Genomic DNA, 178,276 nt, shown 5'->3' with positions numbered 1-178,276 from the left:
CACCACCGAGGCCGCCGACGCGACCGAGGCCAAGCCCGTACGCCGACGCACCCGCAAGGCCGTCGCCGACGCCGAGATCCCGGCCCAGGCCGCCGAGACCACGGAGGCCAAGCCGGCCACACGCCGACGCACCCGCAAGGCCGCGGAGGCCGCCGTCGACACCGTCGAGGCCCCCGCGACCGAGGTCACCGAGACGGTCACCAAGCCGCGCCGCACCCGCGCCAAGGCCGCGACCACGGCCACGGACACCACCGAGGCCGCCGACGCGACCGAGGCCAAGCCCGTACGCCGACGCACCCGCAAGGCCGTCGCCGACGCCGAGATCCCGGCCCAGGCCGCCGAAGCCACGGAGGCCAAGCCGGCCACGCGCCGACGCACCCGCAAGGCGGTCGCCACGGAGCCCACGGAGAGCTGATCTCCGGCACGAAGGCCCGGTCCCACCATCCGGTGGGGCCGGGCCTTCGGCGTTCCCGGCTCCGTCCCCGCCCGCCGGTCCGCGGCGGACTTCACCGGGGATCGGCCGGGGCGACCACCCGTCGAGCGGCCGTCACGGACGCCCGATAGCCTCCTCGGCATGAGCAGGCCCTACACGTTCGTTCCGCCCGCCGGTGTCCGCGCGTACCGGTTGTCCACCGCGCGCGGTGAGTTCGCCGTGCTCGACGCCGCGCCCGAGGGACGACCCAAGGGGACCGCGCTGCTGCTGCCGGGGTTCACCGGGAGCAAGGAGGACTTCATCGCGCTGCACGTGCCGTTGGCGGCGGCGGGCTACCGGACGGTGGCCGTGGACGGACGTGGACAGTTCGAGACCGAGGGGCCGCGGGACGACGAAACGGCTTACGCGCAGCGCGAGTTGGCGCAGGACGTGCTCGCACAGGCCGCCGCCGTCGGCACGCCGTTGCACCTCGTGGGGCATTCGCTCGGCGGCCAGATCGCGCGTGCCGCGGTGCTGATCGACCCGTCGCCGTTCGTGTCCCTGACGCTCATGGCCTCGGGCCCCGCGCAGATCTCCCCGGCGCAGCAGGAGCGCGTCAAGCTGCTGCGGGACGCGCTGGCCGTGATGAGCATGGCCGAGGTGTGGGAGGCGATCCAGGCGATGGAGCCGCCCGAGGAGACCGACACGGGCGGGCTGGACGCGGGGCTCGACGACCTCGCCGACCTGCGCCGCCGCTGGCTCGGCAACAGTCCCGCCCAGCTCGTCGCCACGGGCCGCCAGCTCTGCGACGAGCCCGACCGCGTCGCCGAACTGGCCGCCGTCCCGCTCCCGAAGCATGTGCTGTCGGGCGAGCACGACGACACCTGGCCGGTCTCCCTGCTGGACGCGATGGCCGTACGGCTGGACGCTCACCGCACGGTCGTGGAGGGGGCGGAGCACTCCCCGAACGCCGACCAGCCCCTGGAGACCGCGCACGCCCTGGCGGCGTTCTGGGACGGCACACGGCACGCGGGCGCTCCCGGCGACGTGGACTGAGCGCCCCTCCCGGCAGCATGGACTGAGCTCCGGTCCCGGCGGCGTGGACTGAGCGCCCCTCCCGGCGGCATCGGCGGGCACCGCGCCCGGCGCTCCGCGGCGTCGGCTAGTACTGCCCCTGGAGGTGTTCCCAGAAGCCGTCCCGCAGGGCGCGGCGCAGGTCCGACTGGCCGCGCAGGGAGTACTGGAGCAGCCCCTCGGCCTCGACCAGGAGGTCCTGGTCGACCGAGCCCGGCAGATACGGGTGCCCGGGCAGCAGCTCGGCCAGGGACTCACGGCCGCGCGCGGCCAGCCACTTCGCTGCGATCTGGGCGCCCACGAAGCGCACGTCCTCCCGCGTCGGCCTGACCGCCGCCGTCGGGTCGTACGACTGGGCGGTCCGCCTGGCCACATACGGCTTGAAGAAGTCGAGGTCGAGCGTGCGCTGGCTGTCGACCTCCCAGAGCAGCGGCTCGGCCTGGTTGCCGCCCTCGGGCGCCTCGATGCCCCAGAGGTGGACCCGGGCGCCGTACCCCTGCGCGGCCTCGACCGCGGAGACCAGGTCCTCGTCGCCGCCGAGCAGGGCCGCGTCGCTGATGGCGCGATGCCGGGCCAGCGACTCCAGGTCGGAGCGGATGAGCGAATCGACGCCCTTCTGCTGGTTGTTGGCGTTCAGGTTGCCCAACCGGACCTTCACGTCCGGGAGTTCGGCGATGGACTGCTGCTCGGCGGTGTGGATGCGGCGTCGTGCGCCGTCGTACCAGTAGACGCGCAGCAGCCGGCTGTCGGCGAAGATCGTGCGGGCCCGGTCGATGAGCGCCTCGATCAGACCCTCCGTGTCCAGGTCGAACGAACGGCGGTCCTCGGTGCCGGCGACGAGGCGCCCCGCGGCCGCGTACAGATATCCGGCGTCGACGAAGATCGCGTGGGTGGAGGGGGTCTTCGCGACCTCGGCGAGCATGCGCTGCAGCAGCTCGTTCGTACGGTCGATGCGGGCGGCGAGGGCCGCGTGGTCGTCGTTCATCACCGCCATTGTCCCGGCGGTCACGCTGCGAACACAACCGGCGCCGTTCAGTCTCCGCCAGGCGAGCTACCCACGGGTAATTAGGTTCTCGAAAAATTTCCTTAGCGTAGGGAATGTTTGTAACACGCACCCCGTTGACTCCCTGTGTGAGCGGGTGCAGAGATGCCTCGCTCGCCGCACACTCGAGTAGTTCTCCTCAGGAGGATGACCAGACGAAGGGAGAAGCCCATGCGCTTCGAAATCATGCGACTCGACGATGTCGACGGCACGCCCGTGGACAGCACTGTCGTGGACGCCGCCTCCGTCAACCGGATCGTTCAGCAGGCCGCCGCCATCGGGCAGCGACTGTGGATCCGCCCGGCCGACACCACCGCTTCGTAACGACGACAACCGTCCGCTCCGCCGTACGAGGACGCTCCGAAGGCGCCTCGTGGAAACGAAGGGCGCAGCGGACAGCAGACGCTTCACAGACTTCAGAGCCCCGCACGGTGAGGATGCCGTGCGGGGCTCTGCGTGTGCGTCGCGCGGGAGCCGTCAGCTCCCGTGGATCACCTGGGTGACGCCGTTGATGATCTGCTGCACCGCGATGGCGGAGAGCATCATGCCCGCGAGCCGGGTCACCAGGACCACGCCGCCGTCCTTGATGACGCGGATGATCAGCAGCGAGTAGCGCATCACGACCCACAGCACGACGTGGATCGCGATGATCGCGGTCCACACGGAGACCTGGGTGGCGACGGAGTCGGCCTTCTGCACCGCGAGGATCACGGAGACGATCGCGCCGGGCCCGGCGAGCAGCGGCATGCCGAGGGGTACGAGGGCGACGTTGACGTCCTTGGTCTGCTTCGGCTCGTCCGTCTTGCCGGTGAGCAGGTCGAGCGCGATGAGCAGGAGCAGCAGTCCGCCCGCGATCATCAGCGCGGGCACGGAGACGTGCAGGTAGTCCAGGATCTGGTGCCCGAGGAGCCCGAACACGGTGATGACGCCGCCGGCGACGCAGACCGCCTGGACGGCCATCCGGCGCTGCACCCGGGCGGGGCGGCCGGCGGTGAGCGCCAGGAAGATCGGGGTGATCCCGGGGGGATCCATGATGACGAAGAGGGTGAGGAAGAGGGAACCGAAGACGGCGACGTCGAACATGGTGAGGAAAGCCTTGCGAGGTGGTGGGGCGGAGGTGGGCGGGTCTTCCGACCACCGTTTCGGACGGTCGTCCCGCGGCGCGGGACGGGGCGGCACGACCGGCGGTGCCGGATGCCTGGGGACGGGCCGTGAACGGGGTTCCGGCCGGGCTGGGGGTGAGGGACGTGGGCGCCGGATGCGCGCACCGAGGGCGCGGGTCCGCCGTACAGGCCGGACGCACACACCGGACGGACGCAGGACCGACGTACGGACCGAGCGCACCCACCGGCGGGCACGAGTCCGACGTACGGACCGAGCGCACCCACCCGCGGACGCGGATCCGCCGTACGGGCCGGACGTGCACACCGGGCGGGCGCGGTCCTTCGTACGCCCCGCTCCAGGCCGTGCGGACACGGCCCGGAAGGCACGGCCCGGAACGCACGACCCGGCCCGGCGACGACCGGGACGCGGCGGACCGCGGCACCGAGGCGCACGCGGCATCCCGCCGGACCGGACACGCGCGTCGGTGCGCGCGCCGCCCGGCGGGTGACGGGAGGGGGTGTGCGAGGGGCCCTACGACGCCGGCCCGGTTCGTACGGGCCTCACGTACCGGTCCCGACGGCACCGGACCGCCGGCACGGCCTCGGCCGCGGACGCGCGGCCTCGGTCACGGGCGGCCCGGCCGGACCCGCGTGACGCGGACGTCCGGACGGCTCAGGCGGTTCCGCCCGCGCCCGGTACCGGGAACGCCCCGGTGGCGCGGCGGGTGATCTCCCCGTAGACCTCGGGGTCGGTCGTGAACTCCCCGAGCACACAGGTCTTGCGGCTGCCGTGGTAGTCGGACGAGCCCGTGGCCAGCAGCCCCAGCTCGGAGGCCAGGCCGCGCAGCCGCGCCCGGGTGGCCGGTTCGTGGTCCATGTGGTCGACCTCGATGCCGTCGAGGCCCGCGACGGCCAGCTCCGCGATCACCGATTCCGGCACGGTCCGGCCCCGCTTGGCCGCGGCGGGGTGGGCGAAGACGGTGACGCCTCCGGCCCCCTTGACCAGCCGGATCGCCTCGAAGGGGTCGGTCTCGTGCTTGGGGACGTAGGCGCGGCCCCCGTCGGCCAGCCACTGCTCGGTGAAAGCGTCCGAGACGCTGTCGACGACGCCCAGCTCGACCAGCGCGGAGGCGACGTGCGGGCGGCCGACCGACCCGTCGCCCGCGATGCGCGCCACCTGCTTCCAGGTGATCGGCACGCCGAGCCCCTGGAGCCGGGCGATCATGCCCTGGGCCCGGGGCACCCGGTCGTCCCGCACCAGTTCGCGCTCGGCGAGCAGTGCGGCGTCCTCGGGGTCGAAGAGGTAGGCCAGCATGTGCATGCTGATGCCGTCGACGCGGCAGGAGAGTTCGGCGCCCGTGACGAGCGTGAGCCCCTCGGGCAGCGCCGCGACCGCTTCGGCGTAGCCGCGCGTGGTGTCGTGGTCGGTCAGCGCCACGACGTCCAGACCGGCGGCGGCGGCGTTGCGCACCAGCTCGGCCGGGCTGTCCGTACCGTCGGAGGCGGTGGAGTGGGCGTGCAGGTCGATGCGCACTACGCGGACTCCAGGCGGTGACGGAACGGACGGGACGCTCAAGGATAGCGGGAATCCGGCCCCCGCTGTCACACCCGTACCGCAGGAGCACCCCCTACACACCTCGGCGCCCCGGCCCGCCGGAAGCCCTCCCGCACCCCACCTGCGGACACCTCTGAAGCAGCCCCACACCCCTCGGCGTCCCGGCCTGCCGGCACCCCGCCTGCGGACCCCTCCGAGGTACCCCCGCGCCCCTCGGCGTCCGGGTACGGCACGTCACCCTCGCACCCCCCGTCGCCGGGCACCCCTCACCCAGGCGCCCCGCGACCCCGCGCTACGGCTCCAGAATGCGCGGCGACAGCGCACCGCACGGCAGCAGGTCGACCTCCGCGCCCGCGTCGCGCAGATCCGTCAGGACCAGTTCGTCGTACATCAGCAGTCCGGTCTGTTCGGGCCAGACGACGGCCCACAGCCACAGCCCCAGCGCCTCGCCCGCGAACACGGCGCGGTCGTCGGGAGAGCCGGAGACATGCCACAGCGGGGTGGGCCGGCCGGCCGCGAGGACCTTCGCCTGCGGCGGCTTCTCGACGTTCATGTACGGGCCGGGGTCGGGTCCGTCCATCCCCGCGTACCGCGCGCCGAGGCCGACGCCCAGCTCCTCGGCGACGAGGATCAGCTCACCCATGCCGCCCAGCGGCCCGGGTCCCGAGCAGGCGATGGCGGTGGCCCTGCCCCCACTGCGGTCGTCCCCCGCGAACGCCGCCCCGGTGAACAGCCAGCCGACCGGCAGCGGCCACGGCATCCACACCGGTACCCGGGCGCGGTGCACGACCACGCCGAGGGCCTCGACGCTGGGCGGGATCACGGGCTGCAGCGGATGCACCGTGCCGTGCACATCGCACTGCCAGGAATCGGCAAAGAGGCCGGGAGCCCTGACCCGGCCACCACACTTCGGGCAACTGGGTTCGCCCCTCATAGGGCCCAACGGTCCTCCCCGTCCTTGCCCGCGTCAAGGACGATCACCCGTCCGGCGCGGGCCGGCCACGCCAAAAACTACGTGCATCTTGCATTTATTAGCTCACCTAACTTATTGTGTGTATAAGCCAACGATCCAGTCGGCACACAGTGAGGGAGCGGGCATGATCAACAGCACCGAAGGCCCCGCGGAGGGCGACACGTTCGACGCCGGCGCGGGTGGCCTCCTGCGCCAGCCGAGGGCCGTCTGGGCGACCGCCGGCGCGTCCGTCGTCGCCTTCATGGGCATCGGACTCGTCGACCCGATCCTGCCCTCCATCGCCCAGGGACTGGACGCCACCGCCGGTCAGGTGTCCCTGCTCTTCACCTCGTACTTCCTGATCACCGCGTTCGCGATGCTGCTGACCGGCTTCGTCTCCAGCCGGATCGGCGGCCGGCGGACCCTACTGCTCGGCCTCGCCCTCGTCGTGGTCTTCGCCGGCCTCGCCGGCACCTCGGGGTCCGTCGGCGAGCTCGTCGGCTTCCGGGCCGGCTGGGGACTCGGCAACGCGCTCTTCGTCTCCACCGCCCTCGCCGTCATCGTCGGCGCCGCGGCCGGCGGCAGCGCGGCGGCGATCCTGCTGTACGAGTCCGCGCTCGGCCTCGGCATGGCCTGCGGACCGCTGCTGGGCGCCCTGCTCGGCAACGCGAGCTGGCGCTACCCGTTCTTCGGCACCGCGTTCCTGATGGCGGTCGGCTTCCTGTGCATCACGGCGTTCCTGAAGGAGCAGCCGAAGCCCGCGCGCACGACCTCACTGCTCGACCCGCTGCGCGCCCTCGGCCACCGCGGCCTCGCCTCCGTGGCGGCCTCCGCGTTCTTCTACAACTACACCTTCTTCACCGTGCTGGCCTTCACCCCGTTCGTGCTGAACATGACGCCGTACCGGTCCGGCGCGGTGTTCTTCTGCTGGGGCCTGCTGCTCGCGGTCTTCTCGGTGATCGTGGCGCCGCGGATGCAGGCGCGGTTCGGCTCGCTGAAGGTGCTGGGCGGCTCTCTGGTGCTGCTCGCCGCCGACGTGCTCGTCCTCGGGTACGGCGACCACACCACCGCGATCGTCTGCACGGTCCTGTCCGGCGCCTTCATCGGCGTGAACAACACCGTCTACACGGAACTGGCCCTCGGGGTCTCCGACGCCCCGCGTCCGGTGGCGAGCGCCGGCTACAACTTCGTGCGCTGGTTCGCGGCCGCCGCGGCGCCCTACTTCGCCCCGAAGATCGAGGAGTGGAGCGACGCCCGCGTCCCGTTCGTCGTCTCCGCGGTGACCGCGCTGCTGGGCGCGGCGGTGGTCCTCGTACGGCGTGCGGCGCTCACCGAGAAGGCCGAGGAGCTGGAGCCGGTGCACGCCACCGAGGACGGTGTCGCGGTCTTCGCCGACTGAGCCGCCGAGGGGGAGCAACCAGGCTCCCGGGGGCGGGACTTGACGCCCCGCCACATCAGAGCCGCCGGCCCGGTCAGTCCAGGGCGACGGACTTGCGCAGCGGATCGCGCAGGTCCGTCTTGCCGTTCAGCCAGCGTTCCTGGAGCGCGCCCGCGCCGTGGACGCGCTTCCAGGCGGCCTCGTTGGGCGTCATGGGGAGCAGCGGCAGGAAACGTACGGGATCGGCGGGGGCGTCCAGCTCCAGGTCCTCCACCAGACCGCCGGACTCGGCGACCAGGACGGAGGTGAACGGCGCGCCGGGCCACAGGGGTTCACCCACGTCGAGCGAGGCGCCGGGCGCCACGACCAGGCCCTCGACCTGGGGGGAGGCGGCGAGCACGGCCAGCGGGCGGAGCACCTTGTCGGTGTCGGCCCCGGCCGGACGGACCGAGAGGACCAGCTCGGCGCGCGGGCCCTTCACCGGGTCGGCGAGCACGGCGGTGGGGTCCGCCATCGGCTGGGCGGACATGCCGAGCGTGGCGTAGCGCACGATGTCGCCCTCGGTGAAGCGCAGCACCTCGATGCGGTCGGTGCCGAGGAAGGTGACCGCGGCCCGCGCGTCGGGTTCGCCCAGCGCGGAGCGCAAACGGGCCTCGACCAGAGGAAGAACATCAGCCATGAACCGAGCATAGGCCGCGTCAATTCCGCCTGCTCGCACCGGACCCCGGTCAACATCGCGCAAAGCGGGGCCTTGACGTATCGGTGCGCTGATACTCTTGGCCGCTGGTCGGAGCAGTGCATGACTGAGGGCCCCCAGGCCCTCATGGCACTGCGGGAGTTGCTCCCGTGCTCCGGCGCACTGAAACTGATCTGACTCCCCTTCGGAGGGAGCCGGACTCCCCCACGGGGGATGGACCGTCCCTCACGGGGGACCGACCGGAGGAGGTGGGGCTGCAATGGACCGAAGTCGATCGTGCAGTACCACCCGCTCTTCCTGTCGCTGAGTACGTAGCTGGTCCGCTGGGTTCTTCGGCCCCGCCGGCTGCCGCCTCCCGCAATCGTGTGCGCACGTGTCAGCGTTGCCCTGCGCACCACGGAAGAGCGCTTCGTTTCCGCCTGATCTGTCCGATCTGAACCCCTGATCTGTCCGATCTGAATCAGTAGCGAAGCTGCCACCGCGACGGTGCGGTGCTCCCCGCTTTGTGGACGTGCCAAACATCCGCAGTCAGGACGTCCCCATTCCGGGTAGTTCCAACCGTCGCCGGCCGCCTCCGCCAGCGAGAAGGAGCCTGCCATGTCGATGATCCGTGACCTGCGCGCCGCGGTCCGCCCCCGTCCCACGCTGCGCAAGGACAGTGGCTCGTACGACACCACCCGCGACCCGGCCACCCCGTCGGCCGTGGTCGACTGCGCCGTCTACCGCGACGGCGCCCGCGTCGATACGCGCACACCCCTCACGCCGCAGGAGGCCATGCGCCAGGTGCGGCGGGACGGCGGCTTCGTGTGGATCGGTCTGCACGAGCCCACCGAGGACGAATTCGCCGGTATCGCCCGCGAGTTCGGGCTGCACCCGCTGGCCGTGGAGGACGCGGTCCAGGCCCACCAGCGGCCCAAGCTGGAGCGTTACGACGACTCCCTGTTCACCGTCTTCAAGACCATCCACTACGTCGAGCACGACCGGCTGACGGCGACCAGCGAGATCGTCGAGACCGGCGAGGTCATGTGCTTCACCGGCGGGGACTTCTTCATCACCGTCCGGCACGGCGGGCAGGGCTCGCTGCGCGCGCTGCGGCACCGCCTCCAGGACGACCCCGAGCTGCTGGCCAAGGGACCCTCGGCCGTGCTGCACGCGATCGCCGACCATGTGGTCGACGGCTACATCGCGGTCGCGGACGCCGTGCAGGACGACATCGAGGAGGTCGAGACCGAGGTCTTCTCGCCGGGCCGCAAGGGCACCCCGCGCGGCACGGACGCCGGGCAGATCTACCAGCTCAAGCGCGAGGTGCTGGAGTTCAAGCGGGCGGTGTCGCCGCTGCTGCGCCCCATGCAGCTCCTGAGCGAGCGCCCGATGCGGCTGATCGACCCCGACATCCAGAAGTACTTCCGTGATGTCGCCGACCACCTCGCGCGGGTGCAGGAGCAGGTCCTCGGCTTCGACGAACTGCTCAACTCGATCCTCCAGGCGAACCTCGCCCAGGCCTCCGTGGCGCAGAACGAGGACATGCGCAAGATCACCTCGTGGGCCGCGATCGTCGCCGTACCGACCATGGTCTGCGGTGTGTACGGCATGAACTTCGAGTACATGCCCGAGCTGCACGCCCGGTACGGCTATCCGGTGGTCATGGGCATCACGGTCGGCCTCTGTCTGTCCATCCACCGCATCCTGAAGCGCAACGGCTGGCTCTAGCGCGGGCTGGATAGTCTGAGCCCCATGACGCAAGAGCTGCTCGACCAGGCCCTCGTCGAGGAGGCCACGAAGAAGTCCGGGCTGATCTGGGTACGGGGCGCGGGCGCCCCCTCGCAGGCCGGTCCGGGCGACGAGGGGCCCACCCGCGCCCTGTGGCACGTGTGGCACGACGGCGCGGCCTGCCTGGTCGGCGACGGACCCGGCGAGCAGCCGCTGCCGGGGCTGGCCGACCGGGGACAGGCGGTCGTCACCGTACGCAGCAAGGACAAGGGCGGGCGGCTCGTCACCTGGTCCGCCACGGTCGTGGAACTCGCCGCGGGCACCCCGGAGTGGGAGGCGGCCGTCGGAGAGCTCAAGGGCAAGCGGCTCAACGCCCCGGACGGCGAGGCCATGCCGGAGCGCTGGGCGCGCGAATGCCGGGTGCTGCGCCTCGAACCGACGGGCGCGACCGCCGACCTGCCCGAAGGGTCGCTCGCCGAGCCCCCGCTGCCCACACCGGTGACGACCCGCCGGCCGGTTCCGGCGGCGCTGCCCCGCCTTCTGCTCAAGCGACGCAAGCGCGGCTAGCGGTCACGGCCCGCCGCCCGGGTCACCGGACCCGGGCCGGGCGGGAATGCCCGGCCCGCGGACCGTGGAGGGGGTGACCCCGCCGGGCACGCGGGCCGGGGCGGGCCGGGTCACGACGAGGGGAGCTGCTGCCCGTAGTCGACCGTGTCCTTCTTAGGCGGTTCCGCGAGCGGGAAGTCCTTGCCCCAGTCGGTCAGCCGCAGGGTGCCGGCGTTGCCCGCGCGCCCCAGCAGGACCGGGTACGGCGTGCCCTCCAGGGAGACGTCCAGGGTGCCGCCCGCGCCCTTGTCGCCGGAGATGCGGATCGTACGGACACCGTCCTGCTCGTGGTGGCCGTCCTTGGCGAGGGCGCCGTGCAGGCCGAGCAGCCCGTCGAGCAGCACGTCCTTGTCGGTGAAGCCGCTGAAGCGCTTGTACACGGGATCGCCGGTCGGCACCTTCACGTACATGCCCTCCAGCTTGTCCGCCGCCGCGGTGTCCGCCGGCTTGCCGTCGCCGTCCTCGTGGGCCCAGAACTCGGCGTCCGCCTTGAGGAAGAGGTGCTTGCCGACCCGCAGCAGCCGGAAGCCGGCGCCCTTGGAGGTGACCGAACCGCTGCCGCCGTCGGACTTGAGGCGCATGTCGAGGGTGTACGTGGTGCCGCCCGAGACGACCGTCCCGGAGAGCCGCACGGTCGACGCCTTCCCGGCCGCCGACTTCGCCTTCGCCTGGATGACGGCGGCGGACAGCTTGCCGACCCCGTTCGTGCCCGCGTCCGGGTCCTCGCTGCCGCACCCCGTCAGCCCCGTCGCCGTCACGGCCAGTGCGCACATCGCGGCCACCGTCAGGGCTCTGCTGGAACGGCCCTGGGGAATTGCGGTCACAGGTGGGGCTGCCTCTCGTGCGCGGTCCTCAAACGGCGTACGGCAGCGTACCGGTGCGGCGCGCGCCCGGCGGAGGCAGTCCGTCCGGACCGCCCACCAGGGCGTACCCGACCGGGACGGGCTAGCCTGAAGCCCACCCGAGCGGACAGACCGGCACAGAACGCATCGAAGCGAAGGAGGCCCGGGCATGGCCGCAGCCGCCCCCCGGATCTTCGTCTCGCACCTGTCCGGCGTCGCCGTCTTCGACCCGAACGGCGACCAGGTGGGCCGTGTGCGGGACCTCGTCGCCATGCTGCGCGTCGGACGGCGGCCGCCGCGGATGCTCGGCCTGGTCGTCGAACTGTCCACGCGCCGCCGCATCTTCCTGCCCATGACCCGGGTGACCGGCATCGAGTCCGGCCAGGTGATCACGACCGGCGTCCTGAACGTGCGCCGCTTCGAGCAGCGGCCCACCGAACGGCTCGTCTTCGGCGAACTGCTCGACCGGCTCGTGACCCTCGTCGAGACGGGTGAGGAGGTGACCGTCCTGGACGTGTCGATCCAGCAGCTGCCGGCCCGCAGGGAGTGGGAGATCGGCCGCGTCTTCGTGCGCAAGGGGCGCGCGGGCGCCTTCCGGCGCGCCAAGGGCGAGACGATGACGGTCGACTGGTCCTCCGTCACCGGCTTCTCGCTGGAGGAGCACGGCCAGGGCGCGGAGAGCCTGCTCGCCACCTTCGAGCAGCTCCGGCCCGCCGACCTCGCGAACGTGCTGCACCACCTGTCGCCCAAGCGGCGCGGCGAGGTGGCCGCCGCGCTCGACGACGACCGCCTCGCCGACGTCCTGGAGGAGCTGCCCGAGGACGACCAGATCGAGATCCTCGGCAAACTCAAGGAGGAGCGCGCGGCGGACGTCCTGGAGGCGATGGACCCCGACGACGCGGCGGACCTGCTGGCCGAGCTGCCCACCGAGGACGTGGAGCGGCTGCTGACGCTGATGCGGCCCGGCGAGGCGGCCGACGTCCGGCGGCTGATGGCGTATGCGGAACGGACGGCGGGCGGGCTCATGACCACCGAGCCGATCGTGCTGCGGCCCGACGCGACCGTCGCCGACGCTCTCGCCCGGGTGCGCAACCCCGACCTCTCCCCCGCGCTCGCCGCCCAGGTGTACGTGTGCCGCCCGCCGGACGAGACGCCGACGGGCAAGTACCTGGGAGCCGTGCACTTCCAGCGGCTGCTGCGCGATCCGCCGCCCACCCTGGTCGGCTCGCTCGTCGACGACGACCTCCAGCCGCTGGCCCCGGAGGACGAGCTGCCGGTGGTCGCGGGGTTCTTCGCCACGTACGACATGGTCGCGGCCCCCGTCGTCGACGAGAGCGGCTCGCTGCTCGGGGCGGTGACCGTGGACGACGTACTGGACCACATGCTGCCCGAGGACTGGCGGGAGACCGAGTTCCACCTCGACGAGGGTGTGCACGAGAGCATGCACGCGGAGCGCGACGACGAGCGCGAGGGACTCGGGCCCGACAGGACCGACGGAGACGACGGGGACGACGGGAACCCCCGCGAGGACGTCCCCGACGAGGGCCGCGGCCCCGCGGACGGCCGCCGGGACCCGGAGGGCCCGCGGGACGGAGAGGGACGCCATGGCGCCCGACCGTGAGACCCGTGAGCGGGCCGCCACGGGGGCGACGGCGGCCACCCGCCCGCGCACCCGCCTCGACCAGCCGAAGCCGCCGCGGCTGCGGCTGCTGCCCGAGTGGGACCCCGAGGCCTTCGGGCGGCTCTCGGAGCGCATCGCCCGCTTCCTGGGCACCGGACGGTTCATCGTCTGGATGACGGTCGTCATCATCGTGTGGGTCGTCTGGAACATCTTCGCGCCGGGCGACCTGCGCTTCGACAACTACCCGTTCATCTTCCTGACCCTGATGCTGTCGCTCCAGGCCTCCTACGCCGCTCCGCTGATCCTGCTCGCGCAGAACCGGCAGGACGACCGCGACCGGGTCAACCTCGAACAGGACCGCAAGCAGAACGAGCGGTCCATCGCCGACACCGAGTACCTCACCCGCGAGATCGCCGCGCTGCGGATGGGCCTCGGCGAGGTCGCCACCCGCGACTGGATCCGCAACGAGCTCCAGGACCTGGTCAAGGAGCTGGAGGAGCGTCATCCCGACGGCCACGGGGACGAGCGGGTCGTATTCCCGGCGGATCGGTCGCAGGGACGTGACGTAGACGACCGGTGACAGGGCTTTCCGGGGCACATGGGTCGCGCCGTACCATCGTCCTTATGGCTACGGAAGACGCGGTGCGCGAAGCACTGGCGACGGTGAACGACCCCGAGATCAACCGACCCATCACCGAACTGGGGATGGTCAAATCGGTGGAGATCGGTGCGGATGGCGTGGTCGCGGTCGCCGTGTACCTGACGGTCTCCGGCTGCCCCATGCGCGACACGATCACCCAGCGGGTGACGGAGGCGGTCTCGCGGGTCGAGGGTGTCACGCGGGTCGACGTCGAACTCGACGTGATGAGCGACGAACAGCGCCGCGAGCTGGCGACGGCTCTGAAGGGCGGCACCGCCGAACGCGAGGTGCCCTTCGCCAAGCCCGGCTCGCTCACCCGCGTCTACGCGGTCGCGTCCGGCAAGGGCGGCGTCGGCAAGTCCTCGGTCACCGTGAACCTGGCGGCCGCGATGGCCGCCGACGGTCTCAAGGTCGGTGTCGTGGACGCCGACATCTACGGCCACTCGGTGCCGCGCATGCTCGGCGCGGAGGGCCGGCCCACCCAGGTCGAGAACATGATCATGCCGCCGTCCGCGAACGGCGTGAAGGTCATCTCCATCGGCATGTTCACCCCGGGCAACGCCCCGGTGGTCTGGCGCGGCCCGATGCTCCACCGCGCCCTCCAGCAGTTCCTGGCGGACGTGTACTGGGGCGACCTGGACGTCCTGCTCCTGGACCTCCCGCCGGGCACCGGCGACATCGCGATCTCCGTCGCCCAGCTCGTCCCGAACGCCGAGATCCTGGTCGTCACCACCCCGCAGATGGCGGCGGCCGAGGTGGCGGAGCGGGCCGGGTCCATCGCCGTGCAGACCCACCAGAAGATCGTGGGCGTCGTCGAGAACATGTCCGGGCTGCCCTGTCCGCACTGCGACGAGATGGTCGACGTGTTCGGCACCGGTGGCGGCCAGACGGTCGCCGACGGCCTGACCCGCACCACCGGGGCGACCGTCCCGGTCCTCGGCTCCATCCCGATCGACGTCCGTCTGCGCGAGGGCGGCGACGAGGGCAAGCCGGTCGTCCTGACCGACCCCGACTCCCCCGCCGGCTCGGCCCTGCGCGCCATCGCGGGCAAGCTGGGCGGCCGTCAGCGCGGTCTGTCGGGCATGTCGCTGGGCATCACCCCGCGCAACAAGTTCTAGACCCGGACGCGTTCCGGGACCAGGAGCCTCCCCCGGGAGGCTCCTGCGCCGTCCGTACGAAGGAGGGGCGCCGTCCATGCGGACGGCGCCCCTCCTTCGTAGCGGCTGCCAGGGCCCCTCGCGGCGCCCGTGGGAGCCGCGCGGGCGTTCTCCGCGATCCCGGGCCCCGTGGCGGCCGTCAGGGCCTCAACGGTCGTACGCCGCGATGTCCTTGATCATCGCGAAGCCGAGCCCGTACGCGCTCATCCCCCGCCCGTACGCGCCCACGTGGACGCCTTCCTGGGTGGAACCCGCGAGGACCCAGCCGAACTCGGACTCGCGGTAGTGGAAGGGCGTGGGAACGCCGTCCACGGGCAGCGACAGGGTCGACCAGTCCGAGCCGTCCAGGTCGTCGGCCAGCACCCACGCCGTCTCGGTCTGCTGGTCCAGCCAGTCGTCGCGCAGGGAGTGGTCCATCTGGCCGGGCCAGGTGAAGGACAGCAGCCCCACTCCGGCCAGCCACGCCGCCGAGGACACCGAGGTGGCCTCCAGCAGTCCCGTGCCGTCCGCGCTGCGCCGTACGGGGCTGGCGGCGACGGTGACCACCACCGCGAACCGTTCCTTGTCCTCGCCCGGCTCGGGGCGCACCGAGGGCTCGTCCCCGTGTCCGACGGAACCGTGCTCGACCGCGCCGTCCGCGGAGGTGCCCACCTGCATCAGCCAGCGCGGCCCCGTGAAGGCCTCGTCGAGGCCGTACCAGGGAAAGGGCGCCAGCAGGTAGCCGTCGACCGTACGCCGGGCGGAGGGGACCTGCTGGCCGCCCTCCGCGGCCGGCGCCTGCGCGCCTACCCGACTTGTCGTCTCCATCTGCCGGACGCCTCCTCGCTCTCGTCGGACCGGGCGGCCCACCCCCCTCGGGCGACCTTGTCGGTCCGCACAACAACTGGGCAGCATAGCCACCCCACTCGGAGAGGCGTTGAAAGCGCCCGGCGCGTAAGGCGCGCGAACGGCGTATTCGGACCGCGCCGGGCCCGTCCACGGCCTGCGGAGAACGGCGGTCCGGGGCCGTGACCGGCCGTCCACGGCCGGGGATCGCGGCGCGGGAAGGGTCACGGCCGCCCGGCGGCGGGCGCCCCCGTACGAGGAGCCGCTCCGCGGTACTCCGTACGGATCAGACGGCGCCGTACCGGGATCGGACGGCGCCGTACCGGGGCTCCGGCGGTGCCGTCGAGGGAATCAGGTGGCGTCGGCGTCGTACGGCGGGCGCTCGTCGCCGTCGAGCTTCTCGCGCTTCTTCGTCATGTCGACGGAGCCGCCGGCCGCGGTGGAGTCGGACTCACGGCTGTGCACCGCGTCCGTGACCTCGGCCATCTCCTTCTTCAGGTCGAAGCCGTTGCGGATCTCCTTGAGCCCCAGCTCGTCGTTGTCGAGCTGCTTGCGTATGAACGTCTTGGGGTTGAGATCCTCGAACTCGAAGTCCTTGAACTCCGGGCCGAGTTCGTCACGGATGTCCGCCTTGGCGCTCTCCGAGAACTCCCGGATCTTGCGGATCGTGCGCGAGACGTCCTGAATCAGCTTCGGGAGCTTGTCGGGACCGAAGACGAGCACGGCCAGGACGACCAGCGTCACCAGCTCGAGCGGTCCTACGTCATTGAACACCTGATAGCTCCTCGCGATGCCCTCGGTCCTCGGCCCTCGGGAGACTTTCCGCGGTCCGGACCGCGTCCAACCGTACCCGTCGATCCCGTCCGTCCGGAACTGTCCAGGGCCTCCCGGCTTCGGGTGGAGCGCGGGTTTTCCCTGATGTTTGCCGTCCGGAGCTGCGACGACGTGTTCGGGTGTGAGGTTCGTGTCACTCGCTGCCCGTACGTCCGCGCCCCTCAGCCGCCGTCCGCGGAACCGAGGACCAGCGTGATCGTCCGGTCCGAGCCGCCCCGTCTGACGGTCAGCCTGAGGCGGTCGCCGGGCCGGTGGGCCCGGGTCTTCACGATGAGTTCCTCACCGGAGTGCACCCGCGTGCCGTCGACCTCGGTGATGACGTCGCCCGCCCTGATGCCCGCCTTGTCCCCGGGCCCGCCGGCCGTGACGGGCGCACCGCCCCCGGCCGCCCTGGTGCCGACCCGTGCTCCGTCGCCCGCGTAGTTCATGTCGAGCGTGACACCGATCACAGGGTGGGTGGCCCTGCCGGTGTTGATGAGCTCTTCGGCGACGCGCTTGGCCTGGTTGACGGGGATGGCGAAGCCGAGCCCTATGGAACCGGCCTGACCGGTCTCCAGCTCGGAGCCGCTGTCGGCGGAACGGATGGCGCTGTTGATGCCGATGACGCGGGCCCGGGAGTCCAGCAGCGGCCCGCCCGAGTTGCCGGGGTTGATCGGCGCGTCCGTCTGAAGGGCGTCCACGTACGAGACGTCGCTGCCGTCGCCCTTCTCTCCGCCCGCCGTGATGGGCCGGTCCTTGGCGCTGATGATCCCGGACGTGACCGTGTTGGCGAGGTCGAAGGGCGCGCCGATGGCGACGACGGGGTCGCCGACCTGGACGCTGTCGGAGTTGCCCAGCGCGATCGGGGCCAGTCCGCGGACCCCGGAGACCTTGACCACGGCGAGGTCGTAGCCGCTGTCGTGTCCGACGACCCGGGCCTTCGCGGTCTCGCCGCCGCTGAACGTCACGGTGATCGTGCCGCTGCCGCCGGCGGGATCGATCACGTGGTTGTTGGTGAGGATGTGCCCCTCGCCGTCGAGCACGAAGCCGGTGCCGGTGCCGTCCTCCTCGCTCCCGTGCACGTGCAGGGTGACGACGCTGGGCAGCGCGTGCGCGGCGATCCCGGCGACGCTGTCCGGGGCGCGCCCCGGGGCCTCCTTGGCGGCCTGCGGCAGCTCGACGTCCGTCAGTCCCCCGTTCCGCTCCAGATAGGCCCCCACGACGCCGCCGACGGTCCCGGACACCAGCGCGAGCACGACGGCGGCGACCACCAGGGACTTCCGCGCCCTCCTGCGCCGCTCGGCCACGGTGGGAACGGCGGCGCCGGTCTGCTGGAAGGGTTTGACCGGCTGAAGCCGGCCGTCCTGCTGCGGGGATCCGGGCTCGGCGGCCCAAGGGTCGTAGTTCCGCCAGGGATCGGGGGCGACGGACTCGACCGGCTCGGCCGGCTCGACGGGCGCGTCGGACCCGACCGGCGCGGGAGAGGCCGCGGGTCCGGCGGGGTGCTGGACCGGCGGGGCGGGCGCCCAGGGGCCGGGACGGCCGTAGGGCGGCGTGCCGTAGGGGTCGGGTGCGTGCAGGGGCTCGGCGCGCCGCGAAACGGGCCGCTGAAGCTCGAAGTCCCCGCCGCCGTCGCGGTCACCGTCACGGTCGCGGGAACCGCCGATGCCGCCACCACTGTCACGGACACCGTCGACGTCACCACGACCACCGGTGTCGCCACCACGACCTCCGGTACCCGTTCCGACAGCGGCGGGGTCGGGGTCGGTGGTGCCGGCGGCGGGGTCAGCGGCAGCGACGGTCCTGCCCTCGTCGGCGGTGCCGGGGGCCGTGGCGCGGTCGGTGGCGCCGTCCTGCCCGCCGCCGTCCTCGGCCTGGGCGGCGGCGGGGTCGGTGTCGGTGTCGGTGTCGGTGTCGGTGTCGGTGTCGGTGTCGGTGTCGGTGTCGGTGTCGGCGACGGTCCTGCCCTCGTCGGTGGTGTCGGCGTCCGAAGCGCGGCCGGTGTAGCCGTCCTGCCCACCGCCGTCCTCGGCCCGGGCCGGGGCGGCGGCGGGGTCGGTGTCAGTGTCGGCGACGGTCCTGCCCTCGTCGGTGGTGCCGGTGTCCGTGGCGCGGTCGGTGTCGCCGTCCTGCCCGCCGCCGTCCTCGGCCCGGGCCTGAGCGGCGGCCATGGGGGCCGGCTCGGGGCTGGTCCGGGCAGCGGCTCGGGACGCGAGGGCCGAGACGGAGGGAGGACCCGCTTGCTCCGGGACGGCGGCGCGGGCCGGTCGTGCCAGTTCGTAGTCGCCGCCGGTGTCCCGCTCGCGGACCCCCGCCGGGTGCGGCTCGGACCCGGTCGGCTCGCCGCCGGGGCCGCCGTCACGGGTGTCACCCGGGTGCTCCGCGTCGCCCGCGGTGGGCCGGAGCGCGGCGGGCCCGGTCGCATCCGGGTCCGTGAGATGAGCCGGTGCGGTGTCCGTCCCCGCGGTCCCGGGCCGGGGCCGGCCCCACCACTTCGCCTTCGTGGGCCTGCCGTCGCTCATGCTCTCCCCACACCCGGCCCGCGGCACAACGCGCCGAAGGCCACCACGGACTTGTCGCCTCCGCGTCCGTGATCCCTCCCGCGGACGCGGCCCACCCCGGATTCAACCAGGTTCCCGGGCCGACGCGCAGAGGGCGGTGTCAGTGGGCGTTACGGGGGATGGAGGACGGGGACGAAGTGGGGGACGGTGTCGCGGCGGGAGCGGCGAGCAGACCCGGAGCGGGGGTCGGCGCGAGGGGCTGGACGTCGGCGAGCGGACGTATGAGCGGGGACATCGCGGCGGCACTGGCGACCGCCGGTGTCATCAGCGTGTGCACGGCGTCCTGGCCGCGGCCCGCCGGGGCGGGAACTCCGGGCAGCAGCGGGGCGGACACCGCGGTCGGCGCCACCGGACCCTTGCCGAGGGACCGCTCGCCCTGGGCGAGCAGCGGTCCGGTGGACCGGCGGCGCTGCGACTCGGGAGTCGAGGCCGCCCCCGTGCCCTGGGTCCGGGACGGCGTCACGTTGCTTCCGGCGCCGGCGCCCCCGCGCGCGTCCGTGTCCCCGGGCATGCCGGTGGTCACCCCGCCGAGCGCGACGGCCGCGAGCGACACCGCGCCCGCCGCGACGAAGGCGAACCGCAGCCCGCGCGAGGCGGACCGGTCGGCCTCGTGGCGGCTGACGTCGTGGATACGGAAGCCGCGCCCCGGGGCGGGCGGCAGGACGTCGGCGTGCGGTCCGGCCGACATGTATCCGAAGGTCTCGCCCCGCATGCCGAAGACGCCGGGCAGTCCGGAGCCCGCGGAGCCGCCGGGCAGTCCGCCGGCGAAGCTGCCTCCGTTCAGCCGCGGGCTGTCGGAGTCGCCTCCCCCGGGGAGTCCCTGGAGGCGGGCGAGGAAGCTTTCGGAGGGCGGCGGCGGCGCCATTTCCGCGAAGACGTTCTTCAGTCGGCGCTGGGCGTCGGCCTCGGCCTTGCACTTGGCGCAGGTGGCGAGGTGGGCCAGGACGCGGTCGCGCGACTCATGACCGAGCTCTCCGTCCACCAGGGCGGAGAGTCGGTCCCCGAGGTGCTGCTCGGCAGGGGTGGGACGGGTTCCACTCACGCGGTCGCGCCCCCTCCCCCCAGCACGGGCACTCGGGCCGCGAACGAGCGACGCTCGGCGCGGGCCTCGGGAGACCGGTGTGCCAGGGCCTTGCGGAGCTGGGAGCGGCCGCGGTGGATCCGGGAACGGACCGTGCCGAGCTTGACGCCCAGCGTGGCGGCGATCTCCTCGTAGGACAGTCCCTCGATGTCGCAGAGGACGACGGCGGCGCGGAACTCGGGCGCGAGCGTGTCCAGCGCCTGCTGGACGTCGGCGTCGAAGTGCGCGTCGTTGAAGACCTGCTGCGGGGAGGGCTCACGGCTGGGCAGGCGCTCGGCCGCGTCGTCGCCGAGGGCGTCGAAGCGGATGCGCTGCTTGCGCCGCACCATGTCGAGGAAGAGGTTCGTGGTGATGCGGTGGAGCCAGCCCTCGAAGGTGCCGGGCGTGTAGGTCGACAGCGAGCGGAAGACGCGGACGAAGACCTCCTGGGTGAGGTCCTCGGCGTCGTGCTGGTTGCCCGTGAGGCGGTAGGCGAGACGGTAGACGCGACCGCTGTGGGTGCTGACGATCTCCTCCCAGGTGGGCGGAGTCCACGCCTGCGCCTCCGCGTCGGTGGTGAACGTCGCGGTCTGCGCGGGGGCAGCAACGGGGAGCTGGTCAGCGTTGTCGGTCACAGATTTCGGCTCACCGGTCGATCTGAGCAGGCGCCGCAGCATTCCTCCCCGATCCACAGGCGCAGCCGCACCTCCCCTGTCGGCTCTGGTGGTGTCCAGTGGAGCCCCTACCATAGCCACCTCGCCCGTTAGCTCCGGATAAGCGGTTTTACGGGAATTTGATACGGGCTCATAAGGGTGCGCCGGTGTCCGACCGCGCCCTCGCTCCGTGTACCGACTCATCGACTTCCCCCCGCTCGGTTCTCCCACCCCTCTAAACGCCCGGTCCCATCCGCAGGTTCCCAGCACCAACGGATACAGTCACGCCCAGGCAACCACGGGGACAGGAGAGGGTCATTACCGGCAACCGGCAGACGAGCTGGGCGGCGTTCGCCGACGCTTTTGTCGCCGAGGACGAGACGCTGCGCTGGGCCCGGGACCGGGCTCACGAGGCGGGCCTGCGCTCGGTGACACCCGGCACGGGCGCCGCGCTGCGCATGCTCGCCGCCACCGTGGACGCGAAGGCGGTCGCCGAGATCGGTACCGGTACCGGCGTCTCCGGAATTCATCTTCTGCACGGCATGCGGCCGGACGGGGTACTGACCACGGTGGATCCGGAGCCGGAGCGCCAGCAGTTCGCCCGCCAGGCGTTCCGCGCCGCCGGGTTCGCCAGCAACCGGGCGCGCTTCATCCCGGGCCGCGCGCTGGACGTCCTGCCCCGTCTCGCGGACGCCGGGTACGACCTCGTGTTCTGCGACGGCGACCGGCTGGAGTCCCTGGACTACCTCGCTGAATCGTTGCGCCTGCTGCGCCCGGGCGGGCTCGTCGCCTTCGAGGGCGTCTTCGCGGACGGCCGCACGGTGGACTCGGGGCCGCAGCCGGCCGAGGTGAGCCGGCTGCGCGAGCTGCTGCGCGCGGTGCGCGAGAGCCAGGAGCTGGTGCCCTCGCTGCTGCCGGTGGGCGACGGCCTGCTGTGCGCGGTCAAGCGCTGACCTGCCCGTTCGTGCGGTCCGACGTCACGCGGCGGTCCCGTACGGCCGTCGAAAAACGGCTTCCCCGGCACCATGTGCGGTACCGGGGAAGCCGAAAGAGGTAAGGGTCGCGTTCCGCGTCAGCCGACGACCTTCTTGAGGGCGTCGCCGAGCGCGTCGGCCTCGTCAGGGGTCAGCTCGACGACGAGCCGACCGCCGCCTTCGAGCGGAACGCGCATGACGATGCCCCGCCCCTCCTTGGTCACCTCGAGCGGGCCATCGCCCGTCCGCGGCTTCATGGCCGCCATGCTCGTTCCCCTTCCTGAAACCAGCTCATCGTCGCCGACGGCCCCCTCGGAGGGCACGCACGTCCCCTCATAGGACACACGTCACCGGCATCGAACACATTGCTTCCAGGCCATTATCTCGCATCTCAGGACCCGATGACCAACATCAGTCGGCATCGCTTGCGCAACGCGCTTGAGCAAAACCACTCAATTCGGCGATGTGGCTGCGATACTGCTCCGCCGCATCGGCCTTCGCGGCGCGGAATTCTTTGATGCAGGTCACATGTATGCCCCGCGCCACCGCCGGTGATCTCCGCCATGCTGTCATCGGACACAGGACGTACCGGCCGGTACGACGAGCCGCGACCCCCGGAAGGGACCCACCATGGCCGACACCGTGCTCTACGAGGTGAGCGACGGACTCGCGACGATCACACTGAACCGCCCCGAGGCGATGAACGCGATGAACGTCGAGACCAAGGTCGCCCTCCGGGACGCGGCGCAGGCCGCGGCCGCGGACGACGCCGTACGGGCCATCCTGCTGACCGCGGCCGGTGACCGGGCGTTCTGCGTCGGGCAGGACCTCAAGGAGCACATCGGGCTGCTGGCCGCCGACCGGGAGTCGGGTTCGGGCGGGACGATGAGCACCGTCCGCGAGCACTACAACCCCATCGTGCGGGCGCTGGTCGGTGCCGCGAAGCCCGTGGTGGCCGGGGTCAACGGTGTCGCGGCCGGAGCCGGATTCGGTTTCGCGCTCGCCGCGGACTACCGCGTCGTCGCCGACACGGCCGCCTTCAACACCTCCTTCGCCGGTGTCGCGCTGACCGCCGACTCCGGGATCTCCTGGACGCTGCCGCGGGTGATCGGCCCGAGCCGTGCCGCCGATCTGCTGCTCTTCCCGCGCAGCATCAGCGCCCAGGAGGCGTACGACCTGGGCATCGCGAACCGGCTGGTTCCGGCCGGCGAGGTGCGGGCCGAGGCGGAGAAGGTGGCGCGGGCCCTGGCCGCCGGGCCGACCCTGGCGTACGCCGCCCTGAAGGAGTCCGTCGCCTTCGGGCTCACCCACTCGCTGGAGGAGACCTTGGAGAAGGAGGACGAGCTCCAGGGGCGGGCCGGTGCCTCCGAGGACCACACCATCGCGGTCCAGGCGTTCGTGAACAAGGAGAAGCCCAAGTACCTGGGGCGTTGACCCGGCGCTGCCCCTCCTGGGGTCCGCCGTGGACCGCGTGGTCCGCGGCGGACGCCTCCGTGCCCGTGCGGGCGTCCCGGTCAGCCGGCGTCGCGCGCGGCGCAGTCGGCCAGGTGGTCGTTCACCAGGCCGCACGCCTGCATCAGGGCGTAGGCCGTCGTCGGGCCCACGAAGCGGATGCCGCGCTTCTTGAGCGCCTTGGACAGGGCGGTCGACTCGTCGGTGACCGCCGGTACGTCGGCGAGCTTCTCGGGAGCCGGCCGCGTGGCACGATCGGGGGCGAAGGACCAGACGAGTTCGTCCAGCTCGCCCGGGGCCCAGCCCGCCAGCACGCGCGCGTTGGCGACGGTCGCCCTGATCTTGGCGCCGTTGCGGATGATCCCCGGGTCGCCGAGCAGGCGCTCCTCGTCCGCCTCCGTGAACGTGGCGACCTTGGCGATCTCGAAGTCCGCGAAGGCCGCGCGGAAGCCGGGGCGGCGGCGCAGGATCGTGATCCAGGACAGCCCCGACTGGAAGGCCTCCAGGCACAGCCGCTCGTAGAGGGCGTCGTCGCCGTGGACGGGCTTTCCCCACTCCTCGTCGTGGTAGGCCACGTAGTCCTCGGTGGACAGCGCCCAGGGGCAGCGCAGCAGTCCGTCGGCTCCGGCCAGCGCGTCGCTCACCGCTCGTCCTCGGGGTGCTTGCGCAGCGAGGTGGGGCTGCTCGCCGCCCGGGCCCCGGCGAGCGCCGCCTCCAGGTCGGCGATCCGGGCGTCCCGCTCGCCGATCTCGGCGCCCAGCCGGCCCAGGGCGTCGTCGACGTCCGCCATGCGGTAGCCGCGCACGGTGACGGCGAACCGCAGGGCGTCCACGTCGCCCTTGTGCACCGGACGGTCGTACGGCAGCGGATCACGCAGCCGCTCGGGTTCGGCGTCGGGCAGGGGCGCGCTCTCACCGCCGCCGACCACGGAGAGGGTCACCGCGGCGACCACGACGGCGAGGGCGACGACCAGGAACAAGAACATGAACATCGCTGAGGTCCCCACGCTCTGGTGCCGGCGCGGGTCGCGTCGGCGCGAAAGTACTGGTGCTGACGAAAGCAGTCTGACGCTGGAAGTGTCAGGCTCCGATCGTGCCATGCGAGTGTGACAGCTAAGGTCGCAGGCGGCTTATCGGTGCGACTGACTGGGAGAGGTCACAGGGGATGCTCAGGCTGGGCAGGCGCGAATTCGACGCGCACGAGCCGGTGATCATGGCGATCGTGAACCGGACCCCGGACTCCTTCTACGACCAGGGGGCCACCTTCCGGGACGAGCCGGCCCTCGCGCGCGTGGAGCAGGCGGTGTCCGAGGGGGCCGCCATCATCGACATCGGCGGGGTCAAGGCCGGTCCGGGCGAGGAGGTCACCGCCGAGGAGGAGGCGCGGCGGACGGTCGGTTTCGTCGCCGAGGTGCGGCGCCGCTTCCCGGATGTGGTCATCAGCGTCGACACCTGGCGGCACGAGGTCGGCGAGGCCGTCTGCGAGGCCGGCGCCGACCTGCTCAACGACGCCTGGGGCGGGGTCGATCCCCGGCTGGCCGAGGTGGCCGCCCGGTACGGGGCGGGGCTCGTGTGCACGCACGCCGGGGAGTCCGAGCCGCGCACGCGTCCGCACCGGATCGCCTACGAGGACGTCATGGCGGACATCCTGCGGGTCACGCTCGGCCTCGCCGAGCGCGCGGTCGCCCTCGGGGTGCCCCGCGAGTCGGTGCTCATCGATCCCGGACACGACTTCGGGAAGAACACCCGGCACAGTCTGGAGGCGACACGGCGGCTCGGGGAGATGGTCTCCACCGGGTGGCCGGTTCTCGTCTCCCTCTCCAACAAGGACTTCGTCGGCGAGACGCTCGACAGGCCGGTCAAGGAGCGGGTCGTCGGGACGCTGGCGACGACCGCGGTCTCGGCCTGGCTGGGGGCGCAGGTGTACCGCGTCCACGAGGTCGCGGAGACCCGTCAGGTGCTGGACATGGTGGCGTCGATCGCCGGGCACCGGCCGCCGGCGGTGGCCCGGCGCGGACTGGCGTAGCGGGCCGGGGGAACGGAGCGCGACGAAGGCGCGGGAGGGACCACGGAACCCGGTCCTCCCGCGCCCCGCACTCCGGGCGGACGGGCAGGCCTAGCGGCCGGCCTCCTTCGACACCAGGGCCACCGCTTCGTCCACGTCGTCGGTCACGTGGAACAGCATCAGGTCCTTCTCGGCCGCCTTGCCCTGGGCGACGAGGGTGTTCCTGAGCCAGTCCACGAGGCCGCCCCAGTACTCCGTGCCGAACAGCACGATCGGGAAGCGGGTGACCTTCTGGGTCTGGACCAGCGTGAGCGCCTCGAAGAGCTCGTCCAGGGTGCCGAGACCGCCGGGCAGGACCACGAACCCCTGCGCGTACTTGACGAACATCATCTTCCGGACGAAGAAGTAGCGGAAGTTCAGACCGATGTCGACGTACGGGTTCAGCCCCTGCTCGAAGGGCAGCTCGATGCCGAGGCCGACGGAGATGCCCTTCGCCTCCAGCGCGCCCTTGTTGGCCGCCTCCATGGCACCCGGACCGCCACCGGTGATCACCGCGAACCCGGCGTCGACCAGACCGCGGCCGAGGGCGACGCCCGCGTCGTACTCGGGCGAGTCGACCGGCGTCCGCGCCGAGCCGAACACACTGATCGCCGCCGGGAGTTCGGCCAGCGTGCCGAAGCCTTCGATGAACTCCGACTGGATGCGCAGAACGCGCCAGGGATCGGTGTGCACCCAGTCCGAGGGACCGCCCGCGTCCAGCAGCCGCTGGTCCGTCGTGCTCGCCTGGACCTGGTCCCGCCTGCGCAGCACCGGGCCCAGCCGCTGCTCCTCAGGTGGCCGCTTCTTGCCCCTCGGGTCTCCAGTAGCCATGTCCACTCCCTCCGCGTACGGATCTCCCCCGCCCCGGCCGAAACCGGTACGGGGGAAGGTCGTTCCGCCCCAGCGTAGATCTCCGCTGGTTACGGCGGGGGGACGTGGGCATGTCCGCTGTCGACAGCCGACGGGTACGGGTGGCTTCTCAGGCGGTGAGCCAGTCCCGCAGACGCTGTTCGCCCGCGAGGATCTTGGCCGTTTCCACGCGCTCGTCCCGCTTGTGGGCCAGGTGCGGATTGCCGGGGCCGTAATTGACCGCCGGGATGCCGAGCGAGCTGAAACGGGAGACGTCCGTCCAGCCGTACTTGGGCTGCGGGGTGCCCCCCACCGCCTCGATGAACGCGGCGGCGGCCGGGTGGGACAGGCCGGGCAGGGCGGCGCCGCTGTGGTCGTCGACGACGAACTCCGCCACACCGCAGTCGGCGAAGACCTCGCGGACGTGCTCGATCGCCTCCTCCTCGGTGCGGTCGGGCGCGTAGCGGAAGTTGACGGTGACGACGCACTCGTCGGGGATGACGTTGCCGGCGACCCCGCCGGAGATGTTCACCGCGTTCAGGCCCTCGCGGTACTCCAGACCGTCGATCACCGGGTAGCGGGGCTCGTACGCGGCCAGCGCGGCCAGGATCGGGGAGGCCGCGTGGATCGCGTTGGAGCCCATCCAGCTGCGGGCCGAGTGGGCCCGTTCGCCCTTGGTCCTCAGCAGCACCCGCAGCGTGCCCTGGCAGCCGCCCTCGACCTGGCCGTCGGAGGGCTCCAGGAGGACCGCGAAGTCGCCGCGCAGCCACTCGGGGTGGGCCTCGGCCACATGCTTCAGCCCGTTCAGATCGGCCGCGACCTCCTCGTTGTCGTAGAAGACGAAGGTGAGGTCCCGGTTGGGTTCGGGGACGGTGGCGGCGATACGGAGCTGGACGGCGACGCCCGACTTCATGTCGCAGGTGCCGCAGCCCCACAGGACACCGTTCTCGTCGAGGCGGGAGGGCACGTTGCCGGCGATCGGGACGGTGTCGATGTGTCCGGCCAGGACGACCCGTTCGGCGCGGCCCAGGTTCGTGCGCGCCACGACGTTGTTGCCGTACCGGTCGACCGTCAGATGCGGCAGGGCGCGCAGAGCCGTCTCGACGGCGTCCGCGAGCGGCTTCTCGGTGCCGCTCTCCGAGCGGAAGTCGACGAGCCGCGCGGTGAGCTCGGCTGCGTCGAGGGTGAGGTCAAGCGGGGTGTCGGCCATGGCGTCGACCCTAGCGCGCCCCGCCCGGGGGTACCGAAAGCAGCCGGATGCGGTCGTATCCCCCGGCCGCGCCACCGTTGTCCACAGCCCCAGGGTCCGCCCGCGGCGCTCTCCAGTACCTTGTACGCGTGTCTGAGCCGTCCCCCACTCCTGTCCGGCGACGCCGCCGTCGCCTCCTGCGTTTCGGAGGGGCCTTCGTGGTCCTGCTCGCGGTCGCGGGCTACCTCGGCGTGCAGTACCTCACGGGCGGCGTGGGCGCGCCCCGGTGCAAGGTCGTCTCCGCGGGCGGCGACGGCGCGTCGTACGAGTTCACTCCCGAACAGGCGGTGAACGCGGCGACGATCTCCGCGATCGGCACCTCGCGCGGCATGCCCGAGCGCGCGGTGGCCATCGCCCTCGCGACGGCGCTCCAGGAGTCGGGGCTGCGCAACATCCGGCACGGCGACCGGGACTCCCTCGGTCTGTTCCAGCAGCGCCCGTCGCAGGGCTGGGGCACGGAGAAGCAGATCATGGACCCGACGTACTCGGCGGGCATCTTCTACGAGCACCTGGCCAAGGTGCCCGGGTACTCCCGACTGCCGCTCACGGTGGCCGCGCAGCGGGTGCAGCGCAGCGGCTTCCCGCAGGCGTACGCGAAGCACGAGCCGGACGCCACGCTGCTCGCCGCCGCCCTGACCGGCCGCGCGGCGGCCACGCTGACCTGTCAGGGGCGCCCGGCCGCGACGACTCCGGCGGGCGGCCCGACGTCGGTGCGTGCGGCGCTCGCCCGGGACTTCGGGCGCGAGGTGTTCCAGGAGGCGGGCGCCACCGTGGACACCGCGGGTTCCTCCGCGTCGCCGGCACGGGCCGCCCCGGATTCCGCGGCCCCCTCGGGCTCCCCCGTCTCCCCGGATTCCTCCGCCTCCCCGGCCTCGTCGGCCCCCACCGCCGCCGCGACCGCCGACCGGACCGTGACCGTGCCCGTGCGCGAGGGGTCGGACTCCGGGTCCGCGACGCTCCGCCGCGGCTGGGAGCTGGCGCACTGGGCCGTGGCCAACTCCGCTGCCCTGCACATCGACCGGGTGTCGTACGCGGGGCGCGAATGGACCGCGGGGACCTCGGAGGGGTCGTGGCACACGGCCGACGGCAAGAGCGGCCGGGATGCGGACGACGCCACGGCCGAGGTCCGGATCGTCACCGGGCAGTAGTACGGGACCTCACCCCTGGGGAGGACGCGGCCCCGGCGGGCCGGGGATGTGCGCGCGCTTTCGGGCACTCACTCCCCCAGGCGGGAAATCCCTTGGGAGCACAGGGCCACGGGGCTGCCTCCGGCATGACCGCCGGGCATTCTTTGCCCGTTTTTATCCACAACCGATAATGCGACGCATTGCCAACTCTTTGCGTCGGGCCACCGCAACCTTCGCGGACTTCGAGCGGTAGTCACTGCGTCCGACCCCGGAACGATCACCTCAGCCGATCGGCGTCCGGGGACGCGGTCGCCGGCAGCCGGCCGGCCGACCGCCGGGCACGGCAGGACACTTCCCCGTTCTCTTCCGTCTAAGGAGCACCATGTCCCTCCCCCTGACCCGCCGGATCGCCCGTGTCGCGCTGCTCGTGGCGGCCGGAGCGGCGCCCGTGGTCGGCGCGGCCGGCTCCGCCTGCGCGGCTCCCGGTCTGCCCGCCACGCCCGGCCTCGGCGGGCTGTCCGCCCTGGACGGGTCGAACGTCAGCCACACACTCGACGGAGCCGCGCACCACGTCACCGGGGTCGCCGACATGTCCGGCGGCTCGGCGGTCGAGAAGGCCCTGCCGCCCGCGGGCAAGGCCGGCACCAAGGTCGCCAAGAAGGCGGCGCCCGCCGCGCGGAAGGTGGCCGGGGGCGCGGCCGGCCAGGCCGGAGGGCTGCTCGGCGACACCGCGAAGACCGCGTCCGGCGGCGGCCTGCCGACGGACGCCGTCACCAAGGGCGGCCTGCCGACCGACGCCGTCACCAAGGGCGGGCTGCCGACGGACGCCGTGACCAAGGGCGGGCTCCCGCTGAAGGGCCTGCCGCTGGGCTAGGGACCTGGAGTACGGCGACGGGGGTCCGGGGAAGCAGCTTCCCCGGACCCCCGTTCCGCTGTCGGCGGCGGGAGGGCCTACCGCAGGCGTTCCACCGCCGCCGCCACCCGCTCGTCCGAGGCGGTGAGGGCCACGCGGACGAACCGCTCGCCCGCCTCGCCGTAGAAGTCGCCCGGAGCCACCAGGATGCCCAGCTCGGCCAGGTGGGCCACCGTGGACCAGCAGGACTCGTCCCGCGTCGCCCAGAGGTAGAGGCTCGCCTCGCTGTGCTCGATGCGGAACCCGTGGGCCACCAGAGCGTCGCGCAGGGCGGCGCGGCGGGCCGCGTAACGCTCGCGCTGCTCGCGCACGTGCGTGTCGTCCGAGAGCGCGGCGACCACGGCGGCCTGGGTCGGCGCGGAGGTCATCATGCCGCCGTGCTTGCGGATCGCGAGGAGCTCGCCGAGGACGGCGGGGTCGCCCGCGAGGAACGCGGCACGGTAGCCGGCCAGGTTCGAGCGCTTGGACAGCGAGTGGACCGAGACGATCCCCTCGTAGGAGCCGCCGCACACGTCCGGGTGCAGCACCGAGACCGGGTCGGCCTCCCAGCCCAGTTCGATGTAGCACTCGTCGGAGAAGACGAGGATGCCGTGCTCGCGGGCCCACGCGACGATCCGGGTGAGCTCCGCGGCGGACAGCACCCTGCCGGTCGGGTTCGACGGGGAGTTCAGCCACAGCAGCTTCAGGCCCGCCGGGTCCAGCTCGGTCGGGTCGTCGTAGACCACGTGCTCCGCCCGCGCGAGCCGCGCGCCGACCTCGTACGTCGGGTAGGCGAGACGCGGGTACGCGACCTTGTCGCCGGGGCCGAGGCCGAGCTGGGTCGGCAGCCAGGCGACCAGTTCCTTGGAGCCGACGATCGGCAGGACGTGGCGGTGGGTGACGTCCCGCGCGCCGAGCCGTCGCTCCACCCAGCCCGTGAGCGCGTCCCGCAGCTCGGGCGTGCCCCACACCGTGGGATAGCCGGGCGAGTCCGCGGCCGCGACCAGAGCTTTCTGGATCAGCTCGGGCACCGGGTCGACCGGGGTGCCGACGGACAGGTCGACGATGCCGCCCGGGTGAGCGGCGGCGGTCGCCTTGAAGGGCTCCAGCTTGTCCCAGGGAAAGACGGGAAGCCGGTCGGAGACTGCGGACACGGGATCAGGCTCACTTTCTCGTACGGACGACCCGTACACGCGGGTACGGGCCGCGGCACGGGTGCTGCGCGTGGCGGGCACCGCAAACGCCTCGGTCCCGTACAGCGACCGGAGTGATCAGGCCGTACGGGACCGAGGCGGCACGAGTGCGGGCCGCTTACTGGTTCTGCGGCGGAAGCGCGGCGACGAAGGGGTGGTCGCGCTCGATCAGGCCGAGCTTGCTGGCGCCGCCGGGCGAGCCGAGCTCGTCGAAGAACTCGACGTTCGCCTTGTAGTAGTCCTTCCACTCCTCCGGAGTGTCGTCCTCGTAGAAGATCGCCTCGACCGGGCACACCGGCTCACAGGCTCCGCAGTCGACGCATTCGTCCGGGTGGATGTACAAGGACCGGGAGCCCTCGTAGATGCAGTCGACCGGGCACTCCTCGATGCACGCCTTGTCCTTGACGTCGACACAAGGCTGCGCGATGACGTAGGTCACGCTGTCGTTCCTCCTCGATAGGGCGCTGGCGGGCCTGTCGTAGGCTCCGCCGCCTGGCGCGCGGGAGCGCGGCGTCGTCGATGCCCGCCCCTAGTATCTCCGTTCTTGGGCATGATCCGAACAGGAGGGGTGAACTGACCTGTGGAATTCTCTGCCGCCGGCCGCCTGGAGGTCCGCGTCACCGCTGCTGACGTGGGAAAACGCGTCTCGGTGCGACGCCTGACCGACAATGGAGACACGGTGGAGAAGTTCACCGATACGGTCGGTGTTCTCACATCATGGGACGACGGTGTGCTGCTGATCACACGACGGACCGGAGAACAGGTCCGCATCGCCGAGTCCTCCCTGGTCGCGGCCAAGGTCGTACCGTCCGCCCCGGCACGGCGGCGCGGCCCCGCGGCGTCCTACGAGGAGCTGGCGCGCGTCGCCGCACGGGCCTGGCCGCCGGTGGAGAGCGAGCGGCTCGGCGACTGGGAGCTGCGGGCGGCGGGCGGGTTCACCCGGCGCGCCAACTCCGTGCTGCCGCTGGGCGACCCGGGCGTGCCGCTCGACCAGGCACTCGCGTACGTACGGGACTGGTACGGCGCCCGTGACCTGCCCGCCTTCGTCCAGACCGCCACCGGCGCCGAGGGCACGCAGGAACTGCTCTGCGCGGAGCTGGAGACACGCGGCTGGACGCGCGAGGTGACCGCCGGGCTGTGGACCGGGGCACTCGCGCCGGTCGCGGACCGGGAGGCGCCCGGGGTGACGCTCTCCCGCACGGCCGACGAGGCGTGGCTCGGCCGCTATCAGCGCAAGGGCGTAGGCGAGGTGGCCCTGAAGGTGCTGGGCGGGGGCCCCTCGGTGTGGTTCGCGACGGTTCCCGGTGAAGCGGGCGCGGCTCCCGCGGCGATCGGCCGGTGCGTGGTGGACGGCCGCTGGGCCGGTTTCGCCGCCGTGGAGGTCGACCCGGCCCTGCGCCGCCGCGGCCTCGCCACCGCCGTCATGGCGGCCCTGGCCGGCCGGGCCCTGGAGGAGGGCGCCTCGGCGGCCTGGCTCCAGGTGGAGGCGGACAACGCCGGGGCGCGGGAGCTGTACGCCCGCATGGGCTTCGCCCCGCACCACGCGTACCACCACTACCGCGGGCCGTCCGGTACCGCCGGTCCGGGTGCCGAGCCGTATCGATCGACGTGACGGGGCACGAACCGGCTATGCGTTCCCCCCAGCCACCCGGGCCCGGGCGAGCCGCCGAGGTACGGCGCCGGTTCGCCGACGAGGCGCGGGCCGAGCGGCCCGATCTGGCGGAGCTGTGCCTGCTGGTGGGCGCCGCCGCGGACGGGACCCTGGACGACACCGGCATGGACGCCGCGCAGATCCTGCTGGACGAGCTGGCGGGCCGGCTGCCCTTCCGCCCGGGCGGCCCCCGTTCCTGGGCGACCGCGCTCGCCGAACTCCTCGGCACGCGCCTGGGATACCGGGGCTCACCGGGCGACTACCAGCGGCTGGAGTCCTCCCTGCTGCACGCGGTGCTGCGCCGGCGGCGCGGGCTGCCCATCCTGCTCTCGGTGGTGTGGATGGAGGTCGCCCGGCGGGCCGGGGCGCCGGTCTACGGCGTCGCGCTGCCCGGTCACTTCGTGGTGGGCTTCGGACCGCCCGAGGAGCAGGTGCTCGCCGATCCCTTCGACGGCGGGCGCGTCCTGACCGGCTCCGACGCGCAGCTCCTCGTCGCGGGCGCGACCGGCGCCCCGCTCGACCCCTCGATGCTCGCCCCGGCCGACCCGCTCGACGTCGTCCTGCGCGTCCTGAACAACGTCCGCGCCTGGGCCGCCGCCCGGCCCGAACGCTCCGACGTGGCCCTGTGGTCGGTGGAACTCTCCCTGCTGCTGCCCTCGCACCCGGCGCGGCTGCGCTACGAGCGGGCGCAACTGCTGGTCCAGCGGGGTGACTTCCTGACGGGTGCCGCCGAACTCGACGCCTACGCGGACGTGGTGGCGGCGGTCGACGAACCGGCCGCTTCCCGGGTCCGCCGACAGGCCCACGCGGCACGGGCGATGCTCAACTGACGCACCGGCCGCCCGTGCCGCTCACAGCCAGCCCTTCTCCCTCGCGATCCGTACCGCCTCCGCCCGGTTGCGTACCGCGAGTTTCTGGATCGCGGTCGAGAGGTAGTTGCGGACCGTGCCCTGGGAGAGGTGGAGGGCCTTGGCGAGTTCGGCGTTGGTGGAACCGTCGGCGGCGGCGCGCAGGACCTCGCGTTCGCGGTCGGTCAGGGGATTGGCGCCCTCGGCGAGCGCGGCGGCGGCCAGGGTGGGGTCGATGACGCGCTCGCCGTCCAGCACCTTGCGCACGGCCGCGGCGAGCTGGGCGGCCGGGGCGTCCTTGACCAGGAAGGCGTCGGCGCCGGACTCCATGGCGCTGCGCAGGTAGCCGGGGCGGCCGAAGGTGGTGAGGACGATCAGCTTGACGCCCGGGAGCTCCTTGTGGACCTCGGCCGCCGCCTCTATGCCGGTCATGCCCGGCATCTCGATGTCGAGGAGCGCCACGTCCACGTCGTGGGAACGGGCCGCCGCCAGCACCTCGTCGCCGCGCGCCACCTGGGCGACCACTTCGATGTCCGGCTCCAGTCCCAGCAGGGCGGCCAGCGCCTCGCGGACCATCGACTGGTCCTCGGCGAGCAGGACCTTGATCGTGCGGCTCATGCACCGGATCCTACGGGGTCGCCCCCCGCGCCCACAGAGGCCCGGCCGCCCTCCAGGGGCGCCCGCGCCACCAGCCGGAACCCGTGCCGGACACGGCCCGCCTCCATCGATCCGCCCGCCTTCTCCAGGCGTTCGGCCAGACCGGTCAGACCGTTGCCGGGGGCGCCGCCCGAGGAGCCGCCCGATCCGTCGTCCTCCACCGAGAGTTCGAGCACGGGACCGTCCAGGGTCTGGCGGCGGACGAGCTGCACGGTGCAGCGCCGGGCGCCGCTGTGCCGTACGACGTTGGTGACCGCCTCGCGCAGCGCCCAGGCCAGCGCGGACTCGGTCTCCTCGGGAACGCCGTCGAGGCCGGGTTCGACGGGCAGGTCGGCGATCACGTCTGCCGCGGTCAACGCGACCTGTGCTCCCGCGAGTTCACCGGCGAGCCGGGGCCTGCGGTAGCCGGTGACCGCCTCGCGCACGTCGACCAGGGCCTGGCGGCTGACCTGTTCGATGTCGGCGACCTGCTGGGCCGCCTTGTCGGGGTGGTCGGGGAGCATCCGCCCGGCCAGTTCGCTCTTGAGCGTGATCAGCGAGAGCGAGTGGCCGAGCAGGTCGTGCAAATCCCGGGCGAGCCGCAGGCGTTCCTCGTTCGCGGCGAGCTGGGCGACGGTGGCCCGCGCCTTGCGCAGCTCCACCGTCGTACGGACCAACTGCCGTACGCCGGTCATCGCGAAGCCGATCAGCACGACGAGCAGGACGAGGTTGCGGGCGTCCTCCTCGCCGCCGTGCAGGCCGACGAGCAGCATCACCACGGCGGTGAGCGGGATCGTCCAGTAGGAGACGCGCAGCGGGAACGTCGTGCCGCAGGCGACCGAGACGTACACGAACAGGCCGAGCCAGGACGCGCCGAGCGCCAGGCACAGGACGACGGCCAGCGCGCCGAGGGCGAGCACCATGAGCGTGACGGCCAAGGTGCCCGTGAAGGCCCTGCCCATGTTCCGGAAGACCAGCGTCAGATAGACGGCGACGAAGGCCGCGAGGCCCACCCAGCCGGCCGCGGTGGCCGCGGGTGTGTGGCCGCCCGACACGAGGTCGTGGACGGGCGCGCTGAGGAACACCAGCCAGACGACGATCCACACCGACTTGCGCAGGGCCTCGCGGAGGTTGCGCGGGGACTGTCCCAATCGCACGATCCGGTCCGTGCGGGCCGCGTCGGGCAGCGGGTCTTCCGTCATGGCGTTCACGCCTTCAGCGTGTCCTTCCGGTACAGCCAGGCCGCGCCGCCCGCGAAGAGGGCGAAGGACACGGCGAGGATGGCGATGTCCTTCGCGTGCGGGGCGTTCCCCAGTTCGATGGCCTGCCCCAGAGCAGCGTACGCGTGGGTGGGGAGCCATTTCGCGATGTTCTGGAGCCACTCGGGGAACGTCGTGGTCGGCATCCACAGGCCGCCGAGCATCGACAGACCGAAGTAGACGATCATCGTGATCGGCCGGACCGCGTCGCCGCTGGCGAGGTAGCCGATGGCGACGCCGAGCGCCGCGAAGACCAGGCTGCCGGCCCAGATCACGCCGGTGAGCGCGGCCCACTGCCAGGCGTCCAGGCGTACGTCCTTCACCGCGGCGGCGACCACGAAGACGATCACGATCGACGGCAGGCTGATCACGGCGGCGCTGGCCGTCTTGGCGAACACATAGCCGCGGCCGGGCAGCGGCGTCAGCCTCAACTGCCGTACCCAGCCGCTCTCCCGCTCCTTGGCGATGCGCTCGCTGTTGCCCATGAGGACGGCGGTCAGGGCGCCGAAGGAGGCCATGGACACCATGAAGAAGGTCGGCAGGGTCAGGCCGGTGCCGTCCACCTTCGTGGTGCTGTCGGCGCTGCCCGCGATCAGCAGGAACAGAGCCGAGGGGTAGACGACCGAGAAGAACAGGAACTTGCGGTTGCGCAGGGCGCGGGTGATCTCCAGCTTGATGAGACTGTTCACTTCGACGTGGCCTCCTCGGCGGTGGCGCGGGGGGCCGCCACGGCGGCGCCGCGGATGGCCTCCTCGGCCTCGGTGATGGCGACGAAGGCCTGCTCCAGACCGAGCCCGGCGACTTCGAGGTTGCGGGGGTAGAGGCCGAGCCCGTACAGCGCGTGGACGGTGGCGTCCGCGTCGGAGGACTGGATGCGGACGGTCTGCCCGGCCCCCGTGGAGCCGCTTCGGGACCCCGCGGCGGAGCCGCTTCCGGACACCGTGACCGAGGTCAGGAAGGGCAGCGAGCGCAGCGCGGCCTCGTCGATCGGGCCCTCCAGGTCGAAGGAGACGCGGCGCGCCCCGGCCCTGGCCTTGATCTCGGCGGCGGTGCCGTCGGCCAGCAGCCGTCCGCGGTGCAGGACGAGCACGCGGTCCGCGATGGCGTCGGCCTCCTCCAGGTAGTGCGTGGCGAACAGGACCGTGCGGCCCCGGTCGGCCTGCTCGCGCATGGTGGCCCAGAAGGCCTGCCGGGCGGAGACGTCCATGCCGGTGGTGGGCTCGTCGAGGACGATCAGGTCGCTGTCGCCGGCGGTGGCGAGGGCGAAGCGGACGCGCTGCGCCTGGCCTCCGGAGAGCTTGTTGACCTTGCGGTCGGCGATCTGGGCGATGCTCGCGCGGGCGAGGACCTCGCTCGCGGGGTACGGCCTCGGGTGCAGGTCGCAGGCGAGCTTGACCAGTTCGCCGACGGTGACCTCGTCCATCAGCCCGCCGCTCTGGAGCATGGCGCCCACCCGGCCGGCGACGATCGCCTCGCGCGGGCCGGTGCCGAACACCCGGACCGTGCCGCTGTCGGCGTTCTTGAGACCGAGCAGAAGGTCGAGCGTGGTCGACTTGCCCGCGCCGTTGGGGCCCAGCAGGGCCACGGTCTCGCCCGGGTGGAGTTCGAGCGTGAGCCCGTCCACGGCCCGGACGTTCCCGTAGCTCTTGGTCACCGATTCGAACCGGACCACCGAGGGGGTGGTGGTCGCCGCTGTCGTTGTCATGCCGTCCATCGTGGCCGGGAGGGGGGCACGCGCGGCAGTGCGGAGTGTCCTGAGCGGCGGATGACAGATGTCATGCCGGCCGCCCGGACGACGCGAGGGCGCCCGGCCGGTGACTTCCGGCCGGGCGCCCTCGGCGCGTTCGCCCAGCCCGTCAGCTGGGGTTCGTGGAGATGGTGATGACGCGGTCGGCGGCCGTCTTCCCGACGAGCGCCCTGCCGACGGCCGAGGCCACGTCCTGCGGGCTCACGGCCTTCTGGCTGCCGTCGCCCTTGGTGATCGTCACCCCGTCGAAGGCGTGCCCGTACAGCGCCTCGAGCGCCTTGAGGTCGTAGTGTTCGACGAGCTTGCCCTGGACCGGCTGGACGCTCAGGAACTTCCAGATGGACTTCTGCGGGCTGAAGGAGACCGCGTGGGCCGCGTCCGTCCGGACGGTGATGTTCGCGGACATGGCGACCGTCGCGAACGTCGACATCTTCCGGTCGACCTCGGCCTTGCTGACCGTGGGCTGACGGGTCGTGGTGGCGACCTTCACCGGAGTGGCCGTGTTGGACTCCACCTGGGCGCGGTAGGCGTCCTGGACGGCCTGCAGCGAGGGTCCGACGTCGATGCCCTTGCCGGCCTTGCCGTAGACCGGGACGGCCTTGCCCGCCTGGAACTTGATCGTGCCTTCGCTCGCCGAGCCCGAGCCGCTCGCGGCGCGCTCCAGGGCGGCCTGCAGCTTCTCCTTGTCGACCGGCATCACGGGCTCGACCTCACGCCCCTGGCCGAACAGCGAGCCGATCACGGAGATCGGGTTGTAGTCGCTGGAGGCCGCGGCGCGGACGGTGGCCTGGCTGTCGAGCTGGAGTCCGGCCTGGTCGGGCCTGAGCTGGACCGTGTCACCGTCGACGGACAGCGTGAGCGGCTTCTCCGTGCGGGTGCCGAGGGCGTCGTCGAGCTTCTGGACGGCGTCGTCGCGGGTGCCGCCGCCGATGTCGACGCCGAGCACCGTGGTGCCCTTGGGCACGTCCGAGTGGTTCATGAGCAGACCGGCTCCGTAGGCGCCGCCGGCCAGGACCACGACGAGGACGGCGAGGAGCGCCGGCTTGTTGCGGCCCTTCTTCTTCGCCGGCTTCGCGGAGGAGGGTGCGGGCTGCCGGACCGGCTCGGGGAGCTTCGGCGGGGTGTGCGACCGGGAGCCGCCGAGATCACCGTCGTAGGCGAAGTCCTGGGTGGGCGACACGACGGGGATGCCACTGGTGAGCGTGTGTCCGGAGACGTTCTCCGCGGGGGCTCCGTAGACACCGGGACCCGGGTCGGGCGCCGGCTTCTGCGGGGTGAGGATCGCGGTGTCGTCGCTGAGACCGCCGCCGAGGCCGCCGCGCGTTCCGGTGTATCCCGTGCCCGCGTTGCCCGTGTTCCGGTTGCCGCCGGCCGGGCCGGGCCGGGCGGCGAGGCTGCCGGGGGCCGCGCCCGCGCCGGCCGGGGGCTGCAGCGGGCCGTCGCCCGTGGCGGGACCGCCGGTCGGACCGGCCGGGCCGCTCCCGGAGAAGTACGGGAGGTCGTCGCGGCGCGGCTCGCCGGACCCCGTGGACGCGCCGGGCCTGCCCGGCGCGCCGGACGAACCGATGGCCGGGAAGGAGCCCGTGTCGCGCAGCGCCCCGGAGACGTCGAACGAGCCCGTGCCGCCGCCGTGGCCGGGGGCGACGGGTCCGGCGCCGGTGGCACCGGGAAGCGCGGCACCGTTCGTGCCGCCGGGCCGGACACCACCGGAGATGCCCAGCGGGCCCGCGCCGGTGGACGGCGCCGGCCGTCCCGTGCCCGGCGTGGCCGCGGCGGGTGCTCCGCCGGCGGGAGCCGAACCGCCCGGCATGCCCGCTCCGTTGGTCGAGCCGCCGCCCGGCGCGCCCTTGGGGGGCGTGCCGGCCTTGCGGGGCGCGAACCAGTCGCTGGTCTTCTCCTCGGCCGGCGCGGGCGGGTCCACGGGCGCGGGGGCGGACGGGGCCGGGGCGGCGGCCGCCGGACCGGAGGCGCCCGCGGGCGGATTCGCGCCCTGCGGCACCGGTGCACCGGCCGTCGCGCCGTCGCCCTCGGACGGGCCCTCGGCGTCGGCGACGGGCTTGCGGACGACCACGGGCGGGATGGGCCGCGATCCGGGGATGTTGATCCGGATCCGTGTCGTCAGGGTTGTCTCGGTCTTGCGCTCCTCCGCCGGCCTGCCGGCGGCCGAACGGCCCGCGTCGGCACCGTTCTCGGAAGCCGCGGGGGTGCCGTACGGCGGCGTCCCCGAGGGGTACGCGGCTCCACCGCGCCCGTTGGGCCCGGAGGACGAACTGTCAGTTTCACGACTCAAGGCAGGTTCTCCCGGTTGGCTCCGCCGCCCGTTTACTCGACCTCATCTCGGGCAGCTCGGCGGCGCGCACCACCATACTGGCCATGTCCGGCCCGCAAACCTCGCCCGTGCAGGAATCTCGCACGGGACCCGCACGGGACCGATACGGCGAAGCGGTACGTCACTTGGCAAGTCGGGCGCCGGAAGGGCCTGGTTGCCGCCCCTGCCCGAGAGTGGCGCACATCACAGCGACAGCCACGCCTCCGAGGAGAAAGAGATACGAGCCGACTCCCGCGCCGAAGAGGAAGTCCCCTTCCGGGCGGCTGGCGGTGAGCAGGACGACGGCGACCATCCAGCCCGCCGCGGGGGCGACGGCTCCGGCCCGGGTGCCGGCCGCCCGCGCGCCGCCCAGGAAGAGTCCCGCGGCGCCCGCCAGGGCGAGCAGCAGCCCGAACGGGAACCAGCCCGGCTGCACCAGCGCGCCGGCGACGCCGACGACGCCGCCGAGCAGGAAGAGCCCCAGGTAGGCGGCGATGCGCCCGCCCGAGGGACGCGTCAGCGGCTGGGCGAGCAGGCTTCCCCCGCCGCGCTGTCCGTTCACGCTCATCGCGTCTCGCTCCCTCGCGCCGTCGTGCCGGTCCCCTCGAAGAGGTCCCTCTCGCGCGCCGCGGGGCGCGGCGCGCCGGCCAGTTCGTAGTACTCGGTGGTGAAGAGCGGCTGGGCCAGCTCGTTCGAGAGGACGAACCAGGGGCCGTCCACGGTGATCTGGGTGGCGTGCGCCCGCATCGCGGCGGCCTTGGCGGCGGCGTACGCGGTGCCGTCGATCTCGGTGGTGACGGTCGCCTCGTCGACCACGCCCGGTACGTCGCCGACGGTGGCCGTCCGGTCGAACGGCAGATCGGGCAGGGCCTCGCGCAGGCGGGCGAACGCCTCTTCGGCGACCGGGCGCGGCACCCGGTTCCAGTAGGTCTTGGCGATCCGCCACGCGCCGCCGAGGTCGGGGCGGTGGGCGGGCTCCGCCGCCAGCTCCGCGGCGCGCACGGCTACGCGATGGGCCTGGATGTGGTCGGGGTGCCCATAACCCCCGTCGGGGTCGTAGGTGACGAGCACCTGGGGGCGCACCTCGCGGATCACCTGCACCAGGTGGTCGGCGGCGTCGTCCACGTCCGCGGCCCAGAAGGCGCCGGGGCGGTGGTTCTGCTCGGCGCCCATCATCCCGGAGTCGCGGAACCGCCCGGGGCCGCCCAGGAAGCGGTGGTCGGTGACGCCCAGCTCCTTCATGGCGGCGCTCAGCTCGCCGGTCCGGTAGGGGCCGAGTCCGCCCTCGCGGTCGGGGGCGAGATGGGCGAGTCCGGGCGGGATGACCTCGCCCTCCTCGCCGAGGGTGCAGGTCACCAGCGTCACCTGGGCGCCCTCGGCCGCGTACCGGGCCATGGTCGCGCCGTTGTTGATCGACTCGTCGTCCGGGTGCGCGTGCACCAGGAGCAGACGCCGGTCGGGCAGTTCCGTCATGGAACCCACCCTACGAGGCGCCGCACCTGCGCAGGTCCCGGCACGGATCACCGGCGGACCGCGAGCGGATCAGAACTTGATGCTGCCGATCATGCCCGCGATGTTCGTGGTCAGATCACTGATCGTGGGCGCGATGGTGGAGGAGGCGAGATAGAAGCCGAGCAGCATGCAGACGACCGCGTGCCCGCCTTTCAGTCCTGACTTCTTGATCAGAAGAAAGACGATGATCGCCAGCAGCACCACCGCCGAAATCGAGAGTGCCACGGCGGCTCACCTCCAAAGTTCCCAGGGACTTGGGGTCCGGTACGGGGTCGGACATGGGGATCGGTCCATCCAAACAGCAGCCAGCAGGTTCCTACCCACACAGCGCTAGTGATCATAACTATCCGTACGCGCGCATCGATCGGCGCACGGCCGCACAAGGGGGCGCATGGCCAATATGGTCGACGCATGACGAACGAGCCTCTCTCCTTCCCGCGCCGGTACGCCCGCACCCAGCGGTTCACCTCCGGCGCGCCGCGCGCGTTCACCGTGTCCTCCGACGGTTCCCGCGTGGTGTTCCTGCGGTCCCCCTCCGGTACGGAGCGGGCGAACCAACTGTGGGTCCTCGACGTGCCCGAGGGCCGTGAGCGGGTCGTGGCCGACCCCGCGGCCCTGCTCGGCGGAGCCGCCGAGCACCTGTCCCCCGAGGAGCGGGCGCGCCGCGAGCGCAGCCGCGAGGGCGGCGCGGGGATCGTCGGCTACGCCACCGACGCGGCGGCCGAGTTGGCCTCTTTCACCTTGTCAGGGCGGCTGTTCACGGCCGAGCTGCGGGCCGGCACGGCACGTGAACTCCCGGTCCCCGGGCCGGTGATCGACCCGCGCCCCTCTCCGGACGGCACGCTCGTGGCGTACGTGTCCGGGGGCGCCCTGCGCGTCGTCGGGGCCGAGGGCGAGGGCGACCGGGCCGTCGCGGAACCGGAGCGGACCGCGGGCCCCGGTGCGGTCTCCTACGGACTGGCCGAGTTCATCGCGGCCGAGGAAATGGGACGTTCACGCGGCTTCTGGTGGTCGCCCGAAGGGGACCGGCTGCTCGTCGCGCGGGTCGACGACACGCCCGTACAGCGCTGGTGGATCTCCGATCCGGCGCATCCGGAAGCCGATCCGCAGCGGGTCGCCTACCCGGTGGCGGGCAGCGCCAACGCCGAGGTGCGGCTCTTCGTCTTCGGGCTCGACGGGGTGCGCACCGAGGTGTCCTGGGACCGCGCGCGCTACCCGTATCTGGCACATGTGCACTGGTCAGCCGCGGGTGCGCCGCTGCTCCTCGTGCAGGCGAGGGACCAGCGCAGCCAGCTCTTCCTGGCCGTGGACCCGGATTCCGGGGCGACCCGGATGGTGCACGCGGACGAAGATCCAATTTGGCTGGATCTTTTCCCTGGAGTGCCGTGCTGGAGCCCCGGCGGACAGCTCGTCCGGATCGCCGACGAGGGGGGCGCGCGGGTCCTGGCGTTCGGCGAACGCCCGCTGACCGGCGGCCAGTTGCACGTCCGGGCGGTTCTCGACGTCTCGACCGACGACGTGCTGGTCTCGGCCTCGGCGGGCGAGGGTGCGAGCTCGCCCGAAACGGGTGAAGTGCATGTGTACCGGGTGAACGAACTCGGCCTGGAGCGCGTCTCGCAGGAACCCGGCGTGCACTCGGCCGTGCGCGCCGGGGGCGTGACCGTGCTCGTGTCGTCGGTGCTCGACCAGCCGGGCGCCCGGGTGGAGGTGCTGCGCGACGGGAAGCGGGTGGCGACCATCCCCTCGTACGCCGAAGATCCCGGTTTGTCCCCGCGCGTGACGCTCACACAGGGGGGCGCACGGAAAATCCCATGCGCCGTGCTTATGCCTACTGACTACGACGGTGACAATCCCCTACCGGTCCTGCTCGACCCCTACGGCGGTCCGCACGGCCCCCGGGTCCTGGCCGCCCACAACGCGCACCTCACCTCGCAGTGGTTCGCCGACCAGGGATTCGCGGTGGTCGTCGCCGACGGCCGCGGCACTCCGGGACGCTCCCCCGCCTGGGAGAAGGCGATCCGCGACGACCTGACGCTGTCCCTCGACGACCAGGTCGAGGCGCTGCTCGGTCTCGCCGAGAGGTTCCCGCTCGATCTGTCCCGGGTGGCGATCCGCGGCTGGTCGTACGGAGGCTGGCTCGCGGGACTCGCCGTGCTGCGCCGCCCGGACGTCTTCCACGCGGGGATCGCCGGCGCCCCGGTGGCGGACTGGCGGCTGTACGACACGCACTACACGGAGCGCTACCTCGGCGACCCGGCGACCGACCCGGCGGTGTACGCGAAGAGTTCGCTGGTCACCGACGAGGGGCTGGCCGCTCCCGCGGACACGCACCGGCCGCTGATGATCGTGCACGGCCTCGCGGACGACAACGTGGTCGTGGCGCACGCCCTGCGGCTCTCCTCCGCCCTGCTCGCCGCCGGCCGCCCCCACGAGGTGCTGCCCCTGTCGGGGGTCACCCACATGACCCCGCAGGAACAGGTCGCCGAGAACCTGCTCCTGCTCCAGGTGGACTTCCTGAAGCGCTCCCTCGGGATGAGCTGACCCGGGCCTTCCACCCGGAAAGACAACGAGCCGGGGTGACATGGCGACACCCCGGCTCGTTCACGGCACCCGCACGGCCGTACGGTGTTCACCATGACGCGTCCGTATATCGGTACCGCTTCCGTGAAGTTGCGTGCGTGTTAACGAAGTTCGCCCACATTTGTGGTGCTATGCCGTTCCGTCGGACGGCTCCTCCGGCGGCACGACCTGCTTCTCCTCCGCGAAGTGACAGGCCGAGTCGTGCGCGGCCGGACTCTCGACGAGACGGAACTCGGCCGGCACCGCGAGCAGCGGCACCTCCAGCGTGCAGCGTTCCTGCGCCTTCCAGCAGCGCGTGCGGAACCGGCAGCCGGACGGGATGTTCGCGGGCGAGGGCACGTCCCCGTGCAGGATGATCCGCTCCCGGTGCTCGCGGGCCTCCGGGTCCGGCACGGGCACCGCGGACAGCAGTGCCTGTGTGTAGGGGTGCGTCGGATGGTCGTAGATCTCGACGTCCCTGCCGGTCTCCACGATCCGCCCGAGATACATCACCCCGACCCGGTCGGAGATGTGCCGCACGATCGACAGGTCGTGCGCGATGAAGACGTAGCTCAGCTCGAACTCGGCCTGGAGCCGGTCCAGCAGGTTGATCACCTGCGCCTGCACCGAGACGTCGAGCGCGGAGACCGGCTCGTCGGCGACGATGATCTCGGGCCGCAGCGCCAGACCCCGAGCGATGCCGATGCGCTGGCGCTGGCCGCCGGAGAACTGGTGCGGATAGCGGTTGATGTACTCCGGGTTGAGCCCGACCACGTCCAGCAGTTCCTGGACCCTGCGCCGCCGGTCGCCCTTCGGCGCGACCTCGGGGTGGATGTCGTACGGCTCCCCGATGATGTCGCCGACGGTCATGCGCGGGTTGAGCGAGGTGTACGGGTCCTGGAACACCATCTGGATGTTGCGGCGCACGGCCTTCAGCGCCTTGCCGGACAGCCGGGTGATGTCCTCGCCCTTGTACTTGATCGCGCCCTCGGTCGGCTTCTCCAGGTTGACCAGCATCTTGGCCACCGTGGACTTGCCGCAGCCGGACTCGCCGACGATGCCGAGGGTCTCCCCGCGGTCGAGGTGGAAGTCGACGCCGTCGACCGCCTTGACGGCCCCGACCTGCTTCTTGAACAGGATCCCCTGGGTGAGCGGGAAGTGCTTGACCAGTCCGCTGACCTCCAGCAGCGGCTCGGTCCCGGATCGCTCAGTCGCGGCTTGAGTCATCGAGGCACTCCCTCCAGAAGAAGCAGGCGCTGCGGCGGTCGGCGTCGACCTCCGCGAGCGGCGGCACCTCGGTGCGGCAGATGTCCTGGGCCATCGGACAGCGCGGGTTGAAGGCGCAGCCCGGCGGGATGTGCATCAGGTTGGGCGGCAGGCCCTTGATGGCGTACAGCTCCTGGCCCTTCTGGTCGAGCCGGGGGATCGATTCCAGCAGGCCCTTGGTGTAGGGGTGGGCGGGCGCCTTGTAGATGTCGTGGACCGGGGCGGTCTCGACGATCCGGCCCGCGTACATCACCGCGATCTTGTCGGCGACGTCCGCGACCACGCCGAGGTCGTGGGTGATGAGGATCAGCCCCATGTTCAGCTCGCGCTGGAGTTCGGCGAGCAGGTCCATGACCTGGGCCTGCACGGTGACGTCGAGCGCGGTGGTCGGTTCGTCGGCGATGATCAGGGCGGGCTCCAGGGCCAGCGCCATGGCGATCATGATGCGCTGGCGCATACCGCCGGAGAACTGGTGCGGATAGTCCCGCACGCGGTCGGCGGCGCCCGGGATGCGCACGTGCTCCATCAGCTCGATCGCCTTGGCGCGGGCTTCCTTGCGCTTCATCCCGCGGTGCACGATGAACATCTCGCCCAGCTGGTCCCCGACGCTGATGACGGGATTCAGGGACGACAGCGCGTCCTGGAAGATCATCGCCATCTCGGCGCCGCGCACCTTGCGCCGCTCCTCCTCCTTGAACTTCAGCAGGTCCTTGCCCTGGAAGAGGATCTCGCCGCCGGTGATCTTCCCCGGCGGCATGTCGAGGATGCCCATGACGGCCTGGGCGGTCACCGACTTGCCGGAGCCGGACTCGCCGAGCACGGCGAGCGTCTCGCCCTCGTCGACGCTGTAGGTGACCCCGTTGACGGCCTTGGCGATACCGTCCCGGGTCCTGAACTCCACGTGCAGATCGCGTACTTCGAGCAGCACCGCGGTCACCTCAGCTTCGGGTCGAGGGCGTCGCGCACCGCGTCGCCGAGCATGATGAACGCGAGCACGGTGATCGCGAGCGCGCCGGCCGGCCACAACAGCATGTGCGGGGCCTGGCGGATGTACGCGGAGGCCGAGGAGATGTCGATGCCCCAGCTCACCGTCGGGGGCTTGAGACCGACACCGAGGTAGGACAGCGTCGCCTCCAGCGAGATGTACGTGCCGAGCGCGATGGTCGCGACGACGATGACCGGCGCCACCGCGTTCGGGGTGATGTGCCGCAGCATCATCCGGGAGTTGGAGGCGCCGAGCGCGCGCGCCGCGTGGACGTAGTCGTTCTCCTTGGTGGTGATCACGGAGCCGCGCGCGATGCGGGAGACCTGCGGCCAGCCGAGCAGGATCATGAACCCGACGACCGGCCAGATCGTGTTGCTGGTCACCACGGAGAGCAGGACCAGACCGCCGAGCACGACGGGGATCGCGAAGAAGATGTCGGTGATCCGGGACAGGACCGAGTCGCCCACCCCGCCGTAGAAGCCGGCGAGACCGCCGAGGAACGAGCCGAGGAGCGCGACCCCGAGCGTGGCGAGGACACCGACGCTGATCGAGACGCGGGTGCCGTAGACGGTCCGGGTGTAGACGTCGCAGCCCTGTCCGTCGTACCCGAAGGGGTGACCGGGCTGCGAGCCCTGCTGCGCCTTGGACAGGTCGCACTTGAGCGGGCTCTGGTCGGTGATCAGCGAGGGCCAGATCGAGATCACGACCAGGAAGAGGATGACGAGTCCGGAGATGATGAAGACGGGGTTGCGGCGCAGGTCCCGCCAGGCGTCGGACCACAGGGAGCGCGGCTTCTCCTTCGGGCCGGTGCCCTCGGGTCCGCCCGGTGTCTTCTCCAGGGTCTCCGCTTCGCTCGATCCGAGGTCCATGGTGCCGCCGAAGCCGGTCGGAGCGATGGCGAGGTCCTCCGGCGGCGGACCTTCGGGGCCGTGGTGGAATTCCTCTTCCTCGTACGGCGGCTGCTCAGGCATAGCGGATCCTCGGGTCGAGTACGGCGTACAGAAGGTCGACGAGCAGGTTGGCGACCACGAAGACGAGGACGAGGATGGTCACGAAGCCGACGACGGTCTGGGTGCTCTGGCGCACGATCCCCTGGTACAGGTAGTAGCCGACACCGTGGATGTTGAAGATCCGCTCGGTGACGATCGCGCCGCCCATCAGCGCGCCGATGTCGGTGCCGATGAAGGTGACCACCGGGATCAGCGAGTTGCGCAGCAGATGCCTGATGGTCACGCGGCGCCGCGGCAGGCCCTTGGCGACGGCCGTGCGGACGTAGTCGGAGCGCTTGTTCTCCGCGATGGAGGTCCGGGTGAGCCGGGTGACGTAGGCGAGGGAGACCGAGGCCAGCACCAGACCCGGCACGATCAGCTCGCCGAAGGTGGCCTCCGGGGAGACCGACGGCTTGATCCAGCCCCACTGGATACCGAGCAGCAGCTGGGCCAGCAGGCCGGTGACGAAGGTCGGTACTGCGATGACCACGAGGGTGAGCAGCAGGACGCCGGTGTCGACGGGCCGGCCGCGGCGCAGTCCGGTGATGACACCCAGCGTGATGCCGATGACGATCTCGAAGAGGATCGCGACGATCGTCAGCCGGATGGTGACCGGGAACGCGGAGGCCATCAGGTCGGTGACCGGCTGCCCGTCGAACGCGGTGCCGAAGTCACCGGTGAAGATGCCCTTCAGGTACAGCAGGTACTGGACGAAGACGTTCTTGTCGAGGTTGAACTCCTCGCGCAGCTGGGCGGCCGTGGCGGGGTCGCACTGCCGGTCGCCGCACAGGCCCGCGATGGGGTCGCCCATCACGTTCACCATCAGGAAGATGAGAATGGTGGCGCCGAAGAAGACCGGGATGATCTGTAGCAGACGCCGGATGACGTACCGTCCCATGAGTGCTCCGGAGAGAGAGGAGCGGGCCCGCCGTGGCGGGCCCGCCGTGGCGGCTCAGTTGACGGTGATCTCGTTGTAGACGGGCACGCTGAACTGGTTCAGGGCCACGTTCGAGACCTTGTCCGAGTAGCCGGCGCTGCCGTTCTGGTACCAGAGCGGGATGGCGGCCATGTTGTCCCGTACGACCTCTTCGGACTGCTGGAAGAGCTTGATGGCCTTGGCGGTGTCGGTCTCCGCGTTCGCCTGGTTGACCAGGCTGTCGAACTGCTTGTTGGACCACTGGCCGTCGTTGGAGGAGGCGTTCGTGTAGTACAGCGGCTGGAGGAAGTTCTGGATCAGCGGGTAGTCCATCTGCCAGCCGGCCCGGAACGGACCGGGCATCTTGTGCTGCCCGATCTGGTTGCGGAAGTCGGCGAAGGTGCCGACCGGGTTGCCGACGCAGGCCTTCTCGTTGCCGAGGGCGTTGTTGATCGAGTTGCAGACGGCGTCGACCCATTCCTTGTGGGAGCCGGTGTCCGCGTTGTACGTGATCTTGACCTGGCCGCCGGGCAGACCGCCGCCGTCCTGGATCATCTTCTTGGCCTCGGACGGGTTGTAGTCGCAGTACTTGCCGCACAGCCCTTCCTGGAACCCGCCCTTCTCGCCGAGCACCGGTGAGGTCCAGTCGCTCGCGGGCGTCCGCGTCTTCTGGAAGATGGTGTCGGTGATCTGCTGGCGGTTGATCGCCATGGACAGGCCCTGACGGACCTTGGTGGCGCCGCTGGTGTTCCACTTCGGGTCGTAGAACGGGAACGCGAGCGTCTGGATGATGCCGGCCGGGGTGTTGATGTAGCGGCCGTTCAGGTCGCTCTTGGCGTTCTTGAGCTGGGCGGCGGGCACGTCGTCCACGAGGTCGAGGTTTCCGGCCAGGAGGTCGTTGTAGGCGGTGTTGTTGTCCGTGTAGACCTTGAGGGTCACACCGTCGTTCTTCGCCTTGTCGTCTCCCGGGTAGTCGTCCCACTTCGTCAGGGACATCTGTGAGCCCTTGGAGTAGCTGTTGATCATGTACGGGCCGTTGCCGACGGGCTTCGCGACCCAGGCGGCGTGGTCGTCGAAGAACGCCTTGGGCAGCGGTGAGAAGGCCGCGTAGCCGAGGGTGTCCGGGAACGTCGAGAACTTCTGGGTCAGCTTGACGGTGAAGGTGTTCGTTCCGGTCACCTTGAGCCCGGACAGGGTGTCGGCGCTCTGCTTGCCCGTTTCGGGGTGCGTCTTGTCGTAGCCCTCGATGTAACCGAAGAAGTACGCGTTCTTCTGGTTGTTCTTCAGGCTGGCGCCGTAGTTCCAGGCGTCGACGAAGGACTGGGCGGTGACGGCCTCGCCGTTGCTGAACTTCCAGCCGCCCTTGACCGTGATCGTGAAGTTCTGCGAGTCCGAGGTCTCGATCTTCTCGGCGAGCATGTCCTCGGCGGCGCCGGTCTTGGCGTTGTACCGCTTCAGCCCGCGGAAGATCATGTCGAGGACCTTGCCGCCCTGCACCTCATTGGTGTTGGACGGTTCCAGCGGGTTCTGCGGGTCGCCCCAGGAGGCGCTGACCGTTCCGGAGCCGCCGCCGCTGTCACCCCCTCCCCCTCCACAGGCGGACGCCGCCAGGGCTACCGCCGCCGCGCATGCGGCCCATTTGGCGTGCGTGGCTCCACGCATGGAGTGCCTCCTCGAAAGTGCGCTGTGCCGCCGGCGCCGGGGTCGGGCTCGGACGTCCGGCGCCGGTGCGGTGTGCCTTTAGGGCCCAATATCTTCCTATACAGGGCAGATCGCACATTTACCCCACCCTTCCGGGTGGCGATCCATCCGGAAGGGGGCACTCCGGACGGTCCGTCAAATGATCTTGACCGTCCACGCAGACGATCTTGACCTTTCACGCAACGGATCTCCGCGGTTCGATGCGGAACTGTTGATTCCAGTGCACTAGATGTACGCATTCCGAGACTCCGGCGTCCGGATAACGAACTCATTGCCCGTTTTGCCCTGTTGGCCCGAATCCGGACACAGAACGGCCACAGTGCGCTACACGCGTAGTTACGCTGAGGTCAACCCAAGGCAAAGAAGGTAAAGAGAAAACCAAGGCGACCGAGATTTTATTGACCTTGCATGAATTGCGTTGAAAAAGTCCGGCGTAGCCCGTAGGGAGCGCCCTGCGGAGCCCTTGACCCCCTCGGGCCTGGAGCATCATGACCCCCCCTACTCCATCCGCGGCCGCCCCACTTGAGGTGACCGACGAGACCGGCAAGACCCCGGCTTCGTCTTCCACCCACAAGGGCTCGGAAAGTCGCTCCCCCGGACGACTCGCCTGGACGCGCTTCAAGCGCGACCGCACCGGTGTCGTCTCCGCGTACATCGTGGTCTTCTTCTTCGTGATCGCGATCTGCGCACCGCTGATAGCCAAGCTGTACGGGAAGAACCCGTACGAGCAGTACGGCCAGGAGACGGACGGCCTGCTCAACGACTTCGCCTTCCCGGTGAAGCCCAACGGCGGCATCGACGGCAACTTCTGGTTCGGCATCGAGCCCCAGCTCGGACGTGACGTCTTCACGTTCCTGCTGTACGGCATCCGCACCTCGCTGATGATCGCGACCGCCGCCACGCTGCTGACCACGGTGGTCGGCGTCGTCATCGGCATCACCGCGGGATACCTCGGCGGCAAGACGGACTACTTCGTCGGCCGGATCATCGACATCCTGCTGTCGTTCCCGTCGACGCTGTTCTTCATCGCCTTCATGCCGGTGGTCTACGCGCTCTTCGTCCCGTTCAACGAAGAGGTCCCGACCTGGCTGCGGGCCACCTGCCTGATCCTCGTCCTCTCCGCCTTCGGCTGGGCCTCCATCGCGCGTCTGCTGCGCGGCCAGGTCCTCGGACTGCGGGAGCGCGAGTTCGTGGAGGCCGCGAAGGTGACCGGCGCGTCCTCGCGCCGCATCGTCTTCAAGGAACTCCTGCCCAACCTCTGGACACCGATCCTGATCCAGTCGACCCTCATGCTGCCGGCCTACGTCACGGCCGAAGCGGGTCTCGCCTTCCTCGGCGTCGGTATCCAGGACCCCACCCCGGACTGGGGCGTCATGATCCAGCGCGGTGCCGGCTTCTACACGGAAGACATCACGTTCATGATCTTCCCGGGCGTCTCGATGATCATCTTCGTCCTCGCTTTCAACCTGCTCGGAGACTCGGTCCGCGACGCACTCGACCCGAAGTCCAAGCGCTGACGTCCACCCCCCAGCCCCGGTCGTAGTCGTCCGGCTGGTTGCCCGTCTGTCACTCAACCATCACTAGGCAGGTAAGCCATGTCCTTTTCCCGCAGAAACTTCCTCATAGCCACTGGTGTGGCCGCCGGAGCCACCACGGTCCTGAGCGCCTGCAGCAGCGGCAACGGTGGCGGGACCGGCAGCAACAAGGCTCCGTCCGTGGACAAGGCCAAGGCCGCTGAGATCGCCGTCGGCACCAAGGCCGACTCGACCGGTCCGGCCCCCGAGGTCGCCGGCGCCGTCAAGGGCGGCACGATCTACACCCTCGACCAGATCGACTGGGACCACCTGGACCCGGCGCAGCTCTACTCCTCCTACGAGGGCGCCTGCTCGGTCCTGTTCCTGCGCGGCCTGACCGGTTACAAGGTCGACTCCAAGGGCGGCACCACCCTCGTGGGTGACCTCGCCACGGACGCCGGCACCGCGAGCGACGGCGGCAAGACCTGGGCCTTCACGCTCAAGGACAACGTGAAGTGGGAGGACGGCGCCGACGTCACCATCGAGGACGTCCGCCACACCTTCGAGCGCCTCTTCGCCTCCTTCGTCACCCAGGGTCCCCGTTACCCGCAGGGCTGGCTCATCGGCGGCGACAAGTACAAGGGCCCCTACGGCGGCAAGCACCTCGACTCCATCGAGGTCAGCGGCAAGACCATCACGTTCAAGCTGAAGGAGGCCCACGCCGACTTCAACTTCATGGTCGCCATGCGCGGCTTCTCCATCGTGCCCAAGAAGCACGACACCAAGGAGAAGTACGACAAGCACCCGCTGTCCTGCGCCCCGTACAAGATCGAGAGCCGCAGCATCGGCAAGGGCGCGACCCTGGTCCGCAACGAGCACTGGGTCGCCGAGACGGACCCGCTGCGCAACGCGTACCCGGACAAGTTCGTCTTCCAGTTCGGCTTCCAGTCGCTGGCCTCGACGGACCGCTACATCGCCGACAAGGGCAACGACCAGTACACGCTGTCGCTGCTCAACGAGGTCGCTGCCGAGCGCATCCAGAAGGTCATGACGGACCCGACGCTCAAGAAGCGCGTCCTGACCCAGGTCGACACCACCTGCTACTACTTCGCGATCAACACCAAGCGCGTCACCGACGTCAAGGTGCGCCAGGCGCTCAACTTCGCCTGGCCCTCGAAGCAGCTCCAGCAGATCCGTGGCGGCTCGCTCTCCACCGCGACCGCGACCACGATCATCAGCCCCCTCACCCCGGGCCACAAGGACTTCGACCTCTACGAGAAGAAGACCAAGCCCATGGGTGACCCGGAGAAGGCCAAGTCCCTTCTCAAGGCCGCCGGCAAGTCGGGCCAGACCATCGTCGTCGCGATGCAGCAGTCCGACAACGCGGTCAAGCAGGCCGTCGCGATCAAGACCGCGCTGACCAAGGCCGGCTTCACCCCGGTCATCAAGCAGGTCGACAAGACCTCCTTCTACAGCCAGATCGGTCAGCTCGACAACGAGTACGACATGTTCGCCGCGGGCTGGGGCCCGGACTGGCCGGCCGGTTACGCCGTCATCCAGCCCTGCTTCGACAGCAGCCAGATCGCCGACGGTGGCGTCAACTGGCCGCAGCTGAAGGACGCGAGCGTGGACAAGGCGATCGCCGCCGCCACGATCGAGCCCGACGCGAAGAAGGCCGCCAAGATGTGGGGCGACATCGACGAGCAGATCATGCAGCTCGCCGCCGTGGTTCCGGACTACAACCCGATCCGCAACTACTTCCACGGCTCCAAGGTCGGCGGCGTGATCTACGACTCCGGCAACACCTGCATCGCGCTGGGCAAGGTCTACGCCGCGAAGGCCTGATCCAGCTCCGGGGCGGCGGCACCCGTGCCGCCGCCCCGGTCCCTCTCCACCCCCTCGTACCACTCCCCACACTCCCGGCGACGGCGCCCCGTCCGGAAAGTCACGCCACATGTTCCGTTTTCTAGTCCGCCGAATCCTCGGCGCACTTGTGATTCTGCTGATCATCAGCGCCGTCACCTTCATGCTCTTCTACGCGATCCCGCGTGACCCTGCCCGCATGGCGTGCGGCAAGGTCTGCACCAAGGACCTGCTGGAGCAGGTCCGGGTGAACCTCGGGATCGCCGATCCGCTGCCGGTCCAGTACTGGCACTGGCTGGAGGGCATCTTCCTGGGGCGTGACTACGGCGGCCTGGGCAACTGCAACGCCCCGTGCCTCGGCTTCTCGTTCACCAACCGTGAGCCGGTCCTGGGCACGATCATGGACCGCATGCCGACGACGCTCTCCCTCGCGCTCGGCGCCTCGGTCTTCTTCCTCATCATCGGTGTCGGCACCGGCATGATCGCCGCGGTCAAGCAGGGCAAGGCGGCCGACAAGATCGCCAGCTCGTTCTCGCTGATCGGCTCCTCGCTCCAGATCTACTTCGTCGGCTACATCGCGATGTACTTCCTGGTCCAGCAGCTCGGCATCCTCGAGCAGCCCTCGTACACGCCGTTCACCGACGACCCCGGTGCCTGGGCCGGCGGCCTGCTGCTGCCCTGGCTGACGCTGTCGATCATCTTCACGGCCAACTACACCCGTATGACCCGCTCCCAGCTGGTGGAACAGCTCAGCGAGGACTACGTGCGCACCGCCCGCGCCAAGGGCCTGTCCCGGGCCTCGGTGTTCTTCCGCTTCGCCTGGCGCGGCGCGATGGGTCCGATCGTCACGATCTTCGGCATCGACCTGGGCACCCTCATCGGCGGCGCCATCATCACCGAGTCGGTCTTCAGCCTCCAGGGCATCGGCAAGCTCGCCGTGACCGCCGTCGAGGCGAACGACCTCCCGATGCTGCTGGCCGTGACCCTGGTGGCCTCCGGGGCGATCGTGTTCTTCAACATCATCGTCGACGCCGTCTACGCCTTCATCGACCCGCGGATCCGGCTCGCCTGACCCCGGCGCCCCCCGCGCCGGCCACCCGCCGACCGCAAGCTACCCCCTCGCATCACCCCCCAGGAGCGTCCCCGTGACGAGCACCGATCAGCAGCCCTTCCTGTCCGTCAGGGATCTGAAGGTCCACTTCTCCACCGAGGACGGCGTCGTCAAGGCCGTCGACGGCCTCACCTTCGACCTGGCCAAGGGCAAGACACTCGGCATCGTGGGCGAGTCGGGTTCGGGCAAGTCCGTCACGAACCTGACGATCCTCGGTCTGCACGACCGTCAGCGCACGGCCATCGACGGCGAGATCCTGCTGGACGGCAAGGAACTGCTGACCGCCTCCGAGCGGGAGCTGGAGCGGCTGCGCGGCAACAAGATGTCGATGATCTTCCAGGACGCGCTGGCCTCGCTGTCGCCGTACCACACCATCGGCCGGCAGATCGGCGAGACGTACCGCAAGCACACCGGCGCCTCCAAGAAGGAGGCCCGGCTGCGGGCGATCGAGATGCTGCGCCGCGTCGGCATCCCGCAGCCGGACGTCCGGGTGGACGACTACCCGCACCAGTTCTCCGGCGGTATGCGCCAGCGCGCGATGATCGCCATGGCGCTGGTCTGCGACCCCGAGCTGCTGATCGCCGACGAGCCGACCACCGCGCTCGACGTCACCGTGCAGGCCCAGATCATGGACCTGCTCAAGGACCTCCAGCAGGAGTTCGGCACCGCCATCATCTTCATCACCCACGACCTCGGCGTCATCGCCGACATCGCGGACGACGTGCTGGTGATGTACGGCGGCCGCTGCGTGGAGCGGGGCACCAAGAAGGAGGTGCTGCGCGCGCCGCAGCACCCCTACACCTGGGGCCTGCTGGGCTCGATGCCGAGCCTCGACGGACCGGTGGACGTGCCGCTGTCGCCGATCCCCGGATCGCCGCCCTCGCTGCTCAACCCGCCGTCGGGCTGCCGCTTCCACCCGCGGTGCACCTTCGCGGAGAAGGTCACGGACGGCCGCTGCTCCAGCGAGCAGCCGCTGCTCCAGGTCACGGACGGGCGCGGTGCCGCCTGCCACCTCACGGCGGACCAGCGCCGCGACTTCTTCGCCGACCTCGCCGCGACGCGGTCGCACTGACGTAACTGAGACGGGACTTCACGATCATGAGCAACACGAACCCCCTCCTGGACGTCACCGGACTGACCAAGCACTTCCCGGTGATGGGCGGCTTCCCCTTCAAGCGGAAGATCGGCGCGGTCCAGGCCGTGGACGGTCTGGACTTCCAGGTCGCCGAGGGCGAGAGCCTCGGTCTGGTCGGCGAGTCCGGCTGCGGCAAGTCGACGACGGGCCGGCTGGTCACGCGTCTGCTGGAGCCCACGGGCGGCAGCATCAAGTACCGCGGCCAGGACATCACGCACGCGAACCGCAAGCAGCTCGCGCCGGTCCGCTCCGAGATCCAGATGATCTTCCAGGACCCGTACGCCTCGCTGAACCCGCGGCAGACGGTCGGAAAGATCATCTCCGGTCCCATGGAGATCAACGGGATCAAGGCTCCCGGCGGCTACGAGAAGCGCGTCCGGGAGCTGCTGGAGACGGTCGGCCTCAACCCCGAGCACTACAACCGCTTCCCGCACGAGTTCTCCGGCGGCCAGCGCCAGCGCATCGGCGTGGCCCGCGCGCTCGCCCTGGAGCCGAAGCTGATCGTCGCGGACGAGCCGGTCTCCGCGCTCGACGTCTCCATCCAGGCGCAGGTCGTGAACCTGCTCCAGGAGCTCCAGCGGGACCTGGGCATCGCGTTCCTGTTCATCGCCCACGACCTCGCGATCGTGCGGCACTTCTCGCAGCGCGTCGCGGTGATGTACCTCGGCAAGATCGTCGAGATCGCCAACCGCGAGGACCTGTACGAGAACCCGCGCCACCCGTACACCCGCGCGCTGATGTCCGCCGTCCCCGAGGCGACCGCGGACGACGTCCCGGCCCGTGAGCGCATCCTGCTCAAGGGTGACGTGCCCTCGCCGCTCAACCCGCCGTCGGGCTGCCGGTTCCGCACCCGCTGCTGGAAGGCGACGGAGAAGTGCGCGACCGAGGCTCCGCCGCTGGTGCAGATCTCGGGCAGCAACGACGGTCACCTGACGGCCTGCCACTACCCGGAGACCACGGAGACCGTTCCGGCCCAGCGCCTCGCGAAGGACTCCGAGGCGGCGGTCTGACACACCCCTTTTCGTCAGCCGCCACCTTCAGGAACCGTCTTTCCCGGCCCATTGACCCGAGTCCGTGAAATCGGTTCCAGGGGAACGAAGGCCCGCACCTTTCGGTGCGGGCCTTCTCTCGTGGAGGGGGAACGGCTAGCCCAGCTCCCCGCGCTCCATGCAGAATTCGTTGCCCTCGGGGTCCGCGAGGAGAACCCAGCCGCTGCCGTCGGGGCGGATGTGGTCCGCGACGCGGCGGGCGCCCAGGGAGATGGCGTGTTCGACCTCGTCGTCGCGGGTCCGGCCGTGCGGGGTCAGGTCGAGGTGGACGCGGTTCTTGACCGTCTTGCCCTCGGGGACCCGCACGAACAGAAGCGTCGGGCCACCGGCCGGGTCCTCGATCACCGCTTCCGGGTCACCGGGCTTGTCGTCGTCGGCGAGCGGCCGGCCCAGCAACCGGCTCCAGAACAGGGCGACATCGTAGGGATCGCCGGTGCAGTCGAAGGTGATCGTCCGGATGGTGGGGTGCGTCAACTCTGCTTCTCCCATGGTCAGTCGCCCGTCCGGCCGTCGGCCAGTTCGCGCAGGATGTCGAGGTGGCCGTTGTGCCGTGCCGTCTCCTCCACCAGGTGGAGGACGATCCAGCGGAGGTCGACGTGGGTGCCGTCGCGGCCGGCCCGCTTCGCCTTGGTGTCGAGGTCGTGCTCGGCCACCAGCGTGCGGTAGCGGGCGCTCTGTTCGTCGTACTCGTCGAGAAGCTGCGGGAGCGGGAAGTCGACGGCGATCCGCATCTCGCGGTCGGGGTCCTCGTCCGTCCAGGGACCCTCGTCCTCCTCGCCCAGGAAGACCACCTGGAACCAGTAGTACTCGACCCAGCGGAGATGGTTGATCAGCCCGCTCAGCGTCATCAGCGGCGAGCCGGGCAACGGGGCCTTGCGGGCGTCCTCGGCCGAGACGTCCTCGCACTTGGCGCGGGCGGTGGCACGGGCGTAGTCGAGAAACGTGGCCAACTGGGAACGCTCGTCCCAGTCACGGGGCCTGTCCGTACGTGTCTGTGAAGTCATCGGGGTGAAGCATCCCGGCCCGGGGCGTTCGGTGTCGAGCGATTAAACGACCCCCGATTCGACGCACGCCGAGGCGGTCAACGAGCCCGTGACCAACGGGCATTGCCTCCCGCCCCACGGCGACGTCGCCGCGGAGGTCTCGCATCTGATCGAGGCCGGGCTGCCGTCCGGGGCCGCCGTCGGCGCGGCGAGCTGGACCGCCCGCGCGTTCCTGGGGCTGCCGCTTATGGCCGAGGGCTCCCTGGCCGACATCACCGTCCACGACGCGGACCCGCGGCGGGAACCGGGCGTCCTGCGCCACCCGTGCCGCGTCGTGGTGCGCGGTCGGATCGTCCGCTGACCCCGTCGGCCTCCTGTCCCGCTACTCCTCCCGCCTGACCACGAGTTCGGCCTCGAAGCCGTCCGGGTTCTCCAGGTAGGCGGCGTAGTGGGCGGGGCCGCCCGCGTGGGGGTGGGTGTCGGGGAACAGGAGGGTCCAGCCGTGGGCCGGGGCCTCGGTGACCAGGGTGTCGAGTTCGGCGCGGCTCGGGACGTGGAAGGCGAGGTGGTTCAGTCCCGGGCGCAGCCGGTCGTGGCGGTCGCCGGTCAGCGCGGGGGACTGCTCGAAGACGAGGTAGGTCTCCCCCAGCCGCCAGCTCCGGCCGTCCGGCCAGTCCTGGTACGGCGTGTACCCGAGCCGCTCGAGCAGCCAGCCCCAGGAGCGTACGGCCCGCGCCAGATCCGGTACCCACAGCTCGATGTGGTGCAGCATCCCGTCCCGATTCCCGTGGGCGGTGCCGCGGCCTGTCGCGCCCCGGTTCCCGCTTCCCGTCCGTTCAACCAGCCATTCTTCCCTCTCCGCCCGCTCACGGGTTCCTTTCCGATCAGTGGTTTCGTATGGCCGCCGGGGCTGACAGACTGCTGCGATGGCTGACCGATCGTTCAGTGACGTGTCCCTCGCCGCCCTGTACGACGCGCTGAATCCATGGGGTCCGAGCGACGACTTCTACCTGGATCTGGTGATGTCCGCGCGGTCCGTGCTCGATGTCGGATGCGGGACGGGACGCCTGCTGACGCGTGCCCGCGAGACCGGGCACGGGGGGCGGCTGTGCGGGCTGGATCCCGCGGCGGCCATGCTGGTGCAGGCGCGCGGGCGGGCGGACGTCGAGTGGGTGCTCGGGGACCTCGGATCGGTGCGCTGGGAGCGGGAGTTCGACCTCGTCGTGATGACCGGGCACGCGTTCCAGGTGCTCGTCGGCGACGAGGAGCTGCGCTCGGCGCTGGCCGCCGTCCGGCGGGCCCTCGGCGACGGCGGGCGGTTCGTCTTCGAGACCCGCAATCCCGCCGCCCGGGCGTGGGAGCGGTGGCGCCCCGACCGGGCACGCGAGGTGAGCGACGCCCACGGGGACGCCGTACGGGTCCGGCACGAGGTCGAGACGCCGGTGCTCGGGGACCGGGTGACGTTCAGCGAGACGTTCGAGCACGCCCGCTGGGGGCGGCCGCGGGTCAGCCGCAGCACGCTGCGGTTCCTGGGCGCGGAGGCCCTGCGGGAGTTCCTCGGCGAGGCCGGGCTCGTGGTGCGCGAGCAGTACGGCGACTGGGCGCGCCGACCGCTCTCCCCCACCGCCCCCGAGATCATCACGATCGCCGGCCTGGCCTGACCGCCCCGGCGGGGCCAGGACGCCCACGACAGCCCCTCACCCGGGCAGGCACCGCGGGCCGAACCGCGCCTCACCCCGGGCAGACACCCGCAGGCCGTATCGCGCCCAACCCTGGGCAGGCACCCGCAGGCCGTCCCGCACCTCCCCCGGGCAAACACCCGCAGGCCGTACCGCGCCCCACCCCGGGCCGTACCGCGCCCGGCCCCACCGCGCCTCGCCCGGCCGGAATCCGGGCGTCGGGCCCCCGGCCGGGCCGGCCTGACCCGGGCCGCCGGCTCCCTCACCCGGCGTGAGCCCGCACGACGAGGAGGGGCCCGCGCGTTCCGCGCGGGCCCCTCCTCGTACGGCAGGTCGTCCTAGGAGCCCTCGGTGGTGTCCTCCAGGGCGGCCAGGGCCGGGTCCAGGACGATGTCCTCGTCGCGGGCCTCGGTGGTCGGCTCCTCCGGGAAGTGGCACGCCGTCAGATGCCCCTCACGGTTGCCCGCGATCCGCACCAGCGGCGGCTCCTCGGCCGCGCACTTGTCCTGCGCCTTCCAGCAGCGGGTGCGGAAGCGGCAGCCGGAGGGCGGGGCGATGGGCGAGGGGACGTCTCCCGCGAGGCGGATGCGCTCCCGCGGGGGCTTGTCGGACGCCTCCAGCTCGACCTCGGGCACGGCGGACAGCAGGGCGTGGGTGTAGGGGTGCCGGGGCCGGGTGTAGATGGAGTCCCGGTCGCCGACCTCGATCACCTTGCCGAGGTACATGACGGCGACGCGCTGCGAGAAGTGCCGTACCACCGCCAGGTCGTGGGCGATGAACAGGAACGCGATGCCCAGTTCCTTCTGCACCTCCTGGAGGAGGTTGACGACCTGCGCCTGGATGGAGACGTCGAGCGCTGAGACCGGCTCGTCCGCGACGATCAGCTTCGGCTCGGACGCCAGCGCGCGGGCCACGCCGATGCGCTGGCGCTGGCCGCCGGAGAACTCGTGCGGGAAGCGGTTGTAGTGCTCGGGGTTCAGGCCGACGATCTCCAGCAGCTCACGGACCCGCTTCTCGCGGCCGCCCGCCGGGTCGATGCCGTTGATCTCCATCGGCGCCGAGATGATCTTGCCGACGGTCTGGCGGGGGTTCAGCGACGAGTAGGGGTCCTGGAAGATCATCTGGATCTCGGAGCGGACCGGCGCCAGCTGCTTGCGGCTCGCGTGCGTGATGTCCTGGCCGCGGTACGAGATGGAGCCGCCCGTCGGTTCCAGCAGGCGGGTGATCAGCCGTCCGGTCGTGGACTTGCCGCAGCCCGACTCCCCCACCAGGCCGAAGCTCTCGCCCACGTGCACCGTCAGGTCGATGCCGTCCACGGCCTGCACCGCGCCGATGGTGCGCCGGATCGGGAAGCCGCCCTTGACCGGGAAGTGCTTGACCAGTTTCTCGACCACCAGCAGCGGCTCGCCGGAGCTCTCACCCTCGGCGGCGCGGGGCGCGGGCAGCGTGGCCGCGCCCGCCGTGACGTCCTTCTCGACGTCTTCCTTCATCTCGCTGTTCTCCCTACCGCAGCCGGGGCTTGATCTGCTCGATGAAAATGGTCTGCTTCTGCTCGGCCGTGAGGTGGCACGCGCCTCCCCGGCCCGCGGGCAGCAGCGGGACGTCGTCCACGCACCGCGCGCCCCCGACCTCGCCCCGGAAGGTGCAGCGGGGGTGGAACCGGCAGCCCGACGGCGGCCTCAGCAGGGAGGGCGGCGCACCGGGGATCGGGGCCAGCGGCGTACCGAGGTCCGAGTCCAGCCGCGGCATCGAGTTCAGCAGGCCCCAGGTGTAGGGGTGCTGGGGCGAGCGCAGCACCTCGTTGACCGTGCCGCGTTCCACCGCCCCGCCCGCGTACATCACCATGATGTCGTCGGCCATGTCGGCGATGACGCCCAGGTCGTGCGTGATGAAGATGATGGCCGAGCCGAACTCCTGCTGGAGGTTCTTCAGGAGGTCGAGGATCTGGGCCTGCACGGTGACGTCGAGCGCGGTGGTCGGCTCGTCCGCGATCAGCAGGTCGGGGTCGCAGACCAGCGCCATCGCGATCATCGCGCGCTGGCGCATACCGCCGGAGAACTGGTGCGGGTAGTCCTTCGCCCGTTCCTTGGGGTTGGGGATGCCGACCTTGCCGAGCATCTCCACCGCCCGGTCCCAGGCGGCCTTCTTCGACGCCCCGGTGTGCTTCCAGAACGGCTCGGCGATCTGCCGGCCCACCGTGTAGTACGGGGAGAGCGCCGTCAGCGGGTCCTGGAAGATCATCGCGGCCTTGTTGCCGCGCACCTTCTCCAACTCCGACTCGCGGGCGGTGATCAGCTCCTGCCCGTCGAGCACGATCTCGCCCTCGATGTCCGTGAACATCGGGTTGTGCAGGCCGAGGACCGTCAGGTTGGTCACCGACTTGCCGGAGCCCGACTCCCCCACGATGCCGAGGGTCTTGCCCCGTTCGAGGTCGAAGGAGAGCCCGTCGACGGCCTTGACGACGCCGTCCTCGGTCTTGAACCGGACGTACAGGTCACGCACCGAGAGGAAGGCGCCCGAGTCCGCCGGGGCTCCGGCGCCCGATTCCTTGGTCAGAGTGGTCACGGATTGCTCCTAGGACAGCCGCACGCGCGGGTCGATGAAGGCGTAGCAGGCATCCACGATGATGTTGAACAGCAGGATCATGGCGGCGGAGAAGAGCATCACGCCCAGCAGCAGCGGAAGGTCGCTGAAGAAGACCGATTCCACGGCGAGTTTGCCGAGGCCGGGCAGTCCGAAGGTGTATTCGGTGATGATCGCGCCGCCCAGCAGCGAGCCCAGGTCGATGCCGAAGATGGTGACGATGGGGATGAGGGATCCGCGCCAGGCGTAGCGGAAGAAGACGTACTTGCGCGACATGCCCTTGGCCCGGGCGGTGCGGACGTGTTCCTCCTGGAGCTGCTCGATCATCGACGAGCGCGCCATACGGGTGTACTGCGAGGCGAAGATCGTGGACAGGATCACCCAGGGGATGATCAGCCCGGAGAACCAGCTCACGGGGTTCGCGGTGAAGTCGTTGTAGGCGGGCTTGTCGAAAAGATGGCTCTGGTAGACAAGAGCGGCCAGCGCCAGCGGGCCGAGGAAGTAGATCTGCATCGAGCTGAGCACCATCGCGCCGGCGGTCACCGTCTTGTCGACGAGCGTGCCGCGCTTCCACGCGGCGAGCATGCCCGTGCCCAGACCCACGACCAGGAAGCAGACCGCGGCACCCAGCGTCAGCGACACCGTGGTGGGCAGGCGGTCCATCAGCGTGCCCCAGACCTCTTCATTGGTGTGGTACGAGTACCCGAAACAGGGTGCGGGGCACGGACCCTGGTCGAAGCCGTTGCTGCCCAGCACGAGGTTGTGCAGGAAGATCCAGTACTGCTCGGGGATCGACTTGTCGAGGCCGAGCACGTGATGGATGTTCGCGAGGTTGGCAGGCGTGCATGTCTTGCCGCACATCAGCAGGCCCGGGTCCCTCGGCATCCCGAAGAACAGCAGGAACGCGACGATACTCAGCAGGAAGAGAATGACGGCGGCGCCGAGTGTCCGGCGAATGAGGAAGCGCAGCATGGCAGGGGCAGCTCTCAGACGTCAGCGGGCCCGGCGGGGCCCGGCGCCTCCGCCTGTGGAACGGCGGACGCGCCGGGCCCCGTCTGAGCGACGGTTACTTGACGAACAGGCGACGCGGGTCGACGCCACCGATCACGTCGTCGTAGACCAGGCCGCCGACCTTGGAGCCGGCGATCTGGGTCTGCTTGTAGTAGCCGGTCGGGACGACGTTGACGACGTCCTTGACCAGGTACTGGTCGACCTTCTCCCACTCGGCCGCGGCCTTGACCGGGTCGGTGATCTTGTTGATGCGGTCGATGTCCGCGTTCACCTTGGGGTCGTTGACCTGCGAGTAGTTCTGCGCGCCGTCGGCGATACCGCGACCGTCGTACAGCGGCGGGATCACGGTCGAGGCGGACGGCCAGTCGGCACCCCACGCGGTGTGGAAGATGTCGTAGTTGTTGTCCAGCTTGCTGACCTGGTCGTAGTAGGTCTCGGCCGGGATCTCCTGGCGCTGGACGTCGAACCCGGCCTTCTTCAGGCCCTCCGCCATGGCGGTGGAGTACTGCTGGCCCTCGGGGGTGTTGATGTAGCCGAAGGTCAGCTTCATGCCGACCTTGCCGGCCTCCTTCAGCAGGGCCTTGGCCTTGACCGGGTCACCGGCCGGCTTCTTGATCTTGCCGTGCGGGTCGAAGGCGGCGTCGTAGCCGCTGACCGTCGGGCTGATGAGACCGCCGGCGACCTGCATCGCGTCGGTGCCGCCGTAGGCGCGCACGAACGGCGTGATCGGCAGGGCGTAGGCGATGGCCTCGCGGATCTTCTTGTCCTTGAGCGCCGGGTGGCTCAGGTTGATGTTCATCTGACCGACGTAGGGCTGGAAGCCCGAGACCGTACGGGACTTCATCTTCGGGTCGGCGAGGACCTTGGAGAGGTTGCCCGCGTCGACCTGGTTGTTGAAGCTGATGCCGGCCTGGTCGGCTCCGGTGTCGGCCAGCAGCGTCTTGGTGGACGTCTCGTACTGCTGGTTGAACGTGATGTTGAACTTGTCCACGTACTGGTGACGGATCGGGTCCGTCTTCGGGTCCCAGTTGGTGTTCTTCACGAGGACCATCGACTTGCCGGACTTGAACGACTCGATCTTGTACGGACCGGTCGTCACGGGCGCCCGGTCGTACTTCGTCTTGGTGTCGCCCTTCTCCGAGACGATCGCGTAGCCCGCCATGGCGAGGGCGTACGGAAGGTCGGGGTGCGACGTCTTGAACTTGAAGACGATCGTCTTGTCGTCCGGCGTCTGCAGGATGCTGTCCGGCAGGTGCTTGCCCTTGTAGGGGCCGTCCTTCAGCAGCTTGCGGTAGTCCGCGCCCGGGGTGTCGGCCAGCCACTGCTGGACGTAGGGCGGGCCCTGGTTGATGAACGGGGCGAACATGCGCTCGAAGGTGTGGCGGACGTCCTTGGACGTGATCGCCGTACCGTTCTCGAACTTGATGCCGTCCTTGAGCGTGTACTTCCAGGTCTTGCCGCCGTCCGTCGTGGTGCCGGAGTCGGTGGCGAGGTCGCCGACGATCTCGTGCTTGGAGCCGTCGTCGCTCGTGGCCTTGTATCCGGTCAGACCACGGTGGAGCAGCGTGGCGAGGGAACCCTCGTCGGACACGTAGATCTGGCCCGGGTCCAGGTGCGCGTAGCTGTCACGCTGGAGGACCTCCATCGTGCCGCCGCTCTTCGCGCCCGGCACCTCGGCCGCGGGACCGGTGGAGTCGGCGGCGTTGCCGAATTTGATCGACTGCTGCTGCCGCTGCGCGTTCTCCTTGTCCTTGTTGTCTTTGTTCCCGTTGTCGCTGCCGCCCTTGCTGCAACCGGTGAGCACGAGAGCTCCCGCCGCGAGCACGGAGATTGCGGCGTATGCGTGGCGTCCGCCCCTACTCATCACTCAGATTCCTACCCATCTGTTGTCACCGGTGCGAACAAGTGCACCTGTGGTGCCGGTGAGTTGCGGTCTGCGTTCTTCGAACCAGTGATCTGACATTGAGGTGCTGTGGAAAGTGCCGTTCGATTCGGGGCGAAGGCGCCCACAACTCTTTGGTCAGCGAGCCGTCTTGGGATCGAAGGCATCCCTGACCGAATCCCCGAGCAGGTTGAACGCGACGACGAAAATGATCATCGAGACGCCCGGGAAGAACATGTAGGTGATGTCGTTCTGGAGAACGAGTTCCGTCGAGGCCTTGGAGAACATCTGTCCCCAGTCGGGCGTCGGTTCGACGATTCCGACGCCGAGGAACGACAGACCCGCCTCGATCGTCACGAAGTTCGGCAGCAGGTAGGTGGTCTGCACCAGGAGCGGTGTCACCACGTTGGGCAGCACCTCCTTGCGGATGATCCGCCAGGGGGACGCCCCGCTCACCTTGGCCGCCTCGATGAACTCCCGCTCGCGCAGGGAGAGCGAGGTACCCCGCAGGATGCGGGCGAGGCTCATCCAGCCGAGGAACCACTGGACGACGATCAGCGCGACCACGCGTACATAGGTCGGTGTCTCGTCGCGCGGACTCACGAAGAGCGAGACCACGACCGGCATGCTCGCGATGAAGAAGAGCTGCGAGGGGAAGGCCAGCAGGAAGTCGACGATGCGGCTGATCGCGTAGTCGGCCTTGCCGCCGACGTAACCGGCCGTGACTCCCAGCAGGATGCCGGTGAGCACCACCGTGACCGTCACCGCCACGGAGATCATCAGCGAGGTCCGGATGCCGAAGATCAGCTTGGTGAAGACGTCGTAGCCGTTGCCCGGCTCCAGGCCGAACCAGAACTCGCCGCTGATACCGCCGTTGGGCTGGAGCGGAACACCGGCGCTGTCGAAGAGTTCGGGGCGTTCGTCCGCGTACACCGTGTACGGGTTCTTGCCGTACAGCTTGGAGATCAGCGGGGCGAGCAGCCCGATCAGGAAGAAGAACCCCACGACGTAGGCGGAGATGACCCCCGAGCGGTCCCGCTTGAAGCGGGTCCACATCAACTGGCCGGGAGACCGGCCGACGAGCTGCTCGCCCTCGGGTTTCGCGGTCGCCGCCTGCCCGCCGTGCACGACGACCGGTTCCGCGCCGTCCTCAGTCTCGATAGGACTCGTCACAATTCGCCCATTCCGCAAGTGTGGGTGTGCCGTACCCGGCGGCGCCGCTCCGCCGGGGCGGATCGGGCCGTGCCGAGTCGGCGGCCGTCACCTGGCGTGCCCGGCCACCGTTCGGTTCAGAAGAGACATCGATCGCCGACGGCCACCCCGAAATCCCAGGGGGACGCGCGTAGTTGAAACCACGTCACGGTCCCTCGGGCCGGGCGCAGGCGCCGGCCCCCGCGTCAGTACGCGCGGGAGCGGATCAGAGATCGGAACTCCGCGCCGTCGTCGCGGACCGCAGGGGACGATGTGACCCACAGGGCGCTGATGACACCGCACATGGGTACCTCCTCATGACTCAACCGGTGCACGGACAGGAGGGGTACTGCTGACCTCCGACACCCCTGACGGAGGATCAAGCACCCCACTGTGCTCGTGAGTCGACGCTGTCCCCACAGCGCATGACCCATTGACCCGAGCGTTACGCGGCTAACTATGTGACATGAGCCAGATAACCGACCACAGCCTTTAGGTCTCGATCCCATCACAGCTGCCGCGTACATCTTCCAAAATCTGGACAAAATGATCTGCGGGAGAAGCCCCCGAAACGGACGTGTTACATGCGTATCGGTCTGGACGCACCGCATTTCGGACACGGGAAGGGGGAAACGGGTGGCAAAAAAGCCCGGGCACCCCCCTGCGGGGGCACCCGGGCTCGGATCGCCGGTGGATCAGCCGGCCGGGCCTGACGGATCAGGCCGACGGGACCGGTGGATCAGCGGTGCTCGGTCAGCCGTGCTTGGCGCGGCTCGCCGTGCGGGCACGGTCGCGCTGGTCGAGCACGACCTTGCGGATGCGAACGGCCTCCGGGGTCACCTCGACGCACTCGTCGTCGCGGCAGAACTCCAGGGACTGCTCCAGGGAGAGCTTGCGCGGCGGGACGATCGCCTCGAACGAGTCGGCCGAGGACGACCGCATGTTCGTGAGCTTCTTCTCCTTGGTGATGTTCACGTCCATGTCGTCGGAGCGCGAGTTCTCGCCGACGATCATGCCCTCGTACACCTCGGTGCCGGGGTCGGTGAACAGCACGCCGCGCTCCTGGAGGTTCGTCATCGCGAACGCGGTGACGGCGCCGGCGCGGTCGGCGACGAGCGAGCCGTTGTTGCGGGTCGCCAGCGTGCCGAACCACGGCTCGTGGCCCTCGTGGATCGAGTGGCCGATGCCGGTGCCGCGGGTCTGGGTCAGGAACTCGGTCCGGAAACCGATCAGACCGCGGGAGGGCACGACGAACTCCATGCGGACCCAGCCCGAGCCGTGGTTGGACATGTTGTCCATCCGGCCCTTGCGGACGCCCATGAGCTGGGTGACGGCACCCATGTGCTCCTCGGGCACGTCGATCGTCATGCGCTCGACGGGCTCGTGGACCTTGCCGTCGATCTCCTGGGTGACGACCTGGGGCTTTCCGATGGTCAGCTCGAAGCCCTCGCGGCGCATCTGCTCGACCAGGATGGCGAGCGCGAGCTCACCACGGCCCTGGACCTCCCAGGCGTCCGGACGCTCGGTGTCGAGCACGCGCAGCGAGACGTTACCGATCAGCTCGCGGTCGAGGCGGTCCTTGACCTGGCGGGCGGTGACCTTGCGGTCCTTGACCGCGGCCTTGGCGTCCGCGCCCTTGCCCGTTCCACCGCGGCCGACGAGCGGCGAGGTGTTGGTGCCGATGGTCATCGAGATCGCCGGCTCGTCGACCGTGATGAGCGGCAGCGCGATCGGGTTCTCGGTGTCGGCGAGGGTCTCGCCGATCATGATGTCCGCGATACCGGCGACGGCACAGATGTCACCGGGGCCGGCCACCTCGGCGGGCTTGCGGGTGAGCGCCTCGGTCATCAGCAGCTCGGTGATGCGCACGTTCGACATCGTGCCGTCGCGCTTGATCCACGTGACGGTCTGGCCCTTGCGCAGCTCGCCCTGCTCGACGCGGAGCAGCGCGATGCGGCCGAGGAAGTTGTCGGCGTCCAGGTTGGTGACGTGGGCCTGCAGCGGCGCGGTCTCGTCGTAGGACGGGGCCGGGACGTGCTCCAGGATCGTGGAGAAGAACGGCTCCAGGCTGTCGCTGTCGGCCGGGACGGTACCGTCCTGCGGCTTGGTCAGCGAGGCCACGCCGTCACGCGCGCAGGCGTAGACGATCGGGAACTCGATCTGGTCCTCGTCGGCGTCCAGGTCGAGGAAGAGGTCGTAGGTCTCGTTGACGACCTCGTCGATCCGCGAGTCCGGGCGGTCCGTCTTGTTGATGCACAGGATGACGGGCAGGCGCTGCTGGAGCGCCTTGCGCAGCACGAAGCGGGTCTGCGGCAGCGGGCCCTCGGAGGCGTCGACCAGCAGGACGACCGCGTCCACCATCGACAGACCGCGCTCGACCTCACCACCGAAGTCGGCGTGGCCGGGGGTGTCGATGATGTTGATCGTGATGGCGTCGCCGCCATCCTTCGGGTGGTACTTGACCGCCGTGTTCTTCGCCAGGATCGTGATGCCCTTCTCACGTTCCAGGTCGTTCGAGTCCATCATGCGGTCGTCCAGCGACTCTGCGGCGTGCGCGGCGAAGGCACCGGCCTGCTTGAGCATGGCGTCGACCAGAGTGGTCTTGCCGTGGTCGACGTGGGCGACGATGGCGACGTTGCGGATGTCGTGGCGCGTGGCCATAGTGAGGCGCTTCTCCCGGAGTGAGTGGACGGCCTCCGCATCCGCGGGGCCACTGCCGGGCTGAACACGCCACGGCCTTACCCCATCGTACGTGGCCCGGACGGAGACGGCCTCCGCGGGCCCGGGCGGGCGGACCCGCGACGCCGCTCACGGCCTCCTGATCAGGCGCTGCTCCGCGCCGGTGATCCGGCGGGACAGAGCTTCCGGGCGGCCGCGCGCTCCGCGGCGTCCGCGACCGACGGGGCGTCCCGGATCACGTCCTCGGAACAGGGCAGGAACCCGCCACCGGTCCTCTCCCACGTGACCACATGACCCCGGACCGGCCGGGCGCCGCTCCGGCAGGTGTACGTGAAATCGGCCTCGACCAGGTCGACGGAGTTCCACGCGTAGTAGGCCCCGAGAAAGTCCCCGCCTTCGTGGTGGAACCGCTCGGGTACCTCGTCCGGCGCGGCCGGCTCCGAGGGGCCGGCGAGCGGTTCCTCCGTCCCGAGATGCCGGCCGAGGGCCTTGATGGCGTCCGCGGCGAGGACCCCCGTGCCCGAGGACGTCATGTGGGGCTTGTAGCTGACGCCCCTCAGCGGCCTGATCTCACCCGAGACCGAGTGCGTCTTCTTCTTGATCGTGATCGGGTCGGCGAGCCCGGTGAGCCTGTACCCGCGCACGACGCCGGACCAGGCGTACGTGCCGTGCGCGCACGCGGCGGCTCCGTGGTCCTTCTTCGCGTCCCGGTCCCCGGTGCCGCCGGTGCAGGCGGTGGCGCCGAGAAACAGGAACACCGCGGCGACACCCGCCGCGGTGCCCGTGAGTGCGCTCCGGTTCATGATCGTCCCCCGTGTCCCCCGTGTCCCCGTGTCCAGCGGTGATCGCCGGACACGGGGGGACACCCTACTTGCCGGTACTACTGGCCGCCGGGGACTGCTGGGGCCCCTTCGCGCCCTTCTTCAGGAAGCCCATGTCCTCGTACACCGGGGTCTGGAACCCGAAGGCCCCGGTGTTCGCGAGGCCGACGCGGGCCGCGGCGAGCTGGGGGCGCTGGTAGAGGGGGATGGAGCCGGCGGCGGCCCAGATACGGGCGTCCGCCTTGCGGACCAGGGAGCGCTCCTCGTCCTCGTCCAGGGTCGAGAGCGCCTGGTCGAAGAGCTGATCGACCTGGTCGGTGCCGACGCGGGTGTAGTTCTGCTCGACGCTCAGCGAGCCGTCCGCCGCCGGCACGGGCTTGGCGTAGATCGGACGGGCGTCCGTGGCCGGGAAGGCGGAGGCGGGCCACGAGTAGAGCGCCAGGTCGTAGTCGCCCGCGGCGATGTGGTCCTTGAAGTAGCTCTCGTCGGAGACCTTCGTGATGTCCGTGCGGACACCGACGCGCTGGAGCATCCGCGCGATCCGGTCGGCCACGAGCCGCAGGGACTCCGAGCCCGTGCCCGAGGGCACCACGAAGCGCAGCGCCAGTGGCTTGCCGTCCTTGGCGAGGACGTTGGAGGCGGCGCCGGCAGGAGCGGCCGTCCCCTTGGGCGCGGCCGTCCCCTTGGGCGCGTACGCCCCCGGAAGCCCGCCCGGCCCTGCGTACTGACGGCCGTCCAGGTGCCGGGCGGCCTGCTCGTCCGTGTGCGCTCCCTGCCTCACGCCGGACTGCTCCTGCTTCCGCGCGTGGTCCTTGGGGTCCTGGGCGGGCTCGCGGCCCACCCCGGAGGGCTTGCCGTCGTCGCCGAGGTCGTACGTCCCGCCCTCGCCCGGCCTGCCGTCCTCGTCGCCGTCCCCCTTCTTGCCCTCGGACCCGGCGGCCTTCTCCGTCTTCTTCTGCTCCGTGACCGGGCCGCCCGGCACCCAGCCGGCGTCCGCGAGCAGCGCCCGCGCCTCGGCGGCGTCCTGGTTGCCGAGAGCGCCGCTGCTGTCGGCGTACGCGGCCTGACCCGCCAGGGCGAGATGGCTGCCGACCGGTTCGGCGGGCAGGCCGAGCGGCCGGAGGACGATCTGGGCGAGTTCCTTGCGGTTGAGGGCGCGGGCCACCGCCCGGCGGACGCGCTCGTCGGCGAGGGGACCCTCGGAGCCGTTGAGGGCGAGCTGCGTGTAGGCGGGTTCGAGGGACTTGCGGACCACGAAGCCGCTCAGCGCGGACCCCGAGGAGGCCTTCTTCGCGCCGGCCCCGCTGCCCTTCGTACCCGACTTCCCCTTCTCGCTCTCGTCGTCCCGTTCGTCGCCGGCCTTCTCGTGCCCGGAGCCCTTGTCGCCCTTCCCGCCGGCCTCGTCCTTGTCGCTCTTGTCGCCCTTCTCGCCGGCCTTGTCGCCCTTGTCGCCGTCGTCGTCCTTCTTGGCCTTCTCGCCCCGCTCGCTCGTGTCGCTGTCCTCGTCCTTGTTGCCCGTCCGGCTCTTCTCGCTCTTCTCGCTCTTCTCGTGCTGGGCGCTCTTCTCGTGCTCGGCGCCCTCCTCCTTGTCCCTCTTCTCGTCCGCGGAGTTCTTCCCGTCCTCCTCCTCGGACTCGCTCTCCTCGCCCTTCTTCCTCGACGTGGCCTTCTGGCTCTTCTCGCTCGTCGCGGAGGCGCCCTGCAACGGGGCGCCGTCCTTGTGCCGGGCCGCGAGGGTGACGCGCTCGGCCTCGGCGGGGTCGATCTCGGCCAGGTCGAGCCTGTCGTCGGCGAGCGCCTCGGCCCGCTTGTCACGGGCGACGGCCACCAGGTCGATCTCGTCGAGCTTGCTGGGACGGCCCCACCAGCGGGCGTTGCGCGTGAGCCGCACCTGGCCGGCCTTGCGGTCGACCGTCTTGACCGCGAAGGGGCCCGCGGTGACCTTCAGCTTGCGCCGCGCTCCGTCGTTGAAGGAGTCCGCGGTACCCATGACGTCCTTCGGGTACAGCGGCGAGAACAGCGCCTTCCAGTCGGCGTAGGGCCGGCTGAAGGTGACGCGGACCTCCAGGTTGTTCTTGCCCCGCTCGATCTTCTCGATCCGGTCGTAACCGGCGTTGCGTGCCGTCCAGTACGCGGAGTCCTTGCCGGACAGGGCGCGCCACTGGGCGGCGAAGTCGGCGGCGCCGATCTCGCGTCCGTCGCTCCACACGGCCTGCTGGTTGAGCTTGTACAGCACGACCTGCTTGGGCGAGGTGTCCACGACCTTCGCGGACTCCAGGTAGTCGGAGTTGATCTTCGGCCGGCCGTTCGCGTCGAGCCGGTACATCGACGGCAGGACGGCGCCCGCGACACGGGTGGTCGCGGCGTCGGCGTCCGACTGGAACGCGTTGAGCGTCTCCGGTACGGCGTCCACGGCCCAGCGCAGGGTGCCGCCGTCGGCGATCAGGTCACGGGACGCGGGCGCGATGTCCTGCACGGCCACCGGTCTGTCGGCCTCGTCGTCCGCACTGCATGCGGCGAGGGCGGGTACCGCGAGCGCGCCCGCGGTGAGAAATGCGGCCGAGCGCATCACCGCGCGCAGTCCGACGCCTTCGTGGGACATCACTGCAACCTCCGGGGGACGCTCCGCCGCGGGAGCTGGTCCGTTTCTGGTCCCGTTCGGCGGTATTAGGGAGTTGATCTGATCTACGTCCCAACTGAAGAGCAGTGCGGTGGAGAGGAGGCGGCGACACGGCGGCACGGGCCCGGAACCCCACTCGTGCGGCGCAATCCGGAACCGATCCGGACCACCGAGGGCTCGTATCCGGACATCGCGCCGGACCACCGAAGGCTCGTGTCCGCCGCACCGTCCGGCCTGCCGCGCGGCTCTCGGACCCTCCCCCGGGCGCGCGCGGAATCCGACCGGCGCGCGGGTGAAGAGAACGGCGCACAGTGTTCGTTCTGGAGCGTGACGGTCTTCAATCCGTGCACACGCCTTCACACGGGACCTTGTGACGCGCAACACTCGCAGGCGCATGAACGTTGCCGCCTGAAGGCCGCGGGGCCCACGGAAGTGAGGGCAAGTCATGTCCGTGCACGACGACCTGACGTCAGTCCAGCGCAGCCTCGACGACCTGCAGCGGTCGGTGCGGCGCCTGGAACAGCAGATGGGCACCGGTCTGGAGATGCGCCGCGTGCGCGCCGACGCCGACCACCTGCGGGAGAGCCTCGCGCTGCTGCGCGAGGCCGCCGGACCCTCCCCGAGGCGCCCCACCGGACCCGGACCGGCGGTGTCCGCCTCCGGCAGGCTGCCCGACCTGGTGACCGTCTCCGACACCCCGTACGACAGCTCCTTGTGGACCGATTCCGACGACGAGGGTCTCGGCGCGCACCACGGTCCCTCCCACTAGCGCCCGCGACACCGGCGCACCCCCGAACCCGACCGGAGTGCGAAGTTGGCCACTGGTACGGAACCTCATCTGAACAGCGGCGGTGTACGAACGGGTACGCGCGCCGCGATCGCCGCCCCGCATCTGCGGACCGACCGCTGGTGGCTGGCACCCGCCGCCACCGCGGCCGGGTTGCTGGCCTTCATCGTGTACTCGACGTGGCGGGCCTTCTCGGACACGCACTACTACGCGGCTCCCTACGTCTCCCCGTTCTACTCGCCCTGTCTGGCCGAACGGTGCGGGACGATGCGGGCCGGGCCGAACGCGGACCTGTTCGGGAGCTGGTGGGCCATCTCGCCCGCCATCATCATCCTGGTCTTCCCGCTCGGCTTCCGACTGACCTGCTACTACTACCGCAAGGCCTACTACCGGGGGTTCTGGGCGAGCCCGCCGGCCTGCGCGGTGGCCGAGCCGCACAAGAAGTACACCGGCGAGACCCGCTTCCCGCTGATCCTGCAGAACATCCACCGGTACTTCTTCTACGCGGCCCTCGTCGTCGCCGGGATCCTCACGTACGACACCGTGCTCTCCTTCCGCGACGAGCACTACGCCTGGGGCCACATGGGCCTCGGCACGCTGGTGTTCCTGGTCAACATCACGCTGATCTGGGCGTACACCCTCTCCTGCCACTCCTGCCGGCACATCGTCGGCGGAAAGCTCAAGCACTTCTCCAAGCATCCCGTGCGGTACCGGATGTGGCAGTGGGTCGGAAACCTGAACGCCCGTCACATGCTGCTGGCCTGGGCCTCGTTGGTGAGCGTGGCGCTCGCCGACTTCTACGTGTACCTGGTCGCGTCCGGCGCCTTCGACGATCCGCGCTTCTTCTAGATCGGATGGAGCCCCCTGATGTCCGTGGTCGACCGACAGGAGTGGGACGTCGTCGTGGTCGGTGCCGGCGGCGCCGGACTGCGTGCCGCGATCGAGGCACGCGAGCGCGGCGCCCGTACGGCGGTGATCTGCAAGTCGCTGTTCGGCAAGGCGCATACGGTGATGGCCGAGGGCGGCATCGCGGCCGCCATGGGCAACGTGAACTCCGGCGACAACTGGCAGGTCCACTTCCGCGACACCATGCGCGGCGGCAAGTTCCTCAACCAGTGGCGGATGGCCGAGCTGCACGCCCGCGAAGCACCGGACCGGGTCTGGGAACTGGAGACCTGGGGCGCCCTCTTCGACCGGACGAAGGACGGGCGGATCTCGCAGCGCAACTTCGGCGGCCACGAGTATCCGCGCCTCGCCCACGTGGGGGACCGCACCGGCCTCGAACTGATCCGCACGCTCCAGCAGAAGATCGTGTCCCTCCAGCAGGAGGACATGCGGGAGACCGGTGACTACGAGTCGCGCCTGAAGGTCTATCAGGAGTGCACCGTCACACGGATATTGAAGGACGGACAGCGGGTCTCCGGGACCTTCTGCTACGAACGGGAGTCGGGGCGCTTCTTCGTCCTGGAGGCCCCCTCCGTGGTGATCGCCACCGGCGGCATCGGCAAGTCGTTCAAGGTGACGTCCAACTCCTGGGAGTACACGGGCGACGGGCACGCGCTGGCGCTGCTCGCCGGGGCGCCGCTGCTGAACATGGAGTTCGTGCAGTTCCATCCGACCGGCATGGTCTGGCCGCCTTCGGTCAAGGGCATCCTCGTCACCGAGTCGGTGCGCGGCGACGGCGGGGTGCTGCGCAACTCCGAGGGCAAGCGGTTCATGTTCGACTACATCCCCGACGTCTTCAAGGAGAAGTACGCGCAGTCGGAGGAGGAGGGCGACCGCTGGTACGAGGACCCGGACCACAACCGGCGTCCTCCGGAGCTGCTGCCGCGCGACGAGGTGGCGCGGGCCATCAACTCCGAGGTGAAGGCGGGCCGCGGCTCCCCGCACGGCGGCGTCTTCCTCGACGTGTCGACCCGGATGCCGGCCGAGGTGATCAAACGCCGGCTGCCCTCCATGTACCACCAGTTCAAGGAGCTGGCCGACGTCGACATCACGGCGGAGGCCATGGAGGTCGGCCCCACCTGTCACTACGTGATGGGCGGCATCGCGGTCGACTCGGACACGGCGGCGGCGCGCGGGGTGCCCGGGCTGTTCGCGGCCGGTGAGGTCGCGGGCGGCATGCACGGCTCCAACCGGCTCGGCGGCAACTCCCTTTCCGACCTCCTGGTGTTCGGGCGCAGGGCGGGCTGGCACGCGGCCGAGTACGCGGCCGGTCTCACCGGGGAGGACACCCGTCCGCCCGTGGACGACACCCAGGTCGACGAGGCCGCCGCGGAGGCGCTGCGGCCGTTCTCGGCCGAGGGACCCGAGTCCGTCCCCGCCCCGTCGGCGGGTGGCGCGCCCGCCGTCGCCTCGCAGCCGCCCGAGAACCCGTACACCCTGCACCAGGAGCTCCAGCAGGCCATGAACGACCTGGTCGGCATCATCCGCCGCGAGGCCGAGATGGAGCAGGCCCTGGAGAAGCTCGCCGGGCTGCGGGTACGGGCGCGCCGGGCCGGGGTGGAGGGCCACCGTCAGTTCAACCCGGGCTGGCACCTCTCCCTGGACCTGCGGAACATGCTCCTGGTCAGCGAGTGCGTCGCCCGGGCGGCGCTGGAGCGCGCGGAGTCGCGGGGCGGCCACACACGCGAGGACCACCCGGCGATGGAACGTTCCTGGCGCCGGATCAACCTGCTGTGCCGGCTCACCGACCCGACCGGCGGGACGGCGGTCAGCGACCCGGTCGCCGGACAGATCGACCTGCTGAACGAGACGACCGAGCCCATCCGCCCCGACCTGCTCGCCCTCTTCGAGAAGGAGGAGCTGGTCAAGTACCTCGCCGAAGAGGAGCTGTACGAGTGAGCAGCTACGAGGCCCGCTTCAAGGTGTGGCGTGGAGACGTGAAGGGCGGCGGCCTGGAGGACTTCGGGGTGGAGGTCAACGAGGGCGAGGTCGTCCTCGACATCATCCACCGGCTCCAGGCGACCCAGGCCCCCGACCTCGCGGTGCGCTGGAACTGCAAGGCGGGCAAGTGCGGTTCGTGCTCGGCGGAGATCAACGGCAGGCCCCGCCTGATGTGCATGACGCGGATGTCGGTGTTCACCCAGGAGGAGACGATCACCGTCACCCCGCTGCGCGCCTTCCCGGTCGTACGGGATCTGGTGACCGACGTCGGCTTCAACTACGACAAGGCGCGCGAGGTGCCCGCCTTCGTGCCGCCCGCCGGTGTCGGACCCGGCGAGTACCGGATGATGCAGGAGGACGTCGACCGGTCGCAGGAGTTCCGCAAGTGCATCGAGTGCTTCCTGTGCCAGGACACCTGCCATGTGGTCCGTGACCACGAGGAGAACAAGCCCGCGTTCGCCGGGCCCCGCTTCCTGATGCGGGTGGCGGAGCTGGACATGCACCCGCTGGACGCGGCCGCGGACTCCGGCCTGGACCGCAAGCGCACGGCCCAGGACGAGCACGGCCTCGGCTACTGCAACATCACCAAGTGCTGCACGGAGGTCTGCCCCGAGGGCATCAAGATCACGGACAACGCGCTGATCCCCTTGAAGGAACGGGCGGTCGACCGCAAGTACGACCCGCTCGTGTGGCTGGGGTCGAAGATCGGCCGGCGGCGGACGTAGGCGAGGGCTGGGCACGGGCGGGGCGGCGTCTCCGTCCGTGCGCGCCCCCGCGTCACGGCCGTTCGGTGTCCGGCGGGACCGCGGGGCGCCGGCCCGGGCGCTGCGCCGTCATCTGCACCACCAGGCTCGCGAGGAACAGGCCCATCCCGCCCAGGGCGTACGGCATCAGCGCTGAGTCGGGTCCGCGGAGCGGTCCGAGGACCATGAACAGGGACCAGCCCAGGGCGCCCGTCAGCGCACCCCATCCCCACAGCTTCGGGCGGACGACCCGCGGACGCACCCACGGCGGGATCCAGTACCTCGTGACGGCCGCCGTCCCGATCCCCGCCTGCGCCGCGACGATCAGCGCGACGCCCACGACGAAATACCCGTGCACAGAGCACCACTCCTCCGCGTGCCGACAGGCGCACGCGTCCTGATCATGACACGCGGAACGGCGGCGGTCACCCCTCGTGCGGCGCCCTTCGCGGGACGCCGGGCAGCCCTCCGCGACACCCCGTCCCGCCGGCCCGCGCGCCCGGGTGAGCCGCGGATCACGACCCCCGCGCCCCTCCCGTGCACCCCGATACCTCCCGTACCCCAACTGCCCCCAACTCCTCGTATACCGGTCGCGGAGGCGCTCGAACGGCCATACGCTCCCAAATGTGACGTCGCCCCAGAGCCGAAGCCGGTCGCGCCGGGTCCCGTCGCACATAGCCGTGCGGGTGGCGCATGCCGTGCTCGGGGGGCTGGTCGCGATGGGCTGGCTGGTGCTGCCGCTGGCGCGGGCGGGCGCCGACGCCCCGGTGACCCGGGCGCGGGACGCGGGTGTCGCCGCCCGGCCGGAGACGATCGCGCAGGACGGCACGACGACCGGCGATCTCGTGCCGCCCCTGATCGCGGTCGGCGCCGCGGGCGCGGTGGCGGCCTACGGATACGGGCGCCGCAGACGGCGGGCGGCGACCCGGACGACACCCGGCGGGGACTCCGACCCCACTCCCCTGCACGAACTCGACCGGCGGGCCCGGCGGTTGCTCGTCGAGACCGACGACTGCGTGCTCGTCGGCACCGAGGAACTCGCCCTCGCCGCGGACCGGTCGGCGGGCGACGCGATCGAGCCGTACCTGTACGACCTGAGGCACGCGGAGGCCGCACTCGCCGCGGCCTTCCGGCTGCGGCAGCGCCTCGACGAGGCGGAGGCCGCGGGCGTGGACCCGGCCGAGGACGAGAGCGGCCGCAGGGCCGACCTGGAGGAGATCATCGCCCGCTGCCGGGACGCCGGGGAGCGGCTGGACGCGGCGGCACCGGGGTTCGACCAGATCCGGGCGCTGGAGCGGAACGCGGTGGCCGCCCTGGAGTCCGCCGAGGCCCGTTTCCGGGAGGTCGCCGCACGCATCCGCGGCGCCGAGGCGACGCTCGCCGCTCTCCACGAGCGGTACGCCCCCGCCGCCTCCCTCCCGGTCGCCGGCGACGCCGAACAGGCGAAGGACCGGCTCCTGTTCACCACCTCCCACCTCAACCAGGCACGGCAGTACGCGGACCGGGGCGACGGCGCCAAGGCCGCGGCCCATCTGCGGGCGGCGGAGGGGGCGTTGGGACAGGCCGCCGACCTGGCGGACGGCGTGGAGCGGCTGGCGGCGGAACTGGACTCGGCGGCGGCCGGGCTGCCCGCGGCGATCACGGCGGCGGAGGCCGCGCGGAACGCCGCCCAGGCCCTCCCGCCGGACGCCCGCGCCGGGCTCGTCGGGCGGTTGGGGCACGTGGACGTGGTGCTCTCCGCCGTCCGTCACGAGACGGCCGCCGGGCCCCACGATCCGCTGGACGCGCTGCGCCGGGTGACGGAGGCCGCGGCGGGCCTGGCCGGGGCGGGGGCCGGTGACGTCCCCGACGGGCACGGCGAGGCGCTGCTGCCCGCCCGCAGCGCGCTCGCGGGGGCCGCGTGCTTCATCGCCACCCATCGCGGTGCGGTGGGCAGTGAGGCGCGGACCCGGCTGGCCGAGGCGCGGCGGCTGCTCGGACCGGGGTCCGCCCCGCTGTCCGAGGTGCTGCGGGCCGACGGCCTCGCCCGGGAGGCGCGCCGGCTCGCGGAGCGGGACGTACGGGCGTACGGCAATCCGTCGGGCGGCCGCGGGGGCGCCGGAGCGGGCGGCGCGGTGCTCGGCGGGATCCTCCTGAGCGACGGCGAGGGCGGCCCGATGAGCTACGGCGGCCCTCGCACCCGGGGCCGCCGGGGGGCGTTCTTCACCTGACCGCAGGACAGCACCCGCAGTATGTGGGGCCGCCCGGGGCCGCCACGCTCGACGTGGGGCACCCGCTCTTCGTGGGGCCCCTGCGGTACATGGGGCCGCTCCGCTGCACTCGGGGCCGCCCCGGGACGCCTGCACGTGGGGCTGCCCGGGGCCGCCTTCGCCTCAACCGGCGAGCGGGGCGCACCCACGTGGGCGCACGGGCCGGTCGCCGGCTCCGGCCCCTGTCGCGCCGTCGGTGGCGCTCGCCCCTCGGGACTCGCCCGTTAGAACCCTCGGCACGCTCACTCGTATGAGCCCTCGGCCGTCGGACCTCAGAACAGGCTCAGCAGCGCTTCCGCCGGGTCAGTGAGGGGCGTCCCGCCGTCCGGCAGCGGGAGTTCGAACCACACGGTCTTCCCGCGCGGCGTACGGCGGGAGCCCCACCCAGCGGAGAGGAGGCCGACGAGCTGGAGGCCCCGCCCGCCCTCGTCGGTGTCGCGGGCGCGGCGGCGCCGCGGCTGGACGAGTCCGGCGTCCCAGACCTCGCAGACGAGGGTGCGGTCGAGGAGCAGCCGCAGCCTGATCTCGCCCTCGCCGTAGCGCAGGGCGTTCGTCACCAGCTCACTGACCAGCAGTTCCGTGGTGTCGACGAGCGGTTCCAGGTCCCAGGCGACGAGCTGGGTACGGGCGTACTCGCGGGCCCGCCCGACGCTGCGCGGCTCGCGCGGCAGGGTCCAGTCGCCGACGCAATCGGCGGGCAGTCCCTGGACCCGGGCCATCAGCAGGGCGATGTCGTCCTCGCCGTGGTGGGTGTCGAGGGTGTTGAGGACGTGGTCGCAGACGTCCTCCAGCGGCCGGGAGGGGTCGGTGAGGGCGCCGACGAACGCCTGCAGACCCTCGTCGAGCGGGTGGTCGCGCGATTCGACCAGTCCATCCGTGTAGAGCGCCAGCAGGGCGCCCTCGGGCAGTTCGACCTCCACCTCCTCGAAGGGCTCACCGCCCACCCCGAGCGGCATGCCGGGCGGCACGTCGAGCATCAACGCGCTCTCGCCGGGCTCGACCAGGACGGGCGGCAGGTGCCCCGCGTTGGCGAAGGTGCACCGGCGGGTCACGGAGTCGTAGACGGCGTACACACAGGTCGCGAGGTACACCTCGGAGAGGTCGGCGTCGCGGGGCTGGCGGGCCGTGCGGGTGGCCTGCTGGACCCCTCCGGGCGTCCCGAGGCCGCGCGCGATCTCGTCCAGCGCCGAGAGGACCTCGGCGGGTTCGAGATCGAGCAGGGCCAAGGTGCGTACCGCGGTGCGCAGTTCACCCATCGCCACGGCGGCGCGCAGCCCGCGGCCCATCACGTCGCCCACCACGAGGGCCGTGCGGTGGCCGGGGAGTTCGATGACGTCGAACCAGTCGCCGCCGACCTCCGTCGCCGCATTGCCCGGCAGATAACGGCACGCGATGTCGAGGCCGGAGGCCTCGGGGTCGCCCGGGGGCAGCAGGGACCGCTGGAGGATGAGGGCGCGTTCGTGCTCACGGCGGTACAGGCGCGCGTTGTCGATGCACACGGCCGCGCGGGCGGCCAGCTCCACGGCCAGCGCGCGGTCGCGCTCCCCGAACGGCTCGCTGCCCTTCGTACGGGAGAACTGGGCGAGTCCCACGACCGTGTCGTGGGCGACCATGGGGACCGCGAGCGTGGACTGGATGAGGCCGCCGTCGTCGGCGGGGATCTGCTGCGGCCGGGCGGTGCGCAGGGCGTCCGCGCAGGGCGAGTTGAACGGGAAGTGGTGGACCGCGCCGACCGCCACGGGAGCCGGACCGCCCGCGAAGGGCGCGTCGGAGACGGCGCTGGCGAAGGCCACCCGGCGCAGTTCGGCACTGCCGTCCGCGAGTCCCGGCGGGGTCTCGTCGCCGACCAGCAGCCCCTGGTACAGGTCGACCGTCGCGAGGTCGCAGAAGCCGGGGACCACGACGTCGAGGAGTTCGCGTGCGGTGGTCTCCAGGTCGAGGGAGTTGCCTATGCGGGCGCCCGCCTCGTTCAGCAGGGCGAGGTTGCGCCGGGCCGCTGCCGCTTCGCGGGCGGCGGCGCGGCGGGCGGTGATGTCGGTTCCGAGCCACGCGATGCCTATGGGACGGCCGCTGCCGCTGTGCACCCGGTAGAGGTTGATGGACCAGTGACGGCGCTCGTCGGAGCCCGGGACCTGCCCGGTGACGTGCATGTCCGTGATGGACTCGCCGGTCTCCAGGACCCGGCGCAGGACCGCCGTCACCCGCTCGGCCTCCGCGTGCGGGAGATAGTCGTGGACGCCCTTGCCGCGGTGGTCGTCGACGCCGCCGCCGAAGATCGAGGCGAACCGCTGGTTGGCCCGCCGGACGTGGAGGTCCGTGTCGATCAGCAGGAACCCGAACGGAGATTGACCGAAAATCGCCTGCGAGGCGGCGAGGTCCGTCTCGATCGTCCGCAGGGTACGGACGTCCACCACGATGCATACGGCGGCTCGCTCACCGTGCTCGTTGGTCGTCGGCATCACGTAGACCTCGGCGAGGCCCTCCCTGCCCCCGGAGTCCTCGGCGCCCTCGTCGGCACCCTCGGAGGCGGGTGCGCGGAAGGGCACGAGCCCGGTCCATTCGCGGCCGTCCAGGATCTCCGCCATCTTCCGCTGACCGAACTCCCGCCGGTCCTCGCTGACGAACGCCTGGATGGGGTCCATGCCGACGGCGCGCTCGGCCGGGATGCCGAAGATCTGCTCGGCCCGCACGCTCCACTGGTCGACGAGCCCGTCCGCGCCGATGGAGAAGGAGGCGGCCTTGATGTAGTCGTAGATCGAACCGGGCGGACTGCTCTGCCACATCGCGTCACCCGGCACCTCGCCGGCCTCGCCGCTCCCGCCCGTCCCGCCGCCCGGGTCGCCGTCGGGCCCGCCCGCCGCACCGTCTGCGACCGGGTCCGGCGCGTAGTCCGTGGTGTCGTCGCCCGCGCGATCCGTGGTGCCGTTCGCGGCGTTGCCCGCCGCGCCGTCCGGGGTGGTGCCCGGAGCGTGGTCCGAGGCGCGGTCCGCAGTCGTGTCCGTCATGCCGTCAGGCGCACGGTCCGGGGCGGGGTCCGCCATGTCGTCAGCAACGCGGCCCGGGCCGTCGTCCGGGGTGGTGTCCGGCGTGTGGTCCCGGGTGGTGTCCGGGGCGGTGTCCGCCGGGCCGGAGGCCGAGCGGTCCGGGACGGTGCCTGTCGTGTCGTCGGGAACCGCCCATGCGGCATCGCCCGCCGCATCAGCCCTCGCGCCGCCCGACGGGTCCTCGGACTCCGTGGCCTTCGCTGGTATCTCGCTCACGCGAACCGTCCCCTCCAGCTCACCGCGTCCGGCACCGGTCACCGGGGGCGGCTGCCCGCAGTATCCAGCACTACGGTGCCGCACGACACGGTGTTCACGATCACAGCACGGTCCCGATGGTTTTTGGACCGGCCGCGACATACTCCCAGTCTTCTAACCAGGTGGCGCCCCCTCGAACCACACAACGTGACACGGGTCGGGAGCGTGATCCGGCCGCGCGCCGCGCGGGTGCGCCGGCCCCGGCGGCTCAGTCCGGTACGGCCAGCTCGAACCAGACCGTCTTGCCGGTGTCCGCCGGCCAGGTTCCCCAGCGGCGGCACGAGCCGGCCAGGAGCTGGAGTCCGCGGCCGCTCTCGTCGGAGGTGTCGGCGGACCGTTCGCGGGGCGGGTCCGGCAGCGGGTCGGAGACCTCGACGCGCAGCGCGCCCGGAGCGTCCTCGGGACGTACGAGACGGACGCCGATCGGCCCGGTGGCGTGCCGGAGCGAGTTCGTCACCAGTTCGCTGACCAGGAGTGCGGTGATGTCGCCGAGGGATTCGAGATCCCAGTCGCGCAGCTGTCCCCGGACGACGGCGCGGGCGGTGCGGACGGCACCGGGCTCCGCGGGAAAGGTCCACTCGGCGCAGTAGCCGTCAGTGTCGATCAAGCCGATCACTTCCCAGACCAGAAACCCACCCACGCCCGGTTTCGGGGGGTTAAGGGGCACATACCCGGTATCGGTGGAGCTTTACCGCGCCCGGGGCACACGATGGCGCGAACGGCGCACAAAGGGGCACCCGGGTCGTCACGCGCCCGGATCGAGCCACGGGAGTGCGCTCTTGACCGCCGGCACGTCCTGGTCGAGCCAGTCCACGTCCCAGATCTCCTCGGAGCCCAGCCAGCGCAGTTCGTCGTGGTCCTGCAGGGGCTCGGGTTCGGGTGAGCCGGGCAGCAGCCGGGCGGCCCACACCACCAGGACGTATCCCGGCTTCAGGGGCCACTCCCCGGGGACGCGCTCCAACGCCCGTGTGTCGATGCCCAGCTCCTCGCGCAGTTCTCGCACGAGGGCGTGTTCGGGGGTCTCGCCGGGCTCGACCTTGCCGCCCGGCAGCTCCCAGCGCCCGGCGAGGTCGGGGGGCGCGCTGCGGCGGGCGGCGAGCAGGCGTCCGGCGCGCACGAGGGCGCCCGCAACCACCACGATCCGTTCCGTCATGCGCCGGAGCCTACGGGAGCGGAGGGGCCTCCTGCTCCCGGTGGATCAATGCGCTCCGTTCGGCCCGATCCGCTCGACCCAGTAGAGCTGCTTGTGCCCGCGGTCGTCGAGGCTGTCCGCGATCTTCTGGGCCTCGGCCCTGGTCGCGTACCTGCCCACGCGATAGCGATTGCCGTTGTCGTCCTGCCGTATGACGAGCCAGGGAAGCGTGATCGTGCTGTCGTTCATAGCGCCCCTCCACTTCCCGCCCCGGGCCCCCGTCGAACCCCGCATCCCATCGAAACCGCAATCCGCATATGCCCGAGCGTACGCCTTACCTTCACGCAGCGAACACGGGTTTACACAAAGAGGTACGCAACCGGCCAGCAGGGAGCGCCGGACCAGGGGGCGCACGCCGTCGAACACGCCGCTCACGACTCCTCACGCGCCCGCGAGCAGGGCGAAGGCGTTGCCCGGTCCGTCAGTTGAGAAAGGCCAGATTCCAACCGGGCTCACGGGCGGCCCGGGTGACGAGCGGTCACTTCACCGGCAGGTGGTAGGCGATGCGGTAGCGGTCCGCCGGGACCACCACGTCGGCCGTCTCCACCGGACGGCCCGAGGCGTAGAACGTGCGCTGGATGACGACGACCACATGCCCGGGCACGCCGCCCAGTGCCAGAAGTTCCTCGGCGAGCCCGGGACGCGCGCCCACCTCCTCGGTGACGTTGTCCACGATCACGTCGATGGCGGCCATGCGCTCGACGACACCCATGCCGCCGAGCGGTCCCTCCTCGGGGAGCATCACCGGCGTACGCCCGGTCACGGCGAGCGGCTCCCAGGACGTGGAGAGCATCATCGCCTCGCCGCCGTCGCGGTAGACGTAGTTCGTGCACATCACGCGGTCGCCCGGCTGGATGTCCAGCCGCTCGGCGATCGCGCCGCTCGCCTCGACCTGCCGGCTGCGGGACTCCCAGGTGCCGCGCACCGCGAAGTCGGCCTGCTCCTGACGGAAGGGAGTGGCGCCGCTGTCCGGCCGGTACCCGGAGCGGGCCACACGGCGCGGCACCGGCCGCTCGCGGACGTACGTGCCCGAGCCGGAGCGGCCCTCGACCAGGCCCTCGGCCATCAGCACCTTGCGCGCCTCCAGGGCGACGGTGTCCGAGACCCCGTACTCCTCGCGGATCCTGGCCTGCGAGGGGAGCCGGGTGTGCGGTGGCAGCGAGCCGTCGACGATCTTCTTGCGGAGATCACCCGCGACGCGCAGATACGCCGGCTGCTCACCGAATGTCACTTAGCCGCTCCCATCAGGTTGTACAGACAGCAACAGCGTGGCAACCGTGGGTTGTGCCATGCAAGCGAAGGCCAGAGAATCACTCGATGTGATGACGCGTGGCCCTTGAGGGCATACGCAGGCACTTTCTCCCCACTGTGGCTGTCGTCACACCTCGATTCCTGGACCGTCTTCGCCGCCGCTACCGGTGCCCCCTCCGCCGCCGTACGCCGGCGGGGTGGTGGCGAGCCCCAGAGCCTTGCGGGTGGTGACCGTCCTCTCGGGCTCGATGAGCTTCAGGGCCTTCTCGTAGTGCTCGGAGAACGTGTCCGCGTCCGACGCGTCCGCCGCCTTCTCCCATTCCTTCGCCGAGCGCTCCAGGTCCTTGGCCAGGGCGGCGACGGGCTTGGCCGCGTCCGCCGCGAACCTGTGCCCGGGCAGCCCGTCCGCCTCCCAGGCCAGCACCTCCGAGACGTGTCCGGCCCACTCCTTGTAGCCGGACAGGTCGTCGTCGATGTACTCGGCCTCGGGTATCCCGTCCAGTGCGTTGTCGATGGCCGCCGCCGAACTCAGGTAGGAGTACTGGTCGGGGTCCAGCGTGAGCTGGTCGTTGCGCAGGGAGCCCGTCAGGCTGCCCCCCTCGTCGTTGTTCCCGAACAGGCAGCTCACCTTGCGGTCGCCGCCGCGCCAGCTCTGCTCGGTCGGCGTGAAGGAGTACACGGCGACGTCGCCCGGGACGGCCCAGGAGTCCATCGCGTAGGTGTTCCGCATCAGGTAGCACCGCTGGTCCGCCGCGTCGGCGAGCTCGTCGTCCCCCGGGTAGTCGCCCTCGTCCATCGTGAGGTCCGCGAACACCTCGGCGTCGTGCTCGCCCTTGCACGGCACCTCGTCGACGTCGAACGCCAGCCCCTTCAGGGAACCGCTCATCGTGTCGAAGCACTCGCCCACCTCCAGCGAGAACGCGGAGCCCCCCGAGTCGCCGGCCGCGCTCTCGAAGCCCTCCCAGAAGTCGCGCGCTCCCCCGGTGGCGACCGTGAGCGCGAGCAGCACGACACCGATCGACGACATCACCATGCCGCCCACCGCCATGCCCTTGCCGCGCTCGCCGCGCCGCTTGATCTGGACGAGCGCCACGGTCCCGAGCACCAGCCCGACGGCGGGCAGGAAGCAGAGGATGCCGAGGACCAGCGCCGCGATCGCGAGCCCGTTGAAGGGAACGGGCCGGTTGTACGGGGAGTAGCCCTGCCCCCAGGGCTGGTACGGACCCGGGTACGGGGCCTGCTGGTACGGGCCCTGCGGGGCGGCGCCGTGCGGGAACGGGCCCTGCGGGGCGGGGCCTTGGGGGTACGGAGCGTGCGGGTACGGCGGCGTCCCCGGCGGCGGGTACTGCCCCTCGGGCTGCTGCGGTCCGGGCGGCGGGGGTATGGCCACGGTTTCCCTTGCTCTCATCCATCCGTGATGGAACGTGCGTACTACAGCCGAATGGCTGGGCGCATCGTAAGCACCGCGCGGGCGGGGGCGTGAGCGGGGCCGCCCGGACGGCCGCCGGGGCACGGCCGGTCCCGGACGCTCGGAGCGTTCCGTCCCCGGGCCGCGCGTCTAACCTGCACCCATGACTGCACTGCCGGACTGCTTCTGCCCGACGGACGGCACGCGCGTCCCCGCCGGCTCGCTCGCCTGGTGCTGCCCGGTCTGCCGCGGCCCGCTCGACCTGGACTTCGCGCCCACGCCGGCTCCCCTCGCGTCCCTCACCGGCCGGGTGAACTCGCTGTGGCGGTACGCGGAATGCCTGCCGCTGGCCGCGCCCACGGTCAGCCTCGGCGAGGGCCGCACCCCGCTGGTCCCCCTGCGCGAGGGCGTGCTCGCCAAGCTCGACTTCCTGATGCCGACGCTGTCGTTCAAGGACCGCGGGGCCGTGCTGCTGGCCGAGCTGGCGCTGCGGCTCGGGCCCCGGCAGGTGCTCGCGGACAGCAGCGGCAACGCGGGCACGGCCGTCGCCGCCTACTGCGCCCGGGCCGGACTGCCGTGCACGGTGTACGTCCCCGAGGGCACCTCGGCGAAGAAGCTGGAGCAGATCGAGGCGCACGGGGCACGGCTGCGGGTGGTCGACGGCGACCGCGAGGCGACGGCACGCGCGGCGCGCGCGGCGGCCGACGAGGAGGGCGTGTTCTACGCCTCGCACGTCTTCAACCCGTACTTCCTGCACGGCACGAAGACGTACGTCCACGAACTCTGGGAGGACCTCGGCGGACGTCTTCCGGACGCCCTCGTGCTGCCGGTCGGCAACGGCACGCTGCTCCTCGGCGCCGCCCTCGCGGTGGCCGAACTGCACGCGGCGGGTCTGATCGACAAGAGGCCGGCGCTGTACGCCGTCCAGGCGGCCGCGGTCGCCCCGCTGGCCCACGCCTGGTCCGAGGGCGCCGACGATCTCGTCGGCGTCACGCCCATGGCGCCCACGTTCGCCGAGGGCATCGCGATCCCGCACCCGCTGCGGGCCCGCCAGATCCTCAGCGCGGTACGTGCCTCCGGAGGCGCCTTCCTGACCGTGACGGAGGACCAGATCCGCCACGCGCAGACGGACCTCGCGGGACGCGGGCTGTACGTGGAGTCGACGGGCGTCGCCTGCTGGGCGGCGACCCGCGAGGGCACCCTGACCGCACGGGAGGCCGTGGTACCGCTGTGCGGCGCGGGCGCCAAGACGGGCCTGGCCCGGACCTGACGAACTCGGCGCCCACGGCCCTGCCGTCCCACCGCTGACCGCGCGCTGTTCAGCCGTGTCCGGTTCACTCGACCGGCATGAGCCTCTCGCCCGTCATCCCCAGACGAGCCTGTTCCTCCTCGACGATCCGACGTGCCAGCTCGGTGTCCGAGACGTCGACCGCGTCCGGGGTCGCCTCGGCCACGGCGCTGCGGCGTGCGTAGGCGTCGAACAGGCGGGTCTTCGTCTCCAGCATCCTCACCATGCGCTCGTCCACGCCCCCGGTGGCCAGGAGACGGTGCACGCGCACCGGCCTGACCTGGCCCATGCGGTGGGCCCGGGCCACCGCCTGGTGTTCGATGGTCGGCTTGATCTGGGGTTCGCAGATGACGACGACGGACGCGGCCTGCATGTTGAGGCCGACGCCCGCCGCCTGGATCTGCCCCAGGAGCACCGCCGGTCCCTGGACCCCGGCGAAGTCGTCGACGATCTCCTGGCGACGCTGTGCCGGGACGGCCCCGGTCAGCGGGCCGAACACCGGGGCGGCCCCGGCGGTTCCGGCCACCAGAGCTTCCTTCACCACGCCCAGTACGTCCTTGAAGTTGGAGAAGACCACCGTCTTCTGCCCGTTCTCGCCGGCCTCCTGGACGATCTCCCGGAGCCGGTCCAGCTTGGCCGACTTCCCGGGGCACATGTACGCGGCCCTGCGCATGGCCATGAAGTTGCCCGCGCGCACGGCTTCGCGGTACTCCGCCTCGTCCGAAGCGCTCAGCTCCTCCCACTCGTCGGTGTGCTGAAGGCTCGGGAGTTCCGTCAGTACGTCCTCCTGGTTGCGCCTCAGGTAGACGGGGGCCACCGCCTTGCGGAAGGCGACCGATCCGGCCAGCGCGTCCCGTTCGCCGAGGGAGTCCGCGACGTCCTTGTCGAGCATCCCGACCAGGTTGCGGAACTCCGCGACCCGGTTCTCCATGGGGGTTCCGGTCATGAAGAGGGTGCGCTCGCAACGCTCCGCCCACAGGCCCACCGTCTGGGACCGTTTGGCCTTCGGGTTCTTCACCGAGTGTGCTTCGTCGACCACCAGCAGCCCGACCTCCCCGTCGTCCGGTGCGGGAAAGCCGCGCAGAGCATCGAACGTGGTCACGCCGACGCCGCCGCGCCCCTTCCACTCGGCGAACGCGTAGTGCCGGTCGGGACCGTGGAGCACCACGACGCGCAGGGCGCTGCGGGCCTCGATCTCCCGTGTCCAGTTCACGAGGACGCTCGCCGGACAGACGACCAGGAAGTGACTCCGTCCCTCGGCGGCCAGGTGAGCGAGGACGGCGATCGCCTGGATGGTCTTCCCGAGGCCCATCTCGTCGCCGAGTATCACCTTGCGCTGCGCGAGCGCGAACCGGGCGCCGAACACCTGGTAACCGCGCAGGGAGACCCGCCGGTGCGTGTCGTCGAGCTGCTGGGTCCGCACCCGCTCCGCGATCTCGTCCGGCAGGAAGCCCTCCGCGGCAGCCGCGTCCGGCTGCCGTCCGGAGATCTCTGCCAGCAGGCTGTAGTACTCGGCGGAGCGGAGTTCGAAGTCCACCCAGGCCGCGACGTCGGACGAGAGCCCCCGGAGCAGGTCCACCGACGCCTGCGCGAGCAGTTCGGGCAGGCCGGCCCGCTCCGCCTCGTCCACCAGCGACCGGATCCCGGCGACCGCCGCCCACGCGCGGGCCTTCTTCTCCCGGCCGGCCAGCAGCATGCGGACCCTCCCGGCGGCGGGTCTCGCGTCGGCCAGCAGCGGACCGAGCCGTTCCGCCAGGACCGAGGCGTTGTCGACCGCGCGCCGGGCGTCCGGGCCGGCCTCCACCAGGACGTGCAGGGCCATGACGAGCGCGGTGGTGGACGGGTCCGGCTGGTCCACGTCGATGTGGACGGCCACGGTCTCGTGCACCGCCTCGGAGAGCCGACGGGCGGCGGCCAGCATCTGGTCGACGGTGCGCTGCCCGACACCGGGAATCTGCCGCAGCCGGTAGGGGCCCGCTTCGAGAACACTGCCCAGGGTGCGCAGCCCGCTCTTCTCGACGCTGCCCAGCCGCAGCCGGCCTTCGGTGACGTCCTGCAGCCGGGCGACGGGAATGGCGTCGAGCTCCCGCTTCACCGCGGCGTCGTGGATCGGCTTCAGTGCCGCCCGTACGGCCTCCACAGCCCTTCCGTGGTCCCCGACCACCGCCTGCGCCGCCTCGTACAGCCGCGCGCCCCCCGCGACCGTGTCCCGCTCGCCACGCCCCACGCTTCCGCCCCTCTTCGGCACTCCCCGCATCCTCCCACCGCCCGCACCACGGCTTCTCCGGAGGCCGGGGCCGCCGCTCACAGCGGCCAGGCGGTCAGCAAGTCGTCCGGGCCGTAGGCGGCGTCGAGGCCCGGACAGTCGACTCCGCTGCGCGAGACCGCCACGACCGGAACGGGTTCCGCGGTCGGGGCGGCCCAGTCTCCGGCACCGACCCGGAACGGGAAGGCGGTCAGGGCGGCCCAGTCTCCGGCACCGACCCGGAACGGGAAGGCGGTCAGGGCGGCCCAGTCTCCGGCACCGACCCGGCACGGGAAGCACGAAGGGGTCCGGCCTCGAAAGGCCGGACCCCTGACGATCCGCGTGTTCGCCGGATCAGCAACGCGACGAGACCGCGTCCGCTAGACGTTGAAGCGGAACTCCACCACGTCGCCGTCCTGCATCACGTACTCCTTGCCCTCCATGCGGGCCTTGCCCTTGGCGCGGGCCTCGGCCACCGAGCCCGTCTCGACCAGGTCGGCGAAGGAGATGACCTCGGCCTTGATGAAGCCCTTCTGGAAGTCGGTGTGGATCACACCGGCCGCCTCGGGGGCCGTCGCGCCCTTCTTGATCGTCCAGGCGCGGGATTCCTTCGGGCCGGCCGTCAGATAGGTCTGCAGGCCGAGGGTGTTGAAGCCGACGCGGGCCAGCGTGGCGAGGCCCGGCTCCTCGGCGCCCACCGACTCCAGGAGCTCCAGGGCGTCCTCCTCGTCGAGTTCGGCGAGGTCCTGCTCCAGCTTGGCGTTGAGGAAGATCGCCTCGGCGGGGGCGACCAGGGCGCGCTGCTCGGCCTTGAAGTCCTCGTCGACCAGCTCGTCCTCGTCCACGTTGAAGACGTACAGGAACGGCTTGGTCGTGAGCAGGTGCAGGTCGTGCAGCAGTTCCTCGTTGCCCGAGCCCTGGACGATGCCCGCGGAGAAGAGGGTGTCGCCCTTCTCCAGGATCTCCTTGGCCGCCTCGACCGCCGCGACCTTGGGCGCGATGTCCTTCTTGATGCGCGACTCCTTCTGGAGGCGCGGCAGGACCTTCTCGATCGTCTGGAGGTCGGCGAGGATCAGCTCGGTGTTGATCGTCTCGATGTCGTCCTTGGGCGAGACCTTGCCGTCGACGTGCACGACGTTCTCGTCCTTGAACGCGCGGATGACCTGGCAGATCGCGTCCGACTCACGGATGTTCGCGAGGAACTTGTTGCCCAGGCCCTCACCCTCGCTCGCGCCGCGCACGATGCCCGCGATGTCGACGAAGTCGACGGTCGCCGGCAGGACGCGCTGCGAGGAGAAGATCTCGGCCAGCTTGGTCAGACGGGGGTCGGGGACACCGACCACGCCGACGTTCGGCTCGATCGTGGCGAACGGGTAGTTGGCCGCGAGCACGTCGTTCTTGGTCAGGGCGTTGAACAGGGTCGACTTGCCGACGTTGGGCAGACCGACGATTCCGATCGTGAGCGACACGTTGCGACTTCCCGTACGAGAGGATGGGCGAAGGGCCCTCCAGAAGAGCGGGCCGATCCACCAGTCTACGGCGTGGCCCGCCCCCCGCCCGCGAGGTATCGAACGCATGGCCAAGCTCTGTCCACGGCCTCGTCTCCGACCGGTCTCCGGCGTGTCCGATGAGCCATTCCACACATAAAACGACCTAAGTTGGTCCAGTGGAGCAACACAGGACGCGTCCCCCTCAGTACAGACCGCGACGCGGAGCACCTGTTCCGGCCCAGGCCGGACGGGCGGCGAACGGCGGTGTCCGGCGGGACGGCCCGGTGGCGCGCCGGCCCGCGCCCGAGGGTGTCCGGCAGCCGGGCCGGACGTCACGTCCCCGGCTGACGGGGCTCGGCGGCGGACTGTTCTGCGGCGCGTCGATGTTCGCGCTGGCCTGCCTGGACCACCTGCTGTTCGGCGGCTCGGCGACCGTCTACGGGGTGCTGTTCCTGCCGGTGTGCGTCCTGACCGCGCTGTGGGTGCGGCCCGGCGACCTGGTGACGGCCCCCGTGGTCGTACCGATCGCCTTCACCTGCGGACTGCCGCCCGTCACCGACGACGGCGGAGGCGGCTTCGCCGGCTTCCTCATGGCCCTGGTCACCACCCTCGCCCTGCAGGCGGGCTGGCTGTACGGGGGAACGCTGGCCGCGGTCCTGGTCGTGACCGTCCGCCGGGTCCGCCTGGTGGCCCGCCGCCGGGCCGCCCAGGGACGCGACCGGGCACGCTCCGTACCGCCCGGCAGACAGGCCCGCTGACCGGGCCCGCAGGCTCTCCCGCCGTCCGGCGGCCGGCCCTCGAACCGTCGGCCGGCCGTCCCGTGCCGTCGCGGGTCCCGTCCCGTGCCGTCGCGGGCACCGTCCCGTGCCGTCGCGGGCGGCCGTGCCGCTAGCGGCCGATCTGTGCCGCCCGCATCGCCGCGCCCACGATCCCGGCGTTGTTCTGGAGCTGCGCGGGGACGATCTCCGCCTTGATGCCCTCGATCAGCGGCAGGAACTTGTCCGCCTTGCGGCTGACACCGCCGCCGATGATGAACAGCTCCGGGGAGAAGAGCATCTCGACATGGGCGAGGTACTTGGTGACGCGGCGCGACCAGTGTTCCCAGGTCAGATCGTTGTCGTCCTTGGCCTTGGTGGAGGCCTTCTTCTCGGCGTCGTGGCCGTTCAGCTCCAGGTGACCCAGCTCCGTGTTCGGGACCAGCTCGCCGTCGGTGAAGACGGCGCTGCCGATGCCGGTGCCGAAGGTGAGCAGGATGACCGTGCCCCGGCGGCCCTTGCCCGCGCCGAACTCCATCTCCGCGACACCCGCCGCGTCGGCGTCGTTCAGCACGGTCACCGGCAGACCGCCCAGCCGCTCACCGAGCAGCGCGCCCGCGTCGGTGTCGATCCAGGACTTGTCGACGTTCGCCGCCGTACGGATGGTGGAACCGCCGGTGACCACGCCGGGGAACGTGATGCCCACCGGGCCCGTCCAGCCGAAGTGGTCGATGACGTCCTTCACGCCGTCGGCCACCGCGTCGGGAGTCGCCGGGTGCGGGGTGAGCACCTTGTGGCGCTCCTCCGCGAGGTCCCCGCGGTCAAGGTCCACGGGGGCACCCTTGATCCCGGATCCGCCAATGTCCACACCGAAGATCTTCATGGCCCTACGTTACGACGTACGGCTGAATGTCACTTCCCGGACGGGCCGTTGGTGCGTGCCTCCACGAGCGCGGCCGCCTCCGCGCGCAGGTCGCGGCGCAGCTCCTTGGGGAGCGAGAAGGTGATGGACTCCTCGGCGGCCTTGACGATCTCCACGTCCTCGAAGCCGCGCCCGGACAGGTACTCCAGGACCTGCTCGACCAGGACCTCCGGGACGGACGCGCCGGAGGTGACACCGACCGTGGTCACGCCCTCCAGCCAGGCCTCGTCGATCTCGTCGGCGAAGTCCACCAGGTACGCGGCGCGGGCGCCGGCCAGCTTGGCGACCTCGACCAGCCGGACCGAGTTGGAGGAGTTGCGCGATCCGACCACGATGACCAGCTCGGCCTCCGCGCCCATCTGCTTCACGGCGAGCTGACGGTTCTGCGTGGCGTAGCAGATGTCGTCGCTCGGCGGGGAGATGAGGAGGGGGAACTTCTCCTTCAGGGCGTCGACCGTCTCCATCGTCTCGTCGACGGAGAGGGTCGTCTGGGAGAGCCAGACGACCCTGGAGGGGTCGCGGACCTCGACCTTGGCGACGTCACCGGGGCCGTCGACCAGGGTGATGTGGTCGGGTGCCTCGCCGGAGGTGCCGATGACCTCCTCGTGGCCCTCGTGCCCGATGAGGAGGATGTCGAAGTCCTCGTTCGCGAAGCGGACGGCTTCCTTGTGGACCTTGGTGACCAGCGGGCACGTCGCGTCGATGGTGGCGAGCTTGCCGGCGGCGGCCTCGTCGTGGACGACGGGGGCGACGCCGTGCGCCGAGAACATGACGATGGACCCCTCGGGGACCTCCGCCGTCCGCTCGACGAAGATCGCGCCCTTCTTCTCCAGGGTCTGCACCACGTACTTGTTGTGGACGATCTCGTGACGGACGTAGATCGGTGCCCCGTACTGCTCGAGGGCCTTCTCCACGGCGATCACGGCGCGGTCCACGCCCGCGCAGTAGCCACGGGGGGCGGCGAGCAGGACACGGCGGCCAGGCGAAGCGGTCATGCCCCCATCGTAAGGCCGCGTCCGGCGGGTCAGGGATCGCCTCCTCGGCGACCTCGGGACAGCCGCCGGCATTGTCGGTGGGGGCCACTACTCTCGGGCGCATGGCTCTCAACACGTCCGCGGACGCTCCGCTGCCCGTCGGCGAGGTGTCACGGCTCATCGGGGGATGGATCGACCGGCTCGGCGCGGTGTGGGTCGAGGGGCAGATCACCCAGCTGTCGCGGCGCCCCGGCGCGGGCGTCGTCTTCCTGACCCTGCGCGACCCGTCGCACGACATCTCGGTGGGCGTGACCTGCTACCGGCAGGTCTTCGACGCGGTCGCCGACGTCGTGAGCGAGGGGGCCCGTGTGGTCGTCCACGCCAAGCCGGAGTGGTACGCGCCGCGCGGGCAGCTCTCCCTGCGGGCCGCCGAGATCAAGCCGGTGGGGGTGGGGGAGCTTCTGGCCCGCCTCGAACAGCTCAAGAAGTCGCTGGCGGCCGAGGGGCTGTTCGCGACCGAGCGCAAGAAGGCGCTGCCGTTCCTGCCCCAGCTCGTCGGGCTGGTGTGCGGGCGCGCCTCGGCGGCCGAGCGGGACGTGCTGGAGAACGCGCGGCACCGCTGGCCCGCCGTCCGCTTCGAGGTGCGCAACGTCGCCGTCCAGGGCGTCCACGCGGTCCCGCAGGTCGTCCAGGCGGTGAAGGAGCTGGACGCGCTCGACGAGGTCGACGTGATCGTCGTGGCGCGCGGCGGCGGCAGCGTGGAGGACCTGCTGCCGTTCTCCGACGAACAGCTCGTCCGCGCGGTGGCGGCCTGCCGCACGCCGGTCGTGTCGGCGATCGGGCACGAGCCGGACAGCCCGCTGCTCGACCTCGTGGCCGACCTGCGGGCCTCCACCCCGACGGACGCCGCCAAGCGGGTCGTGCCGGACGTCGGCGAGGAGTACGAACGGGTGCGGCTCCTGCGGGACAGGGCGCGGCGCTCCGTCCGGTCGTTCGTCGACCGCGAGGAGCGCGGACTGGCGCACGCGCTGGCCCGGCCCTCGATGGAGGATCCGCACCGGATGATCGACGAGCGGGCGGACCAGGTCTCCGCCCTGCTCGACCGGGGCCGGCGCACGCTGGGGCATCTGCTGGACCGCGCGGACTCGGAGCTGACGCACACCCACGCGCGCGTGGTGGCCCTGTCCCCCGCGGCGACCCTCCAGCGGGGGTACGCGGTGCTCCAGCGCGCCGACGGTCATGTGGTCCGGGACCCGGCCGGGGTGGCGGCGGACGAGACGCTGCGGGCGCGGGTCGCCGAGGGTGAATTCACGGTTCGAGTCGATGCATAGGGTGGGCGCATGACCAGCAAGGTGGACGAGGCGCTCGGGTACGAGCAGGCACGGGACGAGCTGATCGAGGTCGTACGCCGTCTGGAGGCGGGCGGTACGACCCTGGAGGAGTCCCTGGCGCTCTGGGAGCGCGGTGAGGAGCTGGCCAAGGTGTGCCGGCGCCGGCTGGAGGGCGCCCGCGCCCGTCTGGACGCGGCGCTGGCCGAGGAGTCCGGGGACCAGGCAGCGGACACCGGCACCAGCACCGAGTGACGCCCGGTTCCGGGTCCTGGTGACACGCGGCTGCGGCTGCCCCACCCGCCGGCTCCAGGTCGGGGTCGGGGTCCGGGTGAGGTCACCTTTCGAGCAGCTCCGAGCGGGGCCCGCGACACCGCGGGCCCCGTTTTTCATCCCTTCGCCTGTGAAGCGGATCACCACACCCCGCTTTTGGTTGAACTTTAAACCTCATCGCCGTACTGTCGTAGACGCCAACAGATCCCCCCGGATCCACCGCACATACCGAGAAGGTTCTTCATGTCTCTCGTCCTTGACCCCACCGCTCAGGACCTGCTGTTCCGCGAGGCCCGCACGGCGAACACCTTCACCGACGAGCCGGTGACCGACGAGCAGGTGCAGGCGATCTACGACCTGGTCAAGTACGGTCCGACCGCCTTCAACCAGTCGCCGCTGCGCATCACCCTGGTCCGCTCCCCCGAGGCCCGTGAGCGCCTGGTGCGCCACCTCGCCGAGGGCAACCAGGCGAAGACCGCCGCCGCCCCGCTGGTCGCGATCCTCTCCGCGGACAACGAGTTCCACGAGGAGCTGCCGGCCCTTCTCCCCCACTTCCCGGCCGCCAAGGACATGTTCTTCTCCGAGCGCCCGGTCCGTGAGGGTTCCGCCGCGATGAACGCCGCGCTCCAGGCCGCGTACTTCATCATCGGCGTCCGCGCCGCCGGCCTCGCCGCGGGCCCGATGACCGGTGCCGACCTCGCCGGTGTCCAGAAGGAGTTCCTGGACGACGACCACACCCCGCTGATGATCGTCAACATCGGCAAGCCGGGCGAGGACGCCTGGTTCGCGCGCTCCCCGCGCCTGGAGGCCGACCAGGTCATCACGACCGTCTGACCTGCGGCACCAGCGGGCCGGCCGGCGTGACCGGCCGGCCCGCACCGAACGAGAAGGGCCCCCGGCGCCGGCGCCGGGGGCCCTTCTCCATGCCGTACGGGTTCTGCCTGCCGTGCGGGTTCCGCGGGGGACCCGGGGGCCTACGAGGTCTTCAGGGCTTCCGCCATCTTCACCAGCGTGCCGAACGAACCGGTGCCGGTCACCACCGTCGTGGAGCTCTTGCCCTGAAGGACGAGAGCGTCGTAGTGGTCGCCCTCGTAGCGCTGCCAGGTCCGGTCGCCGATGCGCTGCGTGACCTTCGTCTCCCGCGCGCCCTGGCTCGCCGAGTCGATGAACACGGCCGGCCGCTGAGTGGACTGCTCGACCGCCACGTACTGACCGTCGGGGGCCCGGAAACCCAGATGCCAGGTGTCGAACTCACTGCCGTCGTACCGCACCGAGGTCGCCTTCCACGCCGAGGGCAGACCCTCGGGCGCCGCCACGGGATAGCTCGCCGCGCGGCGAGCCGTCAGCAGCTCGACCTGGTAGTCGACGCGCTTGAGATCGGGCTCGGAGTCGTCATGCGGAATGAAGATGTAGATGACACCCGCCATGAGCGAGATGAGGCCCAGGGAAAGAATCATGTCCCGGACCGACTGCTTGCCTTTCATACCTGCCACGCCCCCATCGTCGCAGGTGCCCTGGCCTGCTCATCCGTGGGGCCCCCTGCTCATTTTGTAAGCCTGGCGATAGAGTCGGGGCCACACCCTCATCCGGCCGTCGTCGTATCAGAAAGGTGCGTGTCGATGACCGAACATCATCTGCCCTCCGAACTCGAAGTCCCGTCGGAAGCTCCCGACCGCAACCTCGCCCTCGAACTCGTCCGCGTGACCGAGGCCGCCGCGATGGCCGCGGGCCGCTGGGTCGGCCGCGGCGACAAGAACGGCGCCGACGGCGCCGCCGTCCGCGCCATGCGCACCCTCGTCTCCACCGTCTCGATGAACGGCGTCGTCGTCATCGGCGAGGGCGAGAAGGACGAGGCCCCGATGCTCTTCAACGGGGAGCGCGTGGGCGACGGGACCGGCCCCGAGTGCGACATCGCCGTCGACCCGATCGACGGAACCACGCTCACCGCCAAGGGCATGACGAACGCGATCGCCGTGCTCGCCGCCGCCGACCGCGGCACCATGTTCGACCCGTCCGCGGTCTTCTACATGGACAAGCTCGTGACCGGCCCGGAGGCCGCCGACTTCGTCGACATCAATGCCTCGGTGGCGGTGAACATCCGCCGGGTCGCCAAGGCCAAGCGGGTCACGCCCGAGGACGTCACGGTCGTCATCCTCGACCGGCCGCGCCACGACGGGATCATCAAGGAGATCCGGGAGACCGGCGCGCGCATCAAGCTGATCTCCGACGGCGACGTCGCGGGCTCCATCCTCGCGCTGCGCGAGGGCACCGGCATCGACCTGCTGCTCGGCATCGGCGGCACGCCCGAGGGCATCATCTCGGCCTGCGCCGTCAAGTGCCTCGGCGGCACCATCCAGGGCAAGCTGTGGCCGAAGGACGACGAGGAGCGGCAGCGGGCGATCGACGCCGGGCACGACCTCGACCGCGTCCTGACCACGAACGACCTGGTCTCCGGCGAGAACGTCTTCTTCGTCGCGACCGGGATCACGGACGGCGAGCTGCTGCGCGGGGTGCGCTACCGCTCCGAGACCGCGACGACCGAGTCGATCGTGATGCGGTCCAAGTCGGGCACGGTCCGCCAGATCCGGTCCGAGCACCGGCTGAGCAAGCTGCGTGCGTACAGCGCGATCGACTTCGACCGCGCCAAGTAGGACCAGCGGGCCCGTGGGCCCGGCGCCCGTGAGGCGCGAAAGGGGCGCCCCTTGTGCGGAGGGGCGCCCCTTTCCTCACGCCGAACACCGGGAGACCTGCGCCTTTCACGCCGACACCCGGAAGCACGGTTCTTACGCACCGACGCCGGGAAGCCCGAGGTCTTCACGCCGACGCCCGGAAGCCCGGGGTCATGCGCACCGACGCCCGGAAGCCCGGGGTCTTGCGCACCGATGCCGGGAAGCCCCGCCTTCCGCACCGACGCCGGGAGGCCCCGGCCTCCTCACCGGCCAAAAAGGCCCGGCCTTCCCGCTGGGGTCAGCCGGCCGCGGCTATCGTGCCGCGGGCGGCCTTCTTCAGTTCCATGTCGCGGCGGCGGCGCCTCGCGAGCACGACACGGCGCTCGGCGGCGGTCAGGCCGCCCCAGACGCCGTACGGCTCGGGTTGCAGCAACGCGTGCTCGCGGCACTCGACCATGACCGGACAGCGGGCGCAGACGCGCTTGGCCGCCTCCTCGCGGGAGAGGCGTGAGGCGGTCGGCTCCTTGGAGGGGGCGAAGAACAGGCCGGCTTCGTCACGCCTGCACACCGCCTCCGTGTGCCATGGCGCTTCCTGATCCCTGTCCCGCACGGGCGCCCGCTGGGCCGGAACGGCAGCTACCTGCAGGGACTGATGCGGCGGTTGCAGCACGGTCTACTCCTGACGACGGCTTCGCAAGCGTGCCGGGCGCCGGGGAAGTCCCGCAGCGCCCTCCAAGAGACGATGCAGCAAGCCCTACCCGCTGTGCGCGCGCCTATGCACTGCGTGCCGAAGCCCGGCCGTTCTCACGCGTGATCGATCGTCCGCCGCGGACCGGCCGCATCCGCCGCCCGCATATTCACGGGCGTCAACGGTCGAGATGCTTGCGCAAACTCCGGTCCAGCCGGTCCGCCACCCGTTCGTTCACCCGGCTGGTGACCCGGTCGAGGATGTCCGCGATGAGCTTGCCGCGCCGGGGCCTCGCCTCGACGTTCCCCAGGACGGCGAGGCCGTCGATGTAGACCACGGGCGCGTCGGGGTCGCCGGAGTCCAGCGTGTCCACCTCGAAGTTGCCGAGCACGCCGCCGCCGCTGCCGCGCAGCGAGACGTTCTCCGGCACGAAGATCTCGACGTTGCCGAACACCGAGACCGCCTTGATCACGACCTGCTGGTACTCGAAGATCGCCTCGCTCAGGTCGATCTCGACGTTGCCGAACACCGAGTACGCGTGGATGCGCCGGCCCGCCCTCCAGCGGCCCTTGCGGACGGCGGAGCTGAAGACCGCCACCACGTTCTCGTCGGCCTCCGCGGGGATCGCGCCCTGGGTCGGGCGGTTCGGCGCGGAGGTGTACGCGGAGGCCGCGCGGCCGGTGTGGGCGGCGGGCAGGTCACGGACGAACCGGTCGAGCTCGCCGACCGTCTTGGTGGCCAGCACGCCCTCGACCCGCTCGGCATGCTCCTCCGGGGTCAGACGCCCCTCGGCGACGGCCTCACGCAGGATGTCGGTGATCCGGTCGCGGTCGGCGTCCGAGGCACGCAGCTCGGCCGGCTTCGCCGCCGTGGCGGCACTCGCGTCGGGGCTCTTTTGAAGGTCCACGGCAACAGCCTACCCAAACGCGATAGATCGCGACTACCCCTCGCGCCCGCCCCGCGGGAAACCCGCCGGCACCGGGACCGACGGTCCGGTGTCCGAACTGAGCCTTACCTCACAGGCTCGCCGTCCGTGTCAGGTTCTACGCTGGTGGACGCTGCCGACGACGGCCGGCCTCCGGTGATCAGCCGTAGGGGTGCCCGAGGCGACCGAGCACCGCAAAGCCGACTGTCGAGTGAGGAATGGGCGAGATGCCTGAGTTCGCGTACACCGATCTGCTCCCCCAGGGAGAGGACACCACCCCGTACCGGCTGGTGACCTCCGAGGGTGTCTCCACCTTCGAGGCCGACGGGCGGACGTTCCTCAAGGTGGAGCCGGAGGCGCTGCGCAAGCTCGCCGCGGAGGCCATCCACGACATCCAGCACTACCTGCGCCCGGCGCACCTCGCCCAGCTCCGCCGCATCATCGACGACCCGGAGGCCTCGGCGAACGACAAGTTCGTCGCCCTGGACCTGCTGAAGAACGCGAACATCGCGGCCGCGGGCGTCCTGCCCATGTGCCAGGACACCGGCACCGCGATCGTCATGGGCAAGCGCGGCCAGAACGTGCTCACCGAGGGCGGCGACGAGGCGGCCCTCTCGCGCGGCATCTACGACGCGTACAAGAACCTGAACCTGCGCTATTCGCAGATGGCCCCGCTGACCATGTGGGACGAGAAGAACACGGGCTCGAACCTGCCGGCCCAGATCGAGCTCTACGCCACCGACGGCGGCGCGTACAAGTTCCTGTTCATGGCCAAGGGCGGCGGCTCGGCCAACAAGTCGTTCCTCTACCAGGAGACGAAGGCGGTCCTCAACGAGGGCTCCATGATGAAGTTCCTGGAGGAGAAGATCCGCTCGCTGGGGACGGCCGCCTGCCCGCCGTACCACCTGGCCATCGTCGTCGGCGGCACGAGCGCCGAGTACGCGCTGAAGACCGCGAAGTACGCCTCCGCGCACTACCTGGACGAGATCCCCTCGGAGGGCTCCGAGCTGGGCCACGGCTTCCGTGACAAGGAGCTGGAGGAGAAGGTCTTCGAGCTGACCCAGAAGATCGGCATCGGCGCGCAGTTCGGCGGCAAGTACTTCTGCCACGACGTGCGCGTGGTGCGCCTGCCCCGCCACGGCGCGTCCTGCCCGGTCGCGATCGCGGTCTCCTGCTCGGCCGACCGCCAGGCCGTCGCGAAGATCACCGCCGAGGGCGTCTTCCTGGAGCAGCTGGAGACCGACCCAGCGCGCTTCCTGCCGGAGACCACGGACGAGCACTTGGACGAGGCCGGCGACGTCGTCCGGATCGACCTCAACCAGCCGATGGACGACATCCTCGCCGAGCTGACGAAGTACCCGGTCAAGACCCGCCTCTCGCTCTCCGGCCCGCTCGTCGTGGCGCGCGACATCGCGCACGCCAAGATCAAGGAGCGGCTGGACGCGGGCGAGGACATGCCGCAGTACCTGAAGGACCACCCGGTGTACTACGCGGGCCCGGCAAAGACCCCCGAGGGCTACGCGTCCGGCTCCTTCGGCCCGACGACCGCCGGCCGCATGGACTCCTACGTGGAGCAGTTCCAGGCGGCGGGCGGCTCCAAGGTGATGCTGGCCAAGGGCAACCGCAGCAAGCAGGTCACCGACGCGTGTGACGCGCACGGCGGCTTCTACCTGGGCTCCATCGGCGGACCGGCCGCCCGGCTCGCCCAGGACTGCATCAAGAAGGTCGAGGTCGTCGAGTACGAGGAGCTCGGCATGGAGGCCGTCTGGAAGATCGAGGTCGAGGACTTCCCCGCCTTCGTCGTCGTCGACGACAAGGGCAACGACTTCTTCCAGGACCCCGCACCCGCCCCGACCTTCACCACGATCCCGGTGCGCGGCCCCGGACTGGCGTAGGACGCGCCCGTACGGCGTCCACCCCGCGGGGTGGACGCCGTACGGGTGACGCGCGCCGGGCGGGAACACCGGCGGGCTCCGGGATGCTGTCCCCCATGGAGGTGTCACCCATGACGGATGGCCAGGGCGAGGACGCGTACCGGATCGAGCACGACTCCATGGGCGAGGTGAGGGTGCCCGCGGAGGCGAAGTGGCGGGCGCAGACGCAGCGCGCCGTGGAGAACTTCCCCGTCTCGGGGCAGCGCCTGGAACGCGCGCACATCGAGGCCCTGGCCCGGATCAAGGGGGCCGCCGCGAAGGTGAACGGCGAGCTGGGCGTGATCGGCAAGGACGTCGCGGAGGCGATCCAGGAGGCGGCGGAGGAGGTCGCCGAGGGGCGCTGGGACGCGCATTTCCCCGTCGACGTCTTCCAGACGGGCTCGGGCACCTCCTCGAACATGAACGCCAACGAAGTCGTCGCGACGCTCGCCGGCGAGCGGCTGGGCCGGGACGTCCACCCCAACGACCAGGTGAACGCCTCGCAGTCGAGCAACGACGTGTTCCCGTCCTCCATCCACGTCGCCGCGACCGCCGCCGTCACCCGCGACCTCGTGCCCGCGCTGGAGCATCTCGCCGCCGCGCTGGAGCGCAAGGCGGAGGAGTTCGCCGACGTGGTGAAGTCGGGGCGCACCCATCTCATGGACGCGACGCCGGTGACGCTCGGCCAGGAGTTCGGGGGGTACGCGGCCCAGGTGCGGTACGGGGTCGAGCGACTGGAGTCCTCGCTGCCGCGGCTGGCCGAACTGCCGCTCGGCGGAACGGCGGTGGGGACGGGGATCAACACGCCGCCCGGGTTCTCCGCCGCGGTGATCGCGGAGGTGGCACGGGCGACCGGCCTGCCGCTGACCGAGGCCCGCGACCACTTCGAGGCGCAGGGGGCGCGCGACGGGATCGTGGAGACGAGCGGCCAGCTCCGGACCATCGCCGTCGGGCTGACGAAGATCGCGAACGATCTGCGGTGGATGGCCTCCGGGCCGCGCACGGGACTGGCCGAGATCAGCCTCCCGGACCTCCAGCCCGGCTCCTCGATCATGCCGGGCAAGGTCAACCCGGTGATTCCCGAGGCGGTGCTGATGGTCGCCGCGCAGGTCACGGGGAACGACGCGACCGTCGCCGCCGCGGGCGCGGCCGGGAACTTCGAGCTGAACGTGATGCTGCCGGTGATCGCGAAGAACGTCCTGGAGTCGGTCCGGCTGCTCGCGAACGTCTCGCGGCTGCTCGCCGACCGCACGGTCGACGGGATCGTCGCGCACCGCGAGCGGGCCCGTGAGTACGCGGAGTCCTCGCCGTCCGTGGTGACGCCGCTGAACAGGTACATCGGGTACGAGGAGGCCGCCAAGGTCGCGAAGAAGGCGCTGGCGGAGCGCAAGACGATCCGCCGGGTGGTGCTGGAATCGGGGTACGTGGAGCGCGGGGACCTGACCGAGGAGCAGTTGGACGAGGCCCTGGATGTCCTGCGGATGACGCACCCGTAACGGGCGGCGCCCGCGGAGAAACGCCTGATGACGGCTCCGTAACAGCGGGTTCCCGATGGCGTGAACCGTGACGCTTGCCGCAGCGTCGTATGCCCGGGGCACCTAATATCTGGTCATGGCAGAGGGTGGAGCGGTGAGACGAGCGGAAGCGGGCGGGCCTGCGGGGTACTGGGAACCCGGGAACCAGATCCTGTGGCGGTACCGGGAGAACGGCGGCGACGGCGTCCACATCTGCCGCCCGGTGACGGTCGTACGCGACGACGCCGATCTGCTCGCGGTGTGGATGGCACCGGGCACCGAATGCGTGAAGCCGGTGCTCGCCGACGGTTCGCCGGTGCACGGAGAACCGCTGGAGTCCCGCTACACGAAGCCTCGCGCGGTGCGCCGCGGCCGCTGGTTCGGGACGGGTGTGCTGAAGCTGGCACGGCCGGGCGAGGCCTGGTCGGTGTGGCTGTTCTGGGAACAGGGCTGGCGTTTCAAGAACTGGTACGTGAACCTGGAGGCTCCGCTGGCCCGTTGGGCGGGCGGGGTGGACTCCGAGGACCACTTCCTCGACATCTCGGTGCACCCCGACCGCAGTTGGCGCTGGCTCGACGAGGACGAATTCGCCATGGCGCAGCGGGCCGGTCTGATGGATGCTCAACTGGCGGCACGCGTACGGGAAGCGGGGTGGTCTGCGGTGGAGGTGATCCGCGCCTGGGGCGCGCCGTTCTCGGACGGATGGCAGCACTGGAGGCCGGATCCGGGCTGGCCGGTTCCCGCTCTGCCGGATGACTGGGACCGTACGCCCGCGCACGTGTCCTCATGAGACCCTTGATGCGCCCCCGTGGTACAACCGTAGGATCGTCTTCCGCAAGGGCGCACGGCAGCGACAACTCCCGCAGGATGAGCCGGGCTTGACCATATGTCACCGAGGGGCGGCAGGACGTGAGCGAGGGGTACGAGGCGTACGGCGGCGTGGCCGGCCAAAGACCGGTCGCACCGCGCGAACCCGCCACGACGGCCGTACGGGCCGGGGCTTCGGCCGCCGCCCCGGTGCCGGCACGGGCCGTTTCGGGCCGGCGGCGAGCCGTACCGTGCCGGGTGGCGGCCGTTCGTGCCGCCGGTCCCGGCCCTGACGACACGCAGAATCCGTTCCTGGGGCACACATTCCGGGTATCGGGGCTGCGGGAAGAACTGCGCGCACGGCGCGCAGCCCCGGACGGACGGACTCGACACGCGTGACGGAGCACCCCACCTCGCACGAGCGCCGGCAGAGCGGCGCGCCCGCCCCCGCGGACCCTCGCGGGGCGCTCCTGCGTACCTCGGAGCCGCCGTCCCAGGTCCCCGGTTCCGGGGCGTTACCGGTACAGGCCCGTACGGGCGACGCGCCGAGGGGTCCGGGTGCGTCGAAGCCGCGCGGCAAACGCGGCAAGTCCGGCGGCCAGGCGTCCGCCGACACCGGCGTGTCCGCGTCCTCGGGCACGGGCGTGCCCTCGGCCGCCGCTTCCGGCGCCGGCTCCGAGCACTCGCAGCCCTCGGCGACCGAGCCCGACACGCACCGCCCGCGGCCCGCGCCGGAGGGCATTCCGATCCAGCCGGACGCCGAGCAGGGCCGCGCCTCGCGGTCCTCCGGCGGCAAGGAGCGCCGTACCGCTCAGGGTGTGCCGCAGGGCGGGCCGATGCCGATGCGGCGGGACGGGGACCGGCTGCGCTTCGTGGGCGCCGCGACCCGGCGGATCGCCCGCGGCATCGACCTCGACGAGATCGTGATGGGCCTGTGCCGGGCGACCGTGCCGACCTTCGCCGACGCGATCCTCGTCTATCTGCGCGACCCGCTGCCGGTCGGTGACGAGCGGCCGACGGGACCTCTCGTGCTGCGGCTGCGGCGCACGGACCGGATTCCCGAGGAGCGGGACACCGAGAGCGGTTTCCTGCCCGCGCTGCGCCCGGAGCCCAGCGAGCTGTCGGCGATGACGGCGGAGCTGTGCGAGGTGCGCCCCGGTGGCGCGCTCGCCGAGGTGCTGCGCGGGGTGCGGCCGGTGTTCGCGGACGCGCCCGCCGCCCGGGCCGCGCTGCCCGAGCTGCTGGGCGACGATCTGCCGGTGCCGAGCGGGCAGCGTGCGATCCTCGCCCCGCTGCGCGGCCGCCGCCGGGTGATCGGGGCGGCGCTGTTCCTGCGCCGGCCCGAGCGGCTCGCCTTCGAGGCGGACGACCTGCTGGTCGCGGCGCAGCTCGCCACGCACAGCGCGCTCGGCATCGACAAGGCGGTGCTGTACGGCCGTGAGGCGTACATCGCCGACGAGCTCCAGCGCACGATGCTGCCCGAGACGCTGCCGCGGCCCACGGGGGTGCGGCTCGCGTCCCGCTATCTGCCGGCCGCGGAGACGGCCCGGGTGGGCGGCGACTGGTACGACGCGATCCCGCTGCCGGGCAGCCGGGTCGCGCTGGTCGTCGGTGACGTGATGGGCCACTCCATGACGTCGGCGGCGATCATGGGCCAGCTGCGGACGACGGCGCAGACCCTCGCGGGGCTCGATCTGCCGCCGCAGGAGGTGCTGCACCATCTCGACGAGCAGGCGCAGCGGCTCGGCACCGACCGCATGGCGACCTGCCTGTACGCCGTCTACGACCCGGTGTCGCACCGGATCACGATCGCCAACGCGGGCCATCCGCCGCCGGTGCTGCTGCACCTGGGCGGGCGGGCCGAGGTGCTGCGGGTGCCTCCGGGTGCCCCGATCGGTGTGGGCGGGGTCGACTTCGAGGCGGTGGAGCTGGACGCGCCGGCCGGGGCGACGCTCCTGCTGTACACGGACGGCCTGGTCGAGTCGCGGCTCCGCGACGTCTGGACGGGCATAGAGCAGCTGCGGGAGAAGCTCGCGGCGGTCGCGGCGCTGACGGGGCCGGATCATCCGCCGCCGCTGGAGGCGCTGTGCGACGAGGTGCTCGACATGCTCGGCCCGGGCGACCGGGACGACGACATCGCGCTGCTCGCCGCCCGGTTCGACGGGATCGCGCCGAGCGATGTCGCGTACTGGTTCCTGGAGCCGGAGGACGCGGCGCCCGGCCGCGCCCGGCGCCTGGCCCGGCGTGCCCTGGCCCGCTGGGGCATGGAGGATCTGACCGATTCGGTGGAGCTGCTGGTCAGCGAGGTCGTGACGAACGCGGTGCGCTACGCGTCACGGCCGGTGACGCTGCGGCTGCTGCGGACGGACGTCCTGCGCTGCGAGGTCGGTGACGACGTGCCGCAGCTTCCGCGGCTGCGGCAGGCGCGGGCCACGGACGAGGGCGGTCGCGGGCTGTTCCTGGTGAACCGGCTGGCGCGGCGGTGGGGGGCGACCCGGCTGAGTACGGGAAAGGTCGTCTGGTTCGAGTTGAACCGGAACTGACCGGGTACTCGTCCGGCCCCGCCCCGGTGGGACCGGCGCCGAACCGCGCCGGTGCGGGTGCCCGACGGCGCCCGCACCGGCCGCATCGACGTTTGTGCCGGCCGTCCTGACCGCGCCCGTGCCGTTGTGGACGACACCCGGGCCGGTGCCGTACGGCGCCGGTCCCGGGGTGGCCGCCGCGGCCGGGTGCAAGCGGTGCCAGGACCCGCGTCCCATGTTGCCGACATGATGTCGGCGGCGTTGACTGCTGGGGTGGGCGAAGCGACCTGACGACCTCATCTCCGACGGGAGGACGCTCGTGACGCAGGCATCCCGGAAGGCTCCGTACACCACGAACAACGTCGGGATTCCGGTGGAGAGCGACGAACACTCGCTCACCGTCGGCCCCGACGGCCCGATCCTGCTCCAGGACCACTACCTCATCGAGAAGATGGCGCAGTTCAACCGGGAGCGGGTGCCCGAGCGGGTGGTGCACGCCAAGGGCAGTGGCGCGTACGGATTCTTCGAAGTGACCAACGACGTCACTCAGTTCACGAAGGCCGATCTGTTCCGGCCGGGCAGGCGCACCGAGATGCTGGCGCGCTTCTCGACCGTCGCGGGCGAGCAGGGCTCCCCCGACACCTGGCGCGACCCCCGCGGTTTCGCGCTGAAGTTCTACACCGAGCACGGCAATTACGACATGGTGGGCAACAACACCCCGGTCTTCTTCGTCCGTGACACGATCAAGTTCCAGGACTTCATCCGCTCGCAGAAGCGCCACCCCGTGACGGGGCTGCGCGACCACGACATGCAGTGGGACTTCTGGACCCTCTCGCCCGAGTCCGCGCACCAGGTGACCTGGCTGATGGGCGACCGGGGCATCCCGAGGACGTACCGCCACATGAACGGCTACAGCTCCCACACCTACATGTGGATCAACGGCGGCGGTGAACGGTTCTGGGTGAAGTACCACTTCAAGACCGACCAGGGCATCGACTTCCTCACCCAGGCCGAGGCGGACGAGCTCGCGGGGACGGACCCGGACAGGCACCGCCGCGATCTGTTCGAGTCGATCGAGTCCGGCGACGCGCCGAGCTGGACGCTGAAGGTCCAGATCATGCCGTTCGAGGACGCGGCGGACTACCGGTTCAACCCGTTCGACCTGACGAAGGTCTGGCCGCACGGGGACTACCCGCTGATCGACGTCGGCCGGATGGTCCTGGACCGCAATCCCGAGGACTACTTCGTCCACATCGAGCAGGCCGCCTTCGAGCCCTCGAACATGGTGCCCGGCATCGGTCCCTCGCCGGACAAGATGCTGCTGGGCCGGCTGTTCTCGTACCCCGACACCCACCGGTACCGGATCGGCCCGAACTACAGCCAGCTTCCGCCCAACCGTCCGCACGCCCCGGTGAACTCGTACGCCAAGGACGGGCCGATGCGCTACGAGCCGTCGAAGGCGGCCCGCCCGTACGCACCGAACTCCTACGGCGGCCCGGCGGCCGACTACGACGGCCGCTTCGGCGACCCCGCGAGCTGGCGGGCCGCCGGTGAGCTGGTGCGCGAGGCGTACGCGCCGCACCGCGAGGACGACGACTTCGGCCAGGCGGGCACGATGGTCCGCGAGGTGCTGGACGACGCGGCCCGGGACCGGCTGGTGGACAACGTGACCGGTCATCTCGGGGACGGTGTCACCCGGCCGGTGCTGGAGCGGGCCTTCCAGTACTGGCGCACCGTGGACAAGGAGACCGGCGACCGGATCGCGCGGGCCTTCGACGGGGACTGAGACCCCGGAGGAGACACCGAAGGGCCCGCCACGGCAGCGAAGGAGGAGGGCACCCGGGGATCCGGGTGCCCTCCTCGTGCGTCGGAGCCGCCCGCGCTACCCGCTCGACCGGTCGAACGGATTCTGCAGGGCGTCGTCGGTGGGTGAACTCGTCGGTGTGGACGGGGCCGTCGTCGTCGGCTCGGTCGTCGTCGGCTCGTCCGTGGGGGTCGGCGGAGCGCTCGTGGTGGGCGGCTCCGTCGACGGCTCCTCGGTGGTCGGGGTCGAGGACGGCGTGCTGGACGGCGTCTGGCTGGCGGTGGGCAGATCGGTCGGCGCCACCGCGGCACCCGACGTGGTGTTCAGGTCGAACTTGGTGACCTTCCCCTCCATCGCCGCGAACGTGTAGGCCGCCCAGATCTTCGCCGGGTAGCCACCGCCGTTGACGCGGCCGCCCTCCAGGTAGAGGCCCGTGGCGCCCTTCATGGAGACCTGCCGGTGCGGCGGCTTCGCGTCCTCGCCGAACAGCAGGACGGAGGTGACCAGGTTCGGCGTGTAGCCGGTGAACCAGGCCGACTTGTTGTTGTCGGACGTACCGGTCTTGCCGGCGACCTGCTGGCCGGCACGGGCCGGGTTGTTCCGCACCGAGACCCGCGCCGTACCGTCGTCGACCACTCCGGTGAGCACCGAGGTGACCGTGTCGGCGGCCTCCTCGCTGATGACCTGGCCGCCGATCGGGTCCGGCATCTCGACCGTGGTGTCCTTGTGCTCGACCTTGGCGACCAGGGACGGGGTGACCTTCTTGCCGTGGTTGTCGAGCGTGGCGTACGCGCCCGCCATCTCCAGCGGGCTCGCGCCCATGGAGCCGAGGGTCTGCGCGGGCACCGCCTGGAGACCCTTGGTGTCCATGCCGAGCTTGCCGGCGACCTTCAGCACCTCGTCCATGCCCACGTCGACGCCCATCTGGGCGAAGACGGAGTTGATGGACTTGTTCATCGCGGTCTGCACGGTGACGGGGCCGTAGCTGGCCTCGTCCTCGTTCGGCGGCGCGAAGCCGATGTCGCTGCCGACGACGGGACGGCGGTTGGTGCCGTCGTAGACCGTGTTCGCGGTGATCGGCTGCCCGGAACGCGTCTTGGCCTGCTCTTCGAGGGCGGCGGCGAGGATCATCGGCTTGAACGTCGACGCGGCCTGGTAGTCGTGGCGTGTCGCGTTGTTGATGTAGTGCTTGAAGTAGTCCTTGCCGCCGTACATCGCGAGGATCTTGCCGGTCTTCGGGTCGACCGACACGGCACCGGCCTGGATGTTGGCGTCGACCTTGCGCTTCTTCGGGTCGAGCTTGCTGGTGAGCTGCTGCTTGACGGTCTTCTCCAGCAGCGCCTGCTTCTTGTCGTCCACGTTGAGCGTGATGGTCCAGCCGCCCGCAGTGAGCATGGCCTTGGCGTCGTCCAGGTCCTCGGCGGTGCCCTGGGCGACGAGCTGCTTGGCCACCTCGTTGTTGGCCGCCTCCACCAGATAGCCGGTCTGGCCCTCCATGCCCGGGGCGCCCTTGGGCTCCTTGGGGACCGGGAACTTCAGGCCCGCGCGCTTGCCCGCGTCGAGCCAGTGCATCTCGACCATGTTGTCGAGGGTGTAGTTCCAGCGGGCCTGGACGAGCTTCTTGCCGGTCTTCGAGGCGACCGCCCAGTCGTACTGGCTCGGCGCCTGGAGCAGCGAGGCGAGGTAGGCGCCCTGCGCGACCGAGAGGTCCTCGGCGTCGACCTGGTAGTAGGCCTGCGCCGCGGCCTGGATGCCGTAGGCGTTGCGGCCGTAGTAGCTGGTGTTGATGTAGCCCGCGAGAATGTCCTCCTTGGACTTCTTGCGGTCCACCTTCAGCGAGATGACCATTTCCTTCAGCTTGCGCGTGACGGTCTGGTCCTGGCTGAGATAGTAGTTCTTGACGTACTGCTGGGTGATCGTCGAACCACCCTGCTTGCCCTTGCCGGACAGCGTGTTGATCAGGCCTCGGGCGGTGCCCTTGAGGTCGATGCCCGAGTCGCCGTAGAAGGTCTTGTTCTCTGCGGCGACGAACGTCTTCTGGACGCTCTTGGGCACCTTGGCCAGGTCGACGATCTCGCGGTTGACCTTGCCGCTGCGGCCGAGCATCGAGCCGTCGCTGTACTTGTAGATGTTGCTCTGGCGCTTCGCGGCCGCGTTGCCCTCCGGCACCGGGACTATCAGGTACAGCACGATGAAGCCGCCCATGCCGAGCAGGCAGAAGCCGAAGAACGTCCCGAGGATCGTCTTCCAGTTCACGAAGCGGCGTATGCCCGTGCGGCGCGGCTTGCCGCCCGCCTTCGCCCCGGGCGCGGCGCCCTCGGACTCGTGCCCGGACGAGCGCTGGGGCGCCGCGCGGCGGCCCTGCGCCTGCCGCGCTCGTCTCTCTTCAGCTCGTCCCATGCGTCGATCCGCTCCGCTTCATTCTCGTGTGGCACACAAGTTCGCCGGTCAGGTCAGCTCAGCAAGCTAACACCGCGCGCTATGACAAAGGGGCGCCGATCCGGCCTTTTCCGGACGTGACAATCAGCACGCCATGGGCACCGCCTCACTGAATCCGACGTGCGGAAGGGCCGGAAGGTTGCCGGGACGGGAGAAAGTGAGACGACGAACAGCGCACGTCCGGCGCACGGTCCGGTCCCCGCCGGGCCCCGCGCTCCCGGGTCGCGAGGGGACGGGCGCCCGGGTCCGCGAGAGCGCCGCCCCGCCGGCGGGAGGGTGCGGACCCGGGAGCCGGGAAGGAGCGGCCGGACGGTTCCAGAACCGTGACAATCGGCCGTGAGCAGGGGGTTCTCCGCTCGTGAACCACTCTTCCCGCCATCTATAAGCGAGGCGTATACACGCGGTGTATACGCCGTGTGTAGAGTGCTCGGCATGTCCATCGGTCACACCCTTCTGGGACTCCTGGAGTCCGGGCCGCGCCACGGTTACGACCTGAAGCGGGCCTTCGACGAGAAATTCGGTCACGACCGGCCGCTGCACTACGGCCAGGTCTACTCGACGATGTCGCGGCTGCTGAAGAACGGGCTCGTCGAGATCGACGGGATCGAGGCGGGCGACGGGCCCGAGCGCAAGCGGTACGCGATCACCGAGGCCGGCGTCACCGACGTGCAGCGCTGGCTCGCCACGCCGGAGACGCCCGAGCCCTACCTCCAGTCGACCCTGTACACGAAGGTCGTCCTCGCCCTGCTGACCCACCGGGACGCGAGCGAGCTCCTCGACACCCAGCGCTCGGAGCACCTGCGGATGATGCGCATGCTGACCGAACGCAAGCGCAAGGGCGATCTGGCCGACCAGCTCATCTGCGACCACGCCCTCTTCCACCTGGAGGCCGATCTGCGATGGCTCGAACTGACGGCCGCCCGCCTCGACAGGCTCGCCGAGGCGGTGACGACCCGATGACCGCCACCGCCCCTCCCCCGGGCTCCCTGCTCACCGCGTCGCAGCTGCGCAAGGCCTACGGCCCCACCACCGCGCTGGACGGTGCCGACTTCTCCATCCACCCCGGCGAGGTCGTCGCGGTGATGGGCCCCTCCGGCTCCGGCAAGTCCACCCTGCTCCACTGCCTCGCCGGCATCGTCACGCCCGACTCCGGATCGATCACGTACGACGGCCGCGAGATGGCGACGATGAACGACGCCCGGCGCAGTGCGCTGCGCCGCTCCGAGTTCGGGTTCGTCTTCCAGTTCGGCCAGCTCGTGCCCGAGCTGAGCTGTGTCGAGAACGTCGCGCTGCCGCTGCGGCTGAACGGCACGGGCCGCAAGGAGGCCGAGCGCGCCGCGCTGTCGTGGATGGAGCGGCTGGAGGTCGACGACCTCAGGGGCAAGCGGCCCGGAGAGGTCTCCGGAGGGCAGGGCCAGCGCGTGGCCGTCGCCCGCTCGCTGGTCACCGGCCCCCGGGTGCTGTTCGCCGACGAGCCGACCGGCGCGCTCGACTCCCTCAACGGCGAGCGCGTGATGGAGCTGCTGACCGACGCGGCCCGTTCGACGAACGCCGCCGTCGTGCTCGTCACGCACGAGGCGCGCGTGGCCGCGTACTCGGACCGCGAGGTCGTCGTACGCGACGGCAGGTCCCGGGACATGGAGCGGATCGTATGAGCGTGCAGGGGGGACGCTCCGGAGCGCCGGAGGGGCCGAGGTCCTGGGGCTGGTCCAGGGACCTGGCCATGGGGGTCCGCTTCGCCTTCACCGGCGGGCGCGAGGGCTGGATCCGCACGCTGCTCACGGCCGTCGGCGTGGGCCTGGGGGTGGCCCTGCTGCTGCTCACCACCGCGCTGCCGAACGCGCTGAGCGTGCGGCACGAGCGCGAGCAGGCGCGGCGGGACTACACCTACGACTACACCCCGAAGCCCGCGGCCGACGACACCCTCGTGATCGCGGACCTCGACACCACCTACCGCGGCGACGACGTCCGCGGCCGGCTGATGCAGCCGGACGGACCGCGGGCTCCGCTGCCGCCGGGCCTCGGGGCGTTCCCGGCGACGGGCGACATGGTCGTCTCCCCCGCGCTGAAGAGGCTGCTCGCGTCCGACGACGGCGCGCTGCTGCGCGAGCGGCTGCCGTACCGGATCGCCGGGACCATCGGCGAGAGCGGCCTGGTCGGTTCGCACGAGCTCGCCTACTACGCGGGCGTCGACGACCTCGACGCGAGGATCGACCCGCCGAACGTGGCCCGCATCAGCGCGTTCGGCGAGCCCCACCCATTCGCCGCGGAGGCCGCCGACCCGGTCCTGCTGCTGCTCGTCCTCGTCGTGTTCGCCGTCCTGCTGATGCCGGTCGCCGTGTTCGTCGCCACGGCCGTGCGCTTCGGCGGCGAGCGGCGCGACCGGCGGCTGGCCGCGCTGCGGCTGATCGGCTCCGACGGCCGGATGGTGCGGCGGATCGCGGCCGGCGAAGCACTCGCGGGAGCACTGCTCGGACTGGTCCTCGGCACGTTCTTCTTCCTGATCGGACGGCAGATCGCGGGCACCGCCGACGTGTTCCGGGTGAGCGTCTTCCCGAGCTACCTCAACCCCTCCCCCGCGCTCGCCGTGCTGGTCGCGGTGGCCGTCCCGGTCGCCGCCGTGCTGGTCACCCTGTTCGCGCTGCGCGGTGTGGTCATCGAGCCGCTCGGTGTGGTGCGCACGGCCAGGCCCGCCCGCCGCCGGCTGTGGTGGCGGCTGCTGATGCCGGCCGGGGGGCTCGCCCTGCTGTACCCGATGCTCGGACAGGGCCGCGGGAACGGGGAGTTCAACCAGTACCTGGTCACCGGCGGTGTGCTGCTGCTGCTCGTGGGGGTCACCGCGCTGCTGCCCTGGGTGGTGGAGGCGGTCGTCGCGCGGCTGCACTCGGGCGGGGTCGCCTGGCAGCTCGCGGTGCGCAGGCTCCAGTTGAGCAGCGGCTCGGCGGCCCGCATGGTCAACGGCATCGCCGTGGCGGTGGCCGGGGCGATCGCCCTGCAGATGCTGTTCACCGGGGTGGACGCCGACTACACGAAGGCGACCGGCCAGGACGTCACCCGGGCCCAGATGGAGATGCCCGTACCGGACGGGATCCCCATGGCGCAGGTGGCCGAGAAGATGCGCGCCACCCGGGGGGTGCGCAAGACCGTCGCGCTGTCCGAGGGCAACGTCGGCGAGCGGCGGATGTCCGCCGAGGTGAACGCGCAGGTGACCGTGGGCGACTGCGCGGCGCTGCGCGAGGTGGCGACGTTGCCGTCGTGCCGCGAGGGCGACGTCTTCGCGCTGCGGGGCTCCGACTACGACGACAGCACACGGAAGCTGGCCGGGTCCCGGACCCTGTACCTCGACCCCGCCGACGGCGACGAGGACACCGAGAGCACCCCGGTCGCCTGGCCGGTGCCGCAGGGGCTGAAGCAGGCGCGGACGCGCCCCGACATGACCGGCGTGAAGCGCGGCGGCTTCCTCGTCACCCCGTCGGCGCTGCCCGCGCGGGGCGCGCAGACCGTCCGCGGGCACGTCTTCCTCGGTCTCGACCCCTCCGTACCGGACGCGCAGGAGTACGTGCGCAACACGGCGGCCCGGATCGATCCGCTCGGTGATCCCATGACCTGGTCGGCCACCGTGGAGTCCGGCCGGTTCACCTCCATCCGCACCGGCCTGTTCGTGGGCGCCGCCTGTGTGCTGGCGCTGATCGGGGTGAGCCTGCTGGTCTCCCAGCTGGAACAGCTCCGCGAGCGCAGGAAGCTGCTGTCGGCGCTGGTCGCCTTCGGCACGCGGCGCCGCACCCTGAGCATGTCGGTGCTGTGGCAGACGGCGATCCCGATCGCGCTGGGGCTCGGCCTCGCGGCCCTCGTGGGGCTGACCCTCGGCACGGTCCTGCTCAGGATGACCGGGACCTCGGTGAGCGTGGACTGGGTGAGCGTGCTGTCGATGACGGGCATCGGCGCGGGTGTCGTGCTCCTGGTGACCCTGCTCAGCCTGCCGCCGCTGATCCGGCTCATGCGGCCGGAGGGACTGCGCACGGAGTAGGACGCCGGACGGACGCGCGGCACGGCGGGACGCCTCGCGCGTCCCGCCGTGCCGCGCCGGTGGTCCTTCCCGTCGGGGAGGGCCACCCGTCCGCGTTCAGAGGCTGTACTCCTTCACCACCCGGCGGACCTGGGCGAAGAGCATGCCGACGTTGACCGCCTTGCGGCAGACGACCACGGCGACCACGTCCTGCGAGTCGCTCATCCGCACGAACAGATGGGTGAGGTTGTCACTGTTGACCAGGATCTCCTGGAAGAAGTGCGCGTCGGACTCGATGCCCCGCCGCTCCTTGAAGACGTCCTCGATCATCTGGACCGTACGCCCCTGGAACAGGTCGAGGGTCGCACCCGCGAGCAGGTCCAGGACCTCCGGCGGATGGTTGTCGACGGTCTCGTAACTCAGCAGCATGCCGGTCGACATGTCGACCGCTCCGGAGGCGACGCAGTCCGGGGCGTCGGTGCGCAGTGATTTGACCAGGCCCATGATCTGGTCGGAGAACCCGGGTGTCATTCGCTTGCTGGCCATGTCGTCATACCCCTTCGGTCGCGGTGTCGGTCACGGCTCCGACGAGTGCGTCGGGTGCGGCGGGAGCCGCGGCGTGCGGACCGGTTCCGGCGGGCGTCCCGGCGAGCGGGTCGGGGCCGGCCCCGGTGAGGATCGATCCGATGCGGCCGAGAGCCGGCCGGGTCTGCTCGTGGAGCCGTTCGATGTCGATGCCCTCGTCGCCGAGGACGATCATCAGCGCGGTGTCGCCGACCGCGTAGAAGGCCGCGAGGCCCTGGCTGCCGTAGGTCACGGTCTGGCGGAACGCGCCGCGGCCGGTCACCGCGGTCGCCCGGCGCGCGATGCCGAGTCCCGCGGCGGCGATCGCGGCGAGGCTCTCCGGATCGATCGTGTCGGCGGTGTCGGCCGCGATGAGCATTCCGTCGGCGGCCGCCACCGCCGTGTCGGTGATTCCGGGCACCTGTTCCCGGAGTTCCCTCATTTCCCTGGCCAGTGCCTCGTGATTCATGCGTTGAACTCCCTGATGATGGTGCGCATTCGGTCGTTGACGGGTATTTCTGTTCTACGTTCCGGAGTCCGGGGTCCAGATCCGGTGGCGCAGCCGGAAGAATCCTTTCCAGCTCGCCCCGGCCCTTTCCGGGGCGAGGGTTTCGGCGATTCCGCTCGCGCCGGGCTCACGGCGGGGCAGCGACGGGGCGTGCGTGCCGGGATCCCTGCGGGGCAGGGCCGGAGCGATCTCCCCGGGGCGCGGGCCGGGGTCCGGCCGGGGCTCGGGTGCCGCGGCGGTCACCGCGGAGGACAGGGCGGAGAACACCTCGGGGTCCAGGGCGGGCGGGGCTCCGGCGGGCCGCTGCCGCAGCGCTCCGCTCGGCAGGTCCCGCACGGTGACGCGGGTGGCGGAATCGGACTCCGCCGGCAGTTCGAGCAGCCCCTCGCCGAGCATGCGGGCCATCCCCACCGTGACGGTGTAGGCGCCGAGGCCGGTCGCGAAGGCGATGTCGCGGGCGGTCCGGCGGCCGTCGGCATGGGCCAGCAGCTCCTTCTGCGGTGGCGGGAGCTGCTCACGTATCTCGTCCGGCACGGCGGCCGGCACGGGTCGTTCCCGGTCGGGCCGTACGGGCCGCGGCAGGGCGGCGACGGCCACGAGCTTTCGCGCCGCGTCCTGGAGCAGCCGCGCCGGGATCTCTCCGAGGGCGACCGGCGCGTACGGCTCGAAGGCGGCGTCGAGCGGGTCGCACGCCTCGACGTCACCGGCCACGACGGCGAACGCCGCGTCCTGCATCGCCATCATGCACACGACCCGGAGCTGTGCGGCCCCCGCGTATCCGTGCGCGATCAGCCCCGCCTCGGGCCACCGGGCGCCGCCGGACTCGCGGAGCAGTTCGGCCCACTGCTCACCGCTGACCCGGCCGGAGCGCAGCAGCCGCGCCTCGGCACCCGGGGCGCCGGGACTCTCGACGGCGACCACGGTGCCGTCACGGAGGTGGAAGACTCCCCCGGGTTTTCCGGACACCCGCACTTTCCCCGTCGCGTGTGCGCTCTGGCATTCGCTCAGGGCACGCGACAGCAGGTCGTATCCAACCCTGCCAAGGGAATCCCGAATGCCCGACATCACTCCCCTTGGAACTTCCGGCACTTCGCACAGATGCCTGACGAATCACCCTGAGGGAGTATGTGTATCAGCCGGGGCGGATATCCCTACGGGAGTCGCACTACCTGACGGAAGTTGAAATATCCCGGCTGCCACGGGACTTCATCGGTCGTCCGATTGACCGACTCTGTACGGCAGTTCAGGCGTCCGCGCCCAACACCCGTACGGGCAGGGGACGCAGGGCCTCGCGCAGGGCCTCCGCCAGTTCCCGGTACTCCGTGCTCCGCGCGGCACCCGTCCGCATCGCGAGAGCGATCCGCCGGGTGGGCGCCGGGTCCGCGAAGGACCCGGTGAGGAGCTGATCGCTGCGCGTCGTCTCCACCCTGACCGCGGTGCGCGGCAGCAGGGTCACCCCGAGACCCCCCGCGACGAGCTGGACGAGGGTCGACAGGCCGGCGGCCGTGGTGGTCACGGGGGCGTCCGCGCGCCCGGCCTCGCGGCAGATGTCCAGGGCCTGGTCGCGCAGGCAGTGACCCTCGTCGAGCAGCAGCAGCCGCAGTTCCCGCAGCGCCTCGCGCGGAATGCCCCGCTGTCCGCCGAGCGGGTGGCCGAGCGGGGTCACCAGCACGAAGTCCTCGTCGAACAAGGGGAGTTCGACGACGCCGGGGACGCCGAGGGGGACCGCGAGCAGCAGCAGGTCGAGCCGGCCGACGGTCAGGCCCTCCAGCAGACTGGCCGTCTGTTCCTCGTGCACCTGGAGGTCGAGGTCGGGGTAGCGCTCGTGGACGAGACGCAGGACGGTCGGCAGGAGGTAGGGCGCGACGGTGGGGATGACCCCGAGGCGCAGCGCCCCGGTGAACGGCGCCCGTACCGCCTCCGCCTCCTCCATCAGCGCGCCGACCTCGGCCAGCACGGCCTTGGCGCGCACGGCCAGGCGCTCACCGGCGGGCGACAGGAGCACCTTGCGGGTCGTACGCTCCAGGAGGGTCACCCCGAGGGTCTCCTCCAGCGAGGAGACGGCACCGGACAGCGCCGGCTGGCTCATGCCGATCGCGGCGGCCGCGTCCCGGAAGTGCAGATGCTCGGCGACGGCGGTGAAGGCGCGGAGCTGCGCGAGGCTGGGGCTGCGCCGCCCGCCGCCCTTGCCGCCCGCTCTGCCGGTGGGGCTCGCCATGGCCGTACGCGTCCTTCCGGGTCGGTTCACCGGGCGTCACTGATAGCCGCAGTCGATCAACACGACCAAGTGTAGCTATTTCCCGAATCAATACTGCCTGTGCCACGATCGAGCCCGTCCACCCCCCTAGGGAAATGCCCCCAAAAAGGGCCGTCCCTTGCTGCAAGGAGAGTTCGTGCTCACTGTCGGTGACCAGTTCCCCACGTTCGACCTGACCGCCTGTGTCTCGCTGGAGAAGGGCAAGGAGTTCGAGCAGATCGACCACAAGACCTACGAGGGCAAGTGGAAGATCGTCTTCGCGTGGCCCAAGGACTTCACCTTCGTGTGCCCCACCGAGATCGCGGCCTTCGGCAAGCTGAACGACGAGTTCGCCGACCGTGACGCGCAGGTGCTGGGCTTCTCCGGCGACTCCGAGTTCGTGCACCACGCCTGGCGCAAGGACCACGACGACCTGCGTGACCTGCCCTTCCCGATGATGGCCGACTCGAAGCACGAGCTCATGCGCGACCTCGGCATCGAGGGCGAGGACGGCTTCGCCAAGCGTGCCGTCTTCATCGTCGACCAGAACAACGAGATCCAGTTCTCCATGGTGACCGCCGGCTCCGTCGGCCGTAACCCCAAGGAGGTCCTGCGGGTCCTGGACGCCCTCCAGACGGACGAGCTCTGCCCGTGCAACTGGACCAAGGGCGAGAACACCCTCGACCCGGTCGCCCTGCTGGCCGGTGAGTGACCTTCCATGGCCCTCGACGAACTGAAGTCCGCCATACCGGACTACGCCAAGGACCTTCGCCTGAACCTCGGTTCGGTGATCGGCAACAGTGACCTCCCGCAGCAGCAGCTCTGGGGCACGGTGCTGGCCTGCGCCATCGCCTCGCGGTCCCCGCAGGTGCTGCGCGAGCTGGAGCCCGAGGCGAAGGCACAGCTCTCGCCGGAGGCGTACACCGCCGCCAAGTCGGCCGCCGCGATCATGGCGATGAACAACGTCTTCTACCGGACGCGGCACCTTCTGTCGGACCCGGAGTACGGGACGATGCGCGCCGGTCTGCGGATGAACGTCATCGGCAACCCGGGCGTGGAGAAGGTCGACTTCGAGCTGTGGTCGCTCGCCGTCTCCGCGATCAACGGCTGCGGGCAGTGCCTCGACTCCCACGAGCAGGTGCTCCGCAAGGCGGGCGTCGACCGGGAGACGATCCAGGAGGCGTTCAAGATCGCGGCCGTGCTCCAGGCCGTCGCCGCCACGCTGGACGCCGAGGCGCACCTCGCCGACTAGTCCTCGGCACACGGAGACACGCGGAGCAAGCACGGGGCCCCGCCCACCGTCACGGTGGGCGGGGCCCCGTGCGTTCGTCCGGGACCGCTAGGAGCTCGGCCGGTGGGCCGGGGACGCGTCCACCGCCGTGGCGCCGCGCGGCTCGGGCGTGTGCCGCAGTTCCGCCTCACCGGCGTACGAACGCAGGTACACGACCACCGTGTTGGTCACCGCCACCAGCGGGACCGCGACGACCGCTCCGCCGATGCCGGCGATCATCCCGCCGGCCGCCACCGACAGGACCACGGCCAGGGGATGGACGCGGACCGCGCGGCCCAGGATGAAGGGCTGCAGGATGTGCCCCTCGATCTGCTGGACGGCGAGGACCACGACGAGCGTCATGACGGCGGCGAAGACGCCCTGGGTCACCAGCGCGACCACCACGGCCAGCGCCCCCGAGATCACCGCGCCCACCAGCGGGATGAACGCGCCGAGGAAGATGAAGACGGCGAGCGGCACGGCCATGGGGACCTTGAGGATGTAGATGCCCAGGCCGATGAAGATCGCGTCGATCAGGGCGACGATCACCGTGCCGCGGACGTAGGCGGTGAGCGTGCGCCACGCGCGCGGGCCCGCGCCCGCGACCCCGGGCCGGGCGGCGGCCGGGACGAGCTTGAGCGACCACTCCCAGATCCGCTTGCCGTCGTAGAGCAGGAAGAGGGTCGAGAACATCGTGAGCAGGATGCCCGTGAGGGCCTCGACGATCACCGTCACGCCCTGCAGACCCGCCGACGTGATCTGGTCCGTGTTCGCGCCGATCGCCTCGCGGAGGTTCTTGGCGATCTCGTTGATCTGCTTGTCGGTCACATGGAACGGGCCCTTGAGGAGCCACTTGCGCAACTCGTCGATGCCGTCCTGGATCTGGTTGGAGAGGTTGTCGATGTTCTCCTGGACCTGCCACACCACGAACCAGCCGACCAGCCCCATGATGACGAAGCCGAGGATCGCGGTGAGCGCGGTGGCGAGCCCGCGCGGCACTCCGTGACGCGTCAGCCGGCCCACCGTGGGCTGGAGCAGCGCGGTGATGAGCAGCGCGGCCACGAAGGCCAGCACGACGAGCTGGACGGCGCTGATGACCCGCATCAGCACCCAGACCGTGCCCGCCAGGATGAGCAGCCGCCAGCCGGCCTCGGCGGCGACGCGCACTCCCCACGGCACGGCGAGGGCGGGGTCGGGGCGGTGCGGCTGCGTGTAGGCGGGCGGCGCGGCCTTCTCCTCGGAGGGGCGCTGGACCGGGAGGGCGGAGGCCTCGGCGTCCGCCGCCGGGGCGTCTCCGGAAGTCCCGTGCGCCCGCGGGAGGATGCCGGGTTCGTCGCGAGGCGCGGACCTGTCGAGGCCGTCCTCGCCGTCGAGCGGGCCCCGCGACTCCAGCTCGACCTCGGCCCGGCGTTCGTCCAGCCGTTCGCCGAGCTCGGCGAGTCCAGCACTGATCCGGCCGAGCCATCCTGGTACACGCGACATGATGCGTCCTCTTCCCCCGCTGCTCCCCACCACTCCCCCCTGGAGTCGTCGGCTCCGACCGTACATGGCCGAAGCCCCTCCCCCTAGGACGGGGAGGGGCTTCGCAGGGTTGAGTCGCCGGCGTACGGCGCCTGACTCAGTACCAGTGGTTGGCCTGCCAGAACGACCAGGCGTCGCACGGGCTGCCGTACCGGCTGTTCATGTAGTTGAGGCCCCACTTGATCTGCGTGGCCGGGTTCGTCTGCCAGTCGGAGCCGACGGACGACATCTTGGAGCCGGGCAGGGCCTGGAAGAGACCGTAGGCACCCGAGGAGGCGTTGACGGCCCTGTAGTTCCAGCTCGACTCGTGGTTCACGATGTTGCTGAAGCACTGGAACTGACCGCTCGGCACCATCTGAGCCGCCATCGCCTGGATCTGGGCGACGGTGTACGAGGACTGGACGGAGAAGCTGGACGCGTCACGCGTCGCGGAGCGGCTGGCCGCCTCCGCGGCTTCCTTGCGCTCCTTGGCTTCCTTCTCGGCCTTCGCCGCAGCCTTCTGCTTCGCGACAGCGTCGTCGGCCGCCTGCTTGCGGGCGGCTGCCTCCGCGTCCTTCTTGGCGCTCGCGTCGGCGGCGATGGCCTGGGCGTCGGCCTGCTGCGTCAGGGACGCGGTCTGCACCTGGGCCTGCTGGCCCGCAGGTATGTCTGCGAGGAGAGTCGAGTCGCTCGCCGTCGCCTCGGCATCGTTCGAGGGCTGGGCGACGCTGCCCGAGGCAACTCCGACCACGCTTCCGACAGCGGTGACCGCGGTGGCCGAAGCCACTGCGAATCCCCGGACCGAAATCCGGCTCACACGGTTTCCTTCCAGCATCGCCCGTTTAGGTGACCCTCGCGGACGCAATCGTGCCCCTCGGCGCTGGCCTCCCAACTGCGGGGTCACGGGGAGACACGGGCCCGGTGGGCAACTCCCGCTCGGGGAGCGCCGCGTGGTGCGCGGGCGGCATACGACGGCTCTATGGAGTTCTGAGGTTCCGGTGTTCCGTACCGCTGGGGGTACAGGTGTGTCGTATGCGGGGCCTGACAGGAGTGAGACTCTAGCCGTTCCCCGGCGCCGCGCGGCAATTCCGCGTCGCGTGTGAAAGCTCACACCCCGTTTGCCACGGCTGTTTCACGGAAACACCAGCGCAGCAAGACGCCGCCCGGCTAGGCTCTTCGCCTTTGCCGGACGGCGCCAACCAGCGTGTATCCACCACCCTTTGACCAGGGGGGACAGCCGGGATCAGACCTGCCCGTCCTCCAGCATTTCGGTCACGAGTGCCGCAATCTGGGACCTCTCGGAACGATTCAGCGTGACGTGCGCGAAGAGCGGATGGCCCTTCAACTTCTCGACGACGGCGACCACTCCGTCGTAGCGCCCGACGCGCAGATTGTCCCTTTGTGCCACGTCATGGGTCAGAACGACCCGTGAATTGGCGCCGATACGGGACAGAACGGTCAACAGGACGTTCCGTTCCAGGGACTGGGCCTCGTCCACGATCACGAACGCGTCGTGGAGCGAGCGGCCGCGGATGTGCGTGAGCGGCAGGACCTCCAGCATGCCGCGCGCGGTGACCTCCTCGATGACCTCGCGGCTGGTGACCGCGGAGAGCGTGTCGAAGACCGCCTGGGCCCAGGGGCTCATCTTCTCGGACTCGGAGCCGGGCAGATAGCCGAGCTCCTGCCCGCCCACCGCGTACAGCGGCCGGAAGACCATCACCTTCTGGTGCTGGCGGCGTTCGAGGACGGCCTCCAGGCCCGCGCACAGCGCGAGCGCGGACTTGCCGGTGCCGGCCCGGCCGCCCATCGACACGATCCCGACGTCCGGGTCGAGCAGCAGATCGAGCGCGATGCGCTGCTCGGCACTGCGGCCCTTGATGCCGAACGCCTCACGATCGCCGCGCACGAGACGGACGTTGCCCTCGGCGGTGACACGGCCGAGGGCCTTGCCGCGCTCCGACTGGATCGTCAGCCCCGTGTGCACGGGCAGGCCGGCCGCTTCGGGGACGTAGGCGTGCCCCTCCTCGAAGAGGACGTCCACCTGCTCGCCGGACAGGGCCAGTTCGGACATTCCGGTCCAGCCGGACGAGCCCGTGATGGCGAGCTCCGCCCGGTACTCCTCGGCGAGGAGACCCACGGAGGACGCCTTGATCCTGAGCGGCAGGTCCTTCGAGACGACGGTGACGTCGTATCCCTCGGCCTGCAGGTTGCGGGCGACCGCGAGGATGCGGGAGTCGTTGTCCCCCAGGCGGTACCCGCTGGGCAGGACACTGGGGTCCGAGTGATTGAGCTCGACGCGTACCGTCCCGCCGAGGTCCCCGACGGGGATCGGGGAGTCGAGGCGGCCGTGCCGGACCCGGAACTCGTCGAGCAGGCGCAGGGCCTGCCGGGCGAAGTACCCGAGTTCGGGATGGTGCCGCTTGGCCTCCAACTCCGTGACCACGACGATCGGAAGCACGACCTCGTGCTCGTCGAAGCGGCTCAGGGCATTCGGGTCGGCCAGCAGGACGCTGGTGTCGAGAACATAGGTGCGCCGGTCTGGCTTGCGGCGCTTTGTGCTGGTCACCACGGAAGGACGTACCCCCTCGGATGAGGTCGGGGAGCGACGAAGGAGATCTGGACCGGTTCGCGGCACCGATGCACGGGCCGAAAACCGGCCCTCCGCTTCGTCCGTGCTGACCGCACGATCGGGCTGGTGCAAAGGGCCTCCCGGGCGGACGGCCCCGTGCCGTCCGCTGAGATACGACACCCGTGGTTCGGGCGTCGACCTGCAAGGCTTATGCCCTCGAACGAGCCAAGCCATGCCAGGGCACATGACGGCGCGTTCGTTAACTCCTGGTGACGGGTGTCCCTCCCGGGTGTCCACGGGTACGCGGGACACCCCGGGTTTCAGCCTCCGTAACGGCGGTGTCGCGCCGCGTAGTCGCGCAGGGCGCGCAGGAAGTCGACCTTGCGGAAGGCCGGCCAGAAGACTTCGCAGAAGTAGTACTCGGAGTGGGCGGTCTGCCAGAGCATGAATCCGGACAGCCGCTGCTCGCCGCTGGTGCGGATCACCAGGTCGGGATCGGGCTGGGCACCGGTGTAGAGGTGCTTGCCGATGAGGTCGACGTCAACGCGGTCCGCGAGGTCCTCCATCGAGGTCCCCTTGTCGGCGGCGTCGAGGATCATCGAGCGCACGGCGTCCGCGATCTCCTGGCGGCCGCCGTAACCGATGGCAACGTTCACGACTATGCCCTCGACGTGCGCGGTGGCCTCCTCGGCCTCCTTGAGCGCCGACTGCATCGGGGAGGGCAGGATGTCCCGCGTCCCGACGTGGTGCACACGCCAGCGGCCGTCGGCGGCCAGCGTGCGGACGACGCCCTCGATGATGCCGAGGAGCGGACCGAGCTCCTCCTGCGGGCGGTCGAAGTTGTCGGTGGACAGCAGCCACAGGGTGACGACCTCGACATCGGTCTCGGAGCACCAGCCGAGGAACTCCTCGATCTTGTCCGCTCCGGCCCGGTGTCCCTGGGCGGTGGTCGACCCGGCGGCCTTCGCCCAGCGGCGGTTGCCGTCCATGATGACCCCGATGTGCTTGGGCACCTGGTCGTGGTCGAGGTGGCCTTCCACCCTGCGTGCATAGAACCTGACCAGCAGACGGCGCAGGTTGTCGCGCAAGGTCACGTGTTGTCAGCCCCTCCGTGCGGATCGGACAGCCGCGCCCGAGCACAGTCGATGTCCATATGGCGGTCCCCCGGGGCGAAGCCTACCCCTGCGAAACGCGAGGCCTGCCGAGGGGCCCGTGCGCCCTGGCACGGGTCCTGTGCGCCCTGGCATAGGTTCGTCCCCATGAACGACCCCACTCTGTACCGTGCCGCGACGGAGCGGTACGACTCGATGGAATACCGGCGTACGGGCCGCAGCGGGCTCAAACTGCCCGCGGTCTCACTCGGCCTGTGGCACAACTTCGGCGACGACCGTTCCCTGGCCTCCCAGCGCGCGATCCTGCGCCGCGCCTTCGACCTCGGCGTCACCCACTTCGACCTCGCCAACAACTACGGGCCGCCGCCCGGCTCGGCGGAGCTGAACTTCGGCAGGCTGCTGAAGGAGGACTTCGCGCCGTACCGGGACGAACTGGTCATCTCGACCAAGGCGGGCTACGACATGTGGCCCGGCCCGTACGGCGAGTGGGGCAGCCGCAAGTACCTGCTGGCCTCGCTGGACCAGTCGCTGGAGCGGATGGGCCTGGACTACGTCGACATCTTCTACTCGCACCGCTTCGACCCGGACACCCCGCTGGAGGAGACGATGGGCGCGCTCGCGTCCGCCGTCCAGCAGGGCAAGGCGCTGTACGTCGGCGTGTCCTCGTACAGCAGCGAGCAGACGGCGGAGGCGGCCCGGATCCTGACCGGGATGGGCGTCCGTCCGCTCATCCACCAGCCCTCGTACTCGATGCTCAACCGCTGGACCGAGGACGACGGCCTGCTCGACACGCTGGAGGCGGCCGGCATGGGCTGCATCTCCTTCGCGCCGCTCGCGCAGGGCCTGCTGACGGGCAAGTACCTCCAGGGCATCCCGGAGGGCTCGCGCGCCACCCAGGGCAAGTCGCTGGACCCGGACCTGCTGAGCGACGAGGTCGTGCGCAGGCTGAACGGGCTCAACGACATCGCGGCCCGGCGCGGCCAGTCGCTCGCCCAGCTCGCGATCACCTGGGTGCTGCGCGACCAGCGGATGACCTCCGCCCTCATCGGCGCGTCCAGCGTGCGCCAGCTCGAGGAGAACCTGGAGGCGCTGGCGGCGCCGCCGCTCACGGGGGAGGAGCTGAAGGAGATCGACACGTTCGCGGTGTCGACCCGGGGCACGAACATCTGGGCGCAGCGCCGCTGAGTCACCGGATTCCCCGCCGCGCGCGGCGGCCCGGCCGGAGGGGCGCACGGGGGCGCCCGCCGGGCGGGCCGTCGCGGGCACAAAAAACGGGCCGGTCCGTGGGGGGGAGACGGACCGGCCCGAGGGGGGGTTTCCACCATAACCCTTCGTAAGTGATGCTGCGTGCATCCGCGTGCCACAACTACTCTCCGGAGTCGTCCGGCGACGCCGTGATGAGCGTGGAACCATCGATTCCGGGTGTGATCATGGCCGAATCATGGTTGATTCAAAGGGAATCGTGACGGATCGGCGGAGATCCAATGGGTCCGCACCCGCCTCCGGGGCCCGGCACCGCCGCGCCGCCCCGTACTCCGCGCGAGTGATCGGCGTGGCGCCCCCCGCTTGACCCGCCCGCTACCGTCGCGCCCATGGCCACGTTCACGACGGACACGCCGGGCGGGACGCCCGAGCCGGTACCCCTGGAGCTCGCCACCACGGCGCGCGCCCGGCGACGGGGACTGCTCGGGCGCTCGGGGATCGAGGGCGCGCTGCTGCTCGCACCGGCGAACTCGGTGCACACCCTGGGAATGCGGTTCACCATCGACGTCGCCTATCTGGACCGCTCGTCGCGGGTCATGGCGGTACGCACGATGCGTCCGGGCCGGCTGGGGCTGCCGCGACCGCGGGCCCGGCAGGTCCTGGAGGCGGAGGCCGGGTCGATGGAGCGCTGGGGCGTGCGGCGCGGCGTTCGGATCACGGTCCGCCGCGCCTGACCCCACGTCACCGGGCAGGGCAGCACCGCGCAGCCCCCTCCTCTGCGCGGTGCCACACGCGCAGCTTTGCTGACGCGAATTACCTTGGTCTGAACTTACGTCAGCCAAACATCTCTGGCGACAGCCGATCGGTAACGATGTGGAAACCCCGTGCAGATCTTCCGCACACGGCACGCCGCGCGTCCGGTCCATCGTCCGCCCTCCGGAAGGACATCTCACGCCGAGCGGCCTTCATGGGGAGGTTTTCGGTCAATCTGCCCGGCCGGGCGTGGATCACGACCCGGACCAAGGGCCCACGGACCAAGGGCCCACGGACCGGGAGCCCACGGACCGGGAGCCCGCGGACCGGAAGCCCGCGGACTAGGGGACGAGCGGGCGCACCTGTTCCGCGGCGAAGCGGACGAAGGCTTCGGGGTCCGGCTCGTCGGCGGTGGGCTGGAGGACCACCGTGTCGGCGCCGGCGTCCATGAGACGCCGGACGGCCGCGGCGACGGTGTCCGCGTCGCCCGCGACCCCGAGCCCCGGGACGGCGCTGTCGCCGTCGGCCTCGATCCCGGCGCGCAGCCGGGCGGCGGCACCGTCCCCGGTGGCGGCGAGCAGATAGACGACGACCCGGTGGTGACCCTCCGTCCGGCCGGCCGCCCGCCGTCCCTCGTCGATGAGCCGGCGGGCCCGCCGTACCCCGTCGACGGTGGTCGAGGCGGTGAGGACCGTACCGTCGGCGGCCTCACCGGCGAGGCGGAGCGTACGGGGTCCGGTGGCGCCGGTGAGGACCTCGGGCACCTGCGCGGGCGGCCAGTCGAGGGCGACTCCGTCGAGTCTCACGTACCGCCCCTCGGTCGTCACGCGCTCGCCGCGCAACAGGGCGCGCAGCGCGTCGAGATGCTCGCGCAGCAGCGTCACGGGCGACTCGGCCCGCGCCCCGACCTGTCCCATCCAGTCCTGGACGCCGTGGCCGACCGCGAGCACGGCCCGCCCGGGGAACAGCCGGTGCAGGGTGGCGGCCTCCATCGCCGTGACGGCGACGTTCCGCAGCGGGACGGGCAGCAGTCCCACTCCCACCCGCAGGCGCTCGGTCCAGGCGAGCGCCGCCGCGGCGGCGGAGATGCCGCCTTCGAGGAAGCAGTCCTCCCACAGCCACAGCTCCTCGAGCCCCGCCTCCTCCGCCTCGCGCGCCAGGGCACGCAGCCGCTCGGGGGGCAGTTGGGGCCGGAAGACAACACCGAGTGACGTCATGGCGTCTTCCTACCCGGGCCGCCCGTCACGACAACGGTTTTACGCGCCCTGCGCACCGGCTGTCCCGGCCGTCCCGCCGGCATCGCCCGTCTCCGCGGCGGTGTCGCGCTCGTAGCGCAGGAGGGTGACGCCGTTGCCGAAGGTCCGTGTCTCGACGAGGCGGAGGTCGGTCGGGGCCTCGGACTCGGGGAAGAGCGGCTTGCCGGCCCCGATGAGGACGGGGTGCACGTACAGCCGGATCTCGTCGACGAGGCGCAGCCGCAGGAACTCCGCGGCGAGGTCGGCGCCGCTGAGCGCGAGGTCGCCGCCCTCCTGCGCCTTGAGCGCCATGATCTCCTCGGGCACGACCTCCCGGACGACCGTCGTGTGCCCGGTGCCGCGTTCGAGGGTCCGCGAGAACACCACCTTGGGGATGTTCCGCCAGATCCCGGCGAACTCGGCCATCTCCGGGCTGATGTCCGGGTCCTTGTCGGCGGTCGGCCAGTAGGAGGCCATCAGTTCGTAGGTCACCCGTCCGGACATCAGGGCGCCGAAGCCTCTGACCAGGTCGTTGAAGTGCTGGTGCAGTTCGGCGTCGACCCGGTGCCAGTCGATCTCGCGGTTCGGGCCCTCGATGTATCCGTCCAGGGACACCGACGACATCAACACGATCTTCCTCATGGCGGACTCCATCGACCTCGTGCGCGACCCGTTCGTCGGGGGCATGCTGCCAGGAGGCCGGGCGCGGGAGAAGGTGACGCGCGCGTCAGGCGCTGTTCCCGTCGGCGGCGCCCCTCGGGAAGGTCACCTCCACCCGGCGGTTCTTGCGGCGGCCCTGTTCCGAGGTGTTGTCCGCGATCGGGTAGTCCTCGCTGTAGCCGCGCACCACGAAGGTGATGTCCGCGTCCGCAGAACCGAGCGCGGCGGCCAGCCGGTCGTGCACCTCCTCCGCGCGCTTCTTGGACAGGGTCAGGCCGTGCGCGTACGAGCCGAGGTTGTCCGTGAACCCGAAGACGCGGACGGTCGTCGCGTGCTGGGCCTTGATCTCGTCGGCGATCGCCTGGATACGGGCCTGGGAGTCCGGGTTGAGCTTCGAGCTGTCCTTGGGGAACAGGACCTCCGCCTGGAGCGCGAACGTCACGTCGGCGTTGGTGTCCTCCCGGCGCTCCTCGCCGCCCAGGTCCTCCACGACCGACTTGATGTCCAGCACCTTGGCGGGCGCGAGGGTCGCGCCGTCGGCGAGCTTGAGCCCCGGACTGTTGGCGTCGACGTCGGGGGGCGGGGAGGTGGTGACGCTGCCGGGCGGGGCACTGGGGTCACTGTCGTCGGCGAACGCGGGCCCCGGCAGACCGAGGGTGATCAGCACGACGAGAGCCGTGAACGTGGTCGCAGCGGAACGGGGCGGGAGGGCCATGGGTCAGCCCTCGGAGATCTCGATGGAGGCGGGTGGCATGGAGCCGACCTGGAAGTCGACGGCGGAGGTTCCGGAGGGGGGTGCGGGGAACTGGGCGAACCAGTCGGCCGACTGACCGGCTTCGACGCCGCCGCCGTCGAACTTGGTGCACAGGCACCGGCCCTGGGTGTCCCGCAGGACCAGGTACTTCTTCTTGCCCTTGCTGTCGGTCAGGGCGGCCCCGGCCATCGAGGCACCGTTCCGGCTCAACTCGCGTTCGTCCCCGCGCCAGTTCGCGGCGACCCAGAACTGCCCACCGTTGTTGGTCACCGTTCCGCTGACGGTCACGAATCCACCCTGGTCCCGCACGGCCGAGGTGATCGTGAGTGTCACGTCTCCGCCTTTGACCTCGGCCAGCACCTGGTTTTCATTCGCCGTCGGCGACGACTGTTTGGCGCCGTCACCGCCTCCCTTGTCCGACTGGGAGGACGAGGAGACGGCCTTCGGCTTGTCGGCGTCGTCTCCCCCGCCGCATCCGGACACCGTGAGGAGCAATCCGGTACTGATCGCCACCGCGGCCATGACCCTGCGGCCCTTCATGGTGTGCCGGAGATCCATCGGTACGGCTTCCTCTCACTCGGCCAGATGCACTGAGAACAGCACGGACGCGTCGGGAAGGTCGTCCGAATGGAAATCTTCGGGATCGATGTCCACAGAGCGCCCGGCGCAATCCAGCCGCACGGGCTTCTTGGGGTCCGCGTCGGCGGCAAAGGTGCAGCGCGGCTCGATGACCGCTGTCGCGTGCGCCGTGGCATGACGGCTCTCCGTGCCCGGGATGATCGACTTGCCGACCGTGTACCGGGTCTCGATCGCCACGCGATAGCCGGGGAATCCGTTCACGACGGTGGGCTGAGCCCCGCCCTGCAGGTCCGAGTCGTTCTCGGCGGCCAGCCGGCCGGCGGCGGCCGAGGCCCCGACGCCCTCGAACTTGTCGCCGTCGAGCCAGTCCAGCCAGTCGTCGTCCGTACCGATGGCTCCCGTCAGCCCCTGTACGAGTTCGTCGCGGGAGTCCTGCGCGGCCGCCAACGCCGCAGCGTCCGCCGCGGATTGAGCTCCATTCCGGGCGGACGCTGCTTGGGCGAAGGCGAAGAAGGCGAACGCGGCGAAGAGCAGAATCCCCGTCAGCCAGATGTAGATGGGGAGGGTCTGCCCGCGATCGCAGCGGGTCGCAAGGGTCAGCCTCCGGTGACCTGAGTGACCGCGTTCCGGATCGCACCGGAGATCAGGCCGTCCAGGCCGATCTGGTCGATCAACGTGAAGATCCCCGCGATGATGATCATCAGGCCCGCGTACTCCACGAATCCCGCTCCCGCGTCCCGGTGGGCGCCCCGTGTGCGGGCGATCACCGTTCGGGTCCATGCGGTGAACCTGTTCATCAGGACTGCCCTCCCTGCCGACGCCACTAACGACCCGAGCACCGTACGTGAGAAGTCGCCTACCGCGAGTGGGCCCAGGGGCCCAACTTCGCTGGTGGGGAACGCGGGACGGAGTCATCGGCTCCACCCCTCGTGCGCCGTGCCCAGCCAGTGGGCGATCGCTTCGCTCCGCGAGGAACTCTGCAGCTTCGCGAAGATGCGATTGATGTGGTTCTTCACGGTCTTCTCCGCGATGAAGCAGGTGGCGGCGATCTGACGGTTGCTCATGCCCGCCGCGATGAGGTCCATCACCTCCACCTCCCTCGAACTCAGGCCGAACTCGGACTGATGGACGGCATGGCGGTGAAGTCCCGCCGCCGGTAAGGGCCGAGCCCCCGAAGACTGTGCCACAGCTGATTGCAGGTGCGAAGAGAATGGGTGCGGTTGGTACGAACCTCCGAGTGATTCCGGGACAGTGGGGCGCCCGTGGCGCACCTCGCGCACGGCGGTGATCAGTTCGGCCGCCGTGAACTCGCCATGGACGAGGTAGCCGGACGCGCCCTTGCGCAGGGCTTCCGCCACGACCTCGGGTTCACGGCTGTACGTCAGCATCATCACGGGGGCGATCGCGCACAGCCCGGGCAGCGCGGTGAGGCCGTCCGTGCCGGGCATCCGGACGTCGAGGAGGACCACGTCCGGGGTGAACAGGGCGGCATGGGCCAGCGCCTCGGCGCCGTCCCGCGCCGCCGCGACGACCGCGATGTCGGGATGTGCGTCGAGCAGCGCGGTCAGGCCGGCCCGTACGACCGGGTTGTCGTCGGCCACGAGGACACGCAGGGACGGACCGAAAGATGCCTGGTCAGGCATGTGCGGCCTCCTCTTGGGAAGTGGGGGGAGCGGGAAGGGCGGCCGTGTGGAGCGGGAGGGTCAGCCGGACCTCGGTGCCCCCGTCGAGGGAGCGGTCCAGCCCGATGACGCCGCCGACGCACGCGGCCCGTTCCGTCATGCCGAGCAGGCCGAAATGGCCGGATCTCGTCCAGGCGGTGAGCATGGCGGGAGTCGCCGGAGCCGGGAGACCGACACCGTCGTCGCGGACGAGAAGCGCGAACTCGTTTGCGGAAACGTCGAGTTCGACCGTGACCACGTTCGCACCCGCGTGCCGGTGGGCGTTCTCCAGGGCCTCGGACACGATCGCGAGGACGTGGTGGGCGGCGCTGCTGGGCAGGACCGGCGGCGCGCCCCGGTGCCGCACGACCGGCGCGAGGCCGGTGCGTGCCTCGAAGCCGGCCGTCAGGACGCCCAGTTCACGGAGCAGATCGATGTCGGGGTCGGTCAGGTCGCTGTGCCGTCGCAGGTCCGTCAGGAGGGTGCGGGACTCGGCCGCGGCGAGGCGCGCCGCGTCCGCCACGACGGTCGCCTGGCGTTTGAGTGCCCCCGGGTCGGCGTCGTCCGAGGAGGCGGCCAGGGCCTCCGCGGCCAGCGCGAGTCCGTACAGCGTCTTGGCCACGGAGTCGTGCATCTCCCGTGCCAGGCGGGCCCGTTCGGACTCCACGGCCTCCGCGACGGCGAGCCTGCTGGTCGCCTCGGCCAGGGCCTGGCCCGCCGTGCCGAAGCGGAACAGCAGATTGCGCAGCGTGACGCCGATGATGCCGGCGCCTATGCAGAAGCCCGCGATGAGCAGGGTGTTGGAGCCCGCCCCGGGCCGGTGCTCCCAGGCCCGGAACACCGTGAGCAGCACGATGAGCTGGAATCCGGTGAAGACGCCGGCGCCGCGCCAGCCGTAGAGCAGGCCCGACAGGAGCGGGGTGCAGACCGTGGCGTAGGCGAGCGGCGAGGCCGGGGACGCGGTGAGGAGCAGGACCGCGCCGAAGGTGAGGTCGAGGCCCATCAGGGTCGGGTGCGCGAGGAGGCGGGGGCCGAAGCGGTCCCAGTCCCGGAGCATGGCGTAGGAGCCCATGACCCCGAGGACGGCGGCGGCGAGGACCGCGTAGCGCAGGAGGCCTCCCGTGGCGTTCGTCATCGCGAAGGGCGCGCCGACCACGATGGCCGCGAGGCGGACGGCGAAGGCCTGACGGCACAGTGCCTGGAGGGCGTTGAGCTGGAGGCGGATGCCGCCGGGCGCGGGGGCGTCGTCCGCGAGGTATCCGGTACCCCGCTGTTCGTGGGTCCGCGCGAGCCGGAGGGACCGGCGGACGTGGCTTCGCGTGCGGTGCAGGGACCGGTGCACGCGGCTTCTCGTGGCGTCGAGGGAGCGGCGCACGTGTGCGCGGACCGCGTGGCCCCGGCCCCTCGGCAGGCTCTTCATCAGCGCCCCAGGATCGAGCCGAAGTCGGTGCCCGAGCCCAGGAACATGCCCGTCGCGATGAGGATCATCGTCGCCGGGAGCATGAACACCAGGGTGACCATCGTGGCCTTGGGAATGGTCTTGGCGGCGCGGCGGCGGGCGTTCTGGGCGTCGGTGCGGCGCATGTCGGTGGCGAGCTGGATCAGGGTCTCGGCGATCGGGGAGCCGAGTTCCTCGCCCTGCTGGAGTGCCGACACGAACTGCGCGACCTGCTCGGAGGAGTTGCGCCTGCGCAGTTCGTCGAAGGCCTGGCGGCGGCTGACGCCCATGTCCATCTGGCGCAGGGTGATGCGCAGTTCGTCCGCCCAGGGTCCCTCGTACTTCTCCGCGACCCGGTCCAGGGCCTGCCGGAAGCCGAGGCCCGCGGAGACGACGACGGCGAGGACGTCGAGGAAGTCGGGCAGGGTGCGGTCGATGACCTCCTTGCGCTCCCGGACGGCCTGCCAGATGAGGGCGTCCGCGGCGACGATCCCGAAGGCGAACGTGAGCACGGCGAAGAGGAGCTGGCCGTTGGAGAGGAAGACCAGACCGAGGACGACGCCGAAGACCCCGTACACCGCGCGGCGGGCGGCGTAGCGGTTCAGGGTCAGACCGCCGGGGTTGCCGGCCATGTCGATGCGCCGGCGTTTGGCGTCCACGCGCCGGGGGCCCATCAGCCGCAGGACGGTCGGCGCGAAGCGCATGCCGAGGCGGTCGACGGCCGAGTCCGCGACCGAGACGCGGCTGCCGCCGACCTCCAGGGCGAGCTGGAGGTCGCTGGGGAGTTTGACCTCGGAGCGGATCATCCGGACGCCCAGGAGGACGCCCCAGACGGCCACGCCCATCAGGGCGGCGAGCAGCAGCGGCAGCATGGTGATCCCTCCCTCACACTTCGATCTTGCCGAGCCGGCGGATGACGAAGAAGCCCACGGTGTAGAGGCCGAGGGAGAGCAGGACGAGGCCCTGGCCGAGAGGGGAGCCGGTGACGCGGGCGAGGGCTCCCTCGTTCGAGGAGTTGATCAGCACCAGCGAGCCGATGCCGAGGAAGGGGACCGTGAAGGCGGTCGCGTTGACCTCGGAGAGCATCGTGCGGACCTCGCGGCGGGTCTCCTTGCGGTCCTCCAGGGTCTGGGTGAGGTTGCGCAGGGAGCTGACGACGGAGCCGCCGGCCTTGTTGGCCAGGACGAGGGTGGTGACGAGGACGATCAGCTCGCGGGAGGGCAGCCGCTCCGAGAGTTCCCCTAGGGCGTCGTCGATCGTGCGGCCCAGCATCAACTGGTCCGCCACATTGGCCAGTTCCTCGCCCGCCGGGGCCTCCAGCTCCTCCGCGGCCATCGCGAGCGCGGTGCGCAGGGCGAGGCCGGCGGCCGTCGCGTTCGCCAGCAGGCGTGCCACGTCGGGGAGTTGGTTGATGAACGCCTCGATGCGTTTCTGGCGCTGCCAGTTGAGGAAGATGCCCGCGCTCCAGGCGCCGAGGAGGGCCGCGATCGGGCCGAAGAAGGGGGCCAGGGTCGCGGCCGCGATCAGCCACAGCGCGACGACCACGGCGGTGACGTAGGTGAAGAACTCCCCCGCCGTGAGATCGAGTCCCGTGGCGGTCAGGCGCAGGTGGATCGTGCGGCCGAGCCGGGTGCGGCGCAGCCTGCGGTCCACGCCCGCGAACCGGCGTGCCCTGCCGCCCGCCGTGGCGGGCAGGCCGCCGCCGGAGAGGCGGTCGAGGAGGTCGCGTCGCTGGGCGCGGCCCGAGGCGTAGGTGTGCACGCCCGCGACGGCGAACGTGCCGCAGAGGAGCGTCCCGCCGAGGGCGAGGAGTGCGGGGTCGTTCACGGCTGCCTCCCTTCGGAGGTGGGGGGCGCGGGGGTGGGCCGCGCGGAGGAGGGCCGCACCGGGGCCGGGCGGCCGGCGGAGGCGGGACCGGTGGCCAGGGGCACGGCACCGGCAGCCACGGGGGCGAGGGTGACGACGGGGGACTTCGGGTCGAGGGGTGTCATCCGATCGCCTGCCTCGTGTTGCGCCCGTCGATGGCCTCGGCGACCCCGAAGGCGGGCGGCAGCGGCTCGTTGGCGACGTACAGCTTCTCCGCGACCGGGCGTGGGAGCGGAAGGTGCTCGAAGTGGCCCCGCACGACACGGTCGGGGCCGACCGGGCGGGGCACGAAGCGGGTGACGGGGGTGACGCGGAACTGTTCGCGGCCGTGCGAGACGAGCAGCGCGACCTCCGTGACCTTGCGGGAGCCGTCGGCGTGCCGGGAGAGCTGGACGACGACGTCGACGGCGGAGTTGATCTGGTCCTTGAGGGCCTCGAAGGGGATCTGGACCTCGGACATCGAGCCGAGGGTCTGCAGGCGCATGAGGGCGTCCTCGGCGGAGTTCGCGTGGACGGTGGCGAGGGAGCCGTCGTGGCCGGTCGACATGGCCTGGAGCATGTCCAGGGTCTCGCCGCCGCGGACCTCGCCGACGATGATGCGGTCGGGGCGCATGCGCAGCGAGTTGCGGACCAGGTCGCGGATGGTGATCTGGCCCTTGCCCTCCACGTTCGGGGGGCGTGATTCGAGGCGGATGACGTGTTCCTGCTGGAGCTGGAGCTCGGCGGAGTCCTCGATCGTGATGATGCGCTCGTGGGAGGGGATCAGACCGGAGAGCGCGTTGAGCAGGGTGGTCTTGCCGCTGCCGGTGCCGCCGCTGACGATGACGTTGAAGCGGGCCCGGACGAAGGCGGCGAGGAGCATGAGCGTCTGCTCGTCCAGGGAGCCCAGCCCGATCAGCTCGGAGAGCGTGTAGGCGCGGGGGAAGCGGCGGATCGTGAGGGTGGGGCCGGTGAGGGCGAGCGGCGGGATGATGACGTTGACGCGCTCGCCGGTGGGCAGGCGGGCGTCGACCATCGGATTGGACTCGTCCACGCGGCGGTTGACCGTCGAGACGATGCGTTCGATGGTCTGCATGAGCTGCTCGTCGGAGGCGAAGCGCAGCGGGAGCTGTTCGACGCGGCCGGCCCGCTCGACGAAGATCGAGTCGGGGCCGTTGACCATGATCTCGGTGATGGACGCGTCGGCGAGGAGCGGTTCGAGGACGCCGAGTCCCAGTGCCTCGTCGACGACCCGGCGGATGAGCTGGGAGCGTTCGGCGGTGGAGAGGACCGGGCCCTCGCGGCTGATGATGTGGCCGAGGACGCGTTCGAGACGGACCCGGCGTTCGGCCGCCGCCAGGCTGGACATCTCGGCGAGGTCGATCTCCTCGAGCAGTTTGGCGCGGTAGACGGCGACGAGGTGTCCGTCCTCACGGTCCGGTCCCCCCTCGTCGGGGGTGGCGATGCGGGAACGCAGGCTCATGGTGTCGGCTCCTCCCGGTCAGTCGTCGGTGGGCATGGTGGCGCGGCGGGTGATGTCGTAGCCGCCGAAGAGGGGGATGACGCCGGGGACGTGGACCTGGACCGTGGCGGTGGTGGTCTCGGCTCCCCGCACGGGCGAGACCTCCGGGTCGAGCCATCCGCTCACGGCGGCCCGTCCCGCCGCCACGCCCGCCCCGGGGCCGCCCTCCTGCGAGGCGACGCGCGCCGCGGCCCGCGCCCCGGAACCGGCCTGGTTGACGCCGTACCCGATGAGCCCGAGCTGGATCGCCGCCATCCCGATGAGCAACAGGATCGGCAGGAACCCGACGAACTCCAGGATGGAGACACCACGGTCGCCCCGGAGCCGTCGCACGGGTACGGGTGCGGGTGCGGGTGCGGTCGTGTGGTGGGTCGGGGGCGTGCCGGTACATCCGTCCGTCGCCGCTGGGTCAGACGTCGGTGTGGCGTGAGGCGTTGCTCGATCCGAACGTGAGCGACGGGCATGTGGTGTACCGGCACGCCCCCTTCCGCCGGATGCCGTCGTCGGGTGCGTCCTCATCCGTCGTCCCCCTCCAGCGCCGCGCCCGCCTCGCCGGTCACATGGAAGCCCGCGTCGAAGCCGGGGAAGAACAGCGGGACGTCGACCTCCACGGTGGCCGTCATGACCTGGCCCGCCGCGCCGCAGGCGATGCCGGCGTCCTTCCAGGAGCCCGGCAGGTGCTCACTCCCGGCGGCGGCGCAGGCGCCGGAGACGTCGCCGTTGACGGCGTAGGCGGCGGTCGCGGCCCGTGCCGCCTCGTCGGCCGCGTTCCCGGCCAGCGAGTAGGAGTACCCGAACAGCACGCACTGCCACAGGATCGTCATGACGACCAGGAGCAGCGGGAACATCCCGGCGAATTCGAGGGTGACCGCTCCGCGGTCGCCGCCCCGGCGCAGGGAGAGCGCGCCCCGGTCCGACAGGGACGCCTTGCGGCGCCTGCCTCCCGCTCCGCCCTCCTGGGGGACCACGAGGCCCAGCTCGGCGGCCAGCGACCACAGCGCCTGCTTGACGGTCGAGCGGGCGTCCAGGTCCTGCAGCCGGCCCGCGTCGACGACCGACTGGAGTTCCTTGAAGGCGGCGGGAACCGCGGAGCGGGCGACCTTGGTGCCGGTGACGCGTTCGACGAGGGACGGCTGGATCTCCGTACCGCGGGCGAAGCGGTTCACGACGGTCGTGGTTTCCTCCGCCTTGCGGATCTGGAGGCGGTCCCACATCCGGACCATGCGTTTGGCGGCGCGTACGGCGATGACGTCCGGGGTGACGAGGAGCAGGGCCCGGTCGGCCATCTCCACGGCCGCGGCGGTGGCCGAGTTCATCTGGGAGCCGCAGTCGACGACCACGACGTCGTGACGGGAGCGCAGCGCGCCGAGGACCTGGCGGGCCACCCGGTCGGTGACCTCCTCGCCGCGTTCGCCCTCCGCGGGCGCGAGCAGGAGGGCGATGCCGCTGTCGTGGGTGTAGACGGCGTCCTGGAGGACGCGCGGGTTGATGTCGGTGATGGCCGCGAGGTCGGCCACCGACCGGCGGAACTGCACATCGAGGTACGAGGCCACGTCCCCGGACTGGAGGTCCAGGTCGACCAGCGCCACGTTGTGTCCGGACGCCTTCGCGGCCAGCGCGAGCTGGACGGCCGTGACGGTCGCGCCGACGCCGCCCTTCGCACCGGTCACCGTGACGACGGTGCCGCCGGGGCCCGCGTACAGCTCGGGCGCGCCGCTGTGCAGGTGGCGGCGCATTCCGGCGGACCAGGCGGCGGCCGCCTGGACGCGTTCGGCGAGGGCGTCGTAGCCGAGCGGCAGACCGACGATGCCGCGGGCGCCGGAGTCCATGGCGGCGGTGAGGACGCCGGTGCTGGTGTCGGCGGTGATGAGGACGACCCCGACGGCCGGGAAGCGCATCACGAGGTCGCGGATCAGGTCCAGCGCCGGTACGGGGCCGATGCGTTCGTGGACGAGGACGACTTCGGGGAGTTCGTCGAGGGATTCGGCGGCGAGGCGCGCGAGGGTGTCGAGGAGGGCTGTCGAGTCGGGTACGGGCGGGGCGGGTTCGGTGTCGGCGAGCTGGCTCAGCAGGGTGGTGAGCGCGCGGGCCGAGTCGATGTCGCCGACGGCGGGAAGGATACGGACGGTCATCGGCGAAGCTCCTCGCTCGCGTACCGCGCCGCGGTCCCCGTGCCCGGTGCCGCGGCGGGCGACGGCACCCCGCGCCCCCGCCGCCGCGTCCCGGCCCGGGGGCCCGGCGCCGGCCGCGTCGCCCGGGCCGGCCTCGTGCGCGGCCCTGGGCACCGCCCCGTGGGCATGGACCTCATGCGCGGCCTCCTACTTGTCCTCGTCGAGGGTGTACGTACGGTCGCCGGGCGCCACGATCGTGTCGGAGCCGCCGGCGACCAGGGCGAGCCGGACGTGTTCGGCGAACGACTCGGCGTACGCGACGCGTTGGGCGTCGGCGGTGCCGAGCGCGAAGGTGATCGGGACGGCCTGGGAGACGCTGCTGCGCCGGTCGGCGCTGGACTGGTCGGGTTCGAGGGCGGTGAGCCTGCCGACGTCGATGACGCGGGCGTTCTCGACGATCACCTTGGACTGGTCCCTGCCTTTGTCGTTCTCGGCCTTGAACGTGGCGTAGATGTTGACCCGCGAGCCCGGGTCGATCTTGCCCGCGACGCCGGTCGACGCGTCGATCATGATGGCGATCTCCTGCTGCCCGGCGGCCAGTCGGGGCTTGTCCACGATCATGTCGGCCTGCAGCAGGGAGCCCTTCTCCAGCCGGGTCACGGCGATCTTCCCGCGGATCCGGGCGAGGTCGGTGACGGCGGTGGACGACAGCCACCGCTCGGGCATCGAGATCTTCTCGAACTGGTCGGCCGTCAGCTCCTTGTAGGGCGCGATGTCGCTCTTGAGGCGGTACGCCGTCACCTCCGGGCCGACCTTGGAGTTCACGTCGCGGATCACCGAGAGGACTCCGGCGAAGGCGCCCAGGGCGGCCAGGACCGAGAGGACCAGCAGGATGACGCCGCGGCGCTGGCGCGAGTTCACTGAATCTCTCCTCGTGGGGCGGTACCGGGACGTGGACCGGGCTGTCGTTCCTGCCGGGGATCCGGGAGCTGGCCTCCGGGTTGATGCAGCATGTTCAGGACAACCTCGATCTACGGGGACGGCGGGGTCGGGCGGGTGGTGCCTGATGCGCTGTGCGGTTCGTGCCGGGTTGCGCTGTGCGGTCGTGCCGGTGCGGTCGTGCCTGGCATGCGGCTGGAGCGGACCCGAGGGGCCTAGGTGGCGCCTCGGGGCAGGGCGCGTACCGGAGAGGCTGCCCGTACGGTCGTGGCCGGAAGCTCCTGCGCGGAGGGTGTCGACGGCAGCGGGGCCGCGCAGAACCCGCAGCGGTCACCGATGAGTTCGAGGCCGCACCAGCGGCACTCGTCGCGCCGGACGGAGGAGACGAGCTGGTAGAGGACCGAGACGTCGTACAGCCCGGCGGCGAACTCGACGAGCCGGTTCGTCCCCCACCAGCGGACCGACTCCTCGGGCAGCGGGACGGTCGCGGCGCCCTGGACCTGCCAGGCGGGCGCGAGCGTGGAGGTGACCCAGTCGGAGGGCGGCTGGCCGGCGGCCGACAGCAGCCGGGTCCCGAACTCCGGTCCGGGCAGGTCCTCCTGGCCGACTCTGATCAGCTCGGCACGCGGATTGGCGAGGACGGCGAACTGGGCTCCCGGCACCCAGGACTTGGCGTGCGACTTCAGGGAGACCGGGACGCGGTCGAGCTTGGCGACCGAGCCGAGCAGGGCGCCGGCGTAGATGTAGTGCGCGAGCAGCCGGGCGGCGGAGGCGAGCACACCGGGGCTGAAGTCACAGACCGACAGCTGGCGCAACTGCTGTGCCAGCAGGGCGATTCCGAGCGGGGGCAGGTCGATGCCGAGCAGCGCGATGCGGTCGCTCTCCAGGACCGAGCGGACGGTGTGCAGCCGCCGGGTGACGGCGGTCTCGGCGGAGGCCGGGTAGAGGGAGATGACATACCCGTGCTGCTCGATGAGCGTGTGCATCCCGGTGAGGGAGTCCTCCAGGGTGCCGAGCGGCTGGACGGCCGCCGGCGGGGTCTGCCGGTCGTGCGGCGGGAGCACCAGATCGGGACTGGTGACGGCTATCGCGGTCGGCACGCTGCACACACCCCGTTCGCTGCGGCGGGGTGGTCAACCACCGCCTCAGATCGCCCCTTTGTCGCCATAGAGCGTCATGGCCGTTCATCGAACGGCCACGGATCGCCACGGTGACGCCCTCTTGCATCAGCACCATATCCACGGCATGGCCCGCTCAACACCGAATCTCCGAGATCATCTCACCGAAGGTGCGGGCGTGATCAACGGAGAGTGAGCCGTCTCAAAACAACTCGGCCCTCGCATAAGGGCGTTGAGGGTGCCGGAGGTCTTGACAACCAGATTGGTCTGGACCAACTTGTATCCACCGGCGGTGGCCACCGTTCCGTTCCCCCTCCCCTCCCCCACCTCTCCCTGGAGGACCCAGTGGACCGCGTCATCCGTATGCCCGGACGCAGATGGGCGGGAGCCCTCGCCGCCGCCGTCATCGCGTCCGTCCTCTCCCTGACCGGACTGGCCGGCCAGGCCCAGGCCGCCGACGTCAACAACGTCAAGAACGGCGGCTTCGAGTCCGGCCTGAGCAACTGGACCTGTTCGGCGGGCAGCGGCGCGACCGTCTCCTCACCGGTGCACGGCGGCTCGGCCGCCCTGAAGGGCACGCCCGCGGGCCAGGACTACGCGCAGTGCTCCCAGTCCGTCGCGGTGAAGCCCAACTCGACGTACACGCTGAGCGCCTGGGTCCAGGGGTCCTACACCTACCTCGGGGCGAGCGGCACGGGGACGACGGACGTGTCGACCTGGACGCCCAACACCACCTGGACGCAGCTCTCGACCACCTTCACCACCGGTGCCTCGACGACTTCGGTGACGGTCTGGACGCACGGCTGGTACGGACAGCCCGCCTACTTCGCCGACGACTTCTCGGTGTTCGGCCCCGACGGCGGCGGTGGCGGCGACCCGGCCCCGACGGTCCCGGCGACCCCCGCGGGCCTCGCCGTGTCGGGCACGACCTCCTCGTCGGTCTCCCTGGCCTGGAACACCGTGTCGGGCGCGACCGGCTACAACGTCTACCAGGGCGGCTCCAAGGTCCAGTCGGTGTCCGGGACCTCCGCGACCGTCTCCGGGCTCTCCGCCTCGACGTCGTACTCGTTCCAGGTCAGCGCCACGAACTCGGCCGGTGAGTCCGCGAAGTCGTCGGCCGTCACCGGGACGACGAGCGCCTCGGGCGGCGGCGGGGGCGGCGGCACCGTGCCCGCGCACGCCGTGACGGGCTACTGGCAGAACTTCAACAACGGCGCGACCGTGCAGAAGCTCTCCGCCGTGCAGTCGCAGTACGACATCATCGCCGTCGCGTTCGCCGACGCCACGAGCACGCCCGGCGCCGTCAGCTTCACGCTCGACTCGGCCGGGCTCGGCGGCTACACCGTCGACCAGTTCAAGGCCGACGTCAAGGCCAAGCAGGCCGCGGGCAAGAAGGTCATCATCTCCATCGGCGGCCAGAACGGCACCATCTCGGTGAACGACTCCTCGTCGGCCACGAACTTCGCCAACTCCGTCTACTCCCTGATGCAGACCTACGGCTTCGACGGCGTGGACATCGACCTGGAGAACGGCCTCAACGCGACCTACATGTCCCAGGCGCTGCGCTCGCTGTCCGGGAAGGCCGGCTCGTCCCTGGTCATCACCATGGCCCCGCAGACCATCGACATGCAGTCCACGTCGAACGCGTACTTCCAGACCGCGCTGAACATCAAGGACATCCTCACCGTCGTCAACATGCAGTACTACAACAGCGGTTCGATGCTCGGCTGCGACGGCAAGGTCTACTCGCAGGGCTCGGTCGACTTCCTGACGGCGCTCGCCTGCATCCAGCTCCAGGGCGGTCTCGACGCGTCCCAGGTCGGCCTCGGCCTCCCCGCCTCCACCAGCGGCGCGGGCAGCGGCTACGTCTCCCCGACCATTGTGAACAACGCCCTCGACTGCCTGACCAAGCTCACCAACTGCGGCTCGTTCAAGCCCGCCAAGGCCTACCCGGGCCTGCGCGGCGCGATGACCTGGTCGACCAACTGGGACGCCTCCGCGGGCAACGCCTGGTCGAACGCGGTGGGCCCGCACGTGCACGCGCTGTAGTTCCACGCCACCGCATCACCACAACGCACCACCCCACCGCACCACTCCACCGCCCCACCCCGCCGCACCCCACATGCGGCGGGCGAGGCGGCGGACTTCCCCGGCGGACCCCCCCGAAGGTCCCCCCTCCGGCCCCGCTCACCGCTCCCGCGGCGAGCGGGGCCGGTGCCGTTCCGCGCGGCCGATTCCCGCCGACGCCCCTTTGTCGTCTCTTGACCTGCTCATGCCATGACCCTCACCATGAGCGCCACACCCGCACCAGGCACGTCACCTTGAGCCACCCCCCAGCTCCGTTCCCCTACATTCCGGAGATCCCGGAATTTTCCGGAGAAACAAGGAGACTTCATGCGACTTCGCCCACGTGGCAGTGGCAGCGCCGACGGCAGAGGCACAGGCCGCCGACGCGGCGCCGCCCTCGCGGTCCTCGCGGCACTCGCCCTCGCGGCTCCCCTGACCGCCACGGCGACCGACGCCACGGCGAGCGGGGCCAGGGCCCTCGCGCCCTCGTCCGACGACGTCAGGCAGTACGAGATCCACCAGAGCTCGACCTCCGCGTCCCGGACGCAGATCCAGCGCTCGGGCGTCACCGTGGACGAGGCCGACGAGGAGACCGTCGTCGTCTCGGGCCGCGCCGACCAGATCGCCACGCTGCGCCGGCAGGGCTACGACGTCACGCCGCTGGGCTCGGCGCCCGACCGCTCGGCCGCCGGCGACCTACGGCTCTTCGACTTCCCGACGGCGGACTCGAAGTACCACAACTACGCCGAGATGAACACGGAGATCGACCAGCGGCTCGCCGCCTACCCGGGCATCATGAGTAAACGGGTGATCGGCAAGTCCTACCAGGGCCGGGACATCGTCGCCATCAAGGTCAGCGACAACGTGGCGACCGACGAGAGCGAGCCCGAGGTCCTGCTCACCTTCCACCAGCACGCGCGTGAGCACCTCACGGTGGAGATGGCGCTGTATCTGCTGCGCGAACTCGGGGCGGGCTACGGCAGCGACTCCCGGGTCACGAACATGGTGAACAACCGCGAGATCTGGATCGTCCCGGACCTCAACCCGGACGGCGGCGAGTACGACATCGCGAGCGGCTCGTACCGTTCGTGGCGCAAGAACCGCCAGCCCAACTCCGGCTCCTCGTACGTCGGTACGGACCTGAACCGGAACTGGAACTACAAGTGGGGCTGCTGCGGCGGCTCTTCGTCCTCCAAGTCCTCCGAGACCTACCGCGGCGCGTCGGCCGAGTCGGCGCCCGAGGTGAAGGTGGTCTCCGACTTCGTACGCGGCCGGGTCGTCGGCGGCAAGCAGCAGATCACCGCGGGCATCGACTTCCACACCTACAGCGAGCTGGTGCTCTGGCCGTTCGGGTACACCACCGCCGACACCGCGACGGGGATGACGGCGGACGACGCCGCCGCGTTCAAGGCCGTCGGCCAGAAGATGGCCGCCAGCAACGGGTACACGGCCGAGCAGGCCAGTGATCTGTACATCACGGACGGCTCGATCGACGACTATCTCTGGGGCACCCAGAAGATCTTCGACTACACCTTCGAGATGTATCCGTCGTCCAGCTCCGGCGGCGGCTTCTACCCGCCCGACGAGGTCATCGAGCGCGAGACCTCCCGCAACCGGGACGCGGTGCTCCAGCTCCTGGAGAACGCCGACTGCATGTACCGGTCCATCGGCAAGGCCGCCCAGTACTGCTCGTAGGCGAGAACGCCCCGGCCGTACCGGCCGGTGGCCGGGGATCCGCGTGCCCTTCCTGACCGGGCGCGCGGATCCCCGTACCGCTTACGGCTTCTCGCCCTTGTCCGCGCCGGCCGAGGTGTCCTCGTCCTCGCTCCCGGACTCGCCCTTCACCTCGGACTCGGACTCGCCCTTCACCTCGGACTCGGACTCGGTCCCGGCCTCGGTCTCGGCCACCGTCCCGGCCTCGGTCTCGGTCTCGGCCTGCGCCTCGGTGTCGTCCTCGCCGTCCTCGAAGTAGGCGTCCAGGACGGCGTCGAGCTGCTCCTCCCACTCCTTGAAGCGTGCCCGGGCGTTCGCCTCGATCTCGATCGGATACCAGCGGCGCTCCGGCGTGTGCACCGTGATGGTGTACCGCTTGCCGAAGCGCGGCGACTCCGTCTCGACGGCGCCGATCTCGTCCCAGCGGAACTCCGCCTCCTGGTCGTCCAGGCGCAGCCGGACACCGCTGTGGTCGGCCCTGATCGAGGCACGCCGGTCGGACGCCTCGAAGACGGGACCGTCGGGGGCGGGGCCGCTCTCCTCCTCGGCCTCGGCCTCCTCCGGGATCTCGGCGGCGGGCGCCTCGTCGGACGCCGCCTCGTCGGACGCCGCCTCGGACGCCGCGTCGTCGGACGCCTTCTCGCCGGAGACCGTCTCCTCGGAAACGGCCTCCTCCGAGACGGCTTCCTCGGAAACGGCCTCCTCCGAGACGGTCTCCTCCGCGGCGGCCTCTCCGGTCTCCACGACCGCGTCCTTCGGCTCCGCCGGCACGGGTGACGTGAGCCCGGGGATGTACGCCGGGTTCACCGCGGCGGCGTCCAGGGGCTGACTCTTCGAACCTATGCGCTGCTCCACAGCGGGAAGTATGGTCGAAGATCCTGTGCGGGGCACAGCCAGCCCCGAATTGGCGATGCCACTGTTACACGAAGAGACTCATCACGGCGGCCACGGCGAACCCCGCGACGGACAGCACCGATTCCAGGACGGTCCAGGTCCTCAGGGTGTCGCGCTCGCTGATGCCGAAGTACTTGGCCACCATCCAGAAGCCGCCGTCGTTGACGTGCGAGGCGAAGATCGAACCCGCCGAGATCGCCATGATGACGAGGGCGACGAAGGCCTGCGAGTGGTGGCCCTCGCCGAGCAGGGGCGCGACGATGCCGGCCGTCGTGACGATCGCGACCGTCGCCGAGCCCTGGGCGACCCGCAGGACCAGGGAGATCAGATAGGCCAGGACGATCACCGGGAGACCGACGTCGTTGAAGGTGTCCGACAGGGCCTGCGCGACCCCGCTGGCCTTCAGCACGGCGCCGAACACACCGCCCGCGCCGACGACGAGCAGGATGTTGCCGACCGGCTTGAGCGACGAAGTCGACACCGCCTCCAGGGACTTGCGGGACCAGCCGCGCCGGATGCCGAGCAGGTAGTAGGCGAGGAGCAGGGCGATCGTGAGGGCGACGAACGGGCTGCCGAAGAACTCGACGACCGAGCGGAGCGTGGAGGGGTCGAGGGCGATCGAGGAGAAGGTGGCGGCGAGGATGAGCACCAGCGGCGTACCGATGATGCCGATGACGGTGCCGAGCGGCACCGGCTTCTCCCGCGGTTCCGCACCGTCGTCCGGGCCGTCGGACCCGCCGGGCGGGGCGACGCCCGCGCGCCGCTGCTCCTCGGCCACGGCCCGCCTGGCCTCGGCGGCCGCCTCGACCATGTCCTGCGGTACGGGGACGAAGATGCGCCTGCCGATCCAGGCGGACCAGACCCAGGCGGCCAGCACGGCGGGGACACCGCAGACGATGCCCATGAGGACGACCCAGCCGAGCTGGACGTGCAGGAGTCCCGCGGCGGCGACCGGGCCGGGGTGCGGCGGCAGGAAGGCGTGGGTCATCGACAGACCGGCGAGCAGCGGCAGGCAGTAGAGGAGGATCGACCTGCCCGACCGTTTGGCGGCGGCGTAGACGAGCGGCGCGAGGACGAAGATGCCGACGTCGAAGAAGACCGGGATGCCGAAGATCAGGCCGGTCAGGCCCATGGCGAGCGGGGCCCGCCGCTCCCCGAAGAGGCCGAGCAGCCGGGAGGCCAGCACCTCGGCGCCGCCGCTGACTTCGAGGATCGCGCCGAGCATCGTGCCGAGGCCGATGATGATCGCGACATGGCCGAGGATGCCGCCCATGCCCGTCTCGATGACCGATACGGCGGTGGACCGCTGGACCGTGCCGAACAGTTCCGTGACCGAGAGTCCGGCGGAGAGGCCGACGGCTATGGAGACGGCGAGGAGGGCGACGAACGGCTGGAGCCGGACCTTGATGATCAGGAAGAGGAGGAGCGCGATGCCGAGGGCGGCGACCGTGAGCAGTCCGGCCGTGCCGTCGAGGAGGAGCAGGAGACCGCCGGTGTGCGGTGGTGTCTCCGGGGCCGGGGCTGTCGCTGCGAGCGGGTACGACGACATGTCGGGGGAGCCTCTCTTTCGTCAGTCCGTGGGGGCTTTCGGGCAGGGCGGATCGCGGTGCGGCTCCCCCGGGGTGGCGGGTGCCGCACCGTGACGTCGTACGGGGTGCGGGAGGTGCGCGAGGTGCGCGGTCGCGCGGACCGCCGCCTGCGCGGGTTGCGCGGGCGGGCGGGTCACGCGGACCGGCGGGTCACGCAAAGGGGTGGGTGCGCGGTGGCGCGGGGTGCGCGGGCGTGGGCCCGGAGGGGGCGTCAGCCGAGGACGGCGAGCACGTCGATCTCGACGAGGAGTCCGGCCGGCAGTCCGACGTAGACCGTCGTGCGGGCGGCGGGGGGCGCGGTGAGGCCCTGCTCCTCGAAGTACTGGTTGTAGATCTCGTTCATCTCGGCGAAGTGGCCGGTGTCCGTGAGGTAGACGCGGATCATCATCGCGTCGTCCCAGCCGGCGCCGCCCTCTTCGAGGATGGCCTTGACGTTGGCGAGCGTCTGGAGGGTCTGCTCGCGCAGGGTCGGACCGGCGGGCGTCGGCGGCTTGCCCTCCTCGGCGGGCAGGAAGCCGACCTGTCCGGCGACCTGGAGGATGTTCCCCTTCCGCACGCCGTGCGAGAACTTGGCGGGCGGGGTGGTGTGGGTCGCGGGGGTGAGGGCGATCTTGTCGGTCATGCGGTGCTCATTCCTTCGGGTCTTCCTTCGTGGGGGCTTTGCCGGAGTAGTCGCGGCTGATGGCGTCGGCCGTACGGCGTACCAGCGGGAGCAGGGTGAGAAGTTCCTCGGCGGTGACGACGACGTTGGGCGCGGAGACCGACATCGCCGCCGCGACGCGTCCGTCGGCGCCGCGGACCGGGGCGGCGACACAGTTGATGGACTCCTCGTGGCCGCCGAGGTCGGTGGCCCAGCCCTGCTCGCGCACCGTCGCCAGTTCCTTCAGGAAGGCGGGGGCGTTCGGTGTCGAACGGGCCGTGTACATGGGGTAGTCGAGCTTGTCGGCGACGGCGCGGCGCTCGGCCTCGGACAGGTCGGCGAGGAGGAGTTTGGCGACCGCGGCGACGGTGATGGCGACGGGTTTCCCGATCCGCGAGTACATGCGCACCGGGTAACGGCTCTCCACCTTGTCGATGTAGAGCACCTCGTTCTCCTCGTACACGGCGAGGTGGACGGTGTGTCCGCAGCTCTCGTTGAGGCGGACGAGGTGGGGGTGGGCGATCTCGCGGACGTCGAGGTTCTCGACGGCCTCCTGGGCGAGGGCGAAGAGACGGGCGCCGAGCCGGTAGCGCTGGTCGGACTGGCGGTACACCAGGCCGTGTTCGTTCAGGGTGCGCAGCAGGCGCAGGGCCGTGGACTTGTGGACGCCGAGGCGGTCGGCGACCTGGCCGAGGTCGGCGGGGCCCTCGGCGAGCAGCGGCAGGATGCTCAGCGCTCGGTCGACGGTCTGGCTCATGGCGTACGTACCTCCTCCGCGGCCCGTGTGTCGGCTTCGGTCCAGCCGGGGCCGAGACGAAGTGTCTCCCAGGCCCGGTCGTCGAGAGCCGCCAGCCGGTCGGCGAGCCCCCGGGCGGGCGGCTCGGCGAGGTCGCCGGGGACCGTGAGGGCAGCGGCGGCCGTCAGATGGCCGTGCCGCAGGCGTTCGCGGGCGGGGAGACCACGCAGGGTGGCGGAGAGGAACCCGGCGGCGAAGGCGTCACCGGCGCCGACGGCCGCGACGACGTCGACCCCGAGGGCCGGGACGAAGGTGGCGGTGCCGGCAGTGTCCTCGGTTCGCTCGGGCCGTTCCGCACCGGACTTGTCGAACACGACGGCGCCGTCCGCGCCGAACTTGACGACCAGGACGTCGGGTTCGGGAAGCGCCGCGCGGATCGCGCGTGCTCCGCGCAGTCCCCAGGCGTCGCGGGCCTCGTCGTCGCCGACGAAGACGATGTCGGCGCCGCGCGCGAGGCCGAGCAGGACGCGGGGGCCCTCGGGGTGGCCGCGCCACAGGCCCGGGCGGTGGTTGACGTCGAAGGAGACGAGGGGGCGGCCGGTCCGCGGGGCGGTCAGCTCGCGCATCAGCTCCAGACAGCCGCCGGAGAGCGCGGCGGTGATGCCGGACAGGTGGAGCACGCGGCCGGAGCGGGCGGCGGCCAGGTCGGTGTTCCGCGCCGTCATGGCCGAGGCCGCGGATCCGGCCCGGTAGTAGGCGACTTCGTGGGCGTCGGTCGCCCGGTCGCCCGCGGTGCGGAAGTAGACGCCGGTCGGCCGGGCGGGGTCCCGGCGCACGGCGGAGGTGTCGACGCCGTACGCGGTGATCGCCTCCACCAGGTGGTCGCCGAACCCGTCGGCGCCGACCCGGCCGACCCAGCGGGCGGAGTGGCCGGCGCGGGCGAGCACACAGGCCACGTTCGACTCGGCGCCGCCGATCCCCCGCTCGAACGACGGCACGTCGGCGAGGCGTCCGGGCCGGGTGGGCAGGAAGGTGACCATGGACTCGCCGAGCGCCACCACGTCGACGGTGCCGGTGCCGGCCGCCGTGCCATTGCCAGTGCCGGCCCCGGTGCCGGTCCCCGTGCCGGTGCCGGCCTCGATGTCGGTACCGGTGCCGGTGTCGACGTCGGTGCCGGTGCCGGTGTCGACGTCGGTGCCGGTGCCGGGGGACACGGCATCCACGGGTCCGTTGCTGCTCACGGTGGTCGGGGCTCCTCGCTCTGGCGGCCCACGGCGGCGAACGGCACCGTTGACCCTGCGTCGGCTGGGATGTTAGACAGCAGCGAACGACATACGCAATGAGCGTTGCGCATGATGCAACGCACGTACCGACAGGCCGAGGAGGCCCCATGAGCGCCGACACCGCCGCCGCACCACTGGCCGCTCTCGCGGCGGAGCGCGTCGACCACCGTTTCAAGGGCCTGCCGCCGGACGCCGGCGGTCTGAGCGTCGGCGAGCTGGCCGCCCAGCGCCGCAACCTCTTCACGGACGGATTCACCACCCCCGTCCTCGCCCTCTCCGCCGAGCGCCTGACCCACAACCTCGAACTCATGGAGACATACGCGGTCCGGCACGGCCTCGCCTTCGCGCCGCACGGCAAGACGTCCATGGCACCCCAGCTCTTCTGGCGGCAGATCGAGCACGGCGCCTGGGGCATCACCCTCGCGGTCCCCCACCAGGTGCGGGTGGCGAGGGAGTTCGGCATCGACCGGATCTTCCTCGCGAACGAGCTGGTCGACCCCGCGGCCCTGCGCTGGATCGCCGCCGAACTCGCCGCGGACCCGGACTTCCGGTTCGTCTGTTACGTGGACTCGGTGCGCGGCGTGGAACTGATGGACGCCGCGCTGCGCGGGAGCGCCCGCCCGGTGGACGTCGTCGTGGAACTCGCCGCCGGCGCGGGGGCCCGCACCGGCGCGCGGACGGAGGAGGACTGCGCGGCCGTCGCCGACGCCGTGGCGGCGACCGGGACGCTCCGGCTGGCCGGTGTCGCGGGGTACGAGGGCGAGGTGCCGGACGCGAACCCCGAGCGGGTGCACGCCTGGCTGCGGCGGCTGACCGGTCTGGCGGCGGCCTTCGACGTCGCCGGGCGGTTCAAGGACGTCGACGAGATCGTCGTCAGCGCGGGCGGCAGCGCCTGGTTCGACGCGGTCGCCGACGTCTTCGCGGAGATCCCCGAACTCTCCCTGCCCGTCCTGAAGCTGCTGCGTTCGGGCGCGTACGTCTCGCACGACGACGGCCACTACCGCAGGCTCACCCCCTTCACCCGCGTCCCGCGCGAGGGCGCCCTGCACCCGGCCTTCCGCCTCTGGTCTCAGGTCGTCTCGCGGCCCTCCGCCGAACAGGCCTTCACCAACGCCGGCAAGCGGGACGCCGCCCACGACCTCGATCTGCCCGTCGCCCAGGCCGTGCGCCGCGCCGGAACCGAGCGCCCGGCGGACGGCATCGAGGTGAGCAGGCTCTCCGACCAGCACGCCTGGCTGCGCACGGACCCCGGGGCTGACCTGGAGGTCGGCGACTGGGTCGGCATGGGGCTGTCCCACCCGTGCACGTCCTTCGACAAGTGGCAGCTCATCCCGCTGGTCGAGGCGGACGGCACGGTCGTCGACTACATCCGTACGTTCTTCTAGAGATCCGTACGTCCCTCCCCCTCCGAAAGATCGCTGCGCCCCACCCAGACGGGAGTCACCCCATGGACCACGCCGACCTGGTCATCCAGGACGTGGACGTCGCCGACGGCAGCGGCGCGCCGACGTACCGCGCGGACGTGGCCGTCAAGGGCGGCCGGATCGTCGCGATCGTCAAGGAGGCCGCGGCGGCCGGCTGCCAACGGCCGCGCGGCACACGGGAGCTGGACGCCGAGGGCCTGGTCCTGGCCCCCGGCTTCATCGACATGCACGCGCACAGCGATCTCGCGCTGCTGCGGGACCCGGACCACAGCGCGAAGGCCGCCCAGGGCGTGACCCTCGAAGTCATCGGCCAGGACGGCCTGTCGTACGCGCCGGTCGACGACCGCACGCTCGCCGAGGTGCGCCGGACGATCACCGGCTGGAACGGCGACGGCGACGACGTCGACTTCGACTGGCGTTCCGTGGGCGAGTACCTGGACCGGCTCGACCACGGCTTCGACGGCGAGGGCATCGCGGTGAACGCCGCCTACCTCGTCCCCCAGGGCACCGTCCGCATGCTCGCCGTCGGCTGGGAGGACCGCGAGGCGACCCCCCGGGAGCTGGACCGGATGCGGCAGTTGGTGGTGGACGGGCTGCGGGAGGGCGCGGTCGGCATGTCCTCGGGGCTGACGTACACACCGGGGATGTACGCCCGGGACGCCGAACTCACCTCCCTGTGCCGGGTGGTGGCGGAGCACGGCGGCTACTACTGCCCGCACCACCGCTCGTACGGGGCGGGCGCCCTGGAGGCGTACGAGGAGATGGTGGCCCTCACCCGCGAGGCGGGCTGCCCGCTCCATCTCGCCCACGCCACCATGAACTTCGGGGTGAACGAAGGGAAGGCGCCGGACCTCCTCGCCCTGCTGGACGGGGCGCTGGCGCAGGGCGCCGACATCACCCTCGACACCTATCCGTACACCCCCGGGTGCACCACCCTCGCGGCGATGCTGCCGAGCTGGGCGGGCGAGGGCGGCCCGGAGGCGGTGCTGGCCCGGCTGCGGGACGACGGCACCGCCGAGCGGGTCCGGCACCACATGGAGGTCGTCGGCGCGGACGGCTGCCACGGCGTCCCCATCGCGTGGGACACGATCGAGATCTCGGGGGTGAACGACCCCGGCCTCGCCCCGTACGTCGGCCGGACCGTCCAGGAGTCGGCCGACCTGCGCGGCGAGGAGCCCTGGACCACCGCCCGGCGGCTGCTGGTCGAGGACCGGCTCGGCCCCACGATCCTCCAGCACGTCGGGCACGAGGAGAACGTCCGGGCGATCATGCGCCACCGTGTGCACACCGGCGGCTCGGACGGCATCCTGCACGGCGCCAAACCGCATCCGCGCGCCTACGGCACCTTCCCGCACTATCTCGGCCGGTACGTAAGGGAGTTGGGCGTCCTGACGCTGGAGGAGTGCGTCGCCCATCTCACCGGCAGGCCGGCCGCCCGGCTGCGGCTGCCCGACCGCGGTCTCGTCCGCGAGGGGTACCGCGCCGACCTGGTCCTCTTCGATCCGGCGACGGTGGCGGCGGGTTCGACCTTCGCGGCGCCCCGCACCCTGCCCACCGGCGTCCCCCATGTCCTGATCGACGGCCGTTTCGTCGTCGAGGACGGGCGCCGGACGGATGTGCTGGCGGGACGGGCGGTCCGCCGGACGGCGTGACCGCCCGCCCTCCCGCGGTGTTACGGCTTGGGCAGGACGCACCCGCTCAGGCTCAGGTCGAGCTTGTTGCCCGTCGTGAAGCAGGCCGGGATCTGGTAGGTCTCCTCGGCGTAGTTGATGCCCTGGCGCACGGTGACGGTGCCGTTGGCGTCGACTTCGCAGGGGTTGTTCACCGTGCAGCGCTCGCCGTCCTCGTTGCCGGTGTTGTTGACTGCGACGACCTTGCCGGTGGACTGGTCGATGACCGGCGAGCCCGAGGTGCCGCCGATGGTCTGGCAGGCGGAGGTGTAGCGGACCGAGTCCTTCCAGGTCCAGTCCCCCTCCTTGAGGCGGTACACGAACCCGTCGATGCTGCAGCTGTAGAGGCGCTTCCAGTAGCCGGAGGCCACGGTGATGGCGGTGCCGGCGGTCGGGTGCGTGTTCTGCACGGTCAGCGCGCTGATCCCGTACGAGTTCCTGATGGTCGCGTAGGTGCTGGTGAGCTGGTAGATCGTGATGTCCGTGTCGGTCATGGTCGAGTAGGCGACCTTGTTCGCGCGCAGCGTCGCGACCCTGGTGCCCGACGCGTTCAGCAGACCGAAGGACCGGCTGGAGGACTGGCCGACGATCACCTCGCCGGGGTCCGGGAAACCGGTCTCCAGGCAGTGGCCGTTGGAGAGCACGAGCGCCGGGTCGGTGTCCGCCGAGTTGGGGAAGCGGATCACCGAGCCGGAGCAGTTGCTGAGCGCGACGGTCCCGGCGAGGCTGACGGCCTGGAGGGTGGGCGCCGCCTTCGTACCGGCCGTCCCGGCGGAGGCGGACACGGACACGGGCGCGGGAGCCGTGTGGGGAGCGGGTGCCGCGACCGCGGGTGCCGCACCCGCCCCGGACAGCACCAGGGCGAACACTGCGGCGACGAGAGGCTTTCTCATGTGGGGGTCCCCTCTTGCGACTTGGGGCGGCCGAAGGTCGTCCGGCCGCCTTCCGCTGACCGGAGGTCTTCCGGCCAGTTGTTGTCATGCGCATTGTGAGGGGAGAGGGAAAAGTGAACAAGGAGCGGTTTCCGGCCTAGTGCCGCGGCAGGCGACGACAGGGGGACGGGGCGAGCGTCGCCCCGTCGCGGCATCGGGCCCGCGTCCGTGACTCGGGCCGTCGGCCCGAAGGGCGGACGGGACCTCGCGGACACGGACCAAGACCCTGAGACCTCGCGGACACGGATCGAGGGCCGCCGGAGACCTCGCGGACACGGCCCAAGGGCACTTAGGCCTCGCGGACACGGCTCAAGGGCCCGAGAAGCTTGCGGACGCGACTCAAGGGCCCTTAGACCTCACGGACACGGCCCACCTCCCGGACTCGACTCAGGAGTCGCAGGCCCCGTACGTCTTCGCTGCGCGGCGGAAGAGGGGTGTGCCGCTCGTGGCGGGTCGGGGCGCGGACATGGCCGAGCGGCTAGCCGGACCAGCCGTCGTGGCCGCGTCCGCGCCCGTGGCCGCGGCCGCCCGTGGTGCTCGTCGCCGACGGGGCGGGGGCGGAGGTCGTGGGCGCGGGCTCCGTGGACGCGCCGGCGCCCGGGCTCGCGGAGGAGCTCGCGGTCGCCCCCGGGGAGGCGGTGCCCGCGCTCGCGGAGGCGGTGGCGGACGCCGACGGAGCGGCCGGTGCCACGGGCGCGGTGGCGGACGGCTGCGCCGAGGAGGTGTCCAGCTCCGCCGGCCCGGTCGCCAGACGTACGGGCCCGTCCGTCCGGACCGGCGTGCCGCCGCCGGACCCGTCGGAGTCGCCGGAGCCGAGGGCGCCCACGACGACGGCACCGAGGACGACGGCGGCGGCCGCGCCCCCGGCCACGGCGAGCCGCCGGTTGTTCCGGGTGCGCCTGCGGCGCCGCGCCTGCCGCCGCCCGGCCGGGTCTCCGCCGATGACGGGCAGAACGCTCGTGTCGTCGCCGTCCTTGTACGCCTTCTGCCAGCCGTGCGCCTCGGCGGGATCGGCGTACGTCTCGTAGGCCAAAGGTGTCGCCCCGTCGCTCTGCGGGAGGTACACCGTCGGCCGGGCTTCGGGATCTCCGGACTGCCAGGACATGATCGCGCATTGTAGGGACTACCAGGGGGTTCAGGGCAGCCCGCGGACAAAGACGCCGGAACCGACGCGTCTCACGTGGTGGAAAACACGCCCCGGCGCGCGGCGGGCGGCCGTAAGCTCACGACATGCAGGTGATCCAGTCCACGAAGCTCGCCAACGTCTGCTACGAGATCCGGGGTCCGGTTCTTGAGGAGGCGATGCGGCTCGAAGCGGCCGGTCACCGCATCCTCAAGCTGAACACGGGCAACCCGGCGGCCTTCGGGTTCGAGTGCCCGCCGGAGATCCTCGAGGACATCCTCCGCAACGTCTCCTCGGCGCACGGCTACGGCGACGCCAAGGGCCTGCTCGCCGCCCGCCGCGCGGTCGTCATGCACAACCAGACCCTCGGCATCGAGACGGACGTCGATCACGTCTTCATCGGCAACGGCGTCTCCGAGCTCATCGTGATGGCGATGCAGGCGCTGCTGGACGACGGCGACGAGGTGCTCGTTCCGGCCCCGGACTACCCCCTGTGGACCGCGGCGGTCTCCCTGTCCGGCGGCACGGCCGTGCACTACCGCTGCGACGAGCAGTCCGACTGGATGCCCGACCTGGCCGACGTGGAGCGGAAGATCACCGACCGCACCAAGGCGATCGTCATCATCAACCCGAACAACCCGACGGGCGCGGTCTACGACGACGCGATGCTCCGGGGGCTGACGGACATCGCCCGGCGGCACAACCTGTTGGTCTGCTCCGACGAGATCTACGACAAGATCCTCTACGACGGCACCACGCACACCGCGACCGCCAAGATCGCCCCCGACCTGCTCACCCTCACCTTCAACGGCATGTCGAAGGCGTACCGGGTGGCGGGCTACCGCGTCGGATGGATGTCGGTGTCGGGGCCGCGCGCGCACGCCGCGTCCTACATCGAGGGGCTGACGATCCTCGCGAACATGCGGCTGTGCGCGAACATGCCGGGGCAGCACGGAGTGGTGGCAGCGCTCAGCGGACGCCAGACGATCAACGACCTGGTCCTGCCGGGCGGGCGCCTGAAGGAACAGCGGGACGTCGCCCACGAGCTGCTGACACAGATCCCGGGTGTGACCTGCGTGAAGCCGAAGGGGGCGCTGTATCTCTTCCCGCGCCTCGACCCGAAGGTCTTCAAGGTCAAGGACGACCGGCAGATGGTGCTCGACCTGCTGCGGGCCGAGAAGATCATGGTCGTGCAGGGGACGGGCTTCAACTGGCCCGAGCCGGACCACTTCCGGGTGGTGACCCTGCCGACGGTCGCGGACCTGACGGACGCGGTGACCCGCATCGGCACCTTCCTGGACGGCTACAGCCAGCCGTGACGCCCGCCGGGGCACGCCCCGCGCTCACCCTGCGTGTGCACCGCGTCCCAATATGCGAACCAGCTCAACTTTAGACGAAATCCAAGCTAGGATGGCTTCCTGTCAGGCACAGGAGGCCATTCCATGTACGAACCGATCCGTTCGAAGTCGGTCCACACGATGGCCGGCGCCCCCTCCTCCGACTTCCCCCACCGGTCGCGCGAGGAGGAGCTGGACATCCAGCTCGCCGGTCACCTCGCGGCGCTGCTCGCCGTCACGGACGAGATCCGCGCGCTGGCCCCGTCCGCCGACCTGGACGCGGGCGCCGAACGGCTCGGCGAACAGGTGACCCGGCTGCGCGGCGGCGCCCCGCTGCGCGCACTGGCCGCCCCGGCCGGCGCCTCAGCCGACGCGTCGCGCCTCGCGACGCTCCACCGAAGGGCCCACACCCTCGCGGGCCGTGCCCTGGTCGTTGCGGCCTCCCGCGCCGACACGGCCGCGGCGATCCTCTCCGCAGAGCGCATGGACGCCCACGCGTCGGCCGCCGAAGCCCGCGAGCCGGCGCACCACTGAAACCCCGGCCTCCGCGCCGACCCTCCGGCCTCCGCGCCGACCCCCTCGGGCCCACGGGCCCGGGTCCCCGTACGGCCCCGGTCCGCGCGTCTTCGAAGCGACGCGCGGACCGGGTGCCACAGCCACCCGTCACCTCGCGCGGTGCCCGGCGGGGCCCGCTAGCGGCGGCCCCTCCTCCGGTTGCGTACCGGGACCCCCTGGTCACCCCGTGTTCACCCCCCGAGACCGGGAACGTTGGATTCCGAGGTGCACGCTCCAGGCGTGAGACGCGTCGCGGGAATCGTCCTGGCGGTCCTGTTGATCGGCGGAGTGGCAGCAGCCGTCGTCGCAGGCCGCACTGGTCAGGACAAGAGCACGGCAACGAAGACCGTGCGAGCAGTGATCGGTTCGGAGAAGGCCGGGTTCTTCTCCGATCCGGATGTGGTGAAGGCCCTCGCCGCCAAGGGCTACACCGTGAAGGCGGAGACCTCCGGGTCCTGGGCCATGGACGGCCTCGACCTCAAGGGGTACGACTTCGCCTTCCCCTCCAGCCAGGCCCCGGCCGACGAGCTCGCGGACAAGTACCACGTCCGCCGGCCACTGCCCCGGCCCTTCTATTCGCCCCTCGTCGTGGTGGCCCACCGCGGCGCGGCCCAGGTCCTCGCCGCCAACGGACTGGCCACCCTCGACAGGAACACCGGCACCCTGAAGATGGCCGCCTACCTCGACGCGGCCGGGCACGGGCGCACCTGGCAGCGGCTCAAGGGCGCCACGGCCCACGGTGAACTGACCGGCACGCTGTACATCGCCAGCACCGACCCGGAGACCTCCAGTTCGGGCGCCCTCTACCTCGCCGCCGCGTCCTACGTCGCCGACGGCGGACGCGTCGCGGCCGACACCGCGGCCATCGGCCGCACGGCGTCCCTGATGCACCGGCTCATCAGCGTCCAGGGCGCCCAGCAGCCCAGCACCGACGCCGCGTTCGCCGACTTCGTCAGCGGCGCGGGCAACCCGCTCGTCCTCGTCTACGAGTCGCAGGTCGCCGCGCTGCTCGGAGAGGGCCAGGACGCCGGAGACCTCACGGTCCTCTACCCGGACACCACGGCCAACAGCGACCACACGGTCGTACCGCTCACGCCCGAGGGGCGCGCGCTCGGCGAACTCCTCAGCACCGACCCGACGCTGCGCCGCCTCGCCGTCCGGCACGGGTTCCGTCCGCAGGGCGCCACCGGCGAGTTCACGGCGGCCACGGCCGACCGTGCCGCCTATCTCAACCAGAAGCTGACCGGCGTCCGGCAGGCGCCCGTGCCCGCCTACAAGGTGCTGCACGAGATGGCGCGCCGGGCCGGGGACTAGGGGGAATCGACTGATGAGCACCGAAGACACGTTCACCCTCACACCGCCCGAGGCCGTGGCCCCCGTGCCGCGCGAGAAGGCGGGCGGGCTCGTGCCCGTCGACCCCGGGGTGCGGGACGAGATGGCACGCAGGGCCGCGGAGTACATCGAAGGACTCGCCGTCCTGGACGCCCGCTCCCCCGAGTTCGCGGGCAAGGTCGGGGAGATCGCCGGGCTCGGCGCCACCGAGATGCGCGGCGCCGCCGCCCAGTCCAACCGCATGCTGGAACGCACCGTCCGCAGCCTGCCGTCCAAGGGCGAGGACGCGCAGTCGCACGTCGCCGGCTCCCTCGTCGAACTCCGGCGCGTGGTCGAGGACCTGGACCCGCGCGAGTCGTCCGCGGGCAAGGGCAGGAAGTTCCTGTCCAGGCTGCCCGGCGGCAGCAAACTGCGCGACCACGTCGCCAAGTACGCTTCCGCACAAGCCACGTTGAACAGGATCGTCGGCTCGCTGCGCGGCGGCCAGGACGAACTGCGCCGGGACAACGCGGCCCTGCAGACCGAGCGCGTCCGGCTCTGGGAGACGATGGGCAAGCTCCAGGAGTACGTCGTGCTCACGCAGGCCCTGGACACCGCCGTCGAGACGCACATCGCGGGCGTCGACGCCGCCGACCCCGCGCAGGCCGACACGCTCCGCTCCGACGTGCTCTTCCCCGTCCGGCAGAAGCACCAGGACCTGCTCACCCAGCTCGCGGTGTGCGCCCAGGGCTATCTGGCGATGGACGTGGTCCGGCGCAACAACGACGAACTCATCAAGGGCGTCGACCGCGCGGCCACCACCACCGTCTCCGCACTGCGCATCTCCGTCATGCTCGCCTCCGCGCTCGACAACCAGCGCAAGGTCGTCGAACAGGTCAACGCCCTGCGCGGCACGACGGAGGACCTCATCCGCGGCAACGCCGAGATGCTCTCCACCCAGAGCGGGGAGATCCAGCGCATCGCCGCCGACCCGGCCGTCGGCGCCGAGACCCTGCGCACGGCCTTCCAGGAGATCTACCGCACCCTCGACGCGATCGACACCTACAAGGTCAGGGCGACCGAGACGATGGCCGCGACCGTCGAGTCCCTGACCTCCGAACTCCAGAACGCCGGGGCCTACTTGGACCGCAGCCGCACGCGGGGAGCCCTGGAAGGAGGGCAAGGATGAGAGCGCTCCGGCGGGCGGCCGCAGCCGCCGTCGCCCTCGCCGCCATGACGGCCTGCACGGCCCAGGGCGAAGCGCGGTCCGGCGACGACGGAAAGCCGCGGCCCGGCACCCTGCGTGTCCTGGCCTCCAGTGAACTCGGCGACATGAAGCCCGTGCTCGACCGGATCGAGCGGGAGACCGGCATCGAGGTCCGGCCCACCTACATGGGCACCCTCGCCGCCGTCGACCTGATCGCGCGAGGCGCCTCGGACGACCGGTACGACGCCCTGTGGCTCTCCTCCGACGACTACCTCCACCTGCGTCCGGAAGCCGCGAAGAAGGTCGTCTCGGAGACGCCGATCATGTCGAGCCCGGTGGCCATCGGCGTGAAGCCGGCCACGGTGCGCGCCCTCGGCTGGAAGCCCCAGGACGTCACCTGGTCACAGGTGGAGAAGGCCGTGACCGACGGGCGGCTCACGTACGGCATGACCGATCCGGCACGCTCCAACTCCGGCTTCTCCACGCTGATCTCGGTGGCCTCGGCCCTGTCCGGCGCCCAGTCGGCGCTCACGGACACCGACGTGGCCGAGGCGACGCCCCGGCTGCGGGAGTTCTTCAAGGGGCAGAAGCTGACGTCGGGTTCGTCGGGCTGGCTGGCCGGCGCCTACGAACGCCGCGGCACCGTGGACGCCCTGCTCAACTACGAGTCCGTCCTCCAGGGCATGAAGGGCCTGACCGTCATCCGCCCGCGCGACGGCGTCGTGACGGCCGACTATCCCCTCTCCTCCCTCGCCGCGTCCTCCCGGGACACCCGCGACGACGTCCGGCGCCAGGCGGAGGCACTGCGCGCGCCGACCGCCCAGAAGCTGATCACCGAGAAGACGCACCGCCGCCCGGTCGTCGCCTCCGTCGCCCCGGCGGCCGGACTCGACACCGCACGACGGCGTGAACTCCCCTTCCCCGGAACCCGGTCCGTCGCCGACCGGCTTCTCGACTCCTACGAGAACGAACTGCGCCGGCCGTCCCGGACGGTGTACGTCCTCGACACCTCGGGTTCGATGGAAGGCGACCGCCTCGACCGGCTCAAGAAGTCCCTCGCCGATCTGACCGGCGACTTCCGCGACCGCGAGGAGGTGACGCTGATGCCGTTCGGCTCGCAGGTCAAGAGCGTCCGCACGCACGTCGTCCGCCCCGACGACCCGAAGGCGGGGCTCGACGCCATCCGCGAGGACACCCGCGCGCTGAGCGCCGACGGCGACACCGCGATCTACACCTCGCTGGAGAAGGCGTACGAGCATCTGGGCGCCGGCGACGACACGTTCACCTCGATCGTGCTGATGACGGACGGCGAGAACACCAAGGGCGCGAGCCCCTCCGACTTCGACGGCTTCTACGACCGGCTGCCCGGCGCCCGGCGGGAGATCCCGGTCTTCCCCATCCTGTTCGGCGACTCCGACCGCGGCGAACTCCAGCACATCGCCGACCTGACCGGCGGCCGTCTCTTCGACGCCCAAAAGGGCTCGCTGGACGGCGCCTTCGAGGAGATCCGTGGCTACCAGTAAGCTCCTGGCCTTCCTAGAATCACGCAAGAACCTCACCGGCAGCGCGTGCGGGATCGCCGGACTCGCGCTGACCTTCACCGGTCTCGCGGGCCCGTACTGGCCGGCCGTCGTGGCGGGTCTGTACGGCGCGGGCGCGCTGATCGCGCCGCCGGAGCGCCCGGCCCCGCCCGACTTCCCCGACCCCTCCGCCCAACTGGCCGAACTTCGCGTCGACTTCGGCAAGCTGCGGGAGTACCTGGACGGCGTCGAGCTGCCTCCGGCGGCGGCCGGCCGGCTCACCGAGCTGACCGAGGTCCTCACCGCCCTGCTCGACCCGGGCTGGGTCGCCGAGGTCCTCGCCCAGGACCCCGAGGGCGTGCACGCCCTGTCGCGTGCCGTACGCCAGGACATCCCGGAGGCGGTCGACACCTTCGTCCGCACCCGGTGGTGGACCCGCCTGGCCCCCGGAACCGAACCTCCCGAGCGCCATCTGGAGCGTCAGCTCGGCGTGCTCCAGGAGGAGTCGGACCGGCTCGCGGCGGCCCTGCGCGAGACGGAGGCCCGCCGCCAGGAGTCGCACACCCGCTACCTGGAGGACCGCGGCCGCTCGCAGTGACGGCGGCGGCTCAGGCGTTCGCCACGATCACCACCAGGATCACGACCGCCAGGATCAGCAGCGCCACCTTCAGCCCCGTGGGCCACGGCTCGCCCGGTACCGGCACCGGCGGCTGCGGCTGGGGCCCCGGCACGCCCGGTACCGGGACGGAGGCCGGACCGTTGAACACGTCGTGCCCGGTGAGCGCCGCCCGGGCGCACCAGGGGCACGAGGCCAGGTGCGAGCCGAACGCGTGCAGCGGGCGGGCCGGGCAGACCCGTACCAGCGCGCGCTCCTTGTCCAGGGCGCGCAGCCACGCCTCCGCGGGAGGCCGTGTGGCGGGGTCGTGCACGCCGGAGCCGAAGGCGGTGCGGGCCAGGGCGAGGAGTTCGGGCGGGAGCACGGAGGGGTCGACGGTGCCGCGCGGGATGACGACCCGTTCGGGGCGCACGACGTAGGAGATGCTGGCGGCGATGTTGTCCTTGACGGTCGACTCGGACGCGCTGTCGTGCGGGACGCCGCCGAAGGGATGGTTCCCGGCCGTCAGGAGTTGGTAGACGAGGACGGCGAGGGCGAACTCGTCGGTGGCGCGGGTGGCCGGGCCGCCGGCCTGCCGCTCGGGCGAGGAGTAGTCGGTGGTGTGCATCAGACAGGGGAACAGCTCCCCGGTCTCCGGGTCGTTGAAGGCGATGGAGTCGCAGTCCAGGAAGGTGACGAACCCGTTGGCGTCGACGACGACGTTGCTGCTGGAGAAGTCGCCGATGACGAGGTTGTCGTAGTGCATGCGTGCCGTCATGAAGGCGAGGTTCCAGGCGACGCCGAGCAGGAAGCGCCAGTCGGCCCGGTCGGCGAACAGTTTGAGGCGCTGGGCGCGGGTGAACAGGCCGATGAGCTGGACGTGCTGCGGCTCGCCGAAGCGCCGCATGGCGTAGCCCAGGAACTCGCCCTGCGGGCCGCGGGCGAGGGCGGTCGGCCAGGCCAGTTCGGGCGGCTGGGAGGCGTCGGTGGGGCGGGTCACGAGCGGGGACATCGTCAGCATCCGCTTGAGCCGCTGTTCCTCCTTGGGACCCGGCGCCTCGCGGTACAGCTTGACGACGATGCCGTCGTCGCCGACGACCGGGAAGACGGCCGCCTGGCCGCCGCCCTTCAGGGGCAGTTCGGCCAGGGTCACCGGCTTGCCGTCCAGGAACACCGTGCGCCCGCTCATGGCCGCGCCTTGAGCACGGCCCGCAGCAGGGTCTTGTCGTCGGCGTTGAGGGCCGTGAGCCGGTCCGACCGGAGCAGGGTCCCCAGGCCCTCGTGGGCGCTCGCGGTCACCCCTCCGGGCACGTCGAGGGAACGGAACACGGCCTCGGCGAAGGACGCGTTCGGGGACAGCGCGCCGCCCGTGGACCGGTTGAGCGCGGCCTGCGCCAGTCCGTCGGTGGACAGCAGCACCCCGTCGATCCCCTCGTCGGACACGCAGTCGGTGTGCACCCGGCGGGCCGCGTCCGGCGAGGTGAGGAAGACCGTCTCGTTGCTGTACTCGCTGACCGCGGCCGGCTGCGGCAGCAGATGGAACTGCCGCTCGCCGTCCTCCGTACCGGCCCGCAGGACGACGAAGCCGTCCCCGACGGACAGGTGGCCGAGCCAGCCCCGCGCGAGCACGACCACGGTGAGCGTGGTCGCGAAGTCCGCCGCGTCGGGGCCCGTGCGGTCCAGGAACACCTTGCAGACGTCGTGGAAGGCGTCCTGCAGCAGCTCACGCACCGCCTTGCCGGGGCGGCGGTCCGCCGCGGTGGCGGCCCGGCGCGCGAAGTGTTCGGTGGCCAGCTCCACGGCGAGCCGCGCGCCCTCCTCGGAACGCGGCCGGCTGCCCGCGCCGTCGGCGACGGCGAGGACCGCGACGGACGGCGTCACCGTGTGCCCGCAGGCGTCCTGGCAGGGCTGTCCCTGGCGGCGGTGGCGGTATCCCTCGACGCTCATTCCGTGGATCCGCCACGGCGTGTCCGGCTCGTCGGCTGCGGTCATCACTCAGGAGTCCCATCGGGTCATCGGTCACGACTCCCAGGCCGGGCGCTGCGTCTTGAACTGGCTGAAGATCTTCTCGAAGACCTCGTCGCCCGCGCCCTTCTGCTCGGCGTTGGCGCTCGCGGACATCATCTGGAGCAGTTCGCGGAACGGGAATCCCTGGAGCCGGGCGTTGAACTTCGGCGCGAAGGACCGGAGCACCTGCTCGCCGCGGTCCGTGATGCCGCCGACGCCGATCGCGTACAGCCGGAAGCGGCGGGCCTGCTGTTCGTCGGCGAGGACCGGGATCAACCGGTGCCAGGAGTCGGTGAGATGGCCCGTGGCGTCGGTGGGCAGTCCGTCGGTGACGAGGCAGATCTGGGGCCGGTAGTACTGGAGTCCGGAGGCGCGGAGCTCGGCCTTGCGGGCGGCGACGATGTTCATGGACAGTTCGAGCGCCTCGGTCATCAGGGTGACCCCGGCCGCGGCGAGCTGCGGGGGGTGGAACATGTGCGCCGGCACGAAGGGGCTCACCGGCGTGTGCGCGGGCAGGAGCTGGGGTCCGCGCCAGGCCGCGACGCCCTGGCCGCCGAAGGTGACCAGGGCGACCTCGACGCTGTAGCTGAGGCTGACGTCGTCGTGCAGTTCCCGGGTCCACTCCGCGAGCGCGTTGTTGAGCGTCTGGATGGGCTGACCCGCCATGGAGCTGGAGATGTCGAGGCAGAGGACGAGCGGCAGCCGCTGCGCGTTGTTCTCGAACTCGATGTCGGCGTACTCCGCCGGCAGGGTGGGCGGGTAGTCGCTGTGCATGTGGGTCTCCTGGTCTCAGGGCCGGGCGGCTTTGGCGTGCCGTCCGGGTGTCGGCGGGAACGCGTAGAGGACGTCGGAGTCCCGCTCCCCGGCCTCGGTGACATCGACGAGTCCGCCGGGCGCGGGCGGCGGGCGGCCCGGCTCGGCCCACACCGCCCGGTACAGCACGTGGTCCATCTCGACATAGCCCTGCGGGTGCAGTTCGGTGCGTACGACGGCGGGCCGGGCGGGGCCCGGTACGTTGCCGACGCGCCGTCCGTGGCTGCGGGGCGCGGGCGTGGCCCGGATGCGGGTGGTGGCCTCGTCGGGCATCTGGGGGCGGGGACGTGTCCGGGGACGGGGGGCCGCGGCGGCCGGCACGGCTCCGACGCCCGGAGCGGCGAGCGAGCGCCTGGACAGGGTGCCGACGGCGACGGACCGGGCGGAGCGGCGGATCAGGAAGAGCAGGAGGCCGAGCAGGAGGACGAGGACGGCGCACAGGACGGTGAGGACCGCGGTCGCGGTGTCCCAGCCGGCGCTGTCGTCCGTGCCGGTGGAGGTTCCGGAGTCGGGGCCGTCCTTGCCGATGGTCCCGGTCGCCTGGCCCTGGCTGTGCGTCTGGCCCTGATCCTGTCTGCCCGCGGTGGTCTCACCGGTGGGGGCCGAGGTGGCGGACGAGCCGTTGCCCGAGCCAGTGACGGTGTACAGGTGCCGCGGGGAGAGGGCCACGGCCAGGCCCAGGCGGATCAGGTCGGCCCCCTTCATCGGGCGGCCCTTGGCGAGCTGGGCGCACAGACCCCCCTCGTCCTCGGGGGCGCAGGCTCCGCGGCCGGCCAGCTCCGTCACGGTCCCGGGCTTCAGGGGGTCGATGACGGCGTCCTCCGCGACGAGCCTGCCCTTGGTGTCCGCCAGCGCGAGGAGCGCGGCTCCGCCCTCCCCGGTGTGGACTCCCGAAGGCACTTCGACCAGGAGGCTTCCGCTGCGGTCCGCGAGCTTCTTCTCGAAGCCCTTGCGGCGCCCCTCGTCCCCGCCGCCGAACGCCAGTTTCCTGTCGACGGTGATGCGGACCGGCCCCTCGTCGATCACGTCGGACAGGCAGCCGAGATGCTGCTCGAAGCCTGGCCCGCACGGCTCCCCGGCCGCGGCGGGCACCGCGGGAGCGAACGCGGCCAGGAGCCCGGACAGCACGATGAGGGAAAGGCGACGCCGCATGAAAAGACCCCCCGTGGCCTTACGAAAACACCCCCGTGGCCCTGAAAGGCACTCGCCCATAGTGGCGGAAACCCGCGGGTGTCCGTAAGGGTTTGGGGAACGCGGCGGACTTCACTTCTACAACTCGAACACCTGATGGCATCGGGTGAACATCTGTCTCGCCCGCTCCACCCAATCGCTGGCCAAAGCATCGAAATCCGTTTGCGTCATCCGGCAGGTCAGCGGAAGGTCGCACACTCCCGCGAGACAGGGACGCGGCCCCCGTACGTCCCACACCGACAGCATGGGGTTCAGTTGTTCGGTATTCCATGCGTTCGACGCGGCGGCGGCGAGTGCCAGTTGGTCCTTGCGCAGGAAATGCCCGTCGGTCGCGAAAGCGACCAGCAGCCGTTTGGTCGTCATGAATCGGACGGTGACCATCCGGCCCGTTTCCTCGAGATCGAATCGCATGGAGACGGAAACGGTGTCGGTCACCGTGTGGAAATTCCGTCTCGTCACCCAGGTCTGCACCAACTGCCGCCAGTGCGTTCCGATTTCGAGGATCTCCCGGCTCCGCCCGGGAAAGGAGTCAGGCGTCGCCACGGCCCACCGCCTCGGCGACCATCGCGTCGGTCAGTCCGGCGTCGAGCAGCGCCTGGGCGTGCGACAGCAGACAGGAGGGTACGGACACGCTGGTGCTCTCCTTGCGGCGCTTCACCAGATCCTGGGTGCGCACCCTGATGGTGTGGGCGACGGTGGGCGGCGGCCAGTCGGCCCGCCGGGGCTCCTCCTCCAGCAGTCCGGCCAGCAGCTCCTCCAGCCGGGGCCGGTCCTCGGGACGCTTCGCCAGACACCGCGCGATCACCTCCCGCATCGGGCCCGCGATGCCGTCGAGTTCGGGGTCGGCGAAGGCGACGCGGTGGCGCACGGCCTCTCCGCCGCCGTGCGGCGGACGTCCGGTGAGCGCGTACACCAGGACACCGCCGAGGGAGAAGACGTCGCTCTCCGGGCCCACCTTGGCGCCCCTGATCTGCTCGGGCGACATGAAGGGCGGGGTCCCGACGACGACGCCGATCTGGGTGAGCCCGGGGGCGCCGTCCACGCGGGAGATCCCGAAGTCGATGACACGCGGTCCGTCGGAGGCCAGGAGCACGTTGGCCGGCTTGAGGTCCCGGTGCACGACGCGGGCCGCATGGATGGCCTGGAGCGCCTCGACCAGGCCGGCGCCGAGCCGCCGCACCTGCGGCTCGGGCAGGGGGCCGTCGGCGTGGACCGCCTCGGCGAGGGAGGGACCGGGCACGTACAGGGTGGCCAGCCAGGGCAGTTCGGCCTCGGTGTCGGCGTCGACCACGGCCGCGGTGTAGGCGCCGCTGACCACGCGCGCCGCGGCGACCTCGCGCGCGAAGCGCTCCCGGAACTCGGGCTCCGCGGCCAGTTCGGCCCGCACGACCTTGACCGCGACCTCGCGCCCGGCGGGCGAGCGGCCGAGATACACCCATCCCATGCCACCGGAGCCGAGCCGGCCCACGATGCGGTACGGACCGATCTTCATGGGGTCACTGACAGGCGTACGCACCCCGCCCACCTCATTTCGGGGTCCACTGCAGGATGTCAGGAGTGTCCCTCGAAATCCCCGCTTTTTCAGCCGTTCCGGCACGGGCGGGGGCGCAGGGGACGAAAAAGCCGGGGTCCCGCACAGATGTGCGCGGAACCCCGGCGGGTGCGGTCACCGCGGCCGACCGCCGCAACGGTCGCAGGTCAGGGCAACTCGGGTCGGCCGCGGAGTGGTTGAGGGCGTCAGCCCAGGCGCTGCACCAGGGCGCGGTACTCGTCCCACAGCTCCGTCGGCGTGTGCTCGCCGAAGGTGTTGAGGTGCTCGGGGACCAGCGCGGCCTCCTCGCGCCAGACCTCCTTGTCGACCGTGAGCAGGAAGTCGAGGTCGCCGTCGGCCAGTTCGAGGCCGTCGGTGTCGAGGGACTCCCGGGTCGGCAGGACGCCGATCGGGGTCTCGACGCCCTCGGCCTTGCCGTCCAGGCGCTCGACGATCCACTTCAGGACGCGGCTGTTCTCGCCGAAGCCGGGCCAGACGAACTTGCCCGCGTCGTTCTTGCGGAACCAGTTCACGTAGTAGATCTTCGGGAGCTTCGCCTGGTCCTTGTCCTTGGCGACGTCGACCCAGTGGCCCATGTAGTCGCCCATGTTGTAGCCGCAGAACGGCAGCATGGCGAAGGGGTCGCGGCGCAGCTCGCCGACCTTGCCCTCGGCGGCGGCGGTCTTCTCGGAGGCGACGTTCGCGCCGAGGAAGACACCGTGGTTCCAGTCGAAGGACTCCGTCACCAGCGGGACGGCGGTGGCGCGGCGGCCGCCGAAGAGGATCGCCGAGATCGGCACGCCCCTCGGGTCCTCCCACTCGGGCGCGATGATCGGGCACTGCGAGGCGGGGACGGTGAAGCGGGCGTTCGGGTGGGCGGCCGGGACGCCGGACTCGGGGGTCCAGTCGTTGCCCTTCCAGTCGGTCAGGTGGGCCGGAGTCTCCTCCGTCATGCCCTCCCACCAGATGTCGTTGTCGTCGGTGAGCGCCACGTTGGTGAAGACGGAGTTGCCCCACAGCGTCTTCATCGCGTTGGCGTTGGTGTGCTCACCGGTGCCGGGCGCGACACCGAAGAAGCCGGCCTCGGGGTTGATCGCGTAGAGGCGGCCGTCCTCGCCGAACCGCATCCAGGCGATGTCGTCACCGATGGTCTCGACGGTCCAGCCGGAGATCGTGGGCTCCAGCATGGCGAGGTTGGTCTTGCCGCAGGCGCTCGGGAAGGCCGCGGCGACGTACTTCGACTCGCCCTGCGGCGGCGTCAGCTTGAGGATCAGCATGTGCTCGGCGAGCCAGCCCTCGTCGCGCGCCATGACGGAGGCTATGCGCAGGGCGTAGCACTTCTTGCCGAGGAGCGCGTTGCCGCCGTAGCCCGAGCCGTACGACCAGATCTCGCGGGTCTCGGGGAAGTGGGAGATGTACTTCGTGGAGTTGCACGGCCACGGCACGTCCGCCTCGCCCTCGGCCAGCGGCGCTCCGAGCGTGTGCACGGCACGCACGAAGAACCCGTCGGTGCCGAGTTCGTCCAGGACCGGCTGTCCCATGCGGGTCATGGTGCGCATGGAGACGGCCACGTAGGCGGAGTCGGTGATCTCGACGCCGATGGCGGAGAGGTCGGAGCCGAGCGGGCCCATGCAGAACGGGACCACGTACATCGTGCGGCCGCGCATCGAGCCGCGGAAGATGCCCTGTTCACCGGAGAAGATCTCCCGCATCTCGGCGGGGGCCTTCCAGTGGTTGGTCGGGCCCGCGTCCTCCTCCTTCTCGGAGCAGATGTACGTCCGGTCCTCGACCCGCGCGACATCGGTCGGGTCGGAGGCGGCGTAGTAGGAGTTGGGGCGCTTGATCGGGTCGAGCTTCTTGAAGGTGCCCTTGCTGACGAGCTCCTCGCTCAGGCGCTCGTACTCGGCCTCGGATCCGTCACACCAGACCACACTGTCCGGCTCGGTCAGTTCGGCGATCTCGTTGACCCACGAGATCAGTTCTTTGTGGTTGGTCGGGACGGGAGCCGCGATGTCGCGCGCCACGATTGCTCCTAGATGAGGGGTTTGTTGTTGTGCCCCGTGGGGGCTGCGACCCGGATGCTTCACGATGGTTGGACCTCTGGCGCTCATCCGGTGCCGACCGCACTCATTTGATGATCCGACTGGGTCGCGCATATGTCCAGAGGGCCTCACACCTGAGCGGCGTGAGCATCGCCACTTTCCGGAAGGTTTCCCCCCGCTCACCCCGGGTTCATGGCGCGTACCCCTGACGACACCCGGGGCGCCGTGAGATCATGGCCACTCCTGCGGTTCACCGACGCGGTACTGATACGTAACTTACGGTTCCGTAGGTACGATTCGGCGCATGACTGCGTCCGTCCCCGACGCGCCCACGGACTCGCCGGCCGCCGGCCGGACGTCTGTCGCGCACTCCCTGTCGGAAGAGATCAAGCCCAAGCTCCGCGGCTGGCTGCACCTCGGCATGTTTCCGGCCGCCCTCGTCTCCGGACTGGTCCTCACCGCCCTGGCGGACTCGACCCGGGGCCGCATCGCCTGCGGGATCTTCGCCCTGACCGCCTGCCTCCTGTTCGGCGTGAGCGCGCTCTACCACCGCGGCGACTGGAGTCCGCGGATGGACGGCGTCCTGCGCCGGCTCGACCACGCGAACATCTTCCTGATCATCGCGGGCACCTACACCCCGCTGACCATGCTCCTGCTGCCGGAGGCCAAGGGGCAGTGGCTCCTGTGGAGCATCTGGGCCGCCGCGGCGGCGGGCATCGCCTTCCGGGTGTTCTGGGTCGGCGCCCCGCGCTGGCTCTACACGCCGTGCTACATCGCGATGGGCTGGGCGGCCGTCTTCTTCCTGCCCGACTTCATGCGCACGGGCGGCATCGCCGTCCTCGTCCTGGTGATCGTCGGCGGGCTGCTCTACAGCGCGGGCGGCGTGATCTACGGGATCAAGAAGCCCAACCCGTCACCGCGCTGGTTCGGCTTCCACGAGGTCTTCCACTCCCTGACCCTCGCGGCGTTCATCGTGCATTACGTCGGCATCTCCCTGGTGGCCTACCAGCACGGCTGACCCCTCACCCCACCTCCTCGCAACCACCCTCCCCGTGGCCGCGGCTCTCCAGCCGCGGCCACTGCGCGTTTTCCGGCCACTTCCCGCCCCACCGACCGCGAGCCGTATCGGATTGACATCAACCATCTTTTGAGAGTTACTCTCATTTCATGGTGACTCTCACGCAGGACGGCGCCGTTCGGCGCGACCCCCGACGCTGGTGGGCCCTCGGGGCCCTGGTCGCGAGCATGCTCGTGCTCGGTTTCGACATGACGATCCTCAACGTGGCACTGCCGACCATGGCCCGGGACCTCGGCGCGTCCACCGGCGAACAGCAGTGGATGGCGGACGCGTACGTCGTCGTCTTCGCCTCGCTGATGCTCCCGGCGGGCCTGCTCGGCGACCGCTTCGGGCGGCGCCGGATGCTCATCACCGGCCTCGCGGTGTTCCTCGCCGGTTCCCTGGCGGGCGCCCTCGTCGACGACGTCACCTGGGTGATCGTCGCCCGCGCCCTGATGGGCGTCGGCGGCGCCCTCGTGATGCCGCTGGCGCTCGCCGTGCTGCCCTCGCTGTTCGGACCCGACGAGCGCACCAAGGCGGTCGGAGCCGTCTCCGCCGCCTCGGCGCTCGGTCTGCCGCTCGGCCCGATCATCGGCGGCTGGCTCCTGAACCACTTCTGGTGGGGATCGGTCTTCCTGGTCAACGTGCCGATGGCCGCCCTCGGCATCACCGCCTGCGTCCTCCTGCTCCCCGAGACCCGCGACCCCGCCTCGCCCCGGGTGGACGCCCTCTCCACCGCGTTCACCGCCGTCGGTCTCAGCGTCCTCGTCTACGCGATCATCGAAGCCCCCTCCCGCGGCTGGGGCGACCCGCTCGTCCTCGGCTGCTTCGCCGCCTCCGTCGTGCTGATCGCCCTGCTCGTCGTCCGCGAACGCCGCAGCCCCCGCCCGATGCTGGACCTGGCCCTGCTCGCGCAGCGCGGCTTCCTGCTCAACACCCTCGCCGCGACGCTCGTCATGTTCGTCCTGTCCGGCCTGATGTTCGTGCTGCCGCCCTACCTCCAGGCGGTCCTCGGCCACGACGCCCTCGGGACCGGCGTCCGTCTGCTGCCGATGATGGGCGGGCTGCTGATCGCCTCGCGGGCCGCGCAGCCGCTGGTCGACCGCTTCGGGCCCCGCGCGGTGATCAGCGCCGGTCTCGTCGTCCTCGCCTTCGCCGCCTTCCTCGGCAGCCGCACGACCGTCGACGACGGCTACGGCGCCACCGCCCTGTGGCTGACCGTCGCCGGACTCGGCTTCGGCTTCGCCGTGGTTCCCGCGATGTCCACGGCCCTCGGCGCACTCCCCCGCGACCGGGCCGGCAGCGGCTCCGGACTGCTGATGACGGTCCGCCAGGTGGGCAGCGCGGTCGGCATCGCCCTGCTCGGCTCCCTGCTCGCGAGCACCTACGCCGGCCGTCTCGACACCTCCGCGCTGCCGCGGGCCGCCGCACGGGCAGCCGACGACTCGGTGGTCGGCGCCCACGTCGTCGCCGGCCGGCTCGGCGACCGGGCCCTCGAAGCCTCCGCGAACGCCGCGTACGTCCACGGCATGGACCTGGTCCTGCTGGTCAGCGGGATCGCGGCGCTGGTCACCGCGCTGCTGGCGGCGGCGCTCCTCCCGAACCCGCCCCGGTCCGCGCCCGCGCCCGAGGAGGACACCGACATGGCACAGGCCCCGGCCGATGCCGGACAATGAGACCCATGGCCGCCACCGCACAGAGTTCCACTCCCGCCGCGGAGCCCCAGCCCGGGCTCCGCGAGCGGAAGAAGATCAAGACCCGCATCGCGATCCGCGAGGCGACGTACCGGCTGATCGAGCGGCAGGGGTACGACGCCACGACGATCGAGCAGATCGCGGAGGCGGCCGAGGTCTCCCCCTCCACGGTGTTCCGCTACTTCCCCACCAAGGAGGACATCGTCCTCACCGACGAGTACGACCCGCTCCTCGAACAGGAACTGCGTGAACGCCCGGCGGACGAGCCGTGGTTCGACTCCCTGCGCCATGTGCTCACCAAGGCCATCGGTCTGAACGACACCGAGGACCCCCGGATCAGCCGGCTCCGGACCCGGCTGATGGTCGAGGTCCCCGCGGTGCGGTCCCGGATGATGGAGAGCGCGTCCGTCACCGGGCGGCTGCTGAGCCGGGCCATCGGCGAGCGCACCGGCCGGGACCCGGACGGTCTGGAGGTCCGTGTCTTCGCGATGGCCCTGATCGGCGGCCTGATGGAGACCTCCCTCTACTGGGCCGACAACGGCCACCGGGACGACTTCGCCGAACTCGTCGAGCGTGCCGTGAACGTCCTGGAGCACGGTCTGGCGCCCCGAAACCCGGAGGCCGCGGACACCCCGCGCGTGACATCCTGACCGCGTGAACGGACCGGAGATCCACATCGAATTCGCCCCCGAACTGGGGCTGTTCGTCCCGCACGCCCGCCGCTGCGGGGTCACCCCCGTCGGCACCGACGGCTCCTCCACCCTCGGCCACGTCGTCGAGTCGCTGGGCGTCCCGCTGACGGAGGTCGGCACCCTGGTCGTGGACGGGCGCGAGGTGCCCTTCTCGCACATCCCGGCCGCGCAGGAGTCCGTACGGGTCCGCGCCGTCGAACGCCCCCAGCGCGTCCCCGGCGCTCCCCTGCGCTTCCTCCTGGACGTCCATCTCGGCACCCTCGCCCGCCGGATGCGACTGCTCGGCGTCGACACGGCGTACGAGTCCACCGACATCGGCGACCCGGCGCTCGCCGCCCGCTCGGCGGCCGAGCGGCGCGTCCTGCTCAGCCGCGACCGCGGTCTGCTGCGGCGCCGCGAACTGTGGGCGGGCGGCTTCGTCTACAGCACCCGCCCCGACGACCAACTCCGCGACGTCCTGGGTCGGTTCGCACCCGAGCTGAAGCCCTGGACGCGCTGCACCGCGTGCAACGGCCTGCTCGCCAAGGCCACGAAGGAGCAGGTCGCGGACCAGCTCGAGAGCGGCACCGAGCGGTCCTACGACGTCTTCGCGCAGTGCGCCGAGTGCGGGCGCGCCTACTGGAAGGGCGCGCACCACGACCGGCTGGAGACCGTCGTGGAGCGCGCCCTCGCGGAGTTCGGGACCTGACGGCGGGCCCGCGGCGCTCCGCGGGACCCGTCCGGGGCCGGGGCCTCCGGGCCCCGGCCCCGGCGCCTACCGCCTGATGAGGTCCTTCGCGCCGCAGGCCAGTCCGTCCCTGCTGGGGTCGAGTCCCAGGGGATCGTCCTTGCCGTTGATCCTGAGCCGTCCGTAGTCGTTCTTCTTCAGCCAGGCGCAGCGGGAGGCGGTCGTCTTCCTCACCCCCTCCGGGAAGACCGTCGGCACACAGACGTTGACCGTTCCGTAGTGCCGGTCGCAGCCGGAGATGGTGGTGGACACCTTCTGCGAGGTCCGCTTCCCGCCCGGTTCGCTGACCTTGCCGCCGAGGGAGTCCGCGAAGGCGTGGACGTGCGCCGACGCGGTGTCCGAGGCCAGCGCGGACGGGCCCTGGAGGTGCACCCACTCGGCCACCGAGGGAACGCCGTTGGCGTCGACCGCGAAGAGCATGTACCAGCCGGGCGGCGCCAGGTTCGGGTTGCTCGTGACGTTGAGGTCGACGTTGTTCCCGTCCACGCTCAGCGGCAGGTCCACGAACCGCTGGTTGGGGTCCGACGAGTGCGTGACCGCGGCCGGCCTGATCAGCTCCGCCTTCACGACGGGCCGGTCGACGGTGATGCGCTGCGTGTCCCCGTACACCCACTCCTTGTCGATCACCGAAGTGATCGCCGGGCGGCTGCCCTTGAGGAGGTACGGCGGGGTGTACACGGAGACGTCGTGGTTCCAGGTGCCGTTGCCCGGGTTGTCACCGGTGGTCATCACCCGGCCGTCGGGCAGCAGGAACGCGGAGGAGTGGTAGCCCCGGGCCTCCGGGTCGACGGCCACCGGGTCGAAGGTCGAGGTCGCCGGGTCGAAGATCGACGTCTCGTAGACGGGGTCGGCCCGGTTGTGCAGCGCGCCGCCCGTCTCCAGGACCTTCCCGTCGGGCAGCAGCACGGCGGAGACGTACATCTTGCCCTGGTCGCCGGTCTGGGCGACCTTGCCGTTGCCGAGGTCCACCGTGCCCTGCGGGATCTTCGGGCCCATCGTGTACGCCGGGTTCGCGGCCTTGAGGTCGATGATGTCGGTGAGCCGGTTCGCGGCCGGGTTCGAGTCGATGTTGCCGCCGCCGAGGGTGAGGACCTTCTGGTCCTGCGCCGGGGGCAGCAGCACGCTCGCGGACTGGTCGCGTTGGTCCTTGTTCTGCAGACCGGGGATCGCGGTCGTGGTGTTGGCGTCGTAGTCGTAGATCGCGGAGCCGGTGCCCGGGGTGCCGTTGCCGAAGACATGGCTGCCCGAGTAGAAGAGCCGCCCGTCCTGCATCAGGATCATCGACGGGTACAGCCCCCAGAACGACCAGGTCTGGTTGACCTGCCACAGCGGCAGCCACTGCTGCTGGGCGTTCGACCAGCGCTCGGCGGTCACCGAACCGGAGGAGTCCTCGCGCAGACCGCCGAACGAGATGATGTCCCCGTTGCCCAGCTCGGTCGCGGACGGATACCAGTGACCGTCGTTGAGGTCGTTCGTCCTGCTGTACGTCTCGGTCACCGGGTCGAAGATGTACGACTCCCGGTACCCCTCGTACCCGTGCCCGCCCACCACCGGGAACGCCTTGTTGCCGCTCATCACGAGCACCCGCCCGTCGGCGAGCTGGACGTGCCCGGCGCAGAACATGTCCTTGGGCGTGGGGACCACCTTGTACGAGCCGGTCGCCGGGTTGTAGACCGCCGACGTGAAGGTGCCCGCCGCGAAGTTCTCCTCGCTGTTTCCGGAGCCCGCGATCAGCAGCACCTTGCCGTTGTTGAGGACGACGGAGTGCATGGAACGCACCGGGTTCTGCGTGGGCAGGACCGTCCACTTCCCGTTCGCGCACTCCTCTGCCGTGCCCGTGCAGGTGGCCGGCGGGACCGGGTCGGAGACCTGCTCCATCGTGTAGTCGTCGGTGGTCGCCGAACCCGTGCCGTACACGGAGACACCCCAGGTGATCCGGTCGGTGCCCGCCGGGACGGCCGGGGTGCGCACCGTCGCCTGCGTCCAGGCCGCCGCCATGTCCAGGGTCTTGAGGTCGGTCCAGTACTGCCAGCCCGCCGTGGTGTCGTGCCGGAAGAGCGTGATCGCCGCGTCGGGGGTCGTCGTCTTGTAGTACAGCCCGAGGTCGTACTGCTTGCCCGCGGCGACCACCGGCGCGCACGCGGTGGACTCGGTGATCAGCGCCTTGCGGTCGCCGTCGACCCGGCGGGTCAGCGTGACCTTCATGGCCTTGGTGCCCGAGTGGGAGTCGGACACGGTCGCGAAACTGAAGTCGTTGTCGCCCCAGCCGGACTTCTCCCAGCAGGCCGGCATGCCGTCGGTGCCGCCGGTCTCGAAGCCCGGGTTGGTGACCAGGTTTGCGGCGGACGCGGGCTGCGGCGACACCAGCAGCAGCCCGGCGGCCAGACCCGTCACGGCCAGCAGGGCGGTCCTGCGTCGTGGACCCGTCCGGGATCTCATGCCGTCCTCCTCTGCGTACGGCTCCCACGCCCGGCGCCGCGGCGCGGCAGGTACACCAGCGCCTCGGTCCCCGCGAAGCGCAGGACGAAGGTCGTCACCAGGGCCAGGGCCGTGGCGGAGAGCGCTCCCATGCCGAAACGGCCGACGAAGAGCGCGATCAGCGGGATGCGCAGCACCAGATCGGCGTTGGCGAGCAGCGCGAACCGGCCCGCCCGGTCCCACCCCTTGCGATGCCGCCTGCGTTCCCGGAACAGCAGATGCTCGATGAGCAGGAAGTTCCAGGCCACACCGAGCTGGTTGGCGAGGATCTCCGCCGGTACGTAGTGCAGTCCGGCGGCGGTGAACGCGTAGAGACCGAGCAGGTTCGGCACGAAACCGGTGGCGCCGATCAGCCCGAAGACCGTCATGCGGGCCACCGGCGAGGCCGTGCGCAGCCCGACGAGATGGCGCAGGAACCGCAGGCCCTCCGCCGCCGACGACTTGGACTCCCCCGCGAAGCGGTCCTGGAAGACGAAGGGCACCTCGGTGACCTGGCGGGGACGGCTGCGCACGGCCAGTTCGAGCAGGATCTTGTAGCCGAGCGGTCGCAGGGCCCCGGCGGTGACCGTGCTGCGCCGTATCGCGAAGAACCCGCTCATCGGGTCGCTGATGCCGCGCAGCCGGCGCGGGAAGAGCGCCTTGGTCAGCCAGGTCGCGCCGCGCGACACCGCGATCCGGTAACCGCCCGCGAGCCCTTCGCGGCTGCCGCCCTTGATGTACCGGCTGGCGACGACGAGGCCCGCGTGCGTGCGTTCCCCCATGGCGATCAACTCCGGTACGAGGGACGGCGGATGCTGGCAGTCCCCGTCCATGACGACGATCCACTGGGAGGTCGCCGCCTTCAGCCCCTCCACCACGGCGCCGCCGAGTCCGCCCTCGGGCACCTCGCGGTGCAGCACGGTCACCGGGAACGGGCAGTCCCGCGCGGCCTCGGTGATCACCTCGGGGGTGTCGTCCGTGGAGTCGTCCACGAAGACGACCTCGCAGGGCAGCCGGGCCGGCACCGATTCGGTGATCTGGCGGAGCAACTGCCGTATGTTGGCCGACTCGTTGAAGGTCGGCACGACGATGGTGACGGCACCCGGCTCCGGGACCTCTGCGGCGCGTACCGCCGGATCGCCCAGCTCGCCCGGGACAGTGCTCTCGTAACTGCTCATCGACCGCCTCCGGAACGGGCCGTGGTGGTGTCCTTGTTGTCGCCGGTGCCGACGGCGCCGCCGGTGCCGCCGGTTTTGTCGCTGTCGTCGATCCGCCGGATCTCGATCCGGTCCTCGCCCGTGCCGAAGGTGGCCACGGGCGTGGAGTGCTCGATCGCGGCCTTCACGTTCGGCAGGTCGGCCGCGTCACGCCGTACCGTCGGGGAGGCGACCACGTAGTCGAGGTCCTTCCAGCCCCGCGGCATCGTCTTCGTGACGGCGGGGTCGAGGTCGGCCTTGTAGAACCAGATGGCGCCGAGGCCCGGCTCGTAGCCGTCGTGCACGAGGTCGAGCCAGAGCCCGTCGTCGACCAGGACACGGGTGTCCCCGGGGTCCTTCACCTCGGTCCTCAGCCAGGAGGAGGCCGCCCGGTAGGGGGCGTTGGCGTCGGCCGTCACGGCGGTGCGGTTCCCGTCGTACCAGCGGGGCACGACATAGGATCCGGCGGCCACCACGAGCACCGCCGCCAGCCCCCGGCGCCCCCACGTGACATGGGCCGGCTCCCGCGCCGCCCGCCGTCTGCGCAGCACGGCGTGGGCGACGCTCGCCGTTCCGCCGGCGAGGACGAGGGCGAGGAAGGGGAGCGCCTGGACGACGTACATCGCGGGCAGGTAGCCGTTCGGGCGCAGCGCCACCAGGGCGAGGATCGCCACCGCGAGCGCGGGACCGGCCAGGGCGCGGGCCGTCACCGACCAGCGGAAGGTGACCAGGAGCAGCAGCGCGCCGGCGAGTCCGCCGAGCGGCAGCACCCGGTCGTAGTAGAGCCAGGAGTGGAGGACTCCGTACGAGCCGGTGCCGCGTTCCAGGAGGAATCCGGAACCGGGGCGGCTCATCTGGTAGGTGATGCCCTCCCAGAGCGAGACATGGCCGCCGCCCGGCAGCAACTCGCCCTTGAGCAGCGCGAAGAGCGGATACGCGGTGCCGATCAGCACGCAGGCCGTGACGGCGCCGGTGAGCGCGAACTTGCGGGTGTCGCGGTGGCTGTGCCGCCACATCGTGACGAACAGCGCGGGCAGGACGACCAGCATCGTCTCCTTGGTCAGCACGGCGGCGGCGGCCGCGAGGCCCGCGCCGAAGTGGTGCCACAGATGACGGCTGGGCGAGGCGGCCAGGCAGAACGCGAGCAGCGTCCACATCACCGCGATGTTGTCGAGGAAGATCTCCCGCTGGAGGACGACCGAGAGCGGGGAGAGCCCGAAGAGGACCATCGCGAGCCCGGCCGCCCACCGGGGCAGCCACAGCCGGCGCGCGAGGACGTACAGCAGGACCGCGCTCGCCGCGCTGATCACGAGCATCGCGAAGCGCATCGAGCCGACCGTCATCAGGGACGGACTGATGTGCGCGGGGATCCAGGTCAGCAGGGCTATCTGGATCCAGCCGAGCGGCGGATGGTCGTACCAGTACGTGTAGTGGGCCAGGCCTCTGCCCTGCTGGACGGCCCAGGCCTGGGCGAGGTAGGTGCCCTCGTCGTCGCTGAGGGCCGGATAGGCGGCGATGTTCCAGCCCTGGACGGCGAGGATCGCGACGAGCAGCGCCGCGCACAGGAGCAGATCGGGACGCGAGCCGCGAAAACGCGGTCCAGAAGGCCGTGCCGGGCCGTTTTCGGGCGCGGGCGGCCGCTGCGCGGGGGCCGTGGGGGTGGCCGCCGCGGGAAGGGTGGAGGTCACGCGGGAACGTCCTCTCGGATCGCTTCGGTGAGATGCGCGCCGGCGTGACGGGTCAGCTCCCAGTCGTTGCGGCCCTGTTGTTCACGCCAGACGGCTCGTACGGCGGCGCCCGCGAGCAGGAGCTGATAGAACGGCCCTCCCGCGACGAGCTTCAGGTAGTGCACGGTGCGGACGCGCAGTCCGTACTGCTTGCCGAAGTCGTGCAGTCCGACGAGCTCGAACACGAAGGTGACCAGGGCGGTCACGGCCGGCAGGAAGGTGACGAAGGCGATCCCGACGGGCACGTCGAGGAAGAGCGCGACCGCCACGTTGAGTGGGATGATCACCCCGGAGACCGCCTGGAGGTACGGCGTCATGAGCGTGTAGCGGGCGAGCAACCGCTGCCCGAAGGTGGGCAGTTGCTTCCAGTCGCGCTTGCGGTAGACCTGCAGGAAGCCCTGGTTCCAGCGGGTGCGCTGCTTGAGCAGCGACATCAGCGAACCGGGCGTCTCCTCCTTGGTCACCATCCCGGAGTCGTACGCGACGACGACCTTCTTTCCGGCGCTGGACAGCCGTACGCCCAGATCGCAGTCCTCCGCGAGGCACTCGGGGTCCCAGCCGCCCGCCTCGCGCAGGACCTTCGTCCGTACGAAGACGGTGTTGCCGCCGAGCGGGATGAACCCCTTCTGGGCGTGCAGGTGAAGGCGCGAGCGGAACCAGAAGAAGTACTCCAGGCAGTTGCGCAGGCTGTACCAGCTGGAGTGGAAGTTGATGAGTTGCACCCCGCCCTGGACGACGTCCGCCTCCGTCGTGCGGAACGCGTGGTCGACGTGGGCGAGGAGTTCGGGATGCACCTGGTCCTCGGCGTCGAAGACCCCGACCACTTCGCCGCGGCAGTGCGGCAGGGCCGTGTTCATGGCCTTCGGCTTGTTCTTCTTCTCGTGGTGGTCGACGACCACCCGCACCCGCGGGTCGCGCGCCTCCGCGCTCCGGGCCACCTCGGTGGTCTCCGGGTCGTCGTGGCCGACGATGACGATGATCTCGAAGTCCGTGTGGCCGGATTCCAGCAGCCTCCGGATGGTGTGGTCGAGCACCGCCTGCTCGTGCCGCGCGGGAAGCAGCAGCGAGAAGGACAGGCTCTCACCCCCGTCCGGACTGCCGAACCGGGTGGAGGCCAGCACTTCGGGCGTACGCCACGCGTGCATCTGCCACCACAGGGTGAAGGCGGCCATCCAAAAGAGCGCCAGAGAAACGGCAGCGATGAAGACAGACGTGAGCACAGATCCCCCCAGATCCCCAAACCCCCGTCGTGACAGCACGTCACGGCTGTCACGACCCCACGCAGACGCTATGGGTGAACTGTGAAGGACACGGGTTGCTCTGATGAAGAGCGTGTTTCGTCACGCTCGGTCAAATTGCCGAACTAACCGCTCTCTGGGGGTGTTTGGACCGGTTGGAGGTTACGCGTTTCGGCCGTTCAGAACCGCGCGGAGCCGGTCCGGATCGGTCGTCGGGACGTCGCAGACGAAGTTGCGGCAGACGTACGCGGCCGGCTTGCCGTCCACCAGCGGGCGCCCGGACAGCAACGGGAGTTCACCGCTCTCCGGCACCCCCACCGCGACGACGGCACCCGGCGCCGTACCCAGAAGTGCCGCACGCCGCAGCGCAGTCGTG

Annotated in this window: 159 protein-coding genes and 1 pseudogene (1 of these 160 only partly in view); 61 read left to right on the top strand and 99 right to left on the bottom strand. The window is 71.2% G+C overall.

Annotation, left to right across the window (positions count from 1 at the left end; all coding sequences use genetic code 11):
* Both ACFYYF_RS08350 and ACFYYF_RS08345 read left to right on the top strand, forming a co-directional pair.
* A pseudogene (locus tag ACFYYF_RS08350) lies at positions 1-415 on the top strand (DEAD/DEAH box helicase); the annotation flags it as partial.
* A gap of 159 nt (positions 416-574) precedes the next feature.
* Positions 575-1,468, top strand: a complete 894-nt coding sequence (locus tag ACFYYF_RS08345) for an alpha/beta fold hydrolase (protein ID WP_388772645.1) — start codon at positions 575-577, stop codon at positions 1,466-1,468.
* Between the two features lie 106 nt (positions 1,469-1,574).
* Here ACFYYF_RS08345 and ACFYYF_RS08340 read toward each other — a convergent pair whose 3' ends face one another.
* Positions 1,575-2,471, bottom strand: coding sequence for an NYN domain-containing protein (locus ACFYYF_RS08340; RefSeq protein WP_355769917.1), 897 nt, complete (start codon positions 2,469-2,471; stop codon positions 1,575-1,577).
* 228 nt (positions 2,472-2,699) lie between these two features.
* On the opposite strand from ACFYYF_RS08340, the gene ACFYYF_RS08335 reads away from it, so the two are divergent.
* Positions 2,700-2,852, top strand: coding sequence for a hypothetical protein (locus ACFYYF_RS08335; protein WP_020136747.1), 153 nt, complete (start codon positions 2,700-2,702; stop codon positions 2,850-2,852).
* A 153-nt stretch (positions 2,853-3,005) separates the two neighbouring features.
* On the opposite strand, the gene ACFYYF_RS08330 is transcribed toward ACFYYF_RS08335, so the two are convergent.
* The 3 genes from ACFYYF_RS08330 to ACFYYF_RS08320 all read right to left on the bottom strand — a co-directional run bounded on the left by ACFYYF_RS08330 (position 3,006) and on the right by ACFYYF_RS08320 (position 6,120).
* Positions 3,006-3,611 carry a MarC family protein gene (locus ACFYYF_RS08330; protein WP_361688793.1) on the bottom strand — a complete coding sequence of 202 codons (606 nt, stop codon included), beginning with the start codon at positions 3,609-3,611 and terminating at the stop codon, positions 3,006-3,008.
* A gap of 693 nt (positions 3,612-4,304) precedes the next feature.
* Complete coding sequence (locus ACFYYF_RS08325; RefSeq protein WP_388772641.1) at positions 4,305-5,165, bottom strand: PHP domain-containing protein; 861 nt, start codon at positions 5,163-5,165, stop codon at positions 4,305-4,307.
* Positions 5,166-5,478: 313 nt separating this feature from the next.
* Positions 5,479-6,120: a DUF6758 family protein gene (locus ACFYYF_RS08320; protein WP_361688787.1), complete on the bottom strand. Its 642-nt coding sequence runs from the start codon at positions 6,118-6,120 to the stop codon at positions 5,479-5,481.
* Positions 6,121-6,283: 163 nt separating this feature from the next.
* Here ACFYYF_RS08320 and ACFYYF_RS08315 point away from each other — a divergent pair, with 163 nt between their 5' ends.
* A complete protein-coding gene (locus tag ACFYYF_RS08315; protein ID WP_388772638.1) occupies positions 6,284-7,537 on the top strand; it encodes an MFS transporter in 1,254 nt (417 codons plus the stop codon).
* A gap of 73 nt (positions 7,538-7,610) precedes the next feature.
* On the opposite strand, the gene ACFYYF_RS08310 is transcribed toward ACFYYF_RS08315, so the two are convergent.
* Positions 7,611-8,195, bottom strand: a complete 585-nt coding sequence (locus ACFYYF_RS08310) for a suppressor of fused domain protein (RefSeq protein ID WP_388772636.1) — start codon at positions 8,193-8,195, stop codon at positions 7,611-7,613.
* Between the two features lie 615 nt (positions 8,196-8,810).
* Between ACFYYF_RS08310 and ACFYYF_RS08305 the strand changes: the two genes are divergently transcribed.
* Together ACFYYF_RS08305 and ACFYYF_RS08300 are read left to right on the top strand one after the other, a co-directional pair.
* Positions 8,811-9,923 carry a magnesium and cobalt transport protein CorA gene (locus tag ACFYYF_RS08305; RefSeq protein WP_388772634.1) on the top strand — a complete coding sequence of 371 codons (1,113 nt, stop codon included), beginning with the start codon at positions 8,811-8,813 and terminating at the stop codon, positions 9,921-9,923.
* A gap of 24 nt (positions 9,924-9,947) precedes the next feature.
* Positions 9,948-10,490 (top strand): hypothetical protein, encoded by a 543-nt coding sequence (locus ACFYYF_RS08300; RefSeq protein ID WP_388772632.1) that lies wholly within the window; start codon positions 9,948-9,950, stop codon positions 10,488-10,490.
* Between the two features lie 110 nt (positions 10,491-10,600).
* Here ACFYYF_RS08300 and ACFYYF_RS08295 read toward each other — a convergent pair whose 3' ends face one another.
* Positions 10,601-11,353: a hypothetical protein gene (locus tag ACFYYF_RS08295; RefSeq protein ID WP_388772630.1), complete on the bottom strand. Its 753-nt coding sequence runs from the start codon at positions 11,351-11,353 to the stop codon at positions 10,601-10,603.
* 187 nt (positions 11,354-11,540) lie between these two features.
* Between ACFYYF_RS08295 and ACFYYF_RS08290 the strand changes: the two genes are divergently transcribed.
* The 3 genes from ACFYYF_RS08290 to ACFYYF_RS08280 are packed head-to-tail and all read left to right on the top strand — an operon-like array spanning position 11,541 to position 14,750.
* Positions 11,541-12,992: a magnesium transporter MgtE N-terminal domain-containing protein gene (locus tag ACFYYF_RS08290; RefSeq protein WP_388772628.1), complete on the top strand. Its 1,452-nt coding sequence runs from the start codon at positions 11,541-11,543 to the stop codon at positions 12,990-12,992.
* Positions 12,976-13,572: a DUF1003 domain-containing protein gene (locus ACFYYF_RS08285; RefSeq protein WP_388772626.1), complete on the top strand. Its 597-nt coding sequence runs from the start codon at positions 12,976-12,978 to the stop codon at positions 13,570-13,572. The genes ACFYYF_RS08290 and ACFYYF_RS08285 overlap by 17 nt, the downstream gene beginning before the upstream one ends.
* 44 nt (positions 13,573-13,616) lie before the next feature.
* Positions 13,617-14,750: an Mrp/NBP35 family ATP-binding protein gene (locus tag ACFYYF_RS08280; RefSeq protein WP_361688763.1), complete on the top strand. Its 1,134-nt coding sequence runs from the start codon at positions 13,617-13,619 to the stop codon at positions 14,748-14,750.
* 186 nt (positions 14,751-14,936) lie between these two features.
* On the opposite strand, the gene ACFYYF_RS08275 is transcribed toward ACFYYF_RS08280, so the two are convergent.
* The 5 genes from ACFYYF_RS08275 to sigE all read right to left on the bottom strand — a co-directional run bounded on the left by ACFYYF_RS08275 (position 14,937) and on the right by sigE (position 20,725).
* A complete protein-coding gene (locus tag ACFYYF_RS08275) occupies positions 14,937-15,596 on the bottom strand; it encodes a hypothetical protein (RefSeq protein ID WP_361688760.1) in 660 nt (219 codons plus the stop codon).
* A gap of 369 nt (positions 15,597-15,965) precedes the next feature.
* Complete coding sequence (locus tag ACFYYF_RS08270; protein WP_361688757.1) at positions 15,966-16,388, bottom strand: sec-independent translocase; 423 nt, start codon at positions 16,386-16,388, stop codon at positions 15,966-15,968.
* A 221-nt stretch (positions 16,389-16,609) separates the two neighbouring features.
* Entirely contained in the window at positions 16,610-18,007 is a 1,398-nt protein-coding gene (locus tag ACFYYF_RS08265; RefSeq protein ID WP_388772989.1) for a S1C family serine protease, read from the bottom strand.
* Positions 18,008-19,088: 1,081 nt separating this feature from the next.
* The gene (locus ACFYYF_RS08260; RefSeq protein ID WP_388772623.1) at positions 19,089-20,030 is read right to left on the bottom strand and encodes an anti-sigma factor family protein; all 942 of its coding nucleotides are present in this window, start codon (positions 20,028-20,030) and stop codon (positions 19,089-19,091) included.
* Complete coding sequence (gene sigE, locus ACFYYF_RS08255) at positions 20,027-20,725, bottom strand: RNA polymerase sigma factor SigE (RefSeq protein WP_361688844.1); 699 nt, start codon at positions 20,723-20,725, stop codon at positions 20,027-20,029. The genes ACFYYF_RS08260 and sigE overlap by 4 nt, the downstream gene beginning before the upstream one ends.
* A 227-nt stretch (positions 20,726-20,952) precedes the next feature.
* Here sigE and ACFYYF_RS08250 point away from each other — a divergent pair, with 227 nt between their 5' ends.
* Positions 20,953-21,654, top strand: coding sequence for an O-methyltransferase (locus ACFYYF_RS08250; protein ID WP_388772986.1), 702 nt, complete (start codon positions 20,953-20,955; stop codon positions 21,652-21,654).
* A 119-nt stretch (positions 21,655-21,773) separates the two neighbouring features.
* Here ACFYYF_RS08250 and ACFYYF_RS08245 read toward each other — a convergent pair whose 3' ends face one another.
* Positions 21,774-21,941: a DUF3117 domain-containing protein gene (locus ACFYYF_RS08245; protein WP_003966491.1), complete on the bottom strand. Its 168-nt coding sequence runs from the start codon at positions 21,939-21,941 to the stop codon at positions 21,774-21,776.
* A gap of 364 nt (positions 21,942-22,305) precedes the next feature.
* On the opposite strand from ACFYYF_RS08245, the gene ACFYYF_RS08240 reads away from it, so the two are divergent.
* A complete protein-coding gene (locus tag ACFYYF_RS08240; RefSeq protein WP_361688751.1) occupies positions 22,306-23,109 on the top strand; it encodes an enoyl-CoA hydratase-related protein in 804 nt (267 codons plus the stop codon).
* A gap of 80 nt (positions 23,110-23,189) precedes the next feature.
* Here the strand turns inward: ACFYYF_RS08240 and ACFYYF_RS08235 are convergent, their stop codons facing one another.
* Both ACFYYF_RS08235 and ACFYYF_RS08230 read right to left on the bottom strand, forming a co-directional pair.
* Positions 23,190-23,771, bottom strand: coding sequence for a DNA-3-methyladenine glycosylase I (locus ACFYYF_RS08235; RefSeq protein WP_388772621.1), 582 nt, complete (start codon positions 23,769-23,771; stop codon positions 23,190-23,192).
* Positions 23,768-24,118 carry a DivIVA domain-containing protein gene (locus ACFYYF_RS08230; RefSeq protein WP_388772618.1) on the bottom strand — a complete coding sequence of 117 codons (351 nt, stop codon included), beginning with the start codon at positions 24,116-24,118 and terminating at the stop codon, positions 23,768-23,770. The genes ACFYYF_RS08235 and ACFYYF_RS08230 overlap by 4 nt, the downstream gene beginning before the upstream one ends.
* 173 nt (positions 24,119-24,291) lie before the next feature.
* On the opposite strand from ACFYYF_RS08230, the gene folP reads away from it, so the two are divergent.
* Positions 24,292-25,152, top strand: a complete 861-nt coding sequence (gene folP, locus ACFYYF_RS08225; protein WP_365480039.1) for a dihydropteroate synthase — start codon at positions 24,292-24,294, stop codon at positions 25,150-25,152.
* 90 nt (positions 25,153-25,242) lie between these two features.
* Here the strand turns inward: folP and ACFYYF_RS08220 are convergent, their stop codons facing one another.
* Together ACFYYF_RS08220 and dapE are read right to left on the bottom strand one after the other, a co-directional pair.
* On the bottom strand, positions 25,243-26,001 hold the full coding sequence (locus ACFYYF_RS08220; protein ID WP_361688739.1) for a TIGR00730 family Rossman fold protein: 759 nt from the start codon (positions 25,999-26,001) through the stop codon (positions 25,243-25,245).
* Between the two features lie 148 nt (positions 26,002-26,149).
* Complete coding sequence (gene dapE / locus ACFYYF_RS08215) at positions 26,150-27,229, bottom strand: succinyl-diaminopimelate desuccinylase (protein WP_388772615.1); 1,080 nt, start codon at positions 27,227-27,229, stop codon at positions 26,150-26,152.
* Between the two features lie 128 nt (positions 27,230-27,357).
* On the opposite strand from dapE, the gene ACFYYF_RS08210 reads away from it, so the two are divergent.
* Together ACFYYF_RS08210 and ACFYYF_RS08205 are read left to right on the top strand one after the other, a co-directional pair.
* Positions 27,358-28,416: a heavy metal transporter gene (locus ACFYYF_RS08210; protein WP_388772613.1), complete on the top strand. Its 1,059-nt coding sequence runs from the start codon at positions 27,358-27,360 to the stop codon at positions 28,414-28,416.
* Positions 28,417-28,777: 361 nt separating this feature from the next.
* The gene (locus tag ACFYYF_RS08205; RefSeq protein ID WP_388772611.1) at positions 28,778-29,269 is read left to right on the top strand and encodes an ATP-binding protein; all 492 of its coding nucleotides are present in this window, start codon (positions 28,778-28,780) and stop codon (positions 29,267-29,269) included.
* A gap of 77 nt (positions 29,270-29,346) precedes the next feature.
* On the opposite strand, the gene ACFYYF_RS08200 is transcribed toward ACFYYF_RS08205, so the two are convergent.
* Both ACFYYF_RS08200 and fdxA read right to left on the bottom strand, forming a co-directional pair.
* Positions 29,347-30,441: a bifunctional succinyldiaminopimelate transaminase/glutamate-prephenate aminotransferase gene (locus ACFYYF_RS08200; protein ID WP_388772608.1), complete on the bottom strand. Its 1,095-nt coding sequence runs from the start codon at positions 30,439-30,441 to the stop codon at positions 29,347-29,349.
* A 157-nt stretch (positions 30,442-30,598) separates the two neighbouring features.
* Positions 30,599-30,919 carry a ferredoxin gene (fdxA, locus tag ACFYYF_RS08195; protein ID WP_019058397.1) on the bottom strand — a complete coding sequence of 107 codons (321 nt, stop codon included), beginning with the start codon at positions 30,917-30,919 and terminating at the stop codon, positions 30,599-30,601.
* Positions 30,920-31,060: 141 nt separating this feature from the next.
* Here fdxA and ACFYYF_RS08190 point away from each other — a divergent pair, with 141 nt between their 5' ends.
* Both ACFYYF_RS08190 and ACFYYF_RS08185 read left to right on the top strand, forming a co-directional pair.
* Positions 31,061-32,092, top strand: a complete 1,032-nt coding sequence (locus tag ACFYYF_RS08190; protein WP_388772606.1) for a GNAT family N-acetyltransferase — start codon at positions 31,061-31,063, stop codon at positions 32,090-32,092.
* A gap of 17 nt (positions 32,093-32,109) precedes the next feature.
* Complete coding sequence (locus ACFYYF_RS08185; protein WP_388772603.1) at positions 32,110-32,961, top strand: tetratricopeptide repeat protein; 852 nt, start codon at positions 32,110-32,112, stop codon at positions 32,959-32,961.
* A gap of 21 nt (positions 32,962-32,982) precedes the next feature.
* Here the strand turns inward: ACFYYF_RS08185 and ACFYYF_RS08180 are convergent, their stop codons facing one another.
* The 8 genes from ACFYYF_RS08180 to ACFYYF_RS08145 form a co-directional block, all read right to left on the bottom strand.
* The gene (locus ACFYYF_RS08180; RefSeq protein ID WP_361688718.1) at positions 32,983-33,597 is read right to left on the bottom strand and encodes a response regulator transcription factor; all 615 of its coding nucleotides are present in this window, start codon (positions 33,595-33,597) and stop codon (positions 32,983-32,985) included.
* A complete protein-coding gene (locus ACFYYF_RS08175) occupies positions 33,594-34,817 on the bottom strand; it encodes a sensor histidine kinase (protein WP_388772984.1) in 1,224 nt (407 codons plus the stop codon). The genes ACFYYF_RS08180 and ACFYYF_RS08175 overlap by 4 nt, the downstream gene beginning before the upstream one ends.
* A 5-nt stretch (positions 34,818-34,822) precedes the next feature.
* Positions 34,823-35,563, bottom strand: coding sequence for an ABC transporter permease (locus tag ACFYYF_RS08170; protein ID WP_388772600.1), 741 nt, complete (start codon positions 35,561-35,563; stop codon positions 34,823-34,825).
* The gene (locus ACFYYF_RS08165; protein WP_388772598.1) at positions 35,560-36,579 is read right to left on the bottom strand and encodes an ABC transporter ATP-binding protein; all 1,020 of its coding nucleotides are present in this window, start codon (positions 36,577-36,579) and stop codon (positions 35,560-35,562) included. Before ACFYYF_RS08165 ends, ACFYYF_RS08170 begins: the two co-directional genes overlap by 4 nt.
* Before the next feature lie 151 nt (positions 36,580-36,730).
* Positions 36,731-38,911, bottom strand: coding sequence for a hypothetical protein (locus ACFYYF_RS08160; RefSeq protein ID WP_388772596.1), 2,181 nt, complete (start codon positions 38,909-38,911; stop codon positions 36,731-36,733).
* A gap of 160 nt (positions 38,912-39,071) precedes the next feature.
* Positions 39,072-39,497, bottom strand: a complete 426-nt coding sequence (locus ACFYYF_RS08155) for a DUF6113 family protein (protein WP_388772594.1) — start codon at positions 39,495-39,497, stop codon at positions 39,072-39,074.
* Positions 39,494-40,402, bottom strand: coding sequence for an N-acetyl-1-D-myo-inositol-2-amino-2-deoxy-alpha-D-glucopyranoside deacetylase (mshB, locus tag ACFYYF_RS08150; RefSeq protein WP_388772591.1), 909 nt, complete (start codon positions 40,400-40,402; stop codon positions 39,494-39,496). The genes ACFYYF_RS08155 and mshB overlap by 4 nt, the downstream gene beginning before the upstream one ends.
* Before the next feature lie 69 nt (positions 40,403-40,471).
* Positions 40,472-40,666, bottom strand: coding sequence for a hypothetical protein (locus tag ACFYYF_RS08145; protein ID WP_037620693.1), 195 nt, complete (start codon positions 40,664-40,666; stop codon positions 40,472-40,474).
* A 186-nt stretch (positions 40,667-40,852) separates the two neighbouring features.
* On the opposite strand from ACFYYF_RS08145, the gene ACFYYF_RS08140 reads away from it, so the two are divergent.
* Entirely contained in the window at positions 40,853-42,982 is a 2,130-nt protein-coding gene (locus ACFYYF_RS08140) for a prolyl oligopeptidase family serine peptidase (RefSeq protein ID WP_388772589.1), read from the top strand.
* A 168-nt stretch (positions 42,983-43,150) separates the two neighbouring features.
* Here the strand turns inward: ACFYYF_RS08140 and ACFYYF_RS08135 are convergent, their stop codons facing one another.
* Genes ACFYYF_RS08135 through ACFYYF_RS08115 form a run of 5 tightly spaced genes read right to left on the bottom strand, consistent with a single transcriptional unit; the run spans position 43,151 to position 48,818 of the window.
* Entirely contained in the window at positions 43,151-44,227 is a 1,077-nt protein-coding gene (locus ACFYYF_RS08135) for an ABC transporter ATP-binding protein (RefSeq protein WP_388772586.1), read from the bottom strand.
* Complete coding sequence (locus ACFYYF_RS08130; RefSeq protein WP_388772584.1) at positions 44,208-45,194, bottom strand: ABC transporter ATP-binding protein; 987 nt, start codon at positions 45,192-45,194, stop codon at positions 44,208-44,210. Before ACFYYF_RS08130 ends, ACFYYF_RS08135 begins: the two co-directional genes overlap by 20 nt.
* A 5-nt stretch (positions 45,195-45,199) precedes the next feature.
* Positions 45,200-46,222, bottom strand: coding sequence for an ABC transporter permease (locus tag ACFYYF_RS08125; RefSeq protein ID WP_388772582.1), 1,023 nt, complete (start codon positions 46,220-46,222; stop codon positions 45,200-45,202).
* On the bottom strand, positions 46,215-47,138 hold the full coding sequence (locus ACFYYF_RS08120) for an ABC transporter permease (protein ID WP_388772580.1): 924 nt from the start codon (positions 47,136-47,138) through the stop codon (positions 46,215-46,217). Before ACFYYF_RS08120 ends, ACFYYF_RS08125 begins: the two co-directional genes overlap by 8 nt.
* 54 nt (positions 47,139-47,192) lie before the next feature.
* Positions 47,193-48,818, bottom strand: coding sequence for an ABC transporter substrate-binding protein (locus tag ACFYYF_RS08115; RefSeq protein WP_388772578.1), 1,626 nt, complete (start codon positions 48,816-48,818; stop codon positions 47,193-47,195).
* 527 nt (positions 48,819-49,345) lie between these two features.
* Between ACFYYF_RS08115 and ACFYYF_RS08110 the strand changes: the two genes are divergently transcribed.
* From ACFYYF_RS08110 to ACFYYF_RS08090, 5 genes are all read left to right on the top strand, one after another.
* Entirely contained in the window at positions 49,346-50,374 is a 1,029-nt protein-coding gene (locus ACFYYF_RS08110) for an ABC transporter permease (RefSeq protein WP_388772577.1), read from the top strand.
* 78 nt (positions 50,375-50,452) lie between these two features.
* The gene (locus ACFYYF_RS08105; RefSeq protein WP_388772575.1) at positions 50,453-52,216 is read left to right on the top strand and encodes an ABC transporter substrate-binding protein; all 1,764 of its coding nucleotides are present in this window, start codon (positions 50,453-50,455) and stop codon (positions 52,214-52,216) included.
* A 109-nt stretch (positions 52,217-52,325) separates the two neighbouring features.
* Positions 52,326-53,306, top strand: coding sequence for an ABC transporter permease (locus ACFYYF_RS08100; RefSeq protein ID WP_361688678.1), 981 nt, complete (start codon positions 52,326-52,328; stop codon positions 53,304-53,306).
* Positions 53,307-53,379: 73 nt separating this feature from the next.
* A complete protein-coding gene (locus tag ACFYYF_RS08095) occupies positions 53,380-54,417 on the top strand; it encodes an ABC transporter ATP-binding protein (RefSeq protein ID WP_361688676.1) in 1,038 nt (345 codons plus the stop codon).
* Between the two features lie 26 nt (positions 54,418-54,443).
* Positions 54,444-55,490: a dipeptide ABC transporter ATP-binding protein gene (locus ACFYYF_RS08090; protein WP_365480098.1), complete on the top strand. Its 1,047-nt coding sequence runs from the start codon at positions 54,444-54,446 to the stop codon at positions 55,488-55,490.
* A gap of 135 nt (positions 55,491-55,625) precedes the next feature.
* Here ACFYYF_RS08090 and ACFYYF_RS08085 read toward each other — a convergent pair whose 3' ends face one another.
* Both ACFYYF_RS08085 and ACFYYF_RS08080 read right to left on the bottom strand, forming a co-directional pair.
* The gene (locus tag ACFYYF_RS08085) at positions 55,626-56,018 is read right to left on the bottom strand and encodes a VOC family protein (protein WP_388772570.1); all 393 of its coding nucleotides are present in this window, start codon (positions 56,016-56,018) and stop codon (positions 55,626-55,628) included.
* A gap of 2 nt (positions 56,019-56,020) precedes the next feature.
* Positions 56,021-56,533, bottom strand: a complete 513-nt coding sequence (locus ACFYYF_RS08080; protein WP_361688667.1) for a DinB family protein — start codon at positions 56,531-56,533, stop codon at positions 56,021-56,023.
* An 88-nt stretch (positions 56,534-56,621) separates the two neighbouring features.
* Between ACFYYF_RS08080 and ACFYYF_RS08075 the strand changes: the two genes are divergently transcribed.
* Positions 56,622-56,873, top strand: a complete 252-nt coding sequence (locus tag ACFYYF_RS08075; RefSeq protein WP_388772567.1) for a hypothetical protein — start codon at positions 56,622-56,624, stop codon at positions 56,871-56,873.
* A 21-nt stretch (positions 56,874-56,894) separates the two neighbouring features.
* Here the strand turns inward: ACFYYF_RS08075 and ACFYYF_RS08070 are convergent, their stop codons facing one another.
* Complete coding sequence (locus tag ACFYYF_RS08070; protein ID WP_388772565.1) at positions 56,895-57,284, bottom strand: VOC family protein; 390 nt, start codon at positions 57,282-57,284, stop codon at positions 56,895-56,897.
* A gap of 154 nt (positions 57,285-57,438) precedes the next feature.
* Here ACFYYF_RS08070 and ACFYYF_RS08065 point away from each other — a divergent pair, with 154 nt between their 5' ends.
* A complete protein-coding gene (locus tag ACFYYF_RS08065) occupies positions 57,439-58,173 on the top strand; it encodes a class I SAM-dependent DNA methyltransferase (RefSeq protein WP_388772563.1) in 735 nt (244 codons plus the stop codon).
* Between the two features lie 356 nt (positions 58,174-58,529).
* Here ACFYYF_RS08065 and ACFYYF_RS08060 read toward each other — a convergent pair whose 3' ends face one another.
* The 8 genes from ACFYYF_RS08060 to ACFYYF_RS08025 form a co-directional block, all read right to left on the bottom strand.
* Entirely contained in the window at positions 58,530-59,681 is a 1,152-nt protein-coding gene (locus ACFYYF_RS08060; RefSeq protein WP_388772560.1) for an ABC transporter ATP-binding protein, read from the bottom strand.
* 13 nt (positions 59,682-59,694) lie between these two features.
* Positions 59,695-60,756 carry an ABC transporter ATP-binding protein gene (locus ACFYYF_RS08055; RefSeq protein ID WP_388772557.1) on the bottom strand — a complete coding sequence of 354 codons (1,062 nt, stop codon included), beginning with the start codon at positions 60,754-60,756 and terminating at the stop codon, positions 59,695-59,697.
* Between the two features lie 9 nt (positions 60,757-60,765).
* Positions 60,766-61,746, bottom strand: coding sequence for an ABC transporter permease (locus tag ACFYYF_RS08050; RefSeq protein ID WP_361688652.1), 981 nt, complete (start codon positions 61,744-61,746; stop codon positions 60,766-60,768).
* Between the two features lie 94 nt (positions 61,747-61,840).
* Positions 61,841-63,649 (bottom strand): ABC transporter substrate-binding protein, encoded by a 1,809-nt coding sequence (locus ACFYYF_RS08045; protein ID WP_365480120.1) that lies wholly within the window; start codon positions 63,647-63,649, stop codon positions 61,841-61,843.
* A 156-nt stretch (positions 63,650-63,805) separates the two neighbouring features.
* Entirely contained in the window at positions 63,806-64,840 is a 1,035-nt protein-coding gene (locus ACFYYF_RS08040) for an ABC transporter permease (protein WP_388772554.1), read from the bottom strand.
* 771 nt (positions 64,841-65,611) lie between these two features.
* Positions 65,612-67,519, bottom strand: a complete 1,908-nt coding sequence (gene typA / locus ACFYYF_RS08035; protein ID WP_388772551.1) for a translational GTPase TypA — start codon at positions 67,517-67,519, stop codon at positions 65,612-65,614.
* A 161-nt stretch (positions 67,520-67,680) separates the two neighbouring features.
* Positions 67,681-68,340, bottom strand: coding sequence for a hypothetical protein (locus ACFYYF_RS08030; protein ID WP_388772548.1), 660 nt, complete (start codon positions 68,338-68,340; stop codon positions 67,681-67,683).
* 64 nt (positions 68,341-68,404) lie between these two features.
* Positions 68,405-70,960: an ABC transporter substrate-binding protein gene (locus ACFYYF_RS08025; protein WP_388772546.1), complete on the bottom strand. Its 2,556-nt coding sequence runs from the start codon at positions 70,958-70,960 to the stop codon at positions 68,405-68,407.
* 463 nt (positions 70,961-71,423) lie between these two features.
* Between ACFYYF_RS08025 and ACFYYF_RS08020 the strand changes: the two genes are divergently transcribed.
* The 4 genes from ACFYYF_RS08020 to ACFYYF_RS08005 are packed head-to-tail and all read left to right on the top strand — an operon-like array spanning position 71,424 to position 75,376.
* Positions 71,424-71,747 carry a hypothetical protein gene (locus tag ACFYYF_RS08020; RefSeq protein ID WP_365480134.1) on the top strand — a complete coding sequence of 108 codons (324 nt, stop codon included), beginning with the start codon at positions 71,424-71,426 and terminating at the stop codon, positions 71,745-71,747.
* A 45-nt stretch (positions 71,748-71,792) separates the two neighbouring features.
* The gene (locus ACFYYF_RS08015) at positions 71,793-72,614 is read left to right on the top strand and encodes a hypothetical protein (protein WP_388772543.1); all 822 of its coding nucleotides are present in this window, start codon (positions 71,793-71,795) and stop codon (positions 72,612-72,614) included.
* 18 nt (positions 72,615-72,632) lie between these two features.
* Positions 72,633-74,609, top strand: a complete 1,977-nt coding sequence (locus tag ACFYYF_RS08010; protein WP_388772540.1) for a fumarate reductase/succinate dehydrogenase flavoprotein subunit — start codon at positions 72,633-72,635, stop codon at positions 74,607-74,609.
* Positions 74,606-75,376 carry a succinate dehydrogenase/fumarate reductase iron-sulfur subunit gene (locus ACFYYF_RS08005; protein WP_365480143.1) on the top strand — a complete coding sequence of 257 codons (771 nt, stop codon included), beginning with the start codon at positions 74,606-74,608 and terminating at the stop codon, positions 75,374-75,376. Before ACFYYF_RS08010 ends, ACFYYF_RS08005 begins: the two co-directional genes overlap by 4 nt.
* A 52-nt stretch (positions 75,377-75,428) precedes the next feature.
* On the opposite strand, the gene ACFYYF_RS08000 is transcribed toward ACFYYF_RS08005, so the two are convergent.
* Positions 75,429-75,752: a hypothetical protein gene (locus tag ACFYYF_RS08000; protein ID WP_388772537.1), complete on the bottom strand. Its 324-nt coding sequence runs from the start codon at positions 75,750-75,752 to the stop codon at positions 75,429-75,431.
* Positions 75,753-76,020: 268 nt separating this feature from the next.
* Here ACFYYF_RS08000 and ACFYYF_RS07995 point away from each other — a divergent pair, with 268 nt between their 5' ends.
* On the top strand, positions 76,021-77,604 hold the full coding sequence (locus ACFYYF_RS07995; RefSeq protein WP_388772535.1) for a hypothetical protein: 1,584 nt from the start codon (positions 76,021-76,023) through the stop codon (positions 77,602-77,604).
* Between the two features lie 311 nt (positions 77,605-77,915).
* Here the strand turns inward: ACFYYF_RS07995 and ACFYYF_RS07990 are convergent, their stop codons facing one another.
* The 6 genes from ACFYYF_RS07990 to ACFYYF_RS07965 form a co-directional block, all read right to left on the bottom strand.
* Positions 77,916-80,903, bottom strand: a complete 2,988-nt coding sequence (locus ACFYYF_RS07990) for a SpoIIE family protein phosphatase (RefSeq protein ID WP_388772532.1) — start codon at positions 80,901-80,903, stop codon at positions 77,916-77,918.
* 247 nt (positions 80,904-81,150) lie between these two features.
* On the bottom strand, positions 81,151-81,558 hold the full coding sequence (locus tag ACFYYF_RS07985; protein ID WP_388772530.1) for an ATP-binding protein: 408 nt from the start codon (positions 81,556-81,558) through the stop codon (positions 81,151-81,153).
* Between the two features lie 129 nt (positions 81,559-81,687).
* A complete protein-coding gene (locus tag ACFYYF_RS07980; protein ID WP_361688611.1) occupies positions 81,688-82,095 on the bottom strand; it encodes a (deoxy)nucleoside triphosphate pyrophosphohydrolase in 408 nt (135 codons plus the stop codon).
* A gap of 45 nt (positions 82,096-82,140) precedes the next feature.
* The gene (locus tag ACFYYF_RS07975) at positions 82,141-82,323 is read right to left on the bottom strand and encodes an SPOR domain-containing protein (RefSeq protein WP_361686004.1); all 183 of its coding nucleotides are present in this window, start codon (positions 82,321-82,323) and stop codon (positions 82,141-82,143) included.
* Positions 82,324-82,612: 289 nt separating this feature from the next.
* On the bottom strand, positions 82,613-83,365 hold the full coding sequence (locus ACFYYF_RS07970; RefSeq protein WP_361686002.1) for a GntR family transcriptional regulator: 753 nt from the start codon (positions 83,363-83,365) through the stop codon (positions 82,613-82,615).
* A 147-nt stretch (positions 83,366-83,512) separates the two neighbouring features.
* Complete coding sequence (locus ACFYYF_RS07965; protein WP_388772525.1) at positions 83,513-84,793, bottom strand: DUF4190 domain-containing protein; 1,281 nt, start codon at positions 84,791-84,793, stop codon at positions 83,513-83,515.
* 163 nt (positions 84,794-84,956) lie between these two features.
* Here ACFYYF_RS07965 and ACFYYF_RS07960 point away from each other — a divergent pair, with 163 nt between their 5' ends.
* Positions 84,957-86,063: a threonine synthase gene (locus tag ACFYYF_RS07960; protein WP_361685998.1), complete on the top strand. Its 1,107-nt coding sequence runs from the start codon at positions 84,957-84,959 to the stop codon at positions 86,061-86,063.
* Between the two features lie 64 nt (positions 86,064-86,127).
* Here ACFYYF_RS07960 and ACFYYF_RS07955 read toward each other — a convergent pair whose 3' ends face one another.
* Positions 86,128-88,308 carry a DEAD/DEAH box helicase gene (locus ACFYYF_RS07955; RefSeq protein ID WP_388772522.1) on the bottom strand — a complete coding sequence of 727 codons (2,181 nt, stop codon included), beginning with the start codon at positions 88,306-88,308 and terminating at the stop codon, positions 86,128-86,130.
* Between the two features lie 398 nt (positions 88,309-88,706).
* Positions 88,707-89,795, bottom strand: coding sequence for a redox-regulated ATPase YchF (ychF, locus tag ACFYYF_RS07950; protein WP_361685992.1), 1,089 nt, complete (start codon positions 89,793-89,795; stop codon positions 88,707-88,709).
* A 305-nt stretch (positions 89,796-90,100) separates the two neighbouring features.
* On the opposite strand from ychF, the gene ACFYYF_RS07945 reads away from it, so the two are divergent.
* Positions 90,101-90,574, top strand: coding sequence for a DUF6542 domain-containing protein (locus ACFYYF_RS07945; RefSeq protein WP_388772518.1), 474 nt, complete (start codon positions 90,101-90,103; stop codon positions 90,572-90,574).
* A 130-nt stretch (positions 90,575-90,704) separates the two neighbouring features.
* On the opposite strand, the gene ppgK is transcribed toward ACFYYF_RS07945, so the two are convergent.
* Entirely contained in the window at positions 90,705-91,454 is a 750-nt protein-coding gene (gene ppgK, locus ACFYYF_RS07940) for a polyphosphate--glucose phosphotransferase (protein ID WP_361685988.1), read from the bottom strand.
* A gap of 29 nt (positions 91,455-91,483) precedes the next feature.
* Positions 91,484-92,488 (bottom strand): 4-hydroxy-3-methylbut-2-enyl diphosphate reductase, encoded by a 1,005-nt coding sequence (locus tag ACFYYF_RS07935; RefSeq protein ID WP_361685986.1) that lies wholly within the window; start codon positions 92,486-92,488, stop codon positions 91,484-91,486.
* A 101-nt stretch (positions 92,489-92,589) separates the two neighbouring features.
* Here ACFYYF_RS07935 and xseA point away from each other — a divergent pair, with 101 nt between their 5' ends.
* From xseA to ACFYYF_RS07920, 3 genes are all read left to right on the top strand, one after another.
* Positions 92,590-93,798, top strand: coding sequence for an exodeoxyribonuclease VII large subunit (xseA, locus tag ACFYYF_RS07930; RefSeq protein WP_388772513.1), 1,209 nt, complete (start codon positions 92,590-92,592; stop codon positions 93,796-93,798).
* Between the two features lie 9 nt (positions 93,799-93,807).
* On the top strand, positions 93,808-94,050 hold the full coding sequence (locus ACFYYF_RS07925; RefSeq protein ID WP_388772511.1) for an exodeoxyribonuclease VII small subunit: 243 nt from the start codon (positions 93,808-93,810) through the stop codon (positions 94,048-94,050).
* 261 nt (positions 94,051-94,311) lie between these two features.
* Positions 94,312-94,902, top strand: coding sequence for a malonic semialdehyde reductase (locus ACFYYF_RS07920; RefSeq protein WP_361685980.1), 591 nt, complete (start codon positions 94,312-94,314; stop codon positions 94,900-94,902).
* A 140-nt stretch (positions 94,903-95,042) separates the two neighbouring features.
* On the opposite strand, the gene ACFYYF_RS07915 is transcribed toward ACFYYF_RS07920, so the two are convergent.
* Positions 95,043-95,561: a DUF4245 domain-containing protein gene (locus ACFYYF_RS07915; RefSeq protein ID WP_388772508.1), complete on the bottom strand. Its 519-nt coding sequence runs from the start codon at positions 95,559-95,561 to the stop codon at positions 95,043-95,045.
* 126 nt (positions 95,562-95,687) lie between these two features.
* Here ACFYYF_RS07915 and glpX point away from each other — a divergent pair, with 126 nt between their 5' ends.
* A complete protein-coding gene (gene glpX, locus ACFYYF_RS07910; RefSeq protein ID WP_326785733.1) occupies positions 95,688-96,719 on the top strand; it encodes a class II fructose-bisphosphatase in 1,032 nt (343 codons plus the stop codon).
* A gap of 316 nt (positions 96,720-97,035) precedes the next feature.
* Here glpX and ACFYYF_RS07905 read toward each other — a convergent pair whose 3' ends face one another.
* Both ACFYYF_RS07905 and ACFYYF_RS07900 read right to left on the bottom strand, forming a co-directional pair.
* Positions 97,036-97,407: a WhiB family transcriptional regulator gene (locus ACFYYF_RS07905; RefSeq protein WP_361685976.1), complete on the bottom strand. Its 372-nt coding sequence runs from the start codon at positions 97,405-97,407 to the stop codon at positions 97,036-97,038.
* Positions 97,408-97,603: 196 nt separating this feature from the next.
* Positions 97,604-98,332, bottom strand: a complete 729-nt coding sequence (locus ACFYYF_RS07900) for a DUF1707 domain-containing protein (protein ID WP_361685974.1) — start codon at positions 98,330-98,332, stop codon at positions 97,604-97,606.
* A gap of 245 nt (positions 98,333-98,577) precedes the next feature.
* Here ACFYYF_RS07900 and ACFYYF_RS07895 point away from each other — a divergent pair, with 245 nt between their 5' ends.
* The 5 genes from ACFYYF_RS07895 (at position 98,578) to ACFYYF_RS07875 (ending at position 106,892) form a co-directional block, all read left to right on the top strand.
* Positions 98,578-100,245 (top strand): fumarate hydratase, encoded by a 1,668-nt coding sequence (locus ACFYYF_RS07895; protein ID WP_361685972.1) that lies wholly within the window; start codon positions 98,578-98,580, stop codon positions 100,243-100,245.
* 110 nt (positions 100,246-100,355) lie between these two features.
* The gene (locus tag ACFYYF_RS07890) at positions 100,356-101,759 is read left to right on the top strand and encodes a class II fumarate hydratase (protein WP_388772505.1); all 1,404 of its coding nucleotides are present in this window, start codon (positions 100,356-100,358) and stop codon (positions 101,757-101,759) included.
* Positions 101,760-101,874: 115 nt separating this feature from the next.
* Entirely contained in the window at positions 101,875-102,567 is a 693-nt protein-coding gene (locus ACFYYF_RS07885) for a DUF402 domain-containing protein (protein WP_361685968.1), read from the top strand.
* 412 nt (positions 102,568-102,979) lie between these two features.
* The gene (locus ACFYYF_RS07880; protein ID WP_388772502.1) at positions 102,980-105,127 is read left to right on the top strand and encodes a SpoIIE family protein phosphatase; all 2,148 of its coding nucleotides are present in this window, start codon (positions 102,980-102,982) and stop codon (positions 105,125-105,127) included.
* 298 nt (positions 105,128-105,425) lie between these two features.
* A complete protein-coding gene (locus ACFYYF_RS07875; protein ID WP_388772500.1) occupies positions 105,426-106,892 on the top strand; it encodes a catalase in 1,467 nt (488 codons plus the stop codon).
* 96 nt (positions 106,893-106,988) lie between these two features.
* Here ACFYYF_RS07875 and ACFYYF_RS07870 read toward each other — a convergent pair whose 3' ends face one another.
* On the bottom strand, positions 106,989-109,310 hold the full coding sequence (locus tag ACFYYF_RS07870; RefSeq protein WP_388772497.1) for a transglycosylase domain-containing protein: 2,322 nt from the start codon (positions 109,308-109,310) through the stop codon (positions 106,989-106,991).
* Between the two features lie 471 nt (positions 109,311-109,781).
* Between ACFYYF_RS07870 and ACFYYF_RS07865 the strand changes: the two genes are divergently transcribed.
* From ACFYYF_RS07865 to ACFYYF_RS07855, 3 genes are read left to right on the top strand one after another with little or no spacing between them, the layout of a single operon-like run.
* Complete coding sequence (locus ACFYYF_RS07865; protein WP_361685960.1) at positions 109,782-110,309, top strand: PadR family transcriptional regulator; 528 nt, start codon at positions 109,782-109,784, stop codon at positions 110,307-110,309.
* The gene (locus tag ACFYYF_RS07860; protein ID WP_388772495.1) at positions 110,306-111,004 is read left to right on the top strand and encodes an ABC transporter ATP-binding protein; all 699 of its coding nucleotides are present in this window, start codon (positions 110,306-110,308) and stop codon (positions 111,002-111,004) included. Before ACFYYF_RS07865 ends, ACFYYF_RS07860 begins: the two co-directional genes overlap by 4 nt.
* Entirely contained in the window at positions 111,001-113,376 is a 2,376-nt protein-coding gene (locus tag ACFYYF_RS07855; RefSeq protein WP_388772492.1) for an ABC transporter permease, read from the top strand. Before ACFYYF_RS07860 ends, ACFYYF_RS07855 begins: the two co-directional genes overlap by 4 nt.
* 96 nt (positions 113,377-113,472) lie before the next feature.
* Here the strand turns inward: ACFYYF_RS07855 and ACFYYF_RS07850 are convergent, their stop codons facing one another.
* The 4 genes from ACFYYF_RS07850 to ACFYYF_RS07835 all read right to left on the bottom strand — a co-directional run bounded on the left by ACFYYF_RS07850 (position 113,473) and on the right by ACFYYF_RS07835 (position 116,645).
* The gene (locus ACFYYF_RS07850; protein WP_361685954.1) at positions 113,473-113,901 is read right to left on the bottom strand and encodes a hypothetical protein; all 429 of its coding nucleotides are present in this window, start codon (positions 113,899-113,901) and stop codon (positions 113,473-113,475) included.
* Between the two features lie 4 nt (positions 113,902-113,905).
* Entirely contained in the window at positions 113,906-114,388 is a 483-nt protein-coding gene (locus ACFYYF_RS07845; protein ID WP_388772489.1) for a roadblock/LC7 domain-containing protein, read from the bottom strand.
* Between the two features lie 54 nt (positions 114,389-114,442).
* Complete coding sequence (locus tag ACFYYF_RS07840; protein WP_388772486.1) at positions 114,443-115,393, bottom strand: MarR family transcriptional regulator; 951 nt, start codon at positions 115,391-115,393, stop codon at positions 114,443-114,445.
* A gap of 277 nt (positions 115,394-115,670) precedes the next feature.
* Positions 115,671-116,645: a LysR substrate-binding domain-containing protein gene (locus ACFYYF_RS07835; RefSeq protein ID WP_361685950.1), complete on the bottom strand. Its 975-nt coding sequence runs from the start codon at positions 116,643-116,645 to the stop codon at positions 115,671-115,673.
* 175 nt (positions 116,646-116,820) lie between these two features.
* On the opposite strand from ACFYYF_RS07835, the gene ACFYYF_RS07830 reads away from it, so the two are divergent.
* Both ACFYYF_RS07830 and ACFYYF_RS07825 read left to right on the top strand, forming a co-directional pair.
* On the top strand, positions 116,821-117,375 hold the full coding sequence (locus ACFYYF_RS07830) for a peroxiredoxin (protein WP_361685948.1): 555 nt from the start codon (positions 116,821-116,823) through the stop codon (positions 117,373-117,375).
* Between the two features lie 6 nt (positions 117,376-117,381).
* Positions 117,382-117,915 carry an alkyl hydroperoxide reductase gene (locus ACFYYF_RS07825; protein ID WP_361685946.1) on the top strand — a complete coding sequence of 178 codons (534 nt, stop codon included), beginning with the start codon at positions 117,382-117,384 and terminating at the stop codon, positions 117,913-117,915.
* A gap of 87 nt (positions 117,916-118,002) precedes the next feature.
* Here ACFYYF_RS07825 and ACFYYF_RS07820 read toward each other — a convergent pair whose 3' ends face one another.
* From ACFYYF_RS07820 to ACFYYF_RS07805, 4 genes are all read right to left on the bottom strand, one after another.
* Entirely contained in the window at positions 118,003-119,415 is a 1,413-nt protein-coding gene (locus ACFYYF_RS07820; protein WP_388772482.1) for an AI-2E family transporter, read from the bottom strand.
* Between the two features lie 136 nt (positions 119,416-119,551).
* Positions 119,552-120,268 (bottom strand): transglycosylase SLT domain-containing protein, encoded by a 717-nt coding sequence (locus tag ACFYYF_RS07815; protein WP_361685942.1) that lies wholly within the window; start codon positions 120,266-120,268, stop codon positions 119,552-119,554.
* Between the two features lie 408 nt (positions 120,269-120,676).
* Complete coding sequence (locus ACFYYF_RS07810; RefSeq protein WP_365480222.1) at positions 120,677-122,002, bottom strand: PhoH family protein; 1,326 nt, start codon at positions 122,000-122,002, stop codon at positions 120,677-120,679.
* 320 nt (positions 122,003-122,322) lie between these two features.
* A complete protein-coding gene (locus ACFYYF_RS07805; protein ID WP_326785763.1) occupies positions 122,323-123,096 on the bottom strand; it encodes an isoprenyl transferase in 774 nt (257 codons plus the stop codon).
* Between the two features lie 165 nt (positions 123,097-123,261).
* On the opposite strand from ACFYYF_RS07805, the gene mgrA reads away from it, so the two are divergent.
* Positions 123,262-124,299 carry an L-glyceraldehyde 3-phosphate reductase gene (gene mgrA / locus ACFYYF_RS07800; protein ID WP_388772479.1) on the top strand — a complete coding sequence of 346 codons (1,038 nt, stop codon included), beginning with the start codon at positions 123,262-123,264 and terminating at the stop codon, positions 124,297-124,299.
* 407 nt (positions 124,300-124,706) lie between these two features.
* Positions 124,707-125,051, top strand: a complete 345-nt coding sequence (locus ACFYYF_RS07795) for a DUF192 domain-containing protein (RefSeq protein ID WP_388772476.1) — start codon at positions 124,707-124,709, stop codon at positions 125,049-125,051.
* A gap of 360 nt (positions 125,052-125,411) precedes the next feature.
* On the opposite strand, the gene ACFYYF_RS07790 is transcribed toward ACFYYF_RS07795, so the two are convergent.
* From ACFYYF_RS07790 to ACFYYF_RS07720, 15 genes are all read right to left on the bottom strand, one after another.
* The gene (locus ACFYYF_RS07790; RefSeq protein ID WP_388772474.1) at positions 125,412-126,287 is read right to left on the bottom strand and encodes an LLM class flavin-dependent oxidoreductase; all 876 of its coding nucleotides are present in this window, start codon (positions 126,285-126,287) and stop codon (positions 125,412-125,414) included.
* 39 nt (positions 126,288-126,326) lie between these two features.
* Positions 126,327-126,947, bottom strand: a complete 621-nt coding sequence (locus ACFYYF_RS07785) for a dihydrofolate reductase family protein (RefSeq protein WP_388772471.1) — start codon at positions 126,945-126,947, stop codon at positions 126,327-126,329.
* Positions 126,948-127,032: 85 nt separating this feature from the next.
* Positions 127,033-127,680 (bottom strand): OmpA family protein, encoded by a 648-nt coding sequence (locus ACFYYF_RS07780; protein ID WP_361685928.1) that lies wholly within the window; start codon positions 127,678-127,680, stop codon positions 127,033-127,035.
* Between the two features lie 3 nt (positions 127,681-127,683).
* Positions 127,684-128,277: a hypothetical protein gene (locus ACFYYF_RS07775; RefSeq protein ID WP_388772469.1), complete on the bottom strand. Its 594-nt coding sequence runs from the start codon at positions 128,275-128,277 to the stop codon at positions 127,684-127,686.
* A gap of 15 nt (positions 128,278-128,292) precedes the next feature.
* Positions 128,293-128,898, bottom strand: coding sequence for a pilus assembly protein TadG-related protein (locus ACFYYF_RS07770; RefSeq protein WP_388772982.1), 606 nt, complete (start codon positions 128,896-128,898; stop codon positions 128,293-128,295).
* Entirely contained in the window at positions 128,895-129,095 is a 201-nt protein-coding gene (locus tag ACFYYF_RS07765) for a hypothetical protein (protein ID WP_388772466.1), read from the bottom strand. Before ACFYYF_RS07765 ends, ACFYYF_RS07770 begins: the two co-directional genes overlap by 4 nt.
* A gap of 114 nt (positions 129,096-129,209) precedes the next feature.
* A complete protein-coding gene (locus tag ACFYYF_RS07760) occupies positions 129,210-129,941 on the bottom strand; it encodes a response regulator (RefSeq protein WP_388772464.1) in 732 nt (243 codons plus the stop codon).
* A complete protein-coding gene (locus tag ACFYYF_RS07755; RefSeq protein ID WP_388772461.1) occupies positions 129,934-131,379 on the bottom strand; it encodes a sensor histidine kinase in 1,446 nt (481 codons plus the stop codon). The genes ACFYYF_RS07760 and ACFYYF_RS07755 overlap by 8 nt, the downstream gene beginning before the upstream one ends.
* The gene (locus ACFYYF_RS07750; RefSeq protein ID WP_388772459.1) at positions 131,379-132,269 is read right to left on the bottom strand and encodes a DUF5936 domain-containing protein; all 891 of its coding nucleotides are present in this window, start codon (positions 132,267-132,269) and stop codon (positions 131,379-131,381) included. Before ACFYYF_RS07750 ends, ACFYYF_RS07755 begins: the two co-directional genes overlap by 1 nt.
* A 13-nt stretch (positions 132,270-132,282) precedes the next feature.
* The gene (locus ACFYYF_RS07745; RefSeq protein WP_388772457.1) at positions 132,283-133,224 is read right to left on the bottom strand and encodes a type II secretion system F family protein; all 942 of its coding nucleotides are present in this window, start codon (positions 133,222-133,224) and stop codon (positions 132,283-132,285) included.
* 160 nt (positions 133,225-133,384) lie between these two features.
* Entirely contained in the window at positions 133,385-134,725 is a 1,341-nt protein-coding gene (locus ACFYYF_RS07740; protein WP_361685914.1) for a CpaF family protein, read from the bottom strand.
* An 18-nt stretch (positions 134,726-134,743) separates the two neighbouring features.
* Complete coding sequence (locus ACFYYF_RS07735; protein ID WP_388772455.1) at positions 134,744-135,097, bottom strand: TadE/TadG family type IV pilus assembly protein; 354 nt, start codon at positions 135,095-135,097, stop codon at positions 134,744-134,746.
* A gap of 182 nt (positions 135,098-135,279) precedes the next feature.
* The gene (locus ACFYYF_RS07730) at positions 135,280-136,896 is read right to left on the bottom strand and encodes a CpaE family protein (protein WP_388772452.1); all 1,617 of its coding nucleotides are present in this window, start codon (positions 136,894-136,896) and stop codon (positions 135,280-135,282) included.
* A 186-nt stretch (positions 136,897-137,082) separates the two neighbouring features.
* The gene (gene cpaB, locus ACFYYF_RS07725) at positions 137,083-137,796 is read right to left on the bottom strand and encodes a Flp pilus assembly protein CpaB (protein WP_361685910.1); all 714 of its coding nucleotides are present in this window, start codon (positions 137,794-137,796) and stop codon (positions 137,083-137,085) included.
* Between the two features lie 233 nt (positions 137,797-138,029).
* The gene (locus tag ACFYYF_RS07720; protein WP_361685908.1) at positions 138,030-138,914 is read right to left on the bottom strand and encodes a hypothetical protein; all 885 of its coding nucleotides are present in this window, start codon (positions 138,912-138,914) and stop codon (positions 138,030-138,032) included.
* 381 nt (positions 138,915-139,295) lie between these two features.
* Here ACFYYF_RS07720 and ACFYYF_RS07715 point away from each other — a divergent pair, with 381 nt between their 5' ends.
* Together ACFYYF_RS07715 and ACFYYF_RS07710 are read left to right on the top strand one after the other, a co-directional pair.
* Positions 139,296-140,981, top strand: coding sequence for a chitinase (locus tag ACFYYF_RS07715; RefSeq protein ID WP_388772450.1), 1,686 nt, complete (start codon positions 139,296-139,298; stop codon positions 140,979-140,981).
* Positions 140,982-141,326: 345 nt separating this feature from the next.
* A complete protein-coding gene (locus ACFYYF_RS07710; RefSeq protein WP_388772448.1) occupies positions 141,327-142,694 on the top strand; it encodes a M14 family metallopeptidase in 1,368 nt (455 codons plus the stop codon).
* 81 nt (positions 142,695-142,775) lie between these two features.
* Here the strand turns inward: ACFYYF_RS07710 and ACFYYF_RS07705 are convergent, their stop codons facing one another.
* The 5 genes from ACFYYF_RS07705 to ACFYYF_RS07685 all read right to left on the bottom strand — a co-directional run bounded on the left by ACFYYF_RS07705 (position 142,776) and on the right by ACFYYF_RS07685 (position 147,611).
* Positions 142,776-143,567 carry a hypothetical protein gene (locus ACFYYF_RS07705; protein WP_388772446.1) on the bottom strand — a complete coding sequence of 264 codons (792 nt, stop codon included), beginning with the start codon at positions 143,565-143,567 and terminating at the stop codon, positions 142,776-142,778.
* 64 nt (positions 143,568-143,631) lie between these two features.
* Positions 143,632-145,155 carry a GntP family permease gene (locus ACFYYF_RS07700; RefSeq protein WP_388772445.1) on the bottom strand — a complete coding sequence of 508 codons (1,524 nt, stop codon included), beginning with the start codon at positions 145,153-145,155 and terminating at the stop codon, positions 143,632-143,634.
* A gap of 251 nt (positions 145,156-145,406) precedes the next feature.
* On the bottom strand, positions 145,407-145,817 hold the full coding sequence (locus tag ACFYYF_RS07695) for a RidA family protein (protein WP_361685898.1): 411 nt from the start codon (positions 145,815-145,817) through the stop codon (positions 145,407-145,409).
* A 7-nt stretch (positions 145,818-145,824) separates the two neighbouring features.
* Entirely contained in the window at positions 145,825-146,592 is a 768-nt protein-coding gene (locus ACFYYF_RS07690) for an IclR family transcriptional regulator (protein WP_365480277.1), read from the bottom strand.
* On the bottom strand, positions 146,589-147,611 hold the full coding sequence (locus tag ACFYYF_RS07685) for a sugar kinase (protein ID WP_388772980.1): 1,023 nt from the start codon (positions 147,609-147,611) through the stop codon (positions 146,589-146,591). Before ACFYYF_RS07685 ends, ACFYYF_RS07690 begins: the two co-directional genes overlap by 4 nt.
* Before the next feature lie 350 nt (positions 147,612-147,961).
* Between ACFYYF_RS07685 and ACFYYF_RS07680 the strand changes: the two genes are divergently transcribed.
* Both ACFYYF_RS07680 and ACFYYF_RS07675 read left to right on the top strand, forming a co-directional pair.
* Positions 147,962-149,239 carry an alanine racemase gene (locus tag ACFYYF_RS07680; RefSeq protein ID WP_388772443.1) on the top strand — a complete coding sequence of 426 codons (1,278 nt, stop codon included), beginning with the start codon at positions 147,962-147,964 and terminating at the stop codon, positions 149,237-149,239.
* Positions 149,240-149,301: 62 nt separating this feature from the next.
* Positions 149,302-150,930: an amidohydrolase family protein gene (locus ACFYYF_RS07675; protein WP_388772442.1), complete on the top strand. Its 1,629-nt coding sequence runs from the start codon at positions 149,302-149,304 to the stop codon at positions 150,928-150,930.
* 20 nt (positions 150,931-150,950) lie between these two features.
* On the opposite strand, the gene ACFYYF_RS07670 is transcribed toward ACFYYF_RS07675, so the two are convergent.
* Entirely contained in the window at positions 150,951-151,841 is an 891-nt protein-coding gene (locus ACFYYF_RS07670) for a serine protease (RefSeq protein ID WP_388772441.1), read from the bottom strand.
* 517 nt (positions 151,842-152,358) lie between these two features.
* Positions 152,359-152,985, bottom strand: coding sequence for a hypothetical protein (locus tag ACFYYF_RS07665; protein ID WP_388772439.1), 627 nt, complete (start codon positions 152,983-152,985; stop codon positions 152,359-152,361).
* A 125-nt stretch (positions 152,986-153,110) separates the two neighbouring features.
* On the opposite strand from ACFYYF_RS07665, the gene ACFYYF_RS07660 reads away from it, so the two are divergent.
* The 6 genes from ACFYYF_RS07660 (at position 153,111) to ACFYYF_RS07635 (ending at position 159,531) form a co-directional block, all read left to right on the top strand.
* On the top strand, positions 153,111-154,322 hold the full coding sequence (locus tag ACFYYF_RS07660; RefSeq protein WP_388772437.1) for a pyridoxal phosphate-dependent aminotransferase: 1,212 nt from the start codon (positions 153,111-153,113) through the stop codon (positions 154,320-154,322).
* Positions 154,323-154,445: 123 nt separating this feature from the next.
* The gene (locus ACFYYF_RS07655; RefSeq protein ID WP_388772434.1) at positions 154,446-154,874 is read left to right on the top strand and encodes a hypothetical protein; all 429 of its coding nucleotides are present in this window, start codon (positions 154,446-154,448) and stop codon (positions 154,872-154,874) included.
* Between the two features lie 261 nt (positions 154,875-155,135).
* A complete protein-coding gene (locus ACFYYF_RS07650; protein ID WP_388772432.1) occupies positions 155,136-156,209 on the top strand; it encodes a hypothetical protein in 1,074 nt (357 codons plus the stop codon).
* Positions 156,210-156,222: 13 nt separating this feature from the next.
* Complete coding sequence (locus tag ACFYYF_RS07645; RefSeq protein WP_388772430.1) at positions 156,223-157,395, top strand: toxic anion resistance protein; 1,173 nt, start codon at positions 156,223-156,225, stop codon at positions 157,393-157,395.
* Positions 157,392-158,936 carry a substrate-binding domain-containing protein gene (locus ACFYYF_RS07640; RefSeq protein WP_388772427.1) on the top strand — a complete coding sequence of 515 codons (1,545 nt, stop codon included), beginning with the start codon at positions 157,392-157,394 and terminating at the stop codon, positions 158,934-158,936. Before ACFYYF_RS07645 ends, ACFYYF_RS07640 begins: the two co-directional genes overlap by 4 nt.
* A 4-nt stretch (positions 158,937-158,940) precedes the next feature.
* Positions 158,941-159,531 carry a hypothetical protein gene (locus tag ACFYYF_RS07635; protein WP_388772976.1) on the top strand — a complete coding sequence of 197 codons (591 nt, stop codon included), beginning with the start codon at positions 158,941-158,943 and terminating at the stop codon, positions 159,529-159,531.
* A 10-nt stretch (positions 159,532-159,541) separates the two neighbouring features.
* Here ACFYYF_RS07635 and ACFYYF_RS07630 read toward each other — a convergent pair whose 3' ends face one another.
* The 7 genes from ACFYYF_RS07630 to ACFYYF_RS07600 all read right to left on the bottom strand — a co-directional run bounded on the left by ACFYYF_RS07630 (position 159,542) and on the right by ACFYYF_RS07600 (position 167,094).
* Positions 159,542-160,717 carry a hypothetical protein gene (locus ACFYYF_RS07630; protein ID WP_388772424.1) on the bottom strand — a complete coding sequence of 392 codons (1,176 nt, stop codon included), beginning with the start codon at positions 160,715-160,717 and terminating at the stop codon, positions 159,542-159,544.
* Positions 160,714-161,520, bottom strand: a complete 807-nt coding sequence (locus tag ACFYYF_RS07625; protein WP_388772421.1) for a PP2C family serine/threonine-protein phosphatase — start codon at positions 161,518-161,520, stop codon at positions 160,714-160,716. The genes ACFYYF_RS07630 and ACFYYF_RS07625 overlap by 4 nt, the downstream gene beginning before the upstream one ends.
* A gap of 27 nt (positions 161,521-161,547) precedes the next feature.
* Positions 161,548-162,309: a hypothetical protein gene (locus tag ACFYYF_RS07620; RefSeq protein WP_361685870.1), complete on the bottom strand. Its 762-nt coding sequence runs from the start codon at positions 162,307-162,309 to the stop codon at positions 161,548-161,550.
* 15 nt (positions 162,310-162,324) lie between these two features.
* Complete coding sequence (locus ACFYYF_RS07615) at positions 162,325-163,500, bottom strand: hypothetical protein (protein ID WP_388772418.1); 1,176 nt, start codon at positions 163,498-163,500, stop codon at positions 162,325-162,327.
* Positions 163,501-163,617: 117 nt separating this feature from the next.
* Positions 163,618-164,082 carry a hypothetical protein gene (locus ACFYYF_RS07610; protein WP_388772415.1) on the bottom strand — a complete coding sequence of 155 codons (465 nt, stop codon included), beginning with the start codon at positions 164,080-164,082 and terminating at the stop codon, positions 163,618-163,620.
* Entirely contained in the window at positions 164,069-165,031 is a 963-nt protein-coding gene (locus ACFYYF_RS07605; protein ID WP_388772412.1) for a serine/threonine-protein kinase, read from the bottom strand. The genes ACFYYF_RS07610 and ACFYYF_RS07605 overlap by 14 nt, the downstream gene beginning before the upstream one ends.
* Positions 165,032-165,276: 245 nt before the next feature.
* Positions 165,277-167,094: a phosphoenolpyruvate carboxykinase (GTP) gene (locus tag ACFYYF_RS07600; RefSeq protein WP_388772409.1), complete on the bottom strand. Its 1,818-nt coding sequence runs from the start codon at positions 167,092-167,094 to the stop codon at positions 165,277-165,279.
* Between the two features lie 322 nt (positions 167,095-167,416).
* Between ACFYYF_RS07600 and ACFYYF_RS07595 the strand changes: the two genes are divergently transcribed.
* The 4 genes from ACFYYF_RS07595 to ACFYYF_RS07580 all read left to right on the top strand — a co-directional run bounded on the left by ACFYYF_RS07595 (position 167,417) and on the right by ACFYYF_RS07580 (position 171,243).
* The gene (locus tag ACFYYF_RS07595) at positions 167,417-168,130 is read left to right on the top strand and encodes a hemolysin III family protein (RefSeq protein WP_361685860.1); all 714 of its coding nucleotides are present in this window, start codon (positions 167,417-167,419) and stop codon (positions 168,128-168,130) included.
* Positions 168,131-168,279: 149 nt separating this feature from the next.
* On the top strand, positions 168,280-169,845 hold the full coding sequence (locus ACFYYF_RS07590) for an MFS transporter (protein ID WP_388772406.1): 1,566 nt from the start codon (positions 168,280-168,282) through the stop codon (positions 169,843-169,845).
* Positions 169,842-170,513, top strand: a complete 672-nt coding sequence (locus ACFYYF_RS07585; protein ID WP_388772403.1) for a TetR/AcrR family transcriptional regulator — start codon at positions 169,842-169,844, stop codon at positions 170,511-170,513. Before ACFYYF_RS07590 ends, ACFYYF_RS07585 begins: the two co-directional genes overlap by 4 nt.
* 4 nt (positions 170,514-170,517) lie before the next feature.
* Entirely contained in the window at positions 170,518-171,243 is a 726-nt protein-coding gene (locus tag ACFYYF_RS07580; protein ID WP_388772401.1) for a Mut7-C RNAse domain-containing protein, read from the top strand.
* Positions 171,244-171,309: 66 nt separating this feature from the next.
* Here ACFYYF_RS07580 and ACFYYF_RS07575 read toward each other — a convergent pair whose 3' ends face one another.
* The 5 genes from ACFYYF_RS07575 to ACFYYF_RS07555 form a co-directional block, all read right to left on the bottom strand.
* Positions 171,310-173,721 (bottom strand): galactose oxidase-like domain-containing protein, encoded by a 2,412-nt coding sequence (locus tag ACFYYF_RS07575; RefSeq protein ID WP_388772398.1) that lies wholly within the window; start codon positions 173,719-173,721, stop codon positions 171,310-171,312.
* On the bottom strand, positions 173,718-174,917 hold the full coding sequence (locus tag ACFYYF_RS07570) for a glycosyltransferase (RefSeq protein ID WP_388772396.1): 1,200 nt from the start codon (positions 174,915-174,917) through the stop codon (positions 173,718-173,720). Before ACFYYF_RS07570 ends, ACFYYF_RS07575 begins: the two co-directional genes overlap by 4 nt.
* Positions 174,914-176,623: an ArnT family glycosyltransferase gene (locus tag ACFYYF_RS07565; protein ID WP_388772393.1), complete on the bottom strand. Its 1,710-nt coding sequence runs from the start codon at positions 176,621-176,623 to the stop codon at positions 174,914-174,916. Before ACFYYF_RS07565 ends, ACFYYF_RS07570 begins: the two co-directional genes overlap by 4 nt.
* Positions 176,620-177,882: a glycosyltransferase gene (locus ACFYYF_RS07560; protein WP_361685846.1), complete on the bottom strand. Its 1,263-nt coding sequence runs from the start codon at positions 177,880-177,882 to the stop codon at positions 176,620-176,622. Before ACFYYF_RS07560 ends, ACFYYF_RS07565 begins: the two co-directional genes overlap by 4 nt.
* Positions 177,883-178,062: 180 nt before the next feature.
* On the bottom strand, positions 178,063-178,276 hold the 3' end of the coding sequence (locus ACFYYF_RS07555) for a thioredoxin domain-containing protein (protein ID WP_388772390.1). The gene runs 1,823 nt beyond the window's last position; the window shows 214 of its 2,037 coding nt (coding positions 1,824-2,037); the start codon falls outside the window, past its right edge; the stop codon is at positions 178,063-178,065.

Origin of the sequence: Streptomyces sp. NPDC001914 (assembly GCF_042891215.1) — a bacterium.
Taxonomy (GTDB): Bacteria; Actinomycetota; Actinomycetes; order Streptomycetales; family Streptomycetaceae; genus Streptomyces.
Note: the sequence above shows the minus strand (reverse complement) of the source record. Positions and strands in the feature narration are given on the sequence as shown.

Excerpts from the sequence above, each read along its gene's own strand:
- ACFYYF_RS07935 (WP_361685986.1), bottom strand. The coding sequence starts at position 92,488 with ATGACCGCTTCGCCTGGCCGCCGTGTCCTGCTCGCCGCCCCCCGTGGC.
- ACFYYF_RS08290 (WP_388772628.1), top strand. The coding sequence starts at position 11,541 with ATGGCCGCAGCCGCCCCCCGGATCTTCGTCTCGCACCTGTCCGGCGTC.
- ACFYYF_RS08125 (WP_388772582.1), bottom strand. The coding sequence starts at position 46,222 with ATGCCTGAGCAGCCGCCGTACGAGGAAGAGGAATTCCACCACGGCCCC.
- ACFYYF_RS08165 (WP_388772598.1), bottom strand. The coding sequence starts at position 36,579 with ATGACAACGACAGCGGCGACCACCACCCCCTCGGTGGTCCGGTTCGAA.
- ACFYYF_RS07850 (WP_361685954.1), bottom strand. The coding sequence starts at position 113,901 with ATGGCCAGCAAGCGAATGACACCCGGGTTCTCCGACCAGATCATGGGC.
- ACFYYF_RS07960 (WP_361685998.1), top strand. The coding sequence starts at position 84,957 with ATGACTGCACTGCCGGACTGCTTCTGCCCGACGGACGGCACGCGCGTC.
- ACFYYF_RS07820 (WP_388772482.1), bottom strand. The coding sequence starts at position 119,415 with ATGTCGCGTGTACCAGGATGGCTCGGCCGGATCAGTGCTGGACTCGCC.
- ACFYYF_RS08105 (WP_388772575.1), top strand. The coding sequence starts at position 50,453 with ATGTCCTTTTCCCGCAGAAACTTCCTCATAGCCACTGGTGTGGCCGCC.
- ACFYYF_RS08025 (WP_388772546.1), bottom strand. The coding sequence starts at position 70,960 with ATGTCCCACGAAGGCGTCGGACTGCGCGCGGTGATGCGCTCGGCCGCA.
- ACFYYF_RS07765 (WP_388772466.1), bottom strand. The coding sequence starts at position 129,095 with ATGAACAGGTTCACCGCATGGACCCGAACGGTGATCGCCCGCACACGG.
- ACFYYF_RS08045 (WP_365480120.1), bottom strand. The coding sequence starts at position 63,649 with ATGAGTAGGGGCGGACGCCACGCATACGCCGCAATCTCCGTGCTCGCG.
- ACFYYF_RS08100 (WP_361688678.1), top strand. The coding sequence starts at position 52,326 with ATGTTCCGTTTTCTAGTCCGCCGAATCCTCGGCGCACTTGTGATTCTG.
- ACFYYF_RS08020 (WP_365480134.1), top strand. The coding sequence starts at position 71,424 with ATGTCCGTGCACGACGACCTGACGTCAGTCCAGCGCAGCCTCGACGAC.
- ACFYYF_RS08335 (WP_020136747.1), top strand. The coding sequence starts at position 2,700 with ATGCGCTTCGAAATCATGCGACTCGACGATGTCGACGGCACGCCCGTG.
- ACFYYF_RS08185 (WP_388772603.1), top strand. The coding sequence starts at position 32,110 with ATGCGTTCCCCCCAGCCACCCGGGCCCGGGCGAGCCGCCGAGGTACGG.
- ACFYYF_RS07630 (WP_388772424.1), bottom strand. The coding sequence starts at position 160,717 with ATGAGCGGGCGCACGGTGTTCCTGGACGGCAAGCCGGTGACCCTGGCC.
- ACFYYF_RS07895 (WP_361685972.1), top strand. The coding sequence starts at position 98,578 with ATGCCTGAGTTCGCGTACACCGATCTGCTCCCCCAGGGAGAGGACACC.
- ACFYYF_RS08300 (WP_388772632.1), top strand. The coding sequence starts at position 9,948 with ATGACGCAAGAGCTGCTCGACCAGGCCCTCGTCGAGGAGGCCACGAAG.
- ACFYYF_RS08245 (WP_003966491.1), bottom strand. The coding sequence starts at position 21,941 with ATGGCGGCCATGAAGCCGCGGACGGGCGATGGCCCGCTCGAGGTGACC.
- ACFYYF_RS08010 (WP_388772540.1), top strand. The coding sequence starts at position 72,633 with ATGTCCGTGGTCGACCGACAGGAGTGGGACGTCGTCGTGGTCGGTGCC.
- ACFYYF_RS07740 (WP_361685914.1), bottom strand. The coding sequence starts at position 134,725 with ATGAGCCTGCGTTCCCGCATCGCCACCCCCGACGAGGGGGGACCGGAC.
- ACFYYF_RS08175 (WP_388772984.1), bottom strand. The coding sequence starts at position 34,817 with ATGACGGAAGACCCGCTGCCCGACGCGGCCCGCACGGACCGGATCGTG.
- ACFYYF_RS07965 (WP_388772525.1), bottom strand. The coding sequence starts at position 84,793 with ATGAGAGCAAGGGAAACCGTGGCCATACCCCCGCCGCCCGGACCGCAG.
- ACFYYF_RS08030 (WP_388772548.1), bottom strand. The coding sequence starts at position 68,340 with ATGAACCGGAGCGCACTCACGGGCACCGCGGCGGGTGTCGCCGCGGTG.
- mgrA (WP_388772479.1), top strand. The coding sequence starts at position 123,262 with ATGAACGACCCCACTCTGTACCGTGCCGCGACGGAGCGGTACGACTCG.
- ACFYYF_RS07615 (WP_388772418.1), bottom strand. The coding sequence starts at position 163,500 with ATGCGGCGTCGCCTTTCCCTCATCGTGCTGTCCGGGCTCCTGGCCGCG.
- ACFYYF_RS08155 (WP_388772594.1), bottom strand. The coding sequence starts at position 39,497 with ATGAGCGTGAACGGACAGCGCGGCGGGGGAAGCCTGCTCGCCCAGCCG.
- ACFYYF_RS08090 (WP_365480098.1), top strand. The coding sequence starts at position 54,444 with ATGAGCAACACGAACCCCCTCCTGGACGTCACCGGACTGACCAAGCAC.
- ACFYYF_RS07780 (WP_361685928.1), bottom strand. The coding sequence starts at position 127,680 with ATGGCCCTCCCGCCCCGTTCCGCTGCGACCACGTTCACGGCTCTCGTC.
- ACFYYF_RS08070 (WP_388772565.1), bottom strand. The coding sequence starts at position 57,284 with ATGCTGCACCACATCGAGCTGTGGGTACCGGATCTGGCGCGGGCCGTA.
- ACFYYF_RS08115 (WP_388772578.1), bottom strand. The coding sequence starts at position 48,818 with ATGCGTGGAGCCACGCACGCCAAATGGGCCGCATGCGCGGCGGCGGTA.
- sigE (WP_361688844.1), bottom strand. The coding sequence starts at position 20,725 with ATGCTGCGGCGCCTGCTCAGATCGACCGGTGAGCCGAAATCTGTGACC.
- dapE (WP_388772615.1), bottom strand. The coding sequence starts at position 27,229 with ATGGCCGACACCCCGCTTGACCTCACCCTCGACGCAGCCGAGCTCACC.
- ACFYYF_RS08330 (WP_361688793.1), bottom strand. The coding sequence starts at position 3,611 with ATGTTCGACGTCGCCGTCTTCGGTTCCCTCTTCCTCACCCTCTTCGTC.
- folP (WP_365480039.1), top strand. The coding sequence starts at position 24,292 with ATGCTCAGGCTGGGCAGGCGCGAATTCGACGCGCACGAGCCGGTGATC.
- ACFYYF_RS08180 (WP_361688718.1), bottom strand. The coding sequence starts at position 33,597 with ATGAGCCGCACGATCAAGGTCCTGCTCGCCGAGGACCAGTCGATGGTC.
- xseA (WP_388772513.1), top strand. The coding sequence starts at position 92,590 with ATGGCTCTCAACACGTCCGCGGACGCTCCGCTGCCCGTCGGCGAGGTG.
- ACFYYF_RS08110 (WP_388772577.1), top strand. The coding sequence starts at position 49,346 with ATGACCCCCCCTACTCCATCCGCGGCCGCCCCACTTGAGGTGACCGAC.
- ACFYYF_RS07660 (WP_388772437.1), top strand. The coding sequence starts at position 153,111 with ATGCAGGTGATCCAGTCCACGAAGCTCGCCAACGTCTGCTACGAGATC.
- mshB (WP_388772591.1), bottom strand. The coding sequence starts at position 40,402 with ATGACGGAACTGCCCGACCGGCGTCTGCTCCTGGTGCACGCGCACCCG.
- ACFYYF_RS07980 (WP_361688611.1), bottom strand. The coding sequence starts at position 82,095 with ATGACGGAACGGATCGTGGTGGTTGCGGGCGCCCTCGTGCGCGCCGGA.
- ACFYYF_RS07750 (WP_388772459.1), bottom strand. The coding sequence starts at position 132,269 with ATGCTGCCGCTGCTGCTCGCCGCCCTGATGGGCGTGGCCGTCTGGGGC.
- ACFYYF_RS07665 (WP_388772439.1), bottom strand. The coding sequence starts at position 152,985 with ATGTCCTGGCAGTCCGGAGATCCCGAAGCCCGGCCGACGGTGTACCTC.
- ACFYYF_RS07855 (WP_388772492.1), top strand. The coding sequence starts at position 111,001 with ATGAGCGTGCAGGGGGGACGCTCCGGAGCGCCGGAGGGGCCGAGGTCC.
- ACFYYF_RS07795 (WP_388772476.1), top strand. The coding sequence starts at position 124,707 with ATGGCCACGTTCACGACGGACACGCCGGGCGGGACGCCCGAGCCGGTA.
- glpX (WP_326785733.1), top strand. The coding sequence starts at position 95,688 with ATGACCGAACATCATCTGCCCTCCGAACTCGAAGTCCCGTCGGAAGCT.
- ACFYYF_RS08050 (WP_361688652.1), bottom strand. The coding sequence starts at position 61,746 with ATGCTGCGCTTCCTCATTCGCCGGACACTCGGCGCCGCCGTCATTCTC.
- ACFYYF_RS08285 (WP_388772626.1), top strand. The coding sequence starts at position 12,976 with ATGGCGCCCGACCGTGAGACCCGTGAGCGGGCCGCCACGGGGGCGACG.
- ACFYYF_RS07620 (WP_361685870.1), bottom strand. The coding sequence starts at position 162,309 with ATGCACAGCGACTACCCGCCCACCCTGCCGGCGGAGTACGCCGACATC.
- ACFYYF_RS08280 (WP_361688763.1), top strand. The coding sequence starts at position 13,617 with ATGGCTACGGAAGACGCGGTGCGCGAAGCACTGGCGACGGTGAACGAC.
- ACFYYF_RS07685 (WP_388772980.1), bottom strand. The coding sequence starts at position 147,611 with ATGGTCACCTTCCTGCCCACCCGGCCCGGACGCCTCGCCGACGTGCCG.
- ACFYYF_RS08305 (WP_388772634.1), top strand. The coding sequence starts at position 8,811 with ATGTCGATGATCCGTGACCTGCGCGCCGCGGTCCGCCCCCGTCCCACG.
- ACFYYF_RS08060 (WP_388772560.1), bottom strand. The coding sequence starts at position 59,681 with ATGAAGGAAGACGTCGAGAAGGACGTCACGGCGGGCGCGGCCACGCTG.
- ACFYYF_RS07640 (WP_388772427.1), top strand. The coding sequence starts at position 157,392 with ATGAGAGCGCTCCGGCGGGCGGCCGCAGCCGCCGTCGCCCTCGCCGCC.
- ACFYYF_RS08120 (WP_388772580.1), bottom strand. The coding sequence starts at position 47,138 with ATGGGACGGTACGTCATCCGGCGTCTGCTACAGATCATCCCGGTCTTC.
- ACFYYF_RS08340 (WP_355769917.1), bottom strand. The coding sequence starts at position 2,471 with ATGAACGACGACCACGCGGCCCTCGCCGCCCGCATCGACCGTACGAAC.
- ACFYYF_RS07700 (WP_388772445.1), bottom strand. The coding sequence starts at position 145,155 with ATGTCGTCGTACCCGCTCGCAGCGACAGCCCCGGCCCCGGAGACACCA.
- ACFYYF_RS07885 (WP_361685968.1), top strand. The coding sequence starts at position 101,875 with ATGGCAGAGGGTGGAGCGGTGAGACGAGCGGAAGCGGGCGGGCCTGCG.
- ACFYYF_RS08275 (WP_361688760.1), bottom strand. The coding sequence starts at position 15,596 with ATGGAGACGACAAGTCGGGTAGGCGCGCAGGCGCCGGCCGCGGAGGGC.
- ACFYYF_RS07655 (WP_388772434.1), top strand. The coding sequence starts at position 154,446 with ATGTACGAACCGATCCGTTCGAAGTCGGTCCACACGATGGCCGGCGCC.
- ACFYYF_RS07695 (WP_361685898.1), bottom strand. The coding sequence starts at position 145,817 with ATGACCGACAAGATCGCCCTCACCCCCGCGACCCACACCACCCCGCCC.
- ACFYYF_RS08320 (WP_361688787.1), bottom strand. The coding sequence starts at position 6,120 with ATGAGGGGCGAACCCAGTTGCCCGAAGTGTGGTGGCCGGGTCAGGGCT.
- ACFYYF_RS08205 (WP_388772611.1), top strand. The coding sequence starts at position 28,778 with ATGTCCCTCCCCCTGACCCGCCGGATCGCCCGTGTCGCGCTGCTCGTG.
- ACFYYF_RS07845 (WP_388772489.1), bottom strand. The coding sequence starts at position 114,388 with ATGAATCACGAGGCACTGGCCAGGGAAATGAGGGAACTCCGGGAACAG.
- ACFYYF_RS07710 (WP_388772448.1), top strand. The coding sequence starts at position 141,327 with ATGCGACTTCGCCCACGTGGCAGTGGCAGCGCCGACGGCAGAGGCACA.
- ACFYYF_RS07825 (WP_361685946.1), top strand. The coding sequence starts at position 117,382 with ATGGCCCTCGACGAACTGAAGTCCGCCATACCGGACTACGCCAAGGAC.
- ACFYYF_RS07605 (WP_388772412.1), bottom strand. The coding sequence starts at position 165,031 with ATGAAGATCGGTCCGTACCGCATCGTGGGCCGGCTCGGCTCCGGTGGC.
- ACFYYF_RS07645 (WP_388772430.1), top strand. The coding sequence starts at position 156,223 with ATGAGCACCGAAGACACGTTCACCCTCACACCGCCCGAGGCCGTGGCC.
- ACFYYF_RS07680 (WP_388772443.1), top strand. The coding sequence starts at position 147,962 with ATGAGCGCCGACACCGCCGCCGCACCACTGGCCGCTCTCGCGGCGGAG.
- ACFYYF_RS08080 (WP_361688667.1), bottom strand. The coding sequence starts at position 56,533 with ATGACTTCACAGACACGTACGGACAGGCCCCGTGACTGGGACGAGCGT.
- ACFYYF_RS08135 (WP_388772586.1), bottom strand. The coding sequence starts at position 44,227 with ATGACTCAAGCCGCGACTGAGCGATCCGGGACCGAGCCGCTGCTGGAG.
- ACFYYF_RS07815 (WP_361685942.1), bottom strand. The coding sequence starts at position 120,268 with ATGCTGGAAGGAAACCGTGTGAGCCGGATTTCGGTCCGGGGATTCGCA.
- ACFYYF_RS07860 (WP_388772495.1), top strand. The coding sequence starts at position 110,306 with ATGACCGCCACCGCCCCTCCCCCGGGCTCCCTGCTCACCGCGTCGCAG.
- ACFYYF_RS07760 (WP_388772464.1), bottom strand. The coding sequence starts at position 129,941 with ATGCCTGACCAGGCATCTTTCGGTCCGTCCCTGCGTGTCCTCGTGGCC.
- ACFYYF_RS07590 (WP_388772406.1), top strand. The coding sequence starts at position 168,280 with ATGGTGACTCTCACGCAGGACGGCGCCGTTCGGCGCGACCCCCGACGC.
- ACFYYF_RS07890 (WP_388772505.1), top strand. The coding sequence starts at position 100,356 with ATGACGGATGGCCAGGGCGAGGACGCGTACCGGATCGAGCACGACTCC.
- ACFYYF_RS07865 (WP_361685960.1), top strand. The coding sequence starts at position 109,782 with ATGTCCATCGGTCACACCCTTCTGGGACTCCTGGAGTCCGGGCCGCGC.
- ACFYYF_RS08140 (WP_388772589.1), top strand. The coding sequence starts at position 40,853 with ATGACGAACGAGCCTCTCTCCTTCCCGCGCCGGTACGCCCGCACCCAG.
- ACFYYF_RS08345 (WP_388772645.1), top strand. The coding sequence starts at position 575 with ATGAGCAGGCCCTACACGTTCGTTCCGCCCGCCGGTGTCCGCGCGTAC.
- ACFYYF_RS08085 (WP_388772570.1), bottom strand. The coding sequence starts at position 56,018 with ATGGGAGAAGCAGAGTTGACGCACCCCACCATCCGGACGATCACCTTC.
- ACFYYF_RS07755 (WP_388772461.1), bottom strand. The coding sequence starts at position 131,379 with ATGAAGAGCCTGCCGAGGGGCCGGGGCCACGCGGTCCGCGCACACGTG.
- ACFYYF_RS08240 (WP_361688751.1), top strand. The coding sequence starts at position 22,306 with ATGGCCGACACCGTGCTCTACGAGGTGAGCGACGGACTCGCGACGATC.
- ACFYYF_RS07575 (WP_388772398.1), bottom strand. The coding sequence starts at position 173,721 with ATGAGATCCCGGACGGGTCCACGACGCAGGACCGCCCTGCTGGCCGTG.
- ACFYYF_RS07870 (WP_388772497.1), bottom strand. The coding sequence starts at position 109,310 with ATGGGACGAGCTGAAGAGAGACGAGCGCGGCAGGCGCAGGGCCGCCGC.
- typA (WP_388772551.1), bottom strand. The coding sequence starts at position 67,519 with ATGGCCACGCGCCACGACATCCGCAACGTCGCCATCGTCGCCCACGTC.
- ACFYYF_RS08310 (WP_388772636.1), bottom strand. The coding sequence starts at position 8,195 with ATGGCTGATGTTCTTCCTCTGGTCGAGGCCCGTTTGCGCTCCGCGCTG.
- ACFYYF_RS07925 (WP_388772511.1), top strand. The coding sequence starts at position 93,808 with ATGACCAGCAAGGTGGACGAGGCGCTCGGGTACGAGCAGGCACGGGAC.
- ppgK (WP_361685988.1), bottom strand. The coding sequence starts at position 91,454 with ATGAAGATCTTCGGTGTGGACATTGGCGGATCCGGGATCAAGGGTGCC.
- ACFYYF_RS07675 (WP_388772442.1), top strand. The coding sequence starts at position 149,302 with ATGGACCACGCCGACCTGGTCATCCAGGACGTGGACGTCGCCGACGGC.
- ACFYYF_RS08230 (WP_388772618.1), bottom strand. The coding sequence starts at position 24,118 with ATGTTCATGTTCTTGTTCCTGGTCGTCGCCCTCGCCGTCGTGGTCGCC.
- ACFYYF_RS07715 (WP_388772450.1), top strand. The coding sequence starts at position 139,296 with ATGCCCGGACGCAGATGGGCGGGAGCCCTCGCCGCCGCCGTCATCGCG.
- ACFYYF_RS07585 (WP_388772403.1), top strand. The coding sequence starts at position 169,842 with ATGAGACCCATGGCCGCCACCGCACAGAGTTCCACTCCCGCCGCGGAG.
- ACFYYF_RS07835 (WP_361685950.1), bottom strand. The coding sequence starts at position 116,645 with ATGGCGAGCCCCACCGGCAGAGCGGGCGGCAAGGGCGGCGGGCGGCGC.
- ACFYYF_RS07570 (WP_388772396.1), bottom strand. The coding sequence starts at position 174,917 with ATGAGCAGTTACGAGAGCACTGTCCCGGGCGAGCTGGGCGATCCGGCG.
- ACFYYF_RS07785 (WP_388772471.1), bottom strand. The coding sequence starts at position 126,947 with ATGAGGAAGATCGTGTTGATGTCGTCGGTGTCCCTGGACGGATACATC.
- ACFYYF_RS07775 (WP_388772469.1), bottom strand. The coding sequence starts at position 128,277 with ATGGATCTCCGGCACACCATGAAGGGCCGCAGGGTCATGGCCGCGGTG.
- ACFYYF_RS07690 (WP_365480277.1), bottom strand. The coding sequence starts at position 146,592 with ATGAGCCAGACCGTCGACCGAGCGCTGAGCATCCTGCCGCTGCTCGCC.
- ACFYYF_RS08065 (WP_388772563.1), top strand. The coding sequence starts at position 57,439 with ATGGCTGACCGATCGTTCAGTGACGTGTCCCTCGCCGCCCTGTACGAC.
- ACFYYF_RS07595 (WP_361685860.1), top strand. The coding sequence starts at position 167,417 with ATGACTGCGTCCGTCCCCGACGCGCCCACGGACTCGCCGGCCGCCGGC.
- ACFYYF_RS07790 (WP_388772474.1), bottom strand. The coding sequence starts at position 126,287 with ATGACGTCACTCGGTGTTGTCTTCCGGCCCCAACTGCCCCCCGAGCGG.
- ACFYYF_RS07625 (WP_388772421.1), bottom strand. The coding sequence starts at position 161,520 with ATGACCGCAGCCGACGAGCCGGACACGCCGTGGCGGATCCACGGAATG.
- ACFYYF_RS07730 (WP_388772452.1), bottom strand. The coding sequence starts at position 136,896 with ATGACCGTCCGTATCCTTCCCGCCGTCGGCGACATCGACTCGGCCCGC.
- ACFYYF_RS08315 (WP_388772638.1), top strand. The coding sequence starts at position 6,284 with ATGATCAACAGCACCGAAGGCCCCGCGGAGGGCGACACGTTCGACGCC.
- ACFYYF_RS07975 (WP_361686004.1), bottom strand. The coding sequence starts at position 82,323 with ATGAACGACAGCACGATCACGCTTCCCTGGCTCGTCATACGGCAGGAC.
- ACFYYF_RS08220 (WP_361688739.1), bottom strand. The coding sequence starts at position 26,001 with ATGGCTACTGGAGACCCGAGGGGCAAGAAGCGGCCACCTGAGGAGCAG.
- ACFYYF_RS07670 (WP_388772441.1), bottom strand. The coding sequence starts at position 151,841 with ATGAGAAAGCCTCTCGTCGCCGCAGTGTTCGCCCTGGTGCTGTCCGGG.
- ACFYYF_RS07920 (WP_361685980.1), top strand. The coding sequence starts at position 94,312 with ATGTCTCTCGTCCTTGACCCCACCGCTCAGGACCTGCTGTTCCGCGAG.